Annotated in this window: 187 protein-coding genes, 1 tRNA gene and 2 pseudogenes (2 of these 190 only partly in view); 98 read left to right on the top strand and 92 right to left on the bottom strand. The window is 60.4% G+C overall.

Annotated features, from left to right (window positions below; translation table 11 throughout):
* From ROI90_RS00490 to ROI90_RS00510, 5 genes are all read left to right on the top strand, one after another.
* On the top strand, positions 1–50 hold the 3' portion of the coding sequence (locus ROI90_RS00490) for a DUF6377 domain-containing protein (RefSeq protein ID WP_315996377.1). Its footprint begins 1,576 nt before the window's first position; the window shows 50 of its 1,626 coding nt (coding positions 1,577–1,626); its start codon lies off the left edge, out of view; it ends in the stop codon at positions 48–50.
* A 438-nt stretch (positions 51–488) separates the two neighbouring features.
* A complete protein-coding gene (locus ROI90_RS00495) occupies positions 489–1,694 on the top strand; it encodes a T9SS type A sorting domain-containing protein (protein WP_315996378.1) in 1,206 nt (401 codons plus the stop codon).
* 368 nt (positions 1,695–2,062) lie between these two features.
* Positions 2,063–4,177 carry a glycoside hydrolase family 97 protein gene (locus tag ROI90_RS00500; RefSeq protein WP_315996379.1) on the top strand — a complete coding sequence of 705 codons (2,115 nt, stop codon included), beginning with the start codon at positions 2,063–2,065 and terminating at the stop codon, positions 4,175–4,177.
* Positions 4,178–4,243: 66 nt separating this feature from the next.
* The gene (locus tag ROI90_RS00505) at positions 4,244–5,656 is read left to right on the top strand and encodes an alpha-amylase family glycosyl hydrolase (protein WP_315996380.1); all 1,413 of its coding nucleotides are present in this window, start codon (positions 4,244–4,246) and stop codon (positions 5,654–5,656) included.
* A gap of 227 nt (positions 5,657–5,883) precedes the next feature.
* A tRNA-Asp gene (locus tag ROI90_RS00510) sits at positions 5,884–5,957 on the top strand.
* Between the two features lie 147 nt (positions 5,958–6,104).
* Here the strand turns inward: ROI90_RS00510 and ROI90_RS00515 are convergent.
* Positions 6,105–12,278 carry a carboxypeptidase-like regulatory domain-containing protein gene (locus ROI90_RS00515; protein ID WP_315996381.1) on the bottom strand — a complete coding sequence of 2,058 codons (6,174 nt, stop codon included), beginning with the start codon at positions 12,276–12,278 and terminating at the stop codon, positions 6,105–6,107.
* Between the two features lie 159 nt (positions 12,279–12,437).
* Between ROI90_RS00515 and ROI90_RS00520 the strand changes: the two genes are divergently transcribed.
* Both ROI90_RS00520 and ROI90_RS00525 read left to right on the top strand, forming a co-directional pair.
* Positions 12,438–12,716, top strand: a complete 279-nt coding sequence (locus ROI90_RS00520; protein WP_315996382.1) for a hypothetical protein — start codon at positions 12,438–12,440, stop codon at positions 12,714–12,716.
* A 173-nt stretch (positions 12,717–12,889) separates the two neighbouring features.
* Positions 12,890–13,135 carry a hypothetical protein gene (locus ROI90_RS00525; RefSeq protein ID WP_315996383.1) on the top strand — a complete coding sequence of 82 codons (246 nt, stop codon included), beginning with the start codon at positions 12,890–12,892 and terminating at the stop codon, positions 13,133–13,135.
* 116 nt (positions 13,136–13,251) lie between these two features.
* On the opposite strand, the gene ROI90_RS00530 is transcribed toward ROI90_RS00525, so the two are convergent.
* The 3 genes from ROI90_RS00530 to ROI90_RS00540 form a co-directional block, all read right to left on the bottom strand.
* Complete coding sequence (locus ROI90_RS00530) at positions 13,252–15,492, bottom strand: hypothetical protein (RefSeq protein WP_315996384.1); 2,241 nt, start codon at positions 15,490–15,492, stop codon at positions 13,252–13,254.
* Between the two features lie 420 nt (positions 15,493–15,912).
* The gene (locus tag ROI90_RS00535; protein ID WP_315996385.1) at positions 15,913–17,022 is read right to left on the bottom strand and encodes a DNA polymerase beta superfamily protein; all 1,110 of its coding nucleotides are present in this window, start codon (positions 17,020–17,022) and stop codon (positions 15,913–15,915) included.
* Between the two features lie 134 nt (positions 17,023–17,156).
* Entirely contained in the window at positions 17,157–17,933 is a 777-nt protein-coding gene (locus tag ROI90_RS00540; RefSeq protein WP_315996386.1) for a nucleotidyltransferase domain-containing protein, read from the bottom strand.
* A 126-nt stretch (positions 17,934–18,059) separates the two neighbouring features.
* On the opposite strand from ROI90_RS00540, the gene ROI90_RS00545 reads away from it, so the two are divergent.
* From ROI90_RS00545 to ROI90_RS00555, 3 genes are all read left to right on the top strand, one after another.
* Positions 18,060–19,769, top strand: coding sequence for a M28 family metallopeptidase (locus tag ROI90_RS00545; protein WP_315996387.1), 1,710 nt, complete (start codon positions 18,060–18,062; stop codon positions 19,767–19,769).
* Positions 19,770–19,797: 28 nt separating this feature from the next.
* Positions 19,798–20,652, top strand: a complete 855-nt coding sequence (locus tag ROI90_RS00550) for a hypothetical protein (RefSeq protein WP_315996388.1) — start codon at positions 19,798–19,800, stop codon at positions 20,650–20,652.
* A 192-nt stretch (positions 20,653–20,844) separates the two neighbouring features.
* Positions 20,845–21,885, top strand: a complete 1,041-nt coding sequence (locus ROI90_RS00555) for a S41 family peptidase (RefSeq protein ID WP_315996389.1) — start codon at positions 20,845–20,847, stop codon at positions 21,883–21,885.
* A 159-nt stretch (positions 21,886–22,044) separates the two neighbouring features.
* On the opposite strand, the gene ROI90_RS00560 is transcribed toward ROI90_RS00555, so the two are convergent.
* On the bottom strand, positions 22,045–24,783 hold the full coding sequence (locus ROI90_RS00560; RefSeq protein ID WP_315996390.1) for a polynucleotide kinase-phosphatase: 2,739 nt from the start codon (positions 24,781–24,783) through the stop codon (positions 22,045–22,047).
* Between the two features lie 42 nt (positions 24,784–24,825).
* Here ROI90_RS00560 and ROI90_RS00565 point away from each other — a divergent pair, with 42 nt between their 5' ends.
* On the top strand, positions 24,826–25,371 hold the full coding sequence (locus ROI90_RS00565) for a hypothetical protein (protein WP_315996391.1): 546 nt from the start codon (positions 24,826–24,828) through the stop codon (positions 25,369–25,371).
* 53 nt (positions 25,372–25,424) lie between these two features.
* Here the strand turns inward: ROI90_RS00565 and ROI90_RS00570 are convergent, their stop codons facing one another.
* Positions 25,425–25,859 carry a DUF5991 domain-containing protein gene (locus ROI90_RS00570; protein WP_315996392.1) on the bottom strand — a complete coding sequence of 145 codons (435 nt, stop codon included), beginning with the start codon at positions 25,857–25,859 and terminating at the stop codon, positions 25,425–25,427.
* Positions 25,860–26,070: 211 nt separating this feature from the next.
* Between ROI90_RS00570 and ROI90_RS00575 the strand changes: the two genes are divergently transcribed.
* Positions 26,071–27,147: a hypothetical protein gene (locus ROI90_RS00575; protein WP_315996393.1), complete on the top strand. Its 1,077-nt coding sequence runs from the start codon at positions 26,071–26,073 to the stop codon at positions 27,145–27,147.
* A gap of 2 nt (positions 27,148–27,149) precedes the next feature.
* On the opposite strand, the gene ROI90_RS00580 is transcribed toward ROI90_RS00575, so the two are convergent.
* The 10 genes from ROI90_RS00580 to ROI90_RS00625 all read right to left on the bottom strand — a co-directional run bounded on the left by ROI90_RS00580 (position 27,150) and on the right by ROI90_RS00625 (position 42,474).
* Positions 27,150–29,153, bottom strand: coding sequence for an OmpA family protein (locus tag ROI90_RS00580; RefSeq protein ID WP_315996394.1), 2,004 nt, complete (start codon positions 29,151–29,153; stop codon positions 27,150–27,152).
* Positions 29,154–29,292: 139 nt separating this feature from the next.
* Complete coding sequence (locus ROI90_RS00585; protein ID WP_315996395.1) at positions 29,293–30,717, bottom strand: 3' terminal RNA ribose 2'-O-methyltransferase Hen1; 1,425 nt, start codon at positions 30,715–30,717, stop codon at positions 29,293–29,295.
* A gap of 103 nt (positions 30,718–30,820) precedes the next feature.
* On the bottom strand, positions 30,821–31,621 hold the full coding sequence (locus ROI90_RS00590; protein WP_315996396.1) for a toxin-antitoxin system YwqK family antitoxin: 801 nt from the start codon (positions 31,619–31,621) through the stop codon (positions 30,821–30,823).
* A 187-nt stretch (positions 31,622–31,808) separates the two neighbouring features.
* Positions 31,809–33,683 carry a cytochrome-c peroxidase gene (locus ROI90_RS00595; RefSeq protein ID WP_315996397.1) on the bottom strand — a complete coding sequence of 625 codons (1,875 nt, stop codon included), beginning with the start codon at positions 33,681–33,683 and terminating at the stop codon, positions 31,809–31,811.
* Between the two features lie 330 nt (positions 33,684–34,013).
* Positions 34,014–35,489 (bottom strand): PhoX family protein, encoded by a 1,476-nt coding sequence (locus tag ROI90_RS00600; RefSeq protein WP_315996398.1) that lies wholly within the window; start codon positions 35,487–35,489, stop codon positions 34,014–34,016.
* 339 nt (positions 35,490–35,828) lie between these two features.
* Entirely contained in the window at positions 35,829–38,576 is a 2,748-nt protein-coding gene (locus tag ROI90_RS00605; RefSeq protein ID WP_315996399.1) for a choice-of-anchor I family protein, read from the bottom strand.
* A 59-nt stretch (positions 38,577–38,635) separates the two neighbouring features.
* On the bottom strand, positions 38,636–40,072 hold the full coding sequence (locus ROI90_RS00610) for a GH1 family beta-glucosidase (RefSeq protein WP_315996400.1): 1,437 nt from the start codon (positions 40,070–40,072) through the stop codon (positions 38,636–38,638).
* A 208-nt stretch (positions 40,073–40,280) separates the two neighbouring features.
* Positions 40,281–41,321, bottom strand: a complete 1,041-nt coding sequence (locus tag ROI90_RS00615) for a glycosyltransferase family protein (RefSeq protein WP_315996401.1) — start codon at positions 41,319–41,321, stop codon at positions 40,281–40,283.
* A 26-nt stretch (positions 41,322–41,347) separates the two neighbouring features.
* Positions 41,348–42,250: a UDP-2,3-diacylglucosamine diphosphatase gene (locus ROI90_RS00620; RefSeq protein WP_315996402.1), complete on the bottom strand. Its 903-nt coding sequence runs from the start codon at positions 42,248–42,250 to the stop codon at positions 41,348–41,350.
* On the bottom strand, positions 42,247–42,474 hold the full coding sequence (locus ROI90_RS00625) for a hypothetical protein (RefSeq protein WP_315996403.1): 228 nt from the start codon (positions 42,472–42,474) through the stop codon (positions 42,247–42,249). Before ROI90_RS00625 ends, ROI90_RS00620 begins: the two co-directional genes overlap by 4 nt.
* A gap of 263 nt (positions 42,475–42,737) precedes the next feature.
* Here ROI90_RS00625 and ROI90_RS00630 point away from each other — a divergent pair, with 263 nt between their 5' ends.
* From ROI90_RS00630 to ROI90_RS00640, 3 genes are all read left to right on the top strand, one after another.
* On the top strand, positions 42,738–43,370 hold the full coding sequence (locus ROI90_RS00630; protein ID WP_315996404.1) for an ABC transporter ATP-binding protein: 633 nt from the start codon (positions 42,738–42,740) through the stop codon (positions 43,368–43,370).
* A complete protein-coding gene (locus ROI90_RS00635) occupies positions 43,367–44,488 on the top strand; it encodes a hypothetical protein (protein WP_315996405.1) in 1,122 nt (373 codons plus the stop codon). The genes ROI90_RS00630 and ROI90_RS00635 overlap by 4 nt, the downstream gene beginning before the upstream one ends.
* Positions 44,489–44,677: 189 nt before the next feature.
* On the top strand, positions 44,678–45,238 hold the full coding sequence (locus tag ROI90_RS00640; RefSeq protein ID WP_315996406.1) for a hypothetical protein: 561 nt from the start codon (positions 44,678–44,680) through the stop codon (positions 45,236–45,238).
* Between the two features lie 151 nt (positions 45,239–45,389).
* Here the strand turns inward: ROI90_RS00640 and ROI90_RS00645 are convergent, their stop codons facing one another.
* Positions 45,390–45,911: an NUDIX hydrolase gene (locus ROI90_RS00645; protein WP_315996407.1), complete on the bottom strand. Its 522-nt coding sequence runs from the start codon at positions 45,909–45,911 to the stop codon at positions 45,390–45,392.
* A 192-nt stretch (positions 45,912–46,103) separates the two neighbouring features.
* Here ROI90_RS00645 and ROI90_RS00650 point away from each other — a divergent pair, with 192 nt between their 5' ends.
* Positions 46,104–47,531, top strand: coding sequence for a DEAD/DEAH box helicase (locus ROI90_RS00650; protein ID WP_315996408.1), 1,428 nt, complete (start codon positions 46,104–46,106; stop codon positions 47,529–47,531).
* Positions 47,532–47,689: 158 nt separating this feature from the next.
* Positions 47,690–48,163 carry a hypothetical protein gene (locus ROI90_RS00655; RefSeq protein ID WP_315996409.1) on the top strand — a complete coding sequence of 158 codons (474 nt, stop codon included), beginning with the start codon at positions 47,690–47,692 and terminating at the stop codon, positions 48,161–48,163.
* Between the two features lie 94 nt (positions 48,164–48,257).
* On the opposite strand, the gene ROI90_RS00660 is transcribed toward ROI90_RS00655, so the two are convergent.
* The 3 genes and pseudogenes from ROI90_RS00660 to ROI90_RS00665 form a co-directional block, all read right to left on the bottom strand.
* On the bottom strand, positions 48,258–48,428 hold the full coding sequence (locus ROI90_RS00660; protein WP_315996410.1) for a hypothetical protein: 171 nt from the start codon (positions 48,426–48,428) through the stop codon (positions 48,258–48,260).
* 1,145 nt (positions 48,429–49,573) lie between these two features.
* Positions 49,574–49,741, bottom strand: a pseudogene (locus ROI90_RS21165) (helix-turn-helix transcriptional regulator); the annotation flags it as partial.
* 449 nt (positions 49,742–50,190) lie between these two features.
* Positions 50,191–51,963, bottom strand: a complete 1,773-nt coding sequence (locus ROI90_RS00665) for a L,D-transpeptidase family protein (protein ID WP_315996411.1) — start codon at positions 51,961–51,963, stop codon at positions 50,191–50,193.
* 262 nt (positions 51,964–52,225) lie between these two features.
* On the opposite strand from ROI90_RS00665, the gene ROI90_RS00670 reads away from it, so the two are divergent.
* Both ROI90_RS00670 and ROI90_RS00675 read left to right on the top strand, forming a co-directional pair.
* A complete protein-coding gene (locus ROI90_RS00670; protein WP_315996412.1) occupies positions 52,226–54,052 on the top strand; it encodes a M1 family metallopeptidase in 1,827 nt (608 codons plus the stop codon).
* Between the two features lie 192 nt (positions 54,053–54,244).
* Positions 54,245–55,183 carry a cyanophycinase gene (locus ROI90_RS00675; protein ID WP_315996413.1) on the top strand — a complete coding sequence of 313 codons (939 nt, stop codon included), beginning with the start codon at positions 54,245–54,247 and terminating at the stop codon, positions 55,181–55,183.
* A gap of 172 nt (positions 55,184–55,355) precedes the next feature.
* On the opposite strand, the gene ROI90_RS00680 is transcribed toward ROI90_RS00675, so the two are convergent.
* The gene (locus ROI90_RS00680) at positions 55,356–56,360 is read right to left on the bottom strand and encodes an isoaspartyl peptidase/L-asparaginase family protein (protein ID WP_315996414.1); all 1,005 of its coding nucleotides are present in this window, start codon (positions 56,358–56,360) and stop codon (positions 55,356–55,358) included.
* A 148-nt stretch (positions 56,361–56,508) separates the two neighbouring features.
* Here ROI90_RS00680 and ROI90_RS00685 point away from each other — a divergent pair, with 148 nt between their 5' ends.
* The 4 genes from ROI90_RS00685 to ROI90_RS00700 all read left to right on the top strand — a co-directional run bounded on the left by ROI90_RS00685 (position 56,509) and on the right by ROI90_RS00700 (position 60,140).
* A complete protein-coding gene (locus tag ROI90_RS00685) occupies positions 56,509–56,928 on the top strand; it encodes a DUF3127 domain-containing protein (protein ID WP_315996415.1) in 420 nt (139 codons plus the stop codon).
* 178 nt (positions 56,929–57,106) lie between these two features.
* Complete coding sequence (locus ROI90_RS00690) at positions 57,107–58,432, top strand: leucine-rich repeat-containing protein kinase family protein (RefSeq protein ID WP_315996416.1); 1,326 nt, start codon at positions 57,107–57,109, stop codon at positions 58,430–58,432.
* 103 nt (positions 58,433–58,535) lie between these two features.
* Entirely contained in the window at positions 58,536–59,411 is an 876-nt protein-coding gene (locus tag ROI90_RS00695) for an SDR family oxidoreductase (protein WP_315996417.1), read from the top strand.
* A gap of 99 nt (positions 59,412–59,510) precedes the next feature.
* Positions 59,511–60,140, top strand: a complete 630-nt coding sequence (locus ROI90_RS00700; RefSeq protein WP_315996418.1) for an AlbA family DNA-binding domain-containing protein — start codon at positions 59,511–59,513, stop codon at positions 60,138–60,140.
* Here ROI90_RS00700 and ROI90_RS00705 read toward each other — a convergent pair.
* A complete protein-coding gene (locus ROI90_RS00705) occupies positions 60,128–60,526 on the bottom strand; it encodes a VOC family protein (RefSeq protein WP_315996419.1) in 399 nt (132 codons plus the stop codon). The two genes, ROI90_RS00700 and ROI90_RS00705, sit on opposite strands and share 13 nt — an antisense overlap.
* Before the next feature lie 252 nt (positions 60,527–60,778).
* Positions 60,779–61,309 (bottom strand): DinB family protein, encoded by a 531-nt coding sequence (locus ROI90_RS00710; RefSeq protein ID WP_315996420.1) that lies wholly within the window; start codon positions 61,307–61,309, stop codon positions 60,779–60,781.
* A 115-nt stretch (positions 61,310–61,424) separates the two neighbouring features.
* On the opposite strand from ROI90_RS00710, the gene ROI90_RS00715 reads away from it, so the two are divergent.
* From ROI90_RS00715 to ROI90_RS00740, 6 genes and pseudogenes are all read left to right on the top strand, one after another.
* Complete coding sequence (locus tag ROI90_RS00715) at positions 61,425–61,742, top strand: hypothetical protein (RefSeq protein ID WP_315996421.1); 318 nt, start codon at positions 61,425–61,427, stop codon at positions 61,740–61,742.
* The gene (locus ROI90_RS00720) at positions 61,742–62,308 is read left to right on the top strand and encodes a YdcF family protein (RefSeq protein WP_315996422.1); all 567 of its coding nucleotides are present in this window, start codon (positions 61,742–61,744) and stop codon (positions 62,306–62,308) included. Before ROI90_RS00715 ends, ROI90_RS00720 begins: the two co-directional genes overlap by 1 nt.
* A gap of 314 nt (positions 62,309–62,622) precedes the next feature.
* Positions 62,623–62,721 (top strand): annotated as a pseudogene (locus tag ROI90_RS21170) (YkvA family protein); the annotation flags it as partial.
* 355 nt (positions 62,722–63,076) lie between these two features.
* Positions 63,077–65,338, top strand: a complete 2,262-nt coding sequence (locus ROI90_RS00730; protein WP_315996424.1) for a S46 family peptidase — start codon at positions 63,077–63,079, stop codon at positions 65,336–65,338.
* Positions 65,339–65,479: 141 nt separating this feature from the next.
* Positions 65,480–66,067, top strand: a complete 588-nt coding sequence (locus tag ROI90_RS00735) for a hypothetical protein (RefSeq protein ID WP_315996425.1) — start codon at positions 65,480–65,482, stop codon at positions 66,065–66,067.
* Positions 66,068–66,099: 32 nt separating this feature from the next.
* Positions 66,100–67,359 carry a metal-dependent hydrolase family protein gene (locus ROI90_RS00740; RefSeq protein ID WP_380228883.1) on the top strand — a complete coding sequence of 420 codons (1,260 nt, stop codon included), beginning with the start codon at positions 66,100–66,102 and terminating at the stop codon, positions 67,357–67,359.
* A gap of 100 nt (positions 67,360–67,459) precedes the next feature.
* On the opposite strand, the gene ROI90_RS00745 is transcribed toward ROI90_RS00740, so the two are convergent.
* Positions 67,460–68,218: a glycosyltransferase family 2 protein gene (locus ROI90_RS00745; RefSeq protein WP_315996426.1), complete on the bottom strand. Its 759-nt coding sequence runs from the start codon at positions 68,216–68,218 to the stop codon at positions 67,460–67,462.
* Positions 68,219–68,318: 100 nt separating this feature from the next.
* On the opposite strand from ROI90_RS00745, the gene ROI90_RS00750 reads away from it, so the two are divergent.
* Positions 68,319–68,618 carry a hypothetical protein gene (locus ROI90_RS00750; protein WP_315996427.1) on the top strand — a complete coding sequence of 100 codons (300 nt, stop codon included), beginning with the start codon at positions 68,319–68,321 and terminating at the stop codon, positions 68,616–68,618.
* Between the two features lie 121 nt (positions 68,619–68,739).
* Positions 68,740–69,588 carry a LysM peptidoglycan-binding domain-containing protein gene (locus tag ROI90_RS00755; RefSeq protein WP_315996428.1) on the top strand — a complete coding sequence of 283 codons (849 nt, stop codon included), beginning with the start codon at positions 68,740–68,742 and terminating at the stop codon, positions 69,586–69,588.
* Between the two features lie 218 nt (positions 69,589–69,806).
* On the opposite strand, the gene ROI90_RS00760 is transcribed toward ROI90_RS00755, so the two are convergent.
* Complete coding sequence (locus ROI90_RS00760) at positions 69,807–70,688, bottom strand: SDR family oxidoreductase (RefSeq protein ID WP_315996429.1); 882 nt, start codon at positions 70,686–70,688, stop codon at positions 69,807–69,809.
* A gap of 46 nt (positions 70,689–70,734) precedes the next feature.
* The gene (locus ROI90_RS00765) at positions 70,735–71,124 is read right to left on the bottom strand and encodes a hypothetical protein (protein WP_315996430.1); all 390 of its coding nucleotides are present in this window, start codon (positions 71,122–71,124) and stop codon (positions 70,735–70,737) included.
* 102 nt (positions 71,125–71,226) lie between these two features.
* Here ROI90_RS00765 and ROI90_RS00770 point away from each other — a divergent pair, with 102 nt between their 5' ends.
* The 3 genes from ROI90_RS00770 (at position 71,227) to ROI90_RS00780 (ending at position 74,106) form a co-directional block, all read left to right on the top strand.
* On the top strand, positions 71,227–72,072 hold the full coding sequence (locus tag ROI90_RS00770; protein WP_315996431.1) for an NAD(P)H-binding protein: 846 nt from the start codon (positions 71,227–71,229) through the stop codon (positions 72,070–72,072).
* 69 nt (positions 72,073–72,141) lie between these two features.
* Positions 72,142–73,392 (top strand): BaiN/RdsA family NAD(P)/FAD-dependent oxidoreductase, encoded by a 1,251-nt coding sequence (locus ROI90_RS00775; RefSeq protein ID WP_315996432.1) that lies wholly within the window; start codon positions 72,142–72,144, stop codon positions 73,390–73,392.
* A gap of 264 nt (positions 73,393–73,656) precedes the next feature.
* Positions 73,657–74,106 (top strand): PA2169 family four-helix-bundle protein, encoded by a 450-nt coding sequence (locus ROI90_RS00780; RefSeq protein ID WP_315996433.1) that lies wholly within the window; start codon positions 73,657–73,659, stop codon positions 74,104–74,106.
* A gap of 242 nt (positions 74,107–74,348) precedes the next feature.
* On the opposite strand, the gene ROI90_RS00785 is transcribed toward ROI90_RS00780, so the two are convergent.
* A complete protein-coding gene (locus ROI90_RS00785; RefSeq protein WP_315996434.1) occupies positions 74,349–76,262 on the bottom strand; it encodes a DEAD/DEAH box helicase in 1,914 nt (637 codons plus the stop codon).
* A gap of 529 nt (positions 76,263–76,791) precedes the next feature.
* A complete protein-coding gene (locus ROI90_RS00790; protein ID WP_110980085.1) occupies positions 76,792–76,983 on the bottom strand; it encodes a cold-shock protein in 192 nt (63 codons plus the stop codon).
* 221 nt (positions 76,984–77,204) lie between these two features.
* On the opposite strand from ROI90_RS00790, the gene ROI90_RS00795 reads away from it, so the two are divergent.
* The gene (locus ROI90_RS00795; protein WP_315996435.1) at positions 77,205–77,624 is read left to right on the top strand and encodes an acyl-CoA thioesterase; all 420 of its coding nucleotides are present in this window, start codon (positions 77,205–77,207) and stop codon (positions 77,622–77,624) included.
* A gap of 166 nt (positions 77,625–77,790) precedes the next feature.
* A complete protein-coding gene (locus ROI90_RS00800; RefSeq protein WP_315996436.1) occupies positions 77,791–81,270 on the top strand; it encodes a UvrD-helicase domain-containing protein in 3,480 nt (1,159 codons plus the stop codon).
* A gap of 38 nt (positions 81,271–81,308) precedes the next feature.
* Here the strand turns inward: ROI90_RS00800 and ROI90_RS00805 are convergent, their stop codons facing one another.
* Positions 81,309–81,989, bottom strand: a complete 681-nt coding sequence (locus ROI90_RS00805; protein WP_315996437.1) for a zinc-ribbon domain-containing protein — start codon at positions 81,987–81,989, stop codon at positions 81,309–81,311.
* A gap of 141 nt (positions 81,990–82,130) precedes the next feature.
* On the opposite strand from ROI90_RS00805, the gene ROI90_RS00810 reads away from it, so the two are divergent.
* The 9 genes from ROI90_RS00810 to ROI90_RS00850 all read left to right on the top strand — a co-directional run bounded on the left by ROI90_RS00810 (position 82,131) and on the right by ROI90_RS00850 (position 92,057).
* Positions 82,131–83,405 (top strand): TCR/Tet family MFS transporter, encoded by a 1,275-nt coding sequence (locus ROI90_RS00810; protein WP_315996438.1) that lies wholly within the window; start codon positions 82,131–82,133, stop codon positions 83,403–83,405.
* A 100-nt stretch (positions 83,406–83,505) separates the two neighbouring features.
* Complete coding sequence (locus ROI90_RS00815) at positions 83,506–86,523, top strand: PD-(D/E)XK nuclease family protein (RefSeq protein WP_315996439.1); 3,018 nt, start codon at positions 83,506–83,508, stop codon at positions 86,521–86,523.
* A 93-nt stretch (positions 86,524–86,616) separates the two neighbouring features.
* Positions 86,617–87,051 (top strand): nucleoside deaminase, encoded by a 435-nt coding sequence (locus ROI90_RS00820; RefSeq protein ID WP_315996440.1) that lies wholly within the window; start codon positions 86,617–86,619, stop codon positions 87,049–87,051.
* Between the two features lie 116 nt (positions 87,052–87,167).
* A complete protein-coding gene (locus ROI90_RS00825; protein ID WP_315996441.1) occupies positions 87,168–87,458 on the top strand; it encodes a hypothetical protein in 291 nt (96 codons plus the stop codon).
* Positions 87,431–87,829: a hypothetical protein gene (locus tag ROI90_RS00830; RefSeq protein WP_315996442.1), complete on the top strand. Its 399-nt coding sequence runs from the start codon at positions 87,431–87,433 to the stop codon at positions 87,827–87,829. The genes ROI90_RS00825 and ROI90_RS00830 overlap by 28 nt, the downstream gene beginning before the upstream one ends.
* Positions 87,830–87,966: 137 nt before the next feature.
* Positions 87,967–88,791 carry a mechanosensitive ion channel family protein gene (locus tag ROI90_RS00835; RefSeq protein WP_315996443.1) on the top strand — a complete coding sequence of 275 codons (825 nt, stop codon included), beginning with the start codon at positions 87,967–87,969 and terminating at the stop codon, positions 88,789–88,791.
* A 121-nt stretch (positions 88,792–88,912) separates the two neighbouring features.
* Positions 88,913–90,694 carry a chloride channel protein gene (locus ROI90_RS00840; protein WP_315996444.1) on the top strand — a complete coding sequence of 594 codons (1,782 nt, stop codon included), beginning with the start codon at positions 88,913–88,915 and terminating at the stop codon, positions 90,692–90,694.
* A gap of 161 nt (positions 90,695–90,855) precedes the next feature.
* A complete protein-coding gene (gene rnhA, locus ROI90_RS00845; protein WP_315996445.1) occupies positions 90,856–91,323 on the top strand; it encodes a ribonuclease HI in 468 nt (155 codons plus the stop codon).
* 11 nt (positions 91,324–91,334) lie between these two features.
* Positions 91,335–92,057, top strand: a complete 723-nt coding sequence (locus tag ROI90_RS00850; protein WP_315996446.1) for a tRNA1(Val) (adenine(37)-N6)-methyltransferase — start codon at positions 91,335–91,337, stop codon at positions 92,055–92,057.
* Between the two features lie 16 nt (positions 92,058–92,073).
* Here ROI90_RS00850 and ROI90_RS00855 read toward each other — a convergent pair whose 3' ends face one another.
* From ROI90_RS00855 to ROI90_RS00865, 3 genes are all read right to left on the bottom strand, one after another.
* Positions 92,074–92,778 (bottom strand): ATP-binding cassette domain-containing protein, encoded by a 705-nt coding sequence (locus ROI90_RS00855; protein ID WP_315996447.1) that lies wholly within the window; start codon positions 92,776–92,778, stop codon positions 92,074–92,076.
* A 97-nt stretch (positions 92,779–92,875) separates the two neighbouring features.
* Positions 92,876–93,817, bottom strand: coding sequence for a hypothetical protein (locus tag ROI90_RS00860; protein WP_315996448.1), 942 nt, complete (start codon positions 93,815–93,817; stop codon positions 92,876–92,878).
* A gap of 57 nt (positions 93,818–93,874) precedes the next feature.
* Complete coding sequence (locus tag ROI90_RS00865; protein WP_315996449.1) at positions 93,875–95,242, bottom strand: saccharopine dehydrogenase C-terminal domain-containing protein; 1,368 nt, start codon at positions 95,240–95,242, stop codon at positions 93,875–93,877.
* Between the two features lie 203 nt (positions 95,243–95,445).
* Here ROI90_RS00865 and cdd point away from each other — a divergent pair, with 203 nt between their 5' ends.
* On the top strand, positions 95,446–95,940 hold the full coding sequence (cdd, locus tag ROI90_RS00870; RefSeq protein ID WP_315996450.1) for a cytidine deaminase: 495 nt from the start codon (positions 95,446–95,448) through the stop codon (positions 95,938–95,940).
* 2 nt (positions 95,941–95,942) lie between these two features.
* Positions 95,943–96,605, top strand: a complete 663-nt coding sequence (locus ROI90_RS00875; protein ID WP_315996451.1) for an alpha/beta hydrolase — start codon at positions 95,943–95,945, stop codon at positions 96,603–96,605.
* Positions 96,606–96,661: 56 nt separating this feature from the next.
* On the opposite strand, the gene ROI90_RS00880 is transcribed toward ROI90_RS00875, so the two are convergent.
* From ROI90_RS00880 to ROI90_RS00895, 4 genes are all read right to left on the bottom strand, one after another.
* The gene (locus ROI90_RS00880) at positions 96,662–97,408 is read right to left on the bottom strand and encodes an SDR family NAD(P)-dependent oxidoreductase (RefSeq protein WP_315996452.1); all 747 of its coding nucleotides are present in this window, start codon (positions 97,406–97,408) and stop codon (positions 96,662–96,664) included.
* Between the two features lie 139 nt (positions 97,409–97,547).
* Positions 97,548–98,363 carry a type IX secretion/gliding motility protein PorT/SprT gene (porT, locus tag ROI90_RS00885; protein WP_315996453.1) on the bottom strand — a complete coding sequence of 272 codons (816 nt, stop codon included), beginning with the start codon at positions 98,361–98,363 and terminating at the stop codon, positions 97,548–97,550.
* On the bottom strand, positions 98,312–99,040 hold the full coding sequence (ubiE, locus tag ROI90_RS00890) for a bifunctional demethylmenaquinone methyltransferase/2-methoxy-6-polyprenyl-1,4-benzoquinol methylase UbiE (RefSeq protein WP_315996454.1): 729 nt from the start codon (positions 99,038–99,040) through the stop codon (positions 98,312–98,314). Before ubiE ends, porT begins: the two co-directional genes overlap by 52 nt.
* A gap of 129 nt (positions 99,041–99,169) precedes the next feature.
* Complete coding sequence (locus tag ROI90_RS00895; RefSeq protein ID WP_315996455.1) at positions 99,170–101,437, bottom strand: OmpA family protein; 2,268 nt, start codon at positions 101,435–101,437, stop codon at positions 99,170–99,172.
* Positions 101,438–101,889: 452 nt separating this feature from the next.
* On the opposite strand from ROI90_RS00895, the gene yihA reads away from it, so the two are divergent.
* The 3 genes from yihA to ROI90_RS00910 all read left to right on the top strand — a co-directional run bounded on the left by yihA (position 101,890) and on the right by ROI90_RS00910 (position 103,707).
* Positions 101,890–102,507, top strand: coding sequence for a ribosome biogenesis GTP-binding protein YihA/YsxC (yihA, locus tag ROI90_RS00900; protein ID WP_315996725.1), 618 nt, complete (start codon positions 101,890–101,892; stop codon positions 102,505–102,507).
* 75 nt (positions 102,508–102,582) lie between these two features.
* Positions 102,583–103,065, top strand: a complete 483-nt coding sequence (locus ROI90_RS00905; protein WP_315996456.1) for an energy transducer TonB — start codon at positions 102,583–102,585, stop codon at positions 103,063–103,065.
* 30 nt (positions 103,066–103,095) lie between these two features.
* Entirely contained in the window at positions 103,096–103,707 is a 612-nt protein-coding gene (locus ROI90_RS00910; protein WP_315996457.1) for a DUF5606 family protein, read from the top strand.
* Between the two features lie 106 nt (positions 103,708–103,813).
* Here the strand turns inward: ROI90_RS00910 and fbp are convergent, their stop codons facing one another.
* Positions 103,814–104,842 carry a class 1 fructose-bisphosphatase gene (gene fbp / locus ROI90_RS00915; RefSeq protein ID WP_315996458.1) on the bottom strand — a complete coding sequence of 343 codons (1,029 nt, stop codon included), beginning with the start codon at positions 104,840–104,842 and terminating at the stop codon, positions 103,814–103,816.
* 150 nt (positions 104,843–104,992) lie between these two features.
* Here fbp and ROI90_RS00920 point away from each other — a divergent pair, with 150 nt between their 5' ends.
* The 7 genes from ROI90_RS00920 to ROI90_RS00950 all read left to right on the top strand — a co-directional run bounded on the left by ROI90_RS00920 (position 104,993) and on the right by ROI90_RS00950 (position 111,569).
* Entirely contained in the window at positions 104,993–106,276 is a 1,284-nt protein-coding gene (locus tag ROI90_RS00920) for an aspartate kinase (protein ID WP_315996459.1), read from the top strand.
* 157 nt (positions 106,277–106,433) lie between these two features.
* Positions 106,434–106,892: a Fur family transcriptional regulator gene (locus ROI90_RS00925; RefSeq protein ID WP_315996460.1), complete on the top strand. Its 459-nt coding sequence runs from the start codon at positions 106,434–106,436 to the stop codon at positions 106,890–106,892.
* An 82-nt stretch (positions 106,893–106,974) separates the two neighbouring features.
* Positions 106,975–107,613 carry a peroxiredoxin gene (locus ROI90_RS00930; RefSeq protein ID WP_315996461.1) on the top strand — a complete coding sequence of 213 codons (639 nt, stop codon included), beginning with the start codon at positions 106,975–106,977 and terminating at the stop codon, positions 107,611–107,613.
* A gap of 118 nt (positions 107,614–107,731) precedes the next feature.
* The gene (locus ROI90_RS00935; protein ID WP_315996462.1) at positions 107,732–108,226 is read left to right on the top strand and encodes a GNAT family N-acetyltransferase; all 495 of its coding nucleotides are present in this window, start codon (positions 107,732–107,734) and stop codon (positions 108,224–108,226) included.
* A gap of 6 nt (positions 108,227–108,232) precedes the next feature.
* Positions 108,233–109,486, top strand: coding sequence for a 3-deoxy-D-manno-octulosonic acid transferase (locus ROI90_RS00940; RefSeq protein WP_315996463.1), 1,254 nt, complete (start codon positions 108,233–108,235; stop codon positions 109,484–109,486).
* A gap of 130 nt (positions 109,487–109,616) precedes the next feature.
* Positions 109,617–110,540 carry a ribosome small subunit-dependent GTPase A gene (gene rsgA / locus ROI90_RS00945; RefSeq protein WP_315996464.1) on the top strand — a complete coding sequence of 308 codons (924 nt, stop codon included), beginning with the start codon at positions 109,617–109,619 and terminating at the stop codon, positions 110,538–110,540.
* Between the two features lie 144 nt (positions 110,541–110,684).
* Positions 110,685–111,569, top strand: coding sequence for an NAD(P)-dependent oxidoreductase (locus ROI90_RS00950; protein ID WP_315996465.1), 885 nt, complete (start codon positions 110,685–110,687; stop codon positions 111,567–111,569).
* Positions 111,570–111,843: 274 nt separating this feature from the next.
* Here ROI90_RS00950 and ROI90_RS00955 read toward each other — a convergent pair whose 3' ends face one another.
* Positions 111,844–112,485, bottom strand: a complete 642-nt coding sequence (locus ROI90_RS00955; protein ID WP_315996466.1) for a fasciclin domain-containing protein — start codon at positions 112,483–112,485, stop codon at positions 111,844–111,846.
* A 197-nt stretch (positions 112,486–112,682) separates the two neighbouring features.
* Here ROI90_RS00955 and ROI90_RS00960 point away from each other — a divergent pair, with 197 nt between their 5' ends.
* Positions 112,683–113,141 (top strand): peptidylprolyl isomerase, encoded by a 459-nt coding sequence (locus ROI90_RS00960; protein ID WP_315996467.1) that lies wholly within the window; start codon positions 112,683–112,685, stop codon positions 113,139–113,141.
* A 134-nt stretch (positions 113,142–113,275) separates the two neighbouring features.
* Here ROI90_RS00960 and ROI90_RS00965 read toward each other — a convergent pair whose 3' ends face one another.
* The 3 genes from ROI90_RS00965 to ROI90_RS00975 form a co-directional block, all read right to left on the bottom strand.
* The gene (locus ROI90_RS00965; protein WP_315996468.1) at positions 113,276–113,455 is read right to left on the bottom strand and encodes a hypothetical protein; all 180 of its coding nucleotides are present in this window, start codon (positions 113,453–113,455) and stop codon (positions 113,276–113,278) included.
* Between the two features lie 278 nt (positions 113,456–113,733).
* Positions 113,734–115,290 carry a sigma 54-interacting transcriptional regulator gene (locus tag ROI90_RS00970; RefSeq protein ID WP_315996469.1) on the bottom strand — a complete coding sequence of 519 codons (1,557 nt, stop codon included), beginning with the start codon at positions 115,288–115,290 and terminating at the stop codon, positions 113,734–113,736.
* Between the two features lie 165 nt (positions 115,291–115,455).
* The gene (locus ROI90_RS00975; RefSeq protein WP_315996470.1) at positions 115,456–116,562 is read right to left on the bottom strand and encodes a vWA domain-containing protein; all 1,107 of its coding nucleotides are present in this window, start codon (positions 116,560–116,562) and stop codon (positions 115,456–115,458) included.
* Between the two features lie 192 nt (positions 116,563–116,754).
* Between ROI90_RS00975 and ROI90_RS00980 the strand changes: the two genes are divergently transcribed.
* Together ROI90_RS00980 and ROI90_RS00985 are read left to right on the top strand one after the other, a co-directional pair.
* A complete protein-coding gene (locus ROI90_RS00980) occupies positions 116,755–117,036 on the top strand; it encodes a DUF427 domain-containing protein (protein ID WP_315996471.1) in 282 nt (93 codons plus the stop codon).
* 223 nt (positions 117,037–117,259) lie between these two features.
* Positions 117,260–117,871 carry a hypothetical protein gene (locus ROI90_RS00985; RefSeq protein ID WP_315996472.1) on the top strand — a complete coding sequence of 204 codons (612 nt, stop codon included), beginning with the start codon at positions 117,260–117,262 and terminating at the stop codon, positions 117,869–117,871.
* A 123-nt stretch (positions 117,872–117,994) separates the two neighbouring features.
* On the opposite strand, the gene ROI90_RS00990 is transcribed toward ROI90_RS00985, so the two are convergent.
* Both ROI90_RS00990 and ROI90_RS00995 read right to left on the bottom strand, forming a co-directional pair.
* On the bottom strand, positions 117,995–118,975 hold the full coding sequence (locus ROI90_RS00990) for an acyl-ACP desaturase (RefSeq protein ID WP_315996473.1): 981 nt from the start codon (positions 118,973–118,975) through the stop codon (positions 117,995–117,997).
* Positions 118,976–119,057: 82 nt separating this feature from the next.
* Positions 119,058–120,731 carry a hypothetical protein gene (locus ROI90_RS00995; RefSeq protein ID WP_315996474.1) on the bottom strand — a complete coding sequence of 558 codons (1,674 nt, stop codon included), beginning with the start codon at positions 120,729–120,731 and terminating at the stop codon, positions 119,058–119,060.
* A gap of 220 nt (positions 120,732–120,951) precedes the next feature.
* On the opposite strand from ROI90_RS00995, the gene ROI90_RS01000 reads away from it, so the two are divergent.
* Entirely contained in the window at positions 120,952–122,619 is a 1,668-nt protein-coding gene (locus tag ROI90_RS01000; RefSeq protein WP_315996475.1) for an ArnT family glycosyltransferase, read from the top strand.
* A gap of 74 nt (positions 122,620–122,693) precedes the next feature.
* Here ROI90_RS01000 and ROI90_RS01005 read toward each other — a convergent pair whose 3' ends face one another.
* Together ROI90_RS01005 and ROI90_RS01010 are read right to left on the bottom strand one after the other, a co-directional pair.
* On the bottom strand, positions 122,694–123,614 hold the full coding sequence (locus ROI90_RS01005; protein WP_315996476.1) for a glycosyltransferase: 921 nt from the start codon (positions 123,612–123,614) through the stop codon (positions 122,694–122,696).
* 36 nt (positions 123,615–123,650) lie between these two features.
* A complete protein-coding gene (locus tag ROI90_RS01010; RefSeq protein ID WP_315996477.1) occupies positions 123,651–124,937 on the bottom strand; it encodes an MATE family efflux transporter in 1,287 nt (428 codons plus the stop codon).
* 282 nt (positions 124,938–125,219) lie between these two features.
* Between ROI90_RS01010 and ROI90_RS01015 the strand changes: the two genes are divergently transcribed.
* Together ROI90_RS01015 and ROI90_RS01020 are read left to right on the top strand one after the other, a co-directional pair.
* A complete protein-coding gene (locus tag ROI90_RS01015; protein ID WP_315996478.1) occupies positions 125,220–126,419 on the top strand; it encodes a PAS domain-containing protein in 1,200 nt (399 codons plus the stop codon).
* On the top strand, positions 126,412–127,614 hold the full coding sequence (locus tag ROI90_RS01020; RefSeq protein WP_315996479.1) for a sensor histidine kinase: 1,203 nt from the start codon (positions 126,412–126,414) through the stop codon (positions 127,612–127,614). Before ROI90_RS01015 ends, ROI90_RS01020 begins: the two co-directional genes overlap by 8 nt.
* Positions 127,615–127,683: 69 nt before the next feature.
* Here ROI90_RS01020 and ROI90_RS01025 read toward each other — a convergent pair whose 3' ends face one another.
* Positions 127,684–128,694, bottom strand: a complete 1,011-nt coding sequence (locus tag ROI90_RS01025) for a hypothetical protein (protein ID WP_315996480.1) — start codon at positions 128,692–128,694, stop codon at positions 127,684–127,686.
* Positions 128,695–128,849: 155 nt separating this feature from the next.
* Between ROI90_RS01025 and corA the strand changes: the two genes are divergently transcribed.
* On the top strand, positions 128,850–130,058 hold the full coding sequence (gene corA, locus ROI90_RS01030) for a magnesium/cobalt transporter CorA (protein ID WP_315996481.1): 1,209 nt from the start codon (positions 128,850–128,852) through the stop codon (positions 130,056–130,058).
* A 190-nt stretch (positions 130,059–130,248) separates the two neighbouring features.
* Here the strand turns inward: corA and ROI90_RS01035 are convergent, their stop codons facing one another.
* Positions 130,249–132,975: a hypothetical protein gene (locus ROI90_RS01035; RefSeq protein WP_315996482.1), complete on the bottom strand. Its 2,727-nt coding sequence runs from the start codon at positions 132,973–132,975 to the stop codon at positions 130,249–130,251.
* A gap of 138 nt (positions 132,976–133,113) precedes the next feature.
* Here ROI90_RS01035 and ROI90_RS01040 point away from each other — a divergent pair, with 138 nt between their 5' ends.
* Complete coding sequence (locus tag ROI90_RS01040; RefSeq protein WP_315996483.1) at positions 133,114–134,601, top strand: APC family permease; 1,488 nt, start codon at positions 133,114–133,116, stop codon at positions 134,599–134,601.
* Between the two features lie 85 nt (positions 134,602–134,686).
* Here ROI90_RS01040 and ROI90_RS01045 read toward each other — a convergent pair whose 3' ends face one another.
* Both ROI90_RS01045 and ROI90_RS01050 read right to left on the bottom strand, forming a co-directional pair.
* A complete protein-coding gene (locus ROI90_RS01045; protein WP_315996484.1) occupies positions 134,687–135,376 on the bottom strand; it encodes a carboxypeptidase-like regulatory domain-containing protein in 690 nt (229 codons plus the stop codon).
* Positions 135,377–135,647: 271 nt separating this feature from the next.
* Positions 135,648–136,037 (bottom strand): hypothetical protein, encoded by a 390-nt coding sequence (locus ROI90_RS01050; protein WP_315996485.1) that lies wholly within the window; start codon positions 136,035–136,037, stop codon positions 135,648–135,650.
* A gap of 265 nt (positions 136,038–136,302) precedes the next feature.
* Here ROI90_RS01050 and ROI90_RS01055 point away from each other — a divergent pair, with 265 nt between their 5' ends.
* A complete protein-coding gene (locus tag ROI90_RS01055) occupies positions 136,303–136,530 on the top strand; it encodes a hypothetical protein (protein ID WP_315996486.1) in 228 nt (75 codons plus the stop codon).
* A 9-nt stretch (positions 136,531–136,539) separates the two neighbouring features.
* Here the strand turns inward: ROI90_RS01055 and ROI90_RS01060 are convergent, their stop codons facing one another.
* The 6 genes from ROI90_RS01060 to ROI90_RS01085 form a co-directional block, all read right to left on the bottom strand.
* On the bottom strand, positions 136,540–137,505 hold the full coding sequence (locus ROI90_RS01060) for an alpha/beta fold hydrolase (RefSeq protein WP_315996487.1): 966 nt from the start codon (positions 137,503–137,505) through the stop codon (positions 136,540–136,542).
* 110 nt (positions 137,506–137,615) lie between these two features.
* Positions 137,616–138,125, bottom strand: a complete 510-nt coding sequence (locus ROI90_RS01065; RefSeq protein WP_315996488.1) for a hypothetical protein — start codon at positions 138,123–138,125, stop codon at positions 137,616–137,618.
* 99 nt (positions 138,126–138,224) lie between these two features.
* Positions 138,225–139,022, bottom strand: a complete 798-nt coding sequence (locus tag ROI90_RS01070; RefSeq protein WP_315996489.1) for a hypothetical protein — start codon at positions 139,020–139,022, stop codon at positions 138,225–138,227.
* A 236-nt stretch (positions 139,023–139,258) separates the two neighbouring features.
* On the bottom strand, positions 139,259–139,873 hold the full coding sequence (locus ROI90_RS01075; RefSeq protein ID WP_315996490.1) for a heme NO-binding domain-containing protein: 615 nt from the start codon (positions 139,871–139,873) through the stop codon (positions 139,259–139,261).
* Between the two features lie 60 nt (positions 139,874–139,933).
* Positions 139,934–140,830, bottom strand: a complete 897-nt coding sequence (locus ROI90_RS01080) for an anti-sigma factor (RefSeq protein ID WP_315996491.1) — start codon at positions 140,828–140,830, stop codon at positions 139,934–139,936.
* 2 nt (positions 140,831–140,832) lie between these two features.
* Entirely contained in the window at positions 140,833–141,390 is a 558-nt protein-coding gene (locus tag ROI90_RS01085; protein ID WP_315996492.1) for an RNA polymerase sigma factor, read from the bottom strand.
* 253 nt (positions 141,391–141,643) lie between these two features.
* Here ROI90_RS01085 and ROI90_RS01090 point away from each other — a divergent pair, with 253 nt between their 5' ends.
* Positions 141,644–143,044 carry an NAD-dependent succinate-semialdehyde dehydrogenase gene (locus ROI90_RS01090; RefSeq protein WP_315996493.1) on the top strand — a complete coding sequence of 467 codons (1,401 nt, stop codon included), beginning with the start codon at positions 141,644–141,646 and terminating at the stop codon, positions 143,042–143,044.
* Positions 143,045–143,087: 43 nt separating this feature from the next.
* On the opposite strand, the gene ROI90_RS01095 is transcribed toward ROI90_RS01090, so the two are convergent.
* Positions 143,088–143,489, bottom strand: coding sequence for a ribosomal maturation YjgA family protein (locus tag ROI90_RS01095; RefSeq protein WP_315996494.1), 402 nt, complete (start codon positions 143,487–143,489; stop codon positions 143,088–143,090).
* Between the two features lie 236 nt (positions 143,490–143,725).
* On the opposite strand from ROI90_RS01095, the gene ROI90_RS01100 reads away from it, so the two are divergent.
* The gene (locus tag ROI90_RS01100) at positions 143,726–144,502 is read left to right on the top strand and encodes an oxygenase MpaB family protein (RefSeq protein ID WP_315996495.1); all 777 of its coding nucleotides are present in this window, start codon (positions 143,726–143,728) and stop codon (positions 144,500–144,502) included.
* A 22-nt stretch (positions 144,503–144,524) separates the two neighbouring features.
* Here ROI90_RS01100 and ROI90_RS01105 read toward each other — a convergent pair whose 3' ends face one another.
* From ROI90_RS01105 to ROI90_RS01115, 3 genes are all read right to left on the bottom strand, one after another.
* A complete protein-coding gene (locus ROI90_RS01105) occupies positions 144,525–145,295 on the bottom strand; it encodes a YdcF family protein (RefSeq protein WP_315996496.1) in 771 nt (256 codons plus the stop codon).
* Between the two features lie 76 nt (positions 145,296–145,371).
* Entirely contained in the window at positions 145,372–145,719 is a 348-nt protein-coding gene (locus tag ROI90_RS01110) for a thioredoxin domain-containing protein (protein ID WP_315996497.1), read from the bottom strand.
* Between the two features lie 120 nt (positions 145,720–145,839).
* On the bottom strand, positions 145,840–147,633 hold the full coding sequence (locus tag ROI90_RS01115; RefSeq protein WP_315996498.1) for a DUF885 domain-containing protein: 1,794 nt from the start codon (positions 147,631–147,633) through the stop codon (positions 145,840–145,842).
* A gap of 268 nt (positions 147,634–147,901) precedes the next feature.
* Between ROI90_RS01115 and ROI90_RS01120 the strand changes: the two genes are divergently transcribed.
* The 4 genes from ROI90_RS01120 (at position 147,902) to ROI90_RS01135 (ending at position 152,837) form a co-directional block, all read left to right on the top strand.
* Entirely contained in the window at positions 147,902–149,095 is a 1,194-nt protein-coding gene (locus ROI90_RS01120) for a lactonase family protein (protein WP_315996499.1), read from the top strand.
* Positions 149,096–149,192: 97 nt separating this feature from the next.
* Positions 149,193–149,738, top strand: a complete 546-nt coding sequence (locus ROI90_RS01125; RefSeq protein ID WP_315996500.1) for a hypothetical protein — start codon at positions 149,193–149,195, stop codon at positions 149,736–149,738.
* Positions 149,739–150,021: 283 nt separating this feature from the next.
* Positions 150,022–151,515, top strand: a complete 1,494-nt coding sequence (locus tag ROI90_RS01130; protein ID WP_315996501.1) for a DNA/RNA non-specific endonuclease — start codon at positions 150,022–150,024, stop codon at positions 151,513–151,515.
* A 161-nt stretch (positions 151,516–151,676) separates the two neighbouring features.
* Positions 151,677–152,837: an MFS transporter gene (locus tag ROI90_RS01135; protein WP_315996502.1), complete on the top strand. Its 1,161-nt coding sequence runs from the start codon at positions 151,677–151,679 to the stop codon at positions 152,835–152,837.
* Positions 152,838–153,057: 220 nt separating this feature from the next.
* On the opposite strand, the gene ROI90_RS01140 is transcribed toward ROI90_RS01135, so the two are convergent.
* The 6 genes from ROI90_RS01140 to rsmA all read right to left on the bottom strand — a co-directional run bounded on the left by ROI90_RS01140 (position 153,058) and on the right by rsmA (position 157,724).
* On the bottom strand, positions 153,058–153,636 hold the full coding sequence (locus tag ROI90_RS01140) for a hypothetical protein (protein WP_315996503.1): 579 nt from the start codon (positions 153,634–153,636) through the stop codon (positions 153,058–153,060).
* 104 nt (positions 153,637–153,740) lie between these two features.
* Positions 153,741–154,652, bottom strand: coding sequence for a nuclease A inhibitor family protein (locus tag ROI90_RS01145; RefSeq protein WP_315996504.1), 912 nt, complete (start codon positions 154,650–154,652; stop codon positions 153,741–153,743).
* 150 nt (positions 154,653–154,802) lie between these two features.
* Positions 154,803–155,276 (bottom strand): transcription elongation factor GreA, encoded by a 474-nt coding sequence (gene greA, locus ROI90_RS01150; RefSeq protein ID WP_315996505.1) that lies wholly within the window; start codon positions 155,274–155,276, stop codon positions 154,803–154,805.
* Between the two features lie 250 nt (positions 155,277–155,526).
* Entirely contained in the window at positions 155,527–156,477 is a 951-nt protein-coding gene (locus ROI90_RS01155; protein WP_315996506.1) for an NAD(P)-dependent oxidoreductase, read from the bottom strand.
* A 21-nt stretch (positions 156,478–156,498) separates the two neighbouring features.
* On the bottom strand, positions 156,499–156,897 hold the full coding sequence (locus tag ROI90_RS01160) for a hypothetical protein (protein WP_315996507.1): 399 nt from the start codon (positions 156,895–156,897) through the stop codon (positions 156,499–156,501).
* 32 nt (positions 156,898–156,929) lie between these two features.
* Positions 156,930–157,724, bottom strand: coding sequence for a 16S rRNA (adenine(1518)-N(6)/adenine(1519)-N(6))-dimethyltransferase RsmA (rsmA, locus tag ROI90_RS01165; protein ID WP_315996508.1), 795 nt, complete (start codon positions 157,722–157,724; stop codon positions 156,930–156,932).
* 226 nt (positions 157,725–157,950) lie between these two features.
* Between rsmA and ROI90_RS01170 the strand changes: the two genes are divergently transcribed.
* The 11 genes from ROI90_RS01170 (at position 157,951) to ROI90_RS01220 (ending at position 169,093) form a co-directional block, all read left to right on the top strand.
* Positions 157,951–159,405 carry a leucyl aminopeptidase family protein gene (locus tag ROI90_RS01170; protein WP_315996509.1) on the top strand — a complete coding sequence of 485 codons (1,455 nt, stop codon included), beginning with the start codon at positions 157,951–157,953 and terminating at the stop codon, positions 159,403–159,405.
* Positions 159,406–159,564: 159 nt separating this feature from the next.
* Complete coding sequence (gene pdxA / locus ROI90_RS01175) at positions 159,565–160,623, top strand: 4-hydroxythreonine-4-phosphate dehydrogenase PdxA (protein WP_315996510.1); 1,059 nt, start codon at positions 159,565–159,567, stop codon at positions 160,621–160,623.
* A gap of 199 nt (positions 160,624–160,822) precedes the next feature.
* Positions 160,823–161,191, top strand: coding sequence for a helix-turn-helix domain-containing protein (locus ROI90_RS01180; RefSeq protein ID WP_315996511.1), 369 nt, complete (start codon positions 160,823–160,825; stop codon positions 161,189–161,191).
* Positions 161,192–161,260: 69 nt separating this feature from the next.
* Complete coding sequence (locus tag ROI90_RS01185; protein WP_315996512.1) at positions 161,261–161,794, top strand: YceD family protein; 534 nt, start codon at positions 161,261–161,263, stop codon at positions 161,792–161,794.
* 56 nt (positions 161,795–161,850) lie between these two features.
* A complete protein-coding gene (gene rpmF, locus ROI90_RS01190) occupies positions 161,851–162,075 on the top strand; it encodes a 50S ribosomal protein L32 (RefSeq protein WP_315996513.1) in 225 nt (74 codons plus the stop codon).
* Positions 162,076–162,219: 144 nt separating this feature from the next.
* Positions 162,220–163,161 carry a phosphate acyltransferase PlsX gene (plsX, locus tag ROI90_RS01195; RefSeq protein ID WP_315996514.1) on the top strand — a complete coding sequence of 314 codons (942 nt, stop codon included), beginning with the start codon at positions 162,220–162,222 and terminating at the stop codon, positions 163,159–163,161.
* Between the two features lie 70 nt (positions 163,162–163,231).
* Positions 163,232–164,245, top strand: coding sequence for a beta-ketoacyl-ACP synthase III (locus tag ROI90_RS01200; protein ID WP_315996515.1), 1,014 nt, complete (start codon positions 163,232–163,234; stop codon positions 164,243–164,245).
* 176 nt (positions 164,246–164,421) lie between these two features.
* The gene (gene efp, locus ROI90_RS01205) at positions 164,422–164,985 is read left to right on the top strand and encodes an elongation factor P (RefSeq protein WP_044017917.1); all 564 of its coding nucleotides are present in this window, start codon (positions 164,422–164,424) and stop codon (positions 164,983–164,985) included.
* A 28-nt stretch (positions 164,986–165,013) separates the two neighbouring features.
* Entirely contained in the window at positions 165,014–165,505 is a 492-nt protein-coding gene (accB, locus tag ROI90_RS01210; protein ID WP_315996516.1) for an acetyl-CoA carboxylase biotin carboxyl carrier protein, read from the top strand.
* A 110-nt stretch (positions 165,506–165,615) separates the two neighbouring features.
* A complete protein-coding gene (accC, locus tag ROI90_RS01215) occupies positions 165,616–166,962 on the top strand; it encodes an acetyl-CoA carboxylase biotin carboxylase subunit (RefSeq protein WP_315996517.1) in 1,347 nt (448 codons plus the stop codon).
* Positions 166,963–167,281: 319 nt separating this feature from the next.
* Positions 167,282–169,093 carry an alpha-amylase gene (locus ROI90_RS01220; RefSeq protein WP_315996518.1) on the top strand — a complete coding sequence of 604 codons (1,812 nt, stop codon included), beginning with the start codon at positions 167,282–167,284 and terminating at the stop codon, positions 169,091–169,093.
* 98 nt (positions 169,094–169,191) lie between these two features.
* Here the strand turns inward: ROI90_RS01220 and ROI90_RS01225 are convergent, their stop codons facing one another.
* Together ROI90_RS01225 and ROI90_RS01230 are read right to left on the bottom strand one after the other, a co-directional pair.
* Positions 169,192–169,770, bottom strand: a complete 579-nt coding sequence (locus ROI90_RS01225; protein ID WP_315996519.1) for a DUF3109 family protein — start codon at positions 169,768–169,770, stop codon at positions 169,192–169,194.
* A gap of 120 nt (positions 169,771–169,890) precedes the next feature.
* Positions 169,891–171,045, bottom strand: coding sequence for a glycosyltransferase family 4 protein (locus tag ROI90_RS01230; RefSeq protein ID WP_315996520.1), 1,155 nt, complete (start codon positions 171,043–171,045; stop codon positions 169,891–169,893).
* Between the two features lie 470 nt (positions 171,046–171,515).
* On the opposite strand from ROI90_RS01230, the gene ROI90_RS01235 reads away from it, so the two are divergent.
* The 4 genes from ROI90_RS01235 (at position 171,516) to ROI90_RS01250 (ending at position 177,182) form a co-directional block, all read left to right on the top strand.
* Positions 171,516–173,777, top strand: a complete 2,262-nt coding sequence (locus tag ROI90_RS01235) for an ATP-dependent helicase (protein WP_315996521.1) — start codon at positions 171,516–171,518, stop codon at positions 173,775–173,777.
* Between the two features lie 182 nt (positions 173,778–173,959).
* Entirely contained in the window at positions 173,960–174,694 is a 735-nt protein-coding gene (locus ROI90_RS01240; RefSeq protein ID WP_315996522.1) for a DUF4290 domain-containing protein, read from the top strand.
* A gap of 139 nt (positions 174,695–174,833) precedes the next feature.
* On the top strand, positions 174,834–176,138 hold the full coding sequence (murA, locus tag ROI90_RS01245) for a UDP-N-acetylglucosamine 1-carboxyvinyltransferase (protein WP_315996523.1): 1,305 nt from the start codon (positions 174,834–174,836) through the stop codon (positions 176,136–176,138).
* A 180-nt stretch (positions 176,139–176,318) separates the two neighbouring features.
* Complete coding sequence (locus tag ROI90_RS01250; RefSeq protein WP_315996524.1) at positions 176,319–177,182, top strand: DUF4349 domain-containing protein; 864 nt, start codon at positions 176,319–176,321, stop codon at positions 177,180–177,182.
* A gap of 324 nt (positions 177,183–177,506) precedes the next feature.
* Here ROI90_RS01250 and ROI90_RS01255 read toward each other — a convergent pair whose 3' ends face one another.
* Positions 177,507–177,716: a hypothetical protein gene (locus tag ROI90_RS01255; protein ID WP_315996525.1), complete on the bottom strand. Its 210-nt coding sequence runs from the start codon at positions 177,714–177,716 to the stop codon at positions 177,507–177,509.
* A gap of 151 nt (positions 177,717–177,867) precedes the next feature.
* Here ROI90_RS01255 and ROI90_RS01260 point away from each other — a divergent pair, with 151 nt between their 5' ends.
* Positions 177,868–178,572 carry a DUF4349 domain-containing protein gene (locus ROI90_RS01260; protein WP_315996526.1) on the top strand — a complete coding sequence of 235 codons (705 nt, stop codon included), beginning with the start codon at positions 177,868–177,870 and terminating at the stop codon, positions 178,570–178,572.
* Between the two features lie 80 nt (positions 178,573–178,652).
* Here ROI90_RS01260 and ROI90_RS01265 read toward each other — a convergent pair whose 3' ends face one another.
* The 8 genes from ROI90_RS01265 to ROI90_RS01300 form a co-directional block, all read right to left on the bottom strand.
* The gene (locus tag ROI90_RS01265; protein WP_315996527.1) at positions 178,653–178,988 is read right to left on the bottom strand and encodes a phage holin family protein; all 336 of its coding nucleotides are present in this window, start codon (positions 178,986–178,988) and stop codon (positions 178,653–178,655) included.
* 155 nt (positions 178,989–179,143) lie between these two features.
* A complete protein-coding gene (speB, locus tag ROI90_RS01270; RefSeq protein ID WP_315996528.1) occupies positions 179,144–180,232 on the bottom strand; it encodes an agmatinase in 1,089 nt (362 codons plus the stop codon).
* Positions 180,233–180,379: 147 nt separating this feature from the next.
* Entirely contained in the window at positions 180,380–181,018 is a 639-nt protein-coding gene (locus ROI90_RS01275; protein ID WP_315996529.1) for a chemotaxis protein CheC, read from the bottom strand.
* Positions 181,019–181,078: 60 nt separating this feature from the next.
* Entirely contained in the window at positions 181,079–182,713 is a 1,635-nt protein-coding gene (locus ROI90_RS01280) for a chemotaxis protein CheA (protein WP_315996530.1), read from the bottom strand.
* Positions 182,710–183,768 carry a chemotaxis protein CheB gene (locus ROI90_RS01285; protein WP_315996531.1) on the bottom strand — a complete coding sequence of 353 codons (1,059 nt, stop codon included), beginning with the start codon at positions 183,766–183,768 and terminating at the stop codon, positions 182,710–182,712. Before ROI90_RS01285 ends, ROI90_RS01280 begins: the two co-directional genes overlap by 4 nt.
* 84 nt (positions 183,769–183,852) lie before the next feature.
* Positions 183,853–184,236 carry a response regulator gene (locus tag ROI90_RS01290; protein WP_315996532.1) on the bottom strand — a complete coding sequence of 128 codons (384 nt, stop codon included), beginning with the start codon at positions 184,234–184,236 and terminating at the stop codon, positions 183,853–183,855.
* Positions 184,237–184,287: 51 nt separating this feature from the next.
* Entirely contained in the window at positions 184,288–184,815 is a 528-nt protein-coding gene (locus tag ROI90_RS01295; RefSeq protein ID WP_315996533.1) for a chemotaxis protein CheW, read from the bottom strand.
* 68 nt (positions 184,816–184,883) lie between these two features.
* On the bottom strand, positions 184,884–189,242 hold the full coding sequence (locus tag ROI90_RS01300; protein ID WP_315996534.1) for a methyl-accepting chemotaxis protein: 4,359 nt from the start codon (positions 189,240–189,242) through the stop codon (positions 184,884–184,886).
* A gap of 332 nt (positions 189,243–189,574) precedes the next feature.
* Between ROI90_RS01300 and topA the strand changes: the two genes are divergently transcribed.
* From topA to ROI90_RS01330, 6 genes are all read left to right on the top strand, one after another.
* Entirely contained in the window at positions 189,575–192,073 is a 2,499-nt protein-coding gene (topA, locus tag ROI90_RS01305; protein WP_315996535.1) for a type I DNA topoisomerase, read from the top strand.
* A 154-nt stretch (positions 192,074–192,227) separates the two neighbouring features.
* Positions 192,228–193,136 carry a DUF4846 domain-containing protein gene (locus ROI90_RS01310; protein WP_315996536.1) on the top strand — a complete coding sequence of 303 codons (909 nt, stop codon included), beginning with the start codon at positions 192,228–192,230 and terminating at the stop codon, positions 193,134–193,136.
* 35 nt (positions 193,137–193,171) lie between these two features.
* Positions 193,172–193,864 (top strand): SIR2 family NAD-dependent protein deacylase, encoded by a 693-nt coding sequence (locus ROI90_RS01315; RefSeq protein WP_315996537.1) that lies wholly within the window; start codon positions 193,172–193,174, stop codon positions 193,862–193,864.
* Positions 193,865–194,149: 285 nt separating this feature from the next.
* Positions 194,150–194,698 (top strand): metal-dependent hydrolase, encoded by a 549-nt coding sequence (locus tag ROI90_RS01320; RefSeq protein ID WP_315996538.1) that lies wholly within the window; start codon positions 194,150–194,152, stop codon positions 194,696–194,698.
* 74 nt (positions 194,699–194,772) lie between these two features.
* Positions 194,773–198,495 carry a hypothetical protein gene (locus tag ROI90_RS01325; protein WP_315996539.1) on the top strand — a complete coding sequence of 1,241 codons (3,723 nt, stop codon included), beginning with the start codon at positions 194,773–194,775 and terminating at the stop codon, positions 198,493–198,495.
* Between the two features lie 235 nt (positions 198,496–198,730).
* Positions 198,731–199,735 (top strand): Ppx/GppA phosphatase family protein, encoded by a 1,005-nt coding sequence (locus ROI90_RS01330; RefSeq protein WP_315996540.1) that lies wholly within the window; start codon positions 198,731–198,733, stop codon positions 199,733–199,735.
* A gap of 143 nt (positions 199,736–199,878) precedes the next feature.
* On the opposite strand, the gene ppk1 is transcribed toward ROI90_RS01330, so the two are convergent.
* The 6 genes from ppk1 to ROI90_RS01360 all read right to left on the bottom strand — a co-directional run bounded on the left by ppk1 (position 199,879) and on the right by ROI90_RS01360 (position 208,954).
* Complete coding sequence (gene ppk1 / locus ROI90_RS01335; protein ID WP_315996541.1) at positions 199,879–202,167, bottom strand: polyphosphate kinase 1; 2,289 nt, start codon at positions 202,165–202,167, stop codon at positions 199,879–199,881.
* Between the two features lie 54 nt (positions 202,168–202,221).
* Positions 202,222–202,602, bottom strand: coding sequence for a RidA family protein (locus ROI90_RS01340; protein WP_315996542.1), 381 nt, complete (start codon positions 202,600–202,602; stop codon positions 202,222–202,224).
* A 60-nt stretch (positions 202,603–202,662) separates the two neighbouring features.
* Positions 202,663–204,645: a DNA topoisomerase (ATP-hydrolyzing) subunit B gene (gyrB, locus tag ROI90_RS01345; RefSeq protein WP_315996543.1), complete on the bottom strand. Its 1,983-nt coding sequence runs from the start codon at positions 204,643–204,645 to the stop codon at positions 202,663–202,665.
* 160 nt (positions 204,646–204,805) lie between these two features.
* On the bottom strand, positions 204,806–206,176 hold the full coding sequence (locus ROI90_RS01350; RefSeq protein WP_315996544.1) for a VPS10 domain-containing protein: 1,371 nt from the start codon (positions 206,174–206,176) through the stop codon (positions 204,806–204,808).
* Between the two features lie 172 nt (positions 206,177–206,348).
* A complete protein-coding gene (locus ROI90_RS01355) occupies positions 206,349–208,253 on the bottom strand; it encodes a DUF294 nucleotidyltransferase-like domain-containing protein (protein WP_315996545.1) in 1,905 nt (634 codons plus the stop codon).
* An 8-nt stretch (positions 208,254–208,261) separates the two neighbouring features.
* On the bottom strand, positions 208,262–208,954 hold the full coding sequence (locus ROI90_RS01360; protein WP_315996546.1) for a 3'-5' exonuclease: 693 nt from the start codon (positions 208,952–208,954) through the stop codon (positions 208,262–208,264).
* Between the two features lie 204 nt (positions 208,955–209,158).
* On the opposite strand from ROI90_RS01360, the gene ROI90_RS01365 reads away from it, so the two are divergent.
* Positions 209,159–209,752, top strand: coding sequence for a glutathione peroxidase (locus ROI90_RS01365; RefSeq protein WP_315996547.1), 594 nt, complete (start codon positions 209,159–209,161; stop codon positions 209,750–209,752).
* A gap of 73 nt (positions 209,753–209,825) precedes the next feature.
* On the opposite strand, the gene galB is transcribed toward ROI90_RS01365, so the two are convergent.
* From galB to ROI90_RS01380, 3 genes are all read right to left on the bottom strand, one after another.
* Entirely contained in the window at positions 209,826–212,297 is a 2,472-nt protein-coding gene (gene galB / locus ROI90_RS01370; protein WP_315996548.1) for a beta-galactosidase GalB, read from the bottom strand.
* A gap of 57 nt (positions 212,298–212,354) precedes the next feature.
* Positions 212,355–214,286: a glycoside hydrolase family 97 protein gene (locus ROI90_RS01375; protein ID WP_315996549.1), complete on the bottom strand. Its 1,932-nt coding sequence runs from the start codon at positions 214,284–214,286 to the stop codon at positions 212,355–212,357.
* A 68-nt stretch (positions 214,287–214,354) separates the two neighbouring features.
* A complete protein-coding gene (locus tag ROI90_RS01380) occupies positions 214,355–215,968 on the bottom strand; it encodes an alpha-N-arabinofuranosidase (RefSeq protein ID WP_315996550.1) in 1,614 nt (537 codons plus the stop codon).
* 503 nt (positions 215,969–216,471) lie between these two features.
* Between ROI90_RS01380 and kduD the strand changes: the two genes are divergently transcribed.
* The 3 genes from kduD to galK all read left to right on the top strand — a co-directional run bounded on the left by kduD (position 216,472) and on the right by galK (position 219,490).
* Entirely contained in the window at positions 216,472–217,233 is a 762-nt protein-coding gene (kduD, locus tag ROI90_RS01385) for a 2-dehydro-3-deoxy-D-gluconate 5-dehydrogenase KduD (protein ID WP_315996726.1), read from the top strand.
* A 140-nt stretch (positions 217,234–217,373) separates the two neighbouring features.
* Positions 217,374–218,192 (top strand): 5-dehydro-4-deoxy-D-glucuronate isomerase, encoded by an 819-nt coding sequence (gene kduI, locus ROI90_RS01390; protein ID WP_315996551.1) that lies wholly within the window; start codon positions 217,374–217,376, stop codon positions 218,190–218,192.
* Positions 218,193–218,326: 134 nt separating this feature from the next.
* Positions 218,327–219,490: a galactokinase gene (galK, locus tag ROI90_RS01395; protein WP_315996552.1), complete on the top strand. Its 1,164-nt coding sequence runs from the start codon at positions 218,327–218,329 to the stop codon at positions 219,488–219,490.
* Between the two features lie 187 nt (positions 219,491–219,677).
* On the opposite strand, the gene ROI90_RS01400 is transcribed toward galK, so the two are convergent.
* The 7 genes from ROI90_RS01400 to ROI90_RS01430 form a co-directional block, all read right to left on the bottom strand.
* Positions 219,678–221,363 carry a glycoside hydrolase family 43 protein gene (locus ROI90_RS01400; protein ID WP_315996727.1) on the bottom strand — a complete coding sequence of 562 codons (1,686 nt, stop codon included), beginning with the start codon at positions 221,361–221,363 and terminating at the stop codon, positions 219,678–219,680.
* A 163-nt stretch (positions 221,364–221,526) separates the two neighbouring features.
* Complete coding sequence (locus ROI90_RS01405) at positions 221,527–224,070, bottom strand: glycosyl hydrolase 115 family protein (RefSeq protein WP_315996553.1); 2,544 nt, start codon at positions 224,068–224,070, stop codon at positions 221,527–221,529.
* Positions 224,071–224,272: 202 nt separating this feature from the next.
* The gene (locus tag ROI90_RS01410) at positions 224,273–225,370 is read right to left on the bottom strand and encodes an endo-1,4-beta-xylanase (RefSeq protein WP_380228946.1); all 1,098 of its coding nucleotides are present in this window, start codon (positions 225,368–225,370) and stop codon (positions 224,273–224,275) included.
* Between the two features lie 42 nt (positions 225,371–225,412).
* On the bottom strand, positions 225,413–227,101 hold the full coding sequence (locus ROI90_RS01415) for a sodium/sugar symporter (protein WP_315996554.1): 1,689 nt from the start codon (positions 227,099–227,101) through the stop codon (positions 225,413–225,415).
* 273 nt (positions 227,102–227,374) lie between these two features.
* The gene (xylA, locus tag ROI90_RS01420) at positions 227,375–228,706 is read right to left on the bottom strand and encodes a xylose isomerase (protein ID WP_315996555.1); all 1,332 of its coding nucleotides are present in this window, start codon (positions 228,704–228,706) and stop codon (positions 227,375–227,377) included.
* A complete protein-coding gene (locus tag ROI90_RS01425) occupies positions 228,684–230,222 on the bottom strand; it encodes a xylulokinase (RefSeq protein ID WP_315996556.1) in 1,539 nt (512 codons plus the stop codon). Before ROI90_RS01425 ends, xylA begins: the two co-directional genes overlap by 23 nt.
* 35 nt (positions 230,223–230,257) lie before the next feature.
* On the bottom strand, positions 230,258–230,686 hold the 3' portion of the coding sequence (locus tag ROI90_RS01430) for a sialate O-acetylesterase (RefSeq protein WP_315996557.1). The gene runs 1,563 nt beyond the window's last position; 429 of the gene's 1,992 nt are visible here — the last part of the coding sequence; its start codon lies off the right edge, out of view; its stop codon occupies positions 230,258–230,260.

The raw sequence follows: 230,686 nt of genomic DNA on the forward strand, positions 1-230,686 counted from the left end.
TGCCGAACGAGGAGTTTGAGGCCCGGATTCAGGCCATAGAAGCGGTATAAGCAGCAGAGCCCGGGCCGGGCTTTTCAGGACTGGGCGTTTCCAAAACTCGGGTAATCTTCTGCAAAGATTTCGTTGCGTTCCGCGGTAACAGGCAAGACCAGTTGGGTGCCTAAGTGAGTAGTCACCCAGGTATGCAAGGTAACCAAGGCAGGGCTGACAGCAGGCAAACAAACTGGTGAAACTGACCATGTTGCCTATCATATTGGGTTGATATTTCAGGGAGAAATTAAGGCCACAATACATTGTTTATCAAATATTTAACTGGTAAGACTATCTATATTTTCTAGATTAGGTTTTGACAAATTTTGGTTGAGGACGGGAGGGTATTCTTTTGCTTTATCCCCCAGCAGCAAAGCGGGTTATTCCTGCGCGGCCATTCCGTAGCCGGTTCTGGGAGTTGCTCTTAAGTACCCATCATTCCCACCATTCCTCTTCCTATGCTGTTTTCCTCTACTCCTTTCAAAACCCGGCGCCTGACTGGTCTGGCGGCTGTGCTAGTCGGCTTGAGCGCCACGGCTTCGGCCCAGACCCGCGTACTGTTCGTGGGCAATAGTTTCACGCACGGTCAGTATGCGCCGGCCCTGAACTACAACGCCGCAGCCATTACCGACGTGAACTTCGGCCTGCCCTCCACCAATCCTCGGGCCCACGATGCGGGCATGCCGGATGCCTTCGGGGGCGTACCCGGCATTTTCAAGAAGTTCACCACCCAGGCCGGGCTCAACTACGAGGTGACCATTGAGGCTGTGAGCGGCAAGTCGTTGGAGTTCCATCATACCAGCGCGCTTTCGGTTATTGCGCAGCCGGGTTGGGATAAGGTGGTGCTGCAGGAGCAAAGCACCCGGCCTACGCCCACCAACCGCGGGGGTAACCGCCAGCTGTTCTACACCTACTCTACCCTGCTGGAGCAGGCCATTCACGGAGCCAGCCCCGCCGCGCAGGTCTACCTCTACGGCACCTGGGCCCGTCCCGATTTCACTTACCCGGCCGGCAGCCGCTACGCCGGCCTGCCCATCGACTCGATGGCCCAGGACCTACGCAAAAGCTACCAACAGGCGTTTATCACCAACGGCCGCTACGCGGCGGTGGCCCCGGTGGGCGACGCCTGGATGCGCGCCATTACACAGGGCGTGGCCATGCGCAACCCCTATACTCCTGACGCCGGCAAAATCAACCTGTGGGCCTCCGACCAGGTGCACGCCAGCAAGTGGGGCAGCTACCTCAGCGCCCTGGTGCTGTTTCAGCAACTCACCAACGTAGACCCGCGCACTCTGGGGGCCAGTGAGCAGGCGGCCACCGATCTGGGCATTACTCCCACCGATGCCGTGGCCCTGCAGCAGATAGCCTACCAGCAGGTTACCTCGCCCACTCTGGCTACAAGCAAGCCGGCGGCCGCGCCCGAGGTGGCCATATTCCCTAACCCCGCTACCGACCAGCTGACGGTGCAGTTGGGTGGACTGACTGGTCCGGTTGGCACGGTGCGGGCTACGTTGCTCAACATGCTGGGCCAGGTGGTAACCGAGCAGCGCGGCTCAGGCAGCACGCTCAAAGTTGGTCTGGCTGGGGTGACCCCGGGTGTGTATCTGCTTCGTTTGCAAACGGCCGTCGGCGTGAGCAGCAGCCGGGTAGAAGTGAAACAGTAGTCTTGGGCCTTCGGAGTGCTGGCCCTGGCTACCCCTGGCTGGCGCTCCGGAGGTCAATACTGCAAGCCATAATCTGAAATTCACTCCCACTTTAACTACCGCACCACTCCTGCCACTTAGCAGCTCCAATGTCAGGCAGCCCGGAAAACCTGCTGCCCCTGGTGAACCTTCGCGCCGGGCCGGGGAGTTACCCGGTGCCAGCCGCCCTAAACGACACAACTTCGCTTACCGGCCCCAGATGGCCAAGCAGCGCCGGGGCAGAGCGCCGAACTGCCGCGCCCTACTCATTGCCTGATTCTGCCAACTCAACCCGGGGGAGCTTACCCGCTTCTTACCCATAGCAGTATTTCTCCCCGCTACTTACCCGAATGAAGAACACTTTCCTGGTTGCGCTATTGCTGACGGCCAGCTTGCCCGCCGCCGCCCAGAACGCCGCCCCGCTTACCGCCCGCCTCGATAAAGTCAGCCTGACGTTTGCTCTATCGCCGGAGGGGCGTCCTACCTACGCCGTACAGTTCGGCTCGAAACCCGTACTCAACCCCTCCCGCCTGGGGCTGGAGCTGGCTGATGGCAAGGGTTTTGAGGGGCCGCTGGAAGTAACCGGCTCCGACACCAAGAGCGTGGATGAAAGCTGGAATCCGGTGTGGGGCGAGGTGAAAACCATCCGCAACCACTACCAGCAGCTTACCGTGCACCTGCGCCAGCCCCAGGCTCCCGGCCGCCGCCTCGACGTGGTGTTCCGGGTGTTTGCCGATGGCGTAGGTTTCCGCTACGAAGTGCCCCAGCAGCCCGGCCTGAGCTACTTTACGGTGCAGCAGGAGCTAACCGAGTTCAACCTGCCCGCCAACCACAAGGCTTTCTGGATTCCGGGCGACTACGACTCCAACGAGTACAGCTACACCACCTCCCGCCTGAGCGAAGTGGACACCACGCCCATCGAGGCCATCCAGCAGAAAGCGGCACCCAACCGCATTCAGACGCCGCTGATGCTGAAATCGGACGACGGGCTGTACGTGAACATCCACGAGGCGGCGCTGGTGAACTACCCGGCCATGTTCCTGAACGTGGACACCAAAACCTACGGCCTGCGCAGCCAGCTGGTGCCCGGTGCCACCGGTGCGGCGGCCTTTCTGCAAGCTCCCGAGCACACGCCCTGGCGCACCATTGTGGTGTCGGACAAAGCGCCCGAGGTGCTGACCAGCAAGCTGATTCTGAATCTGAACGAGCCCACCAAATTCCCGACTACCGACTGGATCAAGCCCCAGAAGTTTGTGGGTGTGTGGTGGGAGATGCACGTGAACAAAGCCAGCTGGAACTACGCCGACACCAGCAACATCAAGCTGGCCGGCACCGACTGGAACCGCCTCAAGCCCAACGGCCGCCACGGGGCCAACACGGCCAACGTGAAGCGCTACATTGATTTTGCCGCCCAGCACGGTCTGCAAAGCGTGCTGGTGGAGGGCTGGAACGTGGGCTGGGAAGACTGGGCCAACAACTGGAAGGAGGAAGTATTCGACTTCGTGACGCCCTACCCCGATTTCAACGTGACGGAGCTGCAGCAGTACGCCGCCAGCAAGGGCGTGCAGCTGATGATGCACCACGAAACCTCCAGCTCCGTGACCAACTACGAGCGGCGCCAGGATGCCGCCTACCGCTTCATGAAGCAGCACGGCTACGCGGCCGTGAAAACCGGCTACGTGGGCCGCATCATCCCGCGCGGGGAACACCACGACGGGCAATGGATGGTGAACCACTTCAACCGTACGGCCGCCCTGCTGGGCCAAAACCAGCTGATGGTGGACATGCACGAGTCGGTGCGGCCCACGGGCCTGCACCGCACCTACCCCAACTGGCTGGCCAGTGAGGCGGCCCGGGGCAATGAGTTCAACGCCTGGAGCACCGGCAACCTACCCGAGCACGAAACCATTCTGCCCTTCACCCGCCTCATGGGCGGCCCCATGGACTACACTCCCGGCATCTTTCAGATCAAGCTGGAAAGCTGGAACCCCGCCCAAAACAAAGGCCGCCAGGTGCACACCACCCTGGCCAAGCAGCTGGCCCTCTACGTGACGATGTACAGCCCCGTGCAGATGGCCGCCGACCTGCCCGAAGCCTATGAGCAGCACCTCGACGCCTTCCAGTTTATCAAGGACGTGGCCGTGGATTGGGACGACACCCGCGTGCTGCTGGCAGAGCCCGGCGAATACATCACCACCGCCCGCAAAGCCAAGGGCCGCGAGGACTGGTTTGTGGGCAGCATCACCGACGAAAACCCGCGCCAGCAAACCGTCAAGCTTGATTTCCTGACGCCCGGCCGGCAGTACGAGGCCACCATCTACGCCGACGGCAAAGGCGCCAGCTGGGACAAGAACCCGCAGGCCTACCAAATCCGCAAGCAGAAGGTCAACAGCAAATCCACTCTCAAGCTGCAACTGGCCGCCGGCGGCGGCGCGGCCATCAGCCTCAAACCCATTGGTCGCTAAGCAGTAGCGCGAACTGTGTAGTTCGCGCTACTATCCTCTCACAATTCCTACCATCTTCCCCGTTATATGTCACTGTTCACCAATACGTACCGCACCAGCCTGGCCGTGGTTATTGCCGCCAGTCTGCTGGGGGCCTGCAAATCGTCCGGCACGGATACCCCGGCGCCTACCCCGCCCACTCCCCCTACTACCCCGGCACCTACGCAGTACGGTACCCCCTTCAAGGGCGTGCCCGACCGCCAGGATGCCGTGATGTACCAAGTAAACATGCGCGCCTTCAGCCAGAGCGGCAACTTTGCCGGCGTTACGGCCCGCCTTGATTCCATCCGGGATTTGGGCGTGAATGTGCTCTACCTGATGCCGATTTACCCCATCGGCACCGACAGCAAATCGGTGAACTCGCCCTACGCCGTGAAGGATTACCGCGCGGTAAACGCCGAGTTTGGCTCCCTCACCGACCTGCGGGCATTGGTGGATGGTGCCCACCAACGCAATATGGCCGTGATGCTCGACTGGGTGGCCAACCACACCAGCTGGGACAACCCCTGGATAACGCAGCACTCAGACTGGTACAAAAAAGGCGCGGCCGGCAACATCCTGCCCGTGTCCAACAACGGCACTACCTACAACGACGTGGCCCAGCTGGATTTCAGCAACACGGCCATGCGCCTGGAAATGATTTCGGCCCTGAAATCGTGGGTGTACACGGCCAACGTCGACGGTTTCCGCTTCGACTACGCCGACTACCAGCCCAACGACTTCTGGAAGCAGGCCATTGACACGCTGCGCAATGTGAAGTCGCACAAGCTGCTGCTCCTGGCCGAAAGCAGCCGCTCCTCCAACTTCGCCTCCGGTTTTGACTACAACTTCGGGTTCAATTTTTACGGCGGCATCTACCAAGTGTACAAAAACGGCAACGCCGCCACCGCCTTTGATGCGCTCAACAACACCGAATACAGCGGGGCTACGGGCAGCCAGCAAGTAGTGCGCTACTCCACCAACCACGACGTGAACGGCTCCGACGGCACCCCGGTGGAACTGTTCGGCGGAAAGGCGGGGGCCATGTCAGCCTTTGTGGTAGCCGCCCTATACAAAGGCGTGCCCATGATATACAATGGGCAGGAAGCGGGTATGAGTCAGCGGATTCCCTTCCCCTTTACCGGCGTGAAAGTGCGCTGGGGCGTAAACCCCGACGTGAAGCGGGCCTACAAACAGCTGCTCTCGGCCCGCGCCAACAGCGCAGCCCTGCGCATCGGGGCACCCACGCCCTATAGCACCGCCAACGTGTGCGCCTTCACCAAAACCGCCGGCTCCGAGCAGGCCTTCGTACTGGCCAACGTGCGCAACTCTGCCCAAACGTACATGCTGCCCACCAACCTGGCCAACACCACCTGGACCGATGCACTGACCGGCAGCTCCCTGAAGCTGGGCACGGAAGTCGTGCTGCCCGCCTACGGCTACGTAGTGCTGAAGAAGTAAGGCACCGGGGCGCTGCGGATACGTACCCGTAGCGCCCCGAAGAGCCGGACGAAAAAATATTTCGGATTATTTTTTTGAATCTATTGCCTTTACTAGCAGAGCAATACCTTCACAAAAACCCCTGCTATGTGCAACTAAGGCAGTTTTTTGTTTGCACAGCTAAATTCGACCTTCTATATTTGCATCATCAAAACGGAAGGACGCACGGTCTGACCCAATGATGAAATGGTTCGGTAGTTCAGTTGGTTAGAATGCCGCCCTGTCACGGCGGAGGTCGCGGGTTCGAGTCCCGTCCGGACCGCAAAAAGCCCCAGCATCCTCGGATGCCGGGGCTTTTTCGGCTTTAGGCCGTAGCGTTGGCGAGTTGCCGCGCCAATTGTTCAATTCTGGACGTCATGCAGAGGCCGGAGGCCGAAGCATGACTGTTCCTTTTACCTCATCACCCCCATTATTTAATAACCGCCTGCTTGCTGGCCGAGCGACCAAAGCGGGTGGGGAAATACATAAGCTCGGCCTTGGCGGGGTTGATGGTGTAGCGGCCCCGGTAGCGGGGCTGCAGGGCTATGCGGAATGTATGATGGCCTACCGGCAGTACATCCATAAAAATGCCCACCTGCTGGCGCAGATACTCCCGGTGTACTTCAAAGCTGTTGCCGCGTGCCGGCTCCCCGTAGGAGCAGCCGGCCGGAATAAGCACTTCCAGCAGCACGTAGCGGGCCTCGGCGGGCACATCCACGGTTACTTCCAGCTCCACCGGCTGGCCCGCCGCCAATTGCACCCGGCTGCCCTCCTGCCCGGCCAGCCGGGTGCGCACCGTGAACGGAGTGGCCACGGCGGCCGGCGCAGGGTTCCAGAAGGATTGATAAGCCGTGGCGTACACCGGCATACCGCCCTGCTTGCGGAGTGTAATGCCGCCCCCGGCGGCTGACACCGTCGCCTCAAACGGGAACTTGCCGACTTCCTGCGTCAGCCCCCCGCTCAGCCGGGCTTTGGCCATGAGCCCGCCGCTGGCGGGCACTACCAAGTCGGGGCCGATGGTAGCCAGCACCTGAGCCGACTCATAGGTGCTGGCCCAGTGGCCCTGCTGGCGGCGCTGCTGCAGCAGGTAGGTCCGGAGGCGCAGCAGTTCCCGCTCCTGCTCGCCCTGGGCCCGCAGCAGGCGATACGCCAGCAGGGTGTTGCCCAGACGGTCGGTGAGCAGGTAGCGGTAAAAGGTGCCAGTGCGCAGGGTATCAGCGTAAAAAGTGCCGCCCAGCTCGGTGTGCAGGCGGTAACGGCGCAGGGTATCCAGCTGGTACGGCAGGCCCAGCTCCTGGCGCAGCAGCGTGAGGGCCAGGTAGCGGTCCAGGGGTTGGCGGCCGCGCTGCTCCTGTTCTATTCGCTTTACCAGGGTCGGGAAATCAGGTTGGGCGCCGAGGCGGTACAGCAGCTGCAAGAGCCGGATCCGGTCGTCGGCGGAGGTGAAATATGCCGGGGCCGCCTGGCTGGCGGCCAGGCGGCGGCGCACGGCAGCATCGGCAAAGGCCTCGTCCAGCTGGCGCAGCAAGTACAGCCGCAGCGAAGCCTTGTCGAGGGGCACTTTGTAGCCCTGCTGCTCGGCGGCCAGCAGGGCTTCCAGTACGTGCAGGGTAGCCCAACCGCTTACCGGCGAAGTGGCCCAGGTACCCCACAGCCCCTCGGGCTGATGGCGGCCCCTGAGCAAATGTCGAATCAGGCGCTCCACGTTGCGCTGGCCGGTAAATGGCTGCTGCATACTTTGCCGGATGCGCTGCTCCAGCAACAGGCCCTGGAGCTTGGAGGCGGCCTGCTCGTTGCAGAGGTAAGCGTAGACCTGCAAATGCCGGATTTCCTCCAGCAGTACGGGCAGAGGGTCACTTTCCAGACGCACCGTTACGGGGCCCAGCTCCGGCCGCACAGGCAGCGTCAGGGTGGTGTCGGCGGCGGAAAGCACCGTGAAGGTACCCACCCGCTCCCGGGTACCGGCGGGCAGCACCGGCAAGTGGCGCAACTCTCCGTCCTGGTAGCCGTTGGGCTGGCTCAGGCTGAAGCTCACGGTCACGGAATCGGCATCAATGGGAGCCGTGAAAGTGAGCGTATCCAATACGGAGGTGGTTACGCGGTGCGCCTGACTACGAGCCAGTCCCTCGCCTAACCGGAAACTGGTGGTTACTTGGGCGGTATCGGGCAGGTAGTTGAGCGTTTTGCCCAGCACCTGGGGCCGGTCGCCCTGAATCAGGAAACGCGGGGCCGCCAGCTCCCCCATCAGGGCCTTAAAGGAGCGGAGCTTCTGGGTGAAAGAGCCCGTGCGGGCGTGGTTGTCGGAGGCCAGCACAAAGGTATCCCAGCCGGTAATGTCGTCGGGGACAATAACCTCGGTGCGGGCCTGGCCCTGGGCATCGGTGAGGAGCGTAGGCCGCCACCAGCCCACATCCGAAAACCGCTGCCGCAGGGACAGGCGCGGGTCGCGCCCGGCCGTGAGTGGGAGGCCATCGGGGCCCAGAGCGGCTGGACCATCATCCGTCAACCCCGCCGCCGGCCGAGCGGTAACGCCATTTCTGGTGGTGATGATGATGACTCCATTGGCTGCCCGGGAGCCGTACATGGCCACCGCCGACTCGGCTTTGAGTACCTGGGCATTGGCAATATCTCCGGGGCTCAGCTTGCTCAGGTCACCGCTAAAGGGCAGCCCATCCACGATAACCAGGGGCTGCCCGCCGCCGCTGGTGCTGCTGATGCCCCGAATCCGGACGGTGGCGCTGCCGCCGGGCGCAGTCTGGATAACCACGCCTGCTACTTTGCCCTGAAGCGCCAGTTCTACGGGCAAACTTTCCACGGAGGCAGCTTTGAATTTTCCCCCGGATATGCCATAACCAGTGACTACCACTTCACTGAGCGCCTTGGAATCAGCCGCCAAGCTTTCCTGGATATCCTGACTGTCAATCTGCCGCTCCTTGGTAACGTAGCCGATTGAATTGATTTGCAGCACACCGCCATCCGGAGGCGTGGCCAGGGTAAAACTACCATCCGAGTTGGTGCTTACGCCGTGCGTAGTGCCTTTGAGCAGCACCGTCACGCCGGGCACGCCCTCGCCGGTAGCGCGGTCGGTGATGCGGCCGCGCACCACTATCCAACCGGGTTGCGGCACCACGGCTACCGGAGCAGCGGGCGGAGCCAGCCGCAAGGGTATAACCGCCGGGGCGGCAGTGCGCCTATGGCGGTTTATTTCCAGCTCTATCTGCCGCAGAATTGCCTGCCGGACGGCTCCGGTGCGGAGCTGGTCCAGGGAATCGAGCTGCACGTAGGTAGTGCCGTTGGCCTCCACCCGGATATCGGTGGACGGAGCCAGCACGGAGCTGTCGGCCAGCAGCAGGGCCAGGCGGTAGCGGCCGGGCACCAGGCCCTGCACGGGCGCGGGCAAATAGCGCAGCAACCGCCGAAACGCGGGCTTACCAGGCTGAGTGAGCAGGGTAAACTGTACTGCCGGCCACTGCTGACTAGCTAGCTTACCCCGGGGCGCGGGCAGGCGCACGGCCAGCCGGCCCTGCCCCACCGCGGTACCGCTAGAGTCGGGTAGCAGGGGCACGCGCACCGGCGGCTGATAGTAATGGGTGGTCGGCTGCGGACGCAAGTCAGCTTCCGTGTAGGCAAAATCAGTGAAGGGCAGCTGGGGGAAGGAGGCCGCTACGTCCAGGTTATCGGCCGCATCATAGGTAGGGGGCAGACTGCGCATTTTGAGCAGGCCCGGGGTGAAGGTGTAGCGGTAATTCGGCTCCCGCAGGAATTTTAGGCGCAAACCGTCGGAGCGGCGGAGCAGCACCGAATCGGGCCGGAAAGGTCCCCCAAGCAGGGTGGTGCGGTCATCGGCGTACCAGCGCGGAACGGTGGGACGGTTGGGCAGGTAGGGCCGGCCCGCGCCCAAGGGCTGCAGGCGGTTGCCCTGGCGTAGCAGCAGGCGCTCCTGGTAGCTATTCCGGTCAACCACTAGCAGAAACCGCCGCAATTCGGCCTGCTCGGCGGGCGTAACCGGACCCAGCTTTTCTACCGTGAGGCCGGCGCAGGGCTGGTTGGGGTCGATGCTGAGCGTGAGCTTGTGCAGGTGGCGCAGGTGCACATCGTGCAGGGTAATGCGCCGGTCGGGCGTGCGGATGGTGATGGCGTGGCGGCCACTATCGGCTACCAGGGCAAAAGGCTCCTCGGCATTCACCCGCGCCACGTACACCGGCAGACCATCCACGAATACGGCCACCGTAGGCTGCACCCGACCCGAATCGACCACGAAGGGCGCTACCTGGGTGATGCCGCCCGGGGCGGGGCGGTACTCGTAAAATGCACCGTACTCGGGGTAGAGAAACTGGTAGAACCGCAGGGAATCGAGGCCCAACCGCTGCCGCCATGCGCCCCAGGGCAGAAGCTGGCGGACCGGCTGGTCGGGCGTGTTCTCAAAGCCCGCACCCAGCCCAAACCGCCGCCGCGACACCCGCCCCACTACCGCCGGCTCAAAGTTGGGCAACTCGGGCGCGGCAGGCTTTTCAAATTTACTGGTATAGGCGTAGGCGGTGAGGTCGGCGCGGGGCACGGGGCGGCCGGCCCCGTCGCGCACGGTATAGCGCAACTGCACTCGTTGGCCGGGATATACCACTTCGGGCTGCTCGGCCTCCACCAGCAACTGGTGCTGGGGCAGCGGCACGTTGTACTCCACCGACTGCAGCTGCCCGCCCCAGAAATAATGCAGGGAGGCAAACCAGGTTTCGGGGCCCGGGGCCGGCAGGTGGCGGACTAACTCGGTAGCCAAGCCGCGCTCCACCAGGGTGTTGCCCCGATACAGGTAGTACCAGAACGGCAGGCGACGCGGGTTGTCCACGGCCAGGGTCAGCGAATCGGGGGTGCGGCCGGAGCGCAGCAGCAGCTCGGCGTTGTCAGCGGTCAGTTCCAGCTCATCCGTGCTGCCCTGGGCATCGAGCAGCTGGTAGCGGGTGGCGCGGGGGTTTACGGGCCAGGCCAGGGGCAGCAACACGGTTTCCCGGGTAGTTTTTTCGAGCTGGCCGGGGTTGAGGACCGTGGTCAGCAGGGTGGCGGGCCGGGGCGGACCGGGCGCCGCGGGCTGGTAACGGGCCACCACTGAATCCTGGCGCAACTCCAATTGAAGCTCCCGGGGCTGCTGGGCGTAGCGCACGGTGGCCTGCTGCTGGCGTCGTTCATTATCCCCGTTCAGAAACACGGCCTGTACCTGGTAGGTGAGGTTGGCGGCCGGTAGCACCGAATCGGGCAGGTTCAGGCGGGTTTCGCCGGTAGCGTCCAGGGGTTGGCTGCGGGTCCAGAGCGTATCGGGCACGAACACCTGCCGGCCGGCAAACCGCTCCACGCTGGTGGGCGTCACGCTCAGCCTCACCCGGGCGTCCAGTAGGTTCAGCTCGTTGGCGTCCTGGCCTCGCAGAAACAGAGCCTGGGGCGTGCCGGCCCGGTGGGTTTCCTGCCCGGCCCGGAGCGTGTAGCGGGTGGTTTTCAGCTCGTAATCTTCCAGCCGAAATTGCTGCGAGGCCAGCGTTTTGCCATTGTCCCCCGACTGCTCCAGTGTGAGGCGCACAAACTGGTCGGCGCGCAGGCCCAGGGTATCCAGCAGCGGCAGCACGTACTCGTAGGAGCCGGACTGCACCGGCCGCAGCACGGCCAGGCGCCGGGGCCGGTGGTCCTGGTCGGGGGTGAGGTAGAGCTCCAGGGGGCGGCGGTAGGGCCGGCCGTGGCGGTGCAACACGCGGGCCTTCAGGCGCAGGGTATCGGCCTGGGGGCGGTAGCGGGGCTTGCTGAGTACCAGATACGCCTGCCACCGGGCCCCGCGGCGGTTTGCCCGCTGCTGCTGGCGCTGCTCCCGCACACCCTCACTGAAGGGGGAACGAAGCAGGCCCAACAGGCCAGTATGCACGTAGGAAACGTGCCGCAGCTGCCCTACCAGGTTGCGCACGGGCCGGGTAAGGTAGCCCAGCGGAAACCCGAACACGGCCCGCTGGTATACCCGCCGCCAGCTCAGCGGCACGGGCCCGCGCCGCGGCCGGAACGGAAATGTTTGGGAGAGGCTATGAAACGTGGTACGCCCGCCCTGCTCCACGGCCAGCAGCCCCGGCCGGGCCCGCCCACCCGCCAGCCGGTAGGTTTGGGTAGCCGCATCGAAGGGCACACTCCGCCTCCGGGGCAGCCGCAGCTGAGCATCGGGCAGCAGGCGGCCCAGGGAGTCGCGCACCAGCAGCGTAAGGTCTACCTGGTTCTCCAGCACCGTTACCTGGCGGTTGGTGCGGGCGTGCAGCCAGAACACCAGTTGGGGCCCGTCGGCGTGGGCTACCAGGTAGTAGCCCAGCGGCAGGGCAGCCAGCCGCTGCCGGCCCAGGGTGTCGGGCGCATCAGTGGGGAAGGAATCAACGGGCTGGGTGAAGAACTCGGGCCGGGCAGCCGACAGCTCCCGCTCAAACAAATAGCGTGTTTGGGCGTCGGTGAGGCGGAATACTTTGGTGAAATAGCTCTGCTGGCGGGCAGCGGCCAGGCGCGCCTGGGCCAGCCCCGGCACCGCACTTTGCAGGCAAAGCATCACCCCTATAACCATACACCAAAACGGACGTAACACTTGCTTCATAGAAGTAGGCGAAATAGGATTTCTGCCTGTCAGATGCGCTTCTTTGCCAGTTTCCACAATCCGTTCAGTATTTTTTTTGCGTATTCCTGGTATTCTGGCCGAATACTTGCCGCTAAGGGCCGTAACTTCGCCACCCGTTTGCGGCTTACCCCTTCCTCTATGCCCCGACTTTTTTTACTTCTCTGGCTGATGCTCATGGTCTTGGTAGACGTGGGCCCGGCATTGGGCCAGGCCGGCCCGGCGGCGCGCGCCAAGATGCGCGGTAAAGTGTACGTACACCGCCCCAATTACCGCACCTATAAAGGTCGGAGCAGCAAAATCCGCCGCAAGCGCACGGTGCGCTACCGCCAGAAATGGTACCAGTTCTGGCGCCGTCGGAAGAAAGCCAATACGCCTACTCCGCAACGCTCCCGTAACCAGACGATTGGCGGGCAATAAGGCGTAGACAAGCAGACTGAAACCGGCCTTTCCTTTCATAGCAGAGAGGGAAGGCCGGTTTTTCGTGTTCCTGAATTTTCTTCTGTTCAGCTTGCTACCGGGCCATCCTCCAAGCAGTACAATTTTTATTCACCAGGGGAGTTATCCACCCACACGCTAACCCGTTTTGGCCTATGACCCGCTTCCTGATTCTGGTTTTTGCCTTGCTGATACTAAGCGGTGGCCCTATTCCCACGGCCGAAGCCAGCCGGCCTACCCGCTACGCCCGGGCCAAAATGCGCGGCCGCAGCTACACGCACCGGCCATTTTACAAATTGTATAAGGGCCACAAGAAGAGCAAGAAGCGTCTGGGCGTGTTCCGGAAGAAAGCCCGCACCGACCAGTCCACCTACAAAGTAGGCCGCCACTCTACGCGGTAGTCGGCAGGCAGAAAACGTCACCGTCGGCGCGAGGCGGTACACCAAGCAACCGATAGGGTCTGGTGTACCGCCTCGCGCCGACGGTTTTGGGGAAGGAGTATGCTGCCAAAAACCGGCTAATCAATTAGCAGCTGCGCAACGGCGGCCGGGTTGCGGGCCCACTCCCGGGTGTAGGCCTCGTCGGCGGCTTCCGGGGTTTCCACCAGTTGCAGGCCCTGGGCCTCCGCTTTGAGGTGAAGCAAGGCCCCCACACTGAGCTTGGCTTCGAGCCGCCGCAACAGAGCTTCCACGGCGGCCACATCCAGGTTGCCGGTGAGCTGGCCGGCAAACGGCATTTCCAGCCAGATGATTTCCCGCCGCTCCACCGCCAGCACGCCAAATACCAGCCCTTTGCTTAGCCCCTGCGTTACGCGCACCTGGTGCTGCACGCAGGAGGGGTCGTAGGCTACGCCGCTGCTATCAATGCGCATGGGCTGCTCATTGCTCATCCAGCCCACTACTAGGTTGGGGGCCAGGGCGCCGTTGGTGTAGGCGTTGCAGGTGAATACCACGTACCGGGCCCCGGCCTTCGTCAGCTTCGGCAAGTCCAGCTCGATGTACTCGGCCGTGCCCACCTGATTCGGAATGTGCTGGATGTCGCCGCTGTGCTGGCAGCCGGTGGTGGTGAGTTGGTTGAAGGCGCAGTAATCCATCCGGTTATCGTAGGCCACGCGGCAGCTCAGGTCCATATCCAGGTGCTGGGCGGGCAGGCCGGCACCCCACTGCAAAAACAGCCGCACGGCGTCGCCTTCCACGGCAAAGCGGGTGCCCATCAACGCGGAAGGCAGATCCTGCACCGTTTCGCTCCGGTCGCCAATAGCCACGGGCAGGTAGTGCAGCGTGGGGTCAATGAAGATGGTGCGGGTAGTGGTAGCCTGAGCCGCAAAACGGCGGCGCATCGCCTCCAGGGCCAGCCCGGTTACCTGCTCGCGCATGGCGGCCAGCTGGTCGGGCTCGTAGAGGCTCAGCAGATGGTTAGCCGGAATCCGCTTCCCTACCCCGCCCAAAGGCTTTACTGTCCGCTCGTGCCGGGGGTCGAAGTAGGTTTCCGCGTACATGTTGAGCGTGAACAGCAGGCGGGCGGGCACCTGGTCGAGCACCTCGGCAAAGGCGGCCACCACCGGCTCGGGGCCAAACCAGAGCATATTGGCAAACAGGGAGCGGGCAAACAGGCCCGGCCGCTGTTGCAGCAGGGCCAGCGTGCGGGTAGCATCGGTGCGCAGGCGGGCCTGCTGCACCTGCCCCTGCCACACCGGGTAGTCCTGGCGGTAGAATCGGTCGAGAGTTTCGCGCAGGCGGGCGCGGCCGGCGCGCTGGCTGTACTCGGCCAGGCGCAGGGCCCGGATAAAGCGCACCCACATGCCGCGCTTGGGGTGCATGATTTCGCACTGCTGCACCGGCGACTGGGGCAGCGCGTTCAGCCAGTCGGCCACCATGGCGGCGGCGCGGCGGCTGTATTTCAGCTTGAGGCTGGCTAGGGCCTGCGCGCCGGCGGCCGTGCTCTGGCTTAGGGCGGGGTGCAGGTTGCGGCTGTTTTTCTGCTGCCGCTGCCGGATGGTTTTGGGCTCTACCAGCTGCAGAAATCCGGTGTGCTTAAACCAGAGGTAGCGCAGCACATCGGTGGGCGACGAGAACAGCGGCTGGGCCAGCGCGGGCTGCTGCCGGGCCACGTAAGTGTCGATAACGACCATGCGGGTTTCCTTCATGGCAATGGGCACCTCGGCAGGCAGGGGCAGCACGGCCAGCAGCAGGCGCAGGCTGTCCTGTTGGGTGGCATCGAGGGCGGTTTTGCTGGTGAGCAGGCTGCGCAGAAAACTCTCTGCATCGGCCTCATTCCAGAGTTCCAGCACTTTCAGCTTGCTTCCCTGCCCATGCAGCTTCAGTTGGGCCGCTTCGAAGGGGGTGCCACAGAACGGGCAGCCGTTGTAGCGCTCCAGCGGAAACGTATTGGGCGGAATGAGGTGGCCGCAGGGCAGGCGCGTGCCTTTGTAAGAGGGAAAGAGGTTAGCAAACCACGTGAGCAGGTGGTCGGCCCACGACTCGCCGGTGGGCACGTCCCAGCCCTTCACCAGCGGCATCCAGCTTTTGCTAACGCCCATTACCTCCCGAAACACCTCCAACAGCCGGGCCTGAAAGGCCGGGGTAGTGCCCTCCAGCGCCCGCAACAGCGGCTCCGACACGCCATAGCCCAGGCGGGCCAGGTTGGCCACCAGCCCCGCCGTGGTGGGCGAAACGGTAGCGGGAGTTGACGTTTGCACCACGGCGGGTACGTACACGGCCTGCTGGCGCAGGCTCACTTTCAGGAGTTCCTCTTGCATAACAGGTAAAGCGGCCGCGTGAAACGAAGCGGCGACAGAATAGAAAAGTGAAGCAGGCCGGACTCGAACCGGCGACCCAAAATGAAGTAAGTTCAACTGGTCCCGGCAGGCGGTAAGGGCCGCGCTATTTGGGCTCGAACCAAAACCCCGAAGGGTCTAACGAAGAAGTAAGCGCGGCTTGACCGCCACGGATAATTGCTGAACTAGCTTTTGCTCTACCACCTGAGCTACTGCTTCAATATAACACTCTGACCAGCTCGGAGCCCAAAAGGCCAGGTAAGTAAACAGCTATTTTCGTGACAGGAAGTGAAGTAAGCTGTTTTTGACCTGGCTTTTTCGGCTCCGGTCTGGCAGAATATCGATAATACGGGCAAGATAGGCAGCTTTACCCTACTGTCCGTATCGGCAACTGCTGTTTTTTCAGGTAGCATACGCCGCGTACCAGGCCCGGCGCACCTGCACCAATAGCGCCTCGGCGGCTTGGCGGTCGGGGGTTTCGGGCAGCATGGACTTGGCAAATGCTGCTTCTACCTGCTCTACCAGCGCATCGGCTTCCATCACCAGCTGCTCGTACTCAAACTCGCCCCGGCGGATTTGCAGCAGGAACTCCCGGTCGGGGCGGCGGACGTGCAGGCGGCCGGTGCGGGCAATTTCCTCGGCCATGCGCAGCAGCCGAAATACGTGCAGCATGTTCTTGGAATCGTAGTTTTTGCCGTGCTGCACGGTGTTCTGGTACCGCTCGGGGTTACGCTTCTGCTCCCACTCCTTGTACTCCCGAAACACCCGGCAGTAGGTGCTGTAGCCGTTGCGGTTGAAGCTCAGATACGCCACCGGCTCCTCCCCTTTCGGCACCGCCGAGAGCAGCACGTCCTGGGAGGTTTCCACGTCGCGCACCAAGCCCCGGTAGCCGTGGCGCTGCTCGGGCGTTTCATCCACAAATACGGCGTACAAGTCGGTGAGGTGGTTTACGTTGGCCAGGCCGCACTGCGCGGCCGCGTAGCCCCGCCACGCCAGCCAGGTGGCTACCGGCTGCGCGCCCGCGCCCACCGTCACGTAGCAGAAATCCAGCACCGATTTGCGGGCGGGCGGCTCGGGGTGGTTGATTTTCTTGTTGAGCCCCCGTGCCTTCCGGATTTGGGCCACGGCGTACTCGGCGAAGCTCTGCCGACACAGTTTGGAGAGGAAATTCTCGGCCCGAAACGCGGCAAACAGCGGGTGCCGGTACACCACGCAATCCTCCGGAGTGCCCAGCAGCTCCAGCACCGTGGGGTTGTTTTTAAGCAGCAGCTCCACAAAACGGCGCAGCTCATAAAACACCTCGTCGTTGGTATCGTTGGCCACCTGGGGCACATAGTCGAGGCCGTAGAACTCGGTTTCGGGCAGGATGAAAACGCCTTTCAGGTCGGTATCGGAGTGGGGCAGGTTGGTGCCGTAGGCGCGGCTGCCGCTGATGGCTTCAAACAGGATGAGGCCGCGCTGGCGCAGGTCGGCTATCTGAATCACGGAGTTGGAAGATTTATCGGATTGCACGAATTTTGTAAACGGGGGTATAGATGGCAGCCTCAGCCCCAGTGCTTTCCCTTTCCAGAGGGGGCGCTCAACCATGAGTATCCCCTCATGTCGGCTGGCACCCCTCTCTTTTGGAGAGGGGCCGGGGGTGAGGTCTATGGGCGCGCCTCGCCCCGCAATAGCCACGCCCGGAACAGCGCATCCAGCTCTGGCGTAGGGTTAGGCAGCTGCTTTATGGGCAGCGTTTCGCGGGCAGTTAAGGCTGCTTCGTACTCGGTTTGCAGATATTCGATTAGCGCGGTTGGTCGGGGCACGGTGGTTTTCTCGTCGGCGGTGGCTTTGCGGGCGAGCAGCTCCTCTACCGGGCCGTTCAGCTCGGGCGGCAGCAAGGCACGCAGCTTGCTGAATTCCATGGGTGGCACCTCGGTGGGGTGCTGCTCAATCCAGCGGGCAGCCAGCGTAGAGCGCAGCGCGTAAAACAGCCGCTTCAGCCGCACCTCCTCGCCGGTCAGGTCATCGAGCACGCCGCGCCGCATCAGACCGATGTAGTGGTGTAAACCGGCCCGCGGGTTCCAGCACATCGGCAGCACGGGCGCCAGCGCCGCTTGAAACCCGGTCGCCTCCCGGTACACCACCGGCGACTGGAGCCACTCGAAAAGCGCCGCGTTGGAGCCGCGCAGCAGCTTCAGGGCCTTGCGCAGCTCCCAGCCAGCCAGGTCCAGCTCGTCGTCCACGGGGAAGTTGAGCGTGTCGGGGCCTTCGTCCAGGGTAAGGTACCAGTCGGCGGGGTGGCAGTAGATAAAGCGCACGTCGTAGTCGGAATCCGGCGAAGGAAAGCCCCAGGCCCGGCTGCCCGACTCGCAGGCGTACAATACGCGGATGTTGTGCGTGGCTTCGAGCTGGCTGAGGGCGGTTTGGATACGGGCGTGCACGGGCAGGATGGGTAATAGAAGGCGGTAATGACAGAATTCGTACCCGAATATCTAGTACTATTGGGAAACAACCGCCGTTCGGCTCAGCCAGTGGCCGGTTTACGCCAGCTCCCCGCACCACACGCTATGCCATTCTCCTCTTACTACCAAGCCCATCTGCTCCCGGCCACCCTCTTGTTCGGTCTACTTCTAGCTGGCTGCCAGTCGAAGCCAGCGGCCACCGAAACAGCTACTGTAGCTGCCCCAGCTGACGCCTCGGATACCGCTGCCGCCATCGGCGCGGCCAGCATCAGTAAGTATCTGCAGGCGGTTTCCTCGGATGAGATGCTGGGTCGCAAGCCGTTCACGGAAGGCGAGCAGCGCAGCACCCAATACTTGGCCGATGAGTTCAAGCGCCTCGGCCTGCAGCCCGGCCCGAACGGCACGTATTTCCAGCCAGTGCCGCTGGTGGAAATTACGGGCACGTCAGGGGCTGTGCTGCAAATCCAGGGCACCGGCCAGCCGCTGCGTTTTCAGTACAAGACCGATTTTGTGGCCTTCACCCAGCGCGAGCAGGCCGAGGTGAAGGTGACTAACTCCGCGCTGGTGTTTGCCGGCTACGGCGTGGTAGCCCCCGAGTACGGCTGGGACGACTACGCCGGCCTTGATGTGAAAGGCAAAACCGTGGTGGTGTTGGTGAATGACCCCGGCAACGCGGGCCAGGGTTCCACCCTGTTTAAGGGCCGGGCCATGACCTACTACGGCCGCTGGACCTACAAATACGAGGAAGCCGCCCGCCACGGCGCCGCCGGCATCCTCATCGTGCACGATACCAAGCCGGCCGCTTATCCGTGGTCGGTGGTGCTGAGCGGGGCCATCAGCCCCAAGCTGCGCCCCCAAACCGCCAATAAAGGCGCCGACAAGTGCGCCCTGGAAGGCTGGCTGACCCTGGACGCGGCCAAAAAGCTGTTCCGGGCCGCCGGCCAGAACTACGAGCAGCTCTACGCCGCGGCCAATACCAAGGGCTTCAAGCCGCGCGCATTGGGCGGGCTCACGCTCACGGGCAGCATCCAAAACAAGCTGCGCCGCCAAACTTCGCGCAACGTGCTGGCCGTGCTGCCCGGCACCACCCGCCCCGGGGAGTACATCATCTACTCGGCTCACTGGGACCATTTCGGCATCGGCAAAGCCATTGCCGGCGACTCCATCTACAACGGAGCCGTGGACGATGGCACCGGCCTGGCCGCGTTGCTCAGCATTGCCGAAGCCTTCCAGAAAGCCCCGCAGAAGCCCCAGCGCAGCATCGTGTTTCTGGCTGTAACGGCTGAAGAACAGGGTTTGCTGGGCTCGGCTTACTACGCCCAGCACCCACCCTTCCCGCTCAACAAAACCGTGGCCGACCTGAACATGGACATGCTCTGGCCCTACGGCCCGATGAAGGACCTCACCGTCATCGGCTACGGGCAGTCGGAGCTGGAGGACTACGCCCGCGCTGCCGCCAAGGAGCAGGACCGCTACGTGCTGCCCGACCAGACGCCCGAAACCGGCATGTTCTACCGCTCCGACCACTTCAACTTTGCCCACGTGGGCGTGCCCTCCCTCTACGCCTCGGGCGGCTTCGAGAGCCGCACCGGCGGCAAGGCTAGCATTGCCCAGCAGCGCCAGAACTACACCACCACCATGTACCACAAGCCCGCCGACCAGTTCGACCCTAGCTGGGACCTCACCGGCATTGCCCAGGATGCCCAACTCTACTTCCGCGTGGGTCAGCGCCTGGCCTCGGAAACCACGTTCCCCAAGTGGCGCGAGGGTTCGGAGTTCAAGGGCGCGCGGGACAAGAGTATGGGCGGGAAATAGTTACATGCATTGCTTTAGCACACCAGCTTTGAAATATCTACGAATTATCCTCCTTGTATTTTGCGTACAAGCCTGTTCCTCTCCAAAAGATACTACTCCACCCGCAGAACGTGAGCCCGCAGAACTATCTGCTTTCTTACCTCCACCCAAACCAAATCCCTACAAATTTTTCAAGGCTGATCGTACTGATACTGCCTGTCTTGCTGAGTTGCAAAAGGCACAGCAGGATTTTCTAAAAAACAAATTGGTCTATGTTTCTGCTTTTGATGGAGGTTTTGAACGCTATGATGATGAACTAAAGGAAATTCTTAGCGAACATAACATTGTCTATGAACCCATTGGAATGAACTGTATAGGGTATAATATGTGCTATGGTCATTATATGGATAGCATCATTATTCAGAGACATGGAAACCGGTTTCTAGATAATATGCGACGAAAAGCCGATCAATTATACCTTTCCAGATGGGCTACTAAGACATATAGATCTTTCGGCGTTGATATTGCCCCAGATTATTGTGCAATGCAGCCTGAGCAATATATTCTAAGCAAGTTATATATGCCTGCTAATTGGGATAATAAACCAATGACAAATTGGCGTCAGTTCATTATGCTGGACGTACTCATTGATAGTACCGGCACTGTTTCTTTGGTTTCTTTTGATACAGCTTCTAATTTGAAAAAGAGTAATCAGAAACACCGGGCTTATTTCAAAAAAGAAATAGCAAGAATCATACGCAGTATGGGTCGCTGGCAGCCTGCTATACTAAATAGTCATAAAGTTAAATGCTGGCAGTACATAGATGTAGATCTAGACAAGGAAATTGCCGAATCGCCGCCTGTGATTCTTCCTAGGTATGTCAGAAATCCAAACAATTATTAAACTTATTCTTTAGGTGCTAGGGAGCTTGCGAATCAAAATACATTTTTGATCTGGCGTATTCATGCAGCGCTACGATACCGCTTTCTACATCTATATCAACCGCGCATTGCATCATCTCTCATAACGAAGCCCCTCTAGGCAACAACTCACATCCTCAGCCAACCCTACCGGCCGAATCCGCATCTTCCCGGCATGAAATACCTATTGCTCGTGACCTTATGCGCGGCAGCTACCTCCGGAGCCCGCGCCCAAACTACCCCGGCTCCGCTTCCTGATTCTGTACAGGCGTTCCTAGACAAGAGCCTGACGCTGCTGGAAACGTACTCGTTGGAGCGCAACGCCGTAAACTGGCCCCAGCTACGCCAGACGGTGCAGCAGAAAGCCCAGGGTGCGCAGTCGGTGCGGGCGCTGCTGCCGATTTACCCGTTTGTGTTCGAGCAGCTCAAGGACGACCACGGCTGGCTCACCCACAAGGGAAAAACCTATAAGTGGCGTAACCCCGCCCGCACGCCTTATGCCAATCTTGCCGTAAAAGCGGCCCTGGCGAAAAAGCCTGGCGTGCTGGTGAAGATGCTGCCCGGCAACATTGGCTACGTGCAACTACCGGGCATCAACGCCGGGGGTAGTCTGCAAGCCATGCGCGACGCGGCCCTGGTGGTGCAGGATTCTTTGTGCCGCCTCAACCCCGATAAAGCCAAGGCCTGGATTATTGATTTGCGCCTCAACGACGGTGGTGCCATGGCCCCCATGCTGGCCGGCCTCGCCCCCATCATCGGCGACGGGCACCTGGGCGGCTTCGTGGACAAAGACGGCAAGCCCGACCAGCAATGGTACCTCCGCCAAGGCAATTTCTACATGGATACGATGCAGGTTACGACGCTGCAAAACCGCTGCCCCGTGCGCCGCACCAACAAGCCCGTGGCCGTGCTACTCAGCGGCATGACAGCCAGCTCGGGCGAAATCGTGGCCATCAGTTTGCGGGGCCGGCCCGCCACCCGCTCGTTTGGGGAGCCCACCTACGGCGCTACCACCGCCAACGAAAGCTACCGCATCAGCGGCAGCAGCTACCTCACCATCGCCGGCATGCAGGAAACCGACCGCAACAACGTGGTCTACAAAACCAGCCTCACCCCCGACGTTCCCATTGCCGGCGGCGACAATTTCACAGATATAGGCAAAGATGCCAAAATAGCAGCGGCGCTGAAGTGGCTGAAGAAGCAGAAAAGCCGGTAGCACGCCGTTGCGGGGCATGACTAAGCCATCAGAGCGGTGTAGAGACGCGTATTCGCGTCTCATCGTTGCTGAAGTTGTTTGCTTCAACGATTGTCGTTCAACGATGAGACGCAAGTATGCGTCTCTACAACGTGCTGACTACGCCACCCCCAAACGCACCTACAGCCGCGGGTCCACGGCTTCGCTTTCCAGGGCCAGCACGCCGAATACGCACTGGTGCACTTCGCGTAGCGGGGCGCCGGCCACGAACCGTTCCAGGCCTTCTACTCCGAGGGTAAATTCGCGCAGGGCGAGGTTGCGCTTGGATTTCACGTTTCGCTCGCGCAGGCGCTCCAGATTGCCGGGCAGCAGGTAGTCGGGGCCGTAGATGATGCGCAGGTACTCCCTGCCGCGGCACTTGAGGGCGGGCTGCACCAGGGTTTTCTGGCCCGTGGGGATGAAATCGTAGGGCTTGACCACCATACCTTCGCCGCCGGCCGCGGTGAGGTCCAGCCACCATTGGGTGGCGGCTTCTACGTCGGCAATGTCTTGCAGGTGCACCACACGGTAGGGCGTGGCCCGGAGCAGACCTTCATCGGCCAGGCAAATAGCGCGCAGGGTTTCCATGTGCCAGGCGTGGTCTTTGTCGAAGTAGGTGCGGCCCTCGGTGGCGAGTAGGTGGAACGGAGCCAGGCGCAAATCGGCGAGGCTGTCCACAGGCCAGCAGTAACGGCGGTAGGCTTCGGCGTAGTGCTGGGCAGCAGTCTGGCGGGCACTGGTGCGGGCCAGCAGGGCCTCTACCCCATCTAGGCCGCGGCTGGCAGCCTGGGTGAGTGCGGCCACGGCTTCGGGCAGGGCGGCGGTGGCGGCGGCGGCCACGGCGGCGTACTGGTCCTTGATCAGCTGCTGGGCCTTGGCCGACCACGGCAGCAACTCGGCATCCAGACAGACCCACTCGGTGCCGAACCGCTCCCAGAAATTGTTGGCCGTGAGGGCGTCCTGCAGGCGCGTGAGGAAGGCGGCTTCCAGGTTGGAGTCGGTGAAGAAGTTGCGGCCGGTGCGGGTGTACACCTTGCCCGGACCTTCACCCACCACCCCAAAGCGGCGGCGGGCGGCGTTCTCATCCTTGGCCAACACCACCACTACGCGGCTGCCCATGTGCTTTTCCTCGCACACCACCCGCTCCAGCCCCTGGCGACGGAAGTACTCGAAGGCTTCGGCGGGGTGCTCCAGCATATCCGGCAGCGCAGAGGTTTCGGAGGGGCTCATGGTGGGCGGCAGATACAGCAGCCACTTCGGGTTGAGGGCAAACCGGCTCATCACCTCCAGCGCTGCCACCGCGTTTTCCTCCCGAATCGTCACGGACGGCAGCAGGCGCGTTTTGATGATCTGCTTGCCCGTCACGTCCCGGATGTCGAGCAGGTCGTCGTGCTGTTGCTGGGCAGAAAGATGGTTGTTGGTTGCTGGTTTTTCGTTGTTGGCTTCGGCCAGGCGGCGCAGGTAGTCGAGGGGGCGCACCGGCTCACAGTACACCTGCTGGGCGGGCACCGAAACCAGCTCCCGCTCGGGGTAGCGCAGGGCGGTGAGGCGGCCCCCGAATACGCAGCCGGTGTCAATGTCGATGGTGTTGTTGAGCCATTCGGCATCAGGGACGGGGGTGTGGCCGTATACTACGGTAGCCCGGCCGCGGTACTCGGATGCCCAGTTGTAGCGCACCGGCAGGCCAAACTCGTCGATTTCGCCGGTGGTTTCGCCGAACAGCGCGAAGGCCCGCACGGCGCCCGAGCCCCGGCCCTGCATTTCCGCACGCATGCCCGCGTGGGCCACCACCAGCTGGCCCCCATCCAGCACGTAGTGGCTCACCAGTCCATCCAGAAACTGCCGCACCTGGCTCTTGAACGTGTCGGACTCGGCGGCCAGCTGCTGCACCGTTTCGGCGAAGCCATGTTGCTCGTTCACCTGCTTGCCGCCCAGGTAGCGCAGCAGCTTGATATCGTGGTTGCCGGGCACGCACAGCGCCTGACCGCCCTGCACCATGCTCATTACCAGCCGCAACACCTGCGGCGAGGCCGGGCCCCGGTCTACCAGGTCGCCGAGGAAGAGGACCTTACGTATTGCCTCACCCCCCGGCCCCCTCTCCTTCAGAGAGGGGGAGCCATTTTCGGCAACCATTAAATCGTCCGGCTCCCCCTTCTCTGAAGGAGAAGGGGGTTGGGGGGATGAGGCAACCCGCGTCACCCGTACGCCCAAATCCCGCGCATCCGTTACGGGCGTTTCTTCCACCGCGTAGCCCAGCTCGGTGAGCAACTGCACCAACTCAAGGTAGCAGCCGTGCACGTCGCCGATAATGTCGAAGGGGCCGGTATCCTGCTTGCGGTTGCTGTAGAGCGGGTCGCGCTGAATGGTTTGCACGGCGTCCACTTCCTCGGGGCCGCGCAGGTGATAGATGTGGCGGAAGCCTTCCTGCTTGAGCGTTTTGAGGCTGCGGCGTAGCTGCTGGCGCTGCTGGGGCACCACGTGTCGGCCCAGGTGCTGCCGTTCGGCGCGCTGGCGGTTGCGGTCCTCGGCCAGGCGGTCGGGCACGTCCAGGATGATGGCGGTGGGCAGCACGTGGTAGTCGCGGGCCAGCTGCACGAGGGTTTTGCGGGCTTCGGGCTGCACGTTGGTGGCGTCCACCACCGTCAGCAAACCGCGCTTCAGGCGCAAACCCACCAGATAGTGCAACAGGGCAAACGCCTCGGGCGTGGCCGACTGGTCGTTTTCATCATCGGCCACCAGCGCCCGGCACTGGTCCGACGACACGATTTCGGTGGCCGAAAACAGCCGCCGCGCAAACGTGGATTTGCCGGCCCCGGAGGTACCGATGAGCAGGACGAGGGAAAGCTCGGGGAGTTTGAGGGAGGTAGTGGAAGAGGACATTTGCTATTGTATATCTTTGGAGCTATCTACTAGTTTACAGTTATGAAAATCAATAGGAAGTTTAATACACTCACTTATGATGAGTATGTCCATCTCATCGAAAACCACAAGAAGTATACTGACTTTAATACACTTGGCCTGTTTCGGGCCATTATGGAAAGCACAAAGCTAACCGAAGAACAGAAAATAGAAATTAGAACCTCTGCTACGGCCGTCTTCTTCAAGTCCTTTGAGTTTCTGCAACTAAAAGACCCAGTAACTTATTTTGAACTGACAACTCTGGGCCAGAACCTCACAGCAGCAGACAAAGAGCAGCGCTGGACTGATATCCGCATTACCCAGCAGAAAATTCTGAAAGACAAAAGACTACAGCACCGGAATTTCGGCACCTATTCCAAGCATCTCTGCCCCTACGACACCTGCCCATTCAACGGTCTAATGGTTCGGCAAGGCTCCCGCTTGGCGGAAAGAGCAATGTATTTCTGCTCAGACCAAAACAGCTATGCTCAACAAGTTAAATCTGAGCGACGCAAGCAGGAGCGCAGAACCACAAAGCGGATTATTGCCGAGCATTTAGACAGCGAGTAAATGTATTGCAGTGGCTTTATACCGCTACATGGCTTCAATCAATCGGCACAGCCTTACTTCCGCACGAAATCCACCTGCCCGTCTTTGTAGGTTTCGGACAGACGCGGCTGGAGCTTGCCCCAATAGGTGCGGGTGGTGCCTCTGGGGTCTTTGCGCAGTCGGAATAGCACGTCGCCGGGCTTGAACTGCTGGTAGTCGTTGCCATCCACTAGCTGCGAGAAGGTAACCCGGACATCCTGGGCGTTGCCGGTGGCCCGTACTTTCAGCTTCATAAATGTTTGCTGACCTTCGATGCTGAGCAGCCCGGTTAGGGCCTCCTTATCCTGAGGTTGCAGCTGTAGCTTCCACATCATACCCATGCTGTAGCCAGCCAGGGCCTTCACGGGTTTTTCCTCGTACTGGTAAGAGCCCACCCAGCTTTGCAGACCCGTAGCGGGGGCCGCAAATGCCAGAGCGGACCAGAACAGGGGACGCAGCAATGTTAGCATGAGCATAGGGCAAAATGGCGAAACACGCCCTTACAACGGAAAGCACACAACCGGGGTTAAGCCAAGCCTGCGCGTACCCGATGCTCCAGACAGCGGATTGCTTAAGCCCGGACCAAAGAGGGAGTTGAAGTGAAAATCGTACGTTTGGTGAAGTAGCTCTACTCCGCATTGCTCCGGCACGCGGACCAATTACACCTACCTCCTATTCACTATGCGTTTTTCACTACCAGCCCTTGCCCTGTGCATACACTGCGTATGGCTTTGCAGTACCAGCCGAGCACAAGCGGCACAGACGGTGGATGAGTTGCCTAGCCTTATTTCCCTTTCTCCTGACTCCGCGACCCGCAACTTATACCAGCGCGCCCGGGTGCACACGGTAGTAAAAGTTCGCCTGAATGAAGAGGGGGCCATCCAAGACACCGTGTCCTACCGGGAGGTAGATAGGGCCGGCCGCTTTCTATGGCTATTCGATTATACGTTTCCGCAGGCCCAGCAGCAGTGGAGCTACGACGAGCAGGGCCATTGTACGGCTCTGGTGCTTCACCCGACTCCGGGCAAGGCTAACACGTATATCCTGGCCTATAATCCCAGGCTTGCCCGTAGCTCACACCAACTACTTAAGCCGCACGGGCAGTTACTTACCATCAGCGAAACTACCCTGCTGAAACAGGCAGATACGTTGCTAAGTGACACTCATATTCTGCGCACTCTTACCGGGGACGCGGTACTGGGTACAGCCACCCACAAGCGGGTGTGGCGCTACAGCCCCCACCCCGATACAGTGCTCTTGCTGCACGCTCAGTATAGCCGCACTGGTAAGCTACTAGCCACAACAGCGTTATACCGCTTGAGCCGCCAGGGCTTCCCGCACGAAAACGGGGAGTTGAACCTCTCCAAAATAGCGCGGTTTGGAAGGCTACCTGCCTCCGCAACTTCGGCAAGCCAGCAGCCCACTTACCGCCAGCTGGTGCAGGCCTTGCGCCACACGCAAGGCCTTATTCCGCGGCAGTGGTGGCGCTATGACGCGCAAAACCGCCTGGTGCAGTATACCAGCCGGCAGCGACTAGGCCAACCCAATCAGTTCTCAAATATTACTACGAACTACGTGTATAACCGCGAGGATCAGTTGATTGGCCGGGAGCACGCCATCGTATCCAGGCACAGCTCAACCCGTACCGCCTACGCCGTTTACTCCTACTTGCCCTCGGGCCTGCTCCTGGGCGAAACCTCGCATATTCATAGCACCCGACCTACTTTTTACCGCTACCTGTACCAGTATTATAATTAGGCTCACCGCCCGCCCGTGATGCGGAACTCCACGCGGCGGTTGAGGCGGCGGGTAGTTTCCTGGTCGTTGGAGGCGCGCGGCTCAGTGCCACCCAGGCCCCGGCCGGTAATCCGCCCGGTGGCAATGCCGTGGCTGACCAGGTAGTCCTTCACCACCGATACGCGCTGTTCACTGAGCACCACGTTTTTCTGGGCGTCGCCCTGGTTATCAGTGTGGCCAAGGAGCTCAATGGTCAGCGGCGGGTTGGCGGTGAGCAGGGCCAGTAAACGATTCAGGTCGGGCACGGACGTGGGTAAGAGAACAGCTTTGCCCTGCTCAAACTGCACGTTATCCAGGCGGAGCGTGGTACCGGTACGCAGGGGCCGTAGCACGATATCCTGGCCCGACTGCCCGACAGGCAGGCCATAGGTGGTATCGATGGGGAAGTAGCCAGCTAGCTGGGCCTGCACTTGATAAAGCTGGCCGGCTTGTCCCGCCAGCAGAAACTCACCGGCTGCCGTGAGGGTGCGGGGCCCAGCGGCCACCCCCGTTCCCTGAAACTGGAGCTGGGCCTGGGGCAGCGGCCGCAGAGTTTCCGCATCGAGCACCCTGCCCAGCCACTCAGCACCAGCGGAGGTAGTAGAAGCGGCCGCAACAGGCGTGTTGGAGAACCGAAACAAACTGCACCCGGCCAAATCAGTGTACACGCCGCGCCGCACCCGCGTGGCTTGGCGGCGCTCTAGGTCTACCTCAAAGATGGATTTGGGGCCAGCCAGCAGTAACCGGCGGCGGCCCGAGTTATCCTGCTCCAGCAACACGTCACTGTAGCCGCCCTGCTCCGGGAGGCCATCCAGGGGGAACAGCCCGGGCGCGGGCCGCTGCGTGCGCATATCCACTTTCAGCAGGGCGCCGTCGGTGCTGTATACTTCGTAGAGCGTGCCGGTTTCATCGAGGCCGAAGTTGGCGTGGGTGCCGGCTTTGGCAAACCCAATGGCCGGGTAATAGGCCGCTTTCCGCAAAGGGTCAGCCGCCCACACCACCACCACCGAATCGGTAGCCGGGCTTGCGCGCACCAGCAAATGGGCGTCGCTGGTCTGGAAATACAAGTCGCCGTGCCGGTCGGTAGCCGCCGAAATCCAGACGTTGCCGGGGCCCTGAGCGGGCAGTTCCCAGCCGGTATACTCGCCCCGGCGCGTGGCGGGGTTGTAGCGGTATATCCGCTCGGGCTGGTCGGTGGGAGATTTGGTGACGGAGTACAGGCAGTTATCAAATCCCTTGGCCAGGGCATACGACTGAAACGGCAGGGCATTGCGGTGCACTTTGGGTGCGGCAGCCAGGCTGGCACTGCCAGCCCACTCATGAATGGTGCGGCAGTCATCTTCCCAGGTGCCGTCGCGGGCCCACAGGGCGGCAATGCCGTACACTTTGTCGTCACAGAGCTGGTCGGCGTAGCGGCGGCTGGGCAAGCCCGGCCCGGCAAAGGCAAACGAAGCCAGCAGCTGCCGGCCCGCTGCCAGATACTGCGCATCCTGCACGGTAGCGGCCCGGTATTCTAGCTGAAGCGCATACCCACCCCGCCACAGCCGCCGGCCCAGCACCCGGGCACGCCCCCCCGGATCGGCACAGGTGTATTCGTAGCGCACCTCCTGAAATGCCCCGGCCTCCTGCTGCTCCAGGCGCACTACCTGGGACTGGGGCAGGGCCGTGAGAGCCTGCCAGAGAGAATCGAGGTGGCCAAGGGCCAGCGGGGGCAGATTGACGCGGTTGGCGGGCAGCGGCTGCACTGTGAAGCGGACAGTTACCGGCGTAGTGGCCCACGCGCTACCAACGTAAAAGCTCACGCCGGGGGCCTCTTCCTCGTGTACCTGCCACCCGTGCGGATACGTGAGCTGGTAGCCAGTGCGCGCGTCAGTAAACGTCTGCCAATCAGCCGGCACCTGCGACCAAGCCAATGGGCCGGCCAGTAGTAGCCAGAACAGCAACGACACAAAACAGAGCCACTGGAGCCGCTCAGCAGTAGGTACCATTCGGCAAAAATACGGAGGCGGCGGGCAACTTCCGCCCCGTTACCAGCGGCGTGCTCCGTCGGTCCCTCGCGTATCAGGGGTCGATTGACAGAATCCGGCCAGCATTGCGGCGGCAGCCTAGCAGGCGCGGGCTGGCCTGCTACACCTCAAACACGGCTAGCTGCGAGGGGGCACCCACCTCCTCGTATTCCAGCCCCAGGGGCTCGATGCGTACCTGGTAGCTGTGGCGCTCGGCCACGCCGGCGGCCCAGGTGGCAAACTGCTCCCGCGTCCACTCGAAGCGGTGGTCAGAATGACGAAACTCGCCGGCCGCCAGGGTTTCGTAGCGCTGGTTATAGTCGGCGTTGGGCGTGGTGACGAGTACCGCCCCAGGGCGGGCGCGGGCGAATATCACCTGCTCGAAGGCAGCCAGCCGACTTTCATCCAGGTGCTCAATAACTTCCACCACGGCGGCGGCATCGTAGCCGGCCAGGCGCGGGTCGTGGTAGAGCAGGGAGCCTTGGGTGAGAGTGAGTCGCTCGCGCTGGCGCGGGGGCATCTCGGCAACGTGCAGGCGCTGCCGGGCCCGCTCCAGCTCCCGCCACGATACGTCCATACCCAGCACGTGCTCCACCTGCGGCAGCTTCAGCAGCCGACGCAGCAGCTTGCCTTCCCCGCAGCCCAAATCCAGCACCCGCTGGGCCCCCAGCCGCCGAATTTCCTCGGCCACGCGGTCCAGGCGCAGGTCGTGCAGGGACTGAGTTTCCAGTTGGGGGTTGCCAGTTGTTAGGTTGACGGGCCCCTGGGGTTCGGGGGATTCTACCGGTTCGTCGTCGGATGCTTCGGCGTCTACGGCTAGCAGGCGTTCCAGCGTGGGGTTCACGAATTCGGCAAAACGCAGGTAGCGGCGCGTGATAAACTCCCGGTCGGGGTGTTGGGGCAGCCAGGCCCCACCCCGGCGCAGTAGCTTTTCGGCTTCCTCCTGCGTTATCCAGTAGTGCTTGTCGCCGCGGTCCAGCACCGGAATAAGCACGTAGAGGTGGCTAAGCAAATCCTGGAGGCGCAGGGCCGGGTGGCGCAGGCGCAAGGTATGGTAGCGGCTGGGGCCCCAGTGGGGCACGGTGGGGTCCAGGGGGTGGGCTTCCAGGCTGATTTCGTAGCCCAGGGGCGCAAACAGACGGTGCAGCTGCTCAGGGCTGGCGGCGGGCAAAGAGGCCACGGTAGCCTCCAGGGGTAGCAACACCTCGGGCAGCTCGGGGCGGTCCTTGCAGGTGCCGTTCAGGGCCGTATTGAAGGTTTTGGCCAGGGCCGTGCTCAGAAAGGACGAGGCCGCGTAGGGCCGGTCATTCACGTATTGTTCCAGGGCAAACCCCTCCCCGGCCGGCCCCCGGTGGTTGCGCACCAGCCCAATGGGGTCAATATCCAGCAGCAGAGCGGCCGTGCAGCGCTCCGCTGTGGCTTCGGGATAAAACACGTGGGCCTGGCCGTAGGCAATATCCACGGACTGCAGACGGGCCGGGTTCTTGTGCAGCAGGTAGCCCAGGTCGGTGGCGGGCTGGTGGGTGGTGGAAATGGTCAGGAGCATGGATACACTAAAGCTGATAGAACACGGCACCGCCGAAAACGCGGGCAGCAGGCAAGATACAGGGTTTGGGTAAGAGCTAGGCCGCAGGCAGTTACGGGAGGGCCTACTTCACGGGAGGAGAAACTGGCGGGCAAAGTGCGCCCAGCACCAGCGCCTCCGCCCTGTCATAATCCTCCGCGTCCATGAAAGGAGGCTGCTCAGCATCGAGCGGCAGTACGTACTCGCCGGGCTCCGCCTCATGGAAAATAGTGCCTTTGCGAAATGTGCCTTTATCAAAGTACTCCACTGAATATGGCTGCCTGCCCTGAATGTAGCGCCGCGTCCATTGGCCGTCGGGCACGCCGTTGCGGATGGCCCCCTCCTGGCGGGTACCGGCTTCGTCCTGCTGCCACTGTCCTGTGCCGTTCACGACGAGTGGCTTCCCATCAACCGCCCAGAACCGCTGCAGCGTGGGCCGCTCGGGCTGCTCAAACCGCACTACCTGCCGGGGCTGCCCCGAGTGGTACCAGTAAGCCCAGTCGCCCACCGGTTTGCCCTCGTGGTAGCGGACCCGGGCGGCCGGCTCCCCATCCGAATAAAACAGCTCGAACACGCCCTGCTTGCGCCCGTGCCGGTAGGCGCCGCTCAACAGCAGCACATTATTGGATAGTTGATAATCCTGCACAACCCCGTGAAACGCGCCAGCACTATCAACGCGGGCGTGCCGACGAATGGCCGCGCAGCCGGGCGGTACCAAAGTGTAGTAGGCATCATAGAAAAAAACCACGCTGTCGCGGGAAAGCGCCCGGTAGCACTGCTGCAGGGTAGCCCGGGCGGGTGGCTGCCGGGCGGCATTGGGAGCCTGCGCCCACCCCTGCCCGCATGAAAACCCCACTGCAGCACACAATATAATTATCTTATTCATAAGGCTTACCGCGTATTATGTAGACGAGTAACTCACTCCGAAAACCCGGCTCAGCAGGAAACCAGCCGAAGCGGCAGAGTAATTTACTCAGCTATAGGCAACGGTTGCAAACGGTCCAAGATAGGTAATGCCCTAGTCTTCAGCCAAAGTAAGCTCCTCAATACCCCCCAGAGCTTCAACTTCAAGCTTACTCCTGCCGGGTTGTATCGGTGAGGGCCAGCAGGAAGGCTTTGAGGGCGCGTTGGTCGGCGGCGGAGAGGTGAAGCTTGTCGGGGGGCAGGGTTTGGTTGGGCACGTTGAGGCCCAGACCGCTGCCCCCGCCTTCATTGTAGAACTCAATAACCTGCTCCAGGGTGCGGTAGGCGCCATTGTGCATGTAGGGCGCGGTAAGGGCCACGTTGCGCACCGTCGGAATCTTGAAGGAATGGCGCAGCTGCGGCAGCTGCACCTGGGCGTAGCGGCCCTGGTCGGCATCGAGGCGGCGGGAGCCGGGTGCGGCTGGCACGCCCAGCACCTCCGATTCGGCCTCAGTGAAGCCGGGCGGTACCGTGCCGTTGAACAGGGGCGCGAAGTGGCAGGTACCGCACTTGCCCGCGCCCATAAACACGTTAAAGCCCCGGATTTCCTCCTTGCTTAACACCTCTTGCTGGCCGCGCATGTGCTGGTCGAAACGGGAATTGAGGCGAATAAGGCTCCGCTCGTAGGCGGCCAGGGCGGTCTGGATTTGCACGGGCGTAATGCGGGGCTCCGCTCCTACTTCACTGCCGGGAAACGCCCGCCGGAACTGGCGCACGTACTCGGGACGGAGCTGGAGGCGGCGGGCGGCGGTTTCCAGGGAGCCGTGCATCTCATTGGGGTTGCCCACCACGTCCACGGCCTGGTTTTCGAGGGTGGTGGAGCGCAAGTCGTAGAACTGCCCGGCCTGCAGGGCGGCGTTGAGGATGGTGGGCGTGTTGCGGCGCACGAGGCCGCCGGGCGTGAGGGTGGCATTTTTGGCGAGGCCATCGGTGAAGGCCTTCTCGGGCTGGTGGCAGCTGGCGCAGGAGCGCCCCCCGGTGCCCGAAAGCACGGGGTCCTGAAACAGCTGGCGGCCCAGGGCTATGCGGGCTTCGGTGCGGTAGTGCTGGGTAGTCGGCGCGTAAAAATCGGGGTTGAAGGCCGCCGAATCGAAGAGCGTGGCCGCATCCGGGCGTAACGCCCGCACCTCCTCAAACGGCCGAATCCCAAGCTGCACCTGGCAGGCCAGCAGCGCCCGGCCCAGCGGATTGGCGTGGTCGGTGATGAAAGCCAGCCGGTCGAAGTTGTTGAAATCCGGGTGCTGGCGGGCGTACTGGGCGGCCCGGGCAAGCTGCCGCTGCGCGGCTCCGTAGGCCTGGCGCACCGAATCGGGGGCGGAGCCGGCGGGCTCGTAGTAAGCCAGCAGTGGCTGCAAGGCCACTAGTGCGGCGGCCGTTTCGGGGAAGATGGCCGTGGGGCTCAGGGGCGTATCGAACCCGGTAATGCCCAACGACACCACCCGGAACACCTGCAGGCGCAGCACATCAAACACGTGCGCATCCGACAGCTCCTGCACCTGCCAGCGGGTGCGGGCATTGCTGATTTCGCGGTGCAGGGCCCGTACTTCCCGCTCCAGCTCGGCGCGGTTGGCGGGGTCGTATTCGGGGTAGAGCAGGGACTCAATCACCTGCAAGCCACTAGGCTCAAAATCCTTGTTTTCGGCCACTTCCACCTCCCCGATGGGCGGGCCGTTGAGCAAGCGGGCCGTACCGGGCATGTAGTACTCGGTAAATGGCTCCACCCGCTTGTACAGCAGCCGGCAGGCCCGGAAGCCGCGCCGCAGTGAGTCCGGGGAAGTGCCGCGCCGGGCCAGGGGCAGCAGCTGTTGCTGCACTTGGGTGGCCAGCCGGTCCAGGTCCTGGGCTACGTGCTGCTGCACGCGCTGGGCGGGCGAGGTCTTGGTGGAAGCGGATTGCGTGCTGGAACAGGCGCCGGCCAAAGCCAGCAAGGTAGCTAGCAGCAGCGGAGCGCACGCACGAAGGGCAACGGAGAGAGACGAAAACATGGGAAAATCGGAAACCAGAAGTGCGGAAACCAGCAGCCCCCCGCTGCATAAGGGCGGAGGGCTGGATAGTGAATAAGGCAATATGATTGACTACTGATGGAACGTCATTCCGAGGGTGGCGAGGAATCTCGCGGGCTGACGTTGCAATGCTACCCGTCATGCTGAGCGAAGCGGAGCGTAGTCGAAGCATCTCTACCGCTTCGTTGGATTACTAGCACAACGTCAGCCCGCGAGATTCCTCGACTACGGCTGCGCCTTCGCTCGGAATGACAGTCTGATGATGAAGACGAGGGGCTCTGCCTTTACTTGGAGTGACGTTCATTTATCCCCTTACCGCTGTACGCCGCGCACGATGACTACCTGGCCGCCCTCCCTGTTCTTATTGCGGGTTTCGCTGGAGCCGTCGGCGTTCAGGTACTTATCGTCCTGCCAGGTGTGGGGGTGCAGGTTGAGCAGGAAGGTGTTGGGCACGCCCACCAGGTCGGAAATATCCTGCATGGCGCCGTACTCCCAGGTGCTCAGGCGCTGGTCGTTGCTCTTGTTGTACTTGGCGTTGAAGGTGGCATCGGTGCGGCGGTGGTTCATTTCCAGCATGGGCTTGAGCTGCTTGCTGCTCATGCCGTACTGCCACACGCGGCCGTCGTGCTTGTTGTTGGCGTAAAACGAGTCCCCGTCTTCCTGGATGTACACGAAGTCGTTGGTCACGCACAGGTTATCGGGGTTCACGATGCTGTTGCCGGGGTCGGTGGCACCATCCACGGTTACTTCCAGCTTGCCCTTCAGCACGTTATCGGCCTGCATAGTAAGCTTGTACACGCGGCCCCACATGGTAAAGCCCGTTACCGGCGTCACCTTATCCGACTGGCTCACGCCGGTAGCGGTGAAGTACACCTCCCGGCCCGCGCCGTTGCCGCCCTTGCGGTAGTCCACGTCTTCCACCCGGGCAAACTGAATAGCATTTTTGGCTACCGACTGCGCCGCAATCTGGGCGCCAGTGGAGGTTTTGGCGTTATCCACTTCCACAAACTCCACGTCATACTGCTGGCCGGCCACCATATTGGTTTCCACGGGGTCAGCGTTGGTGCGCTTGAGCATGTAGAGCTTGCCGTTGTCCAGGTCGCCCACGGTGTTGCTCACGTAGGCAATCAGCTGGCCATTGCCGCCGTCTTCGCCGATGATGATGACCGTTTTGCCGGGGAAGGCGTCTTTAGGCAGGGGCACGGCGTTTTCCATGGAGGCGTGGCCCAGGGCCGGCTTCATGCGGCTGCGGTCCTTCTTGTTCACGGCACCCAGCGGGTCGAGGGCGTGCACCATGCTCTCGCCGTCGGTTTCGCCGGCCGTCAGAAACATCGGGCCGAAACCGTGCTCCTCGGGCGTGGCCAGCGTGGCCGAGCACAGGCGGAAGTTGCCCCCGTCCCCGTCCAGAATGTACTCGCCCTTCACCGGCTTAAAGGTTTTATCCAGGTACACCCGCGACACCGAGAACATGATTTCGTGGTTGTTGAGCAGGATGTAGCCTTCCCCTTTGGGGTTTTTCAGGATGCCCGAGCCATCGGGCTGGGCGCCGAAAATGAAGCCGGGCGACTCCGGCAGCACGTCGTCGGAGCTGATCAGGGGCAGAATTTCCAGGTTCTCAAAGCCGCTGAGCGGCTTCACCAGCGCCGGATTTACCGAGTAGGCTTTCAGCTGCACCTCCGAGGTGGGCGTCGAGTTGTTGGTAGAGTCCGAGTCGTTACAGGCACTCAGCAGAGCCAATAATAACACTGCCGGCAGCTTGGGCGCGAAGGAATAACGGTTGAAATCCATTACGAGAGAGGTTGGTGAAATGATGCCGCAAAGGACTTGCGGGGGCATTATTTTAGTATTACCAGCCCGTTACTGTAGTGCTACTTTCCAGCGTCTCATCAGCTGCTTGTGCTAACAATTGCGTAACCCAGCTCCCTATTATGGTATGCAGTGTAGAGACGCGACACTTCGCGCCTCACCGTCCGCGCCGCTCTGATGCTTATCGTTCACCAACGAGACGCGAAGTGTCGCGTCTCTACACCGTTCAGAAAACCGCTATAGCTCGCTCCTCAACCAAAACCCAAACGCCCCGACCATAACCGGCCGGGGCGTTGTGGGTACCAGAGGAAGCGGCAGCCGTTACTGTACCACCAGCCGGGAGCTGGCCCCATCCTCGGCGCGTAGCACATACACGCCCGGGGCGAGGCCGGTGGTTTCCAGCTGGGTGGCTTTGCGCAGAATGCGTACGGGGCGGCCCAGGGCATCATGCAACGTACCCGACACGGGGCGGCTCAGCTGCACCCGCCCCTGCGTAGGGTTGGGGTAGAGCTGCAACGGAGCAACGGGGTGGGCCGAGGCCGTAGCTGTAACGGGCCCGCGCGTCTGGATTCCGTACACCGAAACTGTGCTGCTGACCTCGTTGGCGAGCAACAACAGCGGCTGGCCGGTGGGGCTGTTGGAACCCGAGATAAACACGATGCCCTCGGGACCCTGGTCGCCGGTGCCGCTGGTGAGGCTGCGGTTGTTCACGTACTGCACCAGTTTGGGCTGGGCGGGATTGTTCACGTTGAACACGGCCACGCCCCCAATGCGCTCCAGGGATACAAAGGCGTACACCGTGTCGCGCACCATGCCGGTGGCTACACCCTCGGGCTCGGGGCCTTTGTCGTCGGAGCGGTTCTTGCGGCTGGGGTTGCCGGTGGTGTTGCTGGCGTTGAAAATGGCTCCGTAGGCAGCGTCGGTGCTGGTGAGGCGCTCCAGCAGGTCGCCGCTGTCGTGCACCAGGGCCCCGGAAGTAGCGTTGAAGATGCTGAAGGAGCGGCCCCCAAAGGCGTAGATTTCGTCGAAATCCCCATCCCCGTCGGTGTCGCCCAGCTTGTTGGTGACGTTGAGGCGGCCCAGAACCTGGGTGTTCTTGAGCAGCGCAGCATTGGGGAAGCGGGTGGCATCCAGCGGGTAGGCCGCGTCGCCGAGGCGCACGGCTTCGGTCAGGGCCGAGTACTCGCGGGCGTCGCCCTCGTTGGCCGTGAGCAGGTAACGCTGCCCGCCCACTTCAAAGGCGGCAATGGCATCGGGCTGGCGCATGCCTTTGATGGGCCAGTTGGCCAGCAGCACGTCCGGGGTCTGGTCGGAGGCATCCAGCGCGAAACCAGCTTGGGCGTGGTCCTGGTAGCCCACCGGCCGCAGGGCGGTAAACTGCTTAGTAGCGAGGTCCAGCGTGGCAATGGCATTGTTTTCCTGGAGCGTGATGTAGGCCAGCTGCGAGTTAGCCGACACGGCCACGTACTCCGGCTCCAGATCCTGGGCCACGGTGCTGGGCGCGGCCGGGGTACCTCCGTACAGCCGGATGCCCTGCTGGCGCAGCGCGGCAGCCTGCCCGTTGTAGCCCGCAAAGCCCGCGGTAGTTACGCTGGCCTGCGTGACGCCGGCCACTTTCCCGCTGAAATCAATTATCGACACCGAGCCCTCGGGGTCCAGGGAGTAGTCCGACTTCGGCTCGCCCTCGTTGGCGGTGAGGATAAGCTTCCCGTTCGGCGAGAAGGTAATCATGTCGGGCATGGCCCCCACCGTTACCTGCTTCAGAAACGTGCCGTTCTGGTCGAAGAATACCACCGAGCCGTTCTGCTGGGGGTCGGTATTTTCGATGGCGCAGGCCACTACCCCCTCGCGCACCGCCACCGAGTTGATGCCGCCGTAGGGCTTGATGTCAATGGACGCCACGGCCACGGGTACGCCCGAAGCGGGTAGACTCAGAATATCCAGCTTGCCGCCCACGGAGTTGGCCACGTACAGGCGCTGGGTGCTGGGGTCGTGGGCCACAATTTCGGCTGAGTTGGTGCCCGCCGCGCCGTTCTGGTAGGAGCCCAGGCGGTTGAGCGTGAGGTTGCGCTCCTGCACCGGGGCGGCGCTTTCATTGTCCTTGATGTACACCAGCACCTCCGTGGCGCCGGCGGCCAGAGTGGCATTGGTGGGGTTCTGGAGCTTCAGGGTAAAATACTCCGCTCCTTCAGCCAAGGCGTCATCCGTAATCGGGACGGTGAGCGTCTGCGCGTTGTTGGCAATAGCCGGGAAGGTCAGCGTTTGGGTAGCGGCATAGGTGAAATCCTGGCCGGCGGTGGCAGTTCCCAGGCCGGGCACCAGGGCCACTTCCACGGTGGTAGCCACGGTAGCCGAGGGGTTGGTAATGCTCACCGGAATACTCACGGTGCCCGCATTTTCATTGACTACCACCGAGGCCGAGGCCAGGCGCAGCTCGGGTACTACTACCGGCGTAGTGGCAGAACGGCCCAGCTCCACCTCGTCCCAGGCCGCCCAGTCGTCGTTGCCGTTCTGCTTGGCCGCCAGGCGCAGGCGCACGTGGGTAGCCGTGGCGGGCACGGCTACGGTTACCGTTTGGTAGGCGCGGGTGTCTTTGCTGAGTTGGATGTAGGTTTTGGTGGCGGGCCAGGTGGTGCCATTGTCAAACACCACTGCGTAGGCTAGGGAATCAGCACTGCTGCCACTATCAAAGCCATTACTGAAAAACCGAAACGACACCTGGTTGGCCGCCGCGCTACCACTTTGAATGGCCACCGGCGCAAAATCCAGGTAGTGCCACGTGGGCTGGTCGTTGGTGACGGGGTTCTGCAAATCCTGCATAGCCCAGAGCAGGGCCCCGGCCGCCGGCACGGCCTGCACCCCGCTGCTGCCGGTAGTGCCCACGCTGGCTACCGGCGCCCAAATGTCCGAGAGGCTGGGGAAGTTGTAGGTGGCCGGGGTAGCCGTGAAGCTCCAGGTGTCGGCGGCGGTGCTTTCGAAACCCTGCCGAAGCGTTTGGGCCAGGGCTTGGCCATTGAGCAGCAGGCCCAGAAACGACAGGCTCGCCCATTTGGGTAAAGGTTGGTGCATTCCAGGAAAGGGTTGGTGAAGGAATTCGCCAAAGCTACCGGGGCACTGTTAGGCCATTTTTACCAGGCAGTTACCGAATCGTGAAGCCCGGGTTGCAAGCCTGCTCCCACTTGCTCCCCCGCCAAAAACCGCCCATACCAGCGGCCCGAATCCTTGATGGTGCGCCGCTGGGTTTCATAATCCACGTGCACCAGCCCAAAGCGCGGCCCGTACCCCTCGGCCCACTCAAAGTTATCGGTGAACGACCAGGCAAAATAGCCCTCCACTGGCACGCCCTCCTGCCGGGCCCGCAGCACCTGCCCAATACAGGCTTGCAGATACGCCTGCCGGGCCGCGTCGGGCACCCGCCCCATCAGGTTGGGGTGGTCGGGAAAGGCGGCGCCGTTTTCGGTAACCAGCAGGCGGGGCGCGTTGGGGTAGGCCGCAAACTGCCGGAGCATGTGGTAGAGGCTTTCGGGATACACTTCCCAGCCCATGTCGGTAAACGGCACGCCCCGGGCCGCAGCGCCCACCAGCCGGGCCCAGAGCAGCGGCACGTAGGGCGCGTGCCGCACCACCTCGCGGGTGTAATTCTGCACGCCGAGGAAGTCGAAGGCGAAGGGTAAGCGGGCTTCGTCGCCGGGCTGGTGGTACCGGTCTAGCCAGCTCAGCACAGGCAAATCGGCCACGGGGTAGCCCAGGCCCAGGGCGGGCTCCACAAAGAGGCGGTTGAGCAGAGCGTCGGCGCGGCGGGTGGCGCGCTCATCCCGGGCCAGGCCAGGGCGGGCAGGCGTTACGTAGGAGCAGGAAAATGTAGTACCGATCTGGGCCGAAGCTGGCAGCGCGGCCCGTAAGGCCCGGCCGCCCTCGGCCTGGGCCAGGGCGGCGTGGTGGGTAGCGGCCAGGAACGCGCCCAGATTGCGCCGCCCCGGTGCGTGTACGCCCAGCAGGTGGCCGGCCCCGGTAAATACCATGGGCTCGTTCAGCACCATCCAGTGCTGCACCCGGTCGCCGAAGCGGGCGGCCAACAGCTCCACGTACTCCGTAAACCAGTCCACTACGCTGCGGTTGGTCCAGCCCCCCAGCTGCTGCAAAGCCGAAGGCAAATCCCAGTGGTAGGCGGTAAGCCAGGGCGTGATGCCCTGCTCCAGCAAGCCATCAATCAGGCGGTCATAAAACCCTATTCCCTTTTGGTTAATACTACCCTTCCCAGTCGGCAAAATTCGCGTCCAGGCTACAGAAAAGCGAAAATCAGCTATACCCATTTGTTTTAACGATTGAATATCCGCGGGCCAGCGGTGGTAGAAGTCGGTGGCTACGTCGGCGGTTTCGCCCCGCTTAATGCGGCCCCGGCGGCGCACGAAATCATCCCAGATGCTGGGGCCTTTTCCATCCCGGTTCCAGGCTCCCTCCGTCTGGTAAGCCGCCGCCGACACGCCCCAGCGGAAGTCCGGCCCAAAGTCAGCTCGGGAAAAAGCAGCGGGGCCGGAAGCCGGATAAAACGCGGGAGGCAGCATGGGGAAGAGTGAAATTGTGAAGGCTGAAGTTGCGAAAGGCAAAGTGTGAAAGTTGGCACTACCAGAACTTCATGCTGAGCATGATGGGTAGTATGACAACGTCAGCACGCGAGATGCTTCGCCTCCGGCTCTGCATGAAGTTCCTACCAATTCCAGAGCAGCTTCGTTCTTTTGATGCCAGAAAATGGCGTTTTCAATTGGCCGCGCTTCACACGCTCAACTTCACAATTTCACCCTTCACAACTTCACCTGTAAAGCCCCTCCCCGCTTCCAGCAGCAGCTTATCCAGCACGGCGGCGGTTTCGTCGGGGTAGTCGACGGGCACGGGGCGGCCGTATTGCAGCCAGTGGTCCAGCACGGCCAGGGACTTATCCTTGAGATTTTTGACTACCGGAATACCCATTTGGGCCAGGGCGGCGGCGTTGCAGGCCTGCTCGTACTGTTGCTTCATGGGCAGCACCAGCAACTTCTTGCCCAGGTACAGCGCCTCGGCGGGCGTTTCAAAACCAGCTCCGCAGAGTACGCCGGCGCTCCGGGCTAGGCTATCGGTAAAGGCCGCCCCGCTCACGGGCCACACCTGCACGTTGCCGTGCTGGGCGGGCTGTGGGCTGTGCTTGCTGAACACCTGCCACTGCACCGTCCGGCTGAGGTAGCGCAGGCGGCGCACCAGGTTTTCTTCGTCGAAAGCGGGCAGATATACCGTGTAGTGGCCGTCGTTGCGGGGCGCCAGCTCCCGCACCTGCCGCCGGATTACGGGCGTGCTGATGTGGGGCTCGTAGCGCTGGAAGTGGAAGCCATAGTGGCGCGTGGCCGGCGCGTAGTGGCGCAGCACCGCCCGGCCCACCGGGTCGAAGGAAGCCGGCTGGGGCGCGTATTCGCTGAGCACGGCCGCCTGGTGGCTCAGGGCCACGCAGGGCACGCCCCGCTGCTGGCAGGCCCAGGCCGAAACCGGCTCAAAGTCGCTTATCACCAAATCGTACTTCTCCACGGGCAGCTGCCGTACTTCCCGCAGAAAGGCCTTGGAGTTCAGCTGCACGAAGGTTTTGACAAAGTTGATGCCCCCCTTCTTGCCGAAAATGAACCCCAGTCCGTGGCAGCGGTAGCGCACCGGAAACGGCAGCGGAATATCGGCGGGCGGCCCACTGACCAGCACATCCACCTGTCCCCGCTGCTGCAGGAGCGGCACCACCTCCAAAGCCCGGCTCAGGTGGCCGTTGCCGGTGCCCTGAATAGCGTACAAAATGCGCATGAAGCGAGAATAACAACGGAGAATGACTACTCCACCCCCATTTCGCGCAGCAACCCGGCCAGCAGTTCGGCCGGGGGCGCATCAGCAGCGGCTTCCGCTTCGTCGGGCTCGGTGGGGTGCGCGGGGGCGGGGTGCTGCATGCGGGGGTCGAGGTGGTAGTGGTAGAGCTGCCAGCCGGCTTCGGCGGTGTATTCCAGGGCCGTGAGGTTTTCCACCCAGTCGCCGGAGTTCAGGTAGCCGACTTCACCCTGGGCAGTAGTCAGGGGCTTGATTTCGGGGCAGTGAATGTGGCCGCAGGCGACGTAGCGGTAACCTTTGTCGGCGGCAATGGCGGCGGCGGTCTGCTCAAAGTCACTCACCAGGCTCACGGCGCTTTTCACCCGGTCCTTCACCGCCTTCGACAAGGCCACCCGAGGCCGCCCCAGCCGTACCAGGCCCCAGTTCACCAGGCGGTTCAGGAGAATCAGCAGGTCGTAGCCGTGGCCGCCCAGGCGGGCCAGCCAGCGCGAGTGGCGCATGGTCACGTCGAACACGTCGCCGTGAAACAGCCAGGTTTTGCCGTGGGGCAGGTCCAGCACCAGCTTGTTGTCGATGCGCAGCGCCCCCAGCCGGGTGCCGGCAAACTTGCGCAGCAGCTCATCGTGGTTGCCGGTGAGGTAGTGGATGCGGGTGCCTTTGGCCGCCAGCCCGGCCAGGTAGCGCACCACCCGCATGTGGGCCGGGGGCCAGTAGTTCTTGCTGAACTGCCAGATGTCCACAATGTCGCCGTTGAGCACCAGGACGCGGGGCCGCACGCTTTTCAGGTAGCGCAGCAGCTCGGGGGCGTGGCAGCCGTAGGTTCCCAGGTGCACATCGGAAATCACGCACACCTCCAGGCGCCGCCGGGCCGGCTTGCGCGGGGGCTTGCTGGCTGTGGGGAAGTCGTTCATAAAGCCGGGCGGGCCGTGAGGCTGGTGCGGGGCCGGGTGCGCCGCCTGGGGCCCAGGGCCATTACCGGGCCCTCCTCATCGGCGGCGTGGCTGAAGTGCCAGGGCAGCCGCACAGCGCCCACGGAGCGGAGGGCGTAGGCCAGCACTAGGGCCAGCTGAAACACGAAATAGGCTGCCGCGCGCCCCAGCCGGCGCAGCAACGAGAGGGCAATGGGAGTCCGCATGCTTTCTACCCGGTTGATCCACTGCAAAAGTCGGTGGGGCAGATGATGTCGGTATTAACGCCGAGTTACGGTTTCATCACGTTTGGCTGGTTGAGGTACTGCCCCAGCGGGCAGAAGGCGTAGCGGGTATGCTCAGAGTTGGCTTATAGATACGCCCTGGGGGGCACTGGAGGGCCACAACAATTGCCATACCGCGGCGTTACCGGCAAGCAAATGCCGCCGGTTGTTCCGGCCCCGACCTTCCCCACCCTGCTACCGTCTGCATGCTGGCATTTTACGAGTTCCACAAAGCCTACAACGGCCACACCATTCTGCGCCTGCCTGATTTTACCATCAACCCGGGCGTTTACTGGATTCGTGGCCATAACGGAGCGGGCAAAAGCACTTTCCTGAAGACGGTGGCCGGCATCCTGCCTTTCGAGGGAGATATTACCCTGGATAATCAGCTGACGCTCAAAAAGCACCCAACCGCCTACCGGAGCCGGGTAAATTTTGCGGAGGCAGAGCCGATATTTCCTGATTTTCTGACGGGTACCGAACTGATTCGCCTGTTCAAGTCGGCCAAGCAGGCCCCGGCCCAGCAGGAGGAGCAGTACGTGGAAAGCATGGGCATGGCCCCCTATGTATCAGACCCTATCAGCACGTATTCGAGCGGCATGCTCAAGAAGCTGGCCCTGGTACTGGCGTTTCTGGGCCGACCCCGCTGCATTCTGCTCGATGAGCCCCTGACCACGCTGGATGCCGACTCGCTGCCGGTGCTCTTTGCCTGGATTGCCGAGCAGCACCAGGCGGGTACTATGTTCCTGCTATCCTCGCACCAGGAACTGGAAAACGACCTGCTGCCCAACGTGCGGAAAATTGTGGTGGCCGGGGCTACGCTGCACCATACCGTATGAGTAGTGCCCACACCCGCGTACTCATCAAGGTGGTAGCCAAAGGCTTCTACCGGGCGCACACCGGCCTGCTCCTCTCCCTATTTATTCTGATTTTCAGCAACTTTTTCTATACCAACGTCCTCAACCAAACCCACCTCACGCCCGATCAAATCATTGAAACCGCCCTGAAGCTGGCCATATCCAGCGTCAGTGAGCCCCAGGGCGTGGCTATTTTTGCGGGGATAATGTGGGCGTACAGCGCCAAAACCTGGCAGTACGCCCGGGCCCGCCTGCAGGCCCCGGACGCGGCTTTTCTGTACTACAGCCTCAACGCCCTGCCTCAGCCCCGGCAGCTACGGGCCTGGGCCGCCGTGCAGCTTGCCATGTCGGTGCCGCTGCTGCTGATGGGGGCGTATGCCATGCTGGTAGGCGCGGCGTACGGGTACCGGCTGGTGCCGCTGCTCGTGCCGGCGTACCTGCTGGCCCTTACCGCGTATGGGGCCCAGGTTTATTTCCGCCTGACCAACAACCTGTACCCGGAGCCGACCTCCGCAACAAGCTCCCGGTGGCTGCGCGCCTGGCCCAAGCCCCTGTTCAGCCTGTTCCTGTTTGAGTTGCTAGGGCGGCAGCGCGTGGCATTTGTCGTGACCAAGGTAGCCGCGCTGGGCAGTATTGCCCTGCTTTTCGGCGTATTTCCCGGTGCTCATTCCGACCCACGGCTGCTGGGCGTGGTTGGGCTAAGCGTGGCCCTGATCCACGCGGTGCTGGTGTATCAGAGCCACGAGTTTGAGCTGACCTACCTGCGCTTCGCCCGCAACCTCCCGTACAGCAAAAACCAGCAATTTGGGCAGCAGCTGGCCCTGTACGGCTTACTGCTGCTGCCCGAAGCCCTGTACATCTTCGGTATTACCGCCCTCCCCCAGGCCCTGCTCGGGTTTTTGATGATGCTGGGCGTTACACTGCTGTTTAGGACCGTACTCTACCGTACGGGCCGCCGCACGAACCAGTACCTGCGGGTGGTATTCGGGCTGTTCATGGGGCTGCTGCTGCTCGGGCTGTTTGGGTACACGGCACCGCTGGCCATCGGCAGCCTGCTGGCCGCCTGGGGCCTGCACCTGCGCCACCGCCCCGCCGATTAGCTGCCCAGTACCTACGCCCTGACAACCAAGCCCTTCAGTATCTGACATCAGGGATTGGTCTGATCTGAACTACTTCCTGCCGCTTTCCCGTGGTCATTGGCCGAAACCTGCGGCCGCGGGCCGGGCATTCTGTATCTTTGTAGCCTCCAAAATTTGCCGTTATCTTAATTCGCCTTTTCACCTTCTCAGATGAAGAAACTTCTCCTCCTCGCCATTCTGGTGCTGAGCACACTGGCTGCCTCGGCCCAGTATATGCCTGGCAAGCCCCGTAAAAAATACACTTTCCCCAAAAAGGACGAGGAAAGCCCCTACGTGCTGAACGTCACCAAAAACACAGATGAGGACGCCGAGGTAGACGCCTGCGTAACCCGCGTGGCCTACCGCCCCTACAGCATGCTGCTCATGGAAATCAACGAGCTGAAGCGCATGAACAATTGGGCCGATACCACCTACCAGCGCCGCTTTACCCAGCTGCCCGCCGGGGGCCAGCTCACCGTGACCATGTACCGCCGGGGCGCACCCAACGCCGACCCGGCCTATCTGAGTCTGGTAGCCAAGGATAAGGAAGGTAAGGAGGTGCTGAACGTACCGGGTCTGACGGCCGGCAATGGCCGCTTCTGGAACCGGGACTTATACATGAGCAAGCGCACTATACCATTTGTTAAAGTCGAAGCCCCCCAGGATATCACCCTGGTTATCAATGATGCTAAAACCAAGCAGAACTTCGAATACATCATCAAAGCGGAGTAACAAACCAGCACAACCAAATGTAAAAACGCCTTGGCTCCGGTGGGAACCAAGGCGTTTTTTTGTGTGCGGCGCAGGGCCTGGCTCATTTGCACTGCTCCCCCGCTACAAGTGCGGGCTCTGCCCTATGGTTGCTGCTCCTGATGCGGGAACCTTACTGTGTGGCTTCCCGCAGGCGGGCCCACTGCACGGCAATAATGGTTTTGGCATCCTCGAAGGCCGCTTGCCACAGCTCCTCGGCCCGGAATAGCACGGCCTCGATTTTCTCGTTTTCCTCGGCCAGGCCTCCTCCTTGCCCCGACTGCTGGCTGACCTCGGCGTAGAACACGGTTATGACCTCGGCGCTGGTGCCGGGCGAGGGCAGCATGCGGGTGATGAGTTCCAGCCGGTCTACGTCGTAGCCCAGTTCCTCGTGTATTTCGCGGCGAATGGCGGCCTGGGGCTCCTCCTCCCCGTCAATCATGCCAGCGGCCAGCTCCACAATTTCGTCCTCGGGCCCAATACGGTACTGGCGCGTGAGAACGTACTGCTGGGTGCCGGTGTGATACACCAGGGCGGCCACGGCCTTGCCCGGCTCAAACCGTTCCCGCCGGAGCACATCGGGGCCATCCTGCACTTGCAGCTGGCTGAGTTTGTAATGCCCATCGTAGGCTATTCGTCGGTCGATAACGTGCATAATGCGGTAGTAAGTGGGAGAAGAAGCGAAAGGTAGGGAGTTGCCGTATACGGTGCCCAGAAGCCCGGCGCTTTGCTGAGAGAACAGTTTTTCGCCTCGGAAAGCGGCTTCCAATTAAAAACCCGACCTTTGCGGGCTCTTCTATAGCAGTATCATCTCCGCGGCCCGAGCGGCCCGGCTTTTTCCCCCTCGATGTCGTTCGACGAACTCAACCTGATTGAGCCCATCCTGAGTGCTTTGCACGAGGAAGGCTACGTTACCCCCACGCCTATCCAGCAGCAGGCCATTCCACAGGTGCTGGAAGGCCACGATTTGCTGGGCATTGCCCAGACCGGCACCGGCAAAACGGCCGCCTTTACGGTTCCCATTCTTCAGATTCTGCACCAGACGGCCCAGGTAGAGCGCCACGCGCCCGGCCGCATTCGTTGCCTGGTGCTCACGCCTACCCGCGAGCTGGCCATTCAGATTGGGGAAAGTTTCCGGGCCTATGGCCGCCACCTGCCTAAGCTACGCTCCACCGTTATTTTTGGGGGCGTAGGCCAGCACCCGCAGGTGCAGGCCCTCAAGCGCGGCGTCGAAGTGCTCATTGCCACGCCCGGCCGCCTGCTCGACCTCATGAACCAGGGCTTTATCGACCTGCGCAACATTGAGGTGTTTGTGCTGGACGAGGCCGACCGGATGCTGGACATGGGCTTTATCCACGATATCAAGCGGATTCTGCCCAAGCTGCCCAAGCAGCGCCAGACGCTGTTTTTCTCGGCTACCATGCCCGGCCAGATTCAGGAGCTGGCCAACAGCATCCTGCGCCCCAACCCGGTGAAAGTGACCGTGACGCCCGTGTCGAGCACGGCCGATACCGTGACCCAGGCCGTGTACATGGTGGAGAAAAACGACAAGCCCGACCTGCTGGAGCACGTACTTAAGGACAAAGCCATCCGGCGGGTGCTGGTGTTCACGCGCACCAAGCACGGGGCCGATAAAGTGGTCCGGACCCTGGAGAAAGCCAACATCAAGGCCGAAGCCATCCACGGCAATAAGTCGCAGAACCACCGGCAGCGCGCCCTGAGCAACTTCAAGGCGGGCGCTACCCGCGTACTGGTGGCTACCGATATTGCCGCCCGGGGCATTGACGTGGACGAGCTGACGCACGTAGTAAACTACGAAATTCCCAACGAGCCCGAAACCTACGTGCACCGCATCGGCCGCACCGGCCGCGCCGGTGCCGATGGCATGGCCCTGTCCTTCTGCGACGACGAAGAACGGGCTTACCTGCAGGATATCCAGAAGCTGATTCGGCGGCAGATACCCGTCATTGAGGACCACCCCTACTTCTCTTCCGCCGTGGCACCGGTCCCTCTATCGGGTGGCCCCGCCATTAAGCGGCCCAAGGGCCCGGCAGGCCGTCCGGCCCGCCCCGGCCGGGGGCAACAAGGTGGCGGCGAGGGTGGCCGCCGCGAGGCAGGCGGGCAAGCCCGCTCGTCTGAACGCTCCGCAGCTTCCGGTAGCCGGGAAGGCCAGCGCAGTAATTCAGCGGGCGGTCAGTCAGGCGGAGGGCGCCCGGCGGGCGGCACTGACGCTACTGGCCGAAGCGGCCGGCGGCCCTTTCGGGGTAACCGATAGGCCTTAGCTCTTATTCTTCTTTCTCCAACGCGGCGCAGCTACTTATATAGCTGCGCCGCGTTGGTGTAACGGCGGTAAGCTTAATAGGCTGGCAATGAAACAAAAGCCGGGGTTTGTGGCTTTATGGGAGGTAAGTGACACCCATTATTCCCTCTTCTATGGCCCACTCCACTCTTCCCGTCATTCAGGCCCTGCGTACCACGGCGCAACGGCTAGCCACGGAAGCTCCGTACGAATGGGGCCACATGGGCAGCTGCAACTGCGGGCACCTGGCCCAAACCGTTACGGCCCTGCCCAAGGGCGAAATTCACGCCCGCGCCATGCAGCGCTACGGCGACTGGGACCAGCAGCTGCGCGACTATTGCCCCACCAGCGGTTTGCCTATTGATGAGACTATCGATGCCATGCTGGCCCTAGGCTTCAGCCGCCAGGACCTGGCCCACCTGGAGCGACTTTCCGACCCTTTTATTCGGGCGGCCATTCCGTTTGAGCGCCGCAATGCGCTGCGTCACAACCAGCGCGATGATGTGGTGCTCTACCTGCGGACTTGGGCCTCTTTGCTCGAAGTTGAATTGGTAGACAAGCTCCCTCTGCCTGACTTCACCCCGGCCCGGCTGGTTGAGACGGTGTAGAGGCTGGTTGAGAATAGCAGCACGCACAAAAGCCCCGTCGGTTTGCACCGGCGGGGCTTTTTCGTATGATGGCTTCTACCAGAAGCTAGTAAGCCTAGTAGTTCACGTCGCTGCGCTGCGCTTCCCGGTACCCCTCAGGGCGGTGGCTGCGCTTATAGGCGGCATCAGCGTTGGGGTCTTTCTCCGCGTCGGGAGCTTGCGAGCAGGACGACAGAAACAGCGAGGCGCCAGCGGCGAACAGAAAGAGCAGACGGAAATTTTTCATGACCCAAAGGTACGCACCGCCTCCAAACGGGGCAAGCATTTACGGCGGGCTTATCCTCACTAACCACCTTTCTACAAAATAACATTTGTATCACATAGCTATACCAGCAGTTGGCAACCCGCCCCTATTTACAATCATGCACTCTTACTCTCCGCTACAGAAGATTCCATGTGCCTTCTTGATGAGAATTGCATCTGTAAATAGGTTACGTATAGCTCGCAGTGCTGTGTATTTCTGCTGACTTACCCTTGCCGCTTGCCGACCCTGCACCTCTTACCTATAATGCTATAATCACCCTGTAAGGAGCAACAAATGAATTATATCTTTTTGATGATGCCTGCACGTCAAAATATTTAGCATAGCAAGCGGGTTTAAGGCTCTAGCTTGCAGGATATATATTGATTTCAACAAATATAATCCAATGCATATAACACGACAGACTGGCCAACTACATAATCATTCATCAACACTTGATATCAACCTCAATTATTATTTGACTTACAGATAGTTACGAATTCATATAACGCAATACTAATAATCATCTTAGCATTGCCTGCATTAGTATAAATACTATTGTAAGCACCTTAAATCAACAGTCATAAACAAGCAGTATATAGGGCGCTCAACCTTGCCTAAAATTCGCAGATGTGAGACCTGACAAATTGCACTCCGCAGCTATGCATCAGCTTGGAATGGAGCCTCTTTGTTGCCTACTCGGGCTGATAGTCTGAAAAGGTACCGTCTTGGTAGAAGATGACGATACGGCGAATGCGCTTGCCCGGCTCAGCCAGGCTTTTAGCAAGCATAGCGTCAGGAGACGGGGCCGCAGCCTTGCCTGTATGGCTGGCCTCCGTACCGGCTAGGGAGGAAGGGCTACCGGATTCCGCTGCTACTGGAGCCGCGGGGGAGGATATTGCAAGCGGCGGTACCTCTGCCTGCAAGGGCAGTTCTGCCAGTAGTTGCTCCGGAACCCTTGCTGAAGGTTCTGGAGTCTCCATACGAGCCAATTTAGCGGGCTCAGGAGCCTCTACGGCTACGGGCGGGCTAGGAAGAGAGGGCGCAGCTTCACGCTTGGCAGGAACAGCGGCTTTAATAGTGGGCTCCGCCTCTCGCATTCCGCCAGTACCGGTGAGCAACCAAGTGGTCGATAGGTTTGGAAAGGCTGAGAGAATTTTCTGCACCACCTCCAGGCTAGGCTTGTTGCGCCCACTAAGAATATGGCTTATAACTGGCCGTGATACGCCAATAACATCTGCAAATTGGGTAGAAGACAGCTGTTGCTCTGACAACAGCAACCGTATCCGGTCAAGCATGAGGGGTAGAAATGGATTTACAAATGTAAGAATAATACTGAAGCCGCATGTCGTACCTTTGCGTGGTTAACAAATGACACTAACGGTTTACATAGGTTACATATGTATTGAACACCAAATACAGTTTACACATGTTAATACATTTGTAAATAACCGGCCGCCTGGACTTACTCCTTTAGGTATGCAGCTCTGGATGGTTCATAAGGCTTGGCGGATATTATATCAATGGCCGTTGCACTCTCTGCCTAGCCCACTATCCTGACTGGTTGATCATCCTCAGCTAGCTTGCCAGCGCGCCTGCGGTAGAGAGCCAAACTCAAGTATTGTATATAAAGCTATATTCCAGACGGGGCGCGTACCTGATACGGGCGCATAAAAAAGCGCCCCCGCCAACCGGCAGAACCGGGGCGGGGGCGGCTATAATAGGGCGGAAGTTGGCCGCTAGCTACCTAATTAAAATACTCTTTGGCCAGCGCTTTGTCGTGTCCGTAGATGTCGTCGCGGAAGTGTATTTTGCCCGCGTCGTCTACCCAGGTGGTGAAGTATACCAAGTACACGGGTAGCTTCTCGGGTAGGGTTACATACTTCTCCCGGCGCCCCGCAATGGTATCCATAATAGCGGTCCGGTCCCAGCCTGGCTTATCACGCAGCAGGTATTCGGCCAACTTAATAGGCTCGGCTACCCGCACGCAACCATGGCTGAAGCCGCGCTTGGTCTGGCTGAACAGCTCGTCGTGAGGGGTGTCGTGCAGGTAAATATCGTTAGAGTTGGGGAAGATAAACTTCACGTCGCCGAGGTCGTTTTTGGGACCGGGCCGGCGGCGCAGGGTGTACTTCCACGTCTTGGGAGTCAGGTTGGCCCAGTCAACCGAGGACGGATCGATGGGCGTGGCCTTGGCACCCCACCCCTTCACAACTTCCATATCCAGACGGTCAAGGGTGGCCTGGGGGTTAGCGGCCAGCTTCGGACGAAGCTCTTTGTCGATGATGCTGTAGGGCACATTCCAGTAGGGAGCCAACACCACGAACTCCATTTTGTCGCTGAAAACCGGCGTTGCGTTCAGCGTTTTTCCCACAATCACGGGCATCGTGAAAACCTCTTTGTTGTCTTCCACTACGTGCAGCGTGTACTCCGGAATGTTCACCAACAGGTAGCTGGCCTCAAATTTTTTCGGAATCCAGCGCCAACGCTCCATGTTCAGCATGATCTGGTCGATTCGCTGATTAACCGGAATATTGAGTAGCCGCAGGGTTTCGCCCGCTACAATACCGTCGGGCTTCAGGCCATTATCAGTTTGAAATTCCTTTACTGCTGCCACCAACTCGGAGTCATATTTTACGGCTGCCGGGGCAGCGGTGGCTGGCTGGCCAGGCTTGTTGGATACGGCTACAGCCGGAGTAGCGGTGGCGGCCGTAGCCGTTGGAGCAGCTGCATCCTGGCCTAGCAAGCGGGCCCGTAAAGCAGCCACAGCCGGCGAAGCGTCCCCTGGTTTCAGGCGGGTACCGGCCGGCAGCGTCGCCCATCCCCCATTGCGCTGAATGGTCCGGTAGCCCGACAGTGCCTTGCGCAGGCGGTCATACTCTGGGTGCAGGGGTTCAAAATCGTAGTAGCCATAGGTGCTTTCCCGCTCCTTAAGAATGGTCATGAGCGCCTTGTGCAGCTTGATTTTGTTGCGCTTGATGTTCCAGTCGATGGCCTTCACCGCGCGCGGATCAACCGTACCCCGGTAAAAATCAGAGGCATAGTTGAAGTACGTGCCCGATAGAGCCACGTCAATCTCCTTTTCCAGGGTATTACGGCGGGTTGAGTCACCTTGGGCAGCCTCCAGGTCACTGAAGAGCTTATCGAAGTCCTTGGTTTTGTATTCTTTCGGATCTAACCCTTCATCGGCGGCTTTGTTGATGACGCCGAGCAGGGTGCGGGCCTGGGGCACTAGCTCGTGGTTACGGAACCAGCCAAGGCGGAAGTCTCGCTCCCGGTAAAATTTCTTGGCCCACTCCGTCTGATCTTTGAACTTGGGCTCGGCGGCCATGTACTTTATAATGTACACGCTGTCGAGCTTGGGCTGGGCACCGCCGGCTTTAGTGAGGCCGTCGGGCAGGGCGTCTTTCAGCTGCGCCTTCTGATCCTGACTGCAGGACACCGCCGAGGTGCACAGCAGCAGGCCCAGCAGCCAGCAGCAGAAGGTGGTAAAAAAAGTAGGACGGTGGGGTGCGTGCATGAGAGAGAAAAGGCAGGAATGTAACATCAGTACGCTAACCGCCGGTTCCGGAGGAGTTACGGCAGTCAGGGCGTTGTACTGAATTCGGTAGTGCGGAGTTGTCGCGCTGCCTGTTCCGGCCAAAGGGCGCAAGTTAGAGCTTTTGCCTTCACCTTTGTTTATCTGCCGGCGCTACTTTTCCCGTATTGCTAGCAGTGCCCGGGCAGCCCCCTTTCTACGCTTGGGTGGGGGCCAGCTGTTTTCCTCCTCCTTCCAATCCCTAATGCCTCATCCCCCACTTCCTACCGACCCACACAGTTGCGCCCGCCCCCAGGAGGTCAGCGTGCATCATCTGGCTCTGGAACTGACCGTAGATTTTGCCGCCCGCGTGCTGCGAGGCATGGCTACCTGGCAGCTCACTCACTCAGCCCCTACTGCCACCGAGCTGGTACTCGACACCCGGGGCCTGCACATTGAGCGGGTAACGGTGAATGATTCCCCGGAAGGTGTTGCGTTTACACTCGGCCCCGAGGATCCAGTTTTGGGCCGGGCACTACACATTCCGCTCACTCCCGCCGCCACTGCCGTCAGCATCCACTACCAGACGGCACCCGCGGCGGCAGCATTGCAATGGCTCGGCCCCGAGCAAACGGCCGGCCGCCAGCATCCTTTTCTCTTCACCCAGTCCCAGGCCATTCTGGCCCGCACCTGGCTACCCTGCCAGGACTCGCCCGGGGTACGCTTCACCTACGAGGCCCGGGTACAGGTGCCCCCGCATTTGCTGGCGCTGATGAGTGCCGAGAACCCGCAGGAGCGTAGTGCCACCGGCCAATACCACTTCCGGATGCAGCAGCCCATACCGGCCTACCTGATGGCACTGGCTGTGGGCGACGTGCAATTTCAGGCGCTTAGCCCCCGCACCGGCGTGTACGCCGAGCCGGCCACCCTGCCCGTGGCGGCTACTGAGTTTGAAGATCTGGAAAACATGGTGGCCGCCGCCGAGGACCTGTACGGCCCCTACCGCTGGGAGCGGTACGACTTGCTGGTGCTGCCTCCCTCCTTCCCGTTCGGGGGAATGGAAAATCCCCGGTTAACTTTTGTAACCCCCACTATTCTGGCCGGTGATAAAAGTCTGACCAGCCTGGTAGCCCACGAATTGGCTCATTCCTGGAGCGGCAACTTGGTTACCAACGCCACCTGGAACGACTTCTGGCTGAATGAGGGCTTCACGGTGTACTTTGAGCGACGCATCATGGAGCGCCTTTACGGCCGCCCCTACGCCGATATGCTGCAGGTGCTCGGCCATACATCCCTGCACCACACCTTACAGGAGCTGGGTCCTGAAAGCCCCGATACCCACCTGCACCTCAATCTGGCCGGCCGCGACCCGGACGAGGGCCTCAATGACATTGCCTACGAAAAGGGAGACTATCTGCTTCTAACTTTGGAGCACCTAGTGGGCCGTCCGGTCCTCGACACTTTTATAAAGGAGTATTTCGCGCGGCACAGCTTCCGGAGCATGGATACCGCCGCGTTTGTGCAGTATCTGCGCCAGGAGTTGCTCAGCCATTACCCGGGCCTAGAGGAAAAGCTGCAACTGGATGCCTGGATATACGGGCCCGGTATTCCGGCCATAGCTCCGCCGGTTTCGTCGGAGCGGTTTGCGGCGGTAGACGCGGCCGTGCACAGCTGGCAAGGGGGCACTCCGGCGGCGGAGTTGACTACTCTCGGCTGGAGCAGCCACGAGTGGGTGCACTTCCTGCACGGGCTACCGGCCAGGTTACCGAAGGCACGGCTGGCCGAGTTGGATGCCGCCTTCGGGTTTACCAATTCCGGCAACTCCGAAATTCTGGCGGCGTGGTTTCCGCTCACCATTGCCGCCAGCTACACTCCCGCCGACGAGGCTCTGCACCAATTTCTGACGCGGGTAGGCCGGCGCAAATTTCTGACCCCACTCTACCGGGCCCTGCTGGCCACAGCTGGCGGCCCGGAGCGGGCCCAGTCTATTTACGCGCAGGCCCGCCCAAATTATCACGCCGTTGCCTCCGTTACCTTTGATGCTCTGTTGGGCCGCCCTACCGAACAGACTGGTGCAACCAGGAGCCAATAGCCTACTTTTATGGCTCTGCTGCTTCCCTAAGCTACTGTTGTGCTTGCGGTGAGCGGCGTCTAATCGTTCATTTTTTACGTTCACGAGAACGAGGCGTGGCCCGAAGCTTGCTTCTACTGCCCGATTGTACGCCGTCGGCCCCGGCACCCCAACTGGGCCGCCGCGTTTCTTGTGTCTAAGTTTATTTTCGCCTTGAAAAATCAAAAACCGCTCGGTAAGCTCATTGCTATTGGAGGCAACGAGGACAAGGGCACCTACCCCAACCCCCGCACCAAAAAGAAGTACTACCTCAATTTTTTTGAGCTGGGCATTCTGAAGCGTGTCATTCTGGAATCGGGCAAGGAGGACCCGCAGATTGAGGTGATTACCACGGCCTCTATGATTCCGGAGGAAGTAGCGCGCATTTATCTGTCTTCGTTCACCATGCTTAACTGCAATAATGTGAACATCATGGATATCCGCACCCGCGAAGATGCCCTGCAGCCTCAGTACGTGGAGCGCCTGCGCCGCGCCGATATTGTGATGTTTTCGGGGGGAAATCAGTCCCGCCTCACCGATATGTTCGGCAACACCGAGTTTTTGGCTACGCTCACCCAGCGCTACCACGAAACGCCCAACTTTATTATTGCCGGCACTTCAGCCGGAGCCGTAGCCATGTCTAAAACCATGGTGAAGGGCGGCAGCGTGCCGGATGCGCTGATGAAGGGAGCCGTGAAAATGGGCACTGGCCTGGGCTTTCTCGACAACGTGGTCATTGACTCCCACTTCGTGAAGCGGGGCCGCTTTGGCCGCCTGCTGGAAGCAGTGGCCCTGCACCCCAAGCTTATCGGCATCGGGTTGGGCGAGGATACGGGCGTGCTCATCACCGAGGGCAACCAGTTGGAGGCCATCGGCTCCAACCTGGTCATCATCATGGACGGGCACAAGCTGGAACACAACAATGCCGCTGCTGCCAAAAAGGGAGAGGCCATATCTATCGAGAACATGCTGCTGCATGTGCTGGTAAAGGGCAACCTCTACGATGTAACCCAGCGGGAATTCTACCCGGATTTCAAGCTGCGCCAGCAGGCCGCCGAATCGGAGCGCCTTACGGCGGGCAAGAGTGCTAACGCCCCGGCACCAGCAGGATAGTAAGTTTTAACCAAATGCAAAAAAGCCCTTATTCTTGCTGAATAAGGGCTTTTGTCGTTTATCCAAATGCTGTAGGACTGGCTAAAAATGCCGCTAGCAATTTGCTGCGCCTACTCCTTATATATACAGCTACCAAAACTGCAGGTATTGGCCCAAGCTCCACGTTCAGGTATTAGCCTTTATAAATGGCTACCCAAGGGTTGTTGTCAGCGGAAGTTTGCCAGGCCCGGTACATGCCCTCAGAATTGAAAGGCAGGGCCACATTGCCGGCGGCATCTACGGCTACTAAGCCCCCCTCCCCACCTATCGGGGCCAGTTTATCGTGCACCACTATGCGGCAGGCTTCGGCCAGGCTCAGGCCCCGATATTCCATCAGGCAGCTGATATCATGGGCCACCACGGCCCGCAGGAAAAACTCGCCGTGCCCGGTGCAGCTGATAGCGCAGGTGCGGTTATCGGCAAAGGTGCCGCTGCCGATGATGGGCGAGTCGCCGATGCGGGAGAACTGCTTGTTGGTCATGCCGCCGGTGCTGGTGGCGGCGGCCAGGTTGCCTTGCTGGTCTAGGGCTACGGCCCCTACCGTGCCCATTTTCTTTTTAGGGTCTTCGTGCGTAGGGTTGGGGAAGGCGGCGGGCTCAGCTACGGGCGCTGCCGTTTCGGGGTGCAGAGTTTCGGAGTGGTCGAGGCGCATGCGTCCTTCCTGCAGGGCCTCCTGCAACTGGTCGTAGCGCTGCTGGGTGAAAAAGTACTCCTGCGGTTGGGTGGGCAGGCCGTGCAGGCGAGCCAGCTCATCGGCCCCGGGCCAGGCCAGCAGCACATGTTCTGTTTTCTCCATCACCAGGCGGGCGGCCCGGATGGGGTTTTGCACGGTGCGGGCTCCGGCCACGGCTCCGGCCGCCCGGTTGCGGCCATCCATAATGGCGGCATCCATTTCGTGGTGGCCATCGTGAGTGAATACCGCGCCCCGGCCGGCATTAAACAACGGGCAGTCCTCAAGGCTGCGCACGGCTTGCTCCACGGCATCCAGCGCGGCCCCACCCTGCCGGAGCACGCCGTAGCCAGTTTCCAGTGCGGCCTGCAGCGCCTGGCGGTACGCGTGTTCTTTTTCGGGGGTCATGAGGGCGGGCGAGATGGTGCCGGCCCCGCCGTGCAGGGCCAGAGCGAAGGGAGCAGTCATGGGCAAAAAAAGTTGGTGGGTGGGCAAAAACGCAAGGTAAAGGTAGTCAGGCAACGGGCTGGAAATGGCCTAACCCGACAGGAACGAACCGCGTTTTTTTTCGTAGGTTTGGTTTACTGTTTTCAACTCCCCAACATATTTCATTCTTATGGCTTACGAAGCTACCGGCCGCCTGCACGAAATTTTCGACGAACAGCAGGTGAGCGAAAAATTCCGCAAGCGCGAGTTCGTGCTGGAGGTCGTAGACGGCCAGTATCCCGAGCATATCAAGTTCCAGCTGGTGCAGGACAAGACGGCCCTCATCGACTCCTACAAAATTGGCGACGAGGTAAAAATCTCCTTTAACCTGCGGGGTCGGGGGTTCAACAAAAACGGCCAGATGCTGTACTTCACCAACCTGGAGGCCTGGCGCATTGAGTCGGCCGCAGGCGGTGCCTCGGCTCCCCAAGGTGGTGGCTTCCAGCAGCAGGCTCCCCGGGCTGCTGCCCCCGCCCAGAACTCCAACCCCAATCTGCGCGCTTCGGCCGCTCCCATTGCTTCGGACGACGACAACGACCTGCCTTTCTAAGCTTAAAAAAGCTGCTGGCTGAGAGCTATTAGCTGTCAGCTTTTCGGCAGTCTTGCCTCTTAAAAGCCGCTTCCGTATGTCGGAAGCGGCTTTTTTTAGTTGCTAGTTAGCAGTTTTCAGTTATGAGCACTCAGCCGATGACTACTAACTAACAACGAGCACCGAACAACCCAGATACATGCATACGCTGCAACAACTCCGCGCCGGCGAACTGGCCGGGGCTACCCGCCTCGACCTGCGCGAGGGGCTATCCGAATTTCCCCGGGAAATTTTCGAGCTGGCTGATACGCTGGAAATCCTCAACCTCTCGGGCAACGCTCTGCGGGCTCTGCCGGCTGATTTGCCTCGCCTACGTAAGCTGCGGATTCTGTTCTGCTCCGAAAACCAGTTTACGGAAGTACCGTCCGTGCTGGGTCAATGCCCGGAGTTGAGCATGGTAGGTTTCAAGGCCAACCAGATTCACACCCTGCCCGGCGAGGCACTGCCGCCCCGGCTTCGCTGGCTGATTCTGACGGATAATCAGCTCACGGCACTTCCTGCGGAAATTGGCCGCTGCAGGGAGCTGCAGAAGCTGATGCTGGCCGGCAACCAGCTGCGGGAATTGCCGCCGGAGCTCGGCCAGTGCCACCAACTGGAACTGCTGCGCCTGGCGGCCAATCAGCTTACTGCCTTGCCTGGCTGGCTGCTGCGGCTGCCCCGCCTGAGTTGGCTGGCCTACGCTGGCAACCCGTTCGCGGTGGCATTTGAAGAAGCCGCATTGGCCCTATCCCCCATCCGGGAGATTAGCTGGGATGAAATTGAACTACAGCATGTGCTGGGCGAAGGAGCTTCGGGTATAATTTCTCAGGCCACTTGGCAAACCACGCCGGTAGCGGTGAAGCTGTTTAAAGGTGCCGTCACCAGCGACGGTTTGCCGCATAGCGAAATGGTGGCCTGCATTCGGGCTGGCACTCACCCCCACCTGATTCCGGTATTGGGCAAAGTGGTGCGGCACCCGACTAATGCCGAGGGCTTGGTACTGGAGCTCATCAGCCCGGAGTTCGGCAACCTGGCCGGGCCGCCCAGCTTCAGCACCTGCACCCGCGACGTGTACGGGGCGGACACCACTTTCAGCTTGGCCACCGTAGTGCGCATTACCCAGGGTATTGCCGCAGCTACGGCCCATTTGCACAGCCGGGGAATTTTGCACGGCGACTTGTACGCACACAATATCCTGGTTGCCGCAGATGGTGGCAGCTTGCTGGGTGATTTTGGGGCCGCGGGTTTCTTTAACCCAGCTTCGTCAGCGGCGGCAATGCTGCAACGTTTGGAAGTACGGGCCTTTGGCTGCCTGCTGGAAGAGTTGTTGGATCTGTGTTCGGAGGCTACACCCGACAACCCAACTGCTCAGTACCTGCGGGGGTGGCAGCAGCACTGCTTGCTGCCTTTACCAGAAGCGCGGCCGCTGTTTTCGGACATCAACCAGGCCCTGCAAGCCCTGCCGCTCCAGAGCAGTAATAGCTAACCTTCCGGGTCGGTGCTACGTCTCTATAGACCATAGTACGCGGCCGGTGTAGTGGTACTTTACCGCTGCTTCACTTTTCCTCTTGCCAAACCTATTTTTCTGTATGACAACCGTTTCTGTGCTGCCGCTGGCCGGAAAAACTGCCTTGATAACGGGAGCCACCAGCGGCATTGGGCTGGTAACGGCGCGGGAGCTGGCCCGGCGCGGGGCCCGGGTAGTGCTGGTGGGCCGCGACGCCGACAAAGCCGCCCGGGCTCAACAGGCTATTCAGCTGGCGGCCGGCCCCGAGGCGCTGGTGCACGTGAAGTGCTTTGACTTATCGTTGCTGCGGAACGTGCACCGCCTTGCCGGCGAGATGCACCAGGAATTTGAGAAACTGGATATCCTGATCAATAACGCCGGCATCATGCCCGGACATTTCGCCCTTACCGATGAAGGCCACGAGTTGTGCTGGGCTACCAACCACCTGGCTCCGTATGCCCTCACCAACCTGCTGCTGCCCCTGCTGGATGCGGCCGGCCGGGCCCGGGTGGTTACGGTATCGTCGGTGGCGCACTGGGTGGGCGAGATTGAACCCGACCGGAACGTGCGCAACTCCCCCGACAACTACAGCTGGCTCACGGCCTACGCCGACTCCAAGCTGGCGAATATTCTGTTTACCAAGGAGCTGGCCCACCGCCTTGATCTTACGGGCATCACCGCCAACTGCCTGCACCCCGGCCTGGTGGATACCGGCCTGATGCGCCCCGATACCTCGGCCGTAATGAAGGCCTTGTGGTGGATGGCCCGTCCCGCCATGACCTCGCCGGAACTGGGCGCGCAAACCACTCTGCACCTAGCCACCTCGCCCGAAGTAGCCAACCAGAGTGGGCGGTATTTTGCTAACTCCAAGCCGGCACGCTGCTCGGGCCGGGCCAGCAGCGCCCAGGAAGCCAGCCGCCTCTGGCGCATTTCGGCCGAGGAAACCGGGGTGGAATAAAAGAAAAGTAGGAGAGGAAAAAATATCCGCGTTTACGTAGGCCCATTGGGCGGCGTATCTGCTTTGACGTTTATCTTTTTCTCTTTGACTTTACTACCCATGACCGAGCTACTGGAGCTGATTAAACAGGGGGAAGGGGAGCGGCTGGAGTTCAAGCAGCGCACTACCCACCCTACCCGTATTGCCCGCACGCTCTCGTCGTTGGCCAACACCCATGGCGGGCGGGTGCTGGTGGGCGTGGACGACAACGGCCGCGTGCTGGGGGTGCGCGACGTGGAGGAAGAACTGTTCCAGCTCCGCCAAGCCGCCCAACACTACATAGACCCACCTATTCGGCTCCGGTTTCAGGAGGTGGAAGCCGACAATGGCCGGGCCGTGCTTATCGTAACCGTGCCGGAAAGCCCCGACAAACCCCACCGCGCCCAAATTGCCGACGGCCAGTGGCAGGCCTATGTGCGGGTGCGCGACGAAAGTGTGCTGGCCAGCTCCCTCACCGAGAAGGTACTAAAGCACCAGGAGCCAACGTCCCAGTTTGAGCGCCTCCCCCTGAACAAAGAGGAATTGGCGGTGCTGGACTACTTACAGAAAAACCCACGCATTACGCTGCCGCAGTACATGAAGCTGCTCAACATCGGGCAGCGCCGGGCCTACCGCACCCTCATCAAGCTCACGCTTCACGGCTATATCAAGCACCACGACAAGCAGAAGGAGGTGTATTACACCCTCTGAGCCGGCTCCAGCAAATCCCAAAGATTACCGTATAAATCAGCGAATACCAACACGTTACCATAGGGCTCCTGCCTGGGTGGCCGGACGATGCGCACACCCTGGCTTAGGAGGCGGGTATGGTCGCGGGCGAGGTCATCGGTATAGAGGAACAGGGCCACGCGGCCGCCGGTCTGGTTACCGACTGCCGCTTGCTGAGCAGGCGTGGCAGCCTTGGCCAGCAACAGCTCTGGTCCGCTAGTACCCGGCGGAGCCACCCGCACCCAGCGCTTTTCCAGGCTCAGCGGCGTATCCTCCAGCAGCATAAACCCCAGCTTCTCCGTGTAGAAGCTGATAGCCGCATCATAGTCAGTCACAACCAGGGTAATGAGGGCAATACGCTGGGGCATATTGAATGGCTTAAACCAGGAAAAAGGCTCGCCTTTGCTGGCGAGCCTTCCACTATTTAGTCTTGCTGACGAGCTTTCAGGGCTTTTTTCTCGTCTTTAGCGGCCTTTTTTTCCTTGGTGGTTTTGGCCGGCTCTTTCTTTTTCTCTTTACGGGCGTCTTGTGCTTTTGCCATGATGTGTAGTGTGGGCTGAAGGGTGAATCGGAAGAAATTTAACGTGCCGCTGGTGCTGGGTGTTGTGCCGCGCTCCGGATTATTGCAGGCCCGGCAGGTACCGCTCCCGCAGCAGGTTGAGGTGGTGCGCCTCGTGGCCGGGCAGGATGTAGGCCAGGGCCCGCACGCTTACCGGCTGCCCGCTGGCCGTACCCTGCCGGGCTACCGCTTCGGCCGTAAACGCCTCCAGCAGACTCAGCGTAGCCGCCCGCACCGCGTCATACTCCGCCAGAATACCGGCAAAGCTGCGGGAATCGGCTCCGGAAACGGGCACGTAGTCATCCTGCTCAAAGCCAGGCAGCGGCGTGGTGTCGCCCCGTCCGATGCGCAGGGCCCGGTAGGCGAAAATGCGTTCTGTATCCAGCATGTGCACCAGGTTTTCCTTGATGCTCCATTTGCCCGGCGCGTACCGGAATGTGCCCTGCTCCTCGGTGAGGCCGGCCAGCAGCTGGCGCAGCTCCCGGGGCTGGCGGCGCAGAGCCTCCAGCGGGTCGCCGGCAATAAGCTTCACGTAGGTATGATAGTAGGGGGCGTACTCGATAGCGGCGGGTGGGGTAAGAAGGGGGCTCATGGCGGCGAATGTAGCGGAATCCGGATAACTTTAGCCTGGGCCGATGGCCCGGTGCGACAAGCCCACCGCTCCGGCCTTCAGCACTACGACTACCTCCCTACTTTTCTCATCCGCTATGTCCTTACTGCGCAAGCCGGTACCCGACTGGGTGTTGTGGGTGCTGGCCTTCCTCGTACCACTTCAATTGTTCGCCTACGTCAATCTGGAAGTCAGCTATAAGTACGAGGTAGATATTGCCGAAACGCTGGTGGAAGTCAATCCGCCCACGGCTAGGCCCAAGGAACTGGTGCAACAGCAGCTGCGCGAACGGGGCCGGGAAATTCGGTGGGCTCAGCGTCGCAGTCTGCTGTACGCGGCCCTGGCCGCTGGCACGGCCGTGGGGCTGGCCCTGCGCAACCACCGCCTGCAAGCCACCTCAACCACTACAAGCTGATGCGCCGGCTCCTGCTTCGCTGGCTGGGGGGCCTGCTGCTAGCCGTGCTGCTGGGGGCCGGAGGCATTGCCTGGACGGGCCTCACTGCCCGCCCCCAACCCGCCGACTGCCTGGTGGTACTCGGCAACACAGTAAACCCCGACGGCACCCTCTCTCCTCGCCTGCGGGCCCGTCTGGCTGAAGCACTGCGCCTGTACCGGGCCGGCCTCAGCCCCCGGATTTTCGTGAGCGGCGGGCTGGGGCGGGAAGGTCATTACGAGGGCACCGCCATGCGGCGCTACCTGCTAAGCCGGGGCGTACCAGCTAAGGTCATTCTGGTGGATAACGCCGGCAATAACACCGAGGCCACGGCCCGCAACTTTGCTACGCTGGCCCGGGCACGCCACCTGAGGTCAGCTGTGGTAGTGTCGCAGTTCTTTCACCTGCCGCGTACGCAACTGCTACTGCGCCGGCAGGGCGTGGCCACGGTATCAGCTTCGGCAGCAGACTATTGGGAGCTGCGCGACGCCTACGCCCTGCTGCGCGAGGTGCCGGCCTACGCCAAAGCATGGCATTTCTCAGGCTAACCCTGTAACGCCGCCTGCGGGGCCCGCGTACACGGCCCCACAACCTCATCTGTTCCCATATGGCTTCTCTTGTCGAAAAAGGTCTTTCGATTTCTAAAAACGCGCTGTTCAGCGTCTTTCTTAACCGCGCCGGTAAGCTGCTGGGCCGCCCCTTCAAGGTGGTAATGGTGCTCAATGAAGTAGCCAACAAGCTGGCCAGCAAGGACAGCGGCGACAACAAGTTCAAGCAGGTATTTGATGTGGGCCGTACGCTGGTGCGGTTGGTGCGCAACTATATCAGCGGCGAGTACCGGCAAATTGACACCGGCACCATCGTATCGGCGCTGGGCGTACTGCTCTACACTCTTTCTCCCGTCGATTTGGTGCCCGATTTTATCCCGGTTGTGGGCTTTCTGGATGATTTAGCGCTTATCAGCTGGTTTATTGAGAAATTCCAGGGTGAAATCACGCGCTTCCGGGAGTGGGAAGCTACCCATGCCGCCCAGGAAACCGACGATATCCCGGCTGCTTCCCGCAACCTGAAAGCCTCCAATACGAACACCCAAAACACGCCCGCTGTGGCGGAGTTGGGACATTCGTAAGTCACAGCTTTTTCAGATTGCGCGGATTATTCAGATTCGTTCTATAACGCCCGGCCGGCTTTGGCCGGGCGTTGTGCGTTGTGCGGCACGGCGAGCCAGTGCGCTGCCCAGCACAAAACCCGATTGCAAGCAGCCGAAGCCGTACTTTTGCGTCTTTCCGACCACCTCCACCCCTTTCACTTCCAGAATGACGATTCGTACCCGGCTGGCGCTGCTGGCTTTCACCCTGCTTTCGGCCCTGCCCGCGGCCCGCGCCGACGAGGGTATGTGGCTGCCCCTGCTGCTCAAGCAGCTCAACGAGGCCGACATGCAGAAAAAAGGCCTCAAGCTCACCGCTGAGCAGATTTACTCCATCAACCAGGGCAGCCTCAAAGATGCCATTGTGCAGTTTGGCGGCGGCTGTACCGGCGAGATTATCTCGGACCAGGGTCTGCTGCTGACCAACCACCACTGCGGCTACGGCCAGATTCAGAGCCATTCCTCGGTGGAGAAAGACTACCTCACCAAGGGCTACTGGGCTATGGACCGCAGCCAGGAGCTGCCCAACCCCGGCCTCACGGCCACCTTCATTGTGCGCATGGAGGATGTAACCAGCCAGGTGCTGGCCGGCGTGCCCACCACGGGCATTGCCGAGGCCGACCGGGAGAAACTGGTGCAGACTAATGTGCAGCGCGTGGCCCAGGCCTCCGTGCAAGGCACCGGCTACCAGGCTTTCGTGCGGCCCATGTTCAACGGCAACGAGTACTACCTGTTCGTGACGGAGGTGTTCCAGGATATCCGGCTGGTGGGCGCGCCCCCGAGCAGCATCGGCAAATTCGGCGGCGACACCGACAACTGGGCCTGGCCCCGCCACACCGGCGACTTCAGCATCTTCCGCATCTACGCCGGCCCCGACAACAAGCCCGCCCCCTACTCCCCCGACAACAAGCCCTTCAAGCCCCGCCACCACCTGCCCATTTCCCTGGGCGGCGTGCAGCCCGGCGACTTTACTATGGTGTTCGGCTTTCCCGGTCGCACCAACGAGTACCTCACCAGCTGGGGCGTGGAGGAAACCTACGCCCTCTCGGACCCGGCCAAAATTCGTATTCGGGAAGCCAAGCTGAAAGTGCTGGACGCCGATATGAAGGCTTCCGATAAAGTGCGGATTCAGTACGCGGCCAAGTACGCCAGCATTGCCAACTACTGGAAAAAGTGGATTGGCGAGGTGCGCGGGCTGAAAAAGCTGGATGCCGTGCGCGTGAAGCAGCAGCAGGAAGTGCAGTTTCAGAAGTGGGCGGAAAGCGGCGACGAAGCCCGCCGGGCCACTTTCGCCACCCTGCTGCCCGACTTGCAGCGCACCTACGCCACCGCCCGCGACTACACCCTGGCCCGCGACTACGTGACCGAGGCCGCCCTGGGCGTGGAACTCATCACCTACGCCAACAGCCTGCTGCCCTTGCTGGAAATGGTGGATAAGAAAGCTCCTGCCGCCGAGCTGGCCGCTGCCGTAGAGAAGGCTAAAAAAGGCACCCCCGGCTTCTTCCGCAACTACAACGCCCCCACCGACCAGAAAGTAGCGGCCCAGCTGCTGCCGCTGTACGCCACCGGCACTCCGGCCCGCCTGCTGCCCGCCTACGTGAGCAACCTGCAAAAGCAGTACGCCGCCCAGGGCGGCTGGAACACCTACGCCGCCCAGCTGTTCAGCAAATCCCGCCTCACTTCGCAGGAGTCGGCGCTGGCGGTGCTGGATGAGGTGGCCCAGGGCAAGGCCGATGCGCTGCGCCAGGACCCCGCCGCCCAGTTGGCCTCGGCCATCATCGGCAACTACCGCACGGCCATCCTGCCCACCTACACTGCTGCCACCGACCAGATTGCCCTGCTCCAGCGCACCTACGTGGCCGGCCTGCGCCTGCAGCAGCCCGAGCGCAAGTTCTACCCCGATGCCAACTCCACCCTGCGCCTCGCCTACGGCCAGGTAGCCGGCTACCAGCCCGCCGACGGCACGAAGTACGACTTCTACACCACCCTCGACGGCATCATGGAAAAGGCCGACCCCACCAACCCCGAGTTTGAAGTGCCCGCCCGCCTCGCCGAGCTGTACAAGAACAAGGATTTCGGCCCCTACGCCTACAAAGGCTCGGTGCCGGTGGCCTTCATTGCTACCAACCATACGACAGGTGGTAACAGCGGCTCCCCCGTCATCAACGGCCGCGGAGAGCTGATTGGCACTAACTTCGACCGGAACTGGGAAGGCACCATGTCCGATATCATGTTTGACCCCGACCGGGTGCGCAACATCACCCTCGACGTGCGCTACATGCTGTTTGTGGTGGATAAATTCGCCGGGGCCGGCCATCTGGTGAAGGAAATGACCCTGGTAGGCAGCGCCGACGATGCCACTCCGGCCGGCAACGGCAAGAAGCTGGAGAAAATCAAGGTAAAGCGCAAGCCCGCCAAGGAAAAGGCGTAATTTGCCATACTTGACTTACAAAGGAAACGCCCGCCGGAAATGTATCTTTCGGCGGGCGTTTCCTTTGTACTTGCGACGCAAATACATGATGTAATACCCAAAGAATCCGAGCAGTCATCCATATTTTTATCCCCAATCCGTATGCAGAAATACGCTATTATTTCTCTCCTGCTCACACTACCAGCATTTACTGCGGCAGGTCAAAAAATTATGGTTACGGGAGGATATGCGCGTGTGGGCGAGGACTCCTTCACTGGCGCACCGGCCGCCGGATTGGTAGCTACTCTTCCGGTCGGTCGATTCCTAACGGGTGGAGTAGGATTTGTGGCGGGACGAAATCGGCAGCAGTATCAGGACTTCATCCCCGGTTTCATGGGCGTTGGCGGGCGCACCATCACCCAATATCATAATCACCTCTACTCACTGTATGGGTTTATTGGAGGCCGCGTTCAGGTTGGACCGCGTGTAGAAGCCGTTTTGGGCCCAAGTGCCGGATTGTATCTGGTGGGGGCTCGTGAATGGTCTGATGAAGTACGGGCGGGCTTTGGACTATGGTCGGGGCTAACGTACCAACGAATACAAGGAAGCCGCTTTAATCTGGAGCTTCTGTTCCATCCGCGTATGTTGTCGCACAATGCGCCCGTAGAAGATGCAGATTTTCGGTTCGATGGTCAGCGTTTATTCGTCTGGGAGGCTGGTGTAGGCATATCCTACAACCTACGGAAGTAACCTGGGCTTGATTTTCACTTCTGCTTCCTCCTGTGCTACGCTCTTTGTTTTTTAGCAGCTGGCTGCTACTGACTGGCTCATTCACCTCGTTCGCTCAAACTGCCCCGTCCGCTTTGCTGCTGCGCCCCGCTGCCGTGTTCGACGGCGAAACCCTGCACCTAGGCTGGACGGTACTCACGGAAGGCAATAAGATAAAAGCCGTGGGCCCCGCTGCCCAAATCCACCCCCCGGCTGGGGCACGCACCCTGGAGCTGCCGGGCCTCATCGAGGGCCATAGCCACCTGCTGCTGCACCCCTACAACGAAACTCCCTGGAACGACCAGGTGCTGCTGGAATCGGAAGCGTTGCGGGTGGCCCGGGCCACGGTGCACGCTCGCCAAACGCTGGAAGCCGGCTTCACCACCGCCCGCGACCTGGGCACCGAAGGCGCGGGCTACGCCGATGTGGGCCTGAAACAAGCCATTGAGCAGGGCCTGATTCCGGGCCCGCGCCTGCTGGTAGCTACCCGGGCATTGGTGGCCACGGGCAGCTACGGCCCCAAGCTTTCCGTGGATGTAGACGTGCCTCAGGGTGCCCAGGAAGCCGACGGTACCGACAGCATTATTCGGGCAGTGCGGGAGCAGATGGGCAGAGGGGCCGACATTATCAAAGTGTACGCCGACTACCGCTGGGGCCCCAACGAGCCCAGCCGCCCCACCTTCAGCCAGGAAGAGCTGAACCTCATCGTGCAAACGGCCCGCAGTGCCGGCCGCCCCGTGGTGGTCCACGCCAGCACGCCCGAAGGCATGCGCCGGGCCACCTTGGCCGGCGTGCAGACCATCGAGCACGGCGACGGGGGCACGCTGGAAGTATTTAAGCTGATGAAGCAGCGCGGCGTAGCCCTCTGCCCCACCGTAGCCGCCGGCGACGCCATTTCCCGCTATAGGGGCTGGCAACCCGGCACCGCACCCGAGCCGGAGCGCATCCGCCAGAAGCGGGAAAGCATGCGCCTGGCCCTGCAAAGCGGTGTAGAACTGGCCGTGGGCGGCGACGTAGGGGTTTTCCAGCACGGCGACAACCTACGCGAAGCCGAGCAACTGGTTCAGAACTACGGCCTCAGCCCTCTCCAGGTACTGCGCGGCCTCACCGCCACCAACGCCCGCCTCTTCCAACTCCCCGACCGGGGCCGCCTCCAACCCGGCCTCCTCGCCGACCTCATAGCCGTGCCCGGAAACCCAACTCAGGACATCAAAGCCCTGCGGCAAGTGCGACTGGTAGTGAAGGGCGGCGTAATCGTGAAAGAACAACCGTAAAATGCGTCATTCCGAGCGAAGCGAGGAATCTGGGTTTCCCATTCAGCGGGTTGACCCAGATTCCTCGCTTCGCTCGGAATGACATGCTTTAGTAATGGATTTACGGCCGCTCAATACCCATCTGCTGCAGCTGCTCGGCGTAATTGTCGTAGATAATGCGCAGGTCCTGGGCGTGGTGGTCAGCATCCACGCCGATGCTGACGTTGCTGGTGTGGAAGCGGTGCAGGTGGCTGATGTGGGGGCAGATGACGGGCAGGTGCCCGGCCAGCAGAAACCGCACGTACAGGTCTAGGTCCTCGGCCATTTTGATGTTTTCGTCGTAGCCTCCTACCGCATCAAACAGCTCCCGGCTGTAGCATACGTTGCCCTGAATAAAGTGCTCGGCCCGGAAAATAGCTTGTAGCATAGCCCGGGGCGAATCGAACTGCCAGGCGTAATAATCCTCATTTGGCAAATAGCGCCGGTCCTGGTCTACGCGCAGGAAATCGGCTACCAGCCAGGGCCGGCCGGGATGGCGCTGAATCTGGTCGGCATAGTGGAACAGGGCGCGCTGCAGCAGCAGGTCGTCGTCATCAAGGGGGACAATCCAAGTGTCGGCGGGAGCGTCTTTCCGAATGAGCAGGTTGCGGGCCGGGCCGGCTTTTAGTAGCGTGGGTTGGGTGCGCACGCGCAGGCCAGGCCCAGCCTCTGGCGCCGCTTCGCGCAACCACTGGGCGGTATCGTCGGTGCTGGCGTTTTCACAAATCAGGTGTTCAAAAGAGAAATCCAGCGGGGCCGAAACGCTGGCCCGCACGCTGGCCACGGCCTCGGGCAAATAGTCGCGGCGGTTGTGGGTTGGGGTAATAACGGTAAAATGCATACCCTCCTATTCTGCCACTGGCTTAAAAAAGTTACGGCCGAGCTTGCGCCTCAACCCTGCGGCGGCCCCGCCCGTTAGTGGCAGGGAAGCCGCTGCACCTATGGCCAAATTTGTTGTTACCCTGCGCCTGCCCGATGTATTCGATGATGCTTTTATGGCCCTCATCCCGCGGCACCGTGCCTTTATTAACCGCCTCATCGAAGAGGATATTATTGAGGCCTACGCCATTAGCGCCGACCGTACCCGCGGCTGGGTTACGATGAACGGGCAGACTGCCGAAGCCATCCGGACGGTAGTGGAGCAGTTTCCCCTGTTCCGTTTTCTACTCGGCATTGAGGTAGATGAGCTATTTGTATTTGATAGCAAAGCCAGCCGCTTCCCGGCTATCAGCCTGAATTAATTAGGCACGATAGTCGCTCTGGCGGCCCGTCAGTTGCTGGGTCGTGCCCGAGCCGCGCGGTTGCGTCGGCCCGGCACTTTCCCGTATCTTCCGGATTACAACCCACTTCCCTACCCGCTACATGATTCGCTATTACCGGCTGCTGGCCGCTGCTACCCTGGGCCTCACCACGCTGGCCGCCACTACCCCCGAGCCGAAACTTACTACCGACCAGCTCATTACCCGGCTCAGCACCGCCATTCAGGGCCTAAAAACGCTGCGCTGCAACGTGCGCGCCCAGGAGCGCATTGAAGGAGGCTACCAGCAGGCCCGCACGCTCATGAAAATCAGCTTCAGCCCCTACAAGGTGTACATGCGCAACCAGAAGGGCATTGAGGTGCTGTACGTAACGGGCCAAAACAACGGCGACGCCTGGGTGTACCCCAACAGCTTCCCCTACGTGACGCTCAGCCTGGCTCCCAACGGCTCCGTGATGCGCAAAAACCAGCACCACAGCACCCTCGATGCCGGCTACGGCACCATTGCTGAAATGCTGCACGGCTCCAGCCAGCGCCTCGACCGGAACTTCGAAAAAACCTTCCGCTATGCTGGCGACACCACCGTGCAGGGCCGCCCCGCCCACGTGCTCCGCGCCGATTACCCGCAGTTCCGGTACGTGAGCTACAAGCCCGCCAAAAACGAAAGTGTCAGCACAATTTCTGATAAATTCGGGTGCGGAGAATACCGGATTCTGGAGCGCAATAACCTGTCGCCGGGCGACGTGGTATCGGCGGGCAAAACCATTCAGGTGCCCAACGGCTACGGCCGCCGCATCATCATGTGCGTGGATCAGAAGCTATTTTTGCCCCTGGTCGTGCAGGTCAATGACGATAAAGGGCTGTTCGAAAAGTTTGAGTTTTCCGACGTGGTAGCCAACCAGCCCATTCCCGCCCAGGAGTTCACCAAGGACTTTAAAGGCTACAAATTCTGACCATTGATTCCCGCGGAGTATGCCGCGGATTTCACGGATTTTGTGGACGGTTGTTAACTGTTCCTGTTTGAGTGTAGGTCGCTATAAGTAGAACAAACCAATACATCCTACACGACAAAAAAGGCTTGCTGTGCAGCAAGCCTTTTTTGTTGAAACCCGGAAATAAATCGTCCACGAAATCCGTGAAATTCGCGGCGTAATCCGCGGGAATCAGTGATTTAGCGGCGCATGGTTTTCTCAATCTGGTCCCACATATCGGCGGTGAGCAGTTCCAGCTTGTTGAACTCGCCGGCCCCGTTGAGCCACTCGCCGCCGTCGAGGGTAACGACTTCCCCATTCATATAGGCCGAGAAGTCGGATACCATGTAGGCGGCCAGGTTGGCCAGTTCCTGGTGGTTGCCCACTCGCTTGAGCGGCACCGAAGCGGCGGGGTCCAGCTTGGAGGCCAGGGGCTCGGGAAACAGGCGGCTCCAGGCGCCTTCCGTAGGGAATGGGCCGGGGGCAATGGCGTTGGAGCGGATACCGTACTTGGCCCACTCCACGGCCAGGGAGCGGGTCATGGCCAGCACGCCAGCTTTGGCGGCGGCTGAGGGCACCACAAACGCCGAGCCCACCGAAGCGTAAGTAGTAACAATATTCAGGATGGTACCGGGGCGCTTGTCGGCAATCCAACGCTTGCCGAAGGCCAGGGTGCAGTTGTAGGAACCCTTCAGCACGATGTCTACAATTACATCAAACGCCTTATGGCTCAGGCGCTCCGTTGGGCTGATGAAGTTGCCGGCGGCGTTGTTCAGCAGCACGTCCACTGTGCCATAAGTGTCAATGGTTTGTTGCAGCAGCTTTTCTACCTCGTCGTACTTGCGCACGTCGCACTGCACGGCCAGCACATTCTGGTTGCCGGTTTGCTCGCGTAATTCGGCGGCCGTTTTTTCCAGCACCTCCAGCTTGCGGGAGCTGATAACCACGTTGGCGCCAAGTTGCAGAAAGTACGTGGTCATGGCCCGGCCCAAACCAGTGCCGCCGCCCGTAACTACAATGGTTTTGCCCTGCAGGGCATTATCGCGCAGCATGGGCTGGGCGTAAGGATGAGTAGATGACATAGGGTGAGAAAGGTTGAAGTGGGAAATCAGGATTCAGGGATGTTGGCTACGGCCGGGTTTCAAATAAACCAAGTATGCGGGTAACGGTACCTTCGGCCACAATGCGGCTACCCTCACAATAATAAAAGCTGGTACCGGCCCGAATCCGCGCCTGGTGGAAAGGCCGCATGTGCTCCAAAACTATGCTTACCCGCACGTGCAACCACTCATTTACCGGCACCGGCAGCTCCCGCCACGAGTCGCCGGTAATGGGGTCGAAGAAATCCGGATACAGCATCATATGAAGCTGTCTGGGCGTAACTGCAGCGTAGCTAAAATCCCAGCGGATACCGTTGCGGGGTGGCTGCTGCCGCCCGCCCTCATCAGCCCGCAGGATTCGCACGCGGGCTTCAAAGTCGATGGGATACTCAGGATACAGGCGGTCCGGGGCGGGCATAGGTAGTATGCTTGCATACTTGTTTGGGCGCAAGGTAACAGTTTGCCGATTCCCGGCGGCGTACCTTGCCCAGGAAAGATTTTTTGCCACCTTTACCCCCGCATGACTGACTCCTCGCCATCCGTCGCCCTCCCTACTGTAGCCGTGCTGGGCTGCGGCTGGCTGGGGCTGCCCCTGGCTCGCGCGCTGGTAGCGGCCGGCTACCCGGTACACGGCTCCACTACTACGCCCGGGCAGTTGCTCACCCTCCGCGACGCGGGCATCCGGCCGTTTTTGCTGCGGCTTTCCTCCACTCTTTCCCCCACCGATGCCGATACCCTGCACGCTCTGTTGCACGGGGCCGAGGTGCTGGTATTGAACGTGCCTCCTACCCGGGCAGCTGGTAGCGCCGAAGCTTACCCCGCCCTGCTCAGCCAGGTTACGGAGGCCGCCGAAAAAGCGGGCATCCAGCATATTCTGTTGGTCAGCTCCACCGGCGTATATCCCGACGAAGCCTACCTGATGCGCGAAGCAGATGCCGTAGCCGATGTGGTAGCCGCTCACCCCCTGCTCCGGGCCGAGGCGCTGGTGCAGCACCCGCGTCACACGGTGGTCCGGTTGGCCGGCCTGATGGGGCCGGGCCGCTCACCCGGACGGTTTTTGGCGGGCCGCACCGGTGTAGCTCATGGCGAAGCGCCGGTGAACATGATTCATTTGCAGGACTGCGTAGGCCTGTTGCAGGTGGTACTGGAGCGGCAGCTTTGGGGGTACACTTTTAATGCCTGTGCCGCTACCCACCCTTCTCGCCGTACGTTCTATACCGAGGCGGCCAACCGCGTAGGCCTCAAACCGCCCACTTTCCAGGCGGAAGACGCGGGTGGCAAACAAATCGACTCCTCCCTGATTCGGGCAATGACGGACTACCAATTCCGTCACGATGATGTGGTGGCGGCCCTGGCCTTCTGCTAAGCTGGTTTTCTGGCTCAGTGCCTGGCCGCTGGCTTCCGTTGCGGTTTTTCGGGGCGTATCTTTGCGGCCGTGAATGATAATCAACCAACCGTAGTAGTACTGGGCGGGGGGGCGGCCGGCTTCTTCGGGGCCATTGCCTGCGCCGAGGCCAACCCAGCCCTGCGGGTGCTGCTGGTAGAGAAAACCGGGAAGCTGCTGAGCAAAGTCCGGATTTCGGGCGGGGGCCGCTGCAACGTAACCCACGCCGCCGATACGCCCGCCCAGCTAGTGCAGCACTACCCCCGTGGGGCCCGCCAGCTTAAGGAGCCCTTCAGGCAGTTTGGGGCCCTGGATACTGTGCGCTGGTTTGAAAAGCGGGGCGTACGGCTGAAGACGGAAGCCGATGGCCGCATGTTTCCCGTTACCGATTCGTCGGAAACCATTGCCCAGTGCTTGCTGGAGGCGGCCCGGCGCGCCGGCGTTACCATTCTCACGCACACCGCGGCCGAAACCATTTCTCCCCTGCCCTCGGGCGGTTTCCAGCTTACCCTTACCGGTACCCATGCCCAGCAGCTACAAGCGGCGCGGGTGCTTATTGCCACGGGCGGAGCGCCCAAACTGGAGCAGTACGCGTGGTTGCGGCAATTGGGCCATACGGTGCAGGAGCCGGTACCCAGCCTGTTTACCTTCAACGTTCCCAACTCGCCCCTGCAGGAGCTGCCGGGTGTGAGTGTGCCCCGGGCCCGGGTGCGGGTGGCCGGCGAAAAGCTGGAGTACGAAGGACCGGTGCTGGTAACGCACTGGGGATTGAGCGGGCCGGCCGTACTCAAGCTCTCGGCCTGGGGAGCCCGCCGTCTGCACGAGCTACAGTACCGGAGTACTGCCCTCATCAACTGGATTCCGGAGTTTACCGAGGATACGTTACGCCAGCACTTGCTGGGCTACCGGGAGCAGCACGGCAAGAAGCTAGTCGTCAGCACCCCCCTGTTTGGCCTGCCCCAGCGCCTGTGGCGCACGTTGGCGGAGCAGGCGGGCATCACGGCCGAAACCCGCTGGCAGGAGCTGCCCCTCAAGCTGCAAAACCGACTGATTGAGGCGCTTTTGCGCACATCCCTGCCGGTTCAGGGCAAGACCACCTACAAGGATGAGTTCGTAACCTGCGGCGGTATTTCCCTTAGTGAAATCAACATGCAGACGCTGGAAAGCCGCTTAGTACCCGGCCTGCACTTTGCTGGCGAGGTACTGGACATTGATGGCATCACCGGTGGCTTCAACTTTCAGGCCGCCTGGACTACCGGCTACTTAGCCGGCCGCGCCATGAGCCAGACTAAAGCAGAGTAAACGCCGCGGCCTGTGCAGTGAGGTTTTTTTTCGCACCAATGTAGCCTAGCCCCGGCATCAATGATGCTTCAGTAGTTGGCATGCGCCAGTGACAACCGAAGGTTGATTTTTTCTTTTGTGTGGCATGACCCACGCAGCTCCTAATCTTATCAATATCCAGTTCCTTCCTTTTCCGATTCTATACGCTGTCTATAACCCTTTCGCGTGTTTTGCAGTAAATACGCCCATATCCTCTTTCCATCATCACCCAAACCACCTCTCCTCATGGAAGCTAAAGCACTGCAAGCCGGCCTGAATGAACTGCTCGAAACCCTGAAAGACGGCCAGAAAGGCTACGCCGAAGCCCTCACCGACGTTGAAGATGCCGACCTGAAGGAAACCTTCAAGAAATATGCCGCTCAGCGTTCCTCCTATATCACCGAGCTGGAAGACCAGATGCACAAACTCAACCTGCATCCTGAAGAAGAGTCTTCCATCACGGGCACCATCCACCGCGCTTTTATCAACCTCAAAGGCCTGGTAACCAGCAAAGACCGTTACAGCATCCTCGCTGAGTGCGAGCGGGGCGAAGATTACGCCAAAGCCGCCTACGAGAAAGCCCAGAAGATTCAGGACGTGCCTGCTGCCATCAAAACCATTATCGAGAAGCAAGCTGCCGGTATCAAGCAGGGCCACGACGAAATTCGCAACCTGCGCGACGCTGCCAAGAAATAATATCACAGATTTTGCAGATTGGTGTGATTTCGCAGATTTCAACTCAATCTGTACAGAAAAGCCGCTCCCCACAGGAGCGGCTTTTCTATTTTCAAACAGTTTCGTGCACACGCCTCATAGAGTAGCTTGGCACTACTCTCATAAACGCCAAAAAGCCACCTCAATTGAAGTGGCTTTTTGGCGTTTACAGAGCAGGTTAAAATCTGCGAAATCAACTAACTCTGCGCAATCTGTGATGTGACTTAGTCGTCGTTGCGCTTGCCTTTGTAGCCGCCACCGTAGCTGCTGCCACCCTCGCGGCGGCTGCCACCGCCGTAGGAGCCACCACCCCGGTTGCCGCCGTAGCTGCCACCTTCCCGACGGTCGCCGCCGTAAGAGCCGCCGCCCCGGTTACCGCCGTAGCTGCCGCCCCCGTAGGAGCCACCGCCCCGACGGTCGCCACCGAAGCCACCTTCGCGACGCTCACCACCGCCGAAGCCGCCGGTGCGGCGCGGACGCTCACCACCGAAGCCGCCACGGTTACCGCCTTCCTGCTGGGCATCACCTTCCTGACGAGGAGTGGCAATGTTGAAGGCTACCGGCCGGCCCTGAATGGAGCTGCGGCCCAGTTGGCTTACTACCTCTTCCACGAACTCATTGGGTACTTCCACGAAGCTGAACTTGTCGTAGAGGGCAATATCACCCACTTTACCGGCCGTGAGGCTGGTATTTTCGGCAATCAGGTCCACGATGTCGCGGGGGTGCAGACGGTCCTTTTTGCCCATCGTCACGAACAGACGCGTGAAGCCGGGGCGGGCAGCACCCTGGGTGCGGCTGGCGTCGAGGCTCTCTTGAGCGCGCTTGTCTTCCTTCATCGTCATTTTGAGCAGGGCAGCAGCTACATCCAACGACGTAACGCCTTCTTCCTGGTCCTGATCGATGAGGCGCTGCACGCGGGCAATGTATTTGTCGAGGTTACCCTTCTCAATTACCTCTTTGATGGAGCCCAGCATCAATGTGGTTTTCACCTCCGACACATCTTCAAACGAGGGCACGCGCTCCTGTTTGATGGTGGCCTTGGTGAAGCGCATGATGTCGCGCAGCTTGTAGATGTCGCGGCCGCTCACGAAGGTGAAGGCCTTGCCCTGCTTGCCGGCGCGGCCGGTGCGGCCAATACGGTGTACGTAGTATTCCTCGTCGGCGGGCAGGTCGTAGTTTACTACTACTTCCACGTTGTCCACGTCGATGCCGCGGGCGGCCACGTCGGTAGCTACCAGGATTTCGAGGGTGCCTTTGCGGAATTTATCCAGCGTGTTCTGGCGCTGCTGCTGGCCCATGTCGCCGTGCAGACCTTCGGCGAAGTAGCCTTTGGCTTGCAGGTCGCCCACAATCTCGTCTACCATGCGCTTCGTGTTAGCGAAGACGATGCCCGACTTAATGTTGTACATGTCGATGAGGCGGGTCAGGACGTCCTTTTTCTGGGGGCCACGCACTTCGAAGTAGCTCTGCTCGATGTTGGTAACCGTCATTTCCTGATGGTTTACCTTCACAATCTGCGGATCCTTCTGGTAGCGCTTGGTCATCTCCATGATGGGCTTGCTCATCGTGGCGGAGAAGAATACCGTCTGGCGCTCCTCAGGCATCTTCTTGAGCACCGTTTCGATGTCGTCGCGGAAGCCCATGTCGAGCATTTCGTCGGCTTCATCCAGGATGATCATCTTGCAGGCGTCCAGCTTCAGGGTGCCCCGCTCGATGTGGTCCATCACGCGGCCGGGTGTACCAATTACGATTTGCACGCCACGCTCCAGGGCGCGGAACTGCCGGTCGTAGCTGGAGCCACCGTAAATTGGCACTACGGCCAGGCCACGCTTGTACTTGCCCAGCTTCTGGATTTCGCCGGAAACCTGCACGGCCAGCTCACGGGTGGGGCAGAGCACAATGGCCTGCACCTCGCGGGAGTCGGTATCAATCAGCTCAATGGCGGGAATGGAGAAGGCGGCCGTTTTGCCGGTACCCGTCTGGGCCTGGCCAATTACGTCGCGGCCTTGCAGCAGCACGGGAATAGCGTTGGCCTGAATCGGGGAGGCTTCTTCGTAGCCAACCTCGCTGATGGCGCGCTGCATTTCTTCAGAGAGGGTCAGCTCGCTGAATTTGGTCTTTACAGTTTCGTTTTCCATGTCAAGTGAATGGAGTGGAGTGAATAGCTCTGAAAACAGCGGATTCAGCGACGCTCTTCTCTCCCACTCAACACAACGACAAGTGACGGAAGCAACGGACGGAAGACAAAGCCGGCCCAACAAGTTTCTTTTAAGGCAGCTCACAAGCTGCGCGGAACGTGGCCGTTCTCAAATGCGGGTGCAAAGGTACAGATTTATTATGAAAAAGCACAAATCGAATCACGACTTGTTCGTAATGCAGTGCTCATCATTTTCGTACCAATGGCCCTTACAATACCTCAGAGATTAAAATAATTCCAACTCTATATAAATACCTATCTACTTATCTCCACCACCGCGCATGAACCTGACAGCAATGCTTTTCTCAGTGCGTCCGGAACGAGGTCTTGCACTAACACCGGGCTGGCGCAACGCTGCAGCCCAAACGGCTTGTTTCAGCTGTAAGCAGACGTTTTACTTGCAAGCAGTGCATAAAAAAAGCAGGTCCCAGATGGAGACCTGCTTTTTCGTTGCTATCGGCAATCAGGCACTAGGCCAGCTTTACTTTCACAGCGTTGGGGCCTTTGCGGCCTTGGGCAATTTCGAATTCCACTTTGTCTTTGTCGCGGATTTCGTCGATGCACTCGGTTACGTGAACGAAAACGTCTTCGCCGGTTTCGTCAACTTTGATAAAGCCGAAACCTTTGGTTTCGTTGAAGAATTTTACAGTTCCTGTCTGCATGGTACTTGTGATGATGGATGATTCTGTAAGGAAGGCAGTACTCAACTCTGCTTTCCCCTCCTCACGGACGTACTCAACAGGCGGTGGAACCGCATTTCTTATCTTGCCCAAAGATACAGGGATATTTTAAATATGGAAGAAGATCCATGAAATGATGCTATAGTTTTCTGGCTTCCAGTGCCCGCCGGCTTGCATTCTGGCAGGCTGTATCTTTGCCCGTAATGGAAAACGTGCCCCTCCCTGCCTTCCGCTTCTCCCGCCTGCTCACGGTGCAGGCCGATGATATTGACGAGCTGAACCACGTAAATAACGTGCGCTACGTACAGTGGGTGCAGGATACGGCCGCCGCGCACTGGCAGGCGGCGGCCCCGCCCGAGGCCCAGCAGCGCTACGTGTGGGTAGTGCGGGAGCATCATATCCGGTACTTGCACCCGGCGTTACTGAGCCAGCAGCTACGCTGCACTACGTGGGTGAGCAGCATGGAAGGCGTTACCTCCCACCGCCACGTGCGCATTGAGCGGGCCGAGGACAACAAGCTACTCTGCGAGGCTGAAACCCACTGGATTCTGCTGGACCCCGGTACCATGCGCCCCCAGCGCATTCCGGCGGAAATGGCCCGCTGGGTGCAGGAAGCGGTGTAGGCGCAGCGTATTATACCGTTACGTGTGCTGCTCGGCCGTGAAACCTAACCTGCTGCGGCTTCTTCGACACGCCGCTACAACAGCATTCTACCTGAGTAGAGTAATACATATATACTAGCACCCTTTTCGTCCGGTCACTCTAGCAGCCGCCCCTATCTCCTCGCAAATGCCTTCTTCTTTTCGCATTTACTCCTCCTCGGCCGGCTCCGGCAAAACCTACCAGCTCACCAAGGAATACCTGAAGCTGGCGCTGGCTACTGAGGATGCGGCCTACTTTAAGACCATTCTGGCCATTACGTTTACCAACGACGCGGCCGGGGAAATGAAGGAGCGGATTCTGGGGGCGCTGCGGCGGTTTGCCCGCCTGCCCGAGGGCGCCTCCGACAATCTGCTAACCGAAATTGCCGAGGAACTGGCCCAGGAAGGCCCACTGGCCCACCTGGAAACGCCGGAGGAGCGGCGGCGGGTGTTGCAGCAGCGGGCAGCGGCTACGTTTCGGCTGGCGCTCTACCACTACGCCGATTTTGCGGTGAGCACCATTGACTCGTTTGTGCAGCGCATTGTGACGGCGTTTACCCGGGAGCTGGGGCTGCCGGCCACGTTTGAGGTGGAGCTGGACAGCGCCACCGTGCTGCAAAGCGCCGTGGCCTTACTACTGGACAAGGTGAACCGGGACCCAAACTCGGCGCTGCTGTCCAAAACCATTTCCGACTTTGCCTTGAACAAGGCCGAGGAAGGCCGCAGCTGGAACAACCTGCCCGAGGAGCTGGTGCAGTTTGGGCAGTTTCTGCTGAGCGAGCCGGTGCACGAGGCCGTGGAGCAGCTGCAACAGCTGAGCCTACAGGATTACCGCCGCCTCTACGATAACCTGCGCCTGCGCAAGCAGGAAATTGAAACCTTGGTGGAGCAAACCGCTGCCGTGGCGCTGGAAACCCTGGAAGCGCACGGACTGGAAGCCGAACACCTGAACGGGGGCGGAAACGGCGTGTACGGGCACTTCAGCAACTGGCGCCGCTGGCTGGAGCTACCGGCTTCGGGCATGCAATTCCCCACGGCCACGGCCCTGAAACCGCTGGAGTCGGGCGACTGGAGCAGCGCCAAATCCAAGAAGGGGCCGCTGCGGGAAGCTGTGGATGCGGCCGCGCCAGTACTGGAGCAGGTGTTCCGGCAGCTGCAGGCGCAACGCGAAAAGCTCCTCTCTGACTACCTGCTGGCCGCCGGCATGCTGCCGTACGTGTTTCAGGTGAGCCTTTTGAGCGAGTTGAGCAAGGCCGTAGATCAGCTTAGCCGGGACCGGGGGGTGGTGCTCATTGCCGAGTTCAACCGCCGCATTGCCCAAATTGTGCTGCGCGAGCCGGTGCCGTTTCTGTACGAGCGACTGGGTGACCGATACCAGCACTTGCTGATTGACGAGTTCCAGGATACCTCGGTGCTACAGTGGAACAACCTGCTGCCGCTGGTGGAAAACGCCCTGGGCCAGGGCAACCTGAGCCTGGCCGTAGGCGACGCCAAGCAGTCGATTTACCGCTGGCGGGGCGGGGAGATGGAGCAGATTCTGCGCCTATATCAGAACCAGACCGAGCACCTGTACCAGCGCGTGGCCGACGAGGAGCTGCGCCAGATTCTGACGGAGCGGTACCGTACGATTGATGGGGCGCTGGAAGCCCGCAACCTGAGCACCAACTACCGCTCGGGCGCGGCCATCATCCAGTTCAATAACGAGTTGTTCCGCTTTATCAGCAGCACGCACGCGGCGTTGCCGCTGGTGCAGGGCATTTATGACGCTGACTTTGTGCAGCAGGCTCCGGCTAGTGCCCCCGTAGCGGCCCACGTGGAGCTCCTGTTCACGGAAAACGATGCGCCGGCCTGCCGCTACGATGCCGCTTCGGGCACGTACACGCCCGAAACCTTACCCGGCTACCTGGTGGGCCAGACGCTGGAATACGACGAAAGCACCTTGTACCTGACGCTGCAGCTGGTTGAAAAAGCCGTGGCCGATGGCTTCGCCCTGCAGGATGTGGCCGTACTCTGCCGTACCCGCCAAACCAGTCGGCGTACGGCCAAATTCCTGAAGGAGCGGGGCTACGACATTATTTCGGCCGATTCGTTGTCGTTGGAGTTTGCGGAAGTGGTGAACCTGCTGGTAGTGCTGTTCCGGGTGCTCAACCAGCCCGCCGATACCCTGGCCCGGGCCGAGGCCCTGCTGCTAGTGGACCGGGTGGTGCGGGGCCTGGACCCCGCGCCCGAGCGGGCCCGCCACCACGCCGGGTTGGCCAACGCCGAGAGCGTGCAGCCGTTCTGGGATGAGCTGCGGGCCTTGGGCTACAACGTGCAGGAGCGGGAAACTGGCAACCTGGGCCTGTATGAACTGACGGAGCGACTGGTGGGGCTGTTTGGCTTGCTCAGCCGAGTGCAGGAGCGGGAGTATCTGTTCCGGTTTCTGGATTTGACGCTGGAATACAGCCTACGCTTCGGCAATAACCTCAACAACTTTCTGGCTTACTGGGACCAGAAGAAAAGCACGCTCAGCATCAACGCCCCGGCCGGCCGCAACGCCATTACCATCACCACGGTGCATAAAGCCAAGGGCCTGGCCTACGGGGTGGTGATTGTACCGTTTGCCGACTGGACGCTCCGCCCCCACCTGAATACGCTGCTCTGGGGCCGCCTGCCCGAGGTAACCGACCGGCCCGTGGCCGAAATGCCCGGTGTGGCGGTGGTCAGCCAAAAGCAGGATTTGCTGCACACGCCCCTGGCGGAGCAGTACACCGAGGAAGTCGAGAAAACCTTTCTGGAAGGCTTGAATACGTTGTACGTGGCCCTCACCCGGCCCCGCTACCGCCTCTACCTCATCAGCCGCCAGCCCAAGCCTACTAAAAGCAGCAAGGACGATGCGGCTCCCTCCGACAAACCCGCCGCCAGTGTGGCCGAGCTGCTGCACCGCTTTTTAATGAGTACTGGGCAGTGGCAGCAGGAGCAGATGGCCTACGTGCTGGCCGACGCCCAGAGCCAACTGCCTTTGGAGCTACAAGTAGCAAGGGTTGAGCTGCAGGCAGCAAGCTCCACCCCAAACAACCAGCAACCAGCAACCAGCAACCGTCTCCCTTTAACCAACCTCACCAGTACACCCTGGGAGCAGCGCCTGCGCCTGAAACAGCACGCCAACGCCGTATTCGATTTCGATGACCAGCAGGAGCAGCGTGAGTGGAACCGCCGCCTGCACTACGCCCTGCGCCGCGTGAAGCAGGCTGATGACGTGAATCGCGTGGCCGGGCAACTGGTGGCCGAAGGCCTGATTAGCACCCGGGAGCGGGCGGGGCTACTGGAGCGCTTGCACGAGGTAGTAGAAAACCCGCGTATGGCGCACTACTTCAGCCCCCAGGTGGCGGCTGAGGCCGAGCGGGAAATTCTGGTGGGCGGTACCCGCAAGCAGGACTACAAGCCCGACCGAATTGTGTTTGAGGCCCTGCCCAGCGGCCAGGGCCGGCGCGTTACGCTCATCGACTTCAAGCTGCCCCCGCCCCACCCCGGCCACCGCCAGGCGTTGCAGCGCTACGCCGTGCTGTTTCGGCAGCTGCGGTTTGAGCAGGTATGCTGCGTACTTTATTACTTCGAAACCCAGGAAGTGCAGGAATGGGAGGCGTAGATAACGAGCTTATTGCGCGCACCAGCCACGTGAGCCCGCTACTCTGAGAGGATAAGCGGCCGGAACATGCCTTGCCCCTGCACCAGGAAGTGCCACATCTTGCGCGGGTAGCGGCCTTTGTCGGAGCCGGGGGGCACGGAGTCGCGCAGGGCCGCCGTGACGCTGGCGGCCGTTGGCTTCCCACGCAGCATGCTGGTTACCTTGTAGTACACAGTGTCGTCGGTCAGGCGCGTCACTTCCATGAGCGCATACGCCGATCCGCTAGCCGTACTTTTCATCTTGTAGCGGGCCCCAAGCGCAACGTCGGCATCATTGTTCTGGGTAGCCAGACTAGCCGCAGTAGTTGAGCTCTCGGGGGCAGCGGCGCGCTTTTTCCCGGGGGCCAGCTGGGTTAGCACCAGCACCAGCACGATACCCGCGCCCAGGAGCAGCAGCAGGGCAAAGTTGGTGATGGGCGTGGAAGTCTGTTGCTGGACCGTTTGCACGGGCAGTCGGTAGGTTTCGGGCAGCGGCTCCTTGGAGGTGAGTGTCTGTTTGCAGTGCTCACACACGGTAACGCTTACTTTGCCGATGGGGAAAACCGGAATCCAGAATACACTGAAATAGCGCGAGAAAACCGTAACGCTAAGCTTGCCTTGGATGCCACAGTAGGTGCAGGCAACCGTCGGAAGCGGGAAAGTTATGAGCCGGGAGGTACCGGTGCCAAACAGGAAAATCATAGGCTTCGATAAGGAGGATAAGAGGAGCTGCTTCCGCGCAGTGCAGGCGTGAAAAAACTAAATATTTCCGAAACGACGGGGCCCATTTGGCGGGTACGGAACCCAAAACCGTAGCTTTACACCTCGCATTGATGTCTCGCTATGGCTGCTTCCTCTCCTCCCCGCAAAGCCGCGCTGGGCTTTATTTTCTTTACGCTGCTGCTGGATGTAACGGGTATTGGCATCATTATTCCGGTAATTCCCACGCTCATTCGCCACCTGACGGGCGGCACCGTGAGTGACGCGGCCCGGGTGGGCGGCTGGCTGGTGTTTGCCTTTGCCGTGATGCAGTTCCTGTTTTCGCCGGTGATGGGCAACCTCTCCGACCGGTACGGGCGGCGGCCGGTGCTGCTGCTGTCGTTGCTGGGCTTCACCCTGGATTACGTGCTGCTGGCCTTTGCCCCCACCATTGGCTGGCTGTTTGTGGGCCGACTGATTGCGGGCGTAATGGGGGCCAGCTTCACTACGGCCTCGGCCTACATTGCCGATATCAGCACCCCCGAAACCCGGGCCCAGAACTTCGGCATGATTGGGGCCGCCTTCGGGCTGGGCTTCATCATTGGGCCGCTGCTAGGCAGCCAGCTGGTGGGGTTTGGCCCGAAAGTACCGTTTCTGACGGCGGCGGGCCTGACGCTGCTGAACTTGCTGTACGGCTTTTTCGTGCTGCCAGAATCCTTGCCCCAAGAGCGGCGGCGGGCCTTTGAGTGGAAACGGGCCAACCCCATCGGCTCCCTGAAGTTGCTGCAGCGCTACCCGGTAATTACTGGGCTGGTGTCGTCGCTGCTGTGCATTTACATTGCCGCCCACGCCACCCAAAGCAACTGGACCTACTACGTGCTCGAAAAGTTTCACTGGAGTAATGATGAGGTAGGCTATTCGCTGGCGGCCATTGGGCTGCTAGTGGCCATTGTGCAGGGCGTGCTCATCCGGCGCATCAACCCGGCGCTGGGGGCCAAACGCTCAGTATTTCTGGGCATGGCGCTGTACGCGCTGGGTTTCCTGCTGTTCGCCTTTGCCACTAAGGGCTGGATGATGTACGTGTTTTTGGTGCCCTACTGCCTGGCCGGCATTTCGGGGCCCGCGCTGCAGGGTATCATATCAGGACAGGTGCCGGCCAACCAGCAGGGCGAATTGCAGGGCGCTCTTACCAGCCTCATGAGCCTCACCTCCATTGTGGGTCCGCCCCTGATGACCAACCTGTTCTCCTATTTCACCGGCCCCAAAGCCCCCGTGTACTTTCCCGGCGCGCCCTTCCTGCTCGGCACCGTGCTCATTCTGGTAAGCCTGCTGCTGGCCGTCCGTTCCCTGGCCAGCTATGTGGAGCCGGCCAAAACTGCTGTTCCCGCTGAGGCGGAAGCGCCAATGCTGGGTCATTAGGTAGGGTAAGCCATCTGGCTGTTCTTGTGAGCAAAGGACGGAATGACACTGCCACTTGCGGAAACCGTTTCGGCTCCGGCTAACGTTACCTTTACGCTCTATGGTTACCTCTGCCACTCCTACTTCTGCCCTGCCTACTACCCTGCCCCCGCCCGATGCCACGCCATTTCTGCGGCGCATGGCCCGGCAACTGGTGGCGCAGTATGGGCCCTCGGGGGAGCTGTCGGATGTGGTAGTGGTAGTGCCCACGCGGCGGGCGGTGGTGTATTTGCAGAACGAGTTGAGCCTGGCCGCCGAGGCCGGGCAGGCGCTGTGGAGTCCGCGCATCGCGGCCATGGAAGACTACATGGTGGAGCTGGCGGGTGTGCAGGTGGAGGAGCCCATTGCCCTGCAGCTGCTGCTGTTTGAAATCATGCGGGGCATTGATGCCAAGCTGGAGTTCGACCAATTCGTGGGGTGGTCGGCGCTGCTCTTGCAGGACTTTTCCAGCCTCGACCAGAACCTGGCTTCGCCCCGCAAGGTGTTCGAGTATCTGAGTCAGGCCAAGGCCCTGGAGCGCTGGGATTTGGGCGCTGAATATTCGCCCCAGAGCACTACCACGGCCTATTTCCGCTTCTGGGACGACTTGGAGAAAGTGTATTACCGCCTCCAGAAGCGCATGCGCCAGGACCGCCTGGCCTACCCCGGCTTGGCCTACCGCTTGGCTCAACGCCGGGTGCGGGAGCGGCTGGAAGCGGGCGAAACTTTACCCCAGCACGTGTTTATCGGGCTGGGCTTCCTCTCGAAAGCGGAGGAGCGGCTGATTCGGCGGCTGCGCAAGGTGGGCCGGGCTGAGGTGCACTTCGATGGGGACGCGTTTTACCTGGAAAAAGGCTCGCCCAACCGCGCCGGCCAGCACCTGCGCCAGTACCAGGACCGCCTGGATTTGCCCTGGGAAAATTTCGGGGGGCCGGCGGAGCTGCTCCGGACGCTACCGTGCACGGTGCGCCTGGTGGGCATGGCCAACTCCTCTATGCAAGGCAAAATGGCGGGGCAGCTACTGGCCGAGGCCCGCCGCCTCAACCCCACCGGCACCGTGGCCGTGGTGCTGCCCGACGAAACCCTGCTGCTGCCCGTACTCCATGGCCTGCCCCCCCAGGAGGTACCCGAGTACAACGTAACCATGGGCCTCAATTTCCAGAGTACGCCCCTGTTCAACCTAGTGGATTTGCTGTTTGAGGTGCACCTGACGGGCGTGCGGGAAGGCTCCCAGGAAACCGGCTACGGCGTGCCCCGCTACCACCACCTGGCCGTAAGCAAGCTGCTGCAGCACCCCTTTTTGCGCCGTTACCAGCAGTGGCTGGATAAGCAGCCCGATACGGAGCACCCTGGCCTACTCGACGAGGTGTGCCGCACCATTATCAAGCGCCACGCGGTGCTGCTCACGGCCGAGGAGCTGGTAACCATGGGCCAGGAACACCCGCTGCTGACGGCGCTGTTTGCCACCTGGAACAATTGCGACGATATTATCCGGGCCTGCTACACCGTTATTGATCTGCTCAAAAAGGCGTACCAGGACCAGCATTCGGCTATTGAGGCCGAGTACCTCTACCTGTTTTTCACTTTGGTAAAGCGGCTGGAATCGGTGTTCGACTGCCGGGAGCAGCGGCTTTCGGTGCGCTCCTTCCGGCAGTTTCTCTATGAGCAGATGAAGAACACCCGCCTGCCGTTCAGCGGGGAGCCTATTGCCGATGTGCAGGTAATGGGCCTGCTGGAAACCCGGGCGCTGGATTTCGACCACGTCATCATTCTGAGCTGCAACGAAAACGTGCTGCCAGCCCCCAAGCGCCACAGCTCTTTGTTTCCCTACGACGTGCTCACCACCTTCGGCCTGCCCACCTACGCCGACCACGAGGCCGCCACGGCCCACCAGTTCTGGCGGCTGTTGCAGCGCGCCCGCCAGGTAGATTTGCTGCACATTCTGCCCGGAGCCGAGGGCGTGCGCACCGGGGAGCGGAGCCGCTTTCTGCTGCAGATTGAAAATGACCTGGCCCTGCAGAACCCGGCCCTAACGCTGCTGGATTTGACGGTCGTTTCAGCTGATAACTTGGTGGTAGGGGAAGGCAGTGGCCAGCAGTCCGTTGCCAACAGCCAGAAAGAAGCCACTGACCTGGTGCTGGAGAAAGATACCGGCATGCTGCTGGCGCTACGGGGCTTGCTTGACCGGGGCCTCTCGCCTACGGCCCTCAACCAATACCTGGGCTGCTCCCTGCAGTTTTACTTTCAGCGGATAGCGCGGTTTCGGGAGAATGAGGAAGTGGAGGAAGCCCTGGGCCCTGATGGCTTCGGGACGGTAGTGCATGAGGCGCTGGAGGAGCTGTTTATGCCGTTTTCCCAGCACAAAACGCCCCAGGCCCCGCCGCTCACCGCCGCCGATATTCCGGGCCTGCTCAAGCTGGCCCCTATCATGGTAGCCAAAGCCCTGCGCAAGGAAGAAGCCGGCCGCCATGCCCGCGCCGATGAAGGGCTGAACCACGTGCTGGGCCAGGTGGCCGGGCAGTTGGTACGCCGCTACCTGGAAAGCCTGCTGGAACAGCCCGGGGCGCTGCCGCTGACCATCCAGAGCCAGGAAGAAGAATTGCACGCCACCGTGTTTGTGCCCTTGCCCGAAACCGGCGAGAAGCTGCCGGTGCGCCTGCTGGGCAAGGCCGACCGGGTGGACCAGCTGCCGGATGGCCGTTTGCGGGTGGTGGACTATAAGACTGGCATGGTGGAAAAGGCGCACTTGCAGCTGCTGAAGCGGGGCGAAACGCCCGCTCAGGCTGTAGAGCGCCTGCTCACCGATGCCACTCCCGCCGCCGATAAGGTGCGGCAGCTCTGGCTTTACCGCTTTCTGCTGGCCCAACAAGGCCGCCCCGCCGCCGATGCCGCCATCATTTCCCTGCGTAACCTGGGAGCCGGCCCGATGTCGGCGGATATGGGGTTTCTTACCGCCGATGGGCAGGATTTTGTGCAGCACAGCGAGGAGCTACTGGGTCAGTTGGTGCGCCGCATGCTGGACCCAGAGGAGCCCATCCGCAAAACCGACGACTTGGACAAGTGCCAGTACTGCCCCTATCGCGGCATTTGTGCGCGCTAGAGCGGCGGAAAGAGTTGCTGGGCAGTAGCTTTTGCTACTTGCCCTGAACCCACCTATCAAAACAAATTACCAACACCCAAAAACCAAACAACTATGGACGAATTCATGCAGGCCGCCATTGACGAAGCACGGCAGGGCCGCCGGGAAGGCGGTATCCCGATTGGCTCGGTGCTGGTGCGCGACGGGAAGCTAGTGGCCCGGGGCCGCAATAAGCGCGTGCAGGAGGACAACCCCATCAAGCACGGCGAAATGGACTGCCTCTTCAACGCCGGCCGCCAACGCAGCTACCGCGACACGGTACTTTACACTACCCTGATGCCCTGCTACATGTGCGCTGGTACCATCGTGCAGTTCAAAATTCCGAAGGTGATGGTGGGCGAGTCGCGCACGTTTGGCGAGTCAAGGGCCTTTCTGGAAAGCCACGGCGTGGAAGTAGTTGACCTGAACCTGGACGAATGCGCGCAGATGATGGAAGAATTTATTGCAGCTGAGCCCACGCTCTGGAACGAGGATATTATGGAACTGTAAGCGAAAAGTGACGTGGTAAATGGTGAAATTGTGAAGTAGGCAGACGGAATCTGTCGGTCAGCCTCACCAACTTTACACTTCCACCTTTCACCACGTCACTATTTCACTCCTGCCCTTTGGAAGCCACGAAGAAATGTCCGGCCTGCGGCTACTGGAGCAACTGGCAGCAGGTGCCTACCGACCGGTGCGAGCGGTGCGGGCAGCTGCTGGACCCGCAGCGCCTGCGAAGTGAGCAGGAACGGGAGCGGCTGGCCCAAGAGCCGGTTTCCCCCATCATGCTCATCGAAATCAAACCCGATGACAAGCCGCTTATCCGGTTTCTAAAGCACATTATCCGGGGCGGGCAGCTGGCATTTGGTGCACTCATGGCCTTTATCCTATGGCTGATAACCCTGTTGGCCGGTTGAGGCTGCCCGCCGAGCTGCGCCACCCCTTATTTTGGATTTGCGCGCTGCTCTACCTCTTTTCCTGCGTAAACCGATACTGGGCCAACTGGCATCTGCCGGCCTTCATCAACTCGCACCTGGGCGACCTGCTCAACCTACCCCTGGAGTTGACGCTGGTGCTCTGGGTGATGCGGCGGTTTTACTTCCGCCAGCCCTCGTTTGTGCTGCCGGTATCCTGGATAGTAGCTACCTGGGCAGTGGATGCCGTGTGGTTTGAAGTGCTGATGCCCTACTTCAAGCCCAGCATGAGAGCCGACCCGCTGGACGTGGTGGCGTATGCGCTGGGCGGGCTGATATTCTGGCGCTGGATGAACCGGCCCGCCCGGGCCTGATGCGCCTCGGGTTAACCCGCCGCCGCTGTTTTCGCGTATAGCTACCTACCCTGGCCCCGCTGGCACATGCCCGCGGGGCTTTGCTTTGGCCGGTTTGCTGGGTATCTGGCCGCTTTTTCCGCCCTATTCTTACGCCTATGATTCAGGACTTGCACCGCGTACTTGCTGCTTACTGGCAGCAGTTTCTCTATATACTTCCCAAGTTGCTGGTGGCGTTGGTGCTGCTGGTTGTGGCTGTTTTCGTGGCCAACCGCGTCAGTGCCCTGCTGGGCGGGCGCCTGCGCCGCCGCTCTGCCGACCCTTTGCTGGCCGATTTTCTGGCTAGCATTGGCAAGTGGGTGCTGGTGGGCCTGGGGCTGATGCTGGCGCTCAATATCCTCGGGTTTTCGGGCATTGTGGGCAGTTTGGTGGGGGCGGCGGGCGTGTCGGCCTTCATTGTGGGCTTTGCCTTCAAGGATATTGCCGAGAATTTTCTGGCCGGCGTCATTCTGGCTTTCAACCGTCCTTTTCACATCAATGACACCGTGGAAATCAAGGGTTTGATTGGGCATGTGGAGGCTTTGAACCTGCGCATTACGCTTATCCGCACCTTCGATGGCAAGCATATCTACCTACCCAACTCTTTGGTGCTCAAGGAGCCCCTCATCAACTACACCCGCGACGGTAACCTGCGCCAGGATTTTCAGGTGAGCGTGGAGCTGGGCGAAAATGCAACGCCCGATGTGGCTACCAGCGTTATCCTGCATTACCTGCGCACCGTGGCCGAGGTGCAGCAAACCCCGCGTGCGCCTTACGTAAACCTGGAAAAAGCCACCGCTACCACCGCCGACCTGCGCGTATATTTCTGGGCCGACTCGGAGGACTACCGCCGGGGTGTGCTGCAGCTCAAAAGTCACCTGATGCAGGAAGTAAAGCAGGAGTTGCTCGGAGCCGGCCTGGGCGTACCCGCGCTGGCGGGTTAGTTGGCAGTTGCTGGTTACTTTCTGACAGCTGACAACCAGCAACTGCCAACTAATAACTCAACGAAGTTTTCGTTAGGTTCGCAGCTTCACCTGTTGGCTGCCACCCACCCCTTGCGCGCCTATGCCCCAGAACACCATTCACCGGCTGCTTCGTCCGTTGCTCGTATGGCGTGCGCGCCACCTCAGCGACCGGGTGTACCTGATTCTGGTGAGCTGCTTGGTGGGGCTGCTGGCGGGGCTGGCGGCGGTGGTGCTCAAAACCCTGGTGCACGACTCGCAGAAGATGCTGAACGCCTGGGTACCGGACCAGTACCGGGTGTTTACCAGCTCGTTCTATCCCATCATCGGTATTGCCCTTACGGTACTGTTTACGCGGTATTTCTTGGATGGCAACCTGGGGCGGGGCATTGGACCCATCATCTACAACATTGCCCGCCAGAGTAGCACCGTCCCGCGCAGCAAGCTGTATTCCCAATTAGTATCGTCGTTTCTAACGGTCACGTTTGGCGGGTCGGCGGGTTTGGAGGCGCCTATTTCCGTAACGGGCTCCGCCATCGGCTCCAACACGGCCCGGGTGCTGCGCATTGGCCGCCGGGAGCGGCGCCTGCTTACGGGCTGCGGAGCGGCGGCGGGTGTAGCGGCTATTTTCAACTCCCCTATTGCGGGGGTACTGTTTGCCGTAGAAGTAATTTTGTCTGAGCTGTCGGCGGCGTACTTTGTGCCCTTGCTCATTGCCTCGGCCACGGCCACGGTGGTTTCCAAGGCCCTGTACGCCGGGCAGCCCTTCGTGCTCATTACCACCTCCTGGCCCGTGGATGCCGTGCCCTTATACCTGATGCTGGCCGTGTTTACGGCCATGCTCTCAGTGTACATGATCCGGGTGTACTTCTGGGCCGATGCCTATTTTGAGCAGTTGCCGGGCACCTTTCGCAAGGTGCTGCTGGGTGGTTTGGCTTTGGGCGGGCTGGTGTTCCTGTTTCCGCCGCTGTACGGGGAAGGCTACAATATTGTGCAGCTGCTGCTGGGCGGCCACGCCAACCAATTGGTAGACGGCTCCTTGTTTGATGTGTTTCATGATGAGAGCATCTGGCTGGTACTGCTGGTAGCGGCGGGCAGTATGCTGCTGAAGGTGGTGGCCACCACTATTACCATTGGCTCGGGTGGCAACGGGGGCATGTTCGGCTCCTCGTTGTTTGCGGGCGCGCTGTGCGGCTTCGTTTTCGCCCGCCTCATTAATATGAGTGGCCTCTACCCTATTTCGGAGGTGCATTTCGTGGTGCTGGGCATGGCGGGCACCCTGGCCGGGGTGGTACATGCCCCGCTTACCGGCATCTTCCTCATTGCCGAAATAACCGGTGGCTACGCCCTGTTTGTGCCCCTGATGGTGGTGACTTCCGGCTCCTACCTTATCACCCGCTACTTCGAGCCCTACTCGGTGTACACCCGCAAGCTGGTGCAAAAGGGCGTGTACGTGAACCAGGACCGGGACCGGGGCCTGCTAGCCCAACTGGATGTGCGCAGCCTGCTCCAGACGGATTTCGTGCCAGTACAACCCGATGATACGCTGGGCGAGTTGGTGACGGTGTTCCGCCACGCCTCCCGCAACCTGTTTCCGGTGGTTGATAGTGCGGGCCACTTGCACGGGGTGGTGAGCCTGGATACGGTGCGGGATGCCCTCTTCGATGATGAGCACTACAACACCACCCGCGTGCGGGACCTCATGACCGACCCGCCCGCCATTGTGCGCCCCGATGACACCCTGCTGGACACGTTGCGCTGCATGGAACAACTCGGCGCCTGGGCCCTCCCCGTTCTGGATTTGCAGGACCACTACCTCGGATTTCTGCTGAAATCCACCATTCTGGCCAACTACCGCCGCCAGTTGATCAAGGAAAGCGAGTAAGATTACTTGCTACCTAGAGCGGGGCGAAGAACCTTACATGAAGCTGTTTGGAAAGTAGGGTTTGTATTTGTGTCTGTCATCCTGAGCATTCCACCTCACTCACTCACTCACTCACCACTTCGTACCTTGCGGCTGCATTTTTTGGCTTTACCGCTTTCCGCTTGATTTACCTGTATACCGACGGCTCCTCCCGGGGCAACCCCGGCCCTGGCGGCTACGGCGCCATTCTGCGCTTCGGCCAGCACGAAAAAGAGCTGACCCAGGGCTTCCGCCTCACCACCAACAACCGCATGGAGCTGCTGGCTGTGATAGTGGGCCTGGAAGCCATCAACCGCCCCGAGCTGCCCATTACCGTGGTTACCGACTCAAAATACGTGGTGGACTCGGTGGAAAAGAAATGGGTGTTCGGCTGGCTTACCAAACCCGATTTCGGCAAGAAGGCCAACGAAGACCTGTGGCGGCGCTTTGTGAAAGTATACAAGCAGCGCACGGTGCAGTTCCGTTGGGTGCGCGGCCACAACGGCCACCCCGAAAACGAGCGGTGCGACCAGCTGGCCGTGCGCAGCGCCACCCAGGGCCCCTTGCTGACGGACGAAGGCTACGAGCTGATAGAAGCCCGGCGCGGCTAACCTACCCGGCCGTGGCTAACTCGTATTTTCAGTTCAAGCAGTTTCGGGTAGAGCAGGCTGCCTGCGCCATGAAGGTGTGCACCGATGCCTGCGTGCTGGGAGCTTTGGCCCCCGTTGCAGTGGCGCACCGCCTCTTGGATATTGGCACGGGCACCGGCCTGCTGGCCCTTATGGCGGCGCAGCGCAACCCTACGGCCCAGGTTGAGGCGGTGGAGCTGGATGCAGCGGCGGCCCAGCAGGCGGCGGCCAATTTTGCCGCCTCACCCTGGGCCAGCCGGCTGCAACTGCACGCTCTGCCGCTGGCGCGCTTCGCCGCCGGGCAGCCCGCGCCCTTCGACCATATCGTGTGCAACCCCCCATTTTTCCGTAACTCCCTCCGCTCCCCCAGCCCCCAGCGCACCACCGCCCGCCACACCGCCGAGGATAGCCTCACGTTTGCCGAGCTGGCCGGCTTTGCTGCCCGCTTCCTCACTGCCACCGGCCAGCTAACGGTGCTACTGCCCCCATCCGAAATGCAGGAGTTTGAGCAAGAAGCGGCCACAGCGGGCCTTTTTCCCCTGACCCGAAACGTACTGCACCACCGGCCCGGCAGCAAAGCCCTGCGCCACATTACTACCTTTGGCCGGCAACAAGGCGCCGTAACGCAGCAGGAGTTACCGCTCCACGAGGCCGATTCGGAAGCGTACTCGAGTTGGTTTCGGGAGGTGATGGGGCCGTTTTACTTGGCTCTTTAGGCTGTGGCCCTGCGCCTCATCCCGGCTGAGGTAGCAGCCCGGCCAGCGCCGCCAGCTTTTGCTGGTGCAGGGAATCCAGTAAGTCACTGGATAATTGCGCAAACTCAGCGGCCGGATACTGGCGAAGCACCTGCCCGTCGGCCAGCACCGTTATGTCGTCGCAGAGCTCGGTGAGGGAGCCCAGAAGGTGGGAGGTCAGCAGAATACCGACGCCCTGCTCCCGCAGGCGGCGCAGCAGAGCCAGCAGCAGCAGGTTGTTGCTCAAATCGAGGCCATTGAAGGGCTCATCCAGGATGAGGTAGCGGAAATTTTGCACTAATAGAGCCAGCAGAGCCAGCTTTTTCTTCATGCCGGCGGAGTAATCCTCCGCGTAGCGGTTTAGCGGCAGCTCCAGCACCTCGCTCCATCCGCCCAAATCGGGTACGGGGCGGTGGCGGGCCTGCAGGCAGAACTCGATGTACTCCCGGCCCGTAATGCGCGGGTAGAAATAGGGCTCGTAGGGCAGCAGGCCAGCCAGCTCCCGAATGGGCCGCCCGGACGTTTCCCAGATCCTGCCCGCGTCGGGCGGGTGCAGGCCGTAGAGGCAGTGCAGCAGGGTGGTTTTCCCGGCTCCATTGGCCCCTACCAGCCCGTGCAGCGTGCCCGATTGAATGGTCAGATCAACGTGGCGCAGCACCGGCTGCCCGGCAAAAGCTTTCTGCAGACTGCGTATTTCAAGCATAAAAATCGGGTAAGAAATGTATGCGAAGCTTGTAGTTGATGCTCGCATATATCTGGCAATCAGCGGGAATACTATTCAGATTCAGATTTACATTTGATTATTGGCCACTTGCCGGATCTTCAATCGGCGGAATGAGGTAGGCCAGCCGATGGCGGCTTTTCACCAGCAGCCCCAGAAAGCAGGCCGCCAGTAGCGCCATGTAAGCTGGGTTGCTGCCCAGAATGGATACCGCCACGACCACCGCGCCCGCCTGAGTAAGCCGGCTCAGCGTGGCGTGGGGGTAGAAGGCATACTTGGCCAGCACCAGCATCATCAGCACCGTAGCGCACCAGGCCAGGAGCGCCAGCGTGCCGCCCACTCCGGCCGGGCCCTGCAGCATCACGTAGGCCAGCGGAGCCACCGTAAGGCCGAAATACAGCCAAGCCCACCCAACACGACTCCGAAGCCACGCGGCCGGCTGCCGCAGTACCGGCAGCAGCCACAGCATCGGCTCGGCCGGGCCGTAGGCTTCGGTCAGCAGGAAAAGCCAGCCCACTACAGTCAGCGCCGGGCCGGTGGCCGTGGTTCGGGTTGCGCAGGCTATCAGCAGCAGCCCCAGCCAGCCCCCCCCCAGCCACCAGCGCCGCCCCAGGCTCACCCACTCAAAGGCCACGCTCCGGAAAGGGCTTCGTCCGGGCCCGTGCTGCGCGGCAGCGCCAGCCACCGGGGCCAGGGCCGCCGCCGCCGCCAGCATCAGCACCAACGCGGCGGGGCCCGGCCGGCCCCGGCCCAGCAGCACCAGCGCCACGGGCACACTCAGCAGGGCGTACTCTGCGGCCAGCCAAGGGCGAAAGCGTGGCGCGGCCAGGTGCAGAAACGCTAAATCGGCGCGGCGGCGGTGCAGGCTCAGGGCCAGGGCCCCTACTACTACGGGCACCACCCAACCCAGCCCCGAACTGGCCGCCGCTACAAATAAGGCCCGTCCCAGGGAAAGCACCAGAAACATGCCCAGCACCAGCGGCCGCCACCAGCCCAGCTCGCGCACTAAACGGCCCAGCAAGAGAAAGCGCAGAAGTAAATAATGGCGCATGCCTGCCTCAACGCTGCTGCGGCTCAGTTATTTTTCGGCCGCCGCCACGCGGGCTGCCACCGGCTGACTTTCCTCCACGAACCGAATACCGTAGTCCTGCTCCAGCTCCGCCAGGATAGGCTCGTACAGCTCCGGCTGCGTGGGAATAACCACGCCGCGCTGCGTCAGCTTGCCCTGCACCAGCCGCCGCACAGCCATGCCCACGGGCAGGCCCACGGTTTTGGCCATGGCCGTGTGCACGGCATCGTCGCCCAACACTACCAGGGAGGACGTGTGTTCGTGCAGCTCGCCTTCCAGCTCGTACTCAAACTGGTGCTGCATCACAATCATGTCCCGGTCGTGGGGCTTCAGGGCCCATTTTTCGGTGAGCAGCTTTTCCAGCAGTTGCGCCGGCGTTGCGTTGGCCAGGCCTACGGGACGGGCCGTGAAGAGCTCCAGCCATTGCAGGCGCTGCATCACCTCCCCCTGCGCTTCCAGGCCCAGGTAAGCGGCTAAGCGGGCGGCTAAATTACCGGCCCCGGTAGGCAGGTAGGCTTCCACCAGCTCCCGCCACGTCAGGGTAGCGGGGTTGTCGAGGTGCACGGCGTCATCGGTGAGGCCCAAGCGCACCAGCGCGTGCCAGGCGGCGCAGTAGCCCGGCCGGCGCAGGGTACCGCGCAGCATCGTCGGGATATTCTCCAGGCCGTAGGGGGCGCGGTAGCTCAGCGAGTCGCGGTTGGCGTAGCCCTCAAACTCCCCAAAGCCGGGTACCGCCAGCGTTTCGGTGCGCGCAAACAGGTGCTGGTATGGAATGAAGCGCAAGTGGCCTTTGTCTAGAAACTTAGCCGTACTCTGGCCCGCCAGCACCACGTTGCGCGGGTTCCAGGTAAACTTATACTTCCACGGATTATCCCCTTCAGCCTCCGGGGCCAGCAGCCCCCCGCAGTACGATTTAAACGAGGTCAGCTGCCCGCCCCGCGCCCGGATATCCGTTAGTGCCCGCATGGCCGACATGTGGTCGAGGCCAGGGTCGAGGCCACATTCCATCAGCAAGGTTATGCCGGCTTCCTGGGCGCCCGCATCCAAAGCTCGTACTTCCTCACTCACGTAGCTGGCCGTGGCCAGGTGCCGCCGGTGCCGCACGCAGGCCCGCGCCACCGCCCCATGAAACAGGGCCGGCAGCATGGATATAACCACATCGGCCTGGGGCACCAGTTCCTCCAGCCGGGCCTCATCGTGCACATCGAACGGTACGGCGCGGGCGTATTCGGAGTGAGCCGCCAGCACGGGTGCCAGGTGGGCCGGTTGCACGTCGGCCACGGTCAGTTGCCAGCCCTCGGCGGGAGCGTGCAGCAACAGATACTGAATCAGGGAAGAAGCCGAGCGGCCGGCGCCTAGCAGCAGAATACGGGTCATACAGGGGGTGGAATGCGGGGCGGAAACTTGGCTGCCAATATCGGGGAAATGATTGAGCCCGGCCCCGACGAACTGCCCGGCGGCAGATGGGCAGGCTTATTTTTATCCGACCTGACTGGAACTAGCAGAAAAGTTGTACTTTCGCCGCCCCCTTTTTCACTACCCGGGGCCACCAGTCGGTGCCGGGCCGTTCTTTGCCTCCCATGGCCCACCCCCTTCATCTGACCATCACCGTTGACGTGGTGGCTTCCGAAGCCGACCTTACTGCCGCCGAAGCCACCACCTGGCAGGCAGCCCGCGCGGCTACCGACCACGCCTACGCGCCCTACTCCCACTTTCACGTCGGCACGGCCCTGCTACTCGATGATGGCTCCATTTTCCGGGGTACCAACCAAGAAAACGCGGCCTTTCCCTCGGGCCTTTGCGCCGAGCGGACCGCCCTGTTTGGGTTGGCTGCCACCCAGCCGGAGCGGCGTATTGTGGGCATGGCCGTAGCTGCCCGCCCCGCCAACGGGGAGTTCGTGCCGGTTACTTCCTGCGGGGCCTGCCGGCAGGTAATGGCCGAGTACGAGCACCGCCAGAAGCAAGCCATTCCGTTGCTGCTGCCCGGCCCCGATGGCAGCATTTACCGGTTCCGCTCCCTCTCGGATTTGCTGCCCTTTGGCTTTACCCCCGACGACCTGCCGCCCGCGCGATAAGTATGGCCGCACAGGAACAACACATACACGTCACCCGAACCGCGCGCTACTACCAGTTAGGTGAGCTGTCGGGGGCTACGCGGCGGGTGTGGTTTGTGGTGCACGGCTACGGTCAGTTGGCGGCGTACTTTATCCGCCATTTTGCCCACCTCGCCGCCGCCGACCCGGAGTTGGTAGTAATAGCCCCGGAAGCATTGTCGCGCTTCTACCTGCAGGGAACTTCCGGCCGGGTAGGCGCCACCTGGATGACCAAAGATGACCGCCTGACGGAAATTGCCGATTACGTGGCCTACCTCAACCAGCTGGCGGCGCAGTTGCTCCCGCAGGCTTCCGCTGGGGTAGAAATTACGGTATTAGGCTTTTCACAAGGAGCCGCCACCGTCAGCCGCTGGCTGGCCCAGGCTGTCTTCCGGCCCAGCCACCTAGTACTTTGGGCTGGAGGCTTCCCGCCCGATATGGAACTGCCCACTGCCACACAGTTGCTCCGCCAAGTGCCCGTTACGCTGGTATGTGGCACCGATGATGAATTTGTGACCGAGGCCAGCCTCCACCAGCAACAGCATTTCCTGGAACATCTAGGGGCCACCCCCCGTCTTGTTCGCTTCCCGGGTGGCCATGTGCTACACGCTCCTACGCTGGCGCAGCTAGCCTGTCTTCCAGCCTAAAAAAGGCTCCACTTGCCTAGCAAGTGGAGCCTTTTTCTGATGCATAAACACTTGCGTTAGGTACGCCGGATGGTGGTGGCCGCCCCTTGCGCGGCAGGCAGCAGCAGCACCTCGGCCACGTTCACGTGGGGCGGGCGCGTTACCATAAACCGGATAACGTCGGCCACATCTTCCGCTTTCAATGGCTCGAACCCATCGTACACTTTCGCGGCCCGTGCCGCATCCCCTTTGAAGCGCACCTCCGAAAATTCTGTTTCCACTGCCCCGGGGTTTACTTCCGCCACCCGAATGTTGTGGGGTAGCAGGTCCAGCCGCATGCCTTTGGTAAGGGAAGCCACTGCGGCTTTGGAGGCACAGTACACATTTCCGTTGGCGTAGGCCTCATGCCCCGCAATGGAGCCAATGTTGACGATATGCCCCACGTTGCGCCGCATCATGGCCGGCAGCACCGCGCGGCTCACATACAGCAGCCCTTTCACGTTACCATCCAGCATATCGTCCCAGTCCTGGGGATTACCTTCTTGGATGGGCGCCAAACCGTGGGCGTTGCCGGCGTTGTTAATTAGTACATCCACGTCCTGAAATTCGGTGGGCAGGCTACTCACGGCGGCCTCCACGGCGGCCCGGTCGCGCACATCGAATGTAAGCAGGTGGGTGGGCGTACCCACTAGCTCCGTGGCTAATTCTTCCAGCCGCTCCCGGCGGCGGCCCGCCAGCACCAGCCGGAAGCCATCTTCTGCCAGCGCCACGGCCGTAGCCCGACCAATTCCCGACGAAGCGCCGGTAACAAATGCAGTTTTCATAGTCTGTTAGCTGTTAGCTGTTAGCTGTTAGCTGTTAGCTGTTAGCTGTTAGCTGTTAGCGTGTATGTCCGGTGAGGACAGGAGTTGCATCGAAACAGAAAAGCTAATGGCCATCAGCTAATAGCCAACAGCCTGGTGCCTACCGACCCGACCAGATGTTCAGGTACAGGGTTACAGTATTGCTTTTCATGCTTTGCAGACTGCGGCTGTACACGTCGTTGTTGCCAGCTACATACAGGTTGGTGAGTCCGTGGGAGAAGCGCAGCTCGGGCGAGAATTTGAAGAAGGGATAAAACAGGTCCATTCCTACACCGTACTCCAGAGCCACATCCGAGCGGCTGGCTTCCAGCAGCGTCAGGTCGCCGTCCTTCTTACGCCCCCCAATGGTGAAGCTGGGCTTCACGCCCCCGATGATGTATACCCGGGTGTTGCGCCGCCGCTCCGATTTTAGCTTGAACAGCACCGGAAAGTCAACCTGCGTGGTCCCGATTTCCTGGTCCTCAATCTCCTTAGGATCGTTGGCTCCAGGCTGGTATCCTGGTTGTTCTTTGAACTCAATCCGCCGCGTCAGAAAGCTCACGCCGGGAGCTAGGTTCAGCGCACCGTAGTGGCCAATCCGCAGATCAGCCAGAAAGCCCACCGAGCCCCCGGGGCTTACCACAGAGTTGGCCGATACGCCCTGAGTCGGATAACCCGCCGCGTGCTCAATCTTGTAGCGGGAGAAATTGGGCGCTACGTACATGCCCAGGTGCAGCCATCGGTCGTCGTAGCCAGGCAGGTTGTTCACCGTTACTGATTTCACCCGCCCGCTTTTGCTGCGGCTGGCGCCCGTGAGGCTTTTTTTCTGGGCCTGCGCACTCACCGATATGGCCCCGCAGGCCAGTAGCAGCAAAGCTGCCCGCACTATTTTTGCGCTGTGTAAATGGAGCTGATACCGAACGTGAGGGGTTGCCATGCAGGAGTAGTAAAGCCGACTTTACGCAGGATTGCCAGAAATTCCTGACCATCCGGGAATGCCTGCACCGATTCGGGCAGGTACGTGTAAGCGGCGCGGTCTTTGGAAATCAACTTACCGAATACCGGCAGAATGTTCTTGAAATAAAAGTTGTAGGCCTGCTTCATCGGGAAAGCCGTAGGCTTGCTGAACTCCAGCACTACCATTTTGCCCCCAGGACGCAGCACCCGGTACATTTCCGAGAGGCCTTTCTCCAGGTTCTCGAAGTTACGCACCCCAAAAGAGGCCGTCACAGCATCAAAGTGGTTATCGGGAAAAGGCAATGCCTCTGAGTCACCTAGCTCCAACCGGATGCGGTGGCCCAGCCCCTTCTGCTGCAGCTTGCGCCGCCCTACTTCCAGCATACCCTCCGAAATATCCACGCCAGTAATCTGCGCATCGGGTGTGGCGGCCCGCAGCGTTTCAATGGCAAAGTCGGCGGTGCCGGTGGCAATGTCCAGCACGCGAGCAGGCCGAAGCTGCTTCAGCTCGTTTACGGCCTTGCGCCGCCAGTAGATGTCCGTGCCCACACTCAGGAAGTGGTTCAGGAAGTCATACTTGCCGGCAATGCTGTTGAACATCTGGGCCACCTGTGACTTTTTGCCGGCGGCGTCATCTTTGTAGGGTACTACGGACATACTTCTCAGGGCGAAGAACGAGAAAACTCAGGCGAAATTGCCCAATTACAACGGCCCGCCCAGCATTATGTTAAAAAAAAACGGGTCGGGCTGCTGGCCCGACCCGTTTGCTCTGTTCAAAACCAGTGCTTAGTCGTTGTCCGTCTTCACTTTGGTTTTGGCACCGTCAGCGTCTTTCGCCTTCGAGTCGATGGTACCGTCCTTGGTTACGGTCTTGCTCTTCTCGTCGTTAGCGCCTTTGGTTTTCACTTTCACTTTGTCGCTGTCCTCGTCCACTTTGGTTTTCACCTTTGTGCCATCGGGCAACTTAGCCTTGCTCTTGCCAGGCTGCAAGGGGGCAGTGGTAGTCGTGCTGGTACCAGTTGAAGAAGAACCGGTAGAGTTAGCACCCGAAGCTGGGGCTGGGTTCGACAGCACCGGAGCAGCGTCACCCTCCTTGGTAATCACGCGGAAATCGGTGCGGCGGTTCAGCTGCATGTTCTCCGGCGAATCGTTCGGGGCCGCCGGACGACGCTCACCGTAGCTTACCGTTACCATGCGGGTTTCAGCAACGCCCTGCTTCTTCAGGTAGTTGTAGGCCACGTCAGCACGGTTCTGGCCGAGCACCATGTTGTACTCGTCGGTGTTGCGCGAGTCGCAATTGCCTTCAATCGAAATGTTGATGCCGGGGTTGGCCTTCAGCACTTCGCTGATGCGGTTCAACTCCGTAATCGACTCCGGCCGCAGCTTGTACTTGTCGGTGTCGAAGTAAATCGGCTTCAGCGTAGCGTAGGCAGGATTCAGTGTATCGATGTACGGTACGTAGAAGTCCTTGGTAATCGTGGTGGAGTCGTTGGTTGAAATCGGAACGGCAAACTCCTGCGTTTCGATGTTCTTGCCATCCTTCGACACGGCTACCTGGTAAGTACGGCCCGAAAGCACGTTTACTTGGTAGTCGCCGGTTACGGGCTTGGTGATGTCGCGGTAGCTCAGAGCCGTTTTATCGGCCTGGGTGCCGCTGAACACCAGCTCCACGCCCGGAATTACCGTGCTGTCGCGCTGGCTCAGCACCCGGCCCCGGATGATGGCGTTCTTGATGTAGTTGATGGTGTAAATGTCCTTCTCACCGTAGCCACCAATTCGATACGACGACAGATAGGCGTAGGAACCATCCGGCGACAAACGGTAATAGGTATCATCGTCCGGCGTATTCACAGGGTAGCCCATGTTCTCGGGCCGGCCCCACTTGCGGCCTACCGAATCCCAATCTGACTTGAAGATATCGTAGCCACCCATGGTGTTGTGGCCCCGCGAAGAGAAGTACAACGTTTTACCGTCGCGGCTCAAGAAGGGGCTATCATCATCGTAGGCCGTATTAATAGCCGTACCAAGGGTTTTAGCCGCTCCCCAGTCGCCACCGGGCTGGCGGGTAGCGTAGTAGATATCCAGCGTGTTGTCTTCCGAGTACTTGCTGGTGGAGAAATAGATGGTTAAGCCATCGGGCGTAATGTAAGCATCCGACTCATAGCTCTTGGAGTTGATGTTGTTGTTCAGCTTCTTAGGCTCCGTCCAGTCAGTACCACTTTTTTCCGAGTAGAAGATGTCGCCATCTTCATCGTTGCGGTACATGAGCAGTTTGGTATCGTTGTCGAATACCTGAATGGAAGCATCGTGGCCTTTGGCATTGAGTACTGAACTCAAGGAGCGAGGCTTCTCCCAGTTCTCATCGTCGATGCGCTTGGCCTCGTAGATGTTCTCGTAATACTGACCATCGGCGGCAATTTTACCCTTGCCTTTTTTCTTGCCCTGCATATCCTCCGTCACGGGCGCATTGCTCATGTTGTCGGAGCGCGAGGTAAAGAGCAACACCTTATCATCGGTGGAAATAACCGGGCTATGCTCCGACCATTGCGTATTGATAGTCGGGCCCAGGTTCTTTACAAAAATATCCTTGGGGCTGTTGAACTGAACCTTGGCATTTTTGCTGTGCTGAATCAGCTGCGCCAGTTCCTTTTTGCGCGTGTCCTTGCTTTTCAAGGTCGCGTTGTAGGCCTGGAAGTGAGTAATGGCCTCGTCAAAGTTGTAGTTGAGGTGGTCAACCCGGCCCAACCAGTATTCTACGTCTTTCGACACGTTCTTCTTCAGCCGCTGCGCTTTGTAGATGTAGTCGCTGGCTTTTTCTTTGTCGAACGTCATGTAGGAAATACCGGCCCGAAACAGCGCTTGCGCGTTGTTAGGCTCTTTGGCCAGTACCTGCTCATAATACGGCAGGGCAGCTCGGTAATTCTCTTGCGCAAAAAGTTTGTTAGCCGTCTTCAGTTGCGTACGGGTGCTCTGAGCCAGGGCAGGCTGGGCCACAGCAGCCGTAAGCGCGAAGGCGCACGAGGCTTTTAATAACCTTCTGACTAAGTTGTCCATTTTGGAGGGTGTTAAGGAAATAAGGAGTTGCAAAGGGAGTGATAACCCGGCACGCCGACTGCGCGCGGAGCGGGTTTTCAAGAGTTGCCTCTTATACTGAAAACCTGCTTCAGGGTTGAGAAGACCTTGGGAAAAAAGTCAGGCGACAGGCAAAATGAGCCAGTGTCCTTTCCTGTGTATCCCAGCTGACCAGCCCCATACCCGGGGAATTAGCGGTCAAAGATAGAACTTTTATTATACAGCCTTGACCGTATCTAATTCTATAAAATAGCTGACGCTGAAGCAGAAAAGAATTGGTGTTTTCAATCGCAAAACTGTTTATACATCCATTGCTGGACGCACAAATATAGGCTGACTACTTAAACTACAATGTTTTTCCCCAAAAAATTATGCAATTCTCCCACCCGTTTCCGAATGCGTACCTTTGGGGCCTATATCCAGTAGCTGACCCGATGAATATCCAGAGCGCAAAATTTCTGATGAGCAATTCTCGCGTAGAGGCCTGCCCAGCTCCCACCCTGCCAGAGTACGCCTTCATTGGGCGCTCCAACGTGGGCAAATCGTCGTTGATTAATATGTTGACGAATCATAAGGGGCTGGCGAAGACGTCTTCTTTACCAGGTAAAACTCAGCTAATCAACCATTTTATTATTAACGATACGTGGTACCTGGTCGATTTACCGGGTTATGGCTACGCGCGAGTAAGCAAAGATTCGCGCGAGAAATGGGGCCGGATGATTAATTTTTATTTGCGCCGCCGCGAAAATCTGATGTGTGTTTTCGTGCTTATTGATTCCCGACACAGCGCGCAGGCGGTTGATCTGGAATTTATTGAGCAGTTAGGCACCCAAGGAATTCCATTTGTATTGGCCTTTACCAAGGCGGATAAACAATCGGGCAGTCGCACCCACCAAAACGTAACGGATTACATGCAAAAACTGGCCGAAAGCTGGGATGAGCTACCCCGCCATTTTATTACGTCGGCGGAGGAAAAAACCGGCCGCGAGGAGATACTAGAGTTTATTGGAGAGGTGAACCGGCAGTTCGCAGAACCGGGCGATAATGCGTAGATTGGCCTCGTAATTGCGTGGCTCCGGCGGGAGTCCTCCCACCGTATTTTACCGCTTTTCTCCGCTTCACTCTACATGAAAAAACTTGCTTTTTTGCTGGGCATTGGGCTGTTGGCCTGCTCGGCCCCGGCCTTGGCCCAGAAAACCAAAATAAAGGTCAAGACTGACGGCCCCACCCTGGAAACCGGTGCGCAGAAAACGCCGGAAAACTCTGAGGAAGCGGAACCTAAACCCGCCACTCCGAAAGCCATACCTGTAGCGGAGTACTACGAGGGTGGGCAGGAAGCCATGTACGACTTCATCAAGAAGGAAACGCGCTACCCCATTATGGCCCGCCGCAACCGGATCCAAGGTGTATGCATTGTGAGCTTCACGCTGAACACGGACGGCACCATGTCGGGCATCAAGCTGGTGAAAAACATTGGTGGCGGCTGTGGCGAGGAAGCGCTGCGGGTGGTACGCCTGCTCAAGTTCAACAAGCCTGACTATGCGGTGCTAACCAGCATCCCTATCACCTTCAAGCTGCCTACCCCCGGCCAAGCCGCCCCTACTGAGTAACTTTGCACTTTCAACAACCGCTTACTTTTTATGCCCTACGACCTGAAGGAAATTGCCGCCATCAGCGGAATGCCCGGTCTGTACCGTCTGGTGAAACCTACCCGCGCCGGCGTTATCATTGAAGCTCTTGATGCCAAAGGCACCCGTTCCGTAGCCTCGGCCCGCAACAAGGTGTCGCTGCTCCAGGAAATCTCCATGTACACCCAGGACTACGACCAAACGGTGCCGCTGTCAGAGGTGTTTGACCGGATCTACCAGAAGCACGGCACGGGCCTTGCCCTCACCAACAAATCGGATGACCGGGACCTGTCGGAGTTCATGTCGGGAATTATGCCTGACTATGACCGGGAGCGGGTGTACATGTCGGACATCAAGAAGCTGGTGCAGTGGTACCACGTGGTGAGCAAGAACCTGGAGTACCAGGCGCCGGCTGCCGATGAGGATACGACCGATGAGGCCAGCGCCACGGAGGAGAAGCCCAAGGCCAAGAAAAAAGCCGCCAAGAAGGACGAAGCCGGTGCCGATGAGGCCCTGAGCACGGCCGGCATCATTCCGGCCGCTGAGGAAACCAACGCCGCCGGCAACCCCGAAGCCGGGGAAGCCAAACCAGCCAAAAAAACGACGAAGAAAAAGGCTGAATAGCTCTTTTTTCTCTGACACCGCGCACAAGAAAAGGCCACCCGGTTACGGGTGGCCTTTTCTTGTGCGCGGTGCGCTCGAACAATATTTCCAACAACCAGACCGGCCGCTACTCTTTCAGCACGGCGTCGTGGGCAAACTCGGGGGCCAGGAACTCTTCTACTTTCTTCACTAAGTCAGGCGAGCCGATGAACAGGGGGCACCGCTCGTGCAGGTCGTTGGGCTCCAGCTCCAGGGTGCGGCGGCGGCCATTGCTGGAGCGGCCACCGGCCTGCTCTACAATGAAAGCCAGGGGGTTGCACTCATACATGAGGCGAAGCTTACCGTTGGGAGCTTTTTTGGAGGTTGGGTACAGATAGATACCGCCTTTCAGCAAGTTACGGTGGAAGTCGGCCACCAAGGAGCCAATGTAGCGGGCCGAGTAGTTCTGCTCTTTGCAATGGGCTACAAAGGCCTTCATGCCCTCCGAAAACGACTCCGAAACGCCCTCATTGATAGAGTATACGGTGCCGGTTTGGGGCGTTTGGATATTGGGGTGGGACAAGAAAAACTCACCCAGACTGGGCTCGTAGGTGAAGCCGTTTACGCCATTGCCGGTGGTGTACACGAGCATGGTGCTGGAGCCGTATATCACGTAGCCAGCCGCAACCTGGTGCGTACCCGTCTGCAAGCAGTCCTGGGTGGTGCCTTCGATACCGGTGGGTGATACGCGGCGGTAGATGCTGAAAATAGTACCGATGCTGACGTTTACATCGATGTTGCTGGAGCCGTCGAGCGGGTCAATGGCCACCACGTACTTCCCCTGCAGGTTACCGGTCTGAATCATCTCGTCGTCTTCCTCCGAAATGATGGTGCAGACTTCACCTCCATTGCGCAAAGCCCGGATAAAGCGGATGTTGGCAATTACGTCCAGTTTCTGCTGGTCCTCACCCTGCACGTTGCGGTTGCCATAAGCCCCGGCAATATCAATCAGGCCAGAGCGGTTGATTTCCCGGTTCACGATTTTGGCCGCCAGGGCAATATCGCGCAGCAGCTGGGATAGTTCGCCGGTGGCGTAGGGGAAATCTTCCTGCTTGCGCATAATAAAGCGGTCCAGGGTAGTGCCTACGGGCAGGGCCAGCTTGTCGTGGTTGGTCATGAGGTGAGAGAAAAGCGGGTGGGAAAAGTCAAAATTAACCAATTTACCGGACAGGTAGCGAAATTTCGCTACCTACTGCCCCAAGTGTGTTTTGCGCGCCTGCGCTACCACTACAGGGTACAACCCGCGGCGGCGCGCTACATTTGGGCCATGCAGGAAGCGGTTCAACTCCGGATTTTTAAGTTTGGCGGCGCATCGGTAAAAGATGCGGCCGCTATTCGCAACTTACGCGACATTGTACAAACGCACGGCCAGCCTGGGCCTTTGCTGGTGGTGGTTTCGGCCATGGGCAAAACCACCAATGCCCTAGAAGAGTTGTTTCAGCTGGCCCACGCTGGCCATGACTACGCGGCGCCGCTGGCCCGCCTGCGAAACTTTCATCTGCAGGTGGCCACCGAGTTAGGGGTAGATGATGCCAACGCTGGCAGCCCGGCGCTGGTGGAGCTACTGGAGCAGTTGCAGGACCGCCTTTCCACGGTACAGCCCGGGGATTTTGACAAGCAGTACGACCAGATTGTGAGCTTTGGGGAGCTGCTGGCTACCCGCATTGTGGCCCGGGCCTTGCAAGCTCAGTGGCTCGACTGCCGCACCCTGATCCGCACCGACCATACCTGGCGGGAGGGTCGCGTGGCCTGGCCCGCTACCGAGCGGCTGTTGCAGGCCGGGGTAGCGGCGCAGCTTGCGCACGGCCCAGTGGTAACGCAGGGTTTTTTGGGTGGCACCTCCAGCGGACAAACTACCACCCTGGGGCGGGAAGGCTCCGACTATACGGCCGCTATTCTGGCGTATTGCCTGGGCGCGCAATCAGTAACTATTTGGAAGGATGTGGCGGGCTTGCTGAATGCCGACCCCAAGATTTTTGCCGATACAGTGCGCTACCCGGAAATCAGTTACCAGGAAACCATTGAAATGGCCTACTACGGGGCCAGCGTAATTCACCCCAAAACCATCAAACCACTGGCCGTGAAGCATATTCCGCTACTGGTGAAGTCGTTTGTGGATCCAGCGGCGGAAGGCACCATCATTCACGACTGTCGCCACGGCCTGCTGGTGCCCGCCCTGATTCGGAAGACGGGACAGTGTCTGATTTCCTTCGAGTCCAGGGACCTCACCTTTATTTCGGAGGAGAACCTGGAGGTTATTTTCGGGGCGCTAGCCCAGGCCCGGCTCAAGATTCATCTGATGCAGAATTCGGCTATCAGCTTTTCAGTATGTACTGATTTTTCGGCCTTCCGCCTGGACAAGCTACTGGGTTTGTTGCGTGACCAGTTCACCATTCACTACAATACGGGCCTGGAGCTGTACACCATTAAGAATTATGATACGGCCAGCATCAAACGCCTGACGGAGGGCCGCGAATTGCTGCTGGAGCAGCGCAGCCGCCAAACCTTTCAGTTTGTTTGCCGGGGCGAGGTGAATGAGTTCACGAAGTAGGCAGCAGGGCTGGTGTGGCTGGCAAAAACTCGGTTATGCAGAACTCCGTGAAGAACCCCTGAACGTCTTCTTCTCATCTCCCTGGCCGAGCCGGAATGAAACATTTTTGCCAGCGCGCGGCTTATAGCCCTATCTTTGCGGAGAATTATTCTTAGCTGTGAGCCTTTCCCCCGACACCTTGCACCCCTCTTTGGCACCCAATTTTTTGCGGGAGCGGCTGATGGCTGCAGGACTCCGGGCCACCCAGCAGCGCCTCCTGATTCTGGAATGCCTGCTGGTGCTGCCGGGTCACCCTACCGCCGAGCAGGTGCACCGCCAAGCAGTGGAACAGGCCCCGTCCCTCTCGCTGGGTACGGTGTACAAAACGCTGGACTCATTTGTGGCGGCGGGCCTCACCAAGCGGGTGGCATCTGCCGAGGGCAGCTCCCGCCGCTACGACGCAGACTGCACCGAGCACCATCACTTGTTTTGCACCAACACGCAGGAAATCATTGATTACTGTGACCCGCAGCTCGATGCGCTGATTCGGGACTTTTTCGCCGCCAAGGGACTGAGTGACTTTCAGCCCCACTCCTTTTCCCTGCATATCACCGGCAACAAGGTGCTAAAGGATTAAGGCACGGTTGTTAGCCCACCCACCTTTCTTGCAGCCCTCCCCGGTTTTTCTCTAGTTCCTTTTTCACTTTTTTTAATTACTCATGGCAGTTCTCGTAGGTAAACGTGCTCCTTCTTTTAAAGCTACCGCCGTTATTGATGGCGAGTTTGAGGAGGATTTCTCCCTTGACCGGTACCTGGGCAAGAAGCACGTCATCTTCTACTTCTACCCCGCTGACTTCACGTTCGTGTGCCCCACCGAAATAATTGCGTTTCAGGACCGCCTGGCCGATTTTGAGGCCAAGGGCGTAGCCATTGTGGGTTGCTCCACCGATACGCACTTCTCGCACTTCGCCTGGCTGCAAACCCCGCGCGATAATGGCGGCATTGAGGGCGTAAAGTACCCGCTGGTAGCTGACGCAACCAAAACCATTGCCTCTAACTACGACGTGCTGGGCGGCCACTACGACTACAATGAGGCGGGCGAAATGACCTTCGTAGGCTCACCCCTGGCCTACCGGGGCCTGTTCCTGATTGACAAAGACGGCATTGTGCGCCACCAGGTGGTAAACGACGGGCCGCTGGGCCGCAGCATCGACGAAGCTATGCGTATGGTGGATGCCCTGCAATACTTTGAGGTGAAAGGCGAAGTATGCCCCGCTAACTGGGAAGAAGGCAAAGAAGCCATGTCGGCCACCCGTGAGGGCGTAGCCAACTACCTCGGCAAGCAAGCTGCGCACTAGCTTAGAGCTTAGAGCTTAGAGCTTAGAGCTTAGAGCTTAGAGTGTATGTAGAAAGTCCCGCCGTGGTTACGGCGGGGCTTTTTTGTTGAGAATGGGCGGAAGGCTGTACTTTTGTCGTATGCTACTCCGCCGGGCCACGGCTGCTGATGCTCCGCGCATCGGCCAGTTGTTTTATGACACTATTACGCAGGTAAACTGCGCCGACTACACTGCGGCGCAGGTGGCCGCGTGGCGGGGCGGCTGGCAGAACCTGCCGGGCTGGGAAGCAAAGATTGGCAGCCAACACTTTCTGGTAGCTGAGGATGATGCCACCCGCCCACTGAGCGGCTTTGCCTCCCTGGCCGCCGATGGCTACCTGGATTTCTTATTTGTGAATACCCGGCACCAGCGGCGCGGTATTGCGGGCCAACTCTTACTAGCCCTGCTCGACCACGCCACCCATCTGGGCTTAGCAAGTCTCTACACGGATGCCAGTGTAACGGCCCGGCCTTTTTTCAACCATTATGGTTTTACAGTGGAGCGGGAGCAGCAAATGGTAGTACGTGGTGTGGAACTGCCTAATTATCGGATGGTGCGCTCTGTTCCTTTGTCTCCGGCCTCCAGCTCTAAGTAATCCTCCTTGCACCTGCTCTATTCCCTCGGCCTTCACCTGTATGCGCTGCTGCTGCGGCTGGTGGCACCTTTTATGCCCAAAGCAGCCCAATGGACAGTTGGCCGCCAGGGGCTGCTGGCTCACATCCGGGCAACGCTGCGGGAGGAAACAGCGCCGTTGGTGTGGTTTCATTGCGCCTCCTTGGGGGAGTTTGAGCAGGGCCGCCCGCTTATGGAGGCTTACGCGGCCAGCCACCCCGACCACAAAATCGTGCTGACGTTTTTCTCGCCCTCGGGCTACGAGGTGCGCAAAAACTGGCCCGGCGCGGCCTACATCTTCTACCTGCCCCTGGACACGGCGGCCAATGCCCGGGCGTTTCTGGACGCGGTGCAGCCCCGGCTGGCGGTGTTTGTGAAGTACGAGTTCTGGTACTTCTTTCTCACCGAGCTGCACCGCCGCCAGGTTCCTACCATCTGCGTGTCGGCCATTTTCCGGCCCGAGCAGGCCTTTTTCAAGCCCTGGGGCGGATTTTTCCGGCGGATTCTGAGCCGCTTCACCCACATCTTCACCCAGAACCAAGCCTCCGTGGAGCTGCTGCGGGCGGCCGGCATCACCCAAACCAGCGTGGCCGGCGACACCCGCTTCGATACGGTGGTGCGCACGGCCACGGCCCCGCCCCGAACTCTGCCCTTGGTGGATGCCTTCACCGACGACTGGGCCCCCGTGCTGATTATCGGCAGCAGCTGGCCCGAGGATATTGCCGTACTCACGCCCCTGCTGCGGCAGTACCAGCAGGAGCTGCGCTTCATTGTGGCCCCCCACGAAATCGAGGAGAGCACGTTGCGGCAGGTAGAGGCCACGCTGCCCGGCCTGGTAGTGCGCTACTCCCAGGCCGATGCCGCTACCGTGGCCCAGGCCCGCGTGCTGCTCATGGACAACGTGGGCCTGCTCAGTCAGCTTTATCGGTTTGGGCATTTTGCTTACGTGGGCGGCGCTTTCGGCAAAGGCCTGCACAATACGCTGGAAGCCGCCGCCTTCGGGTTGCCGCTGTTTTTCGGGCCCAGCTACTACAAGTTTCAGGAAGCCCGCGACCTGGTGGAGCGGGGCTGCGCCTTCCCCATTGCCTCAGCCGATGAGCTGCTGACCGCCTTCGGCCCCCTTTTTCACCGCGAGGAAGCCCGCCTTCACGTGCAGGATATCAGCCTGGATTACGTACACGACTACAGCGGCGCCACCCGAAAAATCATGCACTGGATTGAGGGGGTGAGGGTAAGAGGGTAAGGGGGTATGAGGTAATTATTGCCGGAATGGCTGTGCCTGTTTCCATCACATTGTCCTCTCCCTCCCACCATGCCCCTCAAACCCTCCTACCCTCAAACCTTCCTACCCTCAAACCTTCCTACCCTACTCCATGACTGGAATCATCGTTAAATCAACCGGCTCCTGGTACGTGGTGCGCGATACGACGGGGCAGCTGCACCGCTGCCGGCTGCGGGGCAAATTCAAGCACAAGGGCCTGAAGGTGAGCAACCCGCTGGCCGTGGGCGACCAGGTGGATTTCACCGTGGAGGAGCAAACGGAAGGGGCCGGCGTGATTCACCACATCGAGCCCCGGCGCAACTACATCATCCGCCGCTCGGTGCACAAGACGGAGCACGCCCACATCGTGGCCGCCAACCTCGACCAGGCCCTGCTGGTGGTTACGCTGGCCTCCCCGGCTACCTCGTTCGGGTTCATTGACCGATTTCTGGTGACGGCCGAGGCCTACCGCATTCCGGTGACGCTGCTGTTCAACAAAACCGACCTCTACGACGAAGACCTGGCCGATTATCAGGACCAGATTCTGAAAATGTACGCCCGCGTGGGGTACCCCGGCCTGCGCTGCTCGGCCCACACCGGCGAAGGCGTGGCCGACATTGATGCCCTGCTGGATGGCAAAGTATCCCTGCTCTCGGGGCACTCGGGGGTGGGCAAAAGCACGCTCATCAACGCCCTGGTGCCCGATCTGGATTTGAAAACGGCCGAAATCAGCGAGTTTTCCGACAAAGGCGTGCACACCACCACCTTCGCCGAAATGCTGGAAGTGCGCCCCGGCACCTACCTTATTGATACGCCGGGCATCAAGGAGCTGGGCCTGGTAGATATGAAGCCGGGCGAGCTGGCCCACTACTTCCCCGAGATGCGCGCTTTGCTCAACCAATGCCGCTACCACAACTGCCAGCACCTGCACGAGCCGGGCTGCGCCGTGCGCGAGGCCGTGGACAAGGGCCGCATTGCCCTGCCCCGCTACGACAGCTACGTGAGCATGCAGCAAGCCGACGACAACCGGAAGTAGATGGTGAAGTTGTGAAATGGTGAAGTTGTGAGATAGTGAAGTTGCGAAATAGGCCATGCAGGCGCTGCTTTCCGTAGTGTACGAGGCGGCGCATACAAGTTGGCCGTATCAACTTTCACAACTTCACTCTTCACAATTTCACCTTTGACACACCATAACATTGCCTTCCTCGGGTTGGGGAACATGGGCGAGGCCATGGCCGAAAATCTGCTCAAAGCCGGCCACCGCCTCACCGTATACAACCGCACCGCCAGCAAAGCCGCCCGCCTCAAAAAGCTGGGGGCCACCGTGGCCGCCACGCCCGCCGAGGCCGTAGCCGGCGCGGCCTTCGTCTTCACGATGGTAACCGATGACGCCGCCCTGGAAGAGCTGTGTCTGGGACCCGATGGGCTGCTGCCGGCCCTACCTACCGGAGCCGTGCACGCTTCTTGCAGCACCGTAGCCCCCGCTACCAACCGCCGCCTGGCCGAGGCCCATGCCCGCCACGGCAGCGCCCTGGTAGCCACACCCGTGTTTGGCAAGCCCGATGTGGCGGCGGCCGGCAAGCTGTGGCTGGCCATTTCCGGCGAGGCCGCCGCCCGGCGCAAAGTCACGCCCCTGCTCAGCGCCCTGGGCCAGGGCACCCACGATTTCGGCGACGATGCCGGGGCCGCCAGCACCGTCAAGCTCTGCGGTAACTTCATGCTGGGCGCGGCCATTGAAGCCATGGCCGAAGCCTTTACCCTGGCCCAGAAAAGCGGTTTGGAGCGGCAGCAGGTGTACGAGTTCTTCACTTCCACCCTCTTCAACACGCCCATTTACAAGGGCTACGGCAAGCTGGTGGCCGAGCGGCACTACCAGCCGGTAGGCGCGGCCCCGGCCATCATCCGCAAGGATATGCGCCTGGTGCTGGACGAGTCGCGCGCCCACCTGGTACCCATGCCCTTCGCCAACATCCTGCACGACCACCTCTCCACCACCGTAGCCAAGAGCGAAAAAGGTGACTGGGCCGGTTTTGCCGAGCGCATCACCGACGGCGCCGGCTTGTAGTTTTTAAATGCTACGAACCAGCACGTCATGCTGAGGCGCAGCCGAAGCATCTCGCGTGCTGACATTAATACATAAGTAGAACGTCATGCTGAGCCTGCCGAAGCATCTCTACCGCTGCGTTGCAGTACTAACCCAACGAAGCGGTAGAGATGCTTCGGCAGGCTCAGCATGACGTTTAACTCAAACACCAGCTTCCACACCTGCCCTACTGCCACAAAAAAGGTCCGGCTGAAACAGCCGGACCTTTTTCTTTCAGGCAAGAAGCATCTGCCGGTTACTTGGCCAGCGGCAGTACTACGCCATCAATAACGTGGGTGACGCCGTTGCTGGAAATGACATCGGGCGTGAGGATGTTCACGGGGGCATCGGTGCCGTTGCCAATCATGATTTTACCGTCTTTCACCGATACTTTCAGCTTTTCGCCGTTCATGGTGGTTAGCTCCTGCCCGTCCTTGAGGTCCTGGGCTACCAAGCGGCCCTGGATAACGTGGTAGGTGAGCACGCCTTTCAGCTTCTCCTTGCTCTCGGGTTTCAGCAGGCCGGCTAAGGCCCCGTTGGGCAGTTTATCAAAGGCGGCGTTGGTGGGGGCGAATACCGTGAAGGGGCCGGGGCCGCTGAGGGCACCGTCAAGACCGGCGGCCTGCACGGCTTTCACTAGGGTAGTTACGCTGGGGGCCATTACGGCATTCTGAACAATGGTCTTATCGGGCGTCATGGCTACGCCGTCTACCATCACCCCATCGGTTTTGCCCATGCGGGCCGAGTCGGCGAGCATGGCGGTGGAGTCGACGGTGGTTTCCATGGAGCCAGTGGGAGCAGTGGCGGTTTCGGCGGGCTTATTGTCGCCGCAGCTGCTGAGACCCAGCAGGGCAGCAGAAAACAGAGCGAAAGTGGCGAAGCGCTGCGTGTGGTTCATACAGGAGCGAAAGAGAGGGTTGGTTGGAGGAAAAAGAAGAGCGAATCCCTTACGGGCCAGCTTGGAGAATCTGCTTACGAGCCCAACCGTTACTTGGATGTTTTGCGGCGGGCATTTTGGCTACCTTTGTGCCCGGCGGCACCCGCCGGCGGCCTTTTGCACGTATACGGGCCGTTCCACCCACGTTTCATTTTACCATGAAAACTGCCGAAATCCACACCAACAAGGGCGTGATGAAAGTTGAGTTCTACGAGCAAGACGCGCCCAACACCGTTAAAAACTTCACCGACCTGGCCCAGAAGGGCTACTACGACGGCCTGAAGTTTCACCGCGTACTGCCCAACTTCGTGATTCAGGGCGGCTGCCCTAACACCCGCGCGGGGGCCAGCGGCACGCCCGGCACCGGCGGCCCCGGCTACAAAATCGACTGCGAGCTGAACGGCGGCAACCAGTACCACGACCGGGGTGTGCTGAGCATGGCCCACGCCGGCCGCAACACCGGCGGCTCCCAGTTCTTCATCTGCCACTCCCGCGACAACACCGCCCACCTTGACCGCAACCACACCTGCTTCGGCAAAGTGGTAGAAGGCCAGGACATCATCGACCAGATCAAAGCCAACGATACCATCGACAAGATTGTAGTAAACGAGGCGTAGGCGGCCTATCTTTTCTGCAAAGCCACCAAAAAAGGCCCGCCGGTTTATCCGGGGGCCTTTTTGTGCTTATGATATAGTTGTTGGCTTCCTTCACCCTACTCCAGGTGTGGTTGGCCTGCGGGTAATGCCTGAGCCTAGCGCTTCTGGAAAATCCAGCGGCAGCCGGGTTGGTATTTTTTGTATACGGGGCGGTGCATACCGCCTTTGTAATAACGAGCCGGGCCATTGTTACCCGCCGAAGCAGGGATGCTAGGAGCCAGCAAAGCGAGAACTAAGGCGAGGCAGGCGAAACGGGCGGCGAGAACAGCTTTCATATAAGGGGGCATTAGGAGTGTCGAAGTGAAGTGCGGCGGGGCTTGCCTGCCGGGAACACTACAAAGGAACAGCACGCCTCCGCCACCTTGCAGGCTCATTAGCCAAGCCTGGCTCCTTTCTCTCTGAACACAGATTTTTCCTGTGCGAAGCCGGGAACTTGAGGACCCAATCTGGTACCAGCCGTATCATTTGGCTACCTGTCGCACGCAAATGGCCCGCTTCCAACCAGTTCGGTGGAAAGCGGGCCATTTTGGATAATTGCTGGTGGTTTGCCTACCTACCGGCGCTTGCGCTTCTTGGAGGATTGGTAGTCCTCGTCGTCGTCATCGTCGTCGCCGAAGTTGGGCATGGTGAACATGCTGCTGAGCAGGTCCTTGAACTGGGAGCCGGCCGTAAGGCGGTTGCGCGAAATCAGGCTGTGCTCGGCCATGCCGTGCAGGGCAAACTCCATCCAGAAGTGCAGGTTGTCCTTGCTTAGCTCGGCGGGTACGCTCTGCTGCACCATGTCTTTCAGGCCCGGTACGACGTCCAGCATCTGGCGGTAGTCCTCGTCGGAGGCGTCGTGCAGCAAATCAATGGTGCGGGAGCCGAACCAGTCCTGCACGGGCTTGTAGGGGTTGGGCTTGTCCTTCTGCTTCTTGGTTTTCTCGGGGTCGGGGAAGTATTGCAGGAATTGGGTGCGCAGGGCCTTGCCCATCAGCTTCTCGGCCACGATGCCCGCGCCTTCCTGCTCGCCCTCGTACACCAGCTCCACCTTGCCCGTTACGGCCGGCACGGCCCCCAGGAAGTCGGCAATGCGCACGTAAGTGTGGGCTTCGCCGTTGATGAGGGCCCGCCGCTCGGCTGCCGCAATTACCTGCTCGTAGGCCGAGATGGTGAGGCGGGCCGACACGCCCGATTTGGCATCCACGAACTCCGAAGCCCGGGCCTCAATGGCCACCTGCTCCACCAAATCGTGCACCACATCGTTGGTAGTCACCAGGCCGCGCTGCTCCTCCCGGATGCGGGCCTCCTGCTTGGTAATACGCTTGCCGATTTCGATGGATTTCGGGTAGTGCGTGATGATCTGGGCGTCGATGCGGTCCTTCAGCGGGGTCACGATGGAGCCCCGGTTGGTGTAGTCCTCGGGGTTGGCCGTAAATACGAACTGCAGATCCAGCGGCAGCCGCACCTTGAAGCCCCGAATCTGGATGTCACCCTCCTGCAGGATATTGAACAAGGAAACCTGAATACGCGCCTGCAAATCGGGCAGCTCATTGATAACGAAGATGCCCCGGTGGGCCCGCGGAATCAGCCCGAAATGAATCACCCGCTCATCAGAATACGGCAGTTTGAGCGTGGCGGCTTTGATAGGGTCGGCGTCGCCGATAAGGTCAGCCACCGACACGTCGGGAGTGGCTAGCTTCTCGGTGTACCGCTCGTCGCGGTGCAGCCAGCTGACGGGCGTATCGTCGCCTTTTTCGGCAATCAGGTTTTTGGCGTACACGCTCAGGGGCTGCAAGGGGTCGTCGTTCAGCTCAGAGCCGGCCACCATGGGCACGTACTCATCCAGCAGCCCCACCAGAAGGCGGGCAATGCGGGTTTTGGCCTGCCCGCGCAGGCCCAGCAGGTTGATGTGGTGCCCGGCCAGCACGGCGCGCTGCAGCTCCGGAATAACGGTTTCCTCGTAGCCGTAGATGCCCGGAAACACGTCCTGTTTGCTGCGGAGGCGTTGAATCAGATTTTCGCGCAGCTCCTGTTTCACGGAGCGGGCTTGGTAGCCGCTGGCCTTCAGCTGGCCGAGGGTAGTAAGCTGCTGCAACTCGGCAGCAGAAAGGGAAGCGTAAGAAGGCATGTAGGAAAAGTAGGATGTGCGAATGGGAAGAGGCTGAACGGTTGTAGAGACGCGTATTCGCGTCTCGCCGTTCGCGCCATATCAGCGAGTAATGTTGGCGGTTTTGTATACCGAATTCGTTCAACGATTGAGACGCGAATACGCGTCTCTACAACCGTTCAACCGTTACAGCGACTTACGGCGGTTCTGTTTGTAATCCTCGAAAATCAAATGGCCCAGGCCTTTCAGGGAGCTGTAATAGGCTTTGCCCTGATTCACCTCCGTAAACTCCTGCACGAAGCTGCGCAGGTAGGGGTCGTCGGCAATCATAAAGGTGGTTATAGGCACTTTCAGGCGGCGGGCGGCGGCGGCCAGGTTCAGGGTGCGGTTCACCACTTTGCGGTCCAGGCCAAAGGAGTTTTTGTAGTAGCCGCCGGGTTCCTTCAGGCAGGTAGGCTTGCCGTCGGTAATCATGAAAATCTGCTTGTTGGCCGTTTTGCGCTTGCGCAGCAGATCCAAAGCCAGCTCCAGGCCGGCCACCGTGTTGGTGTGGTAGGGGCCCACCTGCAGGTAGGGCAGCTCCTTCACCTCAATCTGCCAAGCATCATTCCCGAACACAATCACGTCGAGAAAGTCCTTGGGGTACTTCTGCTTCACCAGCTCCGCCAGGGCCATAGCCACCTTTTTGGCGGGCGTGATGCGGTCCTCCCCGTACAGAATCATGGAGTGCGAAATGTCAATCATGAGCACGGTGCTGGTCTGGCTTTTGTGCTCATTCTCGCGCACCTCTAGGTCGCCTTCAGTCAGCAGGAAGTTGTCGTCGTCCATGCCGTGGTTGAGCTGGGCATTGCGGATGGACTCGGTCATCTGAATCTGCTCCAGGGAGTCGCCGAAGCGAAATTCCCGCATATCGGTGCTCATTTCGTCACCCTGGCCGGTGTGGGGCGTGCGATGGTTGCCGGTACCCGATTTCTTGAGCTTGCCGAAGATTTCCTCCAGGGCCGAGCGGCGGATATTCTGCTCACTCTTGGCCGTAATGTTGAAAGCCCCCGGCTCCTGCGGATTCTCATCGATGTACCCCTTTTTCTTCAGGTCCTCGATAAAGTCGCCCATGCCATACTCATCGTTGGTGAGGCCGTACTGCTTATCCAGCTCATTGAGCCACTGCATGGCCTCACTCACGTCGCCGCTGGTAATGGTAACCAGCTGCATAAATATCTTGAAAAGAGAGTCGAAGCCAGGGTTACCGGACTCCTCGGGCGTAAAATCCCGGAAACGAAAGCCTGCGGACATAGTAGATGGGGAGTGAGCCAGTAGAACAACGCGGCGGCCGAGTTGGTTTACGGTTGCCTGATTTTGGCTCTGGCTGGATATTTCCGACTTCCCGCCTTTTCACGCCACTCAGCAAAATGCGGCAACAGCTAACATTCAGCCCACAGCCAGTTGAGTGTAAACAGCCATTCATCCTCCAATTCCTTTTTCCCTATGAAAGCCATCTGGAAAGACACCGTTGTTGCTGAAAGCAACGATACCATTGTTATCGAAAACAACCATTACTTTCCTGTTGATGCCATTAAGCAGGAGTTTTTCGAGGATAGTATTGCCCACACCTCCTGCCCTTGGAAAGGCCGGGCCAGCTACTACTCCCTGCGCGTTGGGGGGGAGTTGAACAAAGATGCAGCGTGGTACTACCCCGAGCCCAAAGAGGCCGCCGCTGCCATCAAGAACCGGGTGGCTTTCTGGAAAGGGGTGCAAGTAATAGCCTGAACTCCCACCGGTTTTTTTGGGGGCACCAATACGGCAATAATGCATACGTATAAATTATTTTATATATAGATGAGCCCTATTAACGTAATACTCAGATAATAGAAAAAATACAACTTAATCTGGCTACATTGCGTTAATTATTGCCAAACTCTCCCCTGATGAACTTCTGCTTTGGTGAGTACCAAGGCAATTTGCTGCATCTTCCCTAATCTTCTTTTTACCCATGCGTACCTCCTCCCTATCTTGTCTGCTGCTGGCTACCGGCGTGGTGGCCGCCACGCTCACTGCCTGCGACTCTACGCGCCAGGTAGCCAGTGAATCTTCTTCGGACACCCTGCCTTCTACTCCTACCGTTGATGAAAGCGACGTAAGCTTCAACCGGGAAGTAACCCAGGGCGACTACCGCTTTACGGTAAAAACGTTTGGCTCCCAGGAGCCCCGCGTGGTAAGTGTCCGCTCGTACCGGGGTTCGGCCCAAACCATTGATCCGCTGCGGATGGAAGTTACTGGAGCAGTAACCAACGTAGCCGCCGCTGACCTCAACGGCAACGGCAAGCCTGAGCTCTATATCATGACCGATAATAAGAAAGCCAATGGTGGCCTGTACGCCTACGAGTTTGCTGAGCGTGGCTACACGCCCATCAGCTTCCCCGGCACCCCGGGCGGTCAGGCAGGTATGGGCTATTCCGGCCAGGACATGTACCAAATCAGTGGCAACAAGCTGGTGCGTACATTCCCAGTAACTGCTACTGACTCAACGAAAACTGCTGGCAACCGCACCGTAGAATACACGCTTGACCCCAGCGGCAAGTTAGTAATGGGTGCCCAGCGTTAGTGCTTAGTGCTTAGTGCTTAGCTGGTATGAAAGAGGCCCCGCCGTAACCCGGCGGGGCCTCTTTTTTTATTGTTTTTCCATCAGAAACCAAGCACTAACGGCTAGGTACTTAGCACCAACTACCTACTCAATCCACTTGAACTTGTATTCCAGCTTGGGCACCGGCATACGGTCGGCCACGCGGCGCAAGCGGTTAGGTAGGGCCATGATGTACTCGCGGGCTTTTTCGGCGGGGCCGGTGAGGCCAGTAATCTGGTCGATTTTCCAGTCGGCAATAAGCGTATCCAGAATGTCGGTGTAGTCGTGGCTGGTGTACACGCCCAGGCGCTGGGCCGCGTCGGTGAAGTGGCCAAAGGTTTTACCCATTTCTACACCCATCTCGCGCATGTAGTGCGCGGGCATCACAATCTTCTTGCGCATCATATCCTCGAAGGCCAGCATCATCTCGGAAGGATCAACCTCGAAAATCTTCTCCACGAAGGTTTTGTACACGCGGGCGTGGCGGTTCTCGTCGCCGGCAATCATGCCGCAAATTTTGGACAAGCCATCGTCGCCGACTTTGCGGGCCAACTGGCCCACGCGGCGGTGCGAGAGGTTGGTAGCCGTTTCCTGGTAGCTGGTGTACACGAAGGCCCGGTACGGGTCGTGGGCCGTACCCAGGTCGAATCCATCAGCAATGAGGTACTGGGTGCTCACCTCAAACTCGCGCATGTTCACGCGGCCCGAAAGGTAGAGGTAGCGGTTGAGCAAGTCGCCATGGCGGTTTTCCTCCGCCGTCCAGCCCCGGATCCACTGGGCCCAGCCGTTATCGGGGTCCCGGTTCAGGTCATCGAGCTGGTGAAACCAGGCCTCGTAGTTGGGCAGGGCCTCCTCCGTGATAGTGTCGCCGATGAGTACAGCCAATAGGTCGTAGCTCAACTCCTTGGCCCGCTCGCGCAACAGCTTTACCTCATCGAAAAAGGTATCAAGCCGGGAATCAGGCAGGTAGTCGGAGGGCTGCCAGCTGGTTTCCACACTTTTCAGAAAAGTGCCCAGGTTGTCTTTCAGGAAGCCTTCCATGTGCTGGAGTACTTCCCCGCGGGAGGTCATGTTGGCGGTAATCATGGGAATTAGGAGCAAAAGGTACTAGCAACTTCAAAGGTACAGTTCCCCCACACCCGCATAGCCGGAATAAGTCCAGGGTGAACTACAAAATTTTGGCTTTCGAAGATGAATGCGGGAATTTTGCACGAAAAAGGTCTGCATGCATAGCATTTTTCCGGGCTCGGCGGTTGGGCTGAGCAGGTACCAGCTGCATCAGTGGCTGCTCGGGTTGCCGGCGTAAGGCCAGATGGCGGTTGAGTAGGGCCGCGCCTTCCGGGGAAAGCAGCCAGGCCACGTTGGGGAGCCGCCCCAGCCGCCGCAGCGCCGCCGTAAAGTCGCGGGAGCCGGTGAGCTGCCGCCGGAGCGCAGGCTGCGAGGGGTGCAGAGTCTGCCAGCCCAGTAGGGAAAGGTGCTTGCGGGGTTTGACGATTCGGAAAGCATAACTTCCCGGCAAGTGTCCTTCCGTGAGCGGGCTTTGCGATTTGTAAGTTTCCTCCCACAGATCGGATACGACCATATCGGCGAGGCCTGCCAGCCTGTACAGATTCTCCCGTTGCTGATAGTTGCGCTGCTGCTCCCGCGCCAATACGCGGCTGCGGTGCCAGGTTTTGTACCCGTAGGGCACCGCCGCCAACGCCAACACGGCCAGCAGCACTGGCACTGTCCGGCGCGGTAACGGCTGGCGGCCAAACACGAAAATCAAGTTACTGATAGCCCAGAAATCCAGCAGCGGCAAAGCCAGCCGGGGCGGCAGTTTCAGCACTGCTCCCAGGCCCAGCAGCAGCCCCACGTAGCCAATTTGCACCAGCCAAAACCACCGGCTACGGGGCTGCCGCCACAGCAGCACCCCGGTAGCGACCAGCAGCAGGAGCAGGGGAAAATAGTCGCGGGGAAGCTGCCGCAACAGCAGCAACACCTTTACAGAAGCCGTTTTCGTTAGAAAGTACCCTAGCCGAAATGGGGCTGCGCGGGCAAACATGGGCTCATTCACCAGCGTAGAGTCGGCCAGCATCCAGTTGCGGGCGGCGGCTAGTCCCAGGCTGTCGGGGGGGGAAAGGGATAGTGAAGGCGGCGCGCTTAGCTGAAAGTCGTTAAGATTGGACTTGAGTACATCGAGGCGGCGAAACGTGGCGGCAGCGGGGCTCCAGGTGAGGTTGAGCCAGAGCGCACCCACCACGGCCCACGCTCCCGCCCCGGCCAGCACCGGCAGGCTGCGCCGGCCCGTCAGCCACCACGCGCCGGGCGCCGCCACGGCCGCCCCTAGGATGGCCGCGCTGGGCCGAATCAGCCAGCTTATCCCAAACGCCAGCACACCCACCGCCAGCGCCCACCGCACCGGCGCGCGTTGGGCGGCAAATAACATCCCAGCCCCGGCCAGCAGCAACGGGACCCGCATATAATTGAACCAGAGGCTGTGCTCCAACCAGCCCACGCCCCAAAACAGCACCAGCACCGCCAGTACGGCCCCGCAGCCGGCGTGAGGCCGCAGCAGCCGCCAGAGCACCGCAAATACCAGCACCGTGGCCACGTACAGCAGCCCGTACAGCGTGAGGCCGTACCAGGGCACCGTAGGGTGAGCGGCGTATAGCTGGCTCCAACCCCAAGCAAATCCGTGGAAGTAGAGGTAGAGGTCGGTGACTGGGGCGGCGGCCGTTTCGCCCCGAAGCAGGGCCACAACGGTCAGATCATCGTTAGTTTCAAAGTAGCAGCCCAACCCTGCCCCGCTTAATAGCAAGAGTAACAACGGCAGCAGCAAAAGCAGGAAACGGCGCGACATGGGTTGCAAGATATGGGAAGGGGCCGAGAGGCGAGAGAGGGACACCACATTCCGGGCGGATCAACCTCGCGCGCCGATGGCAGCAGCAAGGCAGCATCTGCACCCACGGTTCCGCGCCGGCGCGGAGGCGGGCGGTTGACTTGTTGTTGGCCCCTCACCCGTCGACCGGTACGCAGTGTGCTTTACCTGGCACGTTTCAACCCTTCACTATCTTGCCCCGGTGAACCGAATTATACCCCGTTTGCCAGACTGGACGCTGCTGTTCGTGGTGACCCTAACTTTGGCTTATTTCTTCCTGACCCACGAAGGCCTCTATGCCCTCGATGACTACTATTATTCCCGCTACGCCCACCAGCTGTTGGCGGGCACCTTCCGGCTGGCCCCCGACCCGCAGGGCCTGCTACACGACCCGCTGAAGGAGCGGTATTTGATTTTTGGGCCGGTAGCCGTGTTTTTCAAGCTGTTCGGACTCAACATCATCAGCGCCACTCTGTGGCCTTTGCTGGCTACGCTGGGCTGCGCGGGGCTACTCTGGAGGCTGTACCGCCGCCGGGAGCCGGTGGTGGCGGCTGGCGCCATGCTGCTACTGGGGCTGCACTATTTCACCCTCAACCTCACCAATTACCTCTACCCTGATAACATACTGATGTTCTGGTGCCTGGGCTGCGCGGCCGTGCTGCTACGGGGCCGGGAGCCGGGCCGCCGCGCCGGGTGGTGGGGCGCTGGGTTTGCCCTGCTCAACCTGGCCGCGCTGCTCAGCAAGGAAACCATTGTGTACTACCTGCCTTTTTATCTGGGCGTGATGGGGCTGGATGCCTGGCGCCGCCGCAATGGGCGGTTCTGGCTGGCGGCGGTGGGTACGGGCGCATTGCTCCTACTGGGGTACCTGGGCCTGTACCAGCACTACACCGGCGACGCGCTGTACCGCATCCATCTTATTGAGCACACCAACGCATTTTTAAAGGAAGGCAACTACCTGGTGGGCAACCGGGCGGCGCTGCTGGCCCGTGTTACCTGGCAGCCACTCACCTTTTTTGTGGGCGCAGGCCTGGGGTTGATGCTGGTGCTGGCGGCGGTAGCAGTGGGCCGGGAACGAGCTGCCAGCCCGGCCGCGGACCGGCCATTCTGGCTGCTGCTGGCGGGCTGCACGTTGCTGTTATACTGGGTGGGCAGCACTTCCCTCAGTAGCTACAACCCCATTACCCTACTACCCCGCATGACGACTCCGCTCCTGCCCCCGCTGGCCCTAGCGGCGGGGTTTGGAGTGCGGCGGGTGGTGCAGGATGGTGGCTGGCGGCTATGGGCAACTGGCCTGTTGCTGTTGCTGCTGGCTGCTTGGCTGCACAATGCGGTGGCCGTGCTGTATGCGCTGCCTGGGCTGTGGCTGCTGGCGGTAGCCGGGGGCAGCCGCTTGCGGCAGTGGCCCCGTCGGCTGCGGCCCGGCGCGCCGGTTCTGGCGGGCGCTACCGTACTGGTACTGGCCCTGTCCCTGGCTATCCGGCCGGTGTATTTCATGCAGAAGCCGTCGGTTTCAGAGCATTTTGCGCAGGCCCGCTTACTTCGGCAACACCTACAGGGGGCAGCCCGCGGCACGGTGCTGGTGGATGACTACCTGATTGGCAACTACGATTTTATGTATGGCTTTCAGATGCCGGCCGGGCTGCAGTACCGCCGTTACTGGGCCCGCGACTCGGTGCGCCTGGCATCCAAGGAGCACGCCTGGCTGCTGCTCAACCGCGCCACTCTCAGCAACGACGAGCTGACCCGCAAGCTTATCCGCTACTCCCCCGATTCGGTGCTGGGCTGGTACCCCCGGCGGCGCCTGCTGGCCCAGGATGGCCGCGTGGAGCTATACGAGGTGGAGTTAGGCGGGAGAAGTGAGAAGTGAGAAGTGAGAAGTGAGAAGTGAGAAGTGGCAACGCCATTCCGTAACGTTTGATTTAGCACCAGGGAGCATTGTTATCAACTTTTCCACTTCGCGACTTGGCCCAGCAGCCAATCTAAAGGACGCACGGCGCGGAGCTCCCGTAATATCTGGGAAAGGTCCTGGGCTTCGGGAAAACTTTGGTGGCGCACGGCCTGGCGTAGCTCCCAGCGCACGCGCACGGCCAGGGCCGCCCGCTCGGCGGAGGTACGGCACAGGGCCTGGGCTTTGCGGCACACCGCAATGGTGGAGCGCAGGTAAGGGTCGTGGGGGCGGTAGCCTTTGCTGGACATAGACTGCGGGTGCAGCCGCTTCTGGGTGGTTACGGCATTCAGGAAGTAGAACTCCCAGTGGCGGCTGGCCCGTACCCAGAAATCAAAATCCTCGTAGGCCAGGGTTTCATCGTAGCCGCCCAACTGCAGCAGCGTAGCCCGGCGCATAAGCATAGTGGGCGTACTGATGAAGTAACGGGCTAGTACGTCGGCGAAAACTGGGCCGCTGGCCGGGCGCGGGTGCAAGCACCCATTGGCGTCGCGGCGAAAATGGTGGCGAACAAGCTGGCCAGTTTCGTCAATCAGCTCAGCATCAGAATACACCATGCCGCAGCGGGGGCCGGCCGCCGCAAAGGCTGCTACCTGTTGAGCTACCCTCTCAGGCAGCAGTACATCATCCGTGGCAAAGTCAATGACGAACTCCCCGGCCGACTCCCGGAAAGCGGAGTTGAACGCCTGACAGTTGCCCACATTGGCGGGCAGCAGCCGCAGGTGCCAGCCGGGGTGGGCAGCGGCATAGCGGCGGAGTATTTCCGGGCTAGCGTCGGTACTGGCATCGTCTACCAGAAATACCTCCAGGTTCGGGTACGTTTGGGCCACAATAGAATTGAGGGCCGTTTCCAGAAACCGGGCGTGGTTGTAGCACAGCGCTACAATAGTGACGAGGGGCTGTTCAGCTGTGGGCATCGGGGGCAAGATACGCACGGCCTGCCCGCCAGCACCTCAGGCCGGCCGGATGGCGCGCCGGAAGTACCAGAGGCACCAGCCCAGCAGCAAACCGTAGCGCAGGGCCTGAGCCAGGGGCGCGCCCAGCAGCCCGAAGCGCGGCAGCAGCAGCACCAGCAACCCCGCCAGCAGCACCGCCGAGGCGGCCTGCACTGCTACGTAGCGGCCCACCCGGGCCTGGGCCGTAAGCAGAAACAGCAGAATCCAGGTCAGGAACTTCAGCCAGTCGGCCAGCAGCTGGGGGCCCAGTAGGTAGGCAGCGGCGGCAAAGCGCGGCTCAAACAGCAGGGGCAGGAGCCAGCCCCGCAGCAGCCACAGCAAGCCCAGCCCCAGGGCCAGCACCGGAGCCAGCACCGCTAGTACGGTACGCACCAGCCGGGCCCGCTCCTGGGGGCGGGCACTCAGGGCCGCCAGCCGGGGATAATAGACGCTGCTCATCAGGGCCGAAAAAACCATGGTATAGTTATCGGAGAGCTTGGCTACGGCCTGCCACAAATCGGTGGCGGCTAATCCAAACTGCCGGATAAGCACCTCCCGCAGGCTGAAATCCACGACTTTAGAAAACAGCAGCACACTCAGGGCCATCAGCAGAAACCGGCCCAGGCCGCGCAGCGCCGGGCGGCTGAAGGCCCCGTGCACCCGGGGCAGCAGCCCGGCCCGGCCAGCCACGGCGGCGGCCGGCAGCAGCGTGCCGCCCTGAGCCAGCAGGTAGGCCAGCAACGCGCTGGGCACCGAGCCGCCCGCGTAGAGCACCGCCGCCACGGCCGCCGGGCCGCTGGCGCTGAGCAGCACCGTGAGGCCCACGTAGGCCCCTAACCGCCCGGCGGCCAGCAGCACCGTCACCACAAACGCGTGCCCGACCAGCATCGCCAGCCCCAGGCAGAACAGCAGCGTCCAGCCCCAGCCAGTCCCGAACACCCCCACCAGCGGCCCCGGCCACAACAGCAGCAACCCCGCACTTAGCAGCACGGCCACTGCATTCAGCCCCAGCCCGGCGCCCAACCAGGCTCGGTAGCGCCCCGAACCAGCCCGCAGCGGGGCCAGGTATTTCACCGTGCCCACATGCACCCCGTCGTTGGGCAGGGTGGTGAACAGGGCCATCAGGTTCTGGAAGTGCGCCAGCAGCGTGAGGCCACCCGGGCCACCATACACGGCCAGCAACTTATTGAGCACCACCGCCCCGGCCGTGCGGGCAGCCACGGCCACCCCGGAGCCCACGGAACCGCGCAGCAACCGGCCAAGTACGGCGGCGCGGGGTTCAGGGCGGGCAGGAGGCGTAGGCATAAGCGGGTAAAAGCCAGGGAGACTCGGGGCAAGACGGCCGGGTGAGGGGTAAAGATAATGGGGTTGTGGTGCCCCTGGGGCCACGGGCCGGCCCTGAATAGGCAGCTCGACAGCAGAACCCCGTTATCTTTACCCGCAACTGGCTCTTGCTTGCGCTGGGAATGTACCGGCTTTGCACCTTGCCGGCTCTTCCGGAATACTTGGCCCACTTTGCCATTAGCCGCCGCGCAGACCAGCTGCGCCGGCGCATAGTCCTTCCCACTGACTTCCGCTTGTCTGTTCATGGCTGCTGGCCCTTCCTCTTTCTCCTTTGTGCCCGAGGGCATGTTTCTCGACCTGCTAACAGTTTCGCTTAGTGGCGTTAACGTGCTGCGCCCGGTTTATACCCTTGCTCGGGAGGTGGAGGATTTCGCCCTGGAGTACCTGAACCCCGCCGCCCAACGCATGACTGGGCTGACGGAGCGGCCCGGCGGTACCCTGCGTACCCGCTTTCCTGGCCTTTTCACCAACGGGGTTTTTGAGTTGTACCGGCAGGTAATGGAAACGGGCGAGGAAGGCCACTGCAACGTGAACTACCAGACCGATGGCCTCGACAACTTCTTCCATGTGGCGGCCCGGCGCAGCGGCGAGTGGCTTATTATCAGCTTCGATGATACCAACAACCAGCCCCGTACAGCCGTAGAGGAGGCCCTGCGCGCAAGCCAGGCTGCCGAGCAGCTCGCCCGTGCCGAGGCCGAGCAGCAGCGCCAGCGCTTTCAGGAGGTGCTGCTGCGGCTTCCCGCCTACGTAGCCGTTTACCAGGGCCCCGACCACATCTACCAGTTCGTCAATCCGCCATACCAGAGTTTGTTTCCGCACCGCTCCTTTCTCGGGCGGCCGCTCCGGGAGGGCACGCCGGAGGCCAGCGCGCTGGGCGTGGTGGCCCTGTTCGACCGCATCTACCAAACCGGTGAGCCGTACTATAGCCACGAGATGGAGGGCTGGTTTGACTTTCAGGGCAATGGGCAGCCGGAGCAGGTATTTCTCAACCTTTACCTGCACCCGTTGCGCAACGCCCAGGGCGAAATTGACGGAGTGCTGGATTTCTCCTACGATGTAAGCGAGCAGGTGCGGGCCCGCCAGCAGGTGCAGCAGCTCAACCAGGAGCTGGAAGCCCGCGTGCAGGAGCGCACCCGGGAGCTGGCCGAGCAACAGCGCCTGCTCCATCAGATTATGGCGCAGGTACCAGCCGCCATTGTCACGCTCAACGGGCCGCAGCACCGCTTTGCGTTTGCCAATCCGCTCTACCAGCAGTTGGTGGGCCGGCGCGTACAAGCCGGAAAAACCGTGGCGGAGATGCTGCCGGAAATGGTGGAGCAAGGCTTTGTGCAGATGCTCGACAGCGTGTACCATACGGGCCAGCTCATAGAAGGCCGGGAAGTTTCCGTCCTTGTGAAGCAACCCGATGAGGCAATGGCGCACTACTATTTAGCGCGTGCGTAGTCGGCAGCAGGCCGACGCGCTGCAGGCCCGGCTGCTGGCCGCTGCCCAGGAGCAGGCGGCCGAACGTCTGGCCTTTTTCAATATCTTCGAGCAGGCCCCCGTGCTGGTGGCCCTGCTGCGTGACCCGGGCCACCGCTTCGAGTACGTGAACCCCGCCTACCAGGCCCTGTTTCCGGGGCGGCGGCTGGTGGGCCTGCCGGTAGCAGAGGCCGTGCCCGAAATGCAAACCCAAGGGTTTGTAACGCTAATGGACCGCACCTACCGGACCGGCGAAACCTACGTGGGGCAGGCAATGCCCTTCACCGCTCTACCCGAACCAGGGCAGCCCCCGCACCCCATTTATTACGACTTCACCTACCAGGCCTACCGCGAAAACGGAGAGGTGGCGGGCATCTCTATTTTTGCCCACGATGTAACTGAGCAGGTGCGCATCCGCCAGCAGGTGGAGCGCCTCAACCAGGAGCTAACGGCTACCAATGCCGACCTGCACGCCAGCAATACGCAACTCACGCGCACTAATGTCGACCTGGACAACTTCATCTACACTGCCTCCCACGACCTGAAAGCGCCCATCAGTAACATTGAGGGTCTGCTGCTGGCTTTGGAGCACGAGATGCCAGCCGCCAGCCGGCTGGGCGACATTCCCAAGATACTGACCCTGATGCAGGAGGCCACTGAACGTTTTCAGCGCACCATTCAGCACCTGACGGATATTGCGCGCCTGCAACAAGAGCATAACCAGGCCAGCGAAACCGTGCAGCTTGTTTCGGTGGTTGAGGCAGTACGCCTTGATTTGTTGCCGTTGCTGCAGCAGACCCAGGCCCAACTAGCCGTGCAGATACCCGCCGGCTCAACGGTAACTTTTTCGGAGAAGAATTTGCGCTCCGTGGTGTACAACCTGCTCAGCAACGCCCTCAAGTACTGCCACCGCGAGCGGCTACCCCAAGTATACCTGCGCTTCTATGCCGAGGAAGGATGCAAAGTACTGGAAGTGAAAGACAACGGCCTGGGCTTAGACCTTTCTCGGGGTCAGAACAAGCTTTTTGCCATGTTTCAGCGCTTGCACACGCATGTGGAGGGTACCGGCTTGGGCCTGTACATGGTCAAGAAAATCGTGGAAAATGCCGGGGGCCGCATTGCGGTAGAAAGCCAGCTGAACCAGGGCACAGCCTTCCGCGTGTATTTCTTGTACTGATCAGCACAACGGCTTCACCTGCTTTTGCTTTGCCCATAACCCGGCCCGCCTCACCCTGAAGCTACCGGGCTAGTACAGGGCTTTTTCCAGTGTTAGCTTGAGGCCCGGGACGCCGCCCAGGTGGCGCTTGAACTGCAGCAAGGAACGGTTGAGGCCCTCCGGCAGCGTGGACGTACCCAGGTCGAGCAGGCGTATGCCACTGGCCTGACCGAAGGCGTGCAGGCCGGCATTTAGCAGCACTACCGGGCTAAACGTATTGTAGGCCAAGGGGCTGGCCGGGTAAAAGTTGTACAGCACATCCTTGCGCACCCGAATGGCAACGGTAAGGGCGGCCCACTCCCCGGCCGGGTTCCGTACCGAGAACAGGAACACCTGCTGCGGCAGCACCCGAAACAGCGTTTGCAGCTGCTCCAGCGTCATGGAAAGCTCCTGGCCTTTCTCCTCGCGGCAGCGGCGCAGAAACTCGTAGGCCAAGGGCAGTAGCAGCGGCGGCTCCTGCTCAAACTGCAGACCGTGCCGCGCGCACTTGAGCAGGCGCCGGCGCTCGGAAGGGTGCAGCCCCGCCCGAAAGCTCTGGTGCAGCGGCAGATGATGATTTATTTCGGCCAGTTTCACCGCGTATCCCCGCTGCCGCAGCACCTCAGCTAAACGGGCCGTAGTGGTGGGCTCGTACGCAAAGGCCGGCAGGCGCATGGTGAGGTGGCGGACGCCCCGCTCCCGCAGGGCCGTTTCCGCTGCGGTTAGCAAAGCGTGCAGGGCAGCGGCCGGCAGGTCTGGGGCGAGCTGCACTGCCCCGAATGGTGCCTGCCAGGGGCTGCGGGCGACCGTCCCGTCGGCGCTCAGAAACACGGATAGCTGCGCTACGGTACGGTTCTCGGCGGGTTCCTCCAGAAAAAAGTGCAGCCGCTCCCCGGGGCTTTGCTGCAGGGCCAGGTGTTCGGGCTGCTGGTAAAGCCAGGGCTCATAGGCCGGCGGCAACCCGGGCTGCGCCACCCACCCGCTCACCATCCGCAGGGCATAATGCTCCCACTGGGCAGGCAAGGGCAACGAATACGCCGAAGTGGGTGAGGATGGAAGCAAGGGCAACGGAGAAGAGGGGGGCGAAAGTACGAGGTTTTCTGGCCTGTAGCTGTACGAAACGCCGGTTTGTGCTGTTTTCAGGGGTAACGCCCCCTCTGGTTGAGCTTTTCCGCCAAATCCCCGTAGACTATCTGCCCCACTGCTTCTTACCCCGCATGAGCTCTTCTGCCACCGCTACTCCCCTGCCACTACTGCCCGCTACGCCTGTTCCGTCCGAGGACGAGGATGAGGGACCCCACACCTCCATCACCGCCGACCGGGCCGCTACGCGCCAGGCCCGGCTGCAACGGGTAGGGCAGCGGCCGGGCACACTTAACATTCGGGAAGGAGCACTTGCGCCCCGCCTCTTTCTGATTTCCTACGATGACACCTTTTTTGAGGAGCAGGAATACCAGAGCTATGAGGAACTGCTGGCCTGTTTTCGGCAGCACTCCGAGCTAAAGCACTGGATAGATGTGCGCGGCTACAACGACCTGGAACTGATGCAGCGCCTGCAGGAGGACTTCCGCATTCATCCGCTGCAAATGGAGGATGTACTGAACGACTACCAGCGGGCCAAAGTGGAGGAAACCCAGGATGGGCTGTTTTTGGTGTCCCGCATGACGGAGTTCACGCGGCTGCTCGACATTGACGACGACCAGCTGTCCATTTTTACGGGCTCCAACTACGTGCTCACATTCCAGGATGATTATGAGGACTGCCTGGAAACCGTGCGCCTGCGCCTGCGCACCGGCCGTAGCAACATCCGGCGCCGCTCCCCCCTGTACCTGGCCTACGCCCTCACCGATGTAGTACTCGACCACTACTACCCTACCATGGCGGCCATCGGCGACTACCTGGAAACTCTGGAGGAACGCATTTTCCAGGGCCGGCCCGACCGCCGGGTGCTCAACCGCATTCTGCACATCAAGAAGGATATCGTGCGCTTTCGGCGGCTGGTGTACCCCGAGCGGGAGAAAATTGCCGAGCTGCTGCGCATGCCCGAGGAGCAGATGCCGGAGGAAATCAAGGTATTTTTCAAGGACTGCTACGACCACGCCATTCAGGCCCTGGACCTGGCCGAAAGCTACCGCGAAACCGTGAGCAGCCTGGTCGAGCTGTACATGTCGGACCAGGCCAACCGGGCCAATGAGGTAATGAAGGTACTGACTATCATCAGCAGTATTTTTATTCCCCTGAGCTTCGTGGTGGGCCTCTACGGCATGAACTTCCAGCGGGAAGGGCCCGATGGCCGCATCAACTACCTCAACATGCCGGAGTTATACAGCCCCTGGGGCTACCCCATCCTGCTGATGATTTTGGGGCTAATTGTCATTTTCCAGCTTACCTACTTCTACCGCAAAGGCTGGCTGACGAATAAGTAAAGTGGTGAAAGGGTGAAGTCGTGAGGAGGCACGACGACGCAATCCTTCACAAAGCGTCTCCCATTGGTCTACTCAAAAGCCCCTGACATCAGCACCAGACGTTAGGGGCTTGCTGCTTATCAGGTCTCTGAGCATTGAAAAGGACGGATTGCTTCGCGCTGCTCACCTTGACAGGTGCCCGCTCACCATTTTACAACTTCACGTTGGTGCGGCGCAGCTCGGAGCCTACTACCCGGAACAGGTGGTAAATATCGGTGGCGGGGTCAAAGGTGAGGGCGGCCTGGGGGGCAGAGCTGCGGAAGGGCTGCCCGCTTACCAGCCGGGCTTTGGCATCGTAGAGGAAAAGGTTGCCGGGGCCGGTTTCGGTAAGGGCATACAACTGCCGGCCCGGCCCGAAGTTGAAGTACTGCACCGAGCGCGGGGCCGACGTGACGAACTGCTGGCTCAATATCTGCCGGCCCGAGGCATCAAACAAGGCACTCCGGCCGCCTTCTTCCCGCGCTACTACAAAGCTGCGCTGGGCCTGGTCGGGGATGAGCTGGAAGCGGCTGCTGCGGCTCCAGGTAGCCACGCGCCGCCGGCTCACAATATCCCCACTCAGGTTGAAGCTCACCAACTCTCCATGCTGGTTTACCACCGTCAGGCGGCTGCGGCTTAGCGTAGCACCTGTTTCGGCCAGGCCGCTGCCCGACAGGCGCCCGCCCATGCTGATGGGGAAGCCCGGGTAGGTGCCCCCGGCCTCATCGAAGGCATATACGTAGCCATTTTCGAGCAGCACCACCAGCACGTCGCGGCCGGCTACGGTGAGGTAGTGCGGGGGGCCCGCCAGCCGGAACTCCAGCTGCTTGGGCTGCCACCCCGGAAACGTGCGCCCTTGGGTATCATACAGAAACAGGTTGCCGCTGGCCCCGGCCACCAGCAGGCGGCGCACCCCGCCCCCACCCGGCGATACACTCAGGGACGTGGCCCGCACGGTATCGGGGAGGTTAAGCGGGAAGTTGGGCTGCACCTGCCCCCGTATACTGTACTGGAATAGTTGGCCAGGGGTAGCCAGTAGGAAGCCCGAAGTACCCGGCAGCCGAAATATCGGCCCCACCAGCGGCCCCGGCAGCGTATCGGACCAAGCCACCACGTTATCGGGGGTGATGTAGTGCAGCACGTGGGCGGTATCCTGCACCAGTACGCCCGGCAGCTTGGCTCCGGTGATGAGCACCGCTTCCGGGGAGCTGCTCAGCGGCGTTTTGAAGGCCAGCACGCTGCCCGTGCCGCTCTGGTTCTGGGGGCGGGCCTCAGCGGGGCCTACCACGGGGTGGCGCAGTACAAACTGGGTGAAGTACTGGGCCCCGGCCTCCTGCTCATTGGCGGCCGGCACCCACTGCAGGCACACCTGCGGAAAGCGTTTGAATAAGGTTTCGTTGCGCAGCAGCCCGGCCCGCCGCTCTTCCTGCAGCCCACGCAGCAACAGGTTCCAGCAGTTGCGGGTGTCCAGCAGCACCCGCAGGCGGGCCAGGGGCTGGGTTTCCTGCAAAAAGGCCACCTGCGTGGGAGAACGGCTCCATACCTGCCCGGCCGCCACATCCGTTAGCCACTGCTGCAAGGCGGCCTCATCGTCGCCGAAAGCCACGTAATTACCTACCTGGGCCACTACCGGCGTCGCAAATCCCTGGAACACAGACCCCATAAGCCGGCGAGGCAGCTCGGGTACGCCGGTTTGATAAAGCTGATAAGGGCCTACCCGCCCAAAGGCCGGGCTGGCCCCCGCCGCCCGCCGCAGCTGGCCCAGCAGCAGACTTATCTTCCCGGGGTTAGCCGTGTAGGCTAGAGCCAGCTTGCCGGGCCGGGCCCGGGCCGAAGACGTACCTAAATAGCACAGGGCCGCTTCCTGGCTGAGCTGAGCCGTGAGGCTGTCCAGCAGCCCACCCGTTTTGGCCGCTACCGAATCGGGAGTGGTGGGGCGCTGGTTGCCCCGCAATACGGCGAGTGGCCCCAGCCCCAGATGCACTACCAGAGCGGCCCGCAGCGGCAGCACTTCGGCCATGCGCAGACGCTGGGCGGGCTGGCCCAGCAGGCGCTGGTGCAGGCCATCGTGGGTAGTTTCAGGGTTGGCGAAGCCGGTAAAGGCGACCTTGTTGCCGACCAGCTTCATCTCCGTCATGCAGTTGCGGGCCAGGCTAGCCACAGTAGCCATTTCGGGGGTCAGCTCCTGGCGAAAGAACACGGCCAGCAACTGGGGCAGGCGGCGCTGGTTGAGCAGCAGGGTCGCGTCTACGTCGCGCAGCTGGAAGTAATCGGTGCTCTGGAAGTCGGCGGCTACGGTGGGGGCCTCGGGGGTTTGGAGGCGGCGGGCCACGGCCTCTACCAAGGCGGGACTGGCGCTCAGCAGCAGATGGTTGCGGTAGTTCAGCAGCGTGAGGCCCTCCTGGCTCCCTTTAGGGCGCACTTCCGTGAGCAGCTGGTTTTCGTATTCCCGGTCGGATACCTCGAAGCGCGGGTCCCGGCCCAGGCCCTCCAGCAGGCTGCGCACCTGCCGGTACTCCCGCACGCTGCTGATGGGTATTTGAAACAGCACATCAAACCGGCCCGGGCCCGTAACGTGCAGGGAGGTAAGCACCCGCTTGCGGCCCAGAAACCGTAGCACCACGTTGCGCCCCCCGGTCAGGCTGTCGGCCAGGGTGAGCTGGTCCTCCACCTGCTGAAAATAGCGCACGGCCGAGAGGTTATCCCAGAGCTGGGTTTCCTTGAGGTGGCGCACCAGCGTGGGGTGGTCACGCGTGACGGCCACCAGCACGGCATCCTCGGGTACCAGAGCCCAGGGGTCTACCGGTACGCGGGCCACGGTGCGGCGGTAGTACACGTAGGAGCCCAGCGCCGTGAGCAGCAGCAAACCCGTCAAGAAAACCAGTACTCGTTGCGACATGCAGGGAAACCCGGGAGGTGGGAAGGTCAAAAATAGCTATTCGGCGCGGAGTGCGCTGTTGCTACGGCCGGGCAGGGTGCGGGGTTTGCAGGGCAGTTTTCTATCTTCCGCCCCGAAACACTTCCTACTCTTCTCCCTATGTCCGAAAAACAAGGCCATTTTCAGCGGGCCATTACGCTGTTTGACGCCGTCATGATTGTGACCGGCAGCATGATTGGCTCCGGCATTTTCATTGTCAGCACCGATATCAGCCGCAAAGTAGGCTCCAGCGGCTGGCTGCTGGTGGTGTGGCTGCTGACGGGCGTGATTACCCTGGCCGGGGCCGTGAGCTACGGTGAGCTGTCGTCCATGTTCCCGAAAGTAGGCGGGCAGTACGTGTACCTGCGCGAGGCCTACAACAAGCTGGTGGCCTTCCTCTACGGCTGGACGCTGTTTCTGGTGATTCAAACCGGGGTAATTGCGGCCGTGGCCGTGGCGTTTGCCCGCTTCACGGGCGTGCTGCTGCCCCGGTTTTCCGAAACCAATGTGCTGTTTCAGCTGGAAGGCGTCCCGCTCCTGGGCACTTTTAAGTTTACCACCGTGCAGCTGCTGGCTATTCTGCTGCTGGTGTTTCTTACCTTCATCAACTCCCGGGGCGTGCGCTCCGGCAAGCTGATTTCCAACGTCTTCGGCAGCACCAAGCTGGTGGCCCTGGGCCTCCTGATTCTGTTTGGGCTGATTCTGGGGGTGAATGAGCAGGCCGTGAGCCAGAACTTCGAGAACGTGTGGCAGGCCATGAGCTTTGACGCGGCCGGGCAGGGCACACCCCTCACGGTAGCGGCCCTGGTATCGGCCATTGGCCTGGCCATGACGGGCTCCTTGTTCAGCTCCGACGCCTGGAACAACATCGGCTTCTCGGGCGACGAGATTGTGCGGCCCGAGCGTACCATCGTACTCAGTATGGCCCTGGGCACCGGCATTGTCACGGCTCTTTACATTCTCATCAACGTGGTGTACCTGCTGGTACTGCCCCTGCACGGCGACCCTGCCGCCACCGATGTAATGGGCCGGGGCATCATGTACGCCGCCAACGAGCGGGTGGGCACGGCCGCCGCCGAAAGCATCATGGGCGCGCCCGGTGCCTACATCATGGCCGTGCTCATCATGATTAGCACCTTCAGCGCCGATAACAGCATTCTGCTGTCGGGGGCGCGGGCCTACTACGCCATGGCCAAAGATGGGGTGTTCTTCCCCGGTATGGCCAAGCTCAACAAGGCGGGTGTGCCCAGCGTGGCCTTGTGGGGCCAGTGCCTCTGGGCTTGCCTGCTCTGCCTGTCGGGCTCCTATGGTGAGCTGCTGAACTACGTGATGTTCTCGGTAATTCTGTTCTACGTCATCACCATCATCGGCATTTTTGTGCTGCGCCGCACCCGCCCCGATGCGCCCCGCCCCTACCGGGCCTGGGGCTACCCGGTGGTGCCGCTGCTGTACGTGGTGCTGGCCTCGGCCTTCTGCTTTATCCTGCTCACCGACCCGGCCAACTCCAAATTCGCTCAGCGCGGCTTGCTGCTGGTGGCCGTAGGCGTACCGGTGTACTTCCTGTTCGGGAAGCAGTTTGCCAGCAAGAGCGAGAGAGTTGACTCCTGATAAGAAGAGCCTTCCGGCCAAAAAAAGCCCCGCCCGGTTTTACCGGGCGGGGCTTTTTTTGGCTACTTGTTCGGTTGATTGGCTGCTAGCGGCGTTTGCGGCGGGCTCCTTCTTTGGGCAGCAGCGTTACGTTTTGGGGCTGGGAGTTGCGGGTGCGCACCTCCTGGTCCTCGTAGCCACCGTAGCCGTATACTAGGGTATTTTCGCCGGCGGGTACTTCAATGGAGTAGTTGCCATTGGCATCGGTGCCGGCCACTTTCTTCAGGCCGCGCACCATCACGGTAGCGCCGGCCATGGGCCGGCCGTTTTCATCCAGAATGCGGCCCGTCATGGTCACGTTGGCGGGGGCCGCCTCAGCTGCGGCGGGAGCCACGGCGGCGGGCACTGGTTCCACTGCTACGGGCTCATCGGCCGGAGCGGCTTCCGGAGCCGCAGCTACGGCGGCAGCAGTGGTAGTGGGTTTAGCGGCCGTTGGCTTAGCCGCTGCCGTGGCGGGCTTAGCGGCCGACTCATCCTCGGCAGACTTTTCCTCTGCAGCAGCGGCTTCTTGGGGGCGCGAGGCCGTTACCGTGGCCTCGCCCAGCTCCATTACGGGCATGGCACTGGCAATCCGGCGGGTAGCCTGGGCCGGCAACAGCACGTAACCCAACACCAACACTGCTACAATGGCGCCTACAATAATAGCCAGCCGGCGGTTGCCCGATGACAGATCTTCCTCTTCGAGGTTGAGGTCCGAAGGAACTTCTTCAGGTTGAGTAGAAGTGTTTACATCCATAAATCAGGGGAAGAATGAAGTGGGGAGTGTGTGTGAGTCGGAGGAAGTAAAAGAGCCTGCAGGAGTAAGTGGGCACTTACCCCCACACGAACGGCCGCTAAAGATAAATCTTTCCGCAGTGCTTCTCCTAACAGCATTTCCAATATCTGGATTTATTTCCCGGGTTGATTGCAATGAATGCCCCTGTTTTATGTCAGTATGCAAAAAATAAGGAGCCCCGCTTTCTACCAGTAGAAAGCGGGGCTCCTTGTTTTTCTAAGTGTAGCTACGATTAGTCGTGGGCCGGCTTAGCCGGGCCGCTTGGGGCCTTTTCGCCGAAATCCTGATCCTGGGTGCGGATGTCGTTACCCATTTGGTAGCTGCCCTCTACGCCAAAACCGGGGCCGCTGGCCTGCTCACCGGCTTCGTGGTGCTCGTTGCCGCCTTGCGGCTGCCCTTCGCCCCCGCCAATGTGCAGGTTTTCCAGTTGGTCCTTTTGGTCGGAGCGCTGGGTGTAGCCACCGGCGCCGGTGTTGCGCTGGGCCGAGGGGTCACTGGCAGCTTTGCCGTTGCTCATGTCCTTTTTAAATTCCTTTTCCTTTTCCAGCTGCTCGTTTTCGGGAATAGCCTGCTCGCTGTTATGGACGATGTCTTTATTGGAGGTCTCGTTGGAAGTAGCCATGCTGAATTGTCTGATGGGTGGGGTTGGTACTACCCAGCTGTACGCGTGGCCGGGTGCCAGGGTTGATGGTAGCTGCCCGCCAGACGCTGCTTTTTACCATTCAAACGGTAGGCCTGGGTGGGTAATGTTGGGCCTACCTCCGCACTGCTATTCTCGTACGTACTTTTGCCGGGGCGTTTCAGCTTGCTTTTGGCAAAGACCTTGATTTTAATTTCAGCCGGAACCCGTTTTCCTGCGTCCTGTACTTTTCAGTGTTGCCCTTCTCATGGATTTTTCAAAATTATACCGTCCCAGCGCCCTCAACAGCTTCCAGTACATTGCCGTGGTGGGGGCCATTATGAGTGGGGGCGCGCAACTCATTATCCGGTGGCTGGGCCAAACCCAGCCCGAAGGCTACAACTACCTCTACCTCTGCTGGCTGGGCCTGTACGTAGCTGGCACCTTACTCAACCTGTTTGGCAAGCCCGACAGTGGCCACCATCATCACCACTAGGCTCACACGTTACTTCTTCAGAAACGCCAGTAGCTCACGGTGAAAAGCCGCCGCAGCTTCCAGATGCGGGATGTGGCCTACCCCTCTCAAAGAAACCAGTTGGCTACCCTTGATCTGAGCGGCCGTGCGCTGGCCCAGCGCGGGGTACTGCCCCATGCGCGCCAGCACGGCCGCGTCCTTGATGAGCCCTTTACCTACCACCGTCCGGTCATCCTGGCCGATAACGAGTAGCGTAGGCACCCGTAGTTGGCTGAACTCGTAGCATACCGGCTGCTGGTAAATCATATCGAAGGTGAGGGCATTGGCCCGGGCCACCCGCGGAAAATCGGGGTGGCGGGTTTGCGCTAGCAGGGGCAGCAGCCATTCGTCGTGAGCCGTAGGGTAACCGTGGGGGTAATAGGTGGCGTGGTATTTCCGCAGGCTGGCTTCGGTAGTTTTCAGCTCACTGGCTTCGGCCTGGGCCAGGGGCTGAAACGGTACGCCTACGCGGTAATCTTCCAGCCCGATGGGGTTTTCCAGCACCAGCCGCTCAGTTTGCTGCGGATACAGCAGGGCAAACCGGGTAGCCAGCATGCCGCCCATACTGTGTCCCACCACTACGACCTTGCGCACGCCCAGCGTATCGAGCAGGCGGTGCGTGTTGAGGGCCAGTTGGTGAAAAGAGTAGTGGATATCGGGTTTGTCCGATTTGCCGAACCCCACCTGATCGGGCACTATCACCCGGAAGCCGTTGCCGGTCAGAAACCGGACAGTTTCGCGCCAGTAAGCCCCGAAGAAGTTTTTACCGTGTAGCAGCACAATGGTGCGGCCGTTGCTGGCACTGCGGGCCGGCACATCCATGTAGGCCATACGCACGGCTTGCCCTTCCAGCTGCAAAGGCAGGTAGCGCACCGGATACGGATAATCCAGCCCATCGAGGGTGGCGTTCAGGCTGGTAGGCGAGGGAGATTGGGCCCGGGCACAGGTTAACAGCAACCAACAGCCGAGTAGAGTGCAAAGGCAAAAACGTAGCATACGCAGACAGATAGACTCAGAGAAACCACCTCGTAAACTGCCTGTCCTGGTTTTAAGTTATGCCAGGCTTACTAGGCTCCCAGGGGGCCGCGCTGCTTTAGGCGCAACTCCAGCACGCGCGTATCCTCGTTGCTCCAGATAAAATTGCGGATGTCCTCTACCCGAAACACAACCAGCCCGTCGGCCGCCCCGTACTCGGTGAAGCACTCCATAAGCACCTGCTCCGGCGTAAGTTGGCGCACGTAGCCGAAGTAGTCCATGCCCAGATGGGTGTACACGTTTACCAGTTGGCCCAGCTGGTGCGCCCGCTCCAGCAGCAACGGCACCGACACGTACTCCTGCTCCAGAAACTGAGGCGACTTGAGCCCGGCGTACACCTTATCCAGGTTATCGGCCTTGAACTCAACGTGGCGGATGTACTGGTCATCGAAGTCCAGCTGAAACACCTCCTGCATGTTAAACGACTGGATGGCCGTGGGCATTCCGTCGCGGTTGATGATGCGCAGCACCAGCACTTCATCGGAGAAGCTAAGCACGTAGCCCACCGAAAAACGGCCCGGCTCACTTTGGCTGGTGCGCACACCCAGCAGGCGTTTTTCTTGCCGCGCCCTGTTTAAAATTTCCTGGAATAGCCCTTCCATACCCTGGTTTCAGACGATTAGAAGCGTGAAGCTACGCATTTAGCCCTTCACTACTGTAGCGCTTGCGGAAGGGGTGGTTACCGAGTCGGGGGCGGCTGGAGTGGAGCTAAGCTGAGCGGCGCGGCGGCTTACCTGTTTCAGCCACAGGGTACGGCCGTCCCAGGTAGTACGGCGTAGCAGCACATTGGGGTAGGCCTTGGCAAACCAGTATTGGTTTTGACGGGCGTCGGTTAGGGTCACGCGCACACGCCAGGCGGGGTCGGGCGTGTCGGTGGGGGCCCCCTCTTCTACCCGCACCTGAGCCTGGTATAGGGTGGGCCTGCTGGCCTGGTTTGTTAGCTGCAACTCGTATACAGCCGCCGGGAAAGAGGGGCGGCGGGCAAAATCCAGACTGCGCAGAGTGTAGGGCAGGGCATCCTCAAAGAGCACGTTGTGGCGCAGCACACGCTGCCCGCTACCCTGCCCATCGTGGTAGGAGGTGTAGGCTTGCTGGTACTGCAGCCCATCATCCAGTATTGCCTTGAACACGTTGCCTGCCCACTCCTGCACCGAGGCGGTGAGTTTGTGCAGCACCACTGGCTGGTCGCGGCGGAAAAACAACGTAGCCTGAGCGTGGTGCGGATAGGCGGTGCCCGGCATACTGTACAATTGAGTGAGGCGCATCACCGGAAAAATATCCTTGCGCTCCAACGAATCGGTACGCACGTTGTACTGCTGGTTGAATTCCTCCTTGGCCGTTGCCTGCGTGTACACAAAGCGGCGGATTTCGCCGTCCACTTTCTGCTCGGCCTCATACACGGCCACTTCTTCCTGCCCATCCTCCCACAGAGGGTTCATTGCCCAGGCCATTAGAAATGGGCTTCCTTGCTGCGTCAGGGGGTTGCCGTGCGGGGCCGGTTCCGTTTTTACGGGCTTCCTGCTGCCTGATTCGGAAGAGCAGGACAGCAGGCTGGTGCCCACGCACAAGCAAACGACTGAAAAGGAGGTACGCAACATATCGGGAGGGGAAACAAACTCAGGAGTAGGCCCTACTACGCGCAAACCCAGGCCGAATGTTCGTGTACCCGCCGGATTTACTTGCGCACGCGCCACACCCGAATCCGTACTTTCTCCCCGTTTTCGGAGGTAACTGGCTCTACTTCTATCTGGTCTGCCTCATCGTAGTAGGCGGCTACTCCCCGCACAATGCCCACGGCCAGCCCGCCCATCCGCCGTTTCGATACATAGTCAATTAGTAGCTCGTCGGGCGAAACCCGAGTGACATTCAGCACGGGCGGGGCATTGTCGGCGTGCTCCTGCCGTACCTGCCGGTGCATGGTATTCTCAGTGTGCTCCAGCATATCCAGCGTATTCCACTCGGGCTGAAGCAGGCGCTGGTACATGTACATCAGGTCGGGCACCAGGTACTCCCCAAACTTCTCGTGCAATTCATCGGCCGACAGGCCCGTCATGGTGGCAGCTTCCCCCACTAGCCGGTACATATGCTCATCAGGGTACACATGCTTGTGGTCGAAGTCGGCCGCAGTCAGCCCCGACACTTCCAGTAGCCGCACCCAGGTGCTGTGGTCGTACTGGGTTTGTACGTAGCGTTTCAGGAGAGTAAAGATGGTTCCGTGCACGGACAAAGACAGGTATACTACCAGGAAAGGCCGCAAGGCAAACCGGTTTTTCTGGCAGTGAATGAACATAAAAAAGCAGGGAGCCGACTGCCGTAGCAATCAACTCCCTGCTTTAACTACTGTCCAGCCTTATAGGTTACCAATTACCGTCATGGTGCTCAGCGTGGGCGAGGCTACTCCCCCAACATCTTCCACCGTCATGGCAAAGGCCTGGGCGCTGGCAATGTCCTTCATCTGCTGGATACTGTCGCCGGCGGCAGTGGCGGTAGCCAGTACACCGGCATCCACCGGCTTGCCATTGTCGAGGGCCCAGAGCTGGTACTGCTTGCCGGAGGGCGGAGCAGGCAGGTTGCGCACATCCACGTACACGGCCTTGGTGGTAGGGTTGTAGTATACCCGGGCCAAGGCTTCGGGAGCTTTGGGCGTGCCTTTCAGCTCTACCGAGCGGAAATCGGCACTGCGGAGCACTGCCAGCTCCTGGTCACGCTCTTTCAGGGCCGCCTGCTGCGTAGCCGCATAGCGCGACTGCTCAGTCTGGGCCACCTCCAAGTTGGCTTCGGTTTCCTGCAGGCGGCTATACAGCAAGTAGTTACCCAGACCGCTCAACACCAGCAAGGCCACGGATGCGGCAATCAGCCACTTCAACCGGCTGGGGGCCGGCTCGGCGGTAGGTAGCTGCCGAACCACGCCATTTTCCTGCGGCGGAGCGGGCACCGCTACCGGCTCCGGGGCCGAAGAGGCCACCATTTGAGGCGCGGTAACGGGCGGCACCTGGCTTTGCTGTTCCCCAGAGTTCCGGATGGCCTCCTGCCAGCCCCGCAGCACCCGCTCCCGCATATCGTCGGGAGGCGTTACGGCGTGGGCCTCAGCGTAGGCATCCAGGCTGTGCTGGACCTGGAGCAACTCCCGGGCTACCTCCGGATGCTCCTCTGCAACACGCTCTACTTCAGAGCGCTCCATCTCGCTCAGCACGCCCAAGGCGTACTCTTCGAGAATACCGGATTCGATATATTCCTGAATGTTCACGATTACCGAATCAGTTTAGAAAGTACTTTAATAGCCGCCCGGGCGCGGGTCTTCACCGTACCGAGGGGAAGGTTCAGTTCTTCTGCCACTTCGCTTTGCGTAAATCCGCCGAAATAAAGCAGGTCCACGATTTGCCGCTGCTCCGGATTCAGCTGGCGCGTCATTTCCTGCAAGCCAATGTGCTCAGGCCGGAACGAAGGTTCGGCGGCCTGGCGCAGCGCTGCACTTTCCTCTATCGGCTGCGTACGACTACCTACGCGGTACTGTCGGGAGCGGATTTTGTCGATGGCTAAATTTCGGCATACGTTCATCACCCAGGTAAACAAACGCCCTTTTGCGGCATCGTAGGAGGGAAATGAGTGCCAGATTTTCACCATCGCCTCCTGCAGCACATCCTCGGCCAGCTCTTCTTTTTTTACAATCCGCAGAATAACGCCATACAGAGCTGCGGAGTACTTGTCATAGAAAATAGTCATGGCCCCTTCGTCCCGGTCGCGCAGGCGTTGCACGAGCAGGTTTTCCGTTTCCAGGGTAACTGACTCAGGTGTAGTAGCAGACACGGGCAGCAACTAAGAGTGACAGGGCGGCGTAGCAAAGCCCACCCCGCAGATGAAACGAATGTACACGATAAACGCACAATGTGGTCGAAGCAGGGCGCGAACTACCAGCTGTTCCTACCAAACTCCGGTGCTACGGCCAGCGGCCCACGGATGTTATGGCCGCAAATAACCCAACGGCGACTGGTTTGTTGCCTTACTTGCTGTCCTGAAGTCCTGCGGCGGTATTTTCCATCTACTTTCTGAGCCTATCTGTATGCCTATTGAGTCTTTAAACCCCTACTCCGGCCGCGTTGAGCGCCGCTTCCGGGCCTTTGGCTGGGCCAAAACGGCGCGTATAGTGGCCCAGGCCCACCAGGCCTTTGCCCAGTGGCGCACCACCAGTTTTGACCACCGGGCCCGCCTGATGCGCCGCGCCGCCGAGCTGCTGCGGGAGCGGCAGCAGGAGCTGGCCGAGCTGATGGCCCGGGAAATGGGCAAGCCCGTTACCGATGGCCGCGCCGAAGCCGTGAAGTGTGCCCTCTGCTGCGACTATTACGCCGACCACGCCGAGCAGTTTCTGGCCGATGAGCAAATCAAAACTGACGCCCAGCATAGCTTCATTGCCCACGAGCCCATTGGCATTGTGCTGGCCGTAATGCCCTGGAACTTTCCGTTCTGGCAGGTGGTGCGCTTTGCGGCCCCGGCCCTGATGGCGGGCAATGTAGGCCTGCTCAAGCACGCCTCCAACGTGCCACAGTGCGCCCTGGCGCTGGAGAAGATTTTTCATGATGCCGGATTTCCGCCCGCCACGTTCCGCACGCTGCTGGTGGGCTCAGAAGTGGTAGAAAAGCTGATTGAGGACGACCGGGTGCGGGCCGTGACGCTCACCGGCTCGGAGCCGGCCGGGGCCGCCGTAGCCGCTGCGGCAGGCCGCCAAATCAAGAAAACCGTGCTGGAGCTGGGCGGCTCCGATGCCTTTATTGTGCTGGCTGATGCCGATGTGGCCCTGGCGGCCAAAACCGCCGCCCAGGCCCGCATGATTAACGCCGGGCAGAGCTGCATTGCCGCCAAGCGCTTTATCATAGAGAAGCTAGTGCTTAAGGAATTTATCAGCCAGATGAAAACTCATCTGCTGGCCTTCCGTACCGGCGACCCGCTGGACCCGGCTACCCAGTACGGCCCCCTGGCCCGCGCCGACCTGGCCGACGAATTGACTCAGCAGGTAGGGGATTCAGTGAAGCAGGGCGCGAAGGTGGAACTGTATGGCGGCCAGAGCAAGCCCGGCACCGCCCTGTTCCGGCCCGTAATGCTCAGTCAGGTAAAGCCCGGCCAACGGGCCTACTCGGAAGAGTTCTTCGGGCCCGTGGCTATTATTCTGGAAGCCAAAGACGCCGATGATGCCATCCGGCTGGCCAACGACTCCCGCTTTGGGCTGGGCGGCTCCATCTGGACCCGCGACGCGGCCCGGGGCCAGGCGTTGGCCCGGCGCGTGGAAGCCGGCGCGGTCTTCGTGAACAGCCTGGTAAAATCGTCGCCGGAAATGCCGTTCGGGGGCGTGAAGAAGTCGGGCTACGGCCGGGAGTTATCCCACCTGGGCATCCGGGAATTCGTCAACCAGAAGTCCATTTGGGTAGCGCCCAACGCCAAACCCGAGGAAAAGAAGAAGGTAGAATAACGGCTACGCACCAGCCCAAGGCCCCTGGTTTTCGCGCTAACGCTCAAAAGCCAGGGGCCTTGCCGCGTCCCGCCCACAACTGCTCCAACCCGGCCCCTACTGCCACCCCGAGGGTGTAGCAGAGTAAGTCGCTCCACAGAAAGCCCCGCCCCAGCACCAAGCCGCCCAGTGTAGTGTGGCGGAGGGTATCTAGCCAGGGCGGGTGAAAAAGCTGGCTGAACTCCACCCCGAATGCCACCAATAGCGCCCAACTTGCTACCCAGCGGCCGGGCTGCCGGGGCTGGCACCAGCCAAGCAGCCAGAACACCAGCAGCGCCCAAAGCGCGTCGCCGGCGTAGGCGACCACCCAACCGGGCAGCTCTCCCCCGTACCGCCGCGAGGCAAGCCCGAGCACTACGGTCAGCAGGGATAAAAACGTGTAGAGAAGTTGGCTGCGGGTAGGCATGTGGGCGGTAGTTAAGGAGCGGAACACGTTGGGGCGACTGATAACCATTGTGTTGTGGCCGAGGCTGCTGACCAGCCCGCGCGGGCACCTTTCAGGGCCGCTACCGGGCAAACAGCTTAGCCTGAAGCGGAGGCAATTTTCTTATTTACTTTGCAATACAAAGTAATTTGAATTATTATTGTGTCAACAAATACCTAATCCTGCCTTCTGGTCAGGTGGGATTATTGCAGAGTTGTATGGAATATTTTGTTGCTCAAAACTCAGTAGTGCGCACTATTTGGGGCAAGGCCGACACTGTGCTGTTCATTTTTGCCGGTGCTGCTGCCGAGTTTGCCGTTAATAAAGCCGTGGACTGGCTGTACTTCACGGGCCGGCTGCCCGCCGACCCGCTGGGCCGGCTGTTCTCGACGGTGGAATACGCGCGCCGGATTGTATTTGCCGACTCTCAGGGCGCAGAGCAGGCCATTGACACCATTGCGGCCATTCATGGCGCCGTAGAGGCCAAGCGGGGCCAGCAGATTCCGGCCTGGGCCTACCGCGACGTACTTTATATGCTCATGGATTACTCTATTCGGGCATTTGAGCTGCTGGAACGGCCCCTTGCGGAAGCGGAACGGGCCGAGGTGTTCGACGTGTTCTGCCGGGTGGGCCAACGCATGGGTATTCCGGATTTGCCGGCTACGTACGCGGCCTGGCTCCCAGACCGCCAGCACCACCTGGAGCAGGACCTCGTGCACAGCGCCTGTACCACCGACCTATACCGCCAGTACCGCCGCCACTTGGGCCCAGTGCGTTACCGCCTGCTGCTGCAGGGCCAGCGCCTGGTAGTGCCCGCGCTGGTAAGCCAGCTGCTGGGCTTCGGCCGCCGCTCCTGGCTGCAGCCGATAGTGCCACTTTACCGCGCCACCAAGCATCTGCGCCTCAGCCAATGGGTGAAAACCAGTTTGCTACCCCTCGATTACCGGGCCCAGATTGCCGCGCTGGATGTAGCGCCTGCTCCCGCGTTTCAATAGGCTGCTCAAACAGCAACGCGCTTTAGCTAGCGTAGCCCAACACCCGATACACGGCGTACCCGGCCATTTCGTGCAGCAGGATGCTCCAAAGAGCCAGCGGCTGGTCGCCGGGTACCAGCCAGTAGGCCAAGGTGGGTTTGTGGTCGGAGGAATAGTAGCCGGCCGGGAACGGGGCCGGGTGCAGGCCTACCTTGGCAAAGCAGCCAATGGCCCGGCGCTGGTGGAAGGCCGAAGTTATCAGGACCGTTGACTTGATTTCGGGGTGTTGGGCCAGGAGCTGCTTGGTGAACAGGGCATTTTCGCGGGTATTGCGGCTGCGGGTTTCCAGCAGAATAGCCTGCTTGGGTACACCAGCCAGCCGCAGCAGAATTTGCAACTCCTTGGCCTCACTGTGGCCCTGCGCCCCACCAACCGCCCCGGAGCCACCCGTGATGATGATGCGCCGGATGCGGCCGGCCCGGTACAGCCACAATGTGTGCAGCAGCCGGTCGGCGCCCTGGCTCACGTACACCCGGTCGTGGGGCGACTTTCTGCCCTCCGTGATACCCGTGAGCAGGATGCCCGCATCGTGGTGGCCCAGTTGGCGTAGGGTAACGGGCGGTATTTCCCAGGCTAGCATGGCGGCATTGAGCAGAGCGGGGTTGGTGAACAGCACCAGCCCGGTGGCCGCGGCCCACAGCAGCCGCTTTTGCCAGCGGGCGTTGCGTACCAGCAGGGCCAGCATCACCAGCCCTACCAGCCACACAGCCGGCGACAACACAAAATCCAGAAGCTTGGAGAAAATAAAAAACATAGCCACGAAGCTACGGCAGGAAATGCTGCCAGTGCTTCGCGGCTACCGGTTTTTGCGCTCTTTCGGGATTAAGAAGCTACGCTGGCTGCGGGGCTACATCGGTGCAGCGCTGCAGGTTTTGCAGCATTTCCAGTACCTCATCTTTTTCCCGGAGCGTGTCGCACTCTACCAGCCTGCCCCGGCAGTAGGAGGCAAAGAAAGGAGCTACCTTGGTATCCATCATTTTGCGGGCTACCGGGTTTTCGGCGGCATCCAAGCGCAAGAATGCCGTGTTGCGAAACTGCTCATCCAGGGAAAACTGCTCAAAAGGCGGGGCCAGCAGGTCACAGATAGCGCAGTCTTTGGAGGTGAACTTGGCAATTACCCGGGGGTAGTCGTGGATGAGGGTACGCAGGCCCTCGTCGTTGGTATCAATTATTTTCATGCCGTAAGCTGATGGGTAGAAGCCCGCCGGCAGACTGACCGACGTGAACTTCTCGCAGACAAAAAAACCGCGCCGGAAAATTCCTTCCCAGTGCGGTTTTTTGTCTCCTAAAACGGGAAATCAGTTGAGCTTGTTGCCTTTTAGCATCATCTGCCGGATATATTTCACCGGGGCGCTGCCGTAGCTCAAGAACTGCTCATGAAATCCCTTGAGGTCAAACTTGCTGCCCGGCTGCCGCTTAAGCTCCTCGCGCAGGTCGTAGATTTCGGTGTAGCCAGTGAAGTAGCTGCTGAGCTGCACTTGGCTGAGCGTGGCGCGCAGCCACTTGTTGCGGGCCTCGGCTTCTTCCTGAAATCCGTCGCGGCGCAGCATAGCCACGGTTTGAGCTTCGGTAATGCTACCAGCCTGCACCTCGTGGTCGAGGATGGCATTGAGGGTCACGCGCATGTTCCACTTGTCCCACATCAGCCAGATTTCGTCGGTGCCCCCACCGTAGCCGCTTTCCAGCATCATACGCTCAGCGTACACGGCCCAGCCCTCAATCATGGCCCCGTTGCCGAAGATGGATTTGATTAGGGAAGGGCTACGGTTGGCGTACACCAGCTGGGTGTAGTGACCCGGAATGGCCTCGTGAATGTTGAGGATTTGCAGAGTGTACTGGTTGTACTCGCGTAGGTAGCTCTCGGCGCGGGCGGCGGGCTGCCCGGTGAGCGGCTCCACGTTGTAGTAGGTGTTGGCGGCCTTGTCGTAGGGGCCGGGGGCTGAGATGCTGGCACCCGCCCCACTTCCCCGCATATAGAGTGGCGTTTCGCGCACTACCAGCGGTTTAGTAGGATCCTGAGTAAGCAGTTTGTGGTCGTCTACCCACTTTACTAAGGTGGGCATCTGGTCCTGCACGGCCTGCACGAAGCCTGTGGGCGTAGCGTGCTGCTGCGAAAGGCGGCTGATAACCTGTTGCACCACAACTAGGGAGTCGGTGGGTTGGGGCTGGCCCGGGAAATACTTAGGATATAGCCGCGCCGCCCGCTTTTTCATGTCGTGCAGCAGCTCCTGCTTGTGCGCCAGGGCCTTGCGGTACACTTCCTCAGCCGAGTAGGTAGACTGAATATCCAGCGCGAATTTGCGGGCGAAGAGGTTTTTGCCAATGCGGAAGGAGCGGAATTGCCCGGCCGGTAGCACCTCCTGCTGCAAAAAGCGCACGTAGCCCTCCATGCTCAGGCGGGTAGCAGCCACGCGGCTCAATAAATCCTGCTTTTCCCCGGCCGAGAGGCCCGATTTGGCCACCGAATCCTGCAAGGCCTTCCCGAATACTTCCAGTCCGCCCTGGTTCTGGCGAATGGCCAGGTCGGTATGCTCCCGGGTGGGCTGCTGGATGTTCTGTTTGGCGGCCTCGTAGTAGTCCACGGCCCGGCTGAGCTTGCTGCTGATGGCGCGCAGGCGGCGGTCCAGGGGCCAGTAGCGCCCGTTCAGAATTTCGGCCACCGAGCCGCCCAGATTGTAGTTAGCCGGGTTCCACTGCCAGTCGCGCAGGGTATCGGCGTAGAAGCGGGCCGACTGCAGGTAGTTCTGCATCAGGCGGAAGTCGGTCTGGTTATTCACCGATAGGTCTTCCAGCTTAATCGTCTTCATCTCCTCGCGGCGGCGGGCCAGGGCAGCGGCTTCCGTTTGGCGGCGGCCGGCGTTGGGCACTACCAGCAGGGAGTCGTAGCGGTGGTAGCCGGCCCCACTGGCCCACTCGGGGTTGTAGTACCACAGGGAGTCGATAAAGCGGCTTTTATACCGTTCAAAGGCCGCGTCGGGCTGGGCATCGGCGTCGGCTACTCGGTGGCCGTCGGACTGGGAGCCGCAGCTGGCCAAGCCGGCTGTTAGGGCCGCCGCAGCCAGTAGGGTGTTGGCAGAGAAAAAGGAGGACATAGAAAGGGGCTAGGGAACCAGGGGTGCAAGGTAGCGCCGAAAGGACGCAGGTTGTTGCCCTGCGTTGCGGCAGTACGGTTCAGTTTTGTACCCGCGCCCTGGTAAGTTTGCCGACGGGCAGCCTTTGCCCCGCACGAGCCAACGAATTTCTGCGCATGCCGTGCCCTGCCACCTACTCGCCTGCAGCGCATGCCCTAAAGCAGAACAGCGCGCTACCCGGCGGCTACGCACTACATTTGGTGCTCTGCCATCTGCTTGTCGCCCTGCTATGTCCCAGCTCTTCTCCCGCCGCCGCTTCCTGTACACCCTGAGCCTAGGCGCGGCCGGCACCGCCCTGCTGCCCGCTTGCCTGCGAGCCGGCTCCGCTACCGATGCCAGCTCCTACCTGGTGTACGTGGGCAGCTACGGCCCCGCCGAGCAGGATAACATTTGGCTGTACCGCCTCAACCCCCGTACCGGCGCGCTTACCCGCGTGGTCGGAGCCCGGGGCGGGGCGGCCCCCTCCTTCCTCACCGTGGATGCCCGCCACCGCCGCCTCTACGCCGTGAATGAGGTAGATAATTACCAGAACGCCCCCAATGGCGGCGTCAGTGCCTTTGCCATTGATGCCACTACTGGCGGCCTTACGCTGCTTAACCAGCAGGCTTCGGGCGGTACCATTCCCTGCTACATCAGCCTCGATAAAGCGGGCCAGCACGCCTTCGTGGCTAACTATGGCAACGGTACCGTGGCCGCTCTGCCCCTTACGGCCGAGGGCCAGCTGCAGCCCGCCTCCTCCGTAGACCAGCACACGGGCAAAGGCCCGCACAAAAACCAGGGCAACGCCCGCGCCCACTGCATCCTGCCGGACCCCGCCGGCAAGTTCTTCTTCGCCGTGGATTTGGGCACCGATACCGTGTATGGCTACACCCTGGAAAGCGGGGGCCGCCTGGTGCGCCGCGCGGCTCCGGCTTTCCGGGCCAAGCCGGGGGCCGGGCCGCGCATTCTCACCTTTCATCCCAGCCGCCCCCTAGCCTTCCTCATCAACGAGCTGGACTCCACCCTGACTTCCCTGGCCTACGATGCCCGCCAGGGTACTTTGCGCGAAATCCAGACGGTGCCGTGTTTGCCGGCTGGCTTTACGGGCTGGAATGCCTGCGCCGATGTGCACGTGTCGCCCAATGGCCGCTTCGTGGTGGGCTCCAACCGGGGCCACGACAGCCTGGTGGTGTTTGCCCTGGAGGAAGCCACCGGCCGCCTTACCCTGACAGAGCACGTGCAGCTGCCCGGCAAAACCCCGCGCAGCTTCGCCTTCGACCCCAGCGGGCGGGTGGTGCTGGTAGCCCACCAGCAGAGCAACACCATCGTAACCTATCTGGCCGATGCCCGCACCGGCCGCCTTACCCCCACCGGCACCAGTGTAGAGGTAGCCGCCCCCGTGTGCCTGCAGGTTTATCCCGACTTCCTGGCCGGCCGGGGCTAGGCGAAAAAGCAGCGGGTTTGGCTTGTTTTCCGGACACGTTTTTACCCGGTTCCGCGTTGGCTGCCTCAACGGGCCCGTACTCCGCCCCCTACCGCGTATGCACTTCTTTTTATCCCAGATTTCCCGGTTGAAAGCTACCCGGCTTCTTCTGCTCCTTTTCCTGCTGCTGCCCCTGGCCCTGCGTGCCCAGCAGCCGGCCTCCGTCCGCCGCCTCGATGAGAGCAACGGCTTCCGGGGTCTGCGCTTCGGTACCCCGCTCACGGAAAGCCTCCACCTCAAGCTGCTCCAGGATAAGGGCGACGAGAAGATTTACGAGCGCACCGATGAGGATTTGCGTGTGGGCCGGTTTTCGGCGGCCCGCATCCATTATAAGTTCTTTAAAGACCAATTTGCTACCGTCACCATCATCGTAAGGGGCCCTGAGCACACCGGGCAGGTGCTGCCCATGTTCGAGGGTCTCTACGGCCCCGGCCGCCCCGATGGGTTCAGCTACAAATGGCAGGGCAGCTTAGTGGCCCTCTCCTACGCCTCCCTGCCCAACGACCAGGTGATTCTGGCTATGAGCAGCCTGCCCCTGGCCGCCCAGATGCAGCAAGCCAAAGCCCCCGTCAACACCACCAAGCTCAAAATCAAGCGCAAATAGAGTCCACCAACAAAGTACGTCAGAGGTAACAAACCAAAAAAACGTCATTCCGAGCGTAGCCGAGGAATCTCGCGTGCTGACGTTGAAACAACTACCTCGTACGACAGGAGTACCATTGCACGCAAGTTTCTTCGGCTCCGCCTTCGCTCGGAATGACGCTCTGGCGGTATAACAGCCTTACAGATACCTCCCCGCTTCCCTGAAGTGCAGCCGTAGTAAACCGGCCATGCCACCCGAAACCAACGCTTCGCGCTACATTCGCCGGATAAACTGCTTTCCTGTCATGCGCCGCTTTTCCTCCCTCCTCCTTTCCGGCCTGCTGCTCAGCCTCTCGGCCCCAGCCTGCTCACCCAACCCGCCCGAAACGGCCCGTACGGCCGCCCCTGCAGCTGGGGGGCCGCCGGTTATTCCAACGGAATCTGTTCCGGTAGCAGCGCAAGCACCCGGCCGCTTCCCCGAAACCTTTGAGCAGGGCGGCAAAGGGGCTTACTCGGAAGGCGACGAGCAGCTGGCCTCGGGCAGCTGGCACTTTACGGAGGCCCTCATCGGCTCCTCCGACCAGGACCATAAGCGCGGGCAGCAGGGCGCCCGCCTGCGCGCCCGGGGCCGCCTGCGCATGAACTTTGATGCGCCCAGCGGCGTGCGCACCATCCGCGTCAGCTCGGCAGCCTACGGGCAGGATGTGGCCAGCACCTGGGAGCTGTGGGGCAGCGTGGATGGGGGCCGCAGCTTTCGGCGCATTGGCAACCCGGTGCAGGCCAAGGGTCCACGGCTGCTTACTACCACGTTTCAGGGTACCACGCCCGGCCCCTTGCGCCTGGAAATCCGCAAGACTGACGGGGGCGCCGGCCGCCTGAACATTGACGACATTGTACTGGAAACCAGCAGCGGCACGGCCGTGGCAGGTGGCAGCACGGCTGCAGTGCCTGGGCCGGCTCCCTCCACGCCGGCACCCCGCCCATCCACTCAGGCGCCAAGCTCCCAAGGGGCACCGGCCTCCGGGCAGGCTTTATCAACCGATAACGACAACCTGGGCTTAGGCAACCCCAGCGGGGCCACGGCCAACGTGAGCATGCCCACCAACTACCTGCTGGTGAAGCCCCAGTTTGCCATCGGCTACAATGCCCTGCGCGGCACTCCTACCTGGGTGAGCTGGCACCTCAGTCGCACCGATATGGGCTCGGCCCCGCGCCAGGATGATTTCCGGCCCGACCCGGCCCTGCCCCGGGAGTTTTATCAGGTTACGCGCAACTCCTACTCGGGCTCCGGTTTCGACAAGGGCCATAACTGCCCCAGCGCCGACCGCACCCGGGAGCTGGATGATAACTCGGCCACTTTCCTGATGACGAACATGATTCCGCAGGCCGGCAACAACAACCAGCGCACCTGGAGCAGCCTGGAGGAATGGACGCGGGGGCAGGTGCAGCGGGGGCAGGAGGTATACGTGATAATGGGCAGCTACGGCAAAGGGGGCACTGGCGCCAACGGCTTCAAAACTACTATTGATAACGGCCACGTAACCGTGCCGGCCCGGGTGTGGAAGGTACTGGTCATCCTGCCCGAGGGCTCCAATGACCTGCAGCGCATTGCCGCCGGCCAGGCCCGCCTACTGGCCGTGGACACGCCCAACGACCAAACCGTCAGCCCCAACTGGAGCCAGTACCGCACCAGCATTGATGCCATTGAAATTGCCACTGGCCTTGATTTGCTGAGCAAAATTCCGCTGGCCGCCCAGGATAAGCTGGAGGCACAGGTGGACACCGCCCCGGTCCGGTAGGCTACGGGAAGGCAGCTCGTCCGAACGATTCCGGGGCCGGCCGCGTACCTTTGCCTTGGCGCGCCCCACCGCGTTATCGTTTTTCCCTTGAAGCATCCCACCCATTCTGTCCTGTTGCGGGGCGGAATGGGTCTTTTTTTGAGCTGTCAGCTCCTTGCCTTATGCTTACGCAAACCGTTTCCTCTGCCCCGGCTCGGTCCCGGCGCACCTACCGTCTGGCCGTAGGTAGCACGTTTTTGCTGCAGGGCCTGTGCTTTTCTACCTGGGCGGCCCGCATCCCCACGGTACAGCAGCAAATGGGCCTTTCGGATACCGAACTGGGTGGGGTGCTACTGGCCGTACCCGTGGGGCTGGTTACCTCGCTGCCGCTAACTGGCTGGCTGGTGGCCCGGTTTGGAAGCCGGCCCATGGCCGTGCTGGGCGTGATGCTGTACGCGCTGGGCCTGCCGCTGCTGGGGCTGGCGGCCACGGTGCCGCAGTTGCTGGCTGGGCTGGTGCTGTTTGGGCTGGCCAGCAACATGGCCAATATCAGCGTGAATACTCAGGCTGTGGGCGTGGAAAGCCTGTACGGGCGCTCCATTATGGCCAAGTTTCACGGTATTTGGAGTTTGGCGGGTTTTGCCGGAGCCTCCATCGGCTCGTTCATGATTGCTCACCACGTAGCGCCCCTACCCCACTTCCTGCTCATATCCGGCTTGGTGCTGCTGGGCCTGCTGGTAGCGCGCCCCTTTTTGCTGCCCCAGGATGCCCCCCGCGAGGCCGATGCGCCCATCTTCGTGCTGCCCGATAAGTCCTTGCTGCTGCTGGGGGTGCTGGCGTTCTGCTCCCTGCTCTGCGAGGGTACCATGTTTGACTGGAGCGGGGTGTATTTCCGCAAAGTAGTTGAAGCGCCTGCTTCCCAGGTAGGCGTGGGCTTTGCCGCCTTCATGAGCACCATGGCCGCCGGCCGCTTCATTGCCGATTGGTTTACGGACCGCTTCGGGCGCACCCGCACGCTGGTGCTCAGCGGTTTGCTGGAGGCTGCCGGCCTACTGCTGGCGGTGGCTTTTCCGGGCTTCCTGACGGCCACCATCGGGTTTATGCTGGTGGGGCTGGGCGTATCGTCGGTGGTGCCGCTGGTGTACGGGGCCGCCGGGCGGTCCAAAACGATGTCGGCGGGGGTGGCGCTGGCGGCGGTTTCCACGGTGGGCTTTGCCGGGTTTCTGCTGGGGCCGCCGGTAATTGGGTTGGTGGCCGGGGCCACCAGCCTGCGCGTATCCTTCTCCCTTATTGCGGTGATGGGTATTGTGGTAGCCCTGCTGGCCCGGCGCGTACGGGAGTAATCTGCGTCCGGGAAGAAGACATAGAACGTTATTCCGGGGCTAGAACCATTACTCTTTTTCCTTCTACATCATCACCGTATTCAAGAGCAAAACCTCCGCCACGCCCGCTTGAGCCACGCGCTGCTACTTTCCTATACCCGAAGCCCCCGCAATGGCCGGTATCGGAACGGCCTCAGCTGTCGGCACGCCCCAGGGCAGAACTGCCGACAGCCCAGGCTCATCAACGAATAAATTTCCAGCCGGCCGGAACAGGCTGTTTGCCCCGGGCATCATACGACCAGAAGCTCTTTTTCAGACTCCTATTATTTTTATAGTAATCGTGTTGCACGAATGCGGTATCCTGAGGATTGTCCAACTTGAAATATACTACCCGCTCCTCGCGTACTGAGTCGCCCTGCAACACCGCAGGCACCCAATATATCACCACATCGGGCGCGCCGTTTGGGTGGTATGCGCGGGTTATAGTCTCCTGGCCTATCCCGGTGTATTCCCACGTACTGGAAATACGCCCGTCGGCCTTCGTCTGCTGCCAAGTGCCGAAGGGGGTAAAGCGCAGCTTGCTGTCAGGTAGCTGCTCTACTCGTAACGGGCCTTCGTAATGATGCTTCCCCCAGATATCAGAGGATGCCCGATGCGTTTTCGTGACGATTTGCCCGGCGCGCAACTGTGCTTTTTCTTCATTGGTTAAATGCCGCCGATATGACCCGTCCCTATTGTTTGAGGCCGGTAGCAGTCGCAGCAACAAAACAACAGCGCCACCGGCCAGGCCCCCAATCAGGCCTGCCATCCAATCGTCCATCGTTAATCAGGGTTTATGTGAAATAGAGTCAATCCTACAAAAACTTCGCAATAACATTACAGCAATGCCAAGCTTCCTCAATTATTAGGCAGGATACTACCGGCTTAGGTTTCCGTCAATACGGTTTTGAAGCCCTGGAGCTTGCCGCCTTCGGCCTCGCCCAGCACCAGCACCGGCACCTGCGGGCCCGTACCGAAGCGGTACACCTGCGTGCCGCTCAGCTCCTGTTTCAGATACATCTGCAGGGCTTTGAAACGGTTGGCCAGCTCGGGGTTGCCCAGCACGCCGTCGTCGGCGGTGTGGTTGCGCAGGAAATAGGTCAGCTCCTGCTTTTCCACTTGGGTATCGGCGGGCAGGCCGGCCAGCTGGGCCAGGGCGGCATCGGTAAGGCCGCCGGCCGGGGCCGGGAAGCTAACGGGCTCCAACGGAGCGTCGCCTTCACTCATGTACACGAGGCCCTCGGTCATGTCGCGCAACGGAGCCAGCGTGGGGTCATCGGACGCGGCTGCTGCGGCGGGTTTGCCGTGCTTGGCCTGGGGCTCCGATGCCTCCACGGTTTCGCGGCCGCCTTTGGTGTCGCGCGGGTCGGCGGAAGCGGCGGCGGGCGTACCGGCTACCTCGGCCGGCACTTGGGCCCCGATGGCGGCGGCCAGCTGGTTCTGGCGCTGCTCGGCCACCTTGATTTTGGGGTTGGCGAAGTTCATATCCGATACCTGGTTCATCGGAATCAGGTGAATGTGGGCGTGGGGCACTTCCAGCCCGATGACGGCCACCCCCACCCGCTTGCAGGGCACGGCGGCCTTCACGCCTTTGGCTACCCGCTGGGCAAACAGGTGCAGCGCCGCCAGCTCGCCTGGGGGCAAGTCAAAAATGTAGTCGACTTCGCGCTTCGGAATGACCAGCGTGTGGCCTTCTACCAGGGGCGTGATGTCCAGAAAGGCCAGATGATGCTCGTCCTCGGCCACCTTGAAAGCGGGCAGCTCGCCGGACACGATGCGGGAGAAAACGGAAGGCATATGGTGAGGTGGTGAAGTTGTGAAGTGGTGAACAACTATGGGCAGAGTTCAGCCAAAGTACGGGGCAAAACGCAAAAGGGCGAAGCCAGTGGCTTCGCCCTTTTGCGTAGTTGATGAAATTCACCAACTCACAATTTCACAACTTCACCGCTAGCGGCTGATTTCCAGAATCTGAAACTGCAGCTTGCCGGCGGGCACGGTAATTTCGGCGGTGTCGCCGGCCGACTTGCCCAGCAGGCCTTTACCGATGGGCGACTTTACGGAGATTTTGCCGGCGGCCAAGTTGGCTTCTTCCTCGGCTACCAGCGTGTAGTCGAGCACCATGTTGTTTTTCAGATTTTTAAGCTTCACCTTGCTCATAATGAGCACCTTGGTCAGGTCCAGGTTGGTTTCATCGAGCAGGCGGGCATTGCCCACCACTTCTTCCAGCTTGGAGATTTTCAACTCCAACAACCCCTGGGCTTCCTTAGCGGCATCGTACTCCGCGTTTTCGCTCAGGTCGCCTTTGTCGCGGGCTTCGCGCAGGTCGTCGGCAGCCTTGGCGCGGCCACGGATTTTGAGGTCCTGGAGCTCATCCTTCAGCTTCTGAAGACCTTCGGGCGTATAGTAGTTGATGGTAGACATGGTGGGGTGATGTAAGCTCAAAAAACAAGGAGAACGGCCAGCGCGGCTGGCCGTTCTCCCCGGAACAGGTTTAGGCAAATATACGAAACGTTGGGGAAAACGGTGTGGCAGTACGGGCGGGACCAGCGGGGGGGCCTGTCATCCTGAGCGGAGCGAAGGACCTTATCACCCACCAACAAGTGGTTACGTACGATTATCGGGCTACCATAATAAGGCCCTTCGCTCCGCTCAGGCTGACAGAGCAGACCACTTACCTCCCATCCAGAAACGCCCGCAGCTTCTCGGCCAGCACCCGGTTGATGCGCTCGTAGCTCTGGAAGCTCCAGCCACCCACGTGGGGCGAAAGCACCACGTTCGGGGCCGTGCGTAAATACTCGAACCTGATTTGCTGCTCGGGACTTAGCGTAGTGAGCTTTTCGTTTTCGAGCACATCCAGGGCGGCGCCGCGCACCTGCCCGGTTTGCAGGCGCTGCACCACGGCGGCGTGGTCCAGCACCTCGCCCCGGGCCGTGTTCAGCAGCCACAGCGGGTTGTGAAAGCCCGCCAGAAACGCCTCGTTTACGAAGTGGTGGTTGGCCGCCGAATACGGAATGTGCAGGCTTAATACCTCGGCCCGCGCTTGCAGCTCGGCCAGCGGCACCAGCGTGGCGTGGTGGTTGGGCTCCACGCGTGGGTCATGGTCGTAGGCCAGCACGGTGCAGTCGAAAGCTTGCAGGCGCTTGGCGAAGGCCTTGCTCATGTGCCCGTAGCCCAGCAATCCGATGGTTTTTCCCCCGAGTTCCTCGCCCCGGTTAGCCTCCCGCCGCCACTGGCCCTGACGCACTTCCTGGTCGGCGCGGGCAATGTTGCGGAACAAGGCCAACAGCAGGCCCACGGCGTATTCGCCCACCGCGTCCCGGTTGCCTTCGGGGGCATTGAGCAGGGTCACGCCAGCTTCGGCCAGGGCCGCTTCGTCAATGTTATCGACCCCGGCTCCGGCCCGGCCCACGTAGCGCAGGTGCGGACCGTGGGCCAGCAGCTCCCGCGTCACGCGCAGCTTGGAGCGCACCACGAGGCCGTCGTAGGGGTGCGCGGCCAGCGCAGCGGGTACTTCCGCCGCCTTCAGATCGGGGCGGTAGTGCAGCGTTACGCCCAGCGGCTCCAGGTACTCGGGGAGGCTGGGGTGCATTTCGTCGATGACGAGGCAGAGGGAAGTTTTCAATTAAAAATTGAGAATTAGAAATTAAAAATTGCCCGTTTGCCGCAACGTGGTGTCGCCTGTTAAGCGCAGCAATGCCTGCATCAATTCCTTTCGCTCGAAGGGCCCTTGTCGTTTTTGCCGGGCTTCTTCCAACGACTGCACCTGCACCGGATACACGACATAAAAATCTGTTCCGGCCCGCGCCACGAGGTAGCCACCGCAAAGCCTAGTATCATACACTGCCTCTAGTAGGGGCTCGGTGCCGTAGTGAAATTCATCCTGGTACCAGTGCAGCGCTGTACCAGTTTCACCCATAGCAGCCGTGTAGTAGCGCCCAGCTACGTGCGTGATTTCATCCTCATCAGGAATTAAGCTCAAAGCCCATTCGCAGCCATTGAGCAAGCCGACAGTCGTCAGCAATACCCCCGCAACAACCGCCACACGTAGCCGCTTCATAGCATCATTCTTAATTTTTAATTCTTGATTTTTAATTGATTCTCTACGTGCTGGGTTAGCCCCACGAAATCGGCTACGCTGAGTTGCTCGGCGCGCTTGTCGAAGATGGGGTCGGTGGTGGCTTCAGCGGGCATGCCAAGAGGCTTGAGGGCGTTGCGCAGGGTTTTGCGGCGGGTGGAAAAGGCCTGCTTCACCACTTTGAAGAACAGCTTTTCGTCGCAGGCCAGCTGCTCGGTTTTGTTGCGGGTAAGGCGGATAACGGCCGACTGCACCTTGGGCGGGGGGCTGAACACGTGCGGGGGCACCGTAAACAGGTAGTCGATGTCGTAGAACGCCTGCAGCAGTACGCTCAGGATGCCGTAGGTTTTGGAGCCCGGGCCTTCTGCCAGGCGGTCGGCCACTTCCTTCTGAATCATGCCCACGCACTCGCGCACCTGCTGGCGGTGGGCCAGCACCTGGAAGTAAATCTGGGAGCTGATGTTGTAAGGGAAGTTGCCGATGATGGTCAGCGGCTGGCCGTCGTAGAGCTTGGCCAGGTCCATTTTCAGGAAATCCTGGGAGTAAATCCGGTCTTCCAGCGCCGGGTAGTGCTTGCCCAGGTACTCCACCGATTCCCGGTCAATTTCCACCACCGACGTGCGGTACTCGGGGTGCTGGAGCAGGGTTTGGGTGAGCACGCCCATGCCGGGGCCAATTTCCAGCACTTCCTTCACCCCATCGGGTAGGCGCAGGGCTTCCACAATGTTGCGGGCAATGTTGGGGTCGTTGAGGAAGTGCTGCCCGAGGTGCTTTTTGGCTTTAACGGAATCCATGCTGTGCGCTGAAATGAGTGCGGGGAAGGAAGCGGGGGTTCTGCGTGAACCCCGGCCGGAAGCAAGTCCGAAGCGTATCCGTCAGAACTACGTCTAACTTCTGGCTTCTCTGTACTCACTTCTATAAATCGGCTACCTTCACGGCCAAAGATACGCCAGTCCCGGCCGTTTCTTCCGGCCCTAGGTCGGAAAGCGGCCCTGGCTTCCTCCTTATCTGCTTCCACTCATGCCCCTAGCCCTCGCCTACTCCGCCGATTTTCCCGCCATTGCCGACACGGTGTTCATTCTGCCGGCCGGCACCCGGGAGCTGCCCGTAACCGCCGCCGCCGACCTGCCCGAGCCCGCCCGCCAGTACGTGGCCGCCCGCCTCCAGGCCGACGACAAGCTCATCAGCGTGAACCAGTACACCCACCACCACTACTATGTGGTGGCCGAGGACAACAAAACCGCCGACCTCAGCACCGAAGCCCTGCGCAAAGCCGGCCACAAGCTGCACGCCCAGCTCAAGGCCGATGAGGTGGCGGAGCTCTACATCTGCAACCTGACTGCCACTGGCGGAGCCCTCGCCCTGGCCGAAGGCCTAGCTCTCACAGCCTACCAGTTCGAAGGCTATAAAACCGACGAGAAATCGAAGAAGCCCGCCGTGCTTCAGCAGCTCACTTTAGTCGGCCCCGACCTCTCCGCCGAGCAGGTGCAGGAGCTGGATGGCGTGCTGCAGGGCGTGTACCTGGCCCGCGACCTGGTAAACATGCCCTACTCCCACCTCAACGCCACCCAGTTGGCCCAGCAGTTCGAAGAGGCCGGCGAGGCAGCCGGTTTCCACGTGGAAGTGCTGGATCTGGTGCGCATTGAGGCCCTGCGCATGGGCGGTCTGCTAGCCGTGAACCAGGGCAGCCCCGAGCCGCCCACCTTCACCATTATGGAATACAAGCCCGCCGGGGCCACCAACGCCCGGCCCATCGTGCTGGTAGGTAAGGGCGTCGTGTACGATACCGGCGGACTCAGCCTCAAGCCCACGCCCAACAGCATGGACCTGATGAAGTGCGACATGGCCGGCTCGGCCGTGGTAGTGGGCGTCCTGACGGCCTTGGCCAAGAACAACGTACCCCTGCACGTCATCGGCCTGGTGCCCGCCACCGATAACCGCCCCGGCGGCCCTGCCCTGGCCCCCGGCGACGTCATCACCATGTACAGCGGCCTCACGGTGGAGGTGATGAACACCGACGCCGAAGGCCGCCTCATCCTGGCCGATGCCCTGGCCTTCGCCAAGAAATACGAGCCCCAGCTGGTACTCGACTACGCCACCCTCACCGGCTCGGCCGTGCGCGCCATCGGCATCGAGGGCACCGTGTACATGGGCACCGCCGACGAGGATACCATGCTGGCCCTTAAAAAAGCCGGCAACGCCACCCACGAGCGGCTGGTAGAATTCCCCCTTTGGGATGAGTACGCCGACCACATCAAGAGCCCCATTGCCGATATCAGCAACCTGGGCAAAGCCGAAGCCGGCGCCATTTCGGCTGGCAAGTTCCTGGAGCGCTTCACCGAGGGCTACCCCTGGGTGCACTTCGATATTGCCGGCCCCGCCTTCCTCACCGCCCCCGACTCCTACCGCGGCAAAGGCGGCACCGGCACCGCCATCCGCTCCACGTATGCGTTTTTGAAGGGATTAGTAGGATAACGTACGTAGGAACGTCATTCCGAGCGAAGTCGAGGAATCTCGCGTGCTGACGTTGCAATGGTAACTCTGACATCAGCACGCGAGATTCCTCGACTTCGCTCGGAATGACGACCTGCCACACCCTTCATCACATTACTTCCTCACCTCATTACTTCCAGAATGCTTCCACGCATCGGTATTTCCGTCGGCGACCTGGCCGGCATTGGTCCGGAAATCATCTATAAAACCTTCCTCGATAAGCGCCTGCTCAAGTTCTGCACGCCGGTGGTGTACGGCACCGCCGCCGTGCTCTTCGACGACTTCCCCCAGGACGCCGACCACGAGCCGCTCACCTTCCGCCAAGTGCGCGAGGCGGCCGATATTGCCCCTGGCAAGCACAACGCCGTAACTTGCTGGGAAGAGGACTACCACCTCACGCCCGGCCAGCCCAGCCAGGCCAGCGGCACCGCCGCCCGCCTAAGCCTGCAAGCCGCCGCCCGCGACCTGAAAGCCGGCCTGCTCGACGCGCTGGTAACGGCGCCCATCAGCAAGGAAAACACTCAGGCCGACGACTTCCGCTTCCCCGGCCACACCGAGTTCCTGACCAGCTTCTTCGAGGCTAAGGAAAGCCTGATGCTGCTCACCGACGAGGCCGCCGGCCTGCGCGTGGCCACCGTTACGGGCCATATTCCGCTCAAGGACGTGGCCGCCCGCCTCACCAAGGAGCTGCTGACCACCAAGCTGCGCATCCTGCTGAACTCGCTCAAAAACGACTTCGGCATTGCCAAGCCCCGCGTAGCTGTGCTGGGCCTCAACCCCCACGCCGGCGAAAATGGCCTGCTGGGCACCGAGGAAGCCGCCGTAGTAACGCCCGTACTCCAACAGTTGCAGGCCGAAGGCCACCTAGCCTACGGTCCCTTCCCGGCCGATGGCTATTTTGGTACCGGCCAGTTCCGGCAGTTCGATGCCACCCTCTCGCTCTACCACGACCAGGGCCTGATTCCGTTTAAAACCCTGGCCTTCGAGCGGGGCGTGAACTTCACGGCCGGTTTATCGGTGGTTCGCACCTCCCCCGACCATGGCACGGCCTACGGCTTGGCCGGTAAGTTCCAGGCTGATGCCACCTCCTTCCGCGAAGCACTGTATCTGGCCTGCGAGCTGGTGCGCTACCGCAAGGGCGAAGCCGAAATCAAGCCCATCACGCCCGGCCCGCCCCTCCGCAGCGCCCGCCACGACTAATCGATTCAGCTTGCCGATTGTAGCACTGCACTAAACATGCGTGTTCTAAGCAACGCTTTGGGGGGCGCATATTTATCTACTAAAACGAAATAATCTTTTCAAAATCGAAATTTACTTTGCGGTTTTAAAATCCTGCCATACATTTGCAGCAGTAATGAGCGGAGCCTCTACGGTTCCGCTTTGCTTTTACCCCGCTTCCATGACCCTGACTTCGCCCACCGACTACCGTACTGCCCTGCGCCGCCTGGATGCGCTGGTAGCCGCGGGCGTGGAGGGCAATGCAGCCCTGGAAGCGGAATTTCGGGAGCTGATTACTGCTCTGGACGCCTACGAAAGTAAACTGGGGCTGCTGCCGATTCCCAATCTACCGACCTCCCTGGCCGAAATGATTGAGTTGAAGCGCCAGCAGATGCGTCTAAAACAAAAGGAGTTAGCCGAACTTTTGGAAGTACCGGCGGGTCGACTTTCCCAGATTTTGAGTGGCAAGCGGCGCGTGACGCTGGACCTGGCCAAACGACTGTATGAGCGGTTGGGTATTCCGTCGGATTTTATCCTCAAGAACGCCTAACTCAACTCAATCACCGCTTTTACGAAACGGGCAAAACTTACTACTTTTGCCCCTTGCTAAAAAATCACCGTGAAGAAGGATTCGCCATACGACATCAATATTGCCCGGCTGGCCGATAAAACGCACCATTTCGCGTTTGATCTGGACCGCTCCTTTTTCGAGCAGTTCGACCAGGAGCTGATTCCGGACGGTAACGTGCACGCCGACGTGACGCTGACTAAAACCGAGCGTCTCATCACGGTTGACTTTGACCTGCAGGGTACCGTGCGCCAGACCTGCGACCGGAGCCTGGATGAGTACGACCAGGAAATTGACGCCCAAGAGCAGCTGCTGGTGCGCTTCGGCGACCAAAATCAGGAACTGGACGATAACGTGCTGCAAATCACGCCCGACACCCAGAACCTGCCCCTGGCCCAGCACCTGTTCGACTACATCGGGCTGGCGCTACCCATGAAGAAGTTGCACCCCCGCTTCCAAAACGAACCCGACGAAAATCCCGACGCCGACGCCAAACTCATCTTCACCACCCGCCAGGAAGGTGACGATAACTCGGACGACGATGATACAGACCCGCGCTGGAATGCGCTTAAAAACCTGAATTAGGCTGAATCAGCTTAATTCTTTTCTCTTAATTTTTCATTTTTTAATTCTTTTCAGAAATGGCACATCCTAAGCGCCGGACCTCCTCCGCTACCCGTGACAAGCGTCGTAGCCACTACAAACTGACCCCTAAAGCTGTTACCGTGTGCTCGAACACCGGCGAGCTGCACCTGCGTCATAAAGCCTACGTAGTTGACGGCGACCTGTACCTGAACGGTAAAGTAGCCATCAAAGACTACGCTCCCGTAGCCGCCCCGGCCACTACCGACAACGACGAAGAATAGTCGCACGTTAGCCGCATATTGCCTCGCGGCTCGCAACGCACACTACCGCCCGGTTTTTTCGCAGTGCCGCACAACGGCCGTGAAAAACCGGGCGGCTTGCGGCGGCCCGAGGTTTCTCTCCCGGACCTCTTTGATTCTCCTTTCATGAAGATAGCCCTGGACGCCATGGGGGGCGATTTTGCTCCGCAGGCCGCCGTCGATGGGGCCGTGCTGGCCGCGCAAGCGTTGGCCGGTAAGGCCCAGATAGTGCTCATTGGCCAGGAAGATGCCGTGCGCCCGCTGCTGGAGCAGCATGGTGCGGCCGCCGCCGACCTCACGCTGGTTCCCGCCTCCCAGATTATTGAGATGGGCGAGCATCCGGCTAAAGCGTATCAGCAAAAACAGGACTCTAGTATCGCCGTAGGGTACAAAATGCTGGCTACCGGTGAGGTAGAGGCGTTCTGCTCGGCCGGTAATACCGGAGCTATGCTGGTAGGTGCCATGTTCAGCGTGAAAGCCGTACCTGGCGTACTGCGTCCGGCCATTGCCAACTTCGTTCCGAAGCTGGACGGGGGCGTGGGTATTATGCTGGACGTAGGTGCCAACGCAGAGTGCAAGCCCGAAATGCTGGAGCAGTTTGGCGAGTTAGGCTCTTTGTACGCGCAGTACGTGCTGGGCATCGATAAGCCGAAAGTAGGCCTCATGAACCTGGGCGAGGAAGAAGGTAAGGGAACTGCCATTACCCAGGCCGCGCACCAGTTGCTGAAGGTGAACCCTCATATTCACTTCATCGGCAATATTGAAGGCCGCGACCTGTTCAATGCCAAAGCCGACGTGATTGTGTGCGACGGTTTTACGGGCAATGTGGTCCTAAAAATGGCGGAGTCGGTGTACGATGTCATTGCCGAGAAGAATATTCACGACCCCTTCCTGGATCAGTTCAACTATGAAGCCGTGGGCGGTTCTCCCATCCTGGGCATCAACGACAACGCCATCATCGGCCACGGCGTGAGCACGCCCACTGCCATCTGTAACATGCTGCTGCAAGGCTACCAAATGGCCAGCTCCGGCATTGCCGACCAGATAAAAAATACCTTCAAGTCCTAAAGAGCGACTGTAAGTCCGGCCGCCGCGCCGGACTTTTCCTTTGCCGCATCTGCTGTTTCCCAATTCGCTGATGAAGATTACCGCTGCCATTACCGGAGTGGGCGCCTACGTGCCCGACTACGTGCTGACCAACCAAGAGCTCGAAACCCTGGTAGATACCACCGACGAGTGGATTATGAGCCGAACCGGCATCAAGGAGCGGCATATCCTCAAGGGCGAGAATCAGGGCACCTCGGTAATGGGTATTCAAGCGGTGCAGCGGCTGCTGGCCAAAACCGGTAACAAAGCCGAGGACATCGACCTGCTCATCTGCGCCACCACAACCCCCGATTTGGTATTTCCGGCTACCGCCAACATCATTTCGGCGGCCGTGGGCGCTACTAAAGCTTTCAGCTTTGATATGCAGGCGGCCTGCTCGGGCTTTATGTACGCGCTGGCCACCGGCTCCCAGTTTATTGCTACCGGCACCTATAAAAAGGTGATTGTGGTGGGGGCCGATAAAATGTCGAGCATCATTGACTACACGGACCGCTCCACCTGCATTATCTTCGGGGATGGGGCCGGGGCCGTACTGCTGGAGCCGAATACCGAGGGCTTTGGCCTGCTTGACCAGGAGCTGCACTCCGATGGCAACGGGGAGCAGTACCTGCACCAGAAAGCGGGCGGTTCGCGCCGTCCGCCGTCGGCTGAAACCGTGGCTCACCGGGAACATTACGTATACCAAGAGGGCTCGGCGGTATTCAAATTTGCCGTGAAAAATATGGCCGACGTGGCTGCCCAGGTAGCCGAGCGTAATGGTTTGAACGCCGAAACCATTGATTGGCTGGTACCCCACCAGGCCAACAAGCGCATCATTGATGCCACGGCCAACCGCGTGGGTATTGGCCCGGAGAAGGTGATGCTCAACATCCATAAGTACGGCAATACCACCAACGGCACCATCCCGCTCTGCCTCTCCGACTACGAGCAGCAGCTCCGCAAAGGCGACAACCTGATTATTGCGGCCTTTGGGGGTGGCTTTACCTGGGGCTCCCTCTACCTGAAATGGGCCTACGACCCCAAACCCGACCCCTCGGCGGCATAAGCTGAAGCGGCGCGAAAACGGAAAACCTCCTATACTTGCACTCCCGACGTGCCGCCCCGCCAGTTTTCCGGGACGGCACGTTGCGTTTCCACCCTAGTTACTCATCTTCTGCTTGTTGAAGCCCCCGGCTCCCTTACCGGGTTTCCGCAGCTACTTTCTCTCAATTCCCTCCCTCCATGGCCACCACTGCAGATTTCCGCAACGGGCTCGTTCTGAATTACAACGGCGAGTTGCACGTTATTACCGAATTTCAACACGTGAAACCCGGCAAAGGCCCGGCTTTCGTGCGTACCAAGCTGCGCAACATCAAAACCGGCCGCGTTATTGACAACACCTTTAACGCCGGGGTGAAAGTGGAAACCGCCCGCGTGGAGCAGCGCCCCCACCAGTACCTGTACAAGGACGACTACGGCTATACCTTCATGGATAACGAGTCGTTTGAGCAGGTGGTACTGCCCGAGGCCATGGTACCTTTCGCCGATATCATGAAGGAAGGTCAGGTGGCTACCATCCTGTTCCATGCCGAAACCGAGCAGCCCCTCACGGCCGAATTGCCCACTACGGTGGAGCTGGTGGTAACCTACACCGAGCCCGGCCTGAAAGGCGACACCGCCACCAACACCCTCAAGCCGGCCATCGTGGAAACGGGCGCCCGCATTCAGGTGCCGCTGTTCATTGATACCGACACCAAAATTCGCATCAAGACCAGCGACTATTCCTATGTCGAAAGAGTCAAATAAGCAGCCCACCAAGCCCTCTCCAGCGCCCATGAAAGCCAAAGAACTGCAAGACCTGATCGACTTCATTGCCAAGTCGGGTCTGAACAAAGTCAACATCGAAACCGAAGAATTCAAGATTTCGGTTCAGCGTGAGCCCAGCACTAAGGTAGTTTCCTCCGGCGTTGCGCTGCAGGCCGCTGCTCCGGCCCCCGTGGCCGCTGCCGCGCCCACAGCTCCTTCAGCTGCGCCGGCCCCGGCAGCGGCCCCCGCCGCGCCAGCCGCCGAAGCCGCCAGTGCCAACCACGTGGCCCTGAAGTCGCCCATGATTGGCACCTTCTACCGCAGCAGCAGCCCCGACTCGCCGGTGTTTGTGCAGGTAGGTGATTTGGTGGAGAAAGGCCAGGTAATCTGCATCATTGAGGCCATGAAGCTGTTCAACGAAATTGAAGCCGAGCAGTCGGGCCGCGTGGTGAAGGCCATGGTCGAAAACGCCTCCCCCGTGGAGTACGACCAGCCGCTGTTCCTGATTGAGCCGATGTAGGCCAATTAAAAATTGAGAATTAAAAATTAAAAATGGACCGTGAAAGAGCCTGCGCCCGGACCCGGTTCCAATTTTTAATTCATCATTTTTAATTTTTAATTGAAGAAACTGTGTTCAAGAAAATACTGATTGCCAACCGGGGCGAAATTGCGCTGCGCGTAATTCGGACCTGCAAGGAAATGGGCATCAAAACGGTAGCCGTGTACTCCACGGCTGACAAGGAGAGCCTGCACGTGCGCTTCGCCGATGAGGCCGTGTGCATTGGCCCGGCCCCGTCGTCGCAGAGCTACCTGAGCATCCCCACGCTGATTGCCGCCGCCGAAATCACCAACGCCGACGCCATTCATCCGGGCTACGGCTTCCTGAGCGAAAACGCCGAATTCTCGCGCGTGTGTCAGGAAAACGGCATCAAATTCATCGGTGCTACGCCCGACATGATCAACCGCATGGGCGACAAGGCATCGGCCAAGGCTACCATGATTGAGGCCGGTGTACCCTGCATTCCGGGGTCGGTGGGCTTGCTGGAATCGGTGGAGCAAGGCAAGAAAATTGCCGCCGAAATCAAGTACCCGGTTATTCTGAAGGCTACGGCCGGCGGTGGTGGACGCGGCATGCGCATCATCAACGCCGAGGACGAGTTTGAGAAAGCCTGGAACGATGCCCGCACCGAGTCGAAAGCCGCTTTTGGCAACGACGGTATGTACCTGGAGAAATTTGTGGTGGAGCCCCGCCACATCGAAATTCAAGTGTGCGGCGACCAGTTCGGCCACGTGTGCCACCTTTCGGAGCGGGACTGTTCCATCCAGCGCCGCCACCAGAAGCTGGTGGAGGAAGCGCCTTCGCCGTTTATGACGGAGGAGCTGCGCGAGCGAATGGGCGCGGCGGCCATTGCCGGCGCCTCGGCTATCGGCTACGAGGGTGTGGGCACCATCGAGTTTCTCGTGGACAAAGACCGGAACTTCTACTTCATGGAGATGAACACCCGCATTCAGGTGGAGCACCCCGTGACGGAAGAAGTTATCAATTACGACCTGATTAAGGAACAGATCAAGGTAGCGGCTGGCATTCCAATTTCGGGCAATAACTACTCGCCCAAGATGCACGCCATGGAGTGCCGCATCAATGCCGAGGACCCCTCCAAGGAGTTCCGCCCCTCGCCGGGCAAGATTACGGTGCTGCACATTCCGGGTGGCCACGGGGTACGCGTGGATACGCACGTGTACGCGGGCTACCAGATTCCGCCCAATTACGACTCCATGATTGCCAAGCTCATCACCGTGGCCCAGACCCGGGAGGAGTGCATCGTGAAAATGAAGCGTGCCCTGAGCGAGTTCGTAGTGGAAGGCGTGAAAACGACCATCCCTTTCCATCTCAAACTGATGGACAACGCGCAGTTTAAAGCCGGCGACTTCACCACGAAATTTCTGGAATCGAGCTTCGATTTCTCGGAACTGTAAGGCATCCTACTTGCTGCTTTCCACAACAGGTCTGACTCGTATGGGTCAGGCCTGTTTGCGTTTACGCCAAAATCTTACACGCAAGCGGTTTATCAATTAGGCACCATAAGTAGCAAATAGAACATTATTTATACACAAACAGTTTGAAATTGCACTGAAACGGTTAATCAAGCATCAATAACATTGCTAAAAACGGCCTATTTTGGGTTAGTAACCACTCACTAAATCTGGCCCATGTACCTACCTGAAATTGCATAATCCCGTCTCAGCCACCCTATACTTGCACTGTTCTTTCTTACCAACCAAAACACCCACTTTTATGAAAGCAAATCTGACCGTAGCCCTCTCAGGGCTGCTGGCAGTTGGCTCCCTGTTGTCTTCGTGCAGCAAAGAGGAACTGCAGCCCACAACCACGGCCGTACCCCACGCCACTTCCTCCGGCCAGAACGCCGTGGTGACCAATGGCGTCATGATGCAGGCCTTTTACTGGGATGTGCCGATCAGCAACGCCCAGGGTACCTGGTGGCAGGTGCTGGGCTCCCGGGCCGCCGAGTTGAAGGCCGCTGGTATTACAGCCCTGTGGCTCCCCCCGGCCTACAAAGGCGGCAGCCAGAGCGACGTGGGCTACGGCGTGTATGACCGCTACGACTTGGGCGAGTTCAACCAGAAAGGCACCGTGGCCACGCGCTACGGCACTATCGGGCAGTTGCAGACTGCCATTGGGGCCATGAAGGGCCAGGGCCTGCAGGTGTATGAGGACATGGTGATGAACCACATGACCTGGGCCGATGCGCAGGAAAACGTGAACGGCAACCTGGTGTACACCAAGTTCAACTTCCCCGGCCGCGGCAACACGTACAGCAGCTACAAGTGGGGCTTTAACAACTTCACCGGCACGCAGCAGGCCCCCAACAACGGCTGGTACCAGTGGAAAAGCTGGGACTTCCAACCCTACGCCAACAACGACGCCTACGACAATCTGCTGGGCTCGGAAATCCAGTACAATAACAACGCCTCCAACCAGACCGAAACCATCAACTGGGGCAACTGGATTACCACCAAGATGAGCCTCGACGGCTACCGCCTCGATGCGACCAAGCACATTTACACGCCCTACGTGAACCAGTGGCTGGACGCGGTGAAAACCAACGGCCGCTTTGCCGTATCGGAGGCCTGGTTCCGCAACCTGCAGGACCTGAAGAACTATGCCGCCGCCACCGGGGGCCGCACCAGCCTCTTCGACGTGCCGCTGCACTACACCTTCCAGGACATGAGCAATGGCAACGGCAGCTGGGATATGCGCGGCCTGCAGTTCGCCGGCTTCACCGAGTCGAACCCCACGCTGTCGGTGAGCTTCGTGGATAACCACGACACCGACCACCCTGGTGCCCTGTACTCGCCCGTTACCAACCTCAAGCTGCTGGCCTACGCCTACATCCTGACCCGCGCCAACGGCTACCCCTGCGTATTCTACAAAGACTACTATAACTACGGCCTCGGCAACCAGATCAAAACCCTAAACAGTATCCGCCAGGCCAACGCGTACGGGGCCGCCGCCGAGTACACCAGCGTAAATGACGCCGACGTGTACGCCTACTCCCGCGCCGGCGACTCCTCCCACCCCGGCCTGCTGATGCTGCTGAATGACGGCGGCTCGGCCCGCTCCAAAACCATCACCACGCCCTTCAAGAGTGCCACGCTGACCGACAAAACCGGCAATACCAGCGGCACGGTAACCACCGACGCCAATGGCACCGGCGTATTCCCGGTGAACAGCCGCAGCTACGCCGTGTGGGTGCCCAGTACAACGGGCGGCACCACCCCTCCCCCCACCGCCGGCACCACGGCCGTCTCTTTTAATGTAACGTACAGCGGCACGGTATCGGGCCAGGATGTGTACGTGCTGGGCAACACCGCTCAGCTGGGGGCCTGGAACACGGCCAACGCCATCAAGCTCAGCGGCGCCACCTACCCCGTGTGGAAAGGCACCATCAACCTGACCAGCGGCACCAGCGTGCAGTACAAGTACATCCGTAAGGATGCGGCCGGCAACGTGCTTTACGAAGGCGGCTCCAACCGCACCTTCACCCCCAGCGGCACCAGCCAGACCCGCACCGAAACCTGGCAGTAGGCAACTGTATCTGACTTACTATCCCGAAAAAAGGGTCGGCCACTTGGCCGACCCTTTTTTATGGTTCATCTATGGCGAAGCAGCCCTTAACAAAAAGCTTATTTCCCCGCTTCCCCGCCCTGCTCAATTTCCGTTACCAGCTCGCCATACCACGCCTCGCCGTACTTGCGGATGAGGGGATCTTTGAGGAACTGGTAGATGCGCACGCCCAGGCTGGCCCCGAAGGAGCAGGCGGGCGAGCAGATGGTCCACCGGTCGTAGTTCAGGGCCTCGAAGCCGTCGTACTTGGTGATGCGGATGGGGTACAGATGGCAGCTGATGGGCTTTTTGAACGAAGTGGCCCCGGCCAGGTAGGCCTGCTCGATGCCGCACTTGAGGATGCCCCGCTCATCGTAGAGGGCGTAGGCGCACTCCCGGTCGTTGATAGTGGTGGTGCTGTAGTCGCCTTCCCAATCTTTGATGTAAAGGCCCTGCTGCTCGATGGCCTGGCGGCCGGCTTCGGTAAGGAAGGGCTTGATGGCCTCGTACTCGTTCTGCAGAATCTGCAGCTCTTCGTCCTCCAGCGGAGCGCCCAGGTCGCCTTCCACGCAGCAGGCGCCCTTGCAGGCTTCGAGGTTACAAACGAAGAAATTCTCCCGAATATCGTCGGAAATGATGGTGTGCTGGATCTGAATCATGGGGTTGTCGCGCAGTGTTTCGCAGTGGGAGGTGCAGTGGTTCGCGGTGGTCGTTCACTGCGAACCACTGCGCCTCCCACTGCGAAACACTGCGTGAAATCTGGCCGCAAAGATACCGAATTACCCCGCCACGGCCCGCAGCACTTGTTCCGTTAGCTCACATTGCCGGGTGTGGGCGTAGGTGGCCAGGGCCTCCGCCTGCCCCGCCGCGCCCAGCCGCCCAGCCAGACCGGGCTCCGTCAGCAGCCGTTCGATGCAGGCGGCAAAGGATTCCGGGTTGTGCAGCTCAAACAGCAGGCCGGTGCGGTTGTCATCGAGCAGTTCCCGGGTGCCGCCGGCCGCCGCGCCCACTACTGGCCGGCCGGCTGCCAGGGCCTCAATGGTCACCATGCCGTAGGTTTCGTTGACGGAGGCCGTTACGGACACGTCGAGGGCGCGGTAGGCCACTTCGGGTTGGGGCGTGAAGCCGCGCAGGTGCACCACATCGGTGAGGTTCAGTTCCCGGATGCGGGTCAGCAGCGCATCGTAATAGGCACTGCCCTCATTGCGGGTAGGCTCCCCGACCAGCAGCAAGTGCAGTTGCGGAAACTGGGGCCGCAGCTGGGCCAAGGCTTCTACCACAAAATCCTGGCCCTTGCCCTCATCAAACCGCCCAATAACGCCCAGCAACACGGCTCCGGCGGGTAGCTCCAGCTGGAGTTGGTGGCGGGCTTCAGCGGTGGTCAGGTGCGCATCCGTGAACTTGTTCAGCTCCACGCCCAGCGGCACTACGTGCAGCTTTTCGGGGGCCAACCGGGTTTTCTCCAGCACCTGCCGGGCCAGGCCGGGCAAGGGCGAAAGCCAGGCGGCCAGGGCGTTGTAGCGCAGCGTGTGCACCAGCCCACGCTTGGCCAAGCCCAGCTGCATGTGCTGCTGGTACATCAGCGGCATGCCGGGGCTGAACAGCCGCTTAGCCAGCACGGCCACGCCCAGATCGGCGTTGCGGGTGATGAGTACGGCCCGGGTGCCGAACTGCTGCCAGTGCCGGGCCAGCCGGCGGGCGGCGGGCACGTCCAGGGCTTTCCAGCGGTTCTCGAAGGGCACCACCGGCAGGCCCAGCTCGGCGGCACGAGCGGCCAGCGGGGAGCCGGCGCGGGTAATAACCTGCACGGGCCAGCCCCGCTGCTGCATCCAGCCGGCAAACCGGGCCGTGTTCAGCTCAAGCCCGCCCCAGCTATCCGAAAGGCACAAAATGGACAGCGGAAACACAGCGGCGGGTGGGGAAGCAGGGTTCATGGTGCGAAGATACGGGCGGCCCTCTTACCCGTGCTGCAGCGTGTTAAGGGCTGCAAACACTATAAATACACTGATACAAACTACATGAGCAAATAAGCTGCCCATGGCTTGCAACTGACGACGGCGGCTGAATAAGAGGATGCCCAAGGTAAGGAAAGTCAGCAGGAGCCCTACAGCCAACACCGCCGCGCCCACCAGTAGCGGGATGCCTGGGTTGCACATACCCGCAAGCGGCATGCGCTGGGCCAGTACGCAGGTCGTGCCTAAGCCTAGCGCATAATACGCGGTGGTGGCAACGAATCCGCGGATTATGGGGTTGTTCTAGGATACTTCATCAGCTTGCATCAGGCGTGGATCAGGTGAATGAGTTCATCAACATAACTCCGCCATCTGACATTTCCTTCCCCCACCCCAAAGCCCTACCTTTGCTAACAAGCCAACAAGCTTAGTTTCCGATTCTGACTGACTGCATGGGACTCGATTATAATTCGCTTTTGAACCCCTCGCAGGCGGCGGCCGTGCTCCACACGGAAGGCCCCTGCATGATTATAGCCGGCGCGGGCTCGGGCAAAACCCGGGTACTGACGTACCGCATTGCCAACTTGCTGGAAAAGCAGGTCAACCCGTTCAATATCCTGGCTCTTACCTTCACCAACAAGGCCGCCAAGGAGATGCGCGCCCGAATTGAGAAGGTGGTTGGCCCGGAGGCCAAAAACCTCTGGATGGGCACGTTTCACAGCATTTTCGCCCGGATTTTGCGCTCCGAGGCCGATAAAATCGGCTACCCCCGTTCCTTCACCATCTACGACACCCAGGATTCCAAAACCCTCATCGGGCAGATTCTCAAGGAGCTGGAGCTGGATGACAAGCTCTACAAGCCCAACATGGTGCTGGGACGCATTTCCTCGGCCAAGAACAAGCTGATTTCGGTGCAGCAGTACCTTCACGACCCGGTTATCCGCCAGGACGATGAGGCGGCGCTGCGGCCCAAGCTGGGCGTGATTTACCAGCAGTACGCCAACCGCTGCTTCAAGGCCGGGGCTATGGACTTCGACGACCTCCTGTACCAGACCAACGTGCTGTTCAAGGACCACCCCGACGTACTGAACAAGTACCAGAATATGTTCCGCTACGTGATGGTGGACGAGTACCAGGACACCAACTACTCCCAGTACCTGATTGCGCGTAAGCTGGCCGCTAAGGAGCGTAACATTTGCGTGGTGGGCGACGACGCGCAGAGCATCTACGCCTTCCGGGGCGCCGATATTCAGAACATTCTCAACTTCGAGAAGGATTACCCCGAGCTGCAGGTATTTAAGCTGGAGCAGAACTACCGCTCCACCAAAAACATTGTGTGGGCGGCTAACTCCGTCATCAAAAACAACCAGGCCCAGCTGCGCAAGGACGTTTTCTCCGACAATGAGGAAGGCCCCCTGATTGAGGTGCTAAAAGCCGCTTCTGACAACGAGGAGGGCAAGCTGGTAGCCAACAGCATCTACGAGGACAAGATGAACCAGCATCTGTCCTACGATGACTTTGCCATCCTCTACCGCACCAACGCCCAGAGCCGGGCCATGGAGGAATCCTTGCGCAAGCTCAATATCAAGTACAAGATTGTCGGCGGCCTGAGCTTCTACCAGCGCAAGGAAATCAAGGATTTGGTGGCCTACCTGCGCCTCACGGTAAACCCCAACGATGAGCAGGCGCTGCGCCGCGTCATCAACTACCCCAAGCGCGGCATCGGCGACACCACGCTGGGCAAGCTCATTTCCTCGGCGGAGGAAACCAACCACACCATCTGGGAGGTGGTCAGCAACGCCGATAAGTTTCTGCCCACCCGCACGGCCAACCCCATCGTCGACTTCGCCGAGAAGATCAAGGCCTACACCGCCGTGGCGGCCAAGGACGATGCCTTTGAGGCGGCCAAGTTCATTGCCAAGAACTCGGGCATGATTGAGGAGCTTTACGCTGATAAAAGCATTGAGGGCCTCTCCCGCTACGAGAACATCCAAGAGCTGCTCAACGGCATCAAGGCCTTCGTGGAAGACCCCGAGCGGGATGAAAAGAGCCTGGGTGCCTTTTTGCAGGACATTGCCCTGGTGACGGATGCCGATACCAAGGACGCCCAGGCCGAGGGCGAGCAGGTGACGATGATGACGATTCACTCGGCCAAGGGCCTGGAGTTCCGTAACGTCTACATTGTGGGCATGGAGGAAAACCTGTTTCCGAGCCAGATGATGATTACCTCCCGGGCCGATTTGGAGGAGGAGCGCCGCCTGTTTTACGTGGCCATCACCCGGGCCGAGAAGAAGCTGACCCTGAGCTACGCCACCTCCCGCTACCAGTGGGGCAACCTGCGCAGCTGCGAGAAAAGCCGCTTCCTGGATGAAATTGACCCGAAATTTGTAGACTTTAAGTACTCGGCCGGCCCCGGGCCCGACCGCGCCGGACCGGGCGAGTCGCCGTTTGGGCACGTGTTTGAGCGCCGCAGCAACCTGGTGCCCCCGGCCCCGCGCAAAACGGCCGCCACCAAGTACGTAGCCCCCTCCGACTTCAAACCCTCCGACACCAGCAACCTGCGGGAAGGCCAGCGGGTGGAGCATCCCAAGTTCGGGTTTGGCACCGTGAGCAAGCTCGAAACCGTGCAGGGCTCCACCAAGGCCGTTATCCTGTTTGAGGAAGTGGGTGAGAAAACCCTGCTCCTGAGTTTTGCCAAACTGCGTGTGCATTAAGCCGTACAGGAAACCGGAGCGCCTCGCTTCCTCCGGCTTTTCCCGTACTTTTAGAAGAGCCGTTGCCGTGCGTGCAGCGCCCTATTTTCTTTTCCGAACCTTGCCCGGCTGGGTCTTGTCCAACACAAGATGCCAACAGGGCAAGGTTTGGCGTATATTTGACCCTCCGAATACCATTCCTGATGACCTTACCCTCTCTTCATAAACACGAGCTGCTCCAGCGCGAATACGGGCAGAGCACCTTCCAGCTGGTGCAGCAGCTGCGCGAGGTGGAAGACCGCGCCGAGCGCACCCGCCGCGCCCAGCTGATTGTGCAGATGATTTTCCGTATTCAGCCCAGTCTGCGCGACCAGCCCGATGGCCAGCAAAAAGTGTGGAACCACCTCTACGAAATGGCCGATGGCGAGCTGGATGTGGACGCGCCGTTTGAACTGGTAGCCCAGGCCAACATGAAGGCCCCCGCCCGCGTAGCCTACCCCAGCAAAGGCCCTAAATTCCGGGCTTACGGCCGAGCCGTGGAGCAGTTGGTGGAGCAGGCCCTCACCCTGGAAGACCCCTCGGAGCGGGAGCAGGCCACCATTGTTATTGGGCGCACCATGAAGTTTCTGTACCGCTCCCATAACAAGGAAAACGCCAAAGACGTCACCATCCTCAAGCACTTGAAGGAACTCTCGGGGGGGCAGCTCACGCTGGACCCTACCCAGGTAGACGCCCAGGGCTTGTTCGAGTTTTCAACCCAGCCGGCCACCAACACCGGCAGCCGGACCGCCGCCTTCATCGTGCCCCAGCCCCGACAGGAGCGCGAAAGCCGCTCGGACCGGGGCGGCTCCGAGCGCCGGGGCAACAATAACCGCCGCGACAAACAGCGCCGGGGCGGTAAGAAAAACCGCCAGGAGCCCCAGCAACCGCCTCAGTAGTGGTTATGGGCCGCTAGCTGCTGGCTGCAAGCTGTTGGCTTTCTGCTCCAGACAGTCAGGAATTCAGTGCTCTTGACTTTTTTCCTTTAGAACCTAAAAGCTAATAGCTAACAGCCATTAGCTAACAGCTACTCAACAAATGGCCTCTTTTGAAGTGATTGGCGGCAAGCCGCTGAAAGGTGAAATTGTACCTCAGGGCGCGAAGAACGAAGCGCTGCAGATTCTGTGCGCGGTTCTACTGACCGAGGAACCCGTTACAATTTCTAATATCCCGGACATTCGCGACGTGAACAAGCTCATTGAGCTGCTGCGCGACATGGGCGTAAAAGTGGGCAAGCTGGCTTCCGACACCTACCGCTTCCAGGCTGACGCCGTTAATCTGGACTACCTCGATACGCCCGAGTTTATTGCCCAGGCCGGCGCGCTGCGCGGTTCGGTAATGATTCTGGGGCCCATGCTGGCCCGCTTCGGTAAGTGCCAGCTGCCCAAGCCGGGCGGCGACAAAATCGGCCGCCGGCCCATGGATACGCACTTTCTGGGGCTGGAAAAGCTGGGTGGCAAGCTCACGCTGGAAGGCACCGACTTTTACCGCATCAAAGCCGAAAATGGCCTGACGGGTGCTTACATGATGCTGGACGAGGCCTCAGTGACGGGCACGGCCAACATTGTAATGGCCGCCGTGCTGGCTAAGGGCACTACCACCGTTTACAACGCGGCCTGTGAGCCCTACTTGCAACAGCTCTGCAAGATGCTGGTGCGGATGGGCGCGAAAATCAACGGTATCGGCTCCAACCTGCTTACGGTAGAGGGCGTGGAGCGCCTGGGTGGCACCGAGCACCGCATGCTGCCCGACATGATTGAAATCGGCTCATTTATTGGGCTGGCGGCCATGACGGGGTCGGAAATCACCATCAAGGATTGTCAGATTCCGGAGTTAGGCATCATTCCCGATACGTTCCGCAAGCTGGGGATTCAGATGGAGTTCCGGGGCGACGATATTCACATTCCGGCCCAGGAGCACTACGAAATTGCCACCTACCTCGACGGCTCCATCCTCACCATCTCCGACCATACCTGGCCCGGCTTCACGCCCGACCTGCTGAGCATTGTGCTGGTGGTGGCTACGCAGGCCAAGGGTACGGTACTGATTCACCAGAAGATGTTTGAGTCGCGCCTGTTCTTCGTGGATAAGCTCATTGACATGGGCGCGCAGGTGATTCTCTGCGACCCGCACCGCGCCACCGTTATCGGCCTCGACCACCAGAAGCGCCTGCACGGCATCACCATGACCTCGCCCGACATCCGGGCTGGCGTGGCCCTGCTCATTGCGGCCCTCTCGGCCGATGGCCGCAGCGTGATTGAGAACGTGGAGCAAATTGACCGAGGCTACCAGAACATCGATAAGCGCCTGCAAGCCCTGGGGGCCCAACTGCGCCGCTTGTAATACCATTGTGCTATTTGCCCGAACGGCCCGGTTGTCTTGCTGACGACCGGGCCGTTGGTTTTGTGGCCGGGATAGTATAGTATCGAAGCCTGAACCAGCAGCAGGTCAGCGTGCACTTGGTTCGGTTATTTGAATACTTGTTTATCCAGTCCACACATGCGTATCCCGTTAGCTTTTCCGTTGCTTGCCCTTGTTGGGTTGCTAGCCTGTAGCCAGTCAGAGCCTAAACTCTCCACGCAGGGGAAAGTAGAATCAGCCGCTGAGGAGCTAACCGTTATGAACTACGAGGCCGACTCGCCCCCACCGCCGGAAGCTCCAGGTCCGCCGCCCGCCTCAGCGGCTACACAAGCCTCCGAAGAAGTTCAGCCACCGGCCGCCCGTAAGCTCATCTACCACGCCGAGGTAAAGATGAAGGTTACCGATGTACCCCGGGCCAATCAGCACATGGACAGCCTTGTGCGCGCTTTTGGAGCCTACGTGGAGGAAGTTTCGGAAACCCGGGAAGCGGACGAGTGGCAGCACCAGATGAAGATCAGGGTGACGCCGGGCCGCTTCCAGGCACTCCTGAACGGCTTGGGCGGCTTGGGAACTGTTGAGCACAAGGAACTGACCACCGAGGATGTAACGACCCAGCACGCCGATGTTTCAGCGCGGTTGCGCTCCAAGCGCGCCCTGGAACAGCGTTACATTGCCCTCCTGAGCCAGGCCCGCAAAGTATCCGACATCCTCGAAATTGAGGAAAGTATGGGTAAGATTCGGGAAGATATTGAGGCCACTGAAAGCCGCCTGCGCGCCCTCAACAACGAAGTAGCCTACTCCACTATCACGCTCCTGTATTACCAGCCGCTTTCTTTGCCTACGCCCGACCGGCCGGTACTCTCGTTCGGGAGCCGGCTGTTGGAGGCGGTATACACTGGGTGGCAACTGCTGATTGAGTTACTGCTTGGGCTGGTGAGCATCTGGCCGCTGCTACTGGGCCTGCTGGCGGGAGGTGTGCTACTGCGCTGGTGGTGGCGCCGGCGTAGGGCCCGCCGCGCCAGCTGATGCCAGTTGCCCAGCCCCCGCACGCATGTAGTGCTTGATAACCGGCAATAGCGCCGGAAGCAGACTTTCTACTGCCGCCTGCTCAGCGGGCGTCCAGTGCCGGGGCTGCCCGAATATGCAAGGCTGCAGGATACCCCAAAGCTGGCCGTTTTCGGTAATGTGAGCATGAATGAGCGCCCGGTGCCCAAATGTTTCATGCTCAAAGGTGCGGTTGAGCACAGTGGGTGGCGCGGTTTCCACGTCCTCCACGAACACTGAGGGCCGGGCCGCCAATGCAGCCCTAAACAGCGGATCTTGCTCTGGCAGGCTGGTAGTATCATCCTGCTAGTCGTGAATGGGGTTGGCAATGGCCTCCGTGCGGCGCCAGCAGAAGGCAATACGTCCGCGTCCTACAGCAGGATCACGCACGTACAGAAAACACCGGTCGGCGTGCAAGTACTCGCCTACCAGCCGCAGCACATCAGAAATGCCCGCCTCATCAGACGAGGCTTGAGCCAACGCAGCCTGCACAGCAGGCAGCAAGGAAGTAGTCATGGATACAGGGGTGAATTAAAGCAGTTGCCATTGCTTCTACGCGCTACTGGCAGCGCAGTTGGCTGGGCTCTGGGTTACGTTTGCCAGCAAGTTTGTATAAACAGCTAGAAGCTGCGCAGCTTTTTCATCTACCCGTTTTCTTTATTCACCGATGAAAAAACTAGGGCAACTGCTCCCACTACTGGGGCTGTTGCTGGGTGGCTGCGCCCAGCAACAAGAAGAGGCATCCGCAACTGAAACGACCCCGCAAACGGTGGTACTACCATCGGCCCCCGCTTTGCCGGATGTTCCGCTGGGCCGCTTGTGGCAGAGCCGCCGTCCGGTGGTTTACCAGGGTAGCATGCACATGCAGGTTACCGATTTCGAGGCGGCAACCAAGCGCCTGGATACCCTGCTGTATGCGCACGGGGCCTACTTGGCCGAAGCGCATGAAGCAACCGAGGACGGCCGGCACATGCAGAATCTATCTATCCGGGTACCGTCGGGCAGGTTTTTGCCGCTCACCTTTGCTCTGGGCCGCCTGGGCTACGTTGAGCGCAAGGACATTACCTCTCATGACTTGGCTAGTGAGCAGTTAAAAGTACGCACGCAGGATACTGCCGCCGCCGTGTTATCTGCTCACGACGCGCTTTTGGCCGAAGAGGCTACGATGGGCACCTTAAGCCTCTCCTACTACCAGCCCATTCCTGCCGAAATGGCCCCGCAGCCGCCCTTGGCTCCGCGGCTGCAAGCGGGGCTGCGGTTTGGCTGGCACTTGCTGGGAGAGTTTGTAGTGGCCCTGGCCTACCTCTGGCCCCTCTCCTTACTGGTAGCAGCGTGGCTGCTTTACCGCTACTGGCGAAGATTGACCACCTAGTAGTGGCGGCTTATTCAACGCAAAAGGCCCCTGAACTTCTCGTTTCAGGGGCCTTTTGCGTTGTTTGGCGAAGCAGTTAACTAATCCACAATCATGTCAACCACTGAAGTCACCAACGACAGTACGATACTGAATATCAAGGCAGAGAAGAAGCCATCCACCTCAAAGCCGGAGAGCAGGTAGCTGGCCAGCATTACAATCAGCGCGTTGATAACGAACAGAAACAGGCCCAGCGTAAGAACGGTGATAGGGAAGCCAATGATTTTCAGAATGGGCTTTACTACCGCATTCAGTACGGCCAGCACAACGACCAGAATGATGGCGTCGCCGAAACCGCCAATTTGCGAACCAGGCAGAAATTTGGCCAACACATAGGTGATGATGGCCGACAAGAGAAATTTGAGAATAAAGCCCATACCGAGGGGAGAAGATTAGGTGAGAAAAGTACAGTATTCGGGGAGTCTGATGCTGTACGTAGCCCGCGCGAAAAAGTAACAGCCCCCAGGTAAGCTGAACCGTGTTTGCTCAGGCTTACCTAGGGGCTGTTAGCTTCTCTTAGTTCGGACAGAGCTTACTTTTCCAAAGGCCGAGCCTTGAGCCGCCCCTGGGAAACGCCCATCCAATTGGCCATATGGAACAGCAGGCGGGCACCCACAATAGCATTCCACTCCGTGTCACCAGGAGCTACCTCGTTTAAATCACAGCCGATGATAATGCGGCCCGAGCGCGCCACCATCCGAATCAGGTACAGGGCCTGCTCAAACTCCAGGCCGCCGGGCACGGGCGTACCGGTGCCGGGGCACAGCTTGGGGTCCAGCCCATCAATATCAAAGCTCAGATATACTTTCTGGGGCAGTTGGGCCACTATTTTCTTGCACTCCTTTTTCCACGACTTACCGCCCAGCATCTCGCTCTGCAGAAACCGGTCGGTGAACATGGTAACGCGCCCGTTGCTTTGGGCGGCGTACTCGGCCTCCTGCTGGCAATAGTCCCGAATACCTACCTGCACCAGCTTCTTGACCTGAGGCAGTTTGAGGGCATTGTACATAATGGAGGCGTGCGAGAACTCAAAGCCTTCGTACGCGGGGCGCAGGTCGCAGTGGGCGTCAATCTGCAGAATTCCAAACTCCTCGTGGCGTTCAGCCAGCGCGTGCAGATAGCCCAGCGGAGTGCTATGGTCGCCACCCACTACCACTACGCCTTTGCCGGCATCCAGCAAAGCGCCAGTCTTGTTCTTGAGCCACTCCAGCAGAGCTTGCCCGCGCTGGTTGATGCGGGTGGGTACATCCACAAAGGAAGCATGCGTTTCCTCGGGCTCCCCATCCTCCAGCCAGCCAATGTACTCCTCCGCCAGGGGGCGCAGGCTGTGGCTTTCTGCAGCAATTTTCTCATCGGGCTCTTCCATGGCCAACCCCATCCGCCAGGCTTCGGGCAGGTCCGGGTCGTAGAGGTCTACTTGCAAGGAGGCGTGGCGGATAGCCTCCGGGCCCGCCGCCGTGCCGGCGCGGTAGGATACGGTTACTTCCCAAGGCACGGGCACTACTACTACCTGAGCCTCTTCAAGGGTAAAAGGCAGGCCATAGAGGCCGCCAGCCGTATCGCCTAGGGCATTGGGGTCAAAGCTGGCCAGTTTGCGTTCCAGCGCAGAAGAATCAGCCATAGAAGGAAAATAAAGAAGTGAGAAAGACGTGAGTATACGCGGCAGTGGCCCCCGCTGTGCCGGTTACGCAGCCATTCCAGGCGTCATACCCAGCGGCGGGGGCCACTGCCTACAAAAGTAAAATCAACCCAGCCAAAGGCCGCAAATTTATAAGCCGGCTTGGTGTCCGCCCATAAAGTCGTAGGTGCGGATAATATCCAGAATCTTCTCGAACGTATCCCGGTCAAAGAAAATCATCAGGGGCAGTTCCACCGAATTTTCCTTGTCGGAGAACTGCGTCACCACCGAGAAAATCAAGGGCTGTACCATTGGCCGGTCAACCAGCAGGCTACGTAGGGCGGCGGCCATGTCGCCATGGGGATGCGCGGGCGGGGCCCCGTAAATGTGGGCCTTCAGGATATTGGCCAGTTGGGTAACCAGCGCGCCCGTAATGATATTACTGATTTCCAGCAGCAACGACTCCTGCATTTCGTCAATCTGGACGGAATCGGAAGTGTTCATGCGCAAGCATACCCGCGAGAGGCGCTGCACATGCTGACCGGAGAAGAACATCAGGGTGGTACCGTTGAAGTCGCCTCGAATATCGGACTGGATAACGACGTGGCTGGCCTGCAGGTCGCCTACCTTCTCCAGTACGCTTTTACCGGAAACGATATCCAGATTGGGTACTTCCAACAGCACCTTCTCCTGGGCGATAACCGCGAATGAATCGGCGGCACGAGCCAGCCCGATATTCAGGATTTCGCGGATAATGTCCCGCTCCAGTTCCGTCATGTGCAAATCCATAGGAGTCAGTTGAAAAGGCATTCGGCCGAAACCGGTTGCCAGAGGCTGCAATTACGAGAATTATGGTCGTTTGGCTAAAAACAGTCGAGTTAATGCGGGCACATCCAGTACCAAGCACACCTGTCCGCTTCCCAGTAGGGTAACGCCACCAAACAAGTCAATGGTATCCAGTGGTTTACTCATGGGTTTCACCACGATATCCTGCTGGCGTAAAAACCGGTCGACAATAAGGCCGAGCCGGCGGTTGTTGTAGTTTACAATGATGATATCCTGACGGCCCTGCACATCGGCTTTCACCGCGGGCGGCAGCGGCCCGTCGCCATTGTGCAGCAGCCGCCGCAGCGACACCACTGGCACGTTTTCGTCCTGGATGCGCGTAATCAGCACCCCGCCCACCACATTGAAGCTCTCAGGCAGCAATGATACGACTGAGTCGGTGTGCATGAGCGGAATGGCGTAATTGCGCTGGTCAAGCTGGAACAACAAGGCACCTTTTACGGCAATGGAAGTGGGCAGTACCAGCGTGAAGGTGGTTCCCTGACCCAGCACCGAATCAACGCGCAGCTGGCCACCCAAGGAGTCAATGGCCAGCTTCACCACATCCAGGCCCACGCCCCGGCCCGAAATTTCGGTTACTTCCTTGGCCATGGAGAAGCCAGGCTCAAACAGGAAGGCCCGCACCGCGCTGTCGTCCAGAGTGGCGGCCACGTTGGCGGCCACCAGGCCCCGCTCCACAGCCTTGCGCCGCACGCTTTCCACGTTGATGCCCCGTCCGTCATCCTGCACCTGAATCAGCACATCATCCCGCTCGGTTTGGGCCGAGAGTGTAAGATGGCCTTGGGCTGGCTTCCCGGCAGCTACCCGTTCAGCGGCCGTTTCCAGGCCATGGCCGATGGCGTTACGCACCAAGTGCAGCAGGGAGTCGGTAATAATCTGGAGGATGTTGCGGTCAATCTGAATATCCTCCCCCAGCATGGTCAGCTCCACGTCCTTTTTCTCGGCCGCAGCCACGTCGCGCACCACCCGTGGGAATTTGCTGAACAAGGATCCTACTCCTACCAACCGGGCGTCCATCACGCTGTACTGCAGCTCATCGGCAATACGGGAGAGGTGGGCGGCGGCGGCCAGTAGCGCGGGGTTATCAATTTCCTGGCCCAGCGTAAGCACCCGGTCCCGGTCAATAATCAGCTCCCCCACCAAATTCATCAGGTGGTCCAGCTTTTTGATCTGAATGTAGACGAGGTCGGATAGCTCCAGCTTGCGGTTGGCGTCTTCATCGGCATCTTCCTCTTCCTCCTCCAACATGGGTTCTTCGCCGCGCACCAGCCGGTCCAGGTTGTCCATGAGTCGCTCCACGGTGGGCATATCCTCGTTGGCGCCCACTGCCCGGATCATCTCCCCGATGGTATCGACCCCGTTGAACAGCACTGGCACCACGGAGCCAGTGAAAGACTTCTCCTTGCTGCGAATCAGCCCGAAAATGGTTTCCATGTGGTGAGCCAACTCGCCGATGGAGTTGTACCCCATGGCCCGGGAGTTGGACTTGAGGTTGTGCATGAGCCGAAACAGCTCGTTCAGAGCCGGCTCGTCGGTGGGGTTACGCTCCAGCTCACTGATGTGGCGGCTCATGGCGTCGTAGTACTCCAACGCCTCCGCCATAAAAATCTCCCGGTATTCCTGCTCCCGTGACTTCATTGGGCGGTAACGGGTTGAGGGCGGGAGAAAGAACGGGAGGCACTGCCGGCCAAGCGAGTGGGCACGTACCGAGCAAGTACGGCCGCCATGCTGGCCAGTGGCTGTACCTCGGTAGCCAAACCGGCTTGAATTACAGATTTGGGCATGGCGAATACGGCCGAAGAGGCCTCATCCTGAACAATGACGGTTCCCCCCGCCCGACGAATAGCCTGCGCGCCCAGCGTTCCATCGTGGCCGAGGCCAGTCAGTACTATACCCACCACGTTGCGGCCAGCCAAGCGGGCAGCCGACTGCATGAGCAGATCAACGGATGGTACATCGAGGCTGGCTTCACTGGTAAACTCGGTTTCCCATCCTAACCATGGACTGCCGGTTACGGGCTGCACCAGCAGGTTGCGCCCCCCGGGAGCTACCAGTACCCGGCCAGCTTCCAGGCGGGAGCCACTGCCGGCAGCGGCCACGGGCAACCGACTGGCCCGGCGCAGGCGCTCTACCAGAGTATCCGTAAAGTGTACTGGCAAGTGCACCGCTACCAGCACTGCCCAAGGAAAGTCAACCGGTAAGGTGCGCAGCAGAACTTCGGCTGCCGGGGCTCCGCCTGTAGAGCCGCCTATCACCACAATGCCTTGCGGAGGCAACGGCATAACCCGAACCCGCGGAGCCAGAATCTTGGGCGGCCCCATCTGCAAGGGGCGGGGGCGCACGGCAAGTAGTTTGCGCCGCAGCTGCCGGCCCCACTCAATAAGCTCTGCCGCCGCCGTTGGGGCGGGTGTAATATAATCGTACACTCCCAGGCGCGCTGCCTCGCGTAGCATTCCCGGCAATGGTGCCCGCGCGCTGTAGAGCAATACCGGAACCGGAAATTGCTGCTGCAGGCGCTCCAGCCCCGAAAGCTGGTCCTCGGTTACTACTACTACCCCGGGCCGCAGACGGCGGGCAAGCGTAGGCAGCTCGTCAGCGGACGCAGCGTTACCCACTACGGCCAGCTCGGGAGCAGCACGCAGCAACCTGGTCAGCACCGTTTGCACGGAGGAGGACAGGTTTCCTAGCAGCAAAGTAAAAGGCGGGAGTATAGCGGACACTAAGGCAGATGAACGAACTTGAGGGTGCTCCGGGACAACCGGGCCAGCGCACAATGGTTAGGCTTGATCGGAACCTGCTTCCTGCAGGGCACTGCCCACAATTTCCAGCACCTTCTCTTCGGAGAAAGGCTTCACGATATAGGCGGTGGCCCCACTTTCCAGAGCCTCGTTTACAATTACTTCCTGCCCTACGGCGGAGCACATCACCACTTTCACTTCTGGCTGCTCCTGCCGGATGCCTTTCAGCACATCCAGGCCAGTGTTATCGGGCAGAATCACGTCCAGGGTAATCAGGTCGGGCTTGGTATCGGAAGCCATTTCCAGGGCTTGCTGGCCGTTGGCGGCCTCGCCCACTACCTCATAGCCAGCGTCGGTGAGCATATTCTTGAGCATCGTACGCATGTAGAAAGAGTCGTCGACGATGAGGATGCGGTTTTTCATAGGAAGTGCAAAAAGCAGAATGAGGGAAATAAGCTTAGCCGTTCAGGTAAACTAGGCCTTTGTACGGCTGCCGGAACCGGAAGATTCCGCTTTCGGCTGCAGCTGCATAATTTCAGAGGGAGTCAGCAGCTTGAGCATATCAAGTACCACAATGATGCGGTCCTCGATTTTGGCGATGCCCTCAATGTATTTGTCGTGAATGTTGATGTCCTGAATGAATTCCGGTGCTTTCTCGATAACCGACTGCTGAATGGACAGCGGCTGCGGCACCTCCCGCACCATGATGCCGATGGTGTACTCCTTGGCTTCGATGGCCATGGTATAGGATACGGCCGGCATTTCCTGCCCCGCAGCACGCAGCCGAAACCGTTCTTCCAGGTCAATTACCGCAATGATGTCGCCGCGCAGGTTGGCAATGCCCTTCACAAAGGATGGAGTCTTAGGCATCCGCGCAATTTCCGGGGTAATGGTTACCTCCTTCACCTGCTCAATGCGAATCCCGTACTCCTCCTCACCCAACCGAAATACGATGAGCTGGATGATGGGGTCTTGTTTGACGCTTTTTTCAGAATCAGGCATGCCTGAGGGTATAGCGCCCTGCAGAACCGCCCTAGTAGGCAGCTCTGCATGACGAAGGAAACATTAGCTTATTTGGCTTTGCGCTTGGAGGCCCGAGGTTTGGCAGCGGGCGTTTCGACGGGAGCCTCCGTGGCCGGAGTGACCTTGGCAGTCCGTCGTGTACCAGCCTTGCGGGTAGTAACCGAGGCCTCGGTGGCAGACGACTCTTCCGGGGCCGATTTTACCGCCGCACGGCGGCTCGCCCGCTTTGGTTCGGGCGTGGCTGGCGCTTCGGCAGTAGCAGCGGCAGCAGAGGCCCGCCGGCGCGGCGCGGGGGCCGGGGGCGTAGTGGCCGGTTTGCTGGCTTGCGTACCAATTCGGCGTAGCACCGACCGGCGGATGGGCTCGGGTTCTGGCTCGGGTTCGGGTTCCATGTCTTCCATCAGCTGGAAGGCTGAGAGGCCCAGTTGCAGGTCGTCGGCAATGTCGGTCAGGTTCTGGCTGCTGGTCGTCAGCTCCTGCATGCTCGTGGAGAGCTGCTTGGCGGTGCTGGCTACCTGCTGGGTGCCGGAGGCCGTTTGCTCGGCAATGGCTACTACTTCCTCCACGTACTTTACCACGTCGCCAATCGAGGTTTTCTGAATCTCGGTGGCCGTCAGAATGTCGCGGGAGGTGCGTAGGGTTTCGCCCGAGGAAGTGGCAATGTTCTTAAAGGCCGAGCTGGCCTCGAAGGTGGCATTCTTACCTTTCAGTACCCGGCCTTCCATGGTGCTGATAGCGGAGGCGGCCGAGGTAGTATCCTTCTTCACATCCTCTACCAGCGTGGCAATTTCCCCGGCCGATTTGCGGGAGCCTTCAGCCAGCTTGCGGATTTCTTCGGCTACTACGGCGAAACCACGGCCGGCTTCCCCGGCACGGGCGGCTTCAATAGCCGCGTTCAGGGCCAGCAGGTTGGTTTGGGCGGCAATGTCGGTGATTACGCCCAGCGACTTGCTGATTTCACCCGAGCGGGTGCTCAGTACTTCGATGGTTTTGGAGGTTTGGGCAGCAGCGTTGCTGATTTCCTCCATGTTTTTCACCACCTCGGCCACTGTTTTCAGACCCAGCTGGGAGGTTTGCTCACCCAGGATGGCCGCCTTGATACCCACATCGGCTTTGCCAGCGGTTTCCTTGGTGGCCTGCATGATTTCTTCAATCAGCTTGAAGGCCTGGTCGGTTTTGAGAGCTTGGTTCTGAGCACCTTCGGCCATCTGCTGCATAGCCAGGGCCACGTCAACGGTTACCCGGCTCATCTCCTGGCCTTTCACTACCATTTCCTCCGATGACTCCCCTACAATCTGCGAGGACTCGTTGATTTCCCCAAGCAGTTCGTTGAGGTTGTCCACGGCCAGGTTCAGGGCGTCGGCCATGGCGCGAATGTCGCCGGTGGTTTCGATTTCTACCTGCTGCTGCAGGTCGCCTTCCGAAATAGCCCGCACTACCCGGGATACTTCCAGTACCGGGGAGGCAATAGATTCAATCAGGGCGTTGAGCGTATCCACCAGTTCTTTCCAGGAGCCCGACACGTCGGTTACCGTGGCGCGTTCGGTGAGCTTGCCTTCGCCACCCGCTACGCGGGCCACGCGGCTTACTTCCGAGGCCAGGCGGTTCAGGTCATCCACCATGCGGTTGATGGTATCGGCCAGGTCGGCTACTTCGCCTTTGGCTTCCAGCGTCAGCTTCTGGGTAAGGTCACCTTTCGATACGGCCGTTACTACCTTCACAATACCCCGCACCTGGGTGGTGAGGTTGGCAGCCATGGTGTTTACGTTGTCCGTCAGGTCCTTCCACACCCCGCTTACGTTGGGCACGTTCGCCTGACCGCCGAGGCGGCCTTCGGTACCTACTTCGAGGGCCACGCGGGTTACCTCGCCAGCAAACACGTTGAGCGAGTCCACCATCTGGTTGATGTTGTCCTTGAGGTCGAGCAGCTCGCCTTTCACATCAACGGATACTTTCTGGCTCAGGTCGCCGCGGGCTACGGCGGAAGTTACGTTGGCAATGTCGCGCACCTGACTGGTGAGCGAGGCAGCCATGAAGTTTACGTTGTCGGTGAGGTCCTTCCAGGTTCCGCGCACGTTGGGCACCACGGCTTGACCGCCGAGGCGGCCTTCCGTGCCTACTTCGCGGGCCACGCGGGTTACTTCGTCGCCGAACGTGTTCAGCGAGTCCACCATCTGGTTCAGGTTTTCCTTGAGCTGCAACAGCTCCCCGCGCACGTTTACCGTCACCTTCTGGCTCAAGTCGCCGCGGGCTACGGCCGTGGCTACATTGGCAATGTCCCGTACCTGAGAGGTCAGGTTCGAGGCCATCGTGTTTACGTTGTCCGTCAGGTCCTTCCAGGTACCGGATACGCTCGGCACGTTGGCCTGACCGCCTAGGATACCTTCGGTACCTACTTCGCGGGCCACGCGGGTTACCTCACCGGCAAAGATATTGAGCGAGTCCACCATCTGATTGAGGATGTTTTTCAGGTCGAGAATCTCGCCTTTCACATCCACCGTCATCTTCTGGGTCAGGTCACCTTTGGCTACGGCCGTGGCTACGTTGGCAATGTCGCGTACCTGCAAAGTCAGGTTTGAGGCCATCGTGTTTACGTTGTCCGTCAGCTCTTTCCAGGTACCACCCACGCGCGGCACCGAGGCCTGGCCACCGAGGCGGCCTTCGGTACCCACTTCGCGGGCTACGCGGGTTACTTCGTCGCCGAAGATGTTGAGCGAGTCCACCATCTGGTTGAGGATGTTCTTCAGCTCCAGGATTTCTCCTTTCACATCCACGGTCATCTTCTGGCTCAAGTCGCCGCGGGCTACGGCCGTGGCTACGTTGGCAATGTCCCGTACCTGAAGCGTCAGGTTCGAGGCCATGTTATTTACGTTGTCCGTCAGCTCCTTCCATACGCCGGCTACGTTAGGTACCGAGGCCTGGCCACCCAGCTTACCATCGGTACCTACCTCCAACGCCACGCGGGTCACCTCACCGGCAAACAGGTTGAGCGAGTCCACCATCTGGTTCAGGTTCTGCTTGAGTTGCAGCAGTTCCCCTTTCACGTCCACCGTAATCTTTTGGCTCAGGTCACCTTTGGCTACGGCCGTGGCTACGTTGGCAATGTCGCGTACCTGAAGCGTCAGGTTCGAGGCCATGTAGTTTACGTTGTCCGTCAGCTCTTTCCAAACGCCGGCCACGTTGGGCACAATGGCTTGGCCACCAAGGCGGCCTTCGGTACCTACTTCCTGCGCCACGCGGGTCACCTCACCGGCAAACAGGTTGAGCGAGTCCACCATCTGGTTCAGGTTCTGCTTGAGTTGCAGCAGTTCCCCTTTCACGTCCACGGTAATCTTCTGCGTCAGGTCGCCCTTCGCTACGGCCGTGGCCACGTTGGCAATGTCCCGCACCTGCAAGGTCAGGTTCGAGGCCATTGTGTTTACGTTGTCTGTCAGCTGCTTCCATACGCCCCCTACATTCGGTACCGAAGCCTGGCCGCCTAGTTTACCCTCCGTACCCACTTCCTGCGCCACGCGGGTTACTTCGCCGGCAAACAGGTTCAGCGAGTCCACCATCTGGTTCAGGTTCTGCTTGAGTTGCAGCAGTTCCCCTTTCACGTCCACGGTAATCTTCTGCGTCAGGTCACCTTTGGCTACGGCCGTGGCCACGTTGGCAATGTCCCGCACCTGAGAGGTCAGGTTCGAGGCCATGTAGTTTACGTTGTCCGTGAGGTCTTTCCAGATGCCGCCCACGTTGGGCACGCTGGCCTGACCGCCGAGCTTTCCTTCAGTACCTACTTCCTGCGCCACGCGGGTTACTTCGCCGGCGAACAGGTTAAGGTTATCGATGGTTTTGTTGATGGTTTCGGCCATCACCTTGAAGTCGCCCGACACCGGAATCTGGAAGGTTTCGTCCAGATTGCCTTTGCTGATGTTCTTGAGCACCTTGCCCACCTCCAACACCGGTACGGCAATGCTGTCGACCAGCCCGTTGATGTTGTTGATCATGTCGCGCCAGAAGCCCGCCGCGTTTTCGCCGGAAGCGCGGGCCTTCAGGTTGCCTTCCACCCCGGCCACCTTGGAAATGCGCGACACCTCCCCGCCTACCCCGCCAATCATCTCCACCATGGAGTTGTAGGCTTCGGCTATTTCGGCGAAGATGTCGTCATTCTGCTTGGTTAGCCGCACCGACACGTCGCCCTTTTTAAAGGCATCGAGGGCGTACAGCACCCGGTTCAACTGGTCGTTGATGTAGTCCGGGTCCTGGGCTTCGAATTTGCCGGTGGCCTCACCCCGCTTGCGGGTATGGTTGCCGTTGGAGCGGGGAGTAGTTTCCGCCTTGCCGTTGACAACGGCAGTGGCGGTGGCAGGAGTTGCCGGGGCAGCCGAAGCTGAGGGGGTGGGTTTGGGCGTCTTAGCTGATGCCATACTAATGGAGGGGCGGCGGAGCCAGCGGAAAAGAAGGCGGGGCACAAATGGAACCACCGGGCATAGGGTTCCAGAACGAACAAAGGTAGCAGATAAGCCCAGTTCGACACAATCCTGCGCAAAATCTTGCCGGCAATTGGTAACTGCCGGAAAATGAGCCGCTTGCTCCTTACTGTTTCAACGCCCACTCCTATATATAGACAGAGGCCTACTCCAATATTTGGACCCGCTCGTGCCAGGGCCGGATTATTCCAGCATCTTTGCGGCAAAATTCAACTTTTACACTGCGCGCGTCGTTTCCTACCGAAACCGCCTAGTGTTCCCCACCCCGTATGGTCAAAAATCTAGTCATCGTCGAATCTCCGGCCAAGGCCAAAACCATTGAAGGCTACCTCGGCAAGGACTTCGTGGTGAAGTCGTCGTTCGGGCACGTACGCGACCTGCCCAAGGATAACAACGCTATTGATATTGCCAATGGCTTTAAGCCAACTTATGTAGTATCGGCCGACAAGCGTGAAATTATCAGTCAACTAAAGAAGCTGGCCAAGGAAGCGGAAGTGGTATGGCTGGCCAGTGACGATGACCGGGAGGGTGAAGCTATTAGCTGGCACCTAGCGGAAACGCTGAACCTGAACGACCAGAAAACGCGGCGTATTGTCTTCCGCGAAATTACCAAGAATGCCATCCTCAATGCCATTGACAACCCCCGGGAAATTGACCTGAACCTGGTGAATGCCCAGCAGGCCCGGCGCGTGCTCGACCGGCTGGTAGGCTTTGAGCTGAGTCCCGTGCTCTGGAAAAAAGTAAAGGCGGGTCTTTCGGCGGGGCGCGTGCAGAGCGTGGCCGTGCGCCTGGTGGTGGAGCGGGAACGGGAAATCAGCCAGTTTAAGACCTCCTCCGCCTACCGCGTAGTAGCGCGCTTTGATGCGGGCCGGGGCGCGGTGTTGGAGGCCGAGTTGCCGACCCGCTTCAAAACCCGTGAGGAAGCCGAGGCTTTCCTGGCCCGGTGCGTGGGGGCAGCCTACCGCATCGAAAATCTGGAGAAAAAACCCGGCAAACGCAGCCCCGCACCGCCCTTCACCACCTCAACCTTGCAGCAGGAAGCCTCGCGCAAGCTAGGTTTCTCGGTGGCCCAGACGATGAGCGTGGCCCAGAAGCTGTACGAGGCCGGTAAGATTTCCTACATGCGAACCGACTCCGTGAACCTCTCGCAGGATGCTCTGACGGCGGCGCAGGAGGAAATCAGCCGGGCCTACGGCCCCGAGTATGCCCAAACACGGGTGTACAAAACCAAATCGGCGTCGGCGCAGGAGGCCCACGAAGCTATTCGCCCCACTGACTTTGCCCTGCTTAAAGCGGGTTCTGACTCCCAGGAGCAGCGCCTCTATGATTTGATTCGGAAGCGGGCCATGGCTTCGCAGATGGCCGATGCGGTGATTGAGCGGACTGTTGCGTCCATCAGCATCAGCACCCAGCCGGGCACTTTACTTACGGCTACTGGCGAGGTTATTTCCTTTGAGGGTTTCCTGAAAGCCTACGCTGAGAGCAAGGATGAGGAGGAGCAGGATGAAACTGCTGAATCGTCGTTTTCGCGGGGACTGCCGCCCCTGAATGTGGGTCAGGATTTGCCCTTACAGCAGTTGCGCGCCACCGAGCGGTACGCCTCGCCCCCGGCCCGCTACACGGAAGCTTCCCTGGTTAAGAAACTGGAGGAAATGGGCATCGGCCGGCCCTCAACGTACGCGCCAACCATCAGCACCATTCAGAAGCGGGGCTACGTGGAGAAGGACACCCGGGAAGGCAAGGAGCGCAAATTCCATGTGCTGACCCTGGACGGTGAAGCAGTCAAAACGGAGGTAAAAACCGAAACCTACGGGGCCGATAAAGCCAAAATGTTCCCGACCGATACGGCCATGGTGGTCAACGACTTCCTGGTGGAGCACTTCCCCGTAATTGTGGATTACCAGTTCACGGCCAAGGTAGAAGACGAGTTTGACCGCATTGCTGATGGGCAGGAGCAGTGGACCGACATGCTGGCGGGCTTCTACGGGACCTTCCACGAAACCGTGGAGCGGGGCCAGAATATTGAGCGTAATACGCTGGGCAGTAACCGGGAAATCGGCCTGCACCCCGAAACCGGCCAGAAGCTGACGGCGCGTTTGGGCCGATTTGGGCCCTACGTGCAAATTGAGCCGCTGGAAGGCGCACCCGAGGGCGAGAAGGCCGTGTATGCCAGCCTGCGCAAAGGGCAGTTTATTGAGAACATCACGCTGGAGGAGGCCTTGGATCTGTTTAAGCTGCCGCGCATCGTGGGTTCATTTGAGGATAAGGACATGACGGCGGCCCTGGGTCGTTTCGGCCCCTACATCCGCCACGACAGCAAGTTCTATTCCCTCACCAAGGAGCAGGACCCGCACACCATTACGGCCCAGGAGGCAGTTGACTTGATTGAAGCCAAGCGCAAAGCCGATTCGGAGCGCTTGATTAAGTCATTCCCCGAAAACCCGGACGTGCAGGTGCTCAACGGGCGCTTCGGCCCCTACATTGTGGCGGGCAAGAAGAACGTGAAGATTCCGAAGGGGGAAGAGCCCACCGACCTCACACTGGAGCGCTGCCTGGAACTGGCCGAGGCCACTCCCGATAAGCCTGCCAAGGGAGGCCGCTTCGGTAAAAAGGCCGCTCCGGCTACTGAAAAAGCGGAAAAAGCCGACACCCCATCTAAGAAGCCGGCAGCCAAAAAAGCGGCGGCCAAGAAGCCCGCCGCGAAAAAAGCAGCTGGTACCACGGCCGCCAAGAAAGCTGCACCTAAAGCAGCCCCGAAGGCTAAGTAACTGTGCCAGCTCAAGTCTTCAAGCCCAATTTCTATTCCTAGTAACCAAAAAAGCCTCTCCTACCTGGAGGGGCTTTTTCTTGTGGCGGCTAAGTGAAATACAGCACCTGAAAAATCCGTTATTGCGGCTCTATCTGGTTTTGCTTATTCCATTTATGAAACGTGCCTTTCTGGCTTTGGCGGCCGGGCTACTCAGCTGCTCTCCCGCCCCCACCGATTCGGCTGAAACACCCGCTGCACCCCAGCCTACTGCCCAGGCCCCGGCCGAAACACCCGGCCGCGCCACGGACTATAAGTGGCTACGGGCCGGCCGCTACAACCCGCGCCAAACAGTAGCAGCCCGGTTTGCGGCTCCTCAGGGCTACCAGCGTGTAGTTGTACAACCGGGCTCGTTTGGACACTGGTTGCGCCACCTGCCGCTGCTGCCGGCGGGCACGCCCGTGCAGCTCTACAACCACCAGCCCAAGGATCGGCAGGACGTGCACGCGGCTGTGCTCGACATTGATGTGGGCGCCCGCGACCTACAGCAGTGTGCTGATGCTGTTATCCGGCTGCGGGCCGAGTACCTGTTCAGCCGACAACCCGACCAGGTGCATTTTCACCTCACCAGCGGCGACGATATCCGGTTCCGAGACTGGTACACTGGCATGGGCTTTCGGGTGGTAGGCGACGCCGTGCAGGCGGCTCCGCGCCCGGCCGAAGCACCCACGCATGCCGTCTTCCGCCGTTACCTCGACCAGATTTTTACCTACGCCGGCACGTTGTCGCTCAGTAAAGAGCTGCGGCCCGTACCCCTGGCCCAGGTGCAGCCCGGCGACGTGCTCATCCGGGGTGGCTCACCGGGGCATGCCGTGCTGGTGCTGGACGTGGCGGTGCACCCCGGTACCGGCCGCCGCGTAGCACTACTGGCCCAGAGCTATATGCCCGCTCAGCAGATGCACGTGCTCACCAACCTCTGGGACGGTACCGGCCTGGGAGCCTGGTTTCTGCTCGACCCGGAGGCCCGTAAGGTCAGTACGCCGGAATGGACATTTCGCCGGGAGGAGCTAGGTCGGTTTGAGTAGTTTAGAGGCTCCTTACGCAGTCAAAAAGTACGCTTATGAAGAAGAAACTAGTGGCCCTGACCGGGGCTGGAATTTCGGCGGAAAGTGGCCTGGCTACCTTCCGGGCGTCGGATGGGCTCTGGGAAAATCACCGCATAGAGGAAGTAGCCACGCCCGAAGGCTGGGCTAACAACCCCGAGTTGGTGCTCGAGTTCTATAATCAGCGCCGGGCTGCGGCCCGCGCAGCCCAACCCAACGCGGGTCACTTGGCGCTGGCTGAGCTGGAGCAGGATTTCGAGGTGGTGATTGTGACTCAGAACGTGGACGACCTGCACGAGCGGGCCGGCTCTTCGCGCGTTATCCACCTGCACGGGCAGCTGTTCGAGGCCCGCAGCTCCCACTTCGACCACTTAGTGTACCCCATGGAGTCGGACCGGATTGATCTGGGAGAGTTATGCGAGCAAGGCCATCAGCTGCGGCCCAACATTGTGTGGTTTGGGGAGGCCGTGCCGTTGTTGGAACTGGCCGCTCAGGAAGCCGCCACCGCCGATGTGTTTCTGGTGGTGGGTACTTCCCTGCAGGTGTATCCGGCCGCCGGCCTCGTAGACTACGTGCGGCGCGGCACCCCCATCTACATCATCGACCCCACCCGCCCGCCGGTCAGCAGCCGCCCGAATCTGCAATTTATCACTGAGCCAGCCTCCGTGGGTGTTTCGCAAGTAGCGGCGAAACTGCGGCAGCAAGGGTAACGCATATAGCCAACCTGTTTTCATTGCGGCCCCTGCTGCTACTTGGTGATATCACCGGCCTTCTGAGGTTTGGCGGCCTTATGCTGCTGGCTGTATTTCTGGGTTTCGTAGCAGCAATTATCGGGGCCGGCAAGCGGAAATTCATGGCCCGCGCGGGCACCCCTGCCGGGCAGGAACGGCGGCTTATCCTGCTTTAGCTGCTGGCACTGGTACTGGCACTTTTTCCGCCCTATGCCTCATTAGTACGCTGACAAAGAAGTTCACATCCACAAATTCACTCGCTCCTTGGCTTCTATTATTGGGCACTGCGCCCTGGGTGCTACGCTGGGTAAACTGCTGCTGCCGGAGCGGCGCCACTGGCCCTACTGGGTGCTGGCCGCCGCGTGTGCGTTTCTGCCCGATGCCGACGTTATCGGCTTTAAATTCCGGGTAGACTACGCCAGCTTGTGGGGCCATCGGGGGCTGAGTCATTCGCTGTTGGCCGCCGTGCTGGTTGCCACAATGCTCACCGCCTTCAGCCGCTGGCGTTGGCCGGCCGGCCCGCCGCTGGGCCGCTTATGGCTGCTGCTGTTTCTGGCCACGGCCTCGCACGGTGTGCTGGATGCTATGACCACCGGGGGCGAAGGCGTGGCATTTTTCAGCCCTTTTGATACGGAGCGGTACTTTCTGGGGCTGCGGCCCATTGCCGTGTCGCCGATTGGGGTGAAGAACTTTGTGGGTGCCTGGGCGGCCCGGGTGCTGCGTAGTGAGGTGCAGTGGGTGTTGCTGCCCTGCGCCATTCTGCTGCTGATTCAGCGCCTGCTCAGGAGCCAACGTACTGTAGAGCTTCGCTGAGCAGCAGGAAATTAAGATAACATTAAATCTGAACAGCAGATTTTGCGTAGAAGAGGCTTCCATACTCCCCTCCTATGCCCTTTCGTTACACGCATGCGCTGCTGACCGGCCTCGGGTTGGCAGTTACCGCTCCCGTTTTTGCGCAATCAGCGGCGCCGGCGCACACCGTTTTTCTGCTGGGCAATACGGCTAACGCTGAGTTTCCTGTCCGTCACCTGCAGGCCCTGCGCCACACCTTGGAGCAGCAAACCGGACCCTTTACGGTGGTGCATTTGGGCGATATTGTGGGTAACGAGGGCTTGGGCAGCAAGCAGGACTCGGCCCAGACCAGCCAAACCGCCCGCGCCGATGCCCTTATTGCCTTGGTAAAAGGTCTGCCCAACGGAAAAATTTACTTCCTGCCCGGTGACAAGGACTGGGCCAACTCCGGCCCCGATGGCCTGAAGCGGGTGCGCCGCCTGGAAAAGTACATCGAAAGCAAGCTACCTGGCCAGAATGCCTTTCTACCTACCGGCGGCTGTCCTGGCCCTGAGGTGGTGGACGTGGCCCCGCTGGTGCGCCTGGTGGCCATTAACTCACCCTGGTGGACGCACCCTTACGACCGGCCCGAGGCTCCCGATACTGACTGCAAAACTATGACGGTGGAGGAGTTTCGGGAGCAGCTGCAGGATGTGCTGGACGAAACCAAGGGCCGCAACGTGCTGCTGGTCGGCCATCAGCCGGTGCTCAGCAACGGAGTGTACGGCGGCCACATGCCCCTAAGCCGCCACCTGCTGCCCCCGGTGGCCGGCACCGTGTACGCCGCCTACCGCCAGAACGTGGGCTCTCCCCGCGACCTGGCCAACCCCGCCTATCAGCAGTTCCAGAAGGAAATGCTGAATACCCTGCGTGACCACCCCGGAGCGGTGTACGCCGCCGCCCACGACTACAGCCTGCAACTCACGGAGCAGCAGGGCAGCTACCACCTGGTTTCGGGCTCCTTTGCCCAGAAGCAGCACGTGGGGGCTAATGCGAAGTCGCAATTCAATGAGGCGCAAGAGGGCTTCTCCCGTCTCGACTATTATTCTGATGGCACCGTCAAAACCACGTTCTACACGTTTGATGGTGGCGACGCGGCCAAGGAGGCATACGCCGCTACCTTGTTCCGCTCGGCCTGCGGACCGGAGCAGGCGGGTGTACCGGTCAATTCCTTTATCCCCGAGTGTCCTTCGGCCCCGAAGGGAGTAGCCCAGGTAAAGCAGGATGCGCCCTTTATAGCCACGCAAACTCTGGCGGCGGGCAAGCAGTACGCCGGCTCGCGAGGCTCCCGCTTCTGGCTGGGCAAAGCATACCGTACTTCCTGGACGCAGCCGGTCCAGGCCCGGACGCTGAACCTGGCTACCGAGAAAGGCGGTTTGCGCCCCTTCGGCCCCGGCGGGGGCCGCCAGACAACTTCCCTCAAGCTCATTGCCGCCGACTCCTCGGAGTACGTGTTCCGCTCAGTAGACAAGGACGTGACCCGGATTCTGCCGCCGGAGCTGCGCCACTCGGTGGCGGCCAGCGTGCTGCGCGACATAACCCCCACGGCGCACCCGTATTCGGCTCTGGTAACCGGCTCTTTGCTGGATAAAACCGACATTCTGCACGCCAGGCCCCGGCTATTTGTGCTGCCCAACAACAACCTGCTGGGCCCCTACCGCCAGGAGTACGCCGGCCTGTTTGGCACCCTGGAGGACCGCCCCGTCGACCCCAAGCCCAACCTGCCTGGTTTCGGGGGAGCCGATGAAGTGCGCCGCTCCTTCAGCTTCTTCCGCCAGCTGTACAAAGACAACGACAACCGCATTGATGCCGTGGCCCTGGGCCGGGCGCGGGCGTTTGATATGCTGGTGGCCGACTTTGGTAAGCACGAGGACAACTGGAAATGGGCTGGCTACAAGCAGGGTAAAAAAACCGTGTACAAGCCCATTCCCCGGGACCGGGACCAGTCGTTTACGCTCTGGAACGGGGCCCTCACCTACCTGGCCAACCGGGAGTGGGCCGTGCCCAGCATTGAGGATTTCCAGGCGGAATTCGGGGATATGAAAAGCCTGAACTGGCCCGCCCGCCACTTAGATAGGTTCCTGCTGCAAAGCCTGAATCGGGAGCAATGGCAGGATATTGCCCGCTACCTGCAGGCGCGCATCACGCCCGCCGCCATCGACGAGGCCACCGGTACGCTGCCTCCCGAGCTGAAAGACCTATCAACCACCGAGCTAAACCGCAAGCTGAAGGCCCGTATTCAGGAGCTGCCCCAGGCCCTCGACGAGTACTACCAGCTGCTGGCTAAGCGGGTGGATGTGGTGGGCTCCAACAAGGCCGAGGTGTTCCGGGTAGAGCGCCAGGCCGATGGCCGGGTGCGGGTGCAGATGTTCGATAAGGCCAAGGACACGGACGAGCCTAACGGCCCGGCGCTGTTCGACCGCACGTTCTCGCCCAAGGAAACCGAGGAAGTGGCCCTCTACGGCCTCGATGGTAAGGACGTATTCACGGTAACCGGCTCGGCCAGCCGTAGCGTGCTAGTGCGCATCGTTGGGGGTGATGGGAAAGACCAGATTACCGACGACTCCCGCGTGAGCGGCCTGCGCACCCTCACCAAGGTGTACGATGTGCCCGATACCGACCTCAAGCTGGGCCCGGAAGCGGATAACCGCACCTCCACCCGCCCCGATGTGAACCAGTATGACCGGGAGCAGTTCGAATTCAACACTTACAAGCCTCGCGCCACCGTCATTGTGAATGCCAATGACGGCCTGGGAGTGGGCGCAGGCGTGGATTTCGTGCGCCAGGGGTTCCGCAAGCCCGGCTTCAAAAACCTATATTCCTTTGACGTACGCGGCTCCAGCGGCGGCAACTTTCAGGTTTCCTTGGCCTCGCGTTACCGCTATGCCTTTGGCCGCTGGGATGTAGGTACACGCGCTGAGTATGGCAATTTCTTTCCCTTTTACAACTTTTTCGGCCTGGGTAATAACACCCGGAAAGACCAGGACCTTTACGACGACAAATACTACAAAGCCCGCTATAAAGGGTTTATTATCAATGCCTTTGCGGAACGGGTATTCTGGCAGCGCAGCCTGTTCCGCATTGGGCCCAGCTACGAGCACTACACCTCCAGCTACGCCGCTGGCAGCTACCTGGGCCAGTTGGAACGGGGGCAGATTCCGGTGCCCGACGACCGAATTCCGAACACTGACTTCCAGCGCCTCATTGGTCTGAACGCCTTGCTGGACGTGGATTTGCGGGACCGGCAGAGCTTTGCCCGGCGTGGCGTGCGCCTGCGTGCTCAGCATGACACCTACCACCAGCTCAATGGCAACAAAGGCAACTTCGGCCTCACCCAGGGCTTTGCCGAGTATTACGGCACGGCCCGCCTGGGCATTCCGGTAACGCTGGTGGTGAAGGGCGGCGGGGCCCGCAACTACGGCAACGACGACGATATTCCCTTCTACAAATTCGCCAACCTAGGCCTGCGCGAGGGGTTGCGCGGCTACTACCGCACCCGCTTCACCGGCGACGCCAGCCTCTACCTGAATACGGAGCTGCGCCTGGCGCTGGGCCGCGTACAAACCTCTTTTCTGCCTTTCTCCTACGGTGTGTTTGGCTTCTATGACCGGGGCCGGGTGTACTTCAAAGGTTCTTCGCCGGGCGGCTGGCACGAGGGCTACGGGGCCGGATTTTACATTGCGCCCGTTTCCGATCAGTTGGCTCTATCGGTATCCTACCAGAAATCTGTGGAAAATGGCCTGATTCAGTTTGGCTTAGGTTTCCGCATTGATCAGTAGGGCTGTGTGCAACAATTGGGGCCGGTCCGGCGGCTTCCAGCCGTCGGACCGGTTGCCGCAAGCTGACGTGATTCCATTGTCATTCGGGTGTCAGCAGCCTTCAACCGGTCCGAAGGGTTACGCCCGTCGGACCGGGGTATTCCCGGAAACAGCGGACCATTTTGCGTTTTTCGCGCCTTGGCTTGTCTGAAAGGCTATATTTGCGCCACCTACTCTCGTCCTCACATTTCTCTGCATGGAATACCCGCTCCTGAAACTGGCTGCCATCGACATTGGATCCAACGCGGTGCGCTGCCAGATTTCGGCGGTATTGCACTACGGCGACCGGTACCGGCTCAAGCGGGTGGAGTACGTGCGCTACCCCTTGCGCCTGGGCGAGGACGTATTTGCCTCCGGCCGCATTTCGGAGAAGAAGCAGGCGAAGTTTATTAAGTTTCTGCACGCGCTGAAGCTACTGATGGAAGTGCACGATGTGGCCCCCAACCACTTTCTCATCTGCGCTACCTCGGCCATGCGCACCGCTGAAAACGGCCCGGAAGTGGCCGCCCGCATTCAGCAGGAACTGGGCATGACGGTGCAGGTGATTGATGGGCAGGATGAGGCGGCCTACATCAACCGGGTTATTGAAAATCTGCTTGAAGACAAGAAGCACTACCTGCACATTGATGTAGGTGGGGGCAGCACCGAGTTCAATATCTACCATAACCGCCGCAAGGTGGCCTCGCAGTCGTTTGAGGTGGGCAGTATCCGGCGCATGCAGCAGGAAGAGGCCGGCATGAGTACCGAGGCCATGCGCGAAACCTGGCAGCGTATGGAGGAATGGGTAAGCGAAAACGCCCGCCGTTACCACGTTTCGCGCGCCATTGGCACTGGGGGCAATATCAACAAGCTGTACAGCATGGCCCAAACGGCCCCCGATAAGGCCGCCGACAAAGCCGTAACCCGCCGGCGCATTGCCGCCATCCTCGACCAGCTTACGGGCATGACGATGGAGCAGCGCGTGAACGTGGCCCTGCTCAACCCCGACCGCGCCGACGTTATTGTGCCGGCCGGCCACATCTACCTTTCGGCCATGGAGTGGGCCAACGTGCACCAGATGCTGGTGCCGGACGTGGGCCTCAAGGATGGTATGCTACAGGCGCTGTTTGAGGATCATTTCGAAGACTTTCGGGCCTCCGATGACCACCAGCTTGGCCGTCCGAAACCTACTCAGCAGCCCCGCCCCACGGAGGTCGAGTAAGTAGTCAGAGTAAAAACTCCGCAGGTTATCCGGAGCACCACGAAGGGCTTTACCGCGTTGGAACAAGTCGTTAATACGACCGTCGTTCTGACGAGGTAAAGCCCTTCGTGGTGCTCCGGGTAACCTGTGGGCGTTTGCCTTATTTACGCTAGGTCTGCCTCAGTTTCTGGATTTTCTTCCACTACTTCCACGGCCACGCTTTCGGCCTCCGTTTCCGGGGCGTTGGGCTGGTCGTCGACGGGTACGGATGGGGCAGCTTCGGCAACATCGGCGGAGGCTTCGTTGCGGATGGCGGCGCAGGACAGCCATTCCTCATATAAGGCATTCTCCACCACCATACTGAAGTTCTTGTTGTAGAACTCCTTATGCACATTGAATACGGTCTCATCGGCGCTGGGCTGGCGGTGAATGTAGGCCCCGTCCTCGCGCATTACGTAGGTATTCTGGTTGTCCTTGAGGTTGAAATACAGCACGTTGATGGCCTCGCGCTTGAGCGGCGGGTTCACAATCAGGAACAGAGCCTCAATGCGCCTATCGAAGCTGCGCACCATCAGGTCGGCGGAGCCGGCGTACACTTTGGGGTTGCCCGCCTGGTGGAAGTAGAACAAGCGGGAGTGCTCCAGGTAGTCGCCCACAATGCTGCGCACCTCGATGTTCTCGCTCAGGCCTGGGCGGCCCGGGCGCAGGCAGCAAATACCCCGCACGATGAAGCGAATGGGCACCCCGGCCTTGCTGGCTTTGTAAAACTCGTCTATCATCTCCTTGTCTTCCAAGGAGTTCATCTTCATAACGATACCCGAGGGCAGGCCCTTCTTGGCGTTGCGCACCTCCTCCCGAATAAGAGAAATCAGCTGCTGGCGCATGTCTTTGGGGGCCGTAATCAGGTACTCGTAGTCGTCGGGTTGGGAATGGCCGGTAATTACGTTGAAGAATTCGGACACGTCGTGCCCGTACACGTCGTTGGTGGTGAGCAGGCTCACATCGGTGTAGATGCGGGAGGTCTGCTCGTTGTAGTTGCCCGAGCCGATGTGTACGTAGCGCGTCACCTTCTCCCCTTCCTTGCGGATAATCATCATCATCTTGGTGTGCGTTTTGTACTTGCTCACCCCGTAAATGACGAAACAGCCCGCTTTTTCCAGCTTGGCCCCTTCCCGAATGTTGCGCTCCTCATCAAAGCGCGCCTTCACCTCAAACAGCACCGATACGTGCTTGCCGTTTTCGGCGGCTTTCAGCAGCGCGGCCGATACCCGGGAGTCGTCGGCGAGGCGGTAGATGGTTTGCTTGATGCCGAGAACGTGCGGATCCTCAGCCGCCTGTTCCAGCAGCCGCACCACCGGGTCAATGTTGTTGTAGGGGTGGTGCAGCAGCACATCATGGTGCTTGAGGTACTCAAACAGGTTGTCCTCAGCTCCATCGGGCAGGCTCAGGGGCGTAATGGCCGCTGGTTGCTTGAAACCCTTACCCCGGAAATTCGGGTGCTTCAGGATTTGCAGCAGGCCCTTCATGTCAATTAGGGAGCTGATGACGAACACGTTGCCGTTGTCGATGTTCCACCGCTCCTTGAGCACGTTCATTAGCAACTGCGAGGCGTTGGGCTCTACTTCCAAACGGACTACGCGGCCCTTTTTGCGGGTTTTCAGACCCAGCTGAATTTCCTTGATGAAGTCCACATCAATATCGTCCGACTCCTCCAGCGTAAAGTCGCCATTACGAGTAATGCGGAACATATCGGCCGACACGATTTCGACGTTACGAAACAGCTTGGGCAGGTTTTCGCGCACGATTTCCTCAATGGGCACGAAAATGACCTTATCCTTGCGGGTAAGCTCAAAAAAGCGCGAGAGGTTCTGCGGAATCTGCACGAAGGTGAGGCGCTCCTGGCCCCGCTCGGCCTCAGCATCTAGCCCGCCCCCGGCCCGCGTGACTACCCCGAAGATGAGCATCTGGTTCATCATCAGCGGGAAGCCGTGGTAGCTGTCGTACACCATGGGCGTGAGCAGCGGGAAGATGGTGTTCTTGAAGTAGCCGTCGGCCTTTTTCAGCTCCAGCTCCGTGAGTTCCTCCATCTTCAGCACGTTGAAGCCGTTCTTCTCAAACAGCGGCTTCAGGTCGTTGAGGTAGGTCAGGGACTGGTCGTTGACGAAGCGGTGGGCAAAGTCCAGCAGCTTGCGCCGGAACGGCATTTCGCGCAGCCCCGAGTAGTCGATACGCTCCTTGCCGTAATCCAGATAATTGTACAGGGAGCCCACCCGAATCATGAAAAACTCATCGAGGTTGCTGCTGGTAATAGCCATAAAGCGCAGCCGGTCGAAGAGGGAGCGGCTGGCGTCGCGGGCCTGGTCCAGTACCCGGTAGTTAAAGCGCAGCCAGCTCAGGTCGCGGCTGATGTACTTGCTTTTGCGGATAAGGTCGGCAGATTTGAAGAGTTTCATGCGGTAACAAGGAAAGGCCGGACAAAATACGAGCAAACGCCCGCAGTAGTATAGCTAGGCCGGAATAATAGCGGTGGCTTCAATTTCTACCAGCAAGCGCGCATCAATCAAGCTACTCACTGCCAACATGGTAGAAGCTGGCCGAATGGTGCCGAATACTTCACCGTGCGCCTGCCCAACAGCGGGCCAGTCGGCAATGCTTGCCAGGTATATTCGCGTACGGACGACGTGCTCTAGGATAGCACCTGCGTCAACCAAGGCCTGCTCTATTTTCTCCAGCACCCGCTTGGCCTGGGTGTATGCATCGGCCCCGGTGATGGTGTTACCATCCTGCGCAGTGGTACCAGCTACCTCCACCACATTGCCCACCCACACGGCCCGGGAGTAGCCCACTGTTGCCTCCCAGGGAGCCCCGGAGGAAATATTTTGGCGCATAGCTTACAGATGAGGCGTCACAAAAAAGGCCCGCTTCGCAGCGGGCCTTTTCGAAAGCAGTTACACGTCTAGCTTGGCGTACTTGGCGTTTTTCTCGATGAAGTCGCGGCGGGGAGCTACTTCGTCGCCCATGAGCATGGAGAACAGGTGGTCGGCCTCGGCGGCCGAGTCAACGGTTACCTGTTTGAGGGAACGGGTGGTGGGCTGCATGGTAGTGCTCCAAAGCTGCTCGGCGTTCATCTCGCCCAGCCCTTTATAGCGCTGCACGTTCACCGTTTCGGGCTTGCCACGGCCTAGGTCTTCCTGGGCCTGAGAGCGTTCTTCCTCGGTCCAGCAGTAGCGCTCCTCCTTGCCCCGCTTCACCAGGTACAACGGCGGCAGCGCAATGTAGATGTAGCCCCGGTCTACCAACTCCCGCATGTAGCGGAAGAAGAAGGTTAGAATCAGCGTCCGGATGTGAGAGCCGTCAATGTCGGCGTCGGTCATGATGATGACCTTATGGTAGCGCAGCTTGGCCGTGTTCAGAGCTTTGGCGTCGGCTTCGATACCGTTTTCCGGGTCGGCGGGCATCCCGAAGGTGACCCCGAGGGCCGTAATCATGTTCCGGATTTCCTCATTTTCGAGGATGCGGTGCTCCTGAGCCTTCTCCACGTTCAGGATTTTACCCCGTAGCGGCAGAATGGCCTGGAAGGCGCGGTTACGGCCCTGTTTGGCAGTGCCACCGGCCGAGTCACCTTCCACGAGGTAAATCTCGCAGATTTCGGGGTCCGATTCAGAGCAGTCGGCCAGCTTGCCGGGCAGGGAATTGGAGCCCAGCACAGTTTTGCGCTGCACCATCTCCCGGGCCTTCTTGGCGGCAATGCGGGCTTTGGCGGCCAGAATCACCTTATCGATGATAACGCGGGCCTCCTTGGGATTTTCCTCCAGGTACTGGTTCAGGATTTCGCCCACCACGGTGTTTACCGCGCCGTTTACTTCGGAGTTGCCGAGCTTGCCTTTGGTCTGGCCTTCGAACTTGGGCTCGGCCACCTTCACCGAAATAACGGCGGTGAGACCCTCGCGGAAGTCGTCGCCCTGGATTTCCACCTTGGCCTTGGCTACCTCCCCCGATTTCTCGGCGTAGGCCTTCAGCACGCGGGTAATAGCCGCCCGGAAGCCGGAAACGTGGGTGCCACCTTCGTGGGTGTTGATGTTGTTGACGTAGGAGTAGATGTGCTCCTGGAACGAGTCGTTGTACTGAAAGGCTACTTCTACCGGAATACCGCGCTCCGTAGCCACGTACACCGGCTTGTGCATAAGCACCGTGCGACTGTTATCGAGGTACTGCACGTACTCGGCCACGCCACCTTCCGAGTAAAACTCGCTCTGCTGGGGCTCGCCCCCATCTTCCGGCGTGCGCAGGTCGGTGAGGATGATGCGAATCCCCCGGTTGAGGTAGGATAGCTCCCGCAGGCGGGTAGCAATCCGCTCATAGGAGTAGATGAGGGTTTCGTCGAAGATGGTGCCGTCGGGCTGGAACCATACCTGGGTGCCGCGCTCCGTGGTGTCGCCAATCTGGCGCACATCGTACTGGGGCACGCCAATAGTGTACTCCTGCTCGTAGATGTGGCCGTCACGCTTCACCGTCACGTGGGTGTGGGTGCTGAGGGCATTCACGCAGCTTACACCCACGCCGTGCAGGCCGCCGGAGGTTTTGTAGCTGTTCTTATCAAACTTACCGCCGGCGTGCAGCACGGTGAGGGCAATTTCCAGGGCCGACTTGCCGAACTTCTGGTTGATGCCCACGGGAATGCCGCGGCCATTGTCCTGCACCGAAATGGCGTTGCCGGGGTGGATGGTTACTTCAATCCGGTCACACTGGCCGGCCAGGGCTTCATCAATGGAGTTATCGACTACTTCCCACACCAAATGGTGCAGTCCTTTCGCGCCGGTATCTCCAATGTACATGGAGGGCCGCTTGCGTACCGCTTCGAGCCCTTCGAGCACCTGAATGCTATCCGCGGAGTAGTCCGAGGTTCCGATTATCTCTTGTGTTTCACTCATGAGAGGCAGTTAATTCAACCCTGATTGGGCATCTACAAAGATACCGAAAAAATCCGGTTTTTGCCAGCCGCAAGGCCGATTTACCCCTGCCATCCACCCATAAAAAAGCCGTTGTTCCGACACAGGAGCAACGGCTTTTTTATGGGGCCAGAGTACGCGGCTACAGCACCTGGGCACGGAGGCGGCTTACGCCGGCTGCCGAGGTCAGAGTAACCTGGTACACCCCGGCTTTTTCACCGCTCAGGTCCAGGCTCAGTTCAGTGGCGCGGGCAGCCTCCAGGCTACGGCGCTGCACTTCCCGGCCCAAGGCATCGGCCACTGTGAGGGTGATAGTGCCGGTGTGCGCAGCGGCGGGCCACTGCACCCGGAACTGGCCGCTGGCGCTGGGGTTGGGGGCCAGACTGGCTCCCAGCACTGCGGCAGCGGCGCGGGTGGGCAGCACGGTGCTGGTGAGCTTGGCGGCACCAATGCCAATTGGTTCACCATCTGCGTTTCCCCCAATGGCCCCGGCCCAAACGGCGGTAGGGCTGACCGCATCCACGTTGAAGTGGTTGATGCTGGTTTCGATGCTGGTCCAGGTTTGGCCATTGTCGCGGCTGTAGGAGGAGCCCGCGTCGCTCTTGGTAAAATTAGTAAAGTTGATGCCGACTGAAATGTAGTTGTTGGTACCGGGAATGTTATCGAGGGCAAAACTGCGCAGGGGGCCGGTGTAGCTGAGCTGGTTCCAGGTTACGCCCCCGTCGGTGGTGCGGTAAAGCGTGTGGTTAGTGGCATTATCGGAAATCAGGGCAAGTCCGTTCTGCTCGTCGCGGAAAGCCAGGGCCTCAATTTCGCGGGGACCAACGCCCCGGGTAACGGCCCAGGTAACGCCCTTGTCGGTAGAGCGGAAGATGTCACCTCTGTCATTGGTAAACCAGATGGAGTTGCCCGCTACGGCCGGCAGGGTTAGAGTACCAAACTCGTTAACTGTGCCAATGGGCACGTTGGCTGAGCGCGTCCAGGAGGTACCACCATTTGAGGTGTAGTAGATTTCCATGGCTTCGTTACGCGCTGCCGGTTCGTTACGCACTGCCGGGTCACCTATTACCACCCCGTCGTTGGCATTAAAGAAGTGGATGGCGTTAGGCCAGCTCCGTGGCCCGCTGTACATGGCCGACGTGCTCTGCACCGTCCAGGTACTGCCGCCGTTGGTGGTTTTGAGTACCCGCCCCCCATTATCGCCTAAAGTAGCTATCCAGGCCGTGGCGGCGCTTACGGCCGACAGTGCCTCGATACCTTCTTCGTTGGTATTTACCTGAGCCACGGTCAGCACGGTCCAGTTTTGGCCGCCGTCGAAGGTGCGGGCTACCTGGTTGGTGTATTCGCGGGAGAAGTACCCATCGGACAGGGCCCAGGCGGTGTTGGCATCCACGGCATCGAGCAGGGCCAGGTTGTCGGCGGGGGCAAAGGAGAAGGGCTGCAGCACCCATTGGGCTTGAGCCGAAAGACCGAAAGCCAGGCAGCCGGCCAAGGATAGTATCAGTTTTTTCATCTTCGGAAAGGCGTGAAAGGGCTGAAAAGGAACTAGCAAGATACGCGCGGCGGGGGGAAGAAAAAGTAGATTCTACTATTTCTCCTTTTGGCTGATCAGTAGCCTTAGCTGGCGCGCACAACCAGGGCCCGTGTCATGGTACAGATACAGTAGCGTAAACAGAACGAAGGAGTTACAAGGTTTTGGCGAAACTCACCTTAATTTTCAGCTGGAAGTCGCCGATGATCTTGAATATCTCCTTGAGCGTGACCTGCTCCACCTGGGTAAGGGTGCGGGGGTCGAGGTAGTTAGTGGGCGCGGTGTGGTCCTGGATGATCTGGCGGGCCTGTTTCTGCAGGCGCATGCCCATCAGGTAGTAGTAGGCCTGCAGCAGCTCCTGCACTTCCTTGTCCTTGAACACACCCAGCTCCCGCAGGCGGGCCAGCCGCTCCCCGGTATTGGTCTGAAAAATCTGGTAGCGCAGGGCATACACCCGCACCAGATCCACGATGGGCGCCATGGCCTTCTTCAAATCGAACACCTGCTGGCCGGCCTGCTCAAAGGTGCGAATGTTGCGGAAGAACGTGAGGGGCGGCTCGTACTGCAGGGCGTTTTTGGCCATGTAAAACAGAAACCGGTCGAGGGGCTGGGCCAGCTCCTGGTGCAGAAACCCCTGCAGCTCCTGCATCAGGCTTTCCTCGCCGTAGAGGTAGCGGCAGTCGAAGAAGGTGGCAAACTGCATCACCGTTTCGGGGTTCGACTCGCTCATCCACTGCTGGTAGTTGCGCTTCCAGTGCGAGAGAGAATGGGTCCATTTGGGGTTTTTGGCCATGAAGCCCCCGGTGCAGAAGTGCAGGCCGATGTGGTCCAGCTCGTCGGAAACGGCCGTGGCGAAGCGCAGGAAGTAGGCGCGCACCAGCTCCCGCTGCTCGTTGGCCTTGTCCTCGTAGATGATGGCGTTGTCCTGGTCGGTAAGCAGGGTTTGCTCCTGGCGGCCCTCGCTGCCCAGCACCATAAACACGAACCGGGCCGGGGGCTCCCCGATGTCGGCCAGCACGTTCTCAATGACTTTGCGGGCTACCGTATCGGCCACGGTGGTGATAACCTGGTTTACGATGTCGGCTTTCACGCCCCGGCTCAGAAGCTGGTTTACAATGTCGGGCACCATTTCCCAGCGCCGCTTCAGCTCCCGGGTGCTCTGGGCCAGCTTCACGGCCTGAATAAACATAAACGGCGACTGGGCCAGGTCGGAGAGCAGCTTGTTGCGGCTCAGGAACCCCAGGTAACGGCCGTTTTCCTCCACCAGCAGGTAGCGGGTTTTGGTCTGGAACATGCGCAGAATGGCCTCGTACACGAAGGCGCTGCGGTTGATGGACACTAAAGGCGTGGCCACCACCTCGGCCACCGGGAGGCGGGCATCCAGGCACTGGGCCACCACGGTGTCGCGCAGGGTGATGTCGGTGCAGTAGCCCATGATTTCTTCCGTGTGCTCATCCGTCAGGAACAGGCAGCTGACCTTGGCGGCGGCCATGCGCCGGGCGGCCTCAAAAATGGGCAGCTGGGCCGGGCAGGTAACCAACTCCCTCACCTCAATGGTGTTGATGCGCCGGGAAAACAGCTGGTCGGCCACCAGGAAGTTCTGCTCGGGCGGGGCCACGGCCTTCACGAAGTTGGCATACTCCTCGTTGAGCATCCGCTCCCCGTAGCGGGCCGTGAAGTAGTGGAAGAACGGCTCATAAGCCAGGCACAGCGCCCGAAAATCACGGCGGGGCAGCTGCAGCACGCGGGTACCCTTGCGCACCACCACCGTGCGCAACGACCGTTTGCGGTTGAGCAGGATGGACATGCCCCCGTAGCAGGTGCCCGGCCCGTACTCCTCAGGCAGACGCTTGAGCTGCTGGCTATCCAGGAAAAACGTGTCGTAGGCCCCTTCCACCACAATATCGAGGTGGCGGAGCTTGGTGGCATCCTGCTGGTAGAGAAGCTGCTCGCGGGAGTGGTGCACTTCCTGCAGCAGGCCGGTGAGGCCATTGAGCACCTCGGGAGGCAGTAAATTGAAGGGGGCTACGCGGCGCAGAATGGCCAGGCGGTCTTCCATGAAATCAGTCAGTTAGAGCCAGTAAGTATACTCAGCGCACCCAGCAGGGCCTGGAGCAGCCGTGCCCAGCCGGTGGGCGGCACCACCCCGGTGGGCTCGGCCAGCGGAACTTGCCCGGTCAGCACTGCCTCGGAGATGACGCCCTGGCGGCGCAGCTCGAAAAAACAACGGGCCGTAGCCGCCGCATCGGTGCGGGCATCATGCAGGCGCGGCATGGTTTCCTGGAACAGCAGCGCGTATAACTCCGCTAAGCGCAGGGGCCGGTTGGCGGGCATGAAGGGCAGCAGGCGGCTGCTTTGCATGGTGCAGAACTGCGGCAGGCCGGGCAAGGGGTTGGGTAGCCCGGCCCGCCAGAAGGCTGCGCCCAGCATATGGAAATCCAGCTGCAGAAAGTGTCCCACCAGGCGGGGTTGGTACTGCTGCACATCGGCCAGAAAGCGGTGTAACACCTGCTCGGGGGGCTGACCCTGAGCGGCCAGAAACTCCGGACTGAGGCCGTGAATAGCCTGGGAGGCGGCGCTCATGCTGCCGGCCGGCACCGGCAGGTAGGCTTCCTCAGACTTTACCAGCTCCCCCGCTTCGGTGTACAACTGCCAGGCCAGCTGGGCAATGTAGGGCCAGTTGTGCTCGACGGAGTACGGCTGCTGCCAGCGCCGGGGCAGGCCGGTTGTTTCCGTGTCTACAAACAAAAGGTACCCCACCTTATCCTAGTTAAAATGCCTGAATTGTAAAGGTAACAGCTGGCCGCTACGGGCCAAGCGCAACCAGGCAGGCCGCCGGGCACCGGCGCTTTATATACTACCCTGCTACTTTTGCATCATAGCGCCCGGCAAAACATTTGGGGGCCGAATGAGGTATTCGAGGCCCGCACTTTCACAGGTTGTCACTTCCATTTTCGTTTGCATATGGCTTCATTCCGCCAGAAAATCATGGGCGCATTGTACCCGCTTATCATGCACCTATCCAAATCCAGCAGCAAAGGCAAAGTGCTGAAGGCCCAGCAAGTTACGGCCCCGCCCGCTTCGTTTTATGAGCTGACGGGCACCCTCAACACCGGGCAGGCGCTGCCGTTCCAGGAGTTGCAGGGCAAGCAGGTGCTGCTGGTGAATACGGCCTCCAACTGCGGCTATACCAACCAATACCAGGAGTTGCAGCAGCTGCAGGAGCAGTACGCCGGGCAACTGGTGGTGGTGGGCTTTCCGGCCAACGACTTCAAGGAGCAGGAAAAGGCCGATGACCACGTCATTAGTCAGTTTTGTCAGGTCAACTTTGGGGTTACCTTTCCGCTGATGAAGAAAAGCGTGGTGGTAAAGCAGCCCCAGCAGCACCCCGTGTACCAGTGGCTCACGGATGCCCGCCGCAACGGCTGGAACGACCAGGCTCCCGACTGGAACTTCTCCAAGTACCTCATCAGCGCCGACGGCCGCCTGCTCAACTACTTCGGCCCGGCCATTTCCCCCCTCGGCCCCGAGGTAACAACTCAACTGGCCGGCAAGTAACGACTAAGGCATCCTGAACAAGAAAGGGCTTCCAGTTGCCAGGAAGCCCTTTCTTGTTTGAGGTAGCGGCTAGTTATTTCACTGGTTTAGCCTGGGCAGTCAGCTGCACGGTGGCGCTTTTCAGGCCTTTGCTAGCGGCTGTGAGCTGCAAGGCGCCGGGGGTATCGGTGGCTTGCACGGTGGCAACCAGCAGGCCCCGGAAGGCGTGCATCCGGGGTTCATGAAACAACTCCAGACTAGTGGCGTCGCCGTTGGCTACGGCCCGGAACCGGCCCGCCCCTTTCACCTTGAACTGCAGCTGGTTGGTGGCTTCGGGGCATAGGTTACCTTGGGCGTCCTCCACGCGGGCCGTCACGTAGGCCAGGTCCTGGCCATCGGCCGTGAGGGTGGTGTGGTCGGGCAGGAGGCGGATGTGATGGGGTTGGCCAGCGGTGCGCACTTCCTCCTCGGCCACGGCCTTGCCGGCGTCGTCGTAGGCTACTACTTTAATGCTGCCGGGCTGGTACTTCACCTCATTCCACATGAGGCGGTAGCGCGTTTGGGGCTGGCTGGAGGGGCCTTTGGTCTGGCGGCCCTGGCTTACTCCGTTCACGAACAGCTCGGCCGAGGGATAATTGGTGTAGGCAAAGACGGGCGTAGTCTGACCTTCGCGGCCGGGCCAGGTCCAGTGGGGCAACAGGTGCAGGGTGGGCTGAGTAGGGTTCCAGCGGGCCCGATAGAGGTAGAACCGGTCTTTGGGCAGCCCGGCCAGATCCAGAATCCCGAAGTAGGAGCTGTGTGAAGGCCAGCTTTCATCATAGGGCCAAGGCTCCCCCAAATAGTCGAACCCCGTCCACACGAACTCGCCCAGGGTGTAGGCCAGCTCATCCTGGGCGGCAAATTCCTCATCCGGCGTCTGCGACCAGTTGCTGGCTTCCAGGTCGTAGGAGCTGGACTGGTTATCGGGGTAGCGCTTGTCCTTGGCCTTTTCCACCGGAAACTTGTAAACCCCGCGGCTGCTCACCGTGGAGGCGGTTTCGGAGCCCAGCAGAAAGCCCTGGGGCAGTTTGGCCTGGGCCTCGGGGTAGCGGTGGGGCTTGTAGTTGAAGCCCGGCACATCCAGCACCGCCGCAAAGCCGTTGTTCACGGCGGCATCAAACTGGTCCATGCCGGCCGTTACGGGGCGGGTGGGGTCTTCGCGGTGCACAATATCCTGCAGGCGCTTGGCCAGCTTGCTGCCGCCCGGCGCCCATTGGTCGGGCACTTCGTTGCCGATGCTCCACATAATGACGGACGGGTGGTTCCGGTCGCGGTGCACCATGTTCACCAAGTCCTTTTCAGCCCAGGCATCAAACAGACGGCTGTAGCCGTTCTTGACTTTGGGCGTCTTCCACTCATCAAACGACTCCACCATCAGCAGAAAGCCCATTTCGTCGCAGAGCTGCACCAGCTCCGGGGCGGGCATGTTGTGCGAGGTGCGGATGGCGTCGCAGCCCAGGTCTTTGAGCAGGGTGAGCTGGCGGCGCAGGGCCGCTACGTTGATGGCCGCCCCCAGCGGGCCCAGGTCGTGGTGGTTGCACACGCCCTTGAACTTGCGCGGCTCCCCGTTCAGCACGAAGCCCTTGCCGGCCTCAATGCTGAAGGAGCGGATACCAAAAGGCGTCGTAAACTCATCCTTGAGTACCTCACCGGCATACAGCCGCGACGTGGCCGCGTACAGCACCGGCGTTTCCGGCGACCAAAGCCGGGGTTGGGGTACCACCAGGTTCTGCTCAAACTCCTGCCCATCGGTAGCAGTAAGCGGCGTAGACACGGTGGCCAGCACCTTGCCGCCGGCGTCCCGGATGTCGGTTTCCAGGCGCAGGGGCTGGAAGGCGTTGCCGGGCGTGGCTACCTTGGTGCGCAGCTTCACTTTGGCGTACTCCGGCGTAATGGTGGGCGTGGTCAGGTAGGTGCCCCACACCGGAATGTGCACCTCGTTGGTTACGATGAGATGCACATTCCGGTACAGGCCCGCGCCGGGGTACCAGCGCGACTGTTCCGGCAGGTTCTGCAGCCGCACGGCCAGTACATTGTCGCCGGTGGGCTTTACTGCCTCCGTAATATCCACGGCGAAGGAGTTGTAGCCGTAGGGCCAGGCGCCCATTTCGCGGCCGTTCACGAACACATGCGCGTCGCTCATAGCCCCATCAAACACCAATACGGCGCGCTGCCCGGCCCCGAAGCCTGGCACCTGCAACTGCCGCCGGTACCAGCCCGTGCCAATGAAGGGCAGCCCGCCGGTACGGCCCGCCTTGGTTTTGGCTTCCTTCTCGTTGTTCTGCTCAATCTTCACCGTCTGCAGGTCGTTCTGGGGGCTGAACGGCCCATAAATGGCCCAGTCGTGCGGCACACTTACCGTCTGCCACTTGGCATCGTTGAAGCCGGGGTTGGCAGCATCGGCCACGTCGCCCTTGGTAAATTTCCAGTTGGTGGTCAGCAGGTACTCGTGGCGGGCCTGGGCAGCGGCGGGCAGGTAGCCAGCCGTGAGCAGGGCCGCGCCCAAAAAGGAGCGTACTAGGTTCATGCGGAAAAGAAGTAGAGAAAATACAGGTTGAGCTGGCGACGGAGCACCCCAGACACACTATCGGGGCTGCACAACAAAGCCACCCCGGGCCGGCAGGGTCAGGCTCAGCACCTGCTCCGTTACGGCCCGGGTGTCAAAGCTACGGTTAGTGGCTCCATCCAGAATCAGGGTGCCGCCTTTGCCCCCCAGCTTCCTTAGGTCTACCTGAATAGTTTTGGGCTGGTCGGTGCCGTTGATGCCGGCCACGTACCAGCGGCCGTTGGGGGCCTGGCGGGCCAGCACGGCGTACTGCCCGGGGAAGCCCTCCAGAAACCGCACGTCGGCCCAGCGCGGGGGCAGGTTTTTCACGAAACCCTGCACAAAGGCGGGCTGTCGGGCCATGCCTTCGTCGGTTTCGGCGTAGTGCTGAATGCCCGACTGAAACAACACCGACAAAGCCAGCTCAAACGCGTTGGAGGTGCGGCGCTGCTTGCCCGGAATTTCCGAAAAGCACATGGGCGTGAAATCCATAGGCCCTACGGCGTTGCGGGTGAAGGGCAGCACGGCGCAGTGGGTGGGCTCCTGGTCGGTGTTGGCCTGCTCGAAAGTGAGGAACTCAAAGCCGCGCACGGCCTCCATGGTCATCAGGTTGGGGTAGGTGCGGTTCCAGCCCCGGGGCAGGGTAGTGCCGTGGAAGTTGACCAGCAGGCCGGCCGCCGTGGCATCGGTCAGCAGGTCGTGGTAGTAGTTCATGAACGACTGCCCGTCGCCACCGAAAAAGTCGATTTTGACGCCGGTAATGCCCATTTTGCGGATGCGGGCAAACTCCTGCCGCCGCCGTTCCGCCTCGAACATAATATTGTTGGCCGGGGTTTGGGGTGCCTGGTTCCAGCTGCCGTTGGAGTTGTACCACACCAGCAGCTCCACGTTTTTGCCGCGGGCGTACTGGGCCAGCTCGGCCATTTTATCGTAGCCGATTTGCTTGTCCCAGAGGGCATCGACCAGGCAGTAGCGCCAGCCCATACGGGCGGCGTAGTCGATGAAGCGGCGCTGCACCTCGTAGGTTGTGTTATTGTCGCCGAGCAGCACCCAGGACCAAGACGCCTTGCCCGGCCCGGCCACCGATACCGGGGTTTGGGCCGGGGCGCTCAGGTCGGTAGTCAGCGTTGATTCTACGATGGGGGCCAGCGTGCTGCCCACCACGATAACGCGCCAGGGCGTGCGCCAGGGCAGGGTACTTTCGGGCAGTACGGGGGCCGTGGCGGTGGTGCGCTCGGCGGGTTGGGGAAAGGCCACGGTGTACTCGCCCTCCGGCGACTGGTGGGCCAGGTGGCTGCCGCAGTAGCTGCGGCCCAGGCCGGCCTCAGTGAGCAGCAGCCAGTTGCCGCCGGCCCGGAACAGCGCCGGAAACGACCAGCCTTCTCCCAGCGGCGAGGCGGTGCCGGCCGCAATACCCTGCTGGTAATACTCCTCGTAGGAAGGCTGGGTATTAGACCAGCCGGTCTGGGCTTTGGCGTGCGGATGCAGCCAGCCCTGGGCCCCAGCTGGCAGCCGGAAGGAGGTGTGCTCCGCCGTGATGCGCTGCACCTGCGCGCTAGCGCCTTCCAGCAGATACTGAAACGCCACACCGTCGTTGGAAACCTGGAATATCACGCTCAGCCGGGGCCCGCTCCCACCCCGAAACCGGATAACGCGCCGGTTGGCCCGGTAGCGGCACTGGGCACGCTTATCGGTGCTGAGCACGTAGCTATCCGTTACGGTTTCCACCTTTCCGGCTTTATCCAGCTGCAGCCCCCGCGACAAATCAGCCGTAGCCAGGGTGAGGCCCAGGCGGGAGGGGCGCAGCACTTCCTTACCACCGTTCTGCACGGCGTAGGTGGGCTGGCCCTGCGCATCCAGGACAACGGTAACCTGGATGGCCCCGTTGGGGCTACCCACCCGAACAGGCTCGGCGGCATGGGTGGTGGTAGTCAGCAACAGCAGGGCAACAAAAACGGGCAGGCAACGCATGACGGGGCAGGATGAGTGAGAAAAGGTTACGGCCGGCCCCGCGCAGCGCAGCGGCCGGTGGCACACGGCTACTTGAGCTCCAGCACCACCACCGATTTGGGCGGCAGCGTCAGGGCCAGGTTGTCGCCTTTTTTGCGTGCTCCCTTAAAGTCGGCCAGCTGCACGGCGTTGGGCTTATCGAAGGTGTTGTAGTCGCTCACGCTTCCGGAGGTGAGGATACGGCCGGATACCTTCTTCCAGCTTACGCCCGGCAGGGCCGTTTCCAGCGGCAGGGCCTTGTTGGGGTTCAGGTTGACCAGGGAAATATGCACGGCCCCGCTTTTGTCCCGGGAAGCCGAGGCGTTCAGGGCCGGAATTTTCTCGGTGCCCAACACGTACTCGGGGCTCTGGAACTGCAGGGGCAGGTACTGGGCATCCTGGTGCACCTGGTAGAGGTCGAATACGTGGTAGGTGGGCGTGAGCAGCATCTTCTCCTTCTCAGTCAGGATAACGGCCTGCAGCACGTTCACGGCCTGGGCCAGGTTGGCCCCGCGCACCCGGTCGCAGTGGTTGTTGAAGATGTTGAGCGTGGTGCCGGCCAGCAGAGCGTCGCGCAGGGTATTTTGCTGGTATAGGAAGCCCGGATTAGTGCCCGGCTCCACATCCGTCCACACGCCCCACTCATCCACCAGCAGCGCCACCTTTTTCTCAGGGTCATACTTATCCATGATGGCTGCGTGCTTGGTCACAATGAGCTCCATGCGCAGGCCGTTGCGCAGGGTATTGAAGTACTCCTGCTCCCCGAAGCCGGTGGCCTTGCCCTTGCTGCCAGTCCAGCTGTCGGTGGGCAGGGTGTACTGGTGCAGGGTCAGGCCCCACATCATGTTCAGCGGAATGTTCTTCATGCACGTTTCCGTCCAGTGGGCGTCGTCGCCGTTGGCCCCGCTCACAATGCGCTTGAGCTGGGTACCGGGGTAGTCGTGGGCGAAGGTGGCGTAGCGCTTGTACACGTCGGTGTAATACTCGGCCGTCATGTTGCCCCCGCAGCCCCAGCTTTCGTTGCCGATGCCCCACCACGATACTTTGTAGGGCTCGGGGTGGCCGTTTTTGCGGCGTTCCAGCACCATGGGCGTGTCCTCGTTGGCGTTCAGGTACTCCATCCAGCCCGCCATTTCCTGCACCGTGCCGCTGCCTACGTTGGCGGCCAGGTAGGGCTCGGTGCCCAGCAGCTGGCACAGCTCCAGAAACTCGTGCGTGCCGAAGGAATTGTCCTCCACCACGTTGCCCCACCACAGGTTCAGCATTTTGGGCCGCTGGGCCGTGGGGCCCACTCCGTCGCGCCAGTGGTAGGTATCGGCGAAGCAGCCGCCGGGCCAGCGCAGATTGGGCACCTTGATTTTTTGCAGGGCCTGCACCACATCCATCCGAATGCGGCCCTGCTTGGGTACGTTCAGGGCGGGGTCCACCCAGAATCCATCGTAAATGCAGCGGCCCAGGTGTTCGGCAAATTGCCCCTGTATGTGCTTGCTGACAATGAGCTTGGGGTTGCCGGGCTGCACCGTCATCTGCACAGCTTGGCTTACTCCTCCCTTCGATTGAGCCGGAGCCAGATGGGGCGCGCAGCCCAGGCCGGCCAGGAAAGTAAGCTGCTGCACCGCGTGGCGGCTACGAGCCACGAAGCGAGAGGAAAGAGAAAGTGGCATGAGGCGGGAAGAATTGGTGGGGATGTGGGTGTCGGGCGTGGGAAGAACCGGGCACTGCTACTGCCAAAGCTACTGGTATCAGCTTAGAAGCACAATCGTTTGTGTAGATCATCTAAAAAAATCGGCATTAGTTCGCCGGATGAACTTTACTTTTCTAAGCCTGTCACACGTTTTCTGCACTTTGAGTGAGGCCTTCTTAGTAAAGTGCAGGCGGAATTGCCCGAAGCTTAACGGGCCAGAAACGACCAGACGCAGCTTTGACACGGTGTGGTGGTCAAACCCGTTCAGTTGTCTTCTATTTGGCAAGCACTATCTATGGGAGCCTGCTCCAAAGCATGTGGGAGCAGGATTGCCAAAAATTGTTTGCAGAAAATCAAACGATTGCGTGGCACCTTTGCCAGTATAACGGACCAAACGCCGGTAACCGCTTACCTTCCGCACTTGCAGGCCCAATGCGGCAAATGGGCGCGCCGTAGTAGTTCACCTCTACCCTCTTTCTCGTGATGCCACTTTTTGATCTGACTGGTAAAATTGCCCTGGTAACGGGCTGCAACAAAGGCATTGGCCAGGGTATGGCCCTGGGCCTGGCCGAGGCCGGGGCCGACATTATCGGCGTATCGGCCACCATGGCGCTGAGCGGCTCCGAAACCGAGCAGAAAGTGCAGGCCCTGGGCCGGAAGTTTACAGCTTATCAGGCCGATTTCAGCCAGCGCGTGAAGGTGGATGCCTTTGTAGCGCAGGTGCTGGCCGACTTCCCGCGCATTGATATTTTAGTAAACAATGCCGGCACCATCAAGCGGGCCCCCGCAGCCGAACACTCCGACGAGCTGTGGGACGAGGTGCTCAACATCAACCTGGATGCGCCCTTCCGGGTGGCGCGGGCCATTGGGGGGCGCATGCTAACGCAGGGCGGGGGCAAAATCATTTTCACGGCCTCTTTGCTCACGTTTCAGGGTGGCATCAATGTGCCGGGCTACGCCGCCAGCAAGGGCGCTATTGGCAGCGTAGTGAAGGCCCTAGCCAACGAGTGGGGTGGCCGCGGCGTAAACGTAAACGCCATTGCTCCCGGCTACATAGCCACCGACAACACCGAGGCCCTGCGCAATGACCCCGACCGGAGCCAGAGCATTCTGGGCCGTATTCCGGCCAGCCGCTGGGGCACCCCCGATGATTTCAAGGGCCCTACTGTGTTCCTCGCTTCGGAAGCCAGCAGCTACGTACACGGCACTATCCTCACCGTAGACGGCGGCTGGATGGGACGGTAGGTGAATTTGTGAAGTGGTGAAATTGTGAAGTTGCTGGGCGAAACTGGCCGGCAGATAGTCTGTTGAGTCACAATTTCACCACTTCACAAACTCACCACTTCACAATTTCACTACTTCGCAAACTCACCACTTCACCTTTGATGGAACAACGCTTTGCTGTGAGCCCCCGTGAAACGGCGGCCATGACGACTGCCGAACGGCGGGAACATTTTCTGATTGAACACCTCTTTGTGGCCGATGAAATCACGCTGGTATACACCCACTACGACCGCATGATTGTGGGCGGCGTGCAGCCCGGCGCAACTCCGGTGCTGCTACCCTGCCCTGAGGAGCTAAAGGCTCGCTATTTTCTGGAACGCCGCGAGCTGGGCATTCTCAATATTGGGCAGCCCGGACAGGTAACCGTGGATGGCACCGTGTACGAGCTGGGCCACCAGGACTGCCTGTACGTGGGCAAGGGTGCCCAGCGCGTGGAGTTCGGGGGCGAGGCAGCCAAGTACTACGTGCTGTCGGCGCCGGCGCACCACACCTACCCCACCACGCGCAAAACCCAGGCCGAGGCCACGCCGGTGGAAATGGGCACGCTGGAAACCGCCAACCAACGCACCATCTACAAGTACATCTACTCCGAGGGGATTCAGAGCTGCCAACTGGTAATGGGCCTCACCCAGCTCAAGCCCGGCTCGGTGTGGAACACCATGCCCTCCCACACCCACACGCGGCGCATGGAGGCCTACCTCTACTTCAACCTGCCCGAAAACCAGCGCGTGCTGCATCTGATGGGCGAGCCCAGCGAAACCCGCCCGCTCTGGGTCAGCAACGAGCAAGCCATTCTGTCGCCGCCGTGGTCTATTCATACCGGCTGCGGCACGGCGGCCTATGCCTTTATCTGGGGCATGGCCGGCGAAAACCTGGAGTACACCGACATGGATGCAGTAGGCATCTACGACCTGCGGTAAACGGCTATTGTGCCGCCATTGCCCTCTGAAAAAGCCTGGCTAACCCGGGCTTTACCAGCCGAATTCTACTCCACCCGTTGCGCCTCCTGCCCTGACCTCTGCCCTACCTTGTCCCACCCATTTTTGACTTTCTCATGCAACCTCTTGTTCAAGCCATTGCCGGAGCGTTTCAGGATGCGTTCGGCCGGGAGCCGGCGCTGCTGGTGCGGGCTCCCGGCCGCGTGAATCTCATTGGCGAGCACACCGACTACAACCAGGGCTTTGTGCTACCAGCCGCCATCAACAAGGAAATCTACTTTGCGGTGGCTCCCAATGGGCTTAACCGTCTCCGCCTGCTGGCCTTCGACAAGCAGGAGCGGCACGAAGTGGAGCTGACGGCTGCGCCCTTGCAGCCGGGGCAGGTGCAGTGGGCCAACTACCTGATGGGGGTGGCGGCGCAGTTTCAGCAGCGTGGCCTACCCGTAGCGGGCTTCGACTGCGTGTTTGGCGGCACTATTCCCATGGGTGCAGGACTATCCTCGTCGGCGGCGGTAGAGTGCGGGTTGGCGTACGCGCTGAACGAGCTGCACGGCTACGGGCTGCCGCCGATTGAGCTGGCCCAACTGGCCCAGAAGGCGGAGCACGAATTTGCGGGGGTGCTGTGCGGACTCATGGACCAGTTTGCCAGCACCATGAGCCGGACCGGCCACGCGGTACGCCTGGATTGCCGCTCCCTGGAATACGTGTACTTCCCCTTCGACACCCAGGCAGCGCAGGTAGTGCTTTGTAACTCCGGCGTCAAGCACAACCTGGCTGATTCGGAGTACAACGTGCGCCGCCTTCAGTGCGAACAGGGCGTGGCCGTGTTCCGTGGGCACTACCCGGGCATCGGGAGCCTGCGCGACGTGACCCTGGAGCAACTGCACGCGCACCAAGCTGAGCTGGATGAGGTTACCTACCGACGCTGCCGCTACGTGCTGGAGGAAAACCAACGGGTGCTGGCGGCCTGCAGCTTCCTTAAGGCCGGTAACCTGTCAGCCTTCGGGCAACAGATGCTGTCCTCCCACGCCGGCCTCCGCGACGACTACGAGGTAAGTTGCCCCGAGCTGGACGCCCTGGTGGAGGCGGCTACCGGTCTGCCGGGGGTGTTTGGCTCCCGCATGATGGGTGGCGGCTTTGGCGGCTGCACCATTAACCTGGTAGCGCCCGAGCAGGTAGAAAACTTCCTGGCGGAAGTGTCGCGGCGCTTTACGGCCCGGTACGGCCGGTCGCTGGAGACTTACCAGGCACAGATTGTGGCGGGCGTGAGTGCAGCCTAGGGGGTTCCCAGGTTGCTATTGGTCGCGCAGTCCTCGGCCCCACGTACCTCGCCTACACTGCCCGGGGCCCGTGCCAGCCAACGGAAACACACTGTAAATAGGCTGCGCCACGGCAGCCTCGCTACCAAACCTACGCACAAGGCCCGCTACTAGTCTGTAGCGGGCCTTGTGCGTGGAAAGAAACGTACTACTTGGCCGGAGCGTACACCGGGTCATTACCGGCATATTTCAGCCACTGGAAGGCGGCCGTACTGGTGGTAGGCGCGCCCGAGGAAGTGGCGTACATCCCGATCAGGCAGCCGATAAAGCCGCCGGCCGTTTGGGTACTCAGGAAGCGCGCATCAACCTTCTCCTTCAGGGAAATCCAGGTTTTGGCGTTTTCCGAGAACTGGAAGCCGTAGGTATCGGCGGCGGCCGTGATGCGGAGCTGCACCTGGCCGCTGGCCGCTTTGAGCGGAGCCTGGGCCAGCAGCTCCGGCTCCGCCGCATCGGGGCGGCTCTTGAGCAGCTGCAGCACTGGCTTGCCATCGGACAGAGTTTTGCAGAGGTAGTAGAAGTGTTTCTCGTCTTGAAATACCACCAAACCCGCCTTCTCCTTAGCTGATTTCGCCGTGAAATTCAGCGCGGTTTCGGTGGTGCAGTACATATGCTGCTGCCGCTTCCCAATGAAGGCCGGATTGCCTGGCTCGGCGCAAGTTTCGGGCTTGAGCTTGAGAGTAAGGCCGGCGGCTTTGCTCAGGGAAAACATGGTGCTATCATAAGTGCGCAGAAACAGCAAGGCCGGGTCCAGCTGCCGCTCGAAGGTGAGCGTGTACCGGAAATTGCCGCTCTGGGGCCGGCCCCCGGGTTGTTTTACCTCCGGGTATTTGGCCGAGTAGGAATACGCGACGCCCTGAGGGCCAGTATTCACAACGGGCCAATCATTCTGCCAGGTTACGGGGGCAATAAAGGTTTCGCGGCCGGTGTTGTAGTAGTTCCCCTCGTAGGGGCGCACAGCCAGAAAAATGGCGTAGGTCTGCCCGTCGGGGCCTTCTACAAACTGCGCGTGCCCGGCCGAGGTAATGGGATTCTTACGGTCGGCAGGCAGGGTGCGCTGGGTCAGGATGGGGTTGTTTTCGTAGGGGACAAACGGCCCAAGCGCCGACTTGCTCCGGAATACCACCTCGGTGTGGTTGACGGAGGTACCGCCCTCGGCGGCGTACAGGTAGTACCAACCGTTGCGCTTCATGATGTGGGGGCCTTCAATCCAAACCGGCTTTTTGCTTAGGTTCACGCCCCCGTTCACCAGGATTTTGGGTTCCCCGATGGTCTGGAGCTTTGCCGGGTCCAGCTCCATGATTTTAATGGAGCGGTGCCCGTCGTAGAGCGGCTTGTTGTCGGGTGGGTCACTGTTGTAGATAACGTAGACCTTGTCATTATCGAAGAACAGCGAAGGGTCGATGCCCTTCACTTCCGGCAGCCAGATGGGGTCACTCCAGGGGCCAGCGGGGTTTTTGGCCGTCACCACGAAGTTACCTTTGTGGTCGATGAGGGTGCAGGTGAGGTAGTAGGTGCCGTTGTGGTAGTCGATGGCCGGCGCAAATAGCCCCCGCGTCATCCGGTCACCCAGGAAGTTCATCTGGGAGGGCCGGCTGATGACGTTGCCCACCTGCTGCCAGTTCTTGAGGTCCCGGCTATGAAACACCGGAATGCCCGGGAAGTAGGAAAACGTGGAATTTACCAGGTAGTAGTCCGGGCCCACCTTCACCACGCTGGGGTCGGGGTAGAAGCCGCTCAGGATGGGGTTGGTGAGGGTAATTGACTGGGCCGAGGCGGCCGGAGCACTAAGCAGCGCCCCCGCCAGGGCGGACATCAGCCACAGGCTACTTTTCATGTTTTTCACCTTCGTTTGGGTTTCGGATGGATGGTTTATAGTTGGAACCGGGCTGACGGCTTGCCGCCGCCGGTCCGGTTGTCGGGCGGGCCATCTGACTACTGCGGCGCCAGCATCAGCTCACGGCAACCGGCCCGACGGCTTGCAGCCGCCGGACCGGGCGTTACCGCTTACCGGTGGGTGGCGGGCCGAGGTAGGTGGCGGGCAGCGGCCCGGTGCTCACCACCAGCTTCTCCAGCACCACGCCGGGGTCAATGCGCCAGAATTTGAGCGTGTGTGTACCTGCCGCGGCCACGTTGTGCTGGGAGGCTTTGAGAATGATGTTACTGGCCACCACTTTCTCCCATATCTGGTTATGCTCACCGGGCTTCATGCCGGTGTGCAGGTTGATAATCTGGGGCGCTTCCTCATCCAAAGACACGGCGTAGCGCAGGCCGGTGGTGTTGGTAAAGTCCAGCGTGGGCGCAAAGTAGGCCTGCACCGTTACCGGGCCGGCCTGATTAAGCGTGATGCGGTACTCCAGATGCGGGCTGTTGCCGCCCGGAGCCAGAGTCGGCGCGGCCGTGGTCGGGAAGCTGCTTACCGCGCCCAGCGTGCGGCCCAGGTCGGGCAGGCGCTGCCAGGTAACGGAGCCGGCGCCAACGGCCTGGGTGTAGTGCTCCGCCTCCAACGACACATACGTACCGCTGGCTGGCAGCACCGGGGCGACTACGGGCTTGGGGGCGGCCCCGGCGGGCAGCGTGACAACGGCAGGCATCAGGTCCCGGGGCTCATCGTGCCAGGAGGTGTAGCCGATGTGCATCTGGTCCATCATGTGGTTCCATTTGCCGCCGGCCAGGGTGTGGTAGCGGTTTTTGATTTCGGCGTCCTTGGCAAACAGGGCCCGGGCTTTCTCGGCCAAGGCGTTGGTGTTCGGCTGGTTGGCTTTGGCGGCTTCCTGGTTGAGGGCCACGGTGTAGTACAGCTCGTTGAGGTTGGCGCAGGCCTGCACCGGGTGCAGCACCAGCTGAAAGTACGCAGCCTGATACTCCGCTGGCAACTGCTTTTCGATGACCTGGGCCCGGGTGCGTAAGGTGTTGTACTCGGCTACCACGGTGGCCCATTCGCCGGTAGCCAGACTGTAGGTGGTGGCGTCGAGCAGCTCGGGCTTGCGGCGGGCGTTGTACTTGGCGTATTTGGCCAGAATGTCGGCAATATCCGGAGCGTGTTTGGGCCCAAACTGCCGGGCGGCCCAGCGTTGCGTATACGCGGCCACCTGGTCGGCTTTGATGGTAGCCGGGTTCCAGGCGTAGTCCAGGAAGAAGCTGATGGGCAGCTCCATCGGCTTCAGGTCGCCCACGTTCACAATCCAGATCTGGTTGACGCCGTGCTCGTAGGCCAGGTGCATTTGCTCCCGCACCCGGGGCAGTGGGTTGGTATTGAGCCAGCGGTAGCTGCGCGGCCCGCCCACGTAATCAAAGTGGTAGTAGATGCCGTAGCCGCCGGCGCGGGGGGCGTCGCCGGGTTTGGGCAGCTTGCGCAGGTTGCCCCAGTTGTCGTCGCAGAGCAGCAGGGTCATGTCGTCGGGCACGCGCATGCCCTTGTCGTAGTAGTCCTGCACCTCCTTGTAGAGCGCCCACAGTTGCGGGGTTTGCGCGGCGGGTTTGCCGGTTTCCTCGGCCAGAATCCGGCGCTGATCGGCCACAATCTTCTCCAGCAGGGCAATGTTGCTGTCCTCGCTCATGGGCTCGTCCCCGTCGCCGCGCATGGCCATGGTCACAATGCTCTCGTGGGTTCCCATGTTGCGGATGCCCTGGCGCCAGAAGTCCTGCAGGGCTTTTTCGTTGGTTTGGTAATTCCAGGGGCCTTTGCCGTAGCGTTTCCATTCCTGCTGGGCCCGCTGCATGGGTTCGTGGTGAGAAGTGCCCATCACAATGCCGTACTCGTCGGCCAGCACCGGGCTTTGCTTGTCATCGTCGTTGAAGGCGTTGCCCCACATGGCGGGCCAGAGGTAGTTACCCTTCAGGCGCAGCAGCAGCTCGAACACGTGCACGTACATCTTGGAATTGATGCCCCCAAACTTCTCCTTGGCCCAGCCAGTAAGGGCCGGGGCTTCGTCGTTAAGGAAAATGCCCCGGTACTTCACCTTCGGCTCACCCTGGGTGTGGCGGCCGGCGGCTACGTGCAGCGTCTGTTGGGGCTTGGTCGGCACATCGGCCCACCAGTACCAGGGCGACACGCCCATCTGCTGCGACAAATCGTAGATGCCGAAAATGGTGCCGCGCTTGTCACTACCGGCAATAACCAAGGCCCGCTCCACGCCCGGCAGCGGCTTTTCTACCACTTGCAGCACAAAAGCCTCCCACTTGCCGGCCACGCCCGCTACGTCCAGCTTGCCAGCTTGCACCAGCCCGTCAATTAGGGGGCTTTTGCCAATGGTACCGATGAGCACGGCCTCCTTCCCGCTGGGTTTTTCGGTGGTGAAAGCCGGGGTGCGCTTGGTTACGCGGTTGATGTCGGCCTGCAGGTCGCGGGCGGCCCGCAGCACACCGGGCCAGTCCTGGGCGCTGGCGTAGAGAGGGGCTGCTTGGCCGGAAACGGCCAGCGGAAAGCTGCCGCTGGATTTCTTGGCGGAAACGTAGGCGGCGGGCTGGGCGGCCACGGAACCGGCCAGCAGCCATAGCAGCAATAGGCTCAGCAGCGCGGAACGACGGAAAGGAATGAGCATGGGGGCGGGTGGGATGCGGTGGGTGGGAATCAGACGTTTTTTTGCGCCAGGCCGCGTAAGCAGGAGGCAGAGACGCAATATTTTGCGTCTCGTCGTTGCTGAAGTTGTTTAATAGACGCGGGCCCGTTCGTTCAACGATGAGACGCAAAATATTGCGTCTCTACGGCCTCCAAATGGTCTTCACAGCAAAGTAGGCAGGCGACTAGAACTGCACGACTTCCCAGAAAGCCTGTTTGGGCTGCTGGTTCTGGTCGAAGAGCAGGGGGTAGTTTTTGCGGCCGGCCACGGGGTAGGTATCCAGCCAGGAGTACTTGTCCGACACGTTCCAGAAGGTGACGCCGGTCAGCACACTTTTGTAGTCGCGGAACACCCGGAAAAACATCTTGTACTGAGCCGCCTGCTGCCGGGCCAGCTCCGGCGTGTAGGCATCCGACTCGCCTGGGCGCTTGGCGCGGCGGTCCTTTTCCCAGGGGTAGATGGACACGTCCAGTTCAGTAATCTGCACTTTCAGGCCCAGAGAGGCGTACTGGTCGAGGGCGGCGCGCAACTCCGGTTCGGTCGGCTCCTGCAACGACCAGTGGCCCTGCAGCCCCACCCCGTGCACGGGTACTTTGGCGTCTTTCAGCTGCTTGAGCAGTTTGTACACCCGCTCCCGTTTTTCGGGCCGCTCGGTGTTGTAGTCGTTATAGAATAACTGGGCTTTGGGGTCGGCCTCGTGGGCGTACTCGAAAGCCTTGGCAATGAACTCGTCGCCGCAGATCTGGTACCACTCCGAGTTGCGCAGGAACTCCTGGGGATTGTCGGCAATGGCTTCGTTCACCACGTCCCAGGCGTACACCTTACCCTGGTAGCGCTTCACCACCGCAGAAATATGGTCGTGCAGGCGCTTGAGCAGTACTTCCTTGCTCACGCGGGAGCCGTCGGCGTTTTTGAACAGCCACTTGGGCGTTTGCTCGTGCCAAAGCAGGTTATGGCCCCGCACCCGCAGCTTGTTGGCCTGAGCAAAGTTGACAATGGCATCGGCATCAGTCCAGAAGTAGCGGTCCTCTTCCGGATGAATCGGGCCCATTTTCATGGCGTTTTCCGGCGTAATGCTGTTGAACTGCTGCTTGATTAGCTCGGCCTCGGGGCCCTGCAGCTGGGCTCGGCCCACGGCCACACCCACCGGAAAATAAGCTTTGTAGTAGTCCTTGAGGCCTTTTTTGGGCGCAGGGGTCTGCTGGCTACTGAGCACAGCAAAGCCCGCCAGCAGCAGACTGGCCGTAGCCAGTCTGTGCCGGAAAGCAAAGAGAGTTTTCACGTGGGTAGGGTTAGGTAACCCTGCGGGCTTAGCCCCTGCCGACTACCAGTAAATGGTATACAGCGCGGTAAGCAGAACCATGATGGTCATGGCCCCGATGGCAAAGCCGCGGGTAGTTTTGAACATGCTCCGGTCTACTTCCAGCCCGTTGGTTTTCACGCCCCGGCTGGTTTCAAACAGACTAATCAGCACCATCACCACAATGCAGATGATGAATACGAAGCCCATCCGGTCGAGGAAGGGAATTTCGTACACACCGGCCGCATTGGGCACGGCAAACCCGAAGGGCGCCAGGAAGGAGAGGTCGGCGAAGGTGGGCAGGAATTTGAACAGCACCGACAGCAGGAAGCCGCCAATGGTGGCGAACAGGGCCGCCGTGGAAGTCGTTTTCTTCCAGAAGAAGCCCAGAATAAACATGGCAAAGATACCCGGCGACACAAAGCCCGTGTACTCCTGAATGTACTGGAAACCGCCTTTCTTGTCGATGCCCAAGTGGGGCGCAATCAACACGCCGAGTATCATGGCCACTACCACGGCAATTTTGCCCACGGTCACCAGCTTCTTTTCCGAAGCCTCGGGGTTGAGCACTTTCTTGTAGATGTCCAGGGTGAAGATGGTGGCAATGGAGTTGGCCTTACCAGCCAGCGAAGCCACCACAGCCGCCGTGAGGGCGGCAAACGACAAGCCTTTCAGGCCCACCGGCAGAATGTTGAGCAGCACGGGGTAGGCGCGGTCGGGGTTCAGGTCGGCACCTGAGCCGAACTCAGCAGCCCCAAATACATCAGCTTTGAAGAGCACGAAGGCCGCAATGCCGGGCAACACCACGATGATGGGCATCAGTAGTTTGAGGAAAGCGGCAAACAGCAGACCACCGCGGGCGGTGGGCAAATCGGCACCGAGGGCGCGCTGGGTAATGTACTGGTTGCAGCCCCAGTAGTTCAGGTTCACAATCCACATACCACCGAGCAGTACCGTGAGGCCGGGCAAGTCCATGTAGTTCTCGTTGTCGCGCTTGAAAATCATCTGGAAATGGTCCCCGGCCTGCTCAGTCATCAGGTTGAAGCCCGCCAGCACGCCCGATTGGCCGTAGTGGTCAGCCACCAGGTTCAGGGCCAGGTAGGTGGTGGCCAAACCGCCCAGAATCAGGAAGAATACCTGAATTACGTCGGTGAAGCCGATTACCTTCATACCGCCCAGCGTGATAATCACCGCGAAGAAAGCCAGCGCGTAGAGGCAAAACTCCAGGTTGAGGCCGGCAATGCTGCTGATGGCAATGGCTCCGAGGTAAAGAATGGAGGTCAGGTTTACTACCACGTACAGGGCCAGCCAGAAAATGGCCATAATCATGGCCACTGTGCCATTGTAGCGCTGGTGCAGAAACTGGGGCATCGTGAAGATTTTATTCTTCAGGTACACCGGTATAAAGAACACGGCCACAATAATGAGCGTGAGGGCGGCCATCCACTCGTAGGTAGCAATGGCCAGACCCATCTTGAAGCCGGAGCCCGACATACCCACGAACTGTTCGGCCGAGATGTTGGAGGCAATCAGCGAGGAGCCAATGGCCCACCACGTCAGCGACCCTTCGGCCAGGAAGTAATCCTTGGAATCACCGTCCATGCTGCCGTCGTGGCCGGTTTTGCGCCGGTAAATCCAGATACCGTAGCCCGAGACGATCAGGAAGTAGATGAAAAAAACGACGTAGTCGAGAGTCGCGAGTTGGTGTTGCATGAACGATGAACAGACGGGCCAGAAGGCCGCAAACTAGGAAACAGGGAAAAAGCTGCCCTCAAGGTACCGCAATGCTGGTATTCCGGCAACGTCACCCGCAAAACATTCCCGGCCGGCCTTCCCCCTCAGGGTTCCCACACCCTTTTGTAAAAGGCCAGCCGGGTTTGTTTAGTATTTGGTTGTCGGTTGCTGGTTGTCAGTTGTTAGTTCAGCCGAATACACACAATCAGCACCTGACAACCAATAACTAACAACCAACAACTGGCAACTGGACTAGATGTACTGATTGATGATGGCCTCCAGCCACTCCTGCTTACCGCTGCGCATGGTCGGTTCACCGGCTTCGTGGGCCAGGCGGCGCAGGTCTTCCAGGGTGAGCTGGCCCTTCTCGAAAGCGGCTCCGGCCCCGGCATCAAACGAAGCGTAACGCTCGGTGCGGAACTTGCGGTAGCTGGATTTCTCCAGGATGTTATCGGCCGTTACCAGGGCGCGGGCGAAGGTGTCCATGCCGGCAATGTGGGCAATGAAGATGTCCTCCAGGTCGGTGGAGTTGCGGCGGGTTTTGGCGTCGAAGTTGATACCCCCGGGCTGAATGCCGCCGTGCTCCAGAATGATGAGCATCGACTCGGTCAGCTCGTTGAGGTTGTTGGGGAACTGGTCGGTATCCCAGCCGTTCTGGTAGTCGCCACGGTTGGCGTCCATGGAGCCCAGCATATTGGCATCGGCGGCTACCTGCAGCTCGTGCTGGAAGGTGTGGCCGGCCAGGGTGGCGTGGTTTACTTCCAGGTTCAGCATGAAGTCGTCCTGCAGGCCATACTCTTTCAGGAAGCCGATGACGGTGGCCGCGTCGAAGTCATACTGGTGCTTGGTGGGCTCGGCGGGCTTGGGCTCGATGAAGAATTTGCCCGTGAAGCCCTGCTTGCGGGCGTAGTCGCGGGCCATGGTCAGGAAGCGGCCCATGTGCTCCAGCTCGCGCTTCATGTTGGTATTGAGCAGGGTCATGTAGCCTTCCCGGCCACCCCAGAACACGTAGTTTTCGCCGCTGAGGGCAATGGTGGCGTCAATGGCGTTCAGCACCTGGGTGCCGGCGTGGGCCAATACCTGGAAGTCGGGGTTAGTGCTGGCGCCGTTCATGTAGCGCGGGTTCGAAAACACGTTGGCCGTGCCCCAGAGCAGCTTCACGCCGCTTTCCTGTTGGTGCTGCTTGGCGTACTCCACAATGGCGCGCAGGTTACGCTCGTACTCATTCAGGGAATTGCCTTCGTCCACCAGGTCGATGTCGTGGAAGCAGTAGTAAGGCGTACCCAGCTTGGTGAAGAACTCGAAAGCGGCGTCCATCTTGTCCTGGGCGCGGCCCAGAATGTCGCCTTGTGCGTCCCAGGCAAACTGCTTGGTGCCGGGGCCGAATGGGTCGCCACCGGTGCCGGTGAAGGTGTGCCAGTACGACACGGCGAAGCGCAGATGCTCCTCCATGGTTTTGCCGGCTACCACGCGGTTTTTGTCGTACCACTTAAACGCCAGCGGGTTATCCGACTCGCGCCCTTCGTACTGAATGGGGCTGATGCCGGTGAAGAATTCGGTCTTAGAAAGCGTGTTGCGTGACATGAGTCGGGATGCTTGAGGATGAAGAAGAAGATGCGTTGAGTTGGTGCCGGAGGGCCTGCTGCCAGCGGGCATAGGCGGCCTCGTACTGCGGCTGCAAAGCCGGATCGGGCTTTTCGGTGAGCAGGCATTCGAGCCCGCCGAAGGCTTCAGCCACCGAGGCGTAGATGCCCGCGCCCACGCCCGCCCCGCGGGCCGCGCCCTGGGCCGCGTCGGTGTTGTAGAGTTCCAGGGTGAGGTTGCCGGTATTCACGAAGGCTTCGCGGAAGACGGGGCTCAGGAACATATTGGCGTTACCGGCGCGCACGGTGTGCACCGCCACGCCCATGTCGCGCATGATGCCCAGGCCGTACATGAGGGCAAACACGATGCCCTCCTGGGCGGCGCGCAGCAGGTGGGCGCGGGAATGCACGTTCAGGTTGAGGCCCAGCAGGGCGGCCTCGGCGGGCTGGTTGGCCAGAATCCGCTCGGCCCCGTTACCGAAGGGCAGGAACACCAGCCCCTCCGCTCCTACCGGGGCTTCGGCGGCCAGCCGGTTCATTTCGTCGTAGGGTATCTCACCCACCATGCGCCGCAGCCAGCTGTTGAGGATACCGGTGCCGTTCATGCACATGAGCACGCCGTTGCGGGGCTGCTGCTCCGTGTTGTTCACGTGCACAAAGGCATTCACCCGCGACTGAGCATCGGACGCCGGAGCCTCAGTTATGCCGTAGATGACGCCCGAGGTACCAGCCGTGGCGGCTATTTCGCCGGGCTGCAACACGTTCAGGGAAAAGGCGTTGTTGGGCTGGTCGCCGGCGCGGTAGCTCACGGGCGTACCGGCCGCTAGGCCCAGCGTGCGGGCCGCGTCCTCGCTCAGACGGCCCTGCACCGAAAACGTGTCCACCACCTCGGGCAGCAATTCGGGGCTGATGCCGTAGTAGTCGAGCAGCTCCTGGGCCAGAGCCTGGTTCTTGAAGTCCCAGAACACGCCCTCCGACAGCCCCGACACGGTAGTCTGGAACTCACCGGTCAGCTTGAAGGCAATGTAGTCGCCGGGCAGCTGGATTTTGTGGATCCGGGCGTATACCGCCGGCTCGTTCTCCTGCACCCACTTGAGCTTGGAGGCCGTGAAGTTGCCGGGCGAGTTCAGGAAATGCTCCAGGCAGTGCGCTTCGCCCAGGTCGGCAAAGGCCTGGTTGCCCAGCTCCACCGCCCGGCTGTCGCACCAGATGATGGCCGGGCGCAGCACCTGGCCCTGGGCATCGATGAGCACCAAGCCGTGCATCTGGTAGGTGATGCCGATGGCGGCCACCTGTGCGCCCTCAAAACCGTAGGTAGCCTGGAGCTGGCGGGTAGCATTGATGATTTCCTGCCACCACCGCTCGGGGCGCTGCTCGGCCCAGCCCGGCTGGGGCACGTCCATGCCCATTTCGGTGGTGGGCGTGGTAGCCGCCGCCACGCAGCGGCCGGTGGCCGCGTCGAGCAAAGAGGCTTTGATGGAAGAGCTACCGATGTCGTAGCCGAGAAGGTATTGCATGTTCGGGAAAGTAGCGGTTGTGAATCGGGGCAGGCTTACCGGCGGCCGGTAGCCCCGGCGGCCGGGTCGGGCTCGGTGGAGAAAGGCGAGGCGGGCAGGCCTTCCTGGTTGTAAAGGTTGGCTCCTTCGGGGTTGTCGGCCCAGGCGTAGCGCACCACGGCGGGCACGGGCACCTTATCACTCCAGACCACCACTTTCTTGCCCTCAATCCGGGCCTCGGCCCACACGAATTTCTTATCGGGGCCGGCCACGGCGAAGCCCTTGAGCGGGCCGCCGCCCTTAGCTACCAAGCCGCCCCCGATACTGCCGAAGCTGAGCGTGGCTTTGTGGCCAGCCACCTGCATTTCCTGGTACAGCGGACCCGAGGAAACCACTTTGGCATCACCGTAGGCTACTTTCTGGGCGGCCAGGGCTAGGCGGTGGCCGGGCGTCTGTTTATTCAGGGGGTGAATGTCGTTCCACTC

This window comes from Hymenobacter endophyticus, assembly GCF_032464715.1.
Classification (GTDB): Bacteria; Bacteroidota; Bacteroidia; order Cytophagales; family Hymenobacteraceae; genus Hymenobacter; species Hymenobacter endophyticus.

Excerpts from the sequence above, each read along its gene's own strand:
- ROI90_RS00495 (WP_315996378.1), top strand. The coding sequence starts at position 489 with ATGCTGTTTTCCTCTACTCCTTTCAAAACCCGGCGCCTGACTGGTCTG.
- ROI90_RS00500 (WP_315996379.1), top strand. The coding sequence starts at position 2,063 with ATGAAGAACACTTTCCTGGTTGCGCTATTGCTGACGGCCAGCTTGCCC.
- ROI90_RS00505 (WP_315996380.1), top strand. The coding sequence starts at position 4,244 with ATGTCACTGTTCACCAATACGTACCGCACCAGCCTGGCCGTGGTTATT.
- ROI90_RS00515 (WP_315996381.1), bottom strand. The coding sequence starts at position 12,278 with ATGAAGCAAGTGTTACGTCCGTTTTGGTGTATGGTTATAGGGGTGATG.
- ROI90_RS00520 (WP_315996382.1), top strand. The coding sequence starts at position 12,438 with ATGCCCCGACTTTTTTTACTTCTCTGGCTGATGCTCATGGTCTTGGTA.
- ROI90_RS00525 (WP_315996383.1), top strand. The coding sequence starts at position 12,890 with ATGACCCGCTTCCTGATTCTGGTTTTTGCCTTGCTGATACTAAGCGGT.
- ROI90_RS00530 (WP_315996384.1), bottom strand. The coding sequence starts at position 15,492 with ATGCAAGAGGAACTCCTGAAAGTGAGCCTGCGCCAGCAGGCCGTGTAC.
- ROI90_RS00545 (WP_315996387.1), top strand. The coding sequence starts at position 18,060 with ATGCCATTCTCCTCTTACTACCAAGCCCATCTGCTCCCGGCCACCCTC.
- ROI90_RS00555 (WP_315996389.1), top strand. The coding sequence starts at position 20,845 with ATGAAATACCTATTGCTCGTGACCTTATGCGCGGCAGCTACCTCCGGA.
- ROI90_RS00560 (WP_315996390.1), bottom strand. The coding sequence starts at position 24,783 with ATGTCCTCTTCCACTACCTCCCTCAAACTCCCCGAGCTTTCCCTCGTC.
- ROI90_RS00565 (WP_315996391.1), top strand. The coding sequence starts at position 24,826 with ATGAAAATCAATAGGAAGTTTAATACACTCACTTATGATGAGTATGTC.
- ROI90_RS00570 (WP_315996392.1), bottom strand. The coding sequence starts at position 25,859 with ATGCTAACATTGCTGCGTCCCCTGTTCTGGTCCGCTCTGGCATTTGCG.
- ROI90_RS00575 (WP_315996393.1), top strand. The coding sequence starts at position 26,071 with ATGCGTTTTTCACTACCAGCCCTTGCCCTGTGCATACACTGCGTATGG.
- ROI90_RS00580 (WP_315996394.1), bottom strand. The coding sequence starts at position 29,153 with ATGGTACCTACTGCTGAGCGGCTCCAGTGGCTCTGTTTTGTGTCGTTG.
- ROI90_RS00585 (WP_315996395.1), bottom strand. The coding sequence starts at position 30,717 with ATGCTCCTGACCATTTCCACCACCCACCAGCCCGCCACCGACCTGGGC.
- ROI90_RS00590 (WP_315996396.1), bottom strand. The coding sequence starts at position 31,621 with ATGAATAAGATAATTATATTGTGTGCTGCAGTGGGGTTTTCATGCGGG.
- ROI90_RS00595 (WP_315996397.1), bottom strand. The coding sequence starts at position 33,683 with ATGTTTTCGTCTCTCTCCGTTGCCCTTCGTGCGTGCGCTCCGCTGCTG.
- ROI90_RS00600 (WP_315996398.1), bottom strand. The coding sequence starts at position 35,489 with ATGGATTTCAACCGTTATTCCTTCGCGCCCAAGCTGCCGGCAGTGTTA.
- ROI90_RS00605 (WP_315996399.1), bottom strand. The coding sequence starts at position 38,576 with ATGCACCAACCTTTACCCAAATGGGCGAGCCTGTCGTTTCTGGGCCTG.
- ROI90_RS00610 (WP_315996400.1), bottom strand. The coding sequence starts at position 40,072 with ATGCTGCCTCCCGCGTTTTATCCGGCTTCCGGCCCCGCTGCTTTTTCC.
- ROI90_RS00615 (WP_315996401.1), bottom strand. The coding sequence starts at position 41,321 with ATGCGCATTTTGTACGCTATTCAGGGCACCGGCAACGGCCACCTGAGC.
- ROI90_RS00620 (WP_315996402.1), bottom strand. The coding sequence starts at position 42,250 with ATGAACGACTTCCCCACAGCCAGCAAGCCCCCGCGCAAGCCGGCCCGG.
- ROI90_RS00625 (WP_315996403.1), bottom strand. The coding sequence starts at position 42,474 with ATGCGGACTCCCATTGCCCTCTCGTTGCTGCGCCGGCTGGGGCGCGCG.
- ROI90_RS00630 (WP_315996404.1), top strand. The coding sequence starts at position 42,738 with ATGCTGGCATTTTACGAGTTCCACAAAGCCTACAACGGCCACACCATT.
- ROI90_RS00635 (WP_315996405.1), top strand. The coding sequence starts at position 43,367 with ATGAGTAGTGCCCACACCCGCGTACTCATCAAGGTGGTAGCCAAAGGC.
- ROI90_RS00640 (WP_315996406.1), top strand. The coding sequence starts at position 44,678 with ATGAAGAAACTTCTCCTCCTCGCCATTCTGGTGCTGAGCACACTGGCT.
- ROI90_RS00645 (WP_315996407.1), bottom strand. The coding sequence starts at position 45,911 with ATGCACGTTATCGACCGACGAATAGCCTACGATGGGCATTACAAACTC.
- ROI90_RS00650 (WP_315996408.1), top strand. The coding sequence starts at position 46,104 with ATGTCGTTCGACGAACTCAACCTGATTGAGCCCATCCTGAGTGCTTTG.
- ROI90_RS00655 (WP_315996409.1), top strand. The coding sequence starts at position 47,690 with ATGGCCCACTCCACTCTTCCCGTCATTCAGGCCCTGCGTACCACGGCG.
- ROI90_RS00660 (WP_315996410.1), bottom strand. The coding sequence starts at position 48,428 with ATGAAAAATTTCCGTCTGCTCTTTCTGTTCGCCGCTGGCGCCTCGCTG.
- ROI90_RS00665 (WP_315996411.1), bottom strand. The coding sequence starts at position 51,963 with ATGCACGCACCCCACCGTCCTACTTTTTTTACCACCTTCTGCTGCTGG.
- ROI90_RS00670 (WP_315996412.1), top strand. The coding sequence starts at position 52,226 with ATGCCTCATCCCCCACTTCCTACCGACCCACACAGTTGCGCCCGCCCC.
- ROI90_RS00680 (WP_315996414.1), bottom strand. The coding sequence starts at position 56,360 with ATGACTGCTCCCTTCGCTCTGGCCCTGCACGGCGGGGCCGGCACCATC.
- ROI90_RS00685 (WP_315996415.1), top strand. The coding sequence starts at position 56,509 with ATGGCTTACGAAGCTACCGGCCGCCTGCACGAAATTTTCGACGAACAG.
- ROI90_RS00690 (WP_315996416.1), top strand. The coding sequence starts at position 57,107 with ATGCATACGCTGCAACAACTCCGCGCCGGCGAACTGGCCGGGGCTACC.
- ROI90_RS00695 (WP_315996417.1), top strand. The coding sequence starts at position 58,536 with ATGACAACCGTTTCTGTGCTGCCGCTGGCCGGAAAAACTGCCTTGATA.
- ROI90_RS00700 (WP_315996418.1), top strand. The coding sequence starts at position 59,511 with ATGACCGAGCTACTGGAGCTGATTAAACAGGGGGAAGGGGAGCGGCTG.
- ROI90_RS00705 (WP_315996419.1), bottom strand. The coding sequence starts at position 60,526 with ATGCCCCAGCGTATTGCCCTCATTACCCTGGTTGTGACTGACTATGAT.
- ROI90_RS00710 (WP_315996420.1), bottom strand. The coding sequence starts at position 61,309 with ATGAGCCCCCTTCTTACCCCACCCGCCGCTATCGAGTACGCCCCCTAC.
- ROI90_RS00715 (WP_315996421.1), top strand. The coding sequence starts at position 61,425 with ATGTCCTTACTGCGCAAGCCGGTACCCGACTGGGTGTTGTGGGTGCTG.
- ROI90_RS00720 (WP_315996422.1), top strand. The coding sequence starts at position 61,742 with ATGCGCCGGCTCCTGCTTCGCTGGCTGGGGGGCCTGCTGCTAGCCGTG.
- ROI90_RS00730 (WP_315996424.1), top strand. The coding sequence starts at position 63,077 with ATGACGATTCGTACCCGGCTGGCGCTGCTGGCTTTCACCCTGCTTTCG.
- ROI90_RS00735 (WP_315996425.1), top strand. The coding sequence starts at position 65,480 with ATGCAGAAATACGCTATTATTTCTCTCCTGCTCACACTACCAGCATTT.
- ROI90_RS00745 (WP_315996426.1), bottom strand. The coding sequence starts at position 68,218 with ATGCATTTTACCGTTATTACCCCAACCCACAACCGCCGCGACTATTTG.
- ROI90_RS00750 (WP_315996427.1), top strand. The coding sequence starts at position 68,319 with ATGGCCAAATTTGTTGTTACCCTGCGCCTGCCCGATGTATTCGATGAT.
- ROI90_RS00755 (WP_315996428.1), top strand. The coding sequence starts at position 68,740 with ATGATTCGCTATTACCGGCTGCTGGCCGCTGCTACCCTGGGCCTCACC.
- ROI90_RS00760 (WP_315996429.1), bottom strand. The coding sequence starts at position 70,688 with ATGTCATCTACTCATCCTTACGCCCAGCCCATGCTGCGCGATAATGCC.
- ROI90_RS00765 (WP_315996430.1), bottom strand. The coding sequence starts at position 71,124 with ATGCCCGCCCCGGACCGCCTGTATCCTGAGTATCCCATCGACTTTGAA.
- ROI90_RS00770 (WP_315996431.1), top strand. The coding sequence starts at position 71,227 with ATGACTGACTCCTCGCCATCCGTCGCCCTCCCTACTGTAGCCGTGCTG.
- ROI90_RS00780 (WP_315996433.1), top strand. The coding sequence starts at position 73,657 with ATGGAAGCTAAAGCACTGCAAGCCGGCCTGAATGAACTGCTCGAAACC.
- ROI90_RS00785 (WP_315996434.1), bottom strand. The coding sequence starts at position 76,262 with ATGGAAAACGAAACTGTAAAGACCAAATTCAGCGAGCTGACCCTCTCT.
- ROI90_RS00790 (WP_110980085.1), bottom strand. The coding sequence starts at position 76,983 with ATGCAGACAGGAACTGTAAAATTCTTCAACGAAACCAAAGGTTTCGGC.
- ROI90_RS00795 (WP_315996435.1), top strand. The coding sequence starts at position 77,205 with ATGGAAAACGTGCCCCTCCCTGCCTTCCGCTTCTCCCGCCTGCTCACG.
- ROI90_RS00800 (WP_315996436.1), top strand. The coding sequence starts at position 77,791 with ATGCCTTCTTCTTTTCGCATTTACTCCTCCTCGGCCGGCTCCGGCAAA.
- ROI90_RS00805 (WP_315996437.1), bottom strand. The coding sequence starts at position 81,989 with ATGATTTTCCTGTTTGGCACCGGTACCTCCCGGCTCATAACTTTCCCG.
- ROI90_RS00810 (WP_315996438.1), top strand. The coding sequence starts at position 82,131 with ATGGCTGCTTCCTCTCCTCCCCGCAAAGCCGCGCTGGGCTTTATTTTC.
- ROI90_RS00815 (WP_315996439.1), top strand. The coding sequence starts at position 83,506 with ATGGTTACCTCTGCCACTCCTACTTCTGCCCTGCCTACTACCCTGCCC.
- ROI90_RS00820 (WP_315996440.1), top strand. The coding sequence starts at position 86,617 with ATGGACGAATTCATGCAGGCCGCCATTGACGAAGCACGGCAGGGCCGC.
- ROI90_RS00830 (WP_315996442.1), top strand. The coding sequence starts at position 87,431 with ATGGCTGATAACCCTGTTGGCCGGTTGAGGCTGCCCGCCGAGCTGCGC.
- ROI90_RS00835 (WP_315996443.1), top strand. The coding sequence starts at position 87,967 with ATGATTCAGGACTTGCACCGCGTACTTGCTGCTTACTGGCAGCAGTTT.
- ROI90_RS00840 (WP_315996444.1), top strand. The coding sequence starts at position 88,913 with ATGCCCCAGAACACCATTCACCGGCTGCTTCGTCCGTTGCTCGTATGG.
- ROI90_RS00855 (WP_315996447.1), bottom strand. The coding sequence starts at position 92,778 with ATGCTTGAAATACGCAGTCTGCAGAAAGCTTTTGCCGGGCAGCCGGTG.
- ROI90_RS00865 (WP_315996449.1), bottom strand. The coding sequence starts at position 95,242 with ATGACCCGTATTCTGCTGCTAGGCGCCGGCCGCTCGGCTTCTTCCCTG.
- cdd (WP_315996450.1), top strand. The coding sequence starts at position 95,446 with ATGGCCCACCCCCTTCATCTGACCATCACCGTTGACGTGGTGGCTTCC.
- ROI90_RS00875 (WP_315996451.1), top strand. The coding sequence starts at position 95,943 with ATGGCCGCACAGGAACAACACATACACGTCACCCGAACCGCGCGCTAC.
- ROI90_RS00880 (WP_315996452.1), bottom strand. The coding sequence starts at position 97,408 with ATGAAAACTGCATTTGTTACCGGCGCTTCGTCGGGAATTGGTCGGGCT.
- porT (WP_315996453.1), bottom strand. The coding sequence starts at position 98,363 with ATGGCAACCCCTCACGTTCGGTATCAGCTCCATTTACACAGCGCAAAA.
- ubiE (WP_315996454.1), bottom strand. The coding sequence starts at position 99,040 with ATGTCCGTAGTACCCTACAAAGATGACGCCGCCGGCAAAAAGTCACAG.
- ROI90_RS00895 (WP_315996455.1), bottom strand. The coding sequence starts at position 101,437 with ATGGACAACTTAGTCAGAAGGTTATTAAAAGCCTCGTGCGCCTTCGCG.
- yihA (WP_315996725.1), top strand. The coding sequence starts at position 101,890 with ATGAATATCCAGAGCGCAAAATTTCTGATGAGCAATTCTCGCGTAGAG.
- ROI90_RS00905 (WP_315996456.1), top strand. The coding sequence starts at position 102,583 with ATGAAAAAACTTGCTTTTTTGCTGGGCATTGGGCTGTTGGCCTGCTCG.
- ROI90_RS00910 (WP_315996457.1), top strand. The coding sequence starts at position 103,096 with ATGCCCTACGACCTGAAGGAAATTGCCGCCATCAGCGGAATGCCCGGT.
- fbp (WP_315996458.1), bottom strand. The coding sequence starts at position 104,842 with ATGACCAACCACGACAAGCTGGCCCTGCCCGTAGGCACTACCCTGGAC.
- ROI90_RS00920 (WP_315996459.1), top strand. The coding sequence starts at position 104,993 with ATGCAGGAAGCGGTTCAACTCCGGATTTTTAAGTTTGGCGGCGCATCG.
- ROI90_RS00930 (WP_315996461.1), top strand. The coding sequence starts at position 106,975 with ATGGCAGTTCTCGTAGGTAAACGTGCTCCTTCTTTTAAAGCTACCGCC.
- ROI90_RS00935 (WP_315996462.1), top strand. The coding sequence starts at position 107,732 with ATGCTACTCCGCCGGGCCACGGCTGCTGATGCTCCGCGCATCGGCCAG.
- rsgA (WP_315996464.1), top strand. The coding sequence starts at position 109,617 with ATGACTGGAATCATCGTTAAATCAACCGGCTCCTGGTACGTGGTGCGC.
- ROI90_RS00955 (WP_315996466.1), bottom strand. The coding sequence starts at position 112,485 with ATGAACCACACGCAGCGCTTCGCCACTTTCGCTCTGTTTTCTGCTGCC.
- ROI90_RS00960 (WP_315996467.1), top strand. The coding sequence starts at position 112,683 with ATGAAAACTGCCGAAATCCACACCAACAAGGGCGTGATGAAAGTTGAG.
- ROI90_RS00965 (WP_315996468.1), bottom strand. The coding sequence starts at position 113,455 with ATGAAAGCTGTTCTCGCCGCCCGTTTCGCCTGCCTCGCCTTAGTTCTC.
- ROI90_RS00970 (WP_315996469.1), bottom strand. The coding sequence starts at position 115,290 with ATGCCTTCTTACGCTTCCCTTTCTGCTGCCGAGTTGCAGCAGCTTACT.
- ROI90_RS00975 (WP_315996470.1), bottom strand. The coding sequence starts at position 116,562 with ATGTCCGCAGGCTTTCGTTTCCGGGATTTTACGCCCGAGGAGTCCGGT.
- ROI90_RS00980 (WP_315996471.1), top strand. The coding sequence starts at position 116,755 with ATGAAAGCCATCTGGAAAGACACCGTTGTTGCTGAAAGCAACGATACC.
- ROI90_RS00985 (WP_315996472.1), top strand. The coding sequence starts at position 117,260 with ATGCGTACCTCCTCCCTATCTTGTCTGCTGCTGGCTACCGGCGTGGTG.
- ROI90_RS00990 (WP_315996473.1), bottom strand. The coding sequence starts at position 118,975 with ATGATTACCGCCAACATGACCTCCCGCGGGGAAGTACTCCAGCACATG.
- ROI90_RS00995 (WP_315996474.1), bottom strand. The coding sequence starts at position 120,731 with ATGTCGCGCCGTTTCCTGCTTTTGCTGCTGCCGTTGTTACTCTTGCTA.
- ROI90_RS01005 (WP_315996476.1), bottom strand. The coding sequence starts at position 123,614 with ATGCCCACAGCTGAACAGCCCCTCGTCACTATTGTAGCGCTGTGCTAC.
- ROI90_RS01010 (WP_315996477.1), bottom strand. The coding sequence starts at position 124,937 with ATGCCTACGCCTCCTGCCCGCCCTGAACCCCGCGCCGCCGTACTTGGC.
- ROI90_RS01015 (WP_315996478.1), top strand. The coding sequence starts at position 125,220 with ATGGCTGCTGGCCCTTCCTCTTTCTCCTTTGTGCCCGAGGGCATGTTT.
- corA (WP_315996481.1), top strand. The coding sequence starts at position 128,850 with ATGAGCTCTTCTGCCACCGCTACTCCCCTGCCACTACTGCCCGCTACG.
- ROI90_RS01035 (WP_315996482.1), bottom strand. The coding sequence starts at position 132,975 with ATGTCGCAACGAGTACTGGTTTTCTTGACGGGTTTGCTGCTGCTCACG.
- ROI90_RS01040 (WP_315996483.1), top strand. The coding sequence starts at position 133,114 with ATGTCCGAAAAACAAGGCCATTTTCAGCGGGCCATTACGCTGTTTGAC.
- ROI90_RS01045 (WP_315996484.1), bottom strand. The coding sequence starts at position 135,376 with ATGGATGTAAACACTTCTACTCAACCTGAAGAAGTTCCTTCGGACCTC.
- ROI90_RS01050 (WP_315996485.1), bottom strand. The coding sequence starts at position 136,037 with ATGGCTACTTCCAACGAGACCTCCAATAAAGACATCGTCCATAACAGC.
- ROI90_RS01055 (WP_315996486.1), top strand. The coding sequence starts at position 136,303 with ATGGATTTTTCAAAATTATACCGTCCCAGCGCCCTCAACAGCTTCCAG.
- ROI90_RS01070 (WP_315996489.1), bottom strand. The coding sequence starts at position 139,022 with ATGAACCCTCTGTGGGAGGATGGGCAGGAAGAAGTGGCCGTGTATGAG.
- ROI90_RS01075 (WP_315996490.1), bottom strand. The coding sequence starts at position 139,873 with ATGTTCATTCACTGCCAGAAAAACCGGTTTGCCTTGCGGCCTTTCCTG.
- ROI90_RS01090 (WP_315996493.1), top strand. The coding sequence starts at position 141,644 with ATGCCTATTGAGTCTTTAAACCCCTACTCCGGCCGCGTTGAGCGCCGC.
- ROI90_RS01095 (WP_315996494.1), bottom strand. The coding sequence starts at position 143,489 with ATGCCTACCCGCAGCCAACTTCTCTACACGTTTTTATCCCTGCTGACC.
- ROI90_RS01100 (WP_315996495.1), top strand. The coding sequence starts at position 143,726 with ATGGAATATTTTGTTGCTCAAAACTCAGTAGTGCGCACTATTTGGGGC.
- ROI90_RS01105 (WP_315996496.1), bottom strand. The coding sequence starts at position 145,295 with ATGTTTTTTATTTTCTCCAAGCTTCTGGATTTTGTGTTGTCGCCGGCT.
- ROI90_RS01110 (WP_315996497.1), bottom strand. The coding sequence starts at position 145,719 with ATGAAAATAATTGATACCAACGACGAGGGCCTGCGTACCCTCATCCAC.
- ROI90_RS01115 (WP_315996498.1), bottom strand. The coding sequence starts at position 147,633 with ATGTCCTCCTTTTTCTCTGCCAACACCCTACTGGCTGCGGCGGCCCTA.
- ROI90_RS01120 (WP_315996499.1), top strand. The coding sequence starts at position 147,902 with ATGTCCCAGCTCTTCTCCCGCCGCCGCTTCCTGTACACCCTGAGCCTA.
- ROI90_RS01125 (WP_315996500.1), top strand. The coding sequence starts at position 149,193 with ATGCACTTCTTTTTATCCCAGATTTCCCGGTTGAAAGCTACCCGGCTT.
- ROI90_RS01130 (WP_315996501.1), top strand. The coding sequence starts at position 150,022 with ATGCGCCGCTTTTCCTCCCTCCTCCTTTCCGGCCTGCTGCTCAGCCTC.
- ROI90_RS01135 (WP_315996502.1), top strand. The coding sequence starts at position 151,677 with ATGCTTACGCAAACCGTTTCCTCTGCCCCGGCTCGGTCCCGGCGCACC.
- ROI90_RS01140 (WP_315996503.1), bottom strand. The coding sequence starts at position 153,636 with ATGGACGATTGGATGGCAGGCCTGATTGGGGGCCTGGCCGGTGGCGCT.
- ROI90_RS01145 (WP_315996504.1), bottom strand. The coding sequence starts at position 154,652 with ATGCCTTCCGTTTTCTCCCGCATCGTGTCCGGCGAGCTGCCCGCTTTC.
- greA (WP_315996505.1), bottom strand. The coding sequence starts at position 155,276 with ATGTCTACCATCAACTACTATACGCCCGAAGGTCTTCAGAAGCTGAAG.
- rsmA (WP_315996508.1), bottom strand. The coding sequence starts at position 157,724 with ATGGATTCCGTTAAAGCCAAAAAGCACCTCGGGCAGCACTTCCTCAAC.
- ROI90_RS01170 (WP_315996509.1), top strand. The coding sequence starts at position 157,951 with ATGCCCCTAGCCCTCGCCTACTCCGCCGATTTTCCCGCCATTGCCGAC.
- pdxA (WP_315996510.1), top strand. The coding sequence starts at position 159,565 with ATGCTTCCACGCATCGGTATTTCCGTCGGCGACCTGGCCGGCATTGGT.
- ROI90_RS01180 (WP_315996511.1), top strand. The coding sequence starts at position 160,823 with ATGACCCTGACTTCGCCCACCGACTACCGTACTGCCCTGCGCCGCCTG.
- rpmF (WP_315996513.1), top strand. The coding sequence starts at position 161,851 with ATGGCACATCCTAAGCGCCGGACCTCCTCCGCTACCCGTGACAAGCGT.
- plsX (WP_315996514.1), top strand. The coding sequence starts at position 162,220 with ATGAAGATAGCCCTGGACGCCATGGGGGGCGATTTTGCTCCGCAGGCC.
- ROI90_RS01200 (WP_315996515.1), top strand. The coding sequence starts at position 163,232 with ATGAAGATTACCGCTGCCATTACCGGAGTGGGCGCCTACGTGCCCGAC.
- efp (WP_044017917.1), top strand. The coding sequence starts at position 164,422 with ATGGCCACCACTGCAGATTTCCGCAACGGGCTCGTTCTGAATTACAAC.
- accB (WP_315996516.1), top strand. The coding sequence starts at position 165,014 with ATGAAAGCCAAAGAACTGCAAGACCTGATCGACTTCATTGCCAAGTCG.
- ROI90_RS01220 (WP_315996518.1), top strand. The coding sequence starts at position 167,282 with ATGAAAGCAAATCTGACCGTAGCCCTCTCAGGGCTGCTGGCAGTTGGC.
- ROI90_RS01225 (WP_315996519.1), bottom strand. The coding sequence starts at position 169,770 with ATGATTCAGATCCAGCACACCATCATTTCCGACGATATTCGGGAGAAT.
- ROI90_RS01230 (WP_315996520.1), bottom strand. The coding sequence starts at position 171,045 with ATGAACCCTGCTTCCCCACCCGCCGCTGTGTTTCCGCTGTCCATTTTG.
- ROI90_RS01235 (WP_315996521.1), top strand. The coding sequence starts at position 171,516 with ATGGGACTCGATTATAATTCGCTTTTGAACCCCTCGCAGGCGGCGGCC.
- ROI90_RS01240 (WP_315996522.1), top strand. The coding sequence starts at position 173,960 with ATGACCTTACCCTCTCTTCATAAACACGAGCTGCTCCAGCGCGAATAC.
- murA (WP_315996523.1), top strand. The coding sequence starts at position 174,834 with ATGGCCTCTTTTGAAGTGATTGGCGGCAAGCCGCTGAAAGGTGAAATT.
- ROI90_RS01255 (WP_315996525.1), bottom strand. The coding sequence starts at position 177,716 with ATGACTACTTCCTTGCTGCCTGCTGTGCAGGCTGCGTTGGCTCAAGCC.
- ROI90_RS01260 (WP_315996526.1), top strand. The coding sequence starts at position 177,868 with ATGAAAAAACTAGGGCAACTGCTCCCACTACTGGGGCTGTTGCTGGGT.
- ROI90_RS01265 (WP_315996527.1), bottom strand. The coding sequence starts at position 178,988 with ATGGGCTTTATTCTCAAATTTCTCTTGTCGGCCATCATCACCTATGTG.
- speB (WP_315996528.1), bottom strand. The coding sequence starts at position 180,232 with ATGGCTGATTCTTCTGCGCTGGAACGCAAACTGGCCAGCTTTGACCCC.
- ROI90_RS01275 (WP_315996529.1), bottom strand. The coding sequence starts at position 181,018 with ATGGATTTGCACATGACGGAACTGGAGCGGGACATTATCCGCGAAATC.
- ROI90_RS01280 (WP_315996530.1), bottom strand. The coding sequence starts at position 182,713 with ATGAAGTCACGGGAGCAGGAATACCGGGAGATTTTTATGGCGGAGGCG.
- ROI90_RS01290 (WP_315996532.1), bottom strand. The coding sequence starts at position 184,236 with ATGAAAAACCGCATCCTCATCGTCGACGACTCTTTCTACATGCGTACG.
- ROI90_RS01295 (WP_315996533.1), bottom strand. The coding sequence starts at position 184,815 with ATGCCTGATTCTGAAAAAAGCGTCAAACAAGACCCCATCATCCAGCTC.
- ROI90_RS01300 (WP_315996534.1), bottom strand. The coding sequence starts at position 189,242 with ATGGCATCAGCTAAGACGCCCAAACCCACCCCCTCAGCTTCGGCTGCC.
- topA (WP_315996535.1), top strand. The coding sequence starts at position 189,575 with ATGGTCAAAAATCTAGTCATCGTCGAATCTCCGGCCAAGGCCAAAACC.
- ROI90_RS01310 (WP_315996536.1), top strand. The coding sequence starts at position 192,228 with ATGAAACGTGCCTTTCTGGCTTTGGCGGCCGGGCTACTCAGCTGCTCT.
- ROI90_RS01315 (WP_315996537.1), top strand. The coding sequence starts at position 193,172 with ATGAAGAAGAAACTAGTGGCCCTGACCGGGGCTGGAATTTCGGCGGAA.
- ROI90_RS01325 (WP_315996539.1), top strand. The coding sequence starts at position 194,773 with ATGCCCTTTCGTTACACGCATGCGCTGCTGACCGGCCTCGGGTTGGCA.
- ROI90_RS01330 (WP_315996540.1), top strand. The coding sequence starts at position 198,731 with ATGGAATACCCGCTCCTGAAACTGGCTGCCATCGACATTGGATCCAAC.
- ppk1 (WP_315996541.1), bottom strand. The coding sequence starts at position 202,167 with ATGAAACTCTTCAAATCTGCCGACCTTATCCGCAAAAGCAAGTACATC.
- ROI90_RS01340 (WP_315996542.1), bottom strand. The coding sequence starts at position 202,602 with ATGCGCCAAAATATTTCCTCCGGGGCTCCCTGGGAGGCAACAGTGGGC.
- gyrB (WP_315996543.1), bottom strand. The coding sequence starts at position 204,645 with ATGAGTGAAACACAAGAGATAATCGGAACCTCGGACTACTCCGCGGAT.
- ROI90_RS01350 (WP_315996544.1), bottom strand. The coding sequence starts at position 206,176 with ATGAAAAAACTGATACTATCCTTGGCCGGCTGCCTGGCTTTCGGTCTT.
- ROI90_RS01355 (WP_315996545.1), bottom strand. The coding sequence starts at position 208,253 with ATGGAAGACCGCCTGGCCATTCTGCGCCGCGTAGCCCCCTTCAATTTA.
- ROI90_RS01365 (WP_315996547.1), top strand. The coding sequence starts at position 209,159 with ATGGCTTCATTCCGCCAGAAAATCATGGGCGCATTGTACCCGCTTATC.
- galB (WP_315996548.1), bottom strand. The coding sequence starts at position 212,297 with ATGAACCTAGTACGCTCCTTTTTGGGCGCGGCCCTGCTCACGGCTGGC.
- ROI90_RS01375 (WP_315996549.1), bottom strand. The coding sequence starts at position 214,286 with ATGCGTTGCCTGCCCGTTTTTGTTGCCCTGCTGTTGCTGACTACCACC.
- ROI90_RS01380 (WP_315996550.1), bottom strand. The coding sequence starts at position 215,968 with ATGCCACTTTCTCTTTCCTCTCGCTTCGTGGCTCGTAGCCGCCACGCG.
- kduD (WP_315996726.1), top strand. The coding sequence starts at position 216,472 with ATGCCACTTTTTGATCTGACTGGTAAAATTGCCCTGGTAACGGGCTGC.
- kduI (WP_315996551.1), top strand. The coding sequence starts at position 217,374 with ATGGAACAACGCTTTGCTGTGAGCCCCCGTGAAACGGCGGCCATGACG.
- galK (WP_315996552.1), top strand. The coding sequence starts at position 218,327 with ATGCAACCTCTTGTTCAAGCCATTGCCGGAGCGTTTCAGGATGCGTTC.
- ROI90_RS01400 (WP_315996727.1), bottom strand. The coding sequence starts at position 221,363 with ATGAAAAGTAGCCTGTGGCTGATGTCCGCCCTGGCGGGGGCGCTGCTT.
- ROI90_RS01405 (WP_315996553.1), bottom strand. The coding sequence starts at position 224,070 with ATGCTCATTCCTTTCCGTCGTTCCGCGCTGCTGAGCCTATTGCTGCTA.
- ROI90_RS01415 (WP_315996554.1), bottom strand. The coding sequence starts at position 227,101 with ATGCAACACCAACTCGCGACTCTCGACTACGTCGTTTTTTTCATCTAC.
- xylA (WP_315996555.1), bottom strand. The coding sequence starts at position 228,706 with ATGTCACGCAACACGCTTTCTAAGACCGAATTCTTCACCGGCATCAGC.
- ROI90_RS01425 (WP_315996556.1), bottom strand. The coding sequence starts at position 230,222 with ATGCAATACCTTCTCGGCTACGACATCGGTAGCTCTTCCATCAAAGCC.